The 230,686-nt window shown below is 57.3% G+C and carries 178 protein-coding genes, 10 tRNA genes, 1 other RNA gene, 6 pseudogenes and 1 other annotated feature; of the genes and pseudogenes, 79 read left to right on the top strand and 116 right to left on the bottom strand.

The window, feature by feature from the left end; genetic code table 11:
• Positions 1–79: 79 nt before the first annotated feature.
• Entirely contained in the window at positions 80–1,351 is a 1,272-nt protein-coding gene (locus H2O17_RS01435; RefSeq protein ID WP_220456730.1) for an IS3 family transposase, read from the bottom strand.
• A gap of 314 nt (positions 1,352–1,665) precedes the next feature.
• On the opposite strand from H2O17_RS01435, the gene H2O17_RS01430 reads away from it, so the two are divergent.
• Together H2O17_RS01430 and H2O17_RS01425 are read left to right on the top strand one after the other, a co-directional pair.
• A complete protein-coding gene (locus tag H2O17_RS01430) occupies positions 1,666–2,268 on the top strand; it encodes an IS1/IS1595 family N-terminal zinc-binding domain-containing protein (protein ID WP_182050009.1) in 603 nt (200 codons plus the stop codon).
• 360 nt (positions 2,269–2,628) lie between these two features.
• Entirely contained in the window at positions 2,629–2,832 is a 204-nt protein-coding gene (locus tag H2O17_RS01425) for a hypothetical protein (protein WP_182050008.1), read from the top strand.
• A 35-nt stretch (positions 2,833–2,867) separates the two neighbouring features.
• Here H2O17_RS01425 and H2O17_RS01420 read toward each other — a convergent pair whose 3' ends face one another.
• Positions 2,868–3,128 carry a hypothetical protein gene (locus H2O17_RS01420; protein WP_182050007.1) on the bottom strand — a complete coding sequence of 87 codons (261 nt, stop codon included), beginning with the start codon at positions 3,126–3,128 and terminating at the stop codon, positions 2,868–2,870.
• A 127-nt stretch (positions 3,129–3,255) separates the two neighbouring features.
• Between H2O17_RS01420 and H2O17_RS01415 the strand changes: the two genes are divergently transcribed.
• Together H2O17_RS01415 and H2O17_RS01410 are read left to right on the top strand one after the other, a co-directional pair.
• Positions 3,256–4,290, top strand: a complete 1,035-nt coding sequence (locus H2O17_RS01415; protein ID WP_182050006.1) for an integrase core domain-containing protein — start codon at positions 3,256–3,258, stop codon at positions 4,288–4,290.
• 100 nt (positions 4,291–4,390) lie between these two features.
• Positions 4,391–5,593: an IS1249 family transposase gene (locus tag H2O17_RS01410; protein WP_246311178.1), complete on the top strand. Its 1,203-nt coding sequence runs from the start codon at positions 4,391–4,393 to the stop codon at positions 5,591–5,593.
• Positions 5,594–5,991: 398 nt separating this feature from the next.
• Here the strand turns inward: H2O17_RS01410 and H2O17_RS01405 are convergent.
• The 3 genes from H2O17_RS01405 to H2O17_RS01395 form a co-directional block, all read right to left on the bottom strand.
• Positions 5,992–6,067: transfer RNA gene (locus H2O17_RS01405), tRNA-Ala, on the bottom strand.
• 160 nt (positions 6,068–6,227) lie between these two features.
• Positions 6,228–7,355 (bottom strand): DUF6667 domain-containing protein, encoded by a 1,128-nt coding sequence (locus H2O17_RS01400; RefSeq protein ID WP_182050005.1) that lies wholly within the window; start codon positions 7,353–7,355, stop codon positions 6,228–6,230.
• A gap of 120 nt (positions 7,356–7,475) precedes the next feature.
• Positions 7,476–8,690, bottom strand: coding sequence for a molybdopterin molybdotransferase MoeA (locus H2O17_RS01395; RefSeq protein ID WP_182050004.1), 1,215 nt, complete (start codon positions 8,688–8,690; stop codon positions 7,476–7,478).
• 136 nt (positions 8,691–8,826) lie between these two features.
• Between H2O17_RS01395 and H2O17_RS01390 the strand changes: the two genes are divergently transcribed.
• From H2O17_RS01390 to mscL, 6 genes are all read left to right on the top strand, one after another.
• Complete coding sequence (locus H2O17_RS01390) at positions 8,827–9,456, top strand: 5-formyltetrahydrofolate cyclo-ligase (RefSeq protein WP_182050003.1); 630 nt, start codon at positions 8,827–8,829, stop codon at positions 9,454–9,456.
• 277 nt (positions 9,457–9,733) lie between these two features.
• Positions 9,734–10,081, top strand: a complete 348-nt coding sequence (locus H2O17_RS01385) for an FmdB family zinc ribbon protein (RefSeq protein ID WP_182050002.1) — start codon at positions 9,734–9,736, stop codon at positions 10,079–10,081.
• Between the two features lie 263 nt (positions 10,082–10,344).
• Positions 10,345–11,103, top strand: a complete 759-nt coding sequence (locus H2O17_RS01380) for a cohesin domain-containing protein (RefSeq protein ID WP_182050001.1) — start codon at positions 10,345–10,347, stop codon at positions 11,101–11,103.
• The gene (locus H2O17_RS01375; RefSeq protein ID WP_182050000.1) at positions 11,100–12,938 is read left to right on the top strand and encodes an amidase family protein; all 1,839 of its coding nucleotides are present in this window, start codon (positions 11,100–11,102) and stop codon (positions 12,936–12,938) included. The genes H2O17_RS01380 and H2O17_RS01375 overlap by 4 nt, the downstream gene beginning before the upstream one ends.
• A 241-nt stretch (positions 12,939–13,179) precedes the next feature.
• The gene (locus H2O17_RS01370) at positions 13,180–13,818 is read left to right on the top strand and encodes an SAF domain-containing protein (protein ID WP_182049999.1); all 639 of its coding nucleotides are present in this window, start codon (positions 13,180–13,182) and stop codon (positions 13,816–13,818) included.
• A gap of 109 nt (positions 13,819–13,927) precedes the next feature.
• Positions 13,928–14,329 carry a large conductance mechanosensitive channel protein MscL gene (gene mscL, locus H2O17_RS01365; RefSeq protein ID WP_182049998.1) on the top strand — a complete coding sequence of 134 codons (402 nt, stop codon included), beginning with the start codon at positions 13,928–13,930 and terminating at the stop codon, positions 14,327–14,329.
• Positions 14,330–14,352: 23 nt separating this feature from the next.
• On the opposite strand, the gene H2O17_RS01360 is transcribed toward mscL, so the two are convergent.
• Both H2O17_RS01360 and H2O17_RS01355 read right to left on the bottom strand, forming a co-directional pair.
• Positions 14,353–14,628, bottom strand: a complete 276-nt coding sequence (locus H2O17_RS01360) for a hypothetical protein (RefSeq protein WP_182049997.1) — start codon at positions 14,626–14,628, stop codon at positions 14,353–14,355.
• Positions 14,618–19,336 carry a hypothetical protein gene (locus H2O17_RS01355; RefSeq protein WP_182049996.1) on the bottom strand — a complete coding sequence of 1,573 codons (4,719 nt, stop codon included), beginning with the start codon at positions 19,334–19,336 and terminating at the stop codon, positions 14,618–14,620. The genes H2O17_RS01360 and H2O17_RS01355 overlap by 11 nt, the downstream gene beginning before the upstream one ends.
• 361 nt (positions 19,337–19,697) lie before the next feature.
• On the opposite strand from H2O17_RS01355, the gene H2O17_RS01350 reads away from it, so the two are divergent.
• The gene (locus H2O17_RS01350; protein WP_220456794.1) at positions 19,698–20,567 is read left to right on the top strand and encodes an SDR family NAD(P)-dependent oxidoreductase; all 870 of its coding nucleotides are present in this window, start codon (positions 19,698–19,700) and stop codon (positions 20,565–20,567) included.
• Between the two features lie 246 nt (positions 20,568–20,813).
• Here H2O17_RS01350 and H2O17_RS01345 read toward each other — a convergent pair.
• From H2O17_RS01345 to H2O17_RS01335, 3 genes are all read right to left on the bottom strand, one after another.
• A tRNA-Arg gene (locus H2O17_RS01345) sits at positions 20,814–20,885 on the bottom strand.
• Positions 20,886–20,996: 111 nt separating this feature from the next.
• On the bottom strand, positions 20,997–21,920 hold the full coding sequence (locus H2O17_RS01340; RefSeq protein ID WP_182049995.1) for a universal stress protein: 924 nt from the start codon (positions 21,918–21,920) through the stop codon (positions 20,997–20,999).
• A 252-nt stretch (positions 21,921–22,172) separates the two neighbouring features.
• Positions 22,173–22,970: a C40 family peptidase gene (locus H2O17_RS01335; RefSeq protein WP_182049994.1), complete on the bottom strand. Its 798-nt coding sequence runs from the start codon at positions 22,968–22,970 to the stop codon at positions 22,173–22,175.
• Between the two features lie 383 nt (positions 22,971–23,353).
• Between H2O17_RS01335 and H2O17_RS01330 the strand changes: the two genes are divergently transcribed.
• Entirely contained in the window at positions 23,354–24,034 is a 681-nt protein-coding gene (locus tag H2O17_RS01330) for a DedA family protein (RefSeq protein ID WP_182049993.1), read from the top strand.
• A gap of 90 nt (positions 24,035–24,124) precedes the next feature.
• Here H2O17_RS01330 and H2O17_RS01325 read toward each other — a convergent pair whose 3' ends face one another.
• Positions 24,125–24,817, bottom strand: coding sequence for a metal-dependent transcriptional regulator (locus tag H2O17_RS01325; protein WP_182049992.1), 693 nt, complete (start codon positions 24,815–24,817; stop codon positions 24,125–24,127).
• Between the two features lie 257 nt (positions 24,818–25,074).
• Between H2O17_RS01325 and serC the strand changes: the two genes are divergently transcribed.
• On the top strand, positions 25,075–26,190 hold the full coding sequence (gene serC / locus H2O17_RS01320) for a phosphoserine transaminase (protein ID WP_182049991.1): 1,116 nt from the start codon (positions 25,075–25,077) through the stop codon (positions 26,188–26,190).
• 107 nt (positions 26,191–26,297) lie between these two features.
• On the opposite strand, the gene H2O17_RS01315 is transcribed toward serC, so the two are convergent.
• The 5 genes from H2O17_RS01315 to H2O17_RS01295 all read right to left on the bottom strand — a co-directional run bounded on the left by H2O17_RS01315 (position 26,298) and on the right by H2O17_RS01295 (position 31,873).
• Complete coding sequence (locus tag H2O17_RS01315; RefSeq protein WP_182049990.1) at positions 26,298–27,638, bottom strand: MFS transporter; 1,341 nt, start codon at positions 27,636–27,638, stop codon at positions 26,298–26,300.
• Between the two features lie 201 nt (positions 27,639–27,839).
• Positions 27,840–29,303 carry an NCS2 family permease gene (locus H2O17_RS01310; protein WP_182050887.1) on the bottom strand — a complete coding sequence of 488 codons (1,464 nt, stop codon included), beginning with the start codon at positions 29,301–29,303 and terminating at the stop codon, positions 27,840–27,842.
• A 120-nt stretch (positions 29,304–29,423) separates the two neighbouring features.
• Positions 29,424–30,668 carry a mannose-6-phosphate isomerase, class I gene (gene manA, locus H2O17_RS01305; RefSeq protein WP_182049989.1) on the bottom strand — a complete coding sequence of 415 codons (1,245 nt, stop codon included), beginning with the start codon at positions 30,666–30,668 and terminating at the stop codon, positions 29,424–29,426.
• 64 nt (positions 30,669–30,732) lie between these two features.
• Positions 30,733–31,515 (bottom strand): DUF3027 domain-containing protein, encoded by a 783-nt coding sequence (locus H2O17_RS01300; RefSeq protein WP_182049988.1) that lies wholly within the window; start codon positions 31,513–31,515, stop codon positions 30,733–30,735.
• A complete protein-coding gene (locus tag H2O17_RS01295; RefSeq protein WP_182049987.1) occupies positions 31,499–31,873 on the bottom strand; it encodes a cold-shock protein in 375 nt (124 codons plus the stop codon). The genes H2O17_RS01300 and H2O17_RS01295 overlap by 17 nt, the downstream gene beginning before the upstream one ends.
• A 287-nt stretch (positions 31,874–32,160) precedes the next feature.
• Between H2O17_RS01295 and H2O17_RS01290 the strand changes: the two genes are divergently transcribed.
• The 4 genes from H2O17_RS01290 (at position 32,161) to H2O17_RS01275 (ending at position 37,649) form a co-directional block, all read left to right on the top strand.
• Positions 32,161–34,068: a TPM domain-containing protein gene (locus tag H2O17_RS01290; protein WP_182049986.1), complete on the top strand. Its 1,908-nt coding sequence runs from the start codon at positions 32,161–32,163 to the stop codon at positions 34,066–34,068.
• Positions 34,069–34,222: 154 nt separating this feature from the next.
• Positions 34,223–34,978 (top strand): PspA/IM30 family protein, encoded by a 756-nt coding sequence (locus H2O17_RS01285; RefSeq protein WP_182049985.1) that lies wholly within the window; start codon positions 34,223–34,225, stop codon positions 34,976–34,978.
• 175 nt (positions 34,979–35,153) lie between these two features.
• Complete coding sequence (locus H2O17_RS01280; RefSeq protein ID WP_182049984.1) at positions 35,154–35,897, top strand: response regulator transcription factor; 744 nt, start codon at positions 35,154–35,156, stop codon at positions 35,895–35,897.
• A gap of 9 nt (positions 35,898–35,906) precedes the next feature.
• Positions 35,907–37,649 carry a sensor histidine kinase gene (locus H2O17_RS01275; RefSeq protein WP_182049983.1) on the top strand — a complete coding sequence of 581 codons (1,743 nt, stop codon included), beginning with the start codon at positions 35,907–35,909 and terminating at the stop codon, positions 37,647–37,649.
• Between the two features lie 98 nt (positions 37,650–37,747).
• Here the strand turns inward: H2O17_RS01275 and H2O17_RS01270 are convergent, their stop codons facing one another.
• A complete protein-coding gene (locus H2O17_RS01270) occupies positions 37,748–38,548 on the bottom strand; it encodes a lysophospholipid acyltransferase family protein (protein ID WP_182049982.1) in 801 nt (266 codons plus the stop codon).
• A gap of 3 nt (positions 38,549–38,551) precedes the next feature.
• Positions 38,552–39,358 carry an SDR family NAD(P)-dependent oxidoreductase gene (locus tag H2O17_RS01265; protein ID WP_182049981.1) on the bottom strand — a complete coding sequence of 269 codons (807 nt, stop codon included), beginning with the start codon at positions 39,356–39,358 and terminating at the stop codon, positions 38,552–38,554.
• Positions 39,359–39,582: 224 nt separating this feature from the next.
• On the opposite strand from H2O17_RS01265, the gene H2O17_RS01260 reads away from it, so the two are divergent.
• Complete coding sequence (locus tag H2O17_RS01260) at positions 39,583–41,391, top strand: hypothetical protein (protein WP_182049980.1); 1,809 nt, start codon at positions 39,583–39,585, stop codon at positions 41,389–41,391.
• Between the two features lie 98 nt (positions 41,392–41,489).
• On the opposite strand, the gene H2O17_RS01255 is transcribed toward H2O17_RS01260, so the two are convergent.
• From H2O17_RS01255 to H2O17_RS01240, 4 genes are all read right to left on the bottom strand, one after another.
• Positions 41,490–42,314 carry a fumarylacetoacetate hydrolase family protein gene (locus tag H2O17_RS01255; RefSeq protein ID WP_182049979.1) on the bottom strand — a complete coding sequence of 275 codons (825 nt, stop codon included), beginning with the start codon at positions 42,312–42,314 and terminating at the stop codon, positions 41,490–41,492.
• A 257-nt stretch (positions 42,315–42,571) separates the two neighbouring features.
• Entirely contained in the window at positions 42,572–44,203 is a 1,632-nt protein-coding gene (gene groL, locus H2O17_RS01250) for a chaperonin GroEL (RefSeq protein WP_182049978.1), read from the bottom strand.
• Between the two features lie 356 nt (positions 44,204–44,559).
• Positions 44,560–45,204, bottom strand: coding sequence for a LytR C-terminal domain-containing protein (locus H2O17_RS01245; RefSeq protein ID WP_182049977.1), 645 nt, complete (start codon positions 45,202–45,204; stop codon positions 44,560–44,562).
• A 4-nt stretch (positions 45,205–45,208) separates the two neighbouring features.
• On the bottom strand, positions 45,209–45,505 hold the full coding sequence (locus H2O17_RS01240) for a DUF3263 domain-containing protein (RefSeq protein WP_182049976.1): 297 nt from the start codon (positions 45,503–45,505) through the stop codon (positions 45,209–45,211).
• Between the two features lie 75 nt (positions 45,506–45,580).
• On the opposite strand from H2O17_RS01240, the gene H2O17_RS01235 reads away from it, so the two are divergent.
• Positions 45,581–46,252: a uracil-DNA glycosylase gene (locus tag H2O17_RS01235; protein WP_182049975.1), complete on the top strand. Its 672-nt coding sequence runs from the start codon at positions 45,581–45,583 to the stop codon at positions 46,250–46,252.
• Between the two features lie 24 nt (positions 46,253–46,276).
• Here H2O17_RS01235 and H2O17_RS01230 read toward each other — a convergent pair.
• The 6 genes and pseudogenes from H2O17_RS01230 to H2O17_RS01210 form a co-directional block, all read right to left on the bottom strand.
• Positions 46,277–46,405: pseudogene (locus H2O17_RS01230) on the bottom strand (aldo/keto reductase); the annotation flags it as partial.
• Between the two features lie 189 nt (positions 46,406–46,594).
• The gene (locus H2O17_RS11700) at positions 46,595–46,723 is read right to left on the bottom strand and encodes a hypothetical protein (RefSeq protein WP_262486132.1); all 129 of its coding nucleotides are present in this window, start codon (positions 46,721–46,723) and stop codon (positions 46,595–46,597) included.
• 827 nt (positions 46,724–47,550) lie between these two features.
• Entirely contained in the window at positions 47,551–47,994 is a 444-nt protein-coding gene (locus tag H2O17_RS01225) for a hypothetical protein (RefSeq protein WP_182049974.1), read from the bottom strand.
• A 76-nt stretch (positions 47,995–48,070) separates the two neighbouring features.
• Positions 48,071–49,087, bottom strand: a complete 1,017-nt coding sequence (locus H2O17_RS01220; RefSeq protein WP_182049973.1) for a hypothetical protein — start codon at positions 49,085–49,087, stop codon at positions 48,071–48,073.
• Between the two features lie 290 nt (positions 49,088–49,377).
• Positions 49,378–49,635: a hypothetical protein gene (locus tag H2O17_RS01215; protein ID WP_182049972.1), complete on the bottom strand. Its 258-nt coding sequence runs from the start codon at positions 49,633–49,635 to the stop codon at positions 49,378–49,380.
• Between the two features lie 18 nt (positions 49,636–49,653).
• Positions 49,654–56,211: a DUF6531 domain-containing protein gene (locus tag H2O17_RS01210; RefSeq protein ID WP_182049971.1), complete on the bottom strand. Its 6,558-nt coding sequence runs from the start codon at positions 56,209–56,211 to the stop codon at positions 49,654–49,656.
• A gap of 519 nt (positions 56,212–56,730) precedes the next feature.
• Here H2O17_RS01210 and H2O17_RS01205 point away from each other — a divergent pair.
• The gene (locus H2O17_RS01205; RefSeq protein ID WP_182049970.1) at positions 56,731–57,978 is read left to right on the top strand and encodes an IS110 family RNA-guided transposase; all 1,248 of its coding nucleotides are present in this window, start codon (positions 56,731–56,733) and stop codon (positions 57,976–57,978) included.
• 36 nt (positions 57,979–58,014) lie between these two features.
• Here H2O17_RS01205 and H2O17_RS01200 read toward each other — a convergent pair.
• Positions 58,015–58,527 (bottom strand): annotated as a pseudogene (locus H2O17_RS01200) (transposase); the annotation flags it as partial.
• Between the two features lie 407 nt (positions 58,528–58,934).
• Here H2O17_RS01200 and H2O17_RS01195 point away from each other — a divergent pair.
• Both H2O17_RS01195 and H2O17_RS01190 read left to right on the top strand, forming a co-directional pair.
• The gene (locus H2O17_RS01195; RefSeq protein WP_220456793.1) at positions 58,935–59,948 is read left to right on the top strand and encodes an IS110 family RNA-guided transposase; all 1,014 of its coding nucleotides are present in this window, start codon (positions 58,935–58,937) and stop codon (positions 59,946–59,948) included.
• Positions 59,949–60,058: 110 nt separating this feature from the next.
• Positions 60,059–60,724, top strand: a pseudogene (locus H2O17_RS01190) (uracil-DNA glycosylase); the annotation flags it as partial.
• A gap of 190 nt (positions 60,725–60,914) precedes the next feature.
• Here H2O17_RS01190 and H2O17_RS01185 read toward each other — a convergent pair.
• The 5 genes and pseudogenes from H2O17_RS01185 to H2O17_RS01165 all read right to left on the bottom strand — a co-directional run bounded on the left by H2O17_RS01185 (position 60,915) and on the right by H2O17_RS01165 (position 65,641).
• Positions 60,915–61,535, bottom strand: coding sequence for a hypothetical protein (locus H2O17_RS01185; protein ID WP_182049969.1), 621 nt, complete (start codon positions 61,533–61,535; stop codon positions 60,915–60,917).
• A gap of 24 nt (positions 61,536–61,559) precedes the next feature.
• A pseudogene (locus H2O17_RS11775) lies at positions 61,560–61,817 on the bottom strand (matrixin family metalloprotease); the annotation flags it as partial.
• 586 nt (positions 61,818–62,403) lie between these two features.
• Positions 62,404–62,476 (bottom strand) — tRNA-Thr (locus H2O17_RS01175).
• A gap of 105 nt (positions 62,477–62,581) precedes the next feature.
• The gene (locus H2O17_RS01170) at positions 62,582–63,499 is read right to left on the bottom strand and encodes a DsbA family protein (RefSeq protein WP_182049968.1); all 918 of its coding nucleotides are present in this window, start codon (positions 63,497–63,499) and stop codon (positions 62,582–62,584) included.
• 144 nt (positions 63,500–63,643) lie between these two features.
• The gene (locus H2O17_RS01165; RefSeq protein WP_182049967.1) at positions 63,644–65,641 is read right to left on the bottom strand and encodes a serine/threonine protein kinase; all 1,998 of its coding nucleotides are present in this window, start codon (positions 65,639–65,641) and stop codon (positions 63,644–63,646) included.
• Between the two features lie 230 nt (positions 65,642–65,871).
• Between H2O17_RS01165 and H2O17_RS01160 the strand changes: the two genes are divergently transcribed.
• Entirely contained in the window at positions 65,872–66,996 is a 1,125-nt protein-coding gene (locus H2O17_RS01160; RefSeq protein ID WP_182049966.1) for an ABC transporter ATP-binding protein, read from the top strand.
• 89 nt (positions 66,997–67,085) lie between these two features.
• The gene (locus tag H2O17_RS01155; protein ID WP_182049965.1) at positions 67,086–68,342 is read left to right on the top strand and encodes a DUF4032 domain-containing protein; all 1,257 of its coding nucleotides are present in this window, start codon (positions 67,086–67,088) and stop codon (positions 68,340–68,342) included.
• A 107-nt stretch (positions 68,343–68,449) separates the two neighbouring features.
• Here H2O17_RS01155 and H2O17_RS01150 read toward each other — a convergent pair whose 3' ends face one another.
• The 9 genes from H2O17_RS01150 to ffs form a co-directional block, all read right to left on the bottom strand.
• Positions 68,450–69,493: an aspartate-semialdehyde dehydrogenase gene (locus H2O17_RS01150; RefSeq protein ID WP_182049964.1), complete on the bottom strand. Its 1,044-nt coding sequence runs from the start codon at positions 69,491–69,493 to the stop codon at positions 68,450–68,452.
• The gene (locus H2O17_RS01145; RefSeq protein WP_182049963.1) at positions 69,490–70,758 is read right to left on the bottom strand and encodes an aspartate kinase; all 1,269 of its coding nucleotides are present in this window, start codon (positions 70,756–70,758) and stop codon (positions 69,490–69,492) included. The genes H2O17_RS01150 and H2O17_RS01145 overlap by 4 nt, the downstream gene beginning before the upstream one ends.
• Positions 70,759–70,936: 178 nt before the next feature.
• A complete protein-coding gene (gene recR / locus H2O17_RS01140; RefSeq protein ID WP_182049962.1) occupies positions 70,937–71,572 on the bottom strand; it encodes a recombination mediator RecR in 636 nt (211 codons plus the stop codon).
• Complete coding sequence (locus H2O17_RS01135) at positions 71,572–74,385, bottom strand: DNA polymerase III subunit gamma and tau (protein ID WP_246311344.1); 2,814 nt, start codon at positions 74,383–74,385, stop codon at positions 71,572–71,574. The genes recR and H2O17_RS01135 overlap by 1 nt, the downstream gene beginning before the upstream one ends.
• A gap of 122 nt (positions 74,386–74,507) precedes the next feature.
• Complete coding sequence (locus tag H2O17_RS01130) at positions 74,508–77,411, bottom strand: CotH kinase family protein (protein WP_182049960.1); 2,904 nt, start codon at positions 77,409–77,411, stop codon at positions 74,508–74,510.
• Positions 77,412–77,805: 394 nt separating this feature from the next.
• Positions 77,806–80,754 carry a CotH kinase family protein gene (locus H2O17_RS01125; protein WP_182049959.1) on the bottom strand — a complete coding sequence of 983 codons (2,949 nt, stop codon included), beginning with the start codon at positions 80,752–80,754 and terminating at the stop codon, positions 77,806–77,808.
• 274 nt (positions 80,755–81,028) lie between these two features.
• A complete protein-coding gene (locus H2O17_RS01120) occupies positions 81,029–83,158 on the bottom strand; it encodes a BNR repeat-containing protein (RefSeq protein WP_182049958.1) in 2,130 nt (709 codons plus the stop codon).
• Entirely contained in the window at positions 83,124–83,507 is a 384-nt protein-coding gene (locus H2O17_RS01115; protein ID WP_182049957.1) for a hypothetical protein, read from the bottom strand. The genes H2O17_RS01120 and H2O17_RS01115 overlap by 35 nt, the downstream gene beginning before the upstream one ends.
• Before the next feature lie 55 nt (positions 83,508–83,562).
• Positions 83,563–83,659, bottom strand: an RNA gene (ffs, locus tag H2O17_RS01110) — signal recognition particle sRNA small type.
• 103 nt (positions 83,660–83,762) lie between these two features.
• On the opposite strand from ffs, the gene H2O17_RS01105 reads away from it, so the two are divergent.
• Complete coding sequence (locus H2O17_RS01105; RefSeq protein ID WP_182050884.1) at positions 83,763–84,329, top strand: YbaK/EbsC family protein; 567 nt, start codon at positions 83,763–83,765, stop codon at positions 84,327–84,329.
• A gap of 87 nt (positions 84,330–84,416) precedes the next feature.
• Positions 84,417–84,501: transfer RNA gene (locus H2O17_RS01100), tRNA-Ser, on the top strand.
• 114 nt (positions 84,502–84,615) lie between these two features.
• On the opposite strand, the gene H2O17_RS01095 is transcribed toward H2O17_RS01100, so the two are convergent.
• The 3 genes from H2O17_RS01095 to H2O17_RS01085 form a co-directional block, all read right to left on the bottom strand.
• Positions 84,616–85,785 carry an IS481 family transposase gene (locus H2O17_RS01095; RefSeq protein ID WP_182049956.1) on the bottom strand — a complete coding sequence of 390 codons (1,170 nt, stop codon included), beginning with the start codon at positions 85,783–85,785 and terminating at the stop codon, positions 84,616–84,618.
• Positions 85,786–86,140: 355 nt separating this feature from the next.
• Complete coding sequence (gene glsA / locus H2O17_RS01090; protein WP_220456792.1) at positions 86,141–87,193, bottom strand: glutaminase A; 1,053 nt, start codon at positions 87,191–87,193, stop codon at positions 86,141–86,143.
• A 161-nt stretch (positions 87,194–87,354) separates the two neighbouring features.
• The gene (locus H2O17_RS01085) at positions 87,355–88,512 is read right to left on the bottom strand and encodes a hypothetical protein (RefSeq protein ID WP_182049955.1); all 1,158 of its coding nucleotides are present in this window, start codon (positions 88,510–88,512) and stop codon (positions 87,355–87,357) included.
• A gap of 159 nt (positions 88,513–88,671) precedes the next feature.
• Between H2O17_RS01085 and H2O17_RS01080 the strand changes: the two genes are divergently transcribed.
• Entirely contained in the window at positions 88,672–89,421 is a 750-nt protein-coding gene (locus H2O17_RS01080; protein ID WP_182049954.1) for a LytR C-terminal domain-containing protein, read from the top strand.
• A gap of 195 nt (positions 89,422–89,616) precedes the next feature.
• On the opposite strand, the gene H2O17_RS01075 is transcribed toward H2O17_RS01080, so the two are convergent.
• Genes H2O17_RS01075 through cysS form a run of 4 tightly spaced genes read right to left on the bottom strand, consistent with a single transcriptional unit; the run spans position 89,617 to position 93,918 of the window.
• Positions 89,617–90,162: an ASCH domain-containing protein gene (locus H2O17_RS01075; protein ID WP_182049953.1), complete on the bottom strand. Its 546-nt coding sequence runs from the start codon at positions 90,160–90,162 to the stop codon at positions 89,617–89,619.
• On the bottom strand, positions 90,152–91,468 hold the full coding sequence (locus H2O17_RS01070) for a hypothetical protein (RefSeq protein WP_182049952.1): 1,317 nt from the start codon (positions 91,466–91,468) through the stop codon (positions 90,152–90,154). The genes H2O17_RS01075 and H2O17_RS01070 overlap by 11 nt, the downstream gene beginning before the upstream one ends.
• A gap of 51 nt (positions 91,469–91,519) precedes the next feature.
• Positions 91,520–92,491: a 23S rRNA (guanosine(2251)-2'-O)-methyltransferase RlmB gene (gene rlmB, locus H2O17_RS01065; RefSeq protein WP_182049951.1), complete on the bottom strand. Its 972-nt coding sequence runs from the start codon at positions 92,489–92,491 to the stop codon at positions 91,520–91,522.
• Positions 92,491–93,918 carry a cysteine--tRNA ligase gene (gene cysS / locus H2O17_RS01060; protein WP_182049950.1) on the bottom strand — a complete coding sequence of 476 codons (1,428 nt, stop codon included), beginning with the start codon at positions 93,916–93,918 and terminating at the stop codon, positions 92,491–92,493. Before cysS ends, rlmB begins: the two co-directional genes overlap by 1 nt.
• Positions 93,919–94,091: 173 nt before the next feature.
• Here cysS and H2O17_RS01055 point away from each other — a divergent pair, with 173 nt between their 5' ends.
• Positions 94,092–95,498, top strand: coding sequence for an MFS transporter (locus tag H2O17_RS01055; protein WP_182049949.1), 1,407 nt, complete (start codon positions 94,092–94,094; stop codon positions 95,496–95,498).
• Positions 95,499–95,560: 62 nt separating this feature from the next.
• Here the strand turns inward: H2O17_RS01055 and ispF are convergent, their stop codons facing one another.
• From ispF to H2O17_RS01030, 5 genes are all read right to left on the bottom strand, one after another.
• On the bottom strand, positions 95,561–96,034 hold the full coding sequence (gene ispF / locus H2O17_RS01050; protein ID WP_182049948.1) for a 2-C-methyl-D-erythritol 2,4-cyclodiphosphate synthase: 474 nt from the start codon (positions 96,032–96,034) through the stop codon (positions 95,561–95,563).
• Positions 96,034–96,768, bottom strand: coding sequence for a 2-C-methyl-D-erythritol 4-phosphate cytidylyltransferase (gene ispD / locus H2O17_RS01045; RefSeq protein ID WP_182049947.1), 735 nt, complete (start codon positions 96,766–96,768; stop codon positions 96,034–96,036). The genes ispF and ispD overlap by 1 nt, the downstream gene beginning before the upstream one ends.
• 27 nt (positions 96,769–96,795) lie before the next feature.
• Positions 96,796–97,293: a CarD family transcriptional regulator gene (locus tag H2O17_RS01040; RefSeq protein ID WP_182049946.1), complete on the bottom strand. Its 498-nt coding sequence runs from the start codon at positions 97,291–97,293 to the stop codon at positions 96,796–96,798.
• A gap of 129 nt (positions 97,294–97,422) precedes the next feature.
• Entirely contained in the window at positions 97,423–98,118 is a 696-nt protein-coding gene (locus tag H2O17_RS01035; protein WP_182050882.1) for a response regulator transcription factor, read from the bottom strand.
• Positions 98,118–99,308, bottom strand: coding sequence for a sensor histidine kinase (locus tag H2O17_RS01030; RefSeq protein WP_182049945.1), 1,191 nt, complete (start codon positions 99,306–99,308; stop codon positions 98,118–98,120). Before H2O17_RS01030 ends, H2O17_RS01035 begins: the two co-directional genes overlap by 1 nt.
• Positions 99,309–99,515: 207 nt before the next feature.
• On the opposite strand from H2O17_RS01030, the gene phoU reads away from it, so the two are divergent.
• The gene (gene phoU, locus H2O17_RS01025) at positions 99,516–100,214 is read left to right on the top strand and encodes a phosphate signaling complex protein PhoU (RefSeq protein ID WP_182049944.1); all 699 of its coding nucleotides are present in this window, start codon (positions 99,516–99,518) and stop codon (positions 100,212–100,214) included.
• A 92-nt stretch (positions 100,215–100,306) separates the two neighbouring features.
• Here phoU and H2O17_RS01020 read toward each other — a convergent pair whose 3' ends face one another.
• From H2O17_RS01020 to H2O17_RS00995, 6 genes are all read right to left on the bottom strand, one after another.
• On the bottom strand, positions 100,307–101,044 hold the full coding sequence (locus tag H2O17_RS01020; protein WP_182049943.1) for a phosphoglyceromutase: 738 nt from the start codon (positions 101,042–101,044) through the stop codon (positions 100,307–100,309).
• Positions 101,045–101,107: 63 nt separating this feature from the next.
• Entirely contained in the window at positions 101,108–101,899 is a 792-nt protein-coding gene (locus tag H2O17_RS01015) for an ABC transporter ATP-binding protein (protein ID WP_182049942.1), read from the bottom strand.
• Positions 101,899–102,900: an ABC transporter permease gene (locus H2O17_RS01010; RefSeq protein WP_182049941.1), complete on the bottom strand. Its 1,002-nt coding sequence runs from the start codon at positions 102,898–102,900 to the stop codon at positions 101,899–101,901. The genes H2O17_RS01015 and H2O17_RS01010 overlap by 1 nt, the downstream gene beginning before the upstream one ends.
• Positions 102,901–102,999: 99 nt before the next feature.
• Positions 103,000–103,995, bottom strand: a complete 996-nt coding sequence (locus H2O17_RS01005) for an ABC transporter substrate-binding protein (protein WP_246311279.1) — start codon at positions 103,993–103,995, stop codon at positions 103,000–103,002.
• A gap of 339 nt (positions 103,996–104,334) precedes the next feature.
• The gene (locus tag H2O17_RS01000; protein ID WP_182049940.1) at positions 104,335–106,740 is read right to left on the bottom strand and encodes a bifunctional diguanylate cyclase/phosphodiesterase; all 2,406 of its coding nucleotides are present in this window, start codon (positions 106,738–106,740) and stop codon (positions 104,335–104,337) included.
• Positions 106,741–106,790: 50 nt separating this feature from the next.
• The gene (locus tag H2O17_RS00995; protein WP_182049939.1) at positions 106,791–108,332 is read right to left on the bottom strand and encodes a chitinase; all 1,542 of its coding nucleotides are present in this window, start codon (positions 108,330–108,332) and stop codon (positions 106,791–106,793) included.
• Positions 108,333–108,650: 318 nt separating this feature from the next.
• Between H2O17_RS00995 and H2O17_RS00990 the strand changes: the two genes are divergently transcribed.
• The 9 genes from H2O17_RS00990 to H2O17_RS00950 all read left to right on the top strand — a co-directional run bounded on the left by H2O17_RS00990 (position 108,651) and on the right by H2O17_RS00950 (position 118,405).
• Positions 108,651–110,762 (top strand): glycosyltransferase family 2 protein, encoded by a 2,112-nt coding sequence (locus H2O17_RS00990; RefSeq protein ID WP_220456791.1) that lies wholly within the window; start codon positions 108,651–108,653, stop codon positions 110,760–110,762.
• A 251-nt stretch (positions 110,763–111,013) separates the two neighbouring features.
• A complete protein-coding gene (locus tag H2O17_RS00985; protein ID WP_182049937.1) occupies positions 111,014–112,252 on the top strand; it encodes an IS256 family transposase in 1,239 nt (412 codons plus the stop codon).
• A 483-nt stretch (positions 112,253–112,735) separates the two neighbouring features.
• Complete coding sequence (locus H2O17_RS00980) at positions 112,736–112,945, top strand: cold-shock protein (RefSeq protein ID WP_182049936.1); 210 nt, start codon at positions 112,736–112,738, stop codon at positions 112,943–112,945.
• Between the two features lie 194 nt (positions 112,946–113,139).
• Positions 113,140–113,493, top strand: a complete 354-nt coding sequence (locus H2O17_RS00975) for a carboxylesterase family protein (RefSeq protein WP_182050880.1) — start codon at positions 113,140–113,142, stop codon at positions 113,491–113,493.
• Between the two features lie 875 nt (positions 113,494–114,368).
• Positions 114,369–115,682: an AI-2E family transporter gene (locus tag H2O17_RS00970; RefSeq protein ID WP_220456790.1), complete on the top strand. Its 1,314-nt coding sequence runs from the start codon at positions 114,369–114,371 to the stop codon at positions 115,680–115,682.
• An 839-nt stretch (positions 115,683–116,521) separates the two neighbouring features.
• Positions 116,522–117,115 (top strand): hypothetical protein, encoded by a 594-nt coding sequence (locus H2O17_RS00965; RefSeq protein WP_182049935.1) that lies wholly within the window; start codon positions 116,522–116,524, stop codon positions 117,113–117,115.
• Positions 117,116–117,450: 335 nt separating this feature from the next.
• Complete coding sequence (locus H2O17_RS00960; RefSeq protein WP_182049934.1) at positions 117,451–117,666, top strand: hypothetical protein; 216 nt, start codon at positions 117,451–117,453, stop codon at positions 117,664–117,666.
• A gap of 29 nt (positions 117,667–117,695) precedes the next feature.
• On the top strand, positions 117,696–117,926 hold the full coding sequence (locus tag H2O17_RS00955; protein ID WP_182049933.1) for a hypothetical protein: 231 nt from the start codon (positions 117,696–117,698) through the stop codon (positions 117,924–117,926).
• 119 nt (positions 117,927–118,045) lie between these two features.
• Entirely contained in the window at positions 118,046–118,405 is a 360-nt protein-coding gene (locus H2O17_RS00950) for an iron chaperone (RefSeq protein WP_182049932.1), read from the top strand.
• 101 nt (positions 118,406–118,506) lie between these two features.
• On the opposite strand, the gene H2O17_RS00945 is transcribed toward H2O17_RS00950, so the two are convergent.
• The 8 genes from H2O17_RS00945 to H2O17_RS00910 form a co-directional block, all read right to left on the bottom strand.
• A tRNA-Thr gene (locus H2O17_RS00945) sits at positions 118,507–118,579 on the bottom strand.
• Between the two features lie 89 nt (positions 118,580–118,668).
• Positions 118,669–120,228, bottom strand: a complete 1,560-nt coding sequence (locus H2O17_RS00940) for an alpha/beta hydrolase (RefSeq protein ID WP_182049931.1) — start codon at positions 120,226–120,228, stop codon at positions 118,669–118,671.
• Positions 120,229–120,317: 89 nt separating this feature from the next.
• Positions 120,318–121,481, bottom strand: a complete 1,164-nt coding sequence (locus H2O17_RS00935) for a DNA polymerase III subunit delta' (RefSeq protein WP_182049930.1) — start codon at positions 121,479–121,481, stop codon at positions 120,318–120,320.
• Positions 121,478–122,146: a dTMP kinase gene (gene tmk / locus H2O17_RS00930; protein WP_246311278.1), complete on the bottom strand. Its 669-nt coding sequence runs from the start codon at positions 122,144–122,146 to the stop codon at positions 121,478–121,480. The genes H2O17_RS00935 and tmk overlap by 4 nt, the downstream gene beginning before the upstream one ends.
• Positions 122,143–124,914, bottom strand: coding sequence for a type I DNA topoisomerase (topA, locus tag H2O17_RS00925; RefSeq protein WP_246311277.1), 2,772 nt, complete (start codon positions 124,912–124,914; stop codon positions 122,143–122,145). Before topA ends, tmk begins: the two co-directional genes overlap by 4 nt.
• Before the next feature lie 389 nt (positions 124,915–125,303).
• Positions 125,304–127,535 (bottom strand): hypothetical protein, encoded by a 2,232-nt coding sequence (locus H2O17_RS00920; RefSeq protein ID WP_182049928.1) that lies wholly within the window; start codon positions 127,533–127,535, stop codon positions 125,304–125,306.
• A gap of 264 nt (positions 127,536–127,799) precedes the next feature.
• Positions 127,800–128,666 carry an anaerobic ribonucleoside-triphosphate reductase activating protein gene (locus H2O17_RS00915; protein ID WP_246311276.1) on the bottom strand — a complete coding sequence of 289 codons (867 nt, stop codon included), beginning with the start codon at positions 128,664–128,666 and terminating at the stop codon, positions 127,800–127,802.
• Positions 128,663–130,549 carry a ribonucleoside triphosphate reductase gene (locus H2O17_RS00910; RefSeq protein ID WP_182049927.1) on the bottom strand — a complete coding sequence of 629 codons (1,887 nt, stop codon included), beginning with the start codon at positions 130,547–130,549 and terminating at the stop codon, positions 128,663–128,665. The genes H2O17_RS00915 and H2O17_RS00910 overlap by 4 nt, the downstream gene beginning before the upstream one ends.
• Before the next feature lie 341 nt (positions 130,550–130,890).
• On the opposite strand from H2O17_RS00910, the gene H2O17_RS00905 reads away from it, so the two are divergent.
• A complete protein-coding gene (locus H2O17_RS00905; protein ID WP_246311275.1) occupies positions 130,891–133,305 on the top strand; it encodes a DEAD/DEAH box helicase in 2,415 nt (804 codons plus the stop codon).
• On the opposite strand, the gene H2O17_RS00900 is transcribed toward H2O17_RS00905, so the two are convergent.
• From H2O17_RS00900 to H2O17_RS00870, 7 genes are all read right to left on the bottom strand, one after another.
• On the bottom strand, positions 133,286–133,696 hold the full coding sequence (locus tag H2O17_RS00900; RefSeq protein ID WP_182049926.1) for an Rv3654c family TadE-like protein: 411 nt from the start codon (positions 133,694–133,696) through the stop codon (positions 133,286–133,288). The genes H2O17_RS00905 and H2O17_RS00900 overlap by 20 nt on opposite strands.
• Positions 133,693–134,019: a TadE family type IV pilus minor pilin gene (locus H2O17_RS00895; RefSeq protein ID WP_182049925.1), complete on the bottom strand. Its 327-nt coding sequence runs from the start codon at positions 134,017–134,019 to the stop codon at positions 133,693–133,695. The genes H2O17_RS00900 and H2O17_RS00895 overlap by 4 nt, the downstream gene beginning before the upstream one ends.
• A 220-nt stretch (positions 134,020–134,239) precedes the next feature.
• Positions 134,240–134,425, bottom strand: a complete 186-nt coding sequence (locus H2O17_RS00890) for a DUF4244 domain-containing protein (RefSeq protein ID WP_182049924.1) — start codon at positions 134,423–134,425, stop codon at positions 134,240–134,242.
• A gap of 140 nt (positions 134,426–134,565) precedes the next feature.
• The gene (locus tag H2O17_RS00885; RefSeq protein WP_182049923.1) at positions 134,566–135,114 is read right to left on the bottom strand and encodes a type II secretion system F family protein; all 549 of its coding nucleotides are present in this window, start codon (positions 135,112–135,114) and stop codon (positions 134,566–134,568) included.
• The gene (locus tag H2O17_RS00880; RefSeq protein ID WP_182049922.1) at positions 135,108–135,614 is read right to left on the bottom strand and encodes a type II secretion system F family protein; all 507 of its coding nucleotides are present in this window, start codon (positions 135,612–135,614) and stop codon (positions 135,108–135,110) included. The genes H2O17_RS00885 and H2O17_RS00880 overlap by 7 nt, the downstream gene beginning before the upstream one ends.
• A gap of 235 nt (positions 135,615–135,849) precedes the next feature.
• Positions 135,850–136,998, bottom strand: coding sequence for a TadA family conjugal transfer-associated ATPase (locus H2O17_RS00875; RefSeq protein ID WP_182049921.1), 1,149 nt, complete (start codon positions 136,996–136,998; stop codon positions 135,850–135,852).
• Positions 136,998–138,014, bottom strand: coding sequence for a hypothetical protein (locus H2O17_RS00870; RefSeq protein ID WP_182049920.1), 1,017 nt, complete (start codon positions 138,012–138,014; stop codon positions 136,998–137,000). Before H2O17_RS00870 ends, H2O17_RS00875 begins: the two co-directional genes overlap by 1 nt.
• Positions 138,015–138,268: 254 nt before the next feature.
• On the opposite strand from H2O17_RS00870, the gene H2O17_RS00865 reads away from it, so the two are divergent.
• The 3 genes from H2O17_RS00865 (at position 138,269) to H2O17_RS00855 (ending at position 140,661) form a co-directional block, all read left to right on the top strand.
• Positions 138,269–138,637 (top strand): hypothetical protein, encoded by a 369-nt coding sequence (locus H2O17_RS00865; protein ID WP_182049919.1) that lies wholly within the window; start codon positions 138,269–138,271, stop codon positions 138,635–138,637.
• Between the two features lie 89 nt (positions 138,638–138,726).
• Positions 138,727–139,728, top strand: a complete 1,002-nt coding sequence (locus H2O17_RS00860; protein WP_182049918.1) for a hypothetical protein — start codon at positions 138,727–138,729, stop codon at positions 139,726–139,728.
• Positions 139,729–139,830: 102 nt separating this feature from the next.
• Positions 139,831–140,661, top strand: coding sequence for an alpha/beta fold hydrolase (locus H2O17_RS00855; RefSeq protein WP_246311274.1), 831 nt, complete (start codon positions 139,831–139,833; stop codon positions 140,659–140,661).
• A 12-nt stretch (positions 140,662–140,673) separates the two neighbouring features.
• Here the strand turns inward: H2O17_RS00855 and nth are convergent, their stop codons facing one another.
• Positions 140,674–141,411: an endonuclease III gene (nth, locus tag H2O17_RS00850; protein ID WP_182049916.1), complete on the bottom strand. Its 738-nt coding sequence runs from the start codon at positions 141,409–141,411 to the stop codon at positions 140,674–140,676.
• Positions 141,412–141,552: 141 nt separating this feature from the next.
• On the opposite strand from nth, the gene H2O17_RS00845 reads away from it, so the two are divergent.
• Positions 141,553–142,230: a Crp/Fnr family transcriptional regulator gene (locus H2O17_RS00845; RefSeq protein ID WP_182049915.1), complete on the top strand. Its 678-nt coding sequence runs from the start codon at positions 141,553–141,555 to the stop codon at positions 142,228–142,230.
• A 208-nt stretch (positions 142,231–142,438) separates the two neighbouring features.
• On the opposite strand, the gene H2O17_RS00840 is transcribed toward H2O17_RS00845, so the two are convergent.
• From H2O17_RS00840 to H2O17_RS00830, 3 genes are all read right to left on the bottom strand, one after another.
• Entirely contained in the window at positions 142,439–142,903 is a 465-nt protein-coding gene (locus H2O17_RS00840) for a RidA family protein (protein ID WP_182049914.1), read from the bottom strand.
• 3 nt (positions 142,904–142,906) lie between these two features.
• A complete protein-coding gene (sp36, locus tag H2O17_RS00835) occupies positions 142,907–143,062 on the bottom strand; it encodes a Sp36 family protein (RefSeq protein WP_182049913.1) in 156 nt (51 codons plus the stop codon).
• A gap of 110 nt (positions 143,063–143,172) precedes the next feature.
• Positions 143,173–143,499, bottom strand: a complete 327-nt coding sequence (locus H2O17_RS00830; RefSeq protein ID WP_182049912.1) for a WhiB family transcriptional regulator — start codon at positions 143,497–143,499, stop codon at positions 143,173–143,175.
• A 349-nt stretch (positions 143,500–143,848) separates the two neighbouring features.
• Here H2O17_RS00830 and H2O17_RS00825 point away from each other — a divergent pair, with 349 nt between their 5' ends.
• The 4 genes from H2O17_RS00825 (at position 143,849) to H2O17_RS00810 (ending at position 149,069) form a co-directional block, all read left to right on the top strand.
• The gene (locus H2O17_RS00825; protein ID WP_182049911.1) at positions 143,849–146,110 is read left to right on the top strand and encodes a transglycosylase domain-containing protein; all 2,262 of its coding nucleotides are present in this window, start codon (positions 143,849–143,851) and stop codon (positions 146,108–146,110) included.
• Positions 146,111–146,171: 61 nt separating this feature from the next.
• Positions 146,172–147,257 carry a metallophosphoesterase gene (locus H2O17_RS00820; protein ID WP_182049910.1) on the top strand — a complete coding sequence of 362 codons (1,086 nt, stop codon included), beginning with the start codon at positions 146,172–146,174 and terminating at the stop codon, positions 147,255–147,257.
• Between the two features lie 101 nt (positions 147,258–147,358).
• Positions 147,359–147,432 (top strand) — tRNA-Pro (locus tag H2O17_RS00815).
• Positions 147,433–148,040: 608 nt separating this feature from the next.
• Complete coding sequence (locus tag H2O17_RS00810; protein WP_182049909.1) at positions 148,041–149,069, top strand: PD-(D/E)XK nuclease family protein; 1,029 nt, start codon at positions 148,041–148,043, stop codon at positions 149,067–149,069.
• Positions 149,070–149,804: 735 nt separating this feature from the next.
• Here the strand turns inward: H2O17_RS00810 and H2O17_RS00805 are convergent.
• On the bottom strand, positions 149,805–150,473 hold the full coding sequence (locus H2O17_RS00805; protein WP_182049908.1) for a GntR family transcriptional regulator: 669 nt from the start codon (positions 150,471–150,473) through the stop codon (positions 149,805–149,807).
• Between the two features lie 392 nt (positions 150,474–150,865).
• On the opposite strand from H2O17_RS00805, the gene H2O17_RS00800 reads away from it, so the two are divergent.
• From H2O17_RS00800 to H2O17_RS00775, 6 genes are read left to right on the top strand one after another with little or no spacing between them, the layout of a single operon-like run.
• The gene (locus H2O17_RS00800) at positions 150,866–151,774 is read left to right on the top strand and encodes a dihydrodipicolinate synthase family protein (protein WP_182049907.1); all 909 of its coding nucleotides are present in this window, start codon (positions 150,866–150,868) and stop codon (positions 151,772–151,774) included.
• 41 nt (positions 151,775–151,815) lie between these two features.
• Positions 151,816–152,817, top strand: a complete 1,002-nt coding sequence (locus H2O17_RS00795; RefSeq protein WP_182049906.1) for a proline racemase family protein — start codon at positions 151,816–151,818, stop codon at positions 152,815–152,817.
• Position 152,818: 1 nt separating this feature from the next.
• Positions 152,819–153,985, top strand: coding sequence for an NAD(P)/FAD-dependent oxidoreductase (locus H2O17_RS00790; protein ID WP_182049905.1), 1,167 nt, complete (start codon positions 152,819–152,821; stop codon positions 153,983–153,985).
• The gene (locus H2O17_RS00785) at positions 153,982–154,311 is read left to right on the top strand and encodes a (2Fe-2S)-binding protein (RefSeq protein ID WP_182049904.1); all 330 of its coding nucleotides are present in this window, start codon (positions 153,982–153,984) and stop codon (positions 154,309–154,311) included. The genes H2O17_RS00790 and H2O17_RS00785 overlap by 4 nt, the downstream gene beginning before the upstream one ends.
• Positions 154,308–155,765 (top strand): NAD(P)/FAD-dependent oxidoreductase, encoded by a 1,458-nt coding sequence (locus H2O17_RS00780; protein WP_182049903.1) that lies wholly within the window; start codon positions 154,308–154,310, stop codon positions 155,763–155,765. The genes H2O17_RS00785 and H2O17_RS00780 overlap by 4 nt, the downstream gene beginning before the upstream one ends.
• Positions 155,762–157,225, top strand: a complete 1,464-nt coding sequence (locus tag H2O17_RS00775) for an aldehyde dehydrogenase (NADP(+)) (protein WP_182049902.1) — start codon at positions 155,762–155,764, stop codon at positions 157,223–157,225. Before H2O17_RS00780 ends, H2O17_RS00775 begins: the two co-directional genes overlap by 4 nt.
• On the opposite strand, the gene H2O17_RS00770 is transcribed toward H2O17_RS00775, so the two are convergent.
• From H2O17_RS00770 to H2O17_RS00740, 7 genes are all read right to left on the bottom strand, one after another.
• Complete coding sequence (locus H2O17_RS00770) at positions 157,215–159,143, bottom strand: beta-L-arabinofuranosidase domain-containing protein (RefSeq protein ID WP_246311377.1); 1,929 nt, start codon at positions 159,141–159,143, stop codon at positions 157,215–157,217. The two genes, H2O17_RS00775 and H2O17_RS00770, sit on opposite strands and share 11 nt — an antisense overlap.
• A 78-nt stretch (positions 159,144–159,221) precedes the next feature.
• A complete protein-coding gene (locus H2O17_RS00765; protein WP_220456789.1) occupies positions 159,222–160,640 on the bottom strand; it encodes an aminopeptidase P family protein in 1,419 nt (472 codons plus the stop codon).
• Complete coding sequence (locus H2O17_RS00760) at positions 160,637–161,911, bottom strand: alpha/beta fold hydrolase (protein ID WP_182049900.1); 1,275 nt, start codon at positions 161,909–161,911, stop codon at positions 160,637–160,639. The genes H2O17_RS00765 and H2O17_RS00760 overlap by 4 nt, the downstream gene beginning before the upstream one ends.
• Before the next feature lie 14 nt (positions 161,912–161,925).
• On the bottom strand, positions 161,926–162,885 hold the full coding sequence (locus H2O17_RS00755) for an ABC transporter permease (protein ID WP_182049899.1): 960 nt from the start codon (positions 162,883–162,885) through the stop codon (positions 161,926–161,928).
• The gene (locus H2O17_RS00750; RefSeq protein ID WP_182049898.1) at positions 162,882–163,952 is read right to left on the bottom strand and encodes an ABC transporter permease; all 1,071 of its coding nucleotides are present in this window, start codon (positions 163,950–163,952) and stop codon (positions 162,882–162,884) included. Before H2O17_RS00750 ends, H2O17_RS00755 begins: the two co-directional genes overlap by 4 nt.
• Positions 163,945–165,807, bottom strand: coding sequence for a dipeptide ABC transporter ATP-binding protein (locus H2O17_RS00745; protein WP_182049897.1), 1,863 nt, complete (start codon positions 165,805–165,807; stop codon positions 163,945–163,947). The genes H2O17_RS00750 and H2O17_RS00745 overlap by 8 nt, the downstream gene beginning before the upstream one ends.
• A gap of 73 nt (positions 165,808–165,880) precedes the next feature.
• Complete coding sequence (locus H2O17_RS00740; RefSeq protein WP_220456788.1) at positions 165,881–167,632, bottom strand: ABC transporter substrate-binding protein; 1,752 nt, start codon at positions 167,630–167,632, stop codon at positions 165,881–165,883.
• Positions 167,633–168,085: 453 nt separating this feature from the next.
• On the opposite strand from H2O17_RS00740, the gene H2O17_RS00735 reads away from it, so the two are divergent.
• Both H2O17_RS00735 and H2O17_RS00730 read left to right on the top strand, forming a co-directional pair.
• Complete coding sequence (locus H2O17_RS00735; RefSeq protein ID WP_425486314.1) at positions 168,086–170,674, top strand: sodium-translocating pyrophosphatase; 2,589 nt, start codon at positions 168,086–168,088, stop codon at positions 170,672–170,674.
• Between the two features lies 1 nt (position 170,675).
• Positions 170,676–171,731 (top strand): glycosyltransferase, encoded by a 1,056-nt coding sequence (locus H2O17_RS00730; RefSeq protein WP_182049896.1) that lies wholly within the window; start codon positions 170,676–170,678, stop codon positions 171,729–171,731.
• Between the two features lie 138 nt (positions 171,732–171,869).
• Here the strand turns inward: H2O17_RS00730 and H2O17_RS00725 are convergent, their stop codons facing one another.
• The 6 genes from H2O17_RS00725 to H2O17_RS00700 form a co-directional block, all read right to left on the bottom strand.
• Entirely contained in the window at positions 171,870–173,840 is a 1,971-nt protein-coding gene (locus H2O17_RS00725; protein ID WP_182049895.1) for a VCBS repeat-containing protein, read from the bottom strand.
• 118 nt (positions 173,841–173,958) lie between these two features.
• Positions 173,959–175,350, bottom strand: coding sequence for an ABC transporter permease (locus tag H2O17_RS00720; RefSeq protein WP_343037864.1), 1,392 nt, complete (start codon positions 175,348–175,350; stop codon positions 173,959–173,961).
• Positions 175,301–176,110 (bottom strand): ABC transporter ATP-binding protein, encoded by an 810-nt coding sequence (locus tag H2O17_RS00715; RefSeq protein WP_182049894.1) that lies wholly within the window; start codon positions 176,108–176,110, stop codon positions 175,301–175,303. The genes H2O17_RS00720 and H2O17_RS00715 overlap by 50 nt, the downstream gene beginning before the upstream one ends.
• A gap of 1 nt (position 176,111) precedes the next feature.
• Positions 176,112–177,113, bottom strand: a complete 1,002-nt coding sequence (locus H2O17_RS00710) for an efflux RND transporter periplasmic adaptor subunit (protein ID WP_182049893.1) — start codon at positions 177,111–177,113, stop codon at positions 176,112–176,114.
• A gap of 85 nt (positions 177,114–177,198) precedes the next feature.
• Positions 177,199–178,335, bottom strand: a complete 1,137-nt coding sequence (gene aroB, locus H2O17_RS00705) for a 3-dehydroquinate synthase (RefSeq protein WP_182049892.1) — start codon at positions 178,333–178,335, stop codon at positions 177,199–177,201.
• 35 nt (positions 178,336–178,370) lie between these two features.
• Positions 178,371–180,110, bottom strand: a complete 1,740-nt coding sequence (locus tag H2O17_RS00700) for an AMP-binding protein (RefSeq protein WP_182049891.1) — start codon at positions 180,108–180,110, stop codon at positions 178,371–178,373.
• Positions 180,111–180,419: 309 nt separating this feature from the next.
• On the opposite strand from H2O17_RS00700, the gene H2O17_RS00695 reads away from it, so the two are divergent.
• From H2O17_RS00695 to H2O17_RS00660, 8 genes and pseudogenes are all read left to right on the top strand, one after another.
• A complete protein-coding gene (locus tag H2O17_RS00695) occupies positions 180,420–182,897 on the top strand; it encodes an HAD-IC family P-type ATPase (RefSeq protein ID WP_182049890.1) in 2,478 nt (825 codons plus the stop codon).
• A complete protein-coding gene (locus H2O17_RS00690) occupies positions 182,878–183,648 on the top strand; it encodes a glycerophosphodiester phosphodiesterase family protein (RefSeq protein WP_182049889.1) in 771 nt (256 codons plus the stop codon). The genes H2O17_RS00695 and H2O17_RS00690 overlap by 20 nt, the downstream gene beginning before the upstream one ends.
• Positions 183,649–183,872: 224 nt before the next feature.
• Positions 183,873–185,114: pseudogene (locus H2O17_RS00685) on the top strand (MFS transporter); the annotation flags it as partial.
• A gap of 337 nt (positions 185,115–185,451) precedes the next feature.
• The gene (locus tag H2O17_RS00680; protein ID WP_182049888.1) at positions 185,452–186,675 is read left to right on the top strand and encodes a tyrosine-type recombinase/integrase; all 1,224 of its coding nucleotides are present in this window, start codon (positions 185,452–185,454) and stop codon (positions 186,673–186,675) included.
• Positions 186,676–186,915: 240 nt separating this feature from the next.
• Complete coding sequence (locus H2O17_RS00675) at positions 186,916–187,614, top strand: hypothetical protein (protein ID WP_182049887.1); 699 nt, start codon at positions 186,916–186,918, stop codon at positions 187,612–187,614.
• 145 nt (positions 187,615–187,759) lie between these two features.
• Positions 187,760–187,942 (top strand): helix-turn-helix domain-containing protein, encoded by a 183-nt coding sequence (locus H2O17_RS00670; RefSeq protein WP_220456787.1) that lies wholly within the window; start codon positions 187,760–187,762, stop codon positions 187,940–187,942.
• 13 nt (positions 187,943–187,955) lie between these two features.
• A complete protein-coding gene (locus tag H2O17_RS00665; protein ID WP_182049886.1) occupies positions 187,956–188,840 on the top strand; it encodes a bifunctional DNA primase/polymerase in 885 nt (294 codons plus the stop codon).
• Positions 188,837–190,396 (top strand): AAA family ATPase, encoded by a 1,560-nt coding sequence (locus tag H2O17_RS00660; RefSeq protein ID WP_182049885.1) that lies wholly within the window; start codon positions 188,837–188,839, stop codon positions 190,394–190,396. Before H2O17_RS00665 ends, H2O17_RS00660 begins: the two co-directional genes overlap by 4 nt.
• A 713-nt stretch (positions 190,397–191,109) precedes the next feature.
• On the opposite strand, the gene H2O17_RS00655 is transcribed toward H2O17_RS00660, so the two are convergent.
• Positions 191,110–191,198, bottom strand: a tRNA-Ser gene (locus H2O17_RS00655).
• Between the two features lie 33 nt (positions 191,199–191,231).
• Positions 191,232–191,783: a nucleoside deaminase gene (locus H2O17_RS00650; protein WP_182049884.1), complete on the bottom strand. Its 552-nt coding sequence runs from the start codon at positions 191,781–191,783 to the stop codon at positions 191,232–191,234.
• A 168-nt stretch (positions 191,784–191,951) separates the two neighbouring features.
• Between H2O17_RS00650 and upp the strand changes: the two genes are divergently transcribed.
• Positions 191,952–192,590 carry a uracil phosphoribosyltransferase gene (gene upp, locus H2O17_RS00645; RefSeq protein ID WP_182049883.1) on the top strand — a complete coding sequence of 213 codons (639 nt, stop codon included), beginning with the start codon at positions 191,952–191,954 and terminating at the stop codon, positions 192,588–192,590.
• Between the two features lie 355 nt (positions 192,591–192,945).
• Entirely contained in the window at positions 192,946–193,950 is a 1,005-nt protein-coding gene (locus tag H2O17_RS00640) for an alpha/beta hydrolase (RefSeq protein WP_246311270.1), read from the top strand.
• Here the strand turns inward: H2O17_RS00640 and H2O17_RS00635 are convergent.
• Positions 193,925–195,649: an MFS transporter gene (locus H2O17_RS00635; RefSeq protein WP_182049882.1), complete on the bottom strand. Its 1,725-nt coding sequence runs from the start codon at positions 195,647–195,649 to the stop codon at positions 193,925–193,927. The genes H2O17_RS00640 and H2O17_RS00635 overlap by 26 nt on opposite strands.
• A gap of 325 nt (positions 195,650–195,974) precedes the next feature.
• On the opposite strand from H2O17_RS00635, the gene H2O17_RS00630 reads away from it, so the two are divergent.
• Positions 195,975–196,841, top strand: coding sequence for a DUF5926 family protein (locus tag H2O17_RS00630; RefSeq protein ID WP_182049881.1), 867 nt, complete (start codon positions 195,975–195,977; stop codon positions 196,839–196,841).
• Between the two features lie 200 nt (positions 196,842–197,041).
• The gene (locus H2O17_RS00625; protein WP_220456786.1) at positions 197,042–197,821 is read left to right on the top strand and encodes a glycosyltransferase; all 780 of its coding nucleotides are present in this window, start codon (positions 197,042–197,044) and stop codon (positions 197,819–197,821) included.
• 79 nt (positions 197,822–197,900) lie between these two features.
• Here the strand turns inward: H2O17_RS00625 and H2O17_RS00620 are convergent, their stop codons facing one another.
• Positions 197,901–200,201: a hypothetical protein gene (locus H2O17_RS00620; RefSeq protein ID WP_182049880.1), complete on the bottom strand. Its 2,301-nt coding sequence runs from the start codon at positions 200,199–200,201 to the stop codon at positions 197,901–197,903.
• Positions 200,202–200,345: 144 nt separating this feature from the next.
• On the opposite strand from H2O17_RS00620, the gene pheA reads away from it, so the two are divergent.
• Positions 200,346–201,293, top strand: coding sequence for a prephenate dehydratase (gene pheA / locus H2O17_RS00615; protein WP_182049879.1), 948 nt, complete (start codon positions 200,346–200,348; stop codon positions 201,291–201,293).
• A 67-nt stretch (positions 201,294–201,360) separates the two neighbouring features.
• Here the strand turns inward: pheA and H2O17_RS00610 are convergent, their stop codons facing one another.
• Positions 201,361–202,500, bottom strand: coding sequence for a diacylglycerol/lipid kinase family protein (locus tag H2O17_RS00610; RefSeq protein ID WP_182049878.1), 1,140 nt, complete (start codon positions 202,498–202,500; stop codon positions 201,361–201,363).
• Between the two features lie 200 nt (positions 202,501–202,700).
• On the opposite strand from H2O17_RS00610, the gene serS reads away from it, so the two are divergent.
• The 4 genes from serS (at position 202,701) to H2O17_RS00590 (ending at position 207,696) form a co-directional block, all read left to right on the top strand.
• On the top strand, positions 202,701–203,972 hold the full coding sequence (gene serS, locus H2O17_RS00605; RefSeq protein ID WP_182049877.1) for a serine--tRNA ligase: 1,272 nt from the start codon (positions 202,701–202,703) through the stop codon (positions 203,970–203,972).
• A gap of 149 nt (positions 203,973–204,121) precedes the next feature.
• Positions 204,122–205,030 (top strand): HAD family hydrolase, encoded by a 909-nt coding sequence (locus H2O17_RS00600; RefSeq protein WP_182049876.1) that lies wholly within the window; start codon positions 204,122–204,124, stop codon positions 205,028–205,030.
• 73 nt (positions 205,031–205,103) lie between these two features.
• Positions 205,104–207,506, top strand: a complete 2,403-nt coding sequence (locus tag H2O17_RS00595) for a hypothetical protein (RefSeq protein ID WP_182049875.1) — start codon at positions 205,104–205,106, stop codon at positions 207,504–207,506.
• Between the two features lie 102 nt (positions 207,507–207,608).
• Positions 207,609–207,696 (top strand) — tRNA-Ser (locus H2O17_RS00590).
• Between the two features lie 248 nt (positions 207,697–207,944).
• On the opposite strand, the gene H2O17_RS00585 is transcribed toward H2O17_RS00590, so the two are convergent.
• Positions 207,945–209,216 (bottom strand): IS3 family transposase, encoded by a 1,272-nt coding sequence (locus H2O17_RS00585; RefSeq protein ID WP_220456730.1) that lies wholly within the window; start codon positions 209,214–209,216, stop codon positions 207,945–207,947.
• 230 nt (positions 209,217–209,446) lie between these two features.
• Positions 209,447–210,643, bottom strand: a complete 1,197-nt coding sequence (locus H2O17_RS00580; protein ID WP_281363054.1) for an IS1249 family transposase — start codon at positions 210,641–210,643, stop codon at positions 209,447–209,449.
• A 327-nt stretch (positions 210,644–210,970) separates the two neighbouring features.
• Here H2O17_RS00580 and H2O17_RS00575 point away from each other — a divergent pair, with 327 nt between their 5' ends.
• The 4 genes and pseudogenes from H2O17_RS00575 (at position 210,971) to H2O17_RS11585 (ending at position 213,600) form a co-directional block, all read left to right on the top strand.
• Positions 210,971–212,242, top strand: a complete 1,272-nt coding sequence (locus H2O17_RS00575; protein ID WP_220456765.1) for an IS3 family transposase — start codon at positions 210,971–210,973, stop codon at positions 212,240–212,242.
• A 260-nt stretch (positions 212,243–212,502) separates the two neighbouring features.
• Positions 212,503–212,889 carry a hypothetical protein gene (locus H2O17_RS00570; protein WP_182049873.1) on the top strand — a complete coding sequence of 129 codons (387 nt, stop codon included), beginning with the start codon at positions 212,503–212,505 and terminating at the stop codon, positions 212,887–212,889.
• A gap of 164 nt (positions 212,890–213,053) precedes the next feature.
• A pseudogene (locus tag H2O17_RS11770) lies at positions 213,054–213,299 on the top strand (recombinase family protein); the annotation flags it as partial.
• Positions 213,300–213,327: 28 nt separating this feature from the next.
• Entirely contained in the window at positions 213,328–213,600 is a 273-nt protein-coding gene (locus tag H2O17_RS11585) for a helix-turn-helix domain-containing protein (protein ID WP_246311268.1), read from the top strand.
• Between the two features lie 16 nt (positions 213,601–213,616).
• Here H2O17_RS11585 and H2O17_RS00560 read toward each other — a convergent pair whose 3' ends face one another.
• Positions 213,617–214,024 carry a hypothetical protein gene (locus tag H2O17_RS00560; protein ID WP_182049872.1) on the bottom strand — a complete coding sequence of 136 codons (408 nt, stop codon included), beginning with the start codon at positions 214,022–214,024 and terminating at the stop codon, positions 213,617–213,619.
• A gap of 2 nt (positions 214,025–214,026) precedes the next feature.
• Positions 214,027–214,242 (bottom strand): type II toxin-antitoxin system HicA family toxin, encoded by a 216-nt coding sequence (locus tag H2O17_RS00555; protein ID WP_182049871.1) that lies wholly within the window; start codon positions 214,240–214,242, stop codon positions 214,027–214,029.
• Between the two features lie 446 nt (positions 214,243–214,688).
• On the opposite strand from H2O17_RS00555, the gene H2O17_RS00550 reads away from it, so the two are divergent.
• Complete coding sequence (locus tag H2O17_RS00550; protein WP_182049870.1) at positions 214,689–215,255, top strand: hypothetical protein; 567 nt, start codon at positions 214,689–214,691, stop codon at positions 215,253–215,255.
• 946 nt (positions 215,256–216,201) lie between these two features.
• On the opposite strand, the gene H2O17_RS00545 is transcribed toward H2O17_RS00550, so the two are convergent.
• From H2O17_RS00545 to H2O17_RS00505, 9 genes are all read right to left on the bottom strand, one after another.
• Entirely contained in the window at positions 216,202–216,600 is a 399-nt protein-coding gene (locus tag H2O17_RS00545; protein ID WP_182049869.1) for a hypothetical protein, read from the bottom strand.
• A 582-nt stretch (positions 216,601–217,182) separates the two neighbouring features.
• Complete coding sequence (locus H2O17_RS00540) at positions 217,183–218,208, bottom strand: L-idonate 5-dehydrogenase (protein WP_182049868.1); 1,026 nt, start codon at positions 218,206–218,208, stop codon at positions 217,183–217,185.
• Positions 218,205–218,696: an MFS transporter gene (locus H2O17_RS00535; RefSeq protein ID WP_182049867.1), complete on the bottom strand. Its 492-nt coding sequence runs from the start codon at positions 218,694–218,696 to the stop codon at positions 218,205–218,207. Before H2O17_RS00535 ends, H2O17_RS00540 begins: the two co-directional genes overlap by 4 nt.
• 48 nt (positions 218,697–218,744) lie before the next feature.
• Positions 218,745–219,997, bottom strand: a protein-coding gene (locus H2O17_RS00530) for an IS3 family transposase (protein WP_246311266.1) whose coding sequence is annotated in 2 segments (ribosomal slippage) — positions 218,745–219,706 and positions 219,706–219,997 — 1,254 coding nt in all. Because the reading frame shifts where the segments join, the coding sequence is not laid out codon by codon here.
• Positions 219,576–219,710, bottom strand: a sequence feature (AL1L pseudoknot). Its footprint overlaps the gene before it by 135 nt.
• Before the next feature lie 4 nt (positions 219,998–220,001).
• A complete protein-coding gene (locus H2O17_RS00525) occupies positions 220,002–220,970 on the bottom strand; it encodes an MFS transporter (protein WP_182049866.1) in 969 nt (322 codons plus the stop codon).
• A 173-nt stretch (positions 220,971–221,143) separates the two neighbouring features.
• On the bottom strand, positions 221,144–222,241 hold the full coding sequence (locus H2O17_RS00520) for a sugar kinase (RefSeq protein WP_182049865.1): 1,098 nt from the start codon (positions 222,239–222,241) through the stop codon (positions 221,144–221,146).
• Positions 222,238–222,897: a bifunctional 4-hydroxy-2-oxoglutarate aldolase/2-dehydro-3-deoxy-phosphogluconate aldolase gene (locus tag H2O17_RS00515; RefSeq protein WP_246311265.1), complete on the bottom strand. Its 660-nt coding sequence runs from the start codon at positions 222,895–222,897 to the stop codon at positions 222,238–222,240. Before H2O17_RS00515 ends, H2O17_RS00520 begins: the two co-directional genes overlap by 4 nt.
• Entirely contained in the window at positions 222,890–223,969 is a 1,080-nt protein-coding gene (locus H2O17_RS00510) for a mannonate dehydratase (protein ID WP_182049864.1), read from the bottom strand. The genes H2O17_RS00515 and H2O17_RS00510 overlap by 8 nt, the downstream gene beginning before the upstream one ends.
• Positions 223,966–225,582 (bottom strand): mannitol dehydrogenase family protein, encoded by a 1,617-nt coding sequence (locus H2O17_RS00505; RefSeq protein ID WP_182049863.1) that lies wholly within the window; start codon positions 225,580–225,582, stop codon positions 223,966–223,968. The genes H2O17_RS00510 and H2O17_RS00505 overlap by 4 nt, the downstream gene beginning before the upstream one ends.
• A gap of 249 nt (positions 225,583–225,831) precedes the next feature.
• Here H2O17_RS00505 and H2O17_RS00500 point away from each other — a divergent pair.
• Positions 225,832–225,925 (top strand) — tRNA-Ser (locus H2O17_RS00500).
• A 125-nt stretch (positions 225,926–226,050) separates the two neighbouring features.
• On the opposite strand, the gene H2O17_RS00495 is transcribed toward H2O17_RS00500, so the two are convergent.
• The 4 genes from H2O17_RS00495 to H2O17_RS00485 form a co-directional block, all read right to left on the bottom strand.
• The gene (locus H2O17_RS00495; protein ID WP_220456785.1) at positions 226,051–226,839 is read right to left on the bottom strand and encodes an integrase core domain-containing protein; all 789 of its coding nucleotides are present in this window, start codon (positions 226,837–226,839) and stop codon (positions 226,051–226,053) included.
• Positions 226,840–226,909: 70 nt separating this feature from the next.
• Entirely contained in the window at positions 226,910–227,161 is a 252-nt protein-coding gene (locus H2O17_RS11455; RefSeq protein ID WP_220456784.1) for a helix-turn-helix domain-containing protein, read from the bottom strand.
• A 350-nt stretch (positions 227,162–227,511) separates the two neighbouring features.
• Positions 227,512–228,627, bottom strand: coding sequence for an integrase core domain-containing protein (locus H2O17_RS00490; RefSeq protein WP_220456783.1), 1,116 nt, complete (start codon positions 228,625–228,627; stop codon positions 227,512–227,514).
• Between the two features lie 509 nt (positions 228,628–229,136).
• On the bottom strand, positions 229,137–229,982 hold the full coding sequence (locus tag H2O17_RS00485) for a DUF1684 domain-containing protein (RefSeq protein ID WP_182049862.1): 846 nt from the start codon (positions 229,980–229,982) through the stop codon (positions 229,137–229,139).
• A gap of 366 nt (positions 229,983–230,348) precedes the next feature.
• Here H2O17_RS00485 and H2O17_RS00480 point away from each other — a divergent pair.
• Positions 230,349–230,421 (top strand) — tRNA-Arg (locus H2O17_RS00480).
• Positions 230,422–230,686: the final 265 nt, after the last annotated feature.

Raw genomic sequence — 230,686 nt, 5'->3', positions numbered from 1 at the left:
TCGCGGCGTACGTCGGTTCTAGCGCCACCGTCTTCGGCAGCGTCCCCGGGTCGTAGCGGGGTTAATACCCAAAAGGGGGTCAGGACTGTTTTCTGGATGGTTCTGGTTTCTCCATTTTGTCACGGTTTTCTTGGATGGTGCCTCCAAGGGATGTTTTCAAGCGCTCTGTGTTATAGAAGATAAGGTAATCATTGATTGCCGTCTCGAGCTGTGCGGCACTGGTCCAGGTGTGACCGTAGAACATTTCCGTTTTCATACGTCCGAAGAATCCTTCACAGGCCGCGTTATCGGGACTACATCCCTTCTTTCCCATCGAGCGGGTGATCCCAGCAGCCTTCGTGGTCTCGATCCATTCAGCGCTCCGGTAATGTCCACCACGATCGCTATGAATAATCAGTGGGATAGCTTCCTTATCATCACGTAAAGCGTCGTGGCGCTCGGTAGGCAAACTCGCGATCGCAGCTTCCAGCATCGACTGCGTCATCACCTTGTCCGGTCGTCGACTCGTCTGCCACGCCACCACTTTCCCATCACAGCAATCAATCATCGGGCTGAGATAGACCTTGGCGTCCGAAGCAGCAAACTCACTGACATCAGTGAGCCATAGTCTGTCAGGCTCATCAGCATGAAAATTCCTCTTGACGTGATCATCTGGGGCCGGGCTTGTCTCTCCCTCATAACTGGAATAGCGACGCTTGCGGTGAGCGTAATAAACCGGGATCTGATGTTCTTTCATCAAACGACGAACAACCTTCTCAGAAACAGTCACCCCAAGACGCTTGAGTTTGAGCCAGACCCGTGCAGAACCATACGTAAAGCCCGAATCGCCAGCAATCTTCTCAATCCTGCCAGCGAGCTCGCCATACTTGTCGGGACGTTCAAGCACACCCCGACAATAGTGGTAGCTACTGGCCGAGATCGCGCACGCCTCCAGCAGCATCACGAAAGGAAGACGAGCACGCAACCGGTCAATGATGCGTGTCTTGTTCAGGTTCGACAGTTGTCCCGGGATGACGCCCCCGTCTTTTTTTACCAGATCAAGCTCGTGTTCCAACACATGCTTTTCCACTAGAAGCCTGGCCGCCAAACGACGCAACTCGTCAGGATCATCCGGCAATGACTTCTCTAGTTGAGCTCGAGTGGCTAACCCATCAGCCTCGCGTTTCTCACGTCTAGTCATCAGGGCCCGCTCACCTTCTTGGTTCCATAGCCGCATCCACTTATACAACAGCATATGGTTAACAATGCCGAGATCCCCAGCAATGTCTTTAACTGATTGGCCAGCATTCATCCGCTCCACGGCGCTCAACTTAACAGTCCATGGATAGTGGCGGGCAGGCTGCCTCTTCACGACCGGTTTGCGACCTCGACGAGACTGATGCACCCAATCATGGAGCACATGCCGAGACGGATACCCCAACTTCCGGATCGTCTTGACATACGAACCCAACCTACGGAACGTCGCCACAGCCACACGCTTCTGCTCAGCTGAATACACAACCCTCATACAAGCCTCCCGAAAAGATACGGAAAACTGTCCAGACCCCCAAACGTGGGTCTTAAATCTTGGTTTTTCGTTGTGATAGCAGTGAAAGGTCGGGGTCGTTAATGATCTGGTCGTTAAAGGGGTTGCTTCGTTGACACTGCTCGGGTTATGTGCCTTGGGTGAAAACTCTCTCCCCACATGCTCGCCGGTGCCCTCTGTGTGGCTCTCCAACAAAGAAGAAGGGACGCACAGCTACTGGTAGCCAACGCTGGTATTGCGCCCCCTGCCGCTATAGCTTCACCCAGCAACTCACCGACAAAGCACGAGCCAAAGAGTTTCGCGAGTTCCTGGACTATGTCACCGACACCCTTCCCCGGCGCGTCACCCACATCCCACACACCACGTGGGACCATCACCACGCCTGGTGCTGGCAGACCCGCCCGATCTGGACGATCACCGGGGAAGTCTATGATCAAGTCTTTCTCGACGGGACCTACATCGGCTACGGCTGGTGCCTGCTCTCCGCTCAAACCAACGGCAAAATCATCGCCTACCAGTTATGTGACACGGAATCCAAAGCCGCCTACCACGCACTCCTCGCACAGATTCCACCACCCATCGTGGTCACCACCGACGGGCACGCCGGAGCCCTGGCAGCAATCACAGACCAATGGCCAACCAGCCACATCCAACGCTGCCTTGTCCATATCCAACGCAACATACGCACCGTAACAACCACCCGACCCACAACCATCCAACATCAGGCTCTCTACCGCCTATGACTGGACCTAACCAGAATCACCAGCATCCAGGCGGCCATCACCTGGCAGAAAGCCCTCGCCGCCTTCCACGACCTCTATGATCCCTGGCTAGGTGAACGCACCTACCGCGACCACCTCCCCGCCACCGCTACTCCCGCCCACGCCCGAGGAAACAAACACTAGTGGTACACCCACTACGGGGCCCGGCGCATCATCCACTCCCTGGACACATACGACAAAACCGGGGTCCTCTTCACCTTCCTAGACACCACCCTCAACGTCACCACACCCCTAGCAAGCTCAACAAACTCCCTAGAAGGAGGCATCAACTCCCCACTCAAAGACTTCCTACGCAACCACCGCGGCCTGAGCGAGGCCCACATGATCACCGCCATCGACTACTACCTCTCCAGCCGATCCTTAAACACCGAACCCATTACCAGCTTCATCACCAACACCACCCCACCCGCCCAGGCACAACCACCACAAGAAGCCCACACACCAGCAGCCCTCGACACCACCATCAACACCCAAGCATCCTGGGAAGATGGCCTGACAATTCGCACAGGATGGATCCACAACTAACACGACACGCCGCCATTAGACCCACGTTTTGGGTATTAACCCAGCTCCTCGTCACGACCGACGACGACGGCAGGCACCAGATTGATACGACCTACCAGACACCGTTCGACGTCATCTACGGCCCAGACATCCGAACGCTCGTCCACGAGGCACGACGCACACAGCGCCCGGCCACCCCCGTCAGCGCGAGGCAAACGAAAGAGCCCGCCGAAACCGGCGGGCTCTCCCTGGACGTACTGTCCGATAATCTCATTGCTCTTGTCGAGGGTTCGAGTAAGAGCATCATGGTGGAGCATAGGGTGTGTGGTTTCACGACATCGTTCCGGTATGTCTCACGTCATCGTTCCGTTTTCTGTCTCACGACATCGTTCCCTGGGTGTGTCACGACATCGTTCCGGCTGTGTCTCGCGTCATCGTTCCGGTATGAATACCTCGAACAGGAACAGTGTCATCGTCCTCGCCATCACTGAAGGCGGATTAACCCAGACCGAAGCCGCTACCAGATTCAACGTGTCCACCCGATGGATCCGCATCCTGCTAGCCCGCTACACAACGGGCGGACTATTGGCCGTTGACCCACGCTCACGCCGCCCACACACCAACCCCGCCACCACCGATCCGGACATGATCACCGCCATCCTCACCCTACGAGACGACCTCATCGAACAAGGACTCGACCCAGGAGCTCAATCCATCTGGGACCGCCTACCACCACAATCACGACCCTCACCAGCAACGATCTGGCCCATACTATCGCGCCATAACAAGATCACTGCCCAACCCCAGAAAAGACCCCGCACCTCCTGGCACCGCTTCCAAGCCGAAGCACCCAACCAGATGTGGCAATCAGACTTCACCCACTGGCCACTCAGCGATGGCACCGACACTGAAATCATTTCCTGGCTCGATGACCACTCCCGCTTCCTCCTACACACCTCCGCCCACCCACGCATCACCGGCCCGATCGTGATCGACACCTTCACCACCACCATGGACACCTACGGTCCACCAGCCTCCACCCTGACCGACAACGCCATGGTCTACACCACCCGCTTAGCCCGCGGAAACACTGGACAACGCAACCAACCCAACGGCTTCGAACAACTCCTAGCCGACCTGTCCATCACCCAAAAGAACGGGAAACCCGCACACCCCACCACCCAAGGCAAGATCGAACGCTTCCACCAAACCCTCAAACAATGGCTGACAGCAGCAGGCCCATCAACCACCCTCGACGAACTCAACACACAACTCAACCAGTTCACCCACATCTACAACCATGAGCGGCCCCACCGAGCCCTCAACCGCACAACACCAGCAGTGGCCTACACGGCCCTACCCACAGCAGAACCCACCATGGAAGCCTTCAACCAGATCTGGAGAGTACGCCACGACAAAGTCGACCCCGACGGGTTAAAGGCCAGGATTGGTGTTTTTATGTCTGGGTTTTCGGTGTGATGGTGGGGAAAGGTCGGGATCGTCTTGCTTGTGAGGCAAGATGAGGCGTGATTGTGTCTGCTTCTCCCACTTTCCTCTGGTTATGTGGTAGCGCCTTGGAATGCCTGCATATGGGTGTGTGGGAAGACAACGATCAACACGACCCTGCTCCATCTGCGCGTGTGGCCCAGTCCTGAAGAATGGGTACCGCAACGGAAGAATCCGATACCGGTGCGCGACCTGCGGCCAAGATCCACACCGCCTCAGTGCTGGACGGCCAGATATTACCGACACAGCTGTTCTGACCCGATTCCTTGAATATGTGACGGGCACCAGCACACAGGCACACATGACTGGCACCAGCCTGAGAACTCAGCGCCGTGACTGGCAATGGTGCTGGAGCATTCCTACTCCGCAGGTAGAACCAACAGGCGAGGTCTACTCCCAAGTCTTCATTGACGGCATCTACCTTCCCTACGGCTGGTGCCTGCTGATCGCTCGTAGCCAGAGTCATGTTGTTACCTGGCAGTGGACGACACGCGAAACGAAAGCCGCCTACATGGCGTTACTGGACCAGATCGCTCCTCCCTGTCTTGTCACCACCGACGGGGCCGGTGGAGCCCTGAAAGCCCTCCATGACCTGTGGCCTGATACTCCTGTTCAACGCTGCCTGGTCCATGTTCACCGCAACAACCTACGCGATCTGACCCACCGTCCTGCCACCCCTGCAGGGAAAGCTCTTTATGGCTTATCCATCCGACTCTTGAAAGTCAAAACCCGGCAGGAAGCAGCGGCTTGGTCTGGTCTGCTTGTCCAGCTCCACACCCAGTACCAGGCCTATTTCACGGAACGAACCTGGGCCCGTGATGTCCCGGCCTCCCAGCGTCGGGAAGGGCGAACATGGTGGTACACCCATGAACGTGACAGGCGTGTCTACCACCGCCTGGCACGCCTCCAACAAGAGGGAAGCCTCTTCGCCTTCCTCGACTTCGACCCGCCACAGGAACGCACCACGAACCCTGTCGAATCAATCAACTCACGCATCCGCGCACTCACCTACGCACATCGGGGAATGACGGAAACACACATGCAAGCAATGATCAACTGGTACCTGCATTCCACAACCGAAAACCCTCAATCAGCCAGCCACATACTCCGAGAATGGAACACAGCTGGCAGGCCACAACGCCGCACAATCCCAAAGAGAAAGACCAAAGCCAAACTCAAACCCACCGTCGGGGACATGCCCGTCCACTACGACACCGCACTCACCAAAGAAGAAGGCCTCTGGCCCCGAAAAGGCTGGGCAGGACGATCACACTAAACCGCAACACACCCACCAAAATAAAAACACCACTTTTGGCCTTTAACCCACCCCGACGGCCACGCCACCCTGCGCTACGCAGGCAAACTCCTCCACCTAGGCATCGGCCGAGCACACACAGGCGCGACCATCATCATCCTCATCCACGCCAACAACACCATCGTCATCAACAAAACAACCGGTGAAATCATCGCCGAACACACCATCGACCCGACCCACAACTACCAACCCAAAAAGCCCACACCCACCCACCAAACCGGAACGATGACGTGAGACACCAGCGGAACGATGACCCGAGACATCCCCACACAAACCGGAACGATGACCCGAGACACCCCCGCGCCAAAAACACAAAAAAGTCTCGCGACACCGAGGAACGATGTCGCGAGACTTCACAATGGTGGAGCATAGGGGATTCGAACCCCTGACCTCTTCATTGCGAACGAAGCGCGCTACCAACTGCGCCAATGCCCCAAGACTCAAAAAGCTTAGCACCACGCTCGAATGTTTCGCACATCGGCCCGTGTTGCTTGCCCCACGCGAGCTCTCGCCATGTGGGCCACCAGAAGTCACCTACAGTCGCGTCCCACCCGAGACCACCTGTCCGGCAGCCCTGTCCGGCAGCCCTGCCCGCCTAAGCCCTGCGACGATCCAGCAGCTGATCCAGAATGGATCCGCCCGCCAGGCCGTCAGTGCCTTTGTGGTTCTTCTTGACCTCTTCGCTATCGTCAAGGCGTTCGCCCACGTTCTTCGGGCGGTAGGGCACGGACGCCTCCGCCACTTCCGGCGCCTGGTATGGCGCCACCGTGCGCTTCTCAATTGTCCGGTTCTTCAGCGTGTAACTCGGCGCGGTCGCCTTCGCGGCCCTCGCAGGGCTCGCCGCCTCGGCCGATTCCGTTGCCACCGTGCGCCCTACCTCCGGGGCCTTTCGCGTGGCCTCGCTCGCGGTAGACTCCACGCGCTTCACACCCGTTGCCTTCGCTGTGGGCGTCTCCTCCGCGTTCACGCTGGTATCAGAATCGCCAACCACCTGATCCGTGACGAATCCCGCCTCGATACTCATCGAGATTCCGGAGCGCTGTGCCTTTGTGGTTTCTTTTTCCACTTTGTCTTGGTGGTCCGCAAGTTTTGGTTCCGACGACGCCGCCGCATTGCCAGACTCCGCACTCACAACCGGTTCCGAAGCCGATTCGCGCGAGCGCCGCGGCGCCGAACTCTTGTTGGCAGCGAGCTTCTTGTCAATCTGTTCGATAATGCGGCGATCAGCTGAGTCAGCCTTGGAGATCTCCGTGCGGACGTAGCTCAAGCCAATAAGTGCCACACCGGCAGCACCGGTGGCTACGGCTGCTACGGCAATGGGGAACGATGCAACGAAAGCCAAGATCCACGCCACGGCCGCGAGCGCAGTGACGATTCCAGCGGCCAAGTATCCACGCTTCTGGTTTGCCGCACGCTTAGCTATGCGTGCTCGCCGCCGTGCCCGGTCCTTGGCAAGAGCGCGCACATCCACAATGGCGGCTTTCTCGCTCTTGCTCATCATGACCTCCGGTTGGCGAAAGAAGAGTGTTCCGTGTGGTTCATCCCCGTGTGCGAAGCATTGAGGATCGTTTGATCCCGACACCTGCAGTAGGCGAAGTTCTTCAGCGTATCTTTCATCGATTCGGGCCTCGGCCAAAACCGCCCGGCGACGATAGATATATGGAATGACGTAGGCGAGCAAGAGCGCAATCACAGCCGCGAATGCATACCCTTGGAACTCCACAATTCAAAGTTAGTAGTTGCCCGATCATTTCATCGGGAAGTCTCACCGCGTGTTGCTGATAATCGCCGTGGGAATGTCCAGTGGACGTTCTGCTACATCCAGTGTTAGCGGCGCCGCGCCTTACCCGTTGAAGATGATGCATTCCAGGTGCTCACCTTCGGCCACAACTGCGGCCCCTTCAGGAATGATCGCAAGCCCGTTGGCTCCGCCCAATCCGGTGAGAAGTGGTTGGCCGCCGTCTGCCACCGGATCGCAGGCATAGCCTGCGTTTGGGTCTCCGTGCACGCGCACGCGCACGAACTCACGCTCCTCCGCCGAGGACTCCATCAACCTGGAGGCTCTTGCCAAAATGGTCCGCGATTCGACGGATGCGTATCCAGCCATGTTGCGTAACGCAGGCCGAACGAACACTTCGAAGGCAATGAGCGCAGCCACGGGTTCTCCGGGCAAACAGAAGATGATCGCGCCGTCGCCAACGGTTCCGAGCCCAATCTGACGTCCTGGGGTCATCGCCACATTGTCGAAGCGCACAGACCCAAGAGGTGAAAGAACTTCCTTGACTGTGTCACCGCCGCCGTAGGAGAGGCCACCGGTAGTGATGATGACGTCGGCGCGGACCAGTTGATCCTCAATCGCGTCGCGTAACTCCTGCTTGTGATCAGACACTGCTGGCACGCGATACACCATTGCCCCCGCGTTCTTTGCTGCCGCTGTCAGGGCGTGGGAGTTCGCGTCATACGTCTTGCCTGGAGAAAGTGGCTGACCCGGCTCTACGAGTTCGTCACCAATACTCATGACCACCACACGCGGCGCTGGCCGCACCAGTACACGATCACGCCCAGCGGCGGCCACAACTGCGATCGTCCGAGCTGATACGCGTGTCCCCTTTGTTGCCACGATGTCGCCTGCACCCATGTCCTGGGCGAACCCACGCACGTTGGCACCCGCACCAACTTCGTGGCGGATCTCTACTTCAGCTACGCCTTGGTTTGTGGACGTGAGGGGTACGACGGCGTCGGCGCCACCGGGCATTTTTGAACCGGAGGCAATCCGTACGGCGGAACCCTCCACGTGTGGAGGCGTGTCAAACGAGCTGGCGAAGACTTCATCAATGACCCGCAAGTCCACCGGATGGCGCGGCCTAGCGCCATTCGTTTCGCTGGAAAGCACTGCGTATCCATCGCAAGCGGCCAAGTCCGCGAAGGGAACATTGACTGTGGCACGGACGTCGTCGGCGAGAATACATCCCACTGCGTCCTGCAACACCGCCTCAAATGGAGGCAACGGGGTTGCCAGTTCAAGGCATTCAGCCAGATGTTCGGCAACCGTCTTCATATAGGTCCTTCCCCATAACGCGCAGTACCAAGCGTACCGATGCCGGGCCATTGATCCCAACGTCGGCCCGGTTCACGTCCAGCGGAATGTCACTCTCTCCCCTGACACCACCCATCCGCCATGAAAGAATGAAGGCATGAGAACACATATGGTGACACTTCCAGATGTCACCGGTCTGGATGTCGAAGATGCCAAACAGGCCCTCAGATCAAGAGCGCGATCCCATAGGTCGCGCCGTCCTGCGTTTGAACGTGAGCAGTTGGGCGAAAAGTGGGTCAACACCGCTTTGGACTTTGTTGGCGCCGCAGAAGTCGTGGCTTGCTACGTTTCAGTCAACGATGAACCTCCAACAGGGCCACTGTGTGAGGCACTCGCACAGTCTGGCCGCAAAGTACTTCTTCCAAAACTGGGTCCGGGCCTAGCCCGCGAATGGGCGTGGTACGCCGGCCTGGATGACCTACGCGTTGGTGCTCCAGGGCGTCCACCCGAACCTAGCGGCGATGCGGTCAGCGCGGATATCCTCGTCGACGTCGACGCGTTGGTTATTCCAGCCCTACTACTAGACCACGATGGTCACAGGGTAGGCCAAGGCGGCGGGTGGTATGACAGGGTCCTCAAGCAGATAAGTCCTTCTACGCGAGTGGGAGCGATGGTCTACCCGGAGGAGTATGTGGATACGCAACTCCCACAGGATGAAATGGATCGTCTGGTGCCCTTCGTTATACTGCCGGATCGTTGGGGCGTGACCAAGGCAGGCGAACGATAAGTACGTCGGCGCGTACGTAGTTTGCTGGCGGGTGCTGAACGGGTCGGCGGGTACTGAACGGGCCGGCGGGTGCAGAACGGGCCGGCGGGTGCTGAACGGGCCGGCGGGTGCGTAGTTTGCTGGCCCGTACTGAACAAGCTGGCGCGCTCTGAGGCTCCCCGGGGGCCGCTTGTCGGGTGTGATTCTGCAAGCATCGCGCTGTGAGGTCTGGATAGGTGCGCGCCAGACAGAGTAAATTGGCACTCGGTAAAAATGAGTGCTAACGGAAGGTCGGAGCGTGCCAACATACAGCTATCGCTGCACGATGTGCGGTGTGGAGTTCGATGTCCGTCAATCGATGATGGACGAACCGCTGAAGGTATGCGAAAACTGCGGCGGCGAACTGCGAAAGATCATCAACTCCGTAGGCATTGTGTTCAAGGGCTCCGGCTTCTACCACAACGATTCGAAGTCAAAGGACAATTCGTCCATGCAGGCGCATGTGAGCCACACGAACGAATCGGCCGAAGCATCTAGTACAGAATCCACGGGCGAATCCTCTACCCCGGCGAGCACTCCCGCATCCGCACCGGAAACGAAGGCCGCAACGAGCGCACCGGGCCGCACCCCAGCGAAGGTCAACTGACCACCTCTGAAGAGCTCTTTGACCCCCAAGCGTTCATTCCGTCATGTGGACTGAACGCTCGCCATCTGGAATGGACACCCAGCTCCTTGTGACTTAGCGGATTGTCACCACACTCAAAACCTCATAGTGAACCCGTTTACGTGGACATTAACCGTCCGAAACACGAATGAAACACGGTATTGCTACGGTCCGGTTACCCACGAGTAGGTCAGCACGCTTCTGAGTGAAGTGCCTGCTGACCACCCCTTTCCAGAGAGGTTCACATGAGCTTGTCCGAAAACCAGCCTGGAGCGCGCCGGCGCCCGCGTGACGTTGCCGCTGCCATAGCTGCGGCCGCAATCGCGATGCTCGGCACCTCCATGGTGCTCGCGCCAGCGGCATCTGCCGATAACGTCGATTCAATCAGCATAAGCGCACCATCGACCGCAGACGAAGGTGACACTATTACCGTCACAGTCCCGGTGGATTCTGCAACCGATCTGTATGCCTACGAGTTGACCGTCAGCTACGATCCGGACCTGTTGAGCTATGACGCGGACTCAGCCGCGTTCCCAGAAGGCGGCCATGATACGGCCATCGAAGGCACAGACACTCTCACCTTCGCACACACCCGGCTCGGTACATCTCCAGGCCTCGACGGCGAGCAGATGCTCGTCACCTTCACGATGACCGTACTTGATGGAGGTGCCACCGCCATCACTCTGGAAGACGCCAGCTTCCTCGATTCGGCCGGCGAGTCCACGGCACTCGTGGAGCCAACCAGTGCCGAAATCGCGCTGACAGCTGCTCCAACGCCGTCGCCCACAACATCCTCACCGTCACCATCGGCGTCAACATCGCCAGCAACATCCACTCCCACACCTACGCAATCAGCTAGCACAGACACCGCTCTAAGCAGCGATCCTGAGACCGGCTCGTTACCCTCCACAGGTGGCAACGTGATTCCGTTCCTCATCGCGGTGCCACTCATCGCGCTTGGTGCATTCCTGATCATCCGTAACAAGAAGGAGGCTGTGCAATGACCACACCTGTGCACTCCCCTATCGCCCCAAAGCGAGCACTGGCCTCCGCTGCCACGATCGCCGTAATTGCAGCAATAACGGCGGGCATCGCTCCCGTGGCAGCCGCAACTACCACCGAAGCAACCACTGCGGCCATCCTCGCGCCGTATTACACGCAGCTCGACCTCACCGGGGATGACCAAGTCACTACCGCTGACCTCGACATCGCGGGATCATCTCTAGGCACCACGTCGAGCGACGCCGGATGGTCTGCTGTCTCCGTTATTGATACAGATGGCGACAACGTCATCACAATCGCTGATCTTGCCAGTTTGTCTCAGCGGATGATTTACGACGACGGACCGTTCGAGCTGATCGAAGCCTCCACGATCGATATGCAAGCCGCAATGAATGCTGGAGTCATCACCTCTGTGGAACTCACGCAGGACTACATAGACCGCATCAATGCGTATGACCGCACCGTGGTAGCTGGTGGAACACGCCCGCTCAACTCGATCATCACCGTAAGCGATGTGGCTCTGCAGGCTGCCGCTGCCGCCGACGCCGAACGCGCCACATACGGCATGACAAACATGCTGCTGGGCGTACCAATCGTCCTGAAGGACAACTACGATACGGCCGACATGGTCACCACGGGTGGCTGTGGCTGCTGGAGAGATAACCAGACCACCACGGATGCCACGATGGTCGCGGGACTTCGCGACGCCGGCGCCGTAGTGCTCGCAAAGGCGTCACTCGACGAGTTCGCATACGGGTTCGTCTCGGAGTTCTCTTCGTTCCAGACTCCCGGTTCCACCTTGCTGGTTGCCTCGCCATACAACACGGCGAACACCGCCGGCGGATCCTCAGGCGGAACCGGCGCAGCCGTCTCAGCTAACCTTGCTGGTCTTGGCTTCGGAACCGACACAGGCGGGTCAATCCGCGTACCGTCGTCGTACAACCAGCTCGTCGGCGTTCGTCCAACTGTTGGCCTAACCAGCCGCGATGGCATCATCCCACTCGCTCTTTCACAAGACACAGGTGGCCCCATGGCACGCTCTGTCGTGGATACGGCCGTGGCGCTCGACGCCGTCGTCGGCATCGATTCGGCAGACCCCGTGACGTCGCGACAAGCGGGACTTGTCCCCGACTCATACACGTCGGAACTGACAGATACCGCTTTGGAAGGTGCCCGCATCGGATACGTCGCATCAATGGTCGGATCCAATAGCGCAACCGCAGCGCTGTTCGAAGAGGCAAAAGCCACTCTCGAGGAGCAAGGTGCGGAGGTCGTTCTGATCACCCCACCGGCCGGCTTCAGCGCGGTGCTCGCCGAAGGATCGGGTTCGACGAACGAATTTAAGCACGATCTAAACGAGTACGTTGAGAACCACCTCGCCGCGTCCGTCACCCAGCGCTCGATTCAGGACATCCTTGCTGGCGGCAACTACGTCACGTCGCGGCGGAGCATATATGTGCAGCGCGACAACGTCACAGAGCAGACCTATCAGGCGTGGGCGGGCGCCACAGGAACGCATACCACTCAGCTCGCCACGGGAAAGGCGCTCGTCACGCAGATGATGGATGACAACAATCTCGATGCCCTCATCTACCCGAGCACCGCGGCTTACTCGACCATAGGCACCAACATGCGCCTTAGTCCCAACACTGGCATGCCAGCGGTTACTCTGCCGATGGGAAGCACCGGCGCTGGGCAAGGTGGATCCACAGTGGGCGTCAACATTGAGTTCCTGGGCCGCGATTTCGACGAGGCGGGCATCCTTGGCCTTGCTTACGATTTCGAGCAGGCCACTGAGTACCGCACAAGTCCGGCTCTGTACCCGGCACTCGGCTGACACATGGATAGCTGATACGCATAGAGGACGGAGGGCTTCTCCGGTGGTTCTGGCCGCCGGAGAAGCCCTCCGTTGTGTGCGCCTACGTGCTGGGTGGACGCCGCAGGGCTGGGTGGACGCCGCAGGGCTGGGTGGGATGCTTGGGGCTTGGCGGTTTCCCCAAGGACCGGAAATCGCACACTGATCCACAACGTGACGCATCCGCCTAACCCACCACTGGCACACAACCTACTTTTGGCACATGAACATTGTCCGGATCCGCGCCATGCTGTGGCGCATGCGCTTCTTGCTCCTCGGCATCACCGTCCTGGCACTCGTGGGCACGATTGTGCAGACCATCTCAGGTCTCCAACCACAGCGCACAAACGTCGTTGTGTCAGCAGGTCCCCTGAAGGCAGGTTCTACTCTCACCACGGAAGATCTACACACCGTGGCAGTGGATACCGCGCTGCTTCCGGAAGGCTACCTTTCCCAGATAGAGGAAGGCGTAGGGCAGGTGCTAGTTGCTTCCATACCAGAGGGGCTTCCACTGCCTCGCTCGATGTTGCTCTCGTCGGACTTCCTTGATTCAGCGCCAGCTGGCCACGTCATCGTCTCGGTGACTGTCCAAGCCGACGGCACTGAATCGCTCGCTCAGCCGGGCAGTACAGTGTCCCTCTATGCTCCAGCGGAGGAGTTCTCTGAAACCGCAAACGCCGTCCTTGTCGCTGAAACTGCCGTGGTTGTGGGCGTGGGAGCTCAGGCAACCGAAGGTGGCTTCATGTCAGAATCCAGCTCCACCGTGGTCCTGTTCGTCTCGATTCCCACAAATGTCGCTAGTGTAGTGCTTGGCTACGATTCAGCAACTGCTATGCGCATTGTTCTGCATCGGACAGCCTGACGAACTCGCTCCGTCGCATGTGCATCCGAATGCCTCACACAATCGAATGGCACCAAACAACACGCACGCGACGGTCCGCGAGTGCTACCCCATGGAAAGGAATAAGCCTATGTTGCAGGGATTCAAAGATTTCATCACACGTGGCAACGTTGTAGACATGGCCGTTGGCATCATTATCGGCGGTGCGTTCACACCAATCGTCACAGCACTCACCGAAAAGGTACTCATGCCTTTCATCGCGGGACTTGCTGGAAAGCCCGATTTCGATGGTATTTGGACTATCACACTCAACGATGCGCGGATCGAACCAGGATTCGTCCTTACGGCACTCGTCAACTTCCTACTCGTTGCCGCGGCACTCTATTTCGCAATCGTCATGCCCATGAACATGCTTCGGGAACGTCAAGAGGCCAAGGCAGCAATTGAACCTGATCCGGAACCGCTCCCCTCAGACGTTGAGCTTCTCACCGAGATTCGCGACCTCTTGGCCACAGGATCGCGCGATTACTGAGCAACCCCATTCGAAACGCGAGGTTACAGCTTTCCAAAATGCGGCGGCCGCTCCCCGAGCAGCCGCCGCTCGTTGGCATCCTTGGCCTCAACGGCAGGTTTCACCTCGTGGGCCGCAGAAGTGGCCTGGCCTGCATCGTTGAGGTGCAAAGCCTCCTCAGACGTTGAGATCTCACCACGCTCCAACCTCTCCCGATCCACTCGGGAGAGCCGGACGGCGGCGCGCCCGTGCCGCCGTCCGCGAGGAGCTGCCTCAGGTACACCATCAGCCGGGCGCTCACTCGAGTTCTCACTCATCATGCGCTGCCGAATCCGCACCGCCTAGAGGCGAATCATCCCGAGGAAGCTGAGGGCTATCCTCAAGTTCAATGCGCGGGAACTGGCCAGTCAAACGCTCGTTGAGCGCCTCAATACCCTGCGTTGCAGTATCAGTATGCGAAATCGCTTCACCTGTGCTCTGCTTGGTCAGCCCGGAGCGCAATACCACGTTGCGGAGCACAGCATCAATCTGCACACCACGGCGGTGCAAATCCAACTCATCCCGCATGGCAGCAACAAGCTCCTCTTCCGAACGCGGAATAGCATCCGACGAAATCCACCGAACGATCTCATCTAATTGGTCATCCGAGTAAGCAGCCAAGGGCAGCCCCGGAGTGATGTTCGGCCGCGAAGAACGTGGGATCGCCACACTGTCTGGCTTCACCGGATTCTCGGAAGCCGCCTCCGGCGTTACTACAGCTTCAGGAACATCATTCGCAGAAGGCGCCGACCACTCCTCATCCAAATGGGGGACCTCAAGTGGCGCAAGGGCAGCAGCCCCAGCACTTCGTACCGATTCACGCATATGTTCGAGAATCGCAGATATAGCGCGCGTCTGCCCCTCAAGGTCAATGAACAGCGACGTCGAGAATGTCTGGAACACCGTCCAGCCCCGGGCCTCTAACCGTTCAGCCCAGTAGCGATCACGCCGCCGCTGAGAACGCTCGGCCACGTATGCCTCGTCGTCGTACACAACGGCGACACGCCACGTACCCTGCAGGGACGTATCCCCAACCGCAAGAGGGATGGTCACTCCATCCGCGTATCCGTAATTGAAGGCGACCGACCAACCCTTTGCCTTCAGCTTGCTGGCAAGGTCACGGATCAATGGTTGCGTAGGCCCGCCCAATGGCTTCGCCTCGAGAAGCACATTCTGGCCGCCAGCACGGTCGATGAGCTTCGCCAACAGGCGAGGACCCGGCGTGGTCACGTTGTCCATCCCGATCTCGCCGGGACCTATCGAGGAAATGATCGTCAACTCTTCGCGAGCAGCTCCCACCGCCTCCACAAGGCCCGTCACACCAGCAGGCGTCGCCAGTGAACCAAACGAATGCAGAACCCTGCCATGCACGGTCTTTCCGTACCCAACAGAAAGTATGATCGAATCTCGCCGCAGGCCAGCACACTGCGTAATATCGACGACGGTGAACGGCTCACGTACGTCCGTAATCGTCAGGGCACCCAACACGGATGACTTCGCTACGGTTTCCTTGATCGCCTCGCGCACGCGGCCCGCATGGACCTCCGACACGCACACCACCGCCAAAGACAGCTCTGGCTGGACCAGCGTGTGGTTGACCACGGCGTCGATAACCGCATCAACTTCAGCCTGTACTCCCTCCACTGTGCCTGTGGCTGGAGAGGGGACTCCACGGCCATTCACTACTACAAGGCGCGCGTGATCGTTGTGCGGAACGGCAGGAACCATCTTGAGTACGTCCGCATATCCCTGTTCGCGCAGGGTCTGCGAGGCAAGCTCGTCATACTTGGCACGCAAGGTGGGAAGCTCGCAAACCGGAAGCACCTTGGCAAACTGAGCCACAGCAGAGTTCTCATCTGCGCGGCGCAGATCACCCATCACCACTATCTGGCGTCCACGCATCAACATCGGCACCGCAGAGGCGCAGCTTGCCGAATCCATCTCGTCCACGATCACGAGGTCGGCCCACGGCATCGGCGGAATAAACTCCGCAACCATCATTGAAGGAACCACCCACGCGGGGCGGGCCACTTGGACTAAGCGTGGGTGAGCAGCAATCGCATCGCGCAGCGCGCCAGTTGAATAGCGCTCAAGCTGGCGATCCAGCTTCATGGTCTCGTCCCGGCGCTTTGAGATCGTCTCACGCATGATCCGGATTGCGGCCCTACGCACAGGACCAACCAGACTCTTGGTGTGGCGTTTATCCAGCTCACGTAGCTGAGTGCTCAGCCGCGTGAGATCCCCAGGTCCAATCTCCGCGAGCGCCCTAGAATCACGCACCAGCTGTTCGAAAATTGAGGAGGCGTACACCAACTCAAGTTCCGCATCAATCTGACCAATCGAAACAGACCGTTTGGTCAGATCCTCGACCAAACCATCGAGGCCAGCTTCCTTGAAATGAGAAAGCAGTTCGTTGCGGCGAGGAACCGTGGCCATTGCACTCGAACCCGCGGCCAAGACTCGCAGCTGTCCGATAAGGTCCTCGAACGGCTTGTCCACCAGCCGGGCGCCCGCAGGCAAAATCTCCTCGAGGGCCCGGATCTCAGAAACAGCTTCGCCAGCAGTCGCCTTGATCTGTGACATGCCATCAGGCAGCCGTGGCCATCCGCCTTCATTCGAATAACGCCGCCACACCTCGCGCTGGCGCTGAACCTTGACAAGTTCCTCATGAAGATTAGCTACTTGAGCGCCGGGCCGCACCAGATCCTTGGCCTGCTTGGTCAGCCTGCGCCGCTCGGAGCCCTTCATATCCTCGCCATGCTTCTCACGCCATTCGCGCGTAGCAGTAGCTATCACCATGTCAGCGGCACTGCGCTCGTAAATCTTGGGCACAAACACGTCGAGTGTGGTGGAAAGCCCTTCGAGCATGTTGATTTGCTCAAGCCACATCGAGAAATTTGTGGCACGCGTCAAACCGGTTTCGCCAGCCACTCGCTGAGACTGCGCCATGAGCACCGGGACTGTCTCATTTGCGAGGCGACCGGCGCGGCGCAATGCGACCTGCCCCTCCTCCTCGCTGCGAATTCGGGCACCAGCCCACGCTGCATCCGGGCTACCCGGAGTGAGCATCCCCAGTTCGGCGGCCTCGGCGAGGTTTCGGCGCTCGTCGTCGAAACTCTGCGCGAGCGCGACGGTAGCTGCCCTGTCCAGACGCACTTGGCTCTTGGGAGCATCGTGACCCACCGTCAGCGAAGCCAGACGCTGCAACAGCGTATAAACGGACTCTCCCCACACCGGATCAACCTTGTGTAGTTCATCGATGTACTCGCCAAGTCCTTTGCGGGCATTGACAAGTTCCGCTCTAGCGTTAAGCACCGGATCGTTGTCCGGCTTGTCGCCTCGGAGCCGGAGTCCCGTACGCAACCGCATGGCGACGTCGTCGAGATTCGAAAAGTCCAGTGTGAGATCCGAAAGGCCCAAAGTGTCCATCGAATCGATCAGAGCTCGGCGAGAAGAAGCCCGGCCCGGAATGTAGAGAACTGACCGGCCCGAGGCGGTGGCATCCGCGATGATCGATGCCAGAGTCTCCACGCGCTCAGATCCGGGAGGTGCGTCTATAACAAGTGAGCGCCCGGACGCGACGGCGTCGATCGTAGCAAGTTCAGCGACGTCCCGGTCCCCGGCACCGCGTTCACCTTCGGGGGCGCGGTCGCTCGCATCAGCGGGCGGGACTGGCGCAGCAGAGAGCTTTCGAGTGGCTTCGTCCCCTGCCAAAGCTGACATGATGCCTGAAGCCTCGATATACGGCTTCATCGCTTCCAGATCGGAGAGCAAGACCTGCCCTGGATGGACAAAACTGCCCAGCAGCATTCGCACTTCATACGTGAAACCTGGCAGGTATGCGCGGCCAAGTTCGCGGATAGAAGCGAGCGCTTCATCCTCAGACGCTGGGTCAGCCGCCAAAGTACGAAGTCCCGAAATGGCATCTGCGCTGATGCCATGGCTACGCAGAGCGCGAAGCACTACCGGGTTTACCTCGCACTTGGCTGTGAGGGTGATGTAGGCATCGTCTTCCCCGTAAGGCTCCAGCCGTACTGTACGGAGCAGCGCAGGTTCCACCATGACTGTAGGAGGTGCCAGCGGCCTAAAAGGCTGGTCTGCTGGCGCTCCGCCATCTTGCTCAGGTGCGGAATCTGAGGTTTGCGGGGCGGCGTCTGACGGTTCCGGCTTCGCGGTCTCTGACGGTTGCGTGGCCACGGCGTCTGGAGAAACCTCGTCACCATCCTGAGGGCTGTGTGCCACAGTCACTGAACCGTAGCCGGAACTTGGATTCTCCGGCGAAGTGACCGTTGTGTGCATCCATGAGTCTGCAGAGGGGAAATCCTCGTGATCCGTCAAGGAGTCAGGCTCCCATTCGGACTCCTGAGAAAAGGCGCGTGTTTCAGCGGGCGTTGAAGGAGAAGAAGCTGAGAATGCGGCGTTAGCACCGGCATTGGCAGCGCTAGCAGAACCTGACGGCGCTGCAGAGGCGTTGGGTGTGGGCTCATCCGGCAGTTCAGTCCACGTCAGTTCTGCTGTGGCCAGCGTGACCGGCGCGTATCCGTATTGCTCCGAGAGCGTAGCGATTCTGTGTTTGAGGGTTGCAAGCCTCATGCGCGCCACCTTGAGCGCACTCTCTTCGCGGACGAGAGAAGAAAGGAGAGTTGGCATGCCCGAATACAGTTGGGCACTCCCAGTGGGATGCGGCGAAGAAAGATCCACCACGGAGGAATCCACAGAGCTGAATGGACGCGATGCATCCTCAGCAACCCGGGCAAGCTCGTCGCGCCACGTCGCGTATGCGGCTTGGACGAGTACCTGCCGTGATGGAGTGTTTGAAGGTGCTGCAAAAGCGGCACCTTGCGAAGGCTGATGTACGGCGGCCTGAGCTGGTTCCTCCGCGCGCGCGACCTCGGCTGATGAGGCCGATGGCGCGGACTGAACTACCTCAGTGGACGCCGGTTGTGGCGTCTCACGGCGGTCACGATTGCGCTTAAAGAATGGAGTCACAATCCCACCGTATCGGCCTAAGCCGTCTAATGTTACTTAGCGCGCCGATCACTACTCAACTCCACATCTTCTGTTAGGCAGACGCACGGATAACACCATCACCGAACATCGAGGATCAACCCTCTCCTGAACTGGTGCGGCGGCCGCTTCGAACCACACAGGCCCGGACCTACCTGGACGTTGACCTGCGATTTGGGTGCGCGCCACGAGCCGGAGCCTGACCGGAGGTTGATCTGCGACGTGTCTTGAGTGGGCCAGCAGCCCTCGCGCACCCAAGCCTGACTGGATAATGCACATCGAATGGCATGCGGACCTAGACTGTTGATGCCAGCTCACCTCACCCGAAGAATCGGAGATACTCGTGGGAAAAACCATTGTCATCACAGGTGCGAGCGACGGCATCGGCGCCGCTGCAGCCCAGCAACTCTCGAGCCGCGGGCACCATGTAGTGGTGATCGGACGTTCGTTCCACAAGGCGCGCGCCGTTGCCGAAAGCATCGACGCGCCATTCCATGTAGCCGACTTCTCTGATCTCACGGACGTGGCCAACCTAGCGGCGGAACTCGAATCTTTGCCGCAAATCGACGTGCTGGTCAACAACGCAGGCGGGTCCTTCTCGGACGCCCCACCAACCATCCAAGGGTTTGAGCAAACCTTCCAAGTCAACTGCCTCGCCCCGTTCCTTCTGACAAAGCTCCTGCTTCCCAAGCTCGTGGCTTCCTCGGCAACGGTGGTACAAACCGCGAGCATCGCATCACGATTTGGGCGGTTCGACGTCGACGCCGTGGATTGGGAAGCGAGCAACTTCAGCGAACTCGCCGCAAATCCCGCGCGAAAGCCACTAGCACCTTCAGGATCCGATCTACTCCACGGATATGGCAAGGCCAAGCTTGCCAACATCGTGCTAACGCGCGAACTGCAACGCCGTTACTCCCCTCAAGGAATCTCCGCAGTTGCCTTCCATCCCGGACTCGTCGCTTCAAAGTTCTCCCCGGCGGGTTCGGGCATACTCGCCGCGATGTACCGGACGCCATTCCGCAAAACCATGGTGAGCCCCGAGCGCGGCGCTGACCAATTGGTGTGGCTGGCGGATTCAGGGCCAGGCGATGGATGGACTCCCGGGGATTACTACGAGAATCGCAAACCCGGCCGGTGGCTGAATCCTCAAGCTAAGAATGCACGGCTCGCCAAGGCGCTGTGGGATTGGTGTGACCAGGCAGTGGCCGTGTAGCCACGTTTTTCGACCGCCGCAAAGATCAACGGGCAATCCCGATGGCGGCCATATGGCAAAGTCGGATGGGCTGAGAAAACCAAGGGAGCTGAGAGAGCCGGCGGAACCGGCAGAGCCAAGCAAGCCAAGAGAGCTAAGAGAGCTAAGAGGATCTTGGCGCCGCCCAAACCTAGCCCGTGAACGTCAACAGGGCCCGAACCTTGGCCCTCACATCATCGGGCCAAGGTTCGGGCCCTGTGCGCTATGTGCCCCCGAAAGGATTCGAACCTTCGGCCTACCGCTTAGGAGGCGGTCGCTCTTCCCCTGAGCTACGAGGGCTAACTGTTCTAGTCTACCCGTCCCAGCAGCCCTTTTCGAAATGCTTCGGAGCACGCTGGGGGCGTGGCACACCTTACTTGGTGCCACGCCCCCAGCCACGTCAGCTTCTACCTATACAGGACGATCCCACGGCACCACTGGGTGTAGGTCTTCATTGTCACGAGTGCGCTTGGGAACCACAATCGTTGGGCACGAGGAATGCTGCAGAACAGCCTGACTCGTGGATCCGAGCAACAGTCCAGCAAATCCACCGCGGCCTCGCGTTCCAACCACCAGAAGGTCAACCGCCGTGGAAAACTCCGTCATGAGCGCTGCTGGGTTGCCCTCCATGGCATGGCACCGCACATCGACGCCATCATAGTCAACCGTTGCTTCGGCGACGGCGTCGCGAAGCCCCGCGCGAACATCGTCAAGCACTTCTTGGTGGTAGTCCGAACCAGGGAGCCACGTTGTGCCAGAAAAGTTCACGGCACTCACACAAGAGAGCCGTGCGCCCCACCGCGAAGCCTCGCGGATGGCCAGGGCAAGTGCAAGATGCGCCGCTTCCGATCCATCAAATCCACAAACGATGTGTTTGACAGGAAGGACGGTTTCCACTGGTGTTGATGGGACGATCACTACTGCGCAGTATGCGCGCGCCGAAACCGCCGATGCCACCGATCCCAGAAGCCGATCAGCAAATCCGCCGGACCCACCCCTTGCACCGATCACAACGCGAGCTGCCGTCTTTGAGCGGCTGAGCAATGCCTTGGTGGGGTCTGATGGGTCAAGCACGGTAGTTGTTTCAACCCCGTGTTGTTTTACCCTTTCCTTGGCCTTGGCCAGCACTTCGACGGCTCCATCCTCAAGGAGGTTCCCGTTGTGCTTCTGCTCATTACCCGAATACCCAGAGTAAGTAGGCTGTTCATAACAGCAAAGAATCTCTAACCGGGCACGCCGTGTTCGCGCTTCCTGCGCGGCCCACTCGAGTGCATTGAACGACGCCTCAGAACCATCAACTCCGCATACGACAACGTTGTCATGCCGGTAGACCATGGCAGCCCCCTCCAGTAGTTTCGATACCTCAATTCTGCCACCACAGAATCGCGGGCACATAGCGTGCGCCTACTAGAAGTATTACAGCGATCAGGAGCACTGTCAGCCAAGTCACAGCCAACAAACTGACCTTCTGTCAAAGAAACATGGCTGATCAGCGATACCGGTACCGTGGAAACGCCTACCATTCGCGCCAAAAACCACATAGGGAACCGGCGTGTGCCGGTTCCCTATGTGGAAAAGATCTTGTTATCAGCCAGCCACTCGAATGACGATCGGCGTGCCGCCAACCCACGAGTTCGGGCCAACACGCGTCCCCATACTTGCATTCCATGCACCAACATTTTGACCGTTGCCAGCATAGATGGCTACGTGGCCAGGCCAGTACAGGATGTCACCAGGCTGAGCATCAGCGTAGGAAACCTGAGTTCCAGCTGAAAGCACCGAGGTGGTGTATCCACCAATCGAGACACCGTACTGCGCGTAAACGTAGCGAACGAATCCGATGCAATCCCAACCGGAAGGCGTTACGCCTCCTGCAACGTAGGGAGAGCCAACGTATGACAACGCAGTGGCAAGAACTGCCGAACCAGTTGCGGAACTGATGCCTGAGTTGACTGCGATTGTCTGTGTGGATCCAGAAGCAGAATCGTCACCAGACTGGTAGGCGGTGGTTGCAGCTTCCGAAGTGGTTTCAGGTTCCGCGGCGGTTTCCACTTCCGGAGTGGTTTCCACTTCAGGAACGTCCACGCTCACGGCCAACTCAACATCAGAAGAATCGGCGCTTGAGGATTCGAGTGCAACCTGCTCAACATTCCATTCAGCATCAGCAGGAGCCGTAACAGCATCTGTTGCGTCGATGGTGTTGTTCTCCACTGCGCTGAGATTAGCTGCGGTGGCATTATCCAAGGTCTCATCGGTTGCGCTGGCACTTGGCATGACAACGCCGAACATCGCTCCAACTGCTACCGCAGCGGCGACTCCGCGTCCAGCGGGTGTGTTCACAGCTTTCAGGGCTGCCTCGCGACTTACCGCATGGCGACCGGTCATCTGGTTACTCCTCGTTTTGCCTTTGTACCCACCACTGATGCTGCGGCGGCTACCTCAATAAAGAAAACAATAACGGGTAAATAACCGAATGTCACGTTTATATAACAGATGTGATCAGGGCCGTGACATTTCATTTTTCCGCGGTATATCAACGATTTTCAGCATTCACACGGCGGAGTGTGACCCACATCGTTGACCTAACTAACGCTCAGAACCGTGAAATAGCGCGATTCTGCCACCAACAATTCGCACGTCGGTGTAATTTTGTTACCTCGGCCACATTTTGAAGATATAAACAGCCAGTGCGGGGAACTGCTCCCCGTGTGACGAATCTCAGGCCGCTTCCATTAAGTTCCAATGACGTCACCACTAGACTCAAGAGCATGTCCTTTCTATCGGATCCTGAGCTCCTACTCCAAGCGCTTGGCGCATTTGTGCTTCCTGGTGTTGCACTCGTCCTGTTCGTGGAGTCCGGCCTGCTCTTCCCATTCCTGCCGGGCGACTCCCTTATATTCACCGCCGCAATGTTGCACAGGCAGTTCGGATTCGAGGTGTGGGCCCTTATCCTTGTTGGCGTCGTGGCTGCCTTCTTAGGTGTCCAGGTTGGATACTGGCTCGGTGCCGAATTCGGGCGGAAACTCTTCAAGCCCGATGCGCGAATTCTCAAGACGGAGTATCTGGATCGCGCGGAAGAATTCTTTGAGAACCACGGCCCCGGATCGCTGGTCTTGTCGCGCTTTGTTCCAATCGTGCGCACATTCGTACCACTTGCAGCGGGCGCTGCCCGAATGAACTACGGCAAGTTCCTACTATTCAATGCTATTGGCGCGCTGGCTTGGGTGTGCCTCATGACCGGCGCGGGCCTTCTGCTCGGTCAGATTCCATTTGTCGCCAATAACATTGACGTCATCGCAATTCTGATCGTGCTAGTCTCTGTGCTACCCATTCTTATTGGCTACCTACGGAAGCGGCGTGCTGACAACGCGGCGCCTGCTCCCGTCGAGACCATGGCGCCCGCTTCCTTCGAGGCCGGCAACCCCGATCTGGGCGGTAACACGATTTAGAGGGCTCACGGCACATCGAAGTGATCGTCTGTTCTTGGGCAGCTACTTCTTGAGAACCTTGGGCAGCTACTTCTCAAGAATCTTGAGCAGTTACTTCTTAAGAAGCAGATGACTCGCAATCCACGCAGTGAGCTCTACACTGCCGTTGGTTCCCTCGATGGTCCACGCATTGGCCCCGGCTTTCACCAGACTGATCTGTGAACCAGGCAGAATACCTGCTTGATGCAGCTCCACCAATAATCCAGAGTCCGTTTGAAGCACTTCACCGATTCGTGCCACAGTAGAAGGCCCGCCTTCGGGGTGCGCCTCCAGGAAATCCACTACGCGGATAAGCCCGGCAGGCCCAGCGGCCGCCGCACCCGGCCCATCCAGTCCATCAACAGGGATGGGATTGCCAAATGGGTCAGTGGTAACTCCTGCGAGTAAAGCAGCAATCTTGCCTTCCACGCTCTTCGACATGACGTGTTCCCAACGGCAAGCCTCATCGTGAACGTCCTGCCACGGAACGCCAATAACCTCAAGAAGTAGACGCTCGGCCAATCGGTGCTTGCGCATGACCTCAGTGGCTTCCTTGCGCCCGCGAAGGGAGAGTGCGATGCTGCGCGTTCCCACGATGGTTAGTAGGCCATCACGTTCTAAGCGGGCAACCGTTTCAGAGACTGTGGGCTTGGATTGACCCAAGCGCTCCACAAGGCGCGCTCGCAGTGGCGGCACACCCTCTTCCTCAAGCTCATAAATCGCCTTAAGGTACATCTCAGTTGTGTCAACGAGATCGCTGCTCATTTTCAACTCCTCGCTTGTGCATCTGCGTCTGCACGGTGTGGGCATCCATATTGGGTGGGAGCCACATGGTTGGTCTGGGCTGGCGCGATTGAACTCACGCCGGGCATATGCTCATTCCAGTTTACTTGACTTGGTCAGGTGCTTTTAGCCGGATCGCGAGTCAGATAGACCTAACGTGCACCCACATGAATTCATTCCCACAGGGATCGTCATGGACAAATCACCTCACGCTGCCTGTTGCAAGGCAAGATGGTCCCATGAGTGTGCAGATTCCATCCGACTTGTTACCCCACGACGGCCGCTTCGGCTCAGGTCCATCGAAGGTCCGGGCCGCTCAGATCGCAAGGCTATCGGACCCAACAGCACCAATCGGCCAGTCCCATCGATCCGCGCCCGTCAAAAGCATCGTGGGAAGCATCCGTTCGGGAATCTCTGAACTCTTCAACCTTCCCGCCGGCTACGAGGTGGTTCTCGGCAACGGAGGTGCGAGCCTTCTGTGGGACGCCATTGCATTCAGCGTTGTAGAGAGCCGCGCCCAAGCCGCAACCTTCGGTGAGTTCTCTGCCAAAGCGGCCCGTGCCAGTGTGAAGGTCCCATGGGTGGAGGCTGTCGAGCTCGTTCAAGCAGATCCGGGATCGATCGCTCTGTGCCAAACCACTGACGGCATCGACACCTATCTCTATCCGCAAAACGAGACGTCCACGGGCGTCCTCTCCCCGGTTTCGCGCTTCGGCGGCCCGGATGCTCTGACGGTTGTGGATGGCACAAGCTCAGCAGGTGGCGTTTTGGTAGAGATCGCCTCAACCGATATTTACTACTTCTCTCCCCAGAAATGCTTCGGTTCAGACGGCGGCCTCTGGATCGCCGTCATGTCACCTCGCGCAATCGAGCGCATCGAACGCCTTACCTCTGAACGCTGGGTGCCCGACGTCCTCAACCTCAAGCTCGCTATTGATAACTCCCGCAAAGATCAGACGCTGAACACCCCCGCGGTGAGCAACCTCCTGATGATCGCGCAACAGCTTTCCTGGATGATCGAATCAGGCGGTCTGGCGGCAATGAACGCACGCACAGCCTCGTCGTCGTCGCTCGTGTATAAGTGGGCCGAAGCGCGCCCAGACGCCACGCCCTTCGTATCAGACCCCACCTATCGATCCCAAGTGGTCACGACTATTGATTTCGACGACGGCGTCGCCACACCTGCGATTTCGGCCTTCCTACGTCATGCAGGCGTGGTGGATATCGATCCTTACCGCTCTCTTCACCGGAACCAGTTCCGCATCAGCACGTTCCCCAATGTGGAACTCTCAGACGTGCAAGCACTCTTGGCATGCATCGATTGGGCAATTGAGGCTGGAATCGGACGCAGTTGAGCGCGTTAATCGGCGCAGGAAACTCGGGCTCAACGAACCGCGCTAATCGGCGCTGGAAACTAGGGCTCAACGAACCGCGCTAATCGGCGCTGGCGACGATATGGGAATCAACGGGCCTGATCGCCGGGCGTGCGTTCCACAGCGTGCATTTCAGCCTCACGGGCAAGCTGTTCATGCTCAAGTGGACCGATGATTTCTAGGTGCGGCCTAGACCGCATGTGGTAGCGGACCTCAACATCCCAATGCTTGCGGGTCCAGATGAACGCGCCCACAGTGACAATGAGCGCCGCCGCCGGGCCAATTCCGATTCCCCAGCGAGGGCTAATCGATTGGGAGATCCAGCCCACTACCAGTGCACCAATGGGTGCAGAACCCTGCATCACGGTTTGGTAGAGCGCCATCACGCGGCCACGCATGTGCGGTTCGGTAGACATCTGCACGGCAGTGTTCGCGCTGGTCAGGAGCGTCAGCATCGCCAGCCCCACTGGGATAAGTGAGATGGCGTATGTGAGATAGGTGGGCATAATGGCGTTGATGCTCGCTGTGACAACAAATGCTAGAGATGCAATCACTACCACACGCACGCGCGGTTGTGAACGACGTCGAGCAGCTAACAGAGCTCCAGTCAAAGAACCAATTGCGAGCACCGAGCCCAAGATGCCGTATTCCCCGGCCTGCTTGTCAAACACAGAACGCGCCATCGAAGCCGTGGTCAGCTGGAAGTTCATTCCGAGGCACGCAATGACGCCAGCAACCACAAAGATCACCATGAGGTCTTGCCTGCCGCGCACGTAGGCCAACCCCTCGCGGATCCCCCCGCGCTTGCCTGATTGAGTAGCTCGCTTCGTGATGGGGTAGAAGTCTGCCCCTCTCATGATGAGCAACGCAAAGATCGTGGCTATGAAAGACGCGCCGTTGATAATGAACACCCAACCGGCCCCCACCCATGCGATGAGGAGGCCTGAAAGCCCCGGGCCGATGAGGCGCGCAAGGTTGAAACTGGTGGAGTTCAGACCAACCGCGTTGGGAAGGTCAGCCGCAGGAACCAGCTCGGAAACGAAGACCTGACGCGGAGGGCTGTCAAAGGCACTAGCCGTGCCCAACAGGAAAGCAAAGATGCACACATGGACCACCGTTGCATGGCCAGAAAGCACGATGGCTCCCAAGGCAAACGCCATGATCGCCTGCGAAAGCTGGGTGATGAGAAGGATCTTCCGCTTGTCGAACCTATCAGCAAGGATGCCAGCCACCGGCATAAAGAACATGAGAGGCAAGAACTGCAGCGCAGTCACAGCTCCAACTGCAAATGCGTTGTCATCCGTCAGAATTGCCAGAACCAGCCAGTCCTGGGCCACTCTTTGCATCCACGTGCCAGTGTTGGCGATGAGCGCCGAAAAGAACCACACGCGATAGTTGTAGATGCGCAAGCTTGCAAATGTTCGTCCCACTGTCTCCTCTTCCTCAGGGAGCTCCGGGCACTCACACCGCCTTCAACGAGCATAGGTATAGAAGGAAAGGAGAGTCCGGAAGCGGTGCAATTCTACCGCTGCCGGACTCTCCCGACCATGACCCACGAGACACGGGGCATGGTTATAAGCTATTAATTTCGCAGATCAGACGAGATGCTCGGCACTACCGAGCAAACCCGCTCAGACGCCCAAAGCCGCCTGGATCGGACCCAGCAAGAAGTACACCACGAAGAGTGCGGAAACGAGCCACATGAGGCCATGTACCTTCTTAGCCCGGCCAGTTGCGACTTCCATAATCACGTAAGCAATGAAGCCGACGCCGATGCCAACTGTGATCGAGTAGCCGAAAGGCATGAACACGATGGCGAGGAATGCTGGGATGGCGATGCTGAGGTCATTCCACTTTATGTCCGCAACCTGCTGCATCATGAGGAAGCCAACCGCCACAAGTGCCGGAGCTGCTGCTTCATTAGGCACAAGTGCCACAAGTGGGGAAAGGAATGTGGCCAGCAGGAAGAGCACACCGGTCGTAATAGATGCGATACCGGTACGGGCGCCGTCGGCAACACCTGTTGACGATTCGACGAAGGACGTGTTGGAGGAAACACCGCCAGCACCACCCGCGATTGCTGCAACCGAGTCAACCAGAAGAATGCGCCCAGTGTTGTAGGGGTTTCCTTCTTCGTCCAACAGATCGCCTTCGCTGCCCACAGCCACCATAGTGCCCATGGTGTCGAAGAAGTCAGCGAGCATCACGGAGAAGGTGAGCACGATGACCGAAAGGATACCGAGCTTCTGGAACGGGCCGACTACAGAGAACTGGCCAATCGTGGCGAAGTCAGGTAGTGCGATAGGCGAGCCAGAAAGGCTCGGAACGGAGAGGTTCCATCCACCGGGGTTGTCCGCGCCGGAGACTCCGAGCTTGCCTACTGCTTCGATGATCACGGCCAGAACAGTGGATCCGAGGATACCGATGAGGATTGCACCCTTGAACTTGCGCACCATGAGGATTGCGGTGACGAAGAGTCCAACAATGAAGACAAGCAAAGGCCATGTGGATACTGAACCGCCCACAGCAAAGCCGAGTACCGTACCCGTTCCCGAGCGGACGATTCCAGCGTTAACCAGACCAACGAGAGTGATGAACAGTCCGATGCCCACGGAGATTGCGGTGCGCATGAACTTCGGAACTGCACGGAAGATTGCCTCGCGCAATCCAGTCACCACGAGCAGAACAACAACGATGCCTTCAAGCACGATGATGCCCATACCGTCTGCCCATGTCATGCCCGGAAGCTGGACGATTGTGGCTGCGACCATCGAGTTCAGGCCGAGGCCCGCCGCGAGCGCAATAGGAAAGTTCGCGAAAGCACCCATGAAGATCGTCATGACGCCTGCGATGAGCGCAGTGCCTGCGGCAATAGCAGGCATGTTTGCTTCGGTGCCGCCACCAAGGAACGCGCCTGTGGAATCAGGGCCAGAGAGAATGATTGGGTTCAGGACCAGGATGTAAGCCATCGCGAAGAAGGTTACGGCGCCGCCCCGGATCTCTTGGGCGAGGGATGAGCCTCGCTCTGAGACGCGGAAGTAGCTTTCGAGGATGCCAGGCTTCGTATCGTTCGACGCAGTGGGCGTCGACTCCATCAAAGTGTCGTTCACGTTGCACCAGTCTCATGGAGTGGACGTTTCGCCGTCCACATGCATCCACATTCTGATCACTCTGTTCTTAATGATTGGACCGCGGTGTCTCACAAAATGGTCCGGCTACGGAACGCTTGCCACCACAAGCCGCCCAAAACCGCGCATATCCAGCTTTCCGTCAGAATCCGGAACGAATGCCGCTTGGCCCGCATTGAGAGTGAGACGTTGGCCACCCGCCTCCAGCTGCGCTGCTCCATCCAAGCACACCACCGTTCGCGGACCCCATACTGTGCTCGCGCTCACCCACACGTTGGCATCGCGCAGATCGAAGATGGCAAGCTCAAAGTCATCAACGGGCGCATAGAGAACGGACATCGATTTTGAGATACGTTCCGGCGCGATACGCACAGGCGGCGCAGCTTCAGGGCGCACGATGCGCAGCAGTTCAGGTACATCCACATGCTTAGGGGTCAGCCCGGCCCGCAACACATTATCTGAAGCCGCCATGATTTCAATGGCCGTGCCGTGAAGGTAGGCGTGTACGGTTCCCGCCGGAATAAAAAGTGCTTCCCCAGGCCGCAACGTCACAGGATTGAGTAGCAAGGAAGCCACCACGCCAGGATCGTCTGGGAACTTTTCGAACAGCAGTTCCACGGTCGCGTCTGCACGCCGCGAGGGTGAGATGAGGGCGATCCGTGATGCGCAGGCAGCTGCTACCTGAGCAATCTGGTCATGGCTAGGCCGAGTATCCTCACTGATCGCAAACTGAAAAGCCTCACGGACGCCGCGAGTAAGCACCAGCTTGCGTAGATTGTCCGTGAGATCCGTGTGAAGCCCACGAAGCACTTCCGCGATTCGCCGCGGAGCGCGGAACCCCGCCAAAGCATCGAAGCGCGTCAGAGCATAGACAAGTTCCGGCTTGTGGTTGGCATCCTTGTAATTGCGTTCCGGAGAATCGCGAGGAACTCCCGCTGCATCCTCTGCTGCATATCCGGCAATCGCCTGATCGATCGATGGATGCACCTGCAGCGAAAGAGGTTCGGCCGGTGCAATAATCTTGAGGAGGTAAGGCAGCTCCCGCCCGGATCGAAGCGCGATCTCCTCACCCAGAATGCCTGAGGCGTCGGAGGAAATATAGTCAGCAAGGGTCTGACCCGCTGGCTTCTTAGGATACAAGGCTGGGTAGAGTTGCGCCGGGTCAAACAGCGGCTCCATGTCTGAACAGTCAACGCGAGAGGGATCGTTGGGGTGCGCCCCCAACCAGACCTCTGCCACCGGGCTGCTGGCCGGTGGGTACCCAAAGAGGCTGGGAATCACGCTATCTGATCCCCACGCGTAATCACGCGCGCGGCCCTGTAGTCGTTTCATACATCTCGCATCTCGTGAGCGCGGTGATGCGACTGCTGCAAGCCGGTCACCGCCGCACCATCAACTACTGTTTACCGACGATGTCCAAGTCCGATTCGTTGACCACCGGATCACTGGGATCCCACATCCTCTTCTGGACCGGAACATCGGTCTCAGAATGAGAGCCACATCCATGGTCAAAGGAAACAACCTGACCATCGTAGGGCGACCATTCGTTTGCACACACGCCAAACATGGTGCGGGCAGAACCCGCCATGAGCATCAGGAAACCGCACGTTGAGCATTGCGCCTTGGCGGCACGCGTTCCAGCGGTTTTGGGCCCATGTTCACCCGCGTACCACCGCTCAAATGCTGCCGATCGCCCATCATTGTTGAGCACGCGTTTGCGCCCAAGGCCCAACTCAAAATCCTCTAGCTGGTCCGCATCTTCACCGGTTGCCTCAAATCCTTGCTCCAAGCGGGGATCTTCCAGCTGGAGGGGGAGGCGATCAGTTGGCTGAACGTCGCCGGGCTCCAGACGATCTGCCCACGGAATCCAAGCTGGCGCCAGTAGCGCATCTGGACCCGGGCGCAGCGCCATCTCATCAATGGTTCCCTTGGATGAACGCGGAATCCGCGCCATCGTGACCGTCCAGAACCAACCGGAGTAGCCAGGCAACAAGCAGGTGAAGCAGTGCGTGAGGACGCGATCATCTTCGACGACGACGCCCGCGTGTTCGCCAACGTTGTGCGGCCGCGTCAACTCCGCGAGTGCTTCGCGAGCCTGCTCCACTGCTGAACCAAGAATCTTCTCCTTGCCAGCGGACTTGCTCGGTTGAATCCGGAATCGATCAGGCATCGAAATCATCAGCCAATGTTCGTAGGACCTGCGCAATCCGATGGCCGCCGTCTGGATAATGGCCCCGGCGCAGTTGGGTCGAAGAGTTATCCAGAATCTTGATCAGATCCTCGATAATGGGAACCATGTCCTCAGGCGTACGGCGGTTCTTGCGAGCCAGAGACTCCACTTTCTTCACCACGCTAAGCGAAAGCGCCTGTGGACCGCGGCGCGTTTCCGCAACGCCATACTCGACTTTTGTTCCCGGGCGGAGCTTCTCCCCCACCGGTACTGCTGACGAAGGAAGATACACTTCGGCGCCGTCGTCGCCGGCAATGAAGCCGAACCCCTTCTTCTCATCGAAGAACTTGACCTTACCCGTTGGCACGGAGACTCTCCTTAAAAATCACTTACAATCCGCGGCAGTGCCGAAACGTGGCCTGCCCGAATGCATACTGTGCGCTAGTCTACCGGTTCGGCCCATTCCTAACACATCAGGACTTCTCACAGTGCTCCGCTCATGGCAAAAAGCGCCGCGGCACTCCCCGATTGTCCGCTTCGGTTGGTACCGTGGCACTGAGGTACACATCACGTGCGCCTCAATCGACCAACTCTGGGGCATCTTTCCCCTGATTGGCGCTTTCGCTTCATGCCGGAACAGGTAAGGATTGAGCCGTGCATCTGCTTCGTAAGGGTATTGCTGCCCTATCTCTTGTCACGGTCGCCCTCATCGGCTTCCCTACCGCCGCTTCTGCCGAGGAACCGGTGCGCGTCACCGATACCGTCACTGACCTCACTGGTTCTATTTCCAGCGAGGTGCCCGCTATGGAATCCTCCATCGTGGATCTGCAGAGCGCTACCGGTAACAGCCTCCGCGTCGTGTTCGTGGACTCGTTCGATTCGGTCAGCTCGGATGATTGGGCCTACGAATCCTTCACTCTCTCCGGCTTTGGTAGCCAAGATTCTCTGCTTGCCATCGCGGTTGATACCAACCAGTTATCGGTGTGGACGGGTGGTGACGGCTTCACAGCTTCCGAGCTCCGCGATGCGATCAACGGCGATGTCACCTCCGCTTGGCACGATGGCGATTGGTCTGGCGGGCTTGACGCGTTGGCCGCGAACCTCGACAGTTCCGGTTCGTCTTCATCCGCCGCGCCCATCATTCTGATCGTGCTCCTTATTGGCTGTGGTTTGGCCCTGTGGTTCCTTTCCTCCCGTCGCAAGAAGGCGGCCACAGTCAAGGCAGCCGCGGATCTAGGCGCCCTTGAGAAGCAGGCTTCCCAAGCACTGCTTTCGGTCGACGACGGCGTGCGTGCAGCCGCCGGGGAACTCGAGTTCGCAAAAGCAGAGTTTGGGATCGAAGCCACCAAGCAATTCGATACCGTGCTTTCACAGGCTCAGGAGTACGTGCAGAAGGCATTTGAGATTCGCAAGAAGCTCGACGACGAGGTCCCGGAGACTCCAGCTCAGAAGCTCGAGATGAATCAGCACATCATCAAGCTTGCCACTGCCGCACAACAGGCCATCACTGAACAAGAAGAGAACTTCACCCAGATGCGCAACCTCGCTGCGACGGTTGTGGAGCACTTCGACCAGCTTGAGGTCAGGATTGGCGAGTTGCGGACCAGCACTGGATCGGCTCCAGCACAGATTGATTCGCTGGCATTGACCTATCCCGAATCCGCCCTTGTAACCCTGCGCACCTATCCGGCTCAGATCTCCACGTTATTAGGGGCTGCCGAGAAGGCCGTTGCTGAGGGCCGAAGTACAGCGGCAACTGACAAGTCGAAGGCGGTGCCTTATGCACGGCTTGCCGAAGATACTGTGCGCCAGGCACGCAGCCTAGTCGACCAAATCTCCAACGCGCGGGCGGCATTCGAACAAGCCAATGCCAACACTCAGAAAGCACTCAGTTCAATCAGCAGCGATATTTCCGATGCTCAACGGCTGGGTCGCGGCGATCACGTCATTGCCGCTCGCAAGGCGGACGCAGAGGCAGCCGTGGCCTATGCCACCGGAAACTCAGTGGATCCCATTCGGGCCTTCAACCAGCTCACAACAGCTGAGAACGCACTCGATGCGGCGCTTGCGGCAGTTCGTAGCGCTGAGGAGAACTGGCGGCGCGCCCAACAGCTGGTGGAACGCAACCGGGCCGCGGCTCACGCCTCTATCACCGAAGCCGACGCCTACGTTGATCGCTATTCCCGTTTCATTCCGCAACAAGCCCGCACTCAACTTGCGGCGGCGAAAGGCTCCTTCGCTCAGGCTACGAACACCGCCAATCTCATGGAACAAGCCCAGCTATTTGATAGAGCCCGGGTACAGAGCGGCGAAGCATATTCCGTTGCGCAACGCGGAGTTTCTGAGGAAGAGCGCCGCCAGCAGAACTCGCAGAACAATGGCGGTTCTGACTTCGGCGCGGTGCTCGGAGGAATGATCATCGGGTCCCTGCTTTCGGGCGGCGGACATCGCGGACATGGTGGATTCTCCGCCGGATCCTTCGGTGGCGGCTTTGGTGGAGGTGGCTTTGGAGGCGGAGGCGGAGGCGGAGGCCGTGGAGGCGGCTTCGGCGGTTCCTTCTAGGTCATGGTCACCTCTCCGGAGGTATCGCTTTCCCAACCACAACTGGCAAACATCAACCCAACAACACAAAGAACCGCTTCCGAGGCGCGAACATCCTTCACAATGGTTACGACTCGGTTTCTCAAACACCCCAGATCCTAGAAAGGTCTACGTCATGGCAGAGAAGCAAACGATCCTTGGCCGAATGGCACAGCTCGCGAAGGCGAACGTCAACGCACTGCTCGATCGCGCTGAGGATCCGCAGAAGATGCTGGACCAAATGGTCCGCGACTACACCAACTCGATTGCTGAGGCACAGGACGCCGTCGCCGTTACGGTAGGCAACCTTCGCCTCACTCAGGCTGACTACAAGGAAGATGTTGAAGCTTCCCGCGAATGGGGCCAAAAGGCTCTGGCGGCCTCCAACAAAGCCGATGAAATGCGCGCCGCGGGCAAAGAAGCCGATGCCGCCAAGTTCGACAACCTTGCCAAGGTAGCCATCCAGCGCCAGATGCAGTTTGAGAAGGAAGCCAAGGACGCTGAGCCGATTATTGCTTCCCAAGAGGAAGTAGTGGCTAAGCTCAAGACCGGCTTGGAGCAGATGCGTGGCAAGCTCGACGAGCTGAAGAACAAGCGCGATCAGCTGATTGCTCGCCAGAAGACCGCCAGTGCGCAGAACAAGGTGCAGGACGCGATCTCCTCAATTAACGTGCTCGATCCCACCAGCGAGCTTGGGCGCTATGAGGAACAGGTCCGCAAGCAAGAGGCCCTAGCGATGGGCAAGGCAGAAGTTGCAGCAGCTTCACTCGATGAACAGTTCGCTGCGCTTGAAGATCACAGCAACGATATTGAGATCGAAGCTCGCTTGGCTGCACTGAAGTCTGGCTCAGAGCCCGCCAAGATCGAGGCCAAGGATTTCAACCTGTACTGAGCAGAGCTTTTCGAACAGTACTGTGGACGTGTGGCGGGCGCAATGCGCCCGCCACACCGCTCTCGCTAAGGTAGATGCCTCTTGTGAGGCATCTCTGGGATCTCTCCCTGCCTACTCCCAGACATTTCCGGGAATCTCCTAGACAACTCCCAGCTTTCGCCCGTTCAATGATTCCATGAGTAATCAGTCCCCCGTTCCCGAAGCGACCCTCCTGGTCGTCGACGATGAACCGTCCATCCGCGAACTTCTCTCCGCATCGTTGCGTTTCGCTGGCTTTCGAGTCCTGACTGCCGCTGATGGGCATGAGGCACTAGATCACCAGGCCGGCAGCCACATTGATCTGGCAGTCTTGGATATCATGCTCCCCGATATGGACGGCTTCGAAGTATTGCGTCGCCTGCGCGAACGCGCACCCGAACTCCCCGTTCTGTTCCTCACTGCACGGGACGATATCAAGGACAAAGTCCAAGGCCTCACCGTGGGCGGCGATGACTACATCACCAAGCCGTTCTCACTCGAAGAAGTGGTGGCACGTATCCGCGCAGTGTTGCGCCGTACCCACCCGGTAGAAGATGATTCGGCAGTGCTCACCTATCAGGATCTGGAACTGAACGAGGACTCCTACGAAGTCCGGCGCGCTGGCCATGAAATCGACCTCTCTCCCACTGAGTTTAAGCTTCTGCGCTACCTCATGATCAACTCTGAACGAGTGGTCTCCAAGATGCAGATTCTGGACCACGTCTGGGACTACAACTGGGACGGTGAGATCTCCATCGTTGAGTCTTACATCTCTTACCTGCGCCGCAAGGTGGACTCTCCAGATGCGCTCGGAATCACGGATCCTCAACAGGCCGCAGCAATCGTTCCACTCATCCAGACCAAGCGTGGTATCGGATACGTTCTGCGCGCAGGCAAGTAAGTAGCAACAGTGTCATCTCCCACCGGGCACCGATCGAAGCCGGCCCTCGAAGTTCCCACCGGGTTGAAGCCTCCCCGCGCTTCGCGGACGCTCTCCTTCCGGTTGGTAGCAATCTTCGTAGTCTTGATGACGGTGGTGGTCTCCTTCATCAGTGCCGTCACCGTGACGATGCTGCAGCATTTCCTCATCAACAACCTTGATGATGAACTGCAGTCGTCCGGCCAAGTCGTTGCCACCCAGATCATCACTGAGATGAATCACCCGGAGCAGTCCAACATCAACCTTTCGGATTACTATCTCCTGACGAACATTTGGGACAGCCAAACCGGCCAGTACTTGCAGACCGAAGCGATCAGTTCTAACGCCCAAAAGCAATATGGAACCCCGACGCATGCGGCCTCCCTTTTGGGCACGCCAACTGATGAGCCCATAACGATCGACGGCACGGACGGTTCACAGTGGCGCGCCATCGTGATGCCGGTGTCTGATTCCTCCCAGCAGGTCGCCTTAGGCACAGTTCTCGTTGCGAGACCAATGGCAAATATCACCCATACGGTTGCACTTGTAACCCAACTACTTAGCTTCGTAAGTGCGGTGCTCGTAGCAATTGGAGGAGCGGCCACAGCCTGGCTTGTCAGACGTGAACTCAAGCCACTGCGAAGCATCGAGACCGTCACTCACGCTATCGCTGCAGGTGATCTTTCCCAGCGCGTACCTCACGGTACTGAGGGATCTGAAATCGGAAACCTTGCCAATTCGATCAACGTCATGCTGAGTCAGATTGAGCAAGCCTTTGAGATACGCCTCCATTCCGAAGCCAAGATGCGCCAGTTCGTATCCGACGCCTCCCATGAGCTGCGCACGCCCCTAGCAACAGTGCGTGGATATGCTGAGCTCTACCGTCTGGGCGGTGTACCTAATACAGAAATGCCTCAGACGATGGACCGCATTGAGTCTGAATCCAAGCGCATGACAGGGCTCGTGGAAGACCTCCTGCAACTTGCCCGCTTGGATGAAGGGCGCCCGCTTGATCTGGAAGTAGTTGACGTTACAGAGATCTGCTACAACGCTGTATCTGACTTCCATGTGCGCGATATGTCCCGCACCGCATCGGTGGTGGGGCTGACTGGTCATAGTGTTCCCGACGTCATTATTGTGGCGGACAGGGACAAGGTGACCCAAGTGGTCTCTAACCTTCTCTCCAACGTGCTCATGCATACGCCAGAAGGCACAGCTTGCGAGGTGGCAATCGGCTGGGGCCAGCCAGGAGAAGCCATTATTGAGATTCGGGATCACGGCCCTGGAATCTCCGAGAAAGATGCCTCCCGACTCTTTGAACGCTTCTACCGTGCCGATTACTCGCGCTCCCGTGCTTCCGGCGGCTCCGGGCTGGGAATGGCGATCGTTGCAGCCATCATGGCTTCACACGGTGGTACTGCACGCCTTGCAGAAACCGACGGCGGCGGGCTGACCGTCCGTCTTACCTTCCCCGTCAACATGGCGAGCCAGCCAATTGCAGCGATTGGAGCCGCCGTATCTGCTGAGGAAGCAGAATTGGACGACGGCGTAGCCGAGGTCCAGACCGCTGATTCGCCAGTCGATGCGAGTGTGCCAACACTTGGCGTGAGTGCGCCACCAGATGGCACACAAGACAAGGCTCCTTTAGAGGATGAACCACTAGAGCCCTCCGAGCCAAGCGCTGATTCCGAACCTAGAACCACCGGCCCGACTGAGGTGACTCAGCAAGCCTGAGTGACCCGCGAGCCTGAGTTACCCCACGCACCTTAGTGCCCCCACAAGCCACGTTGTGAACATCGTGGCACCCCTCGTGGCGCGGGCGCCCAGCACGCCTAGTTCTGGGTTGGTGGATCGAAAGGCGACGTGCCGTCGTCGTTCACAGGATGCGCGGTACTCTGCTCCAGCATGGACGAAATGGCAACAACTACTCGTGCCATGAAATCCTCGGGCTCTTCGTCAGGCAGCGAGTACATCGGCTTGCCAATGAACAAGAACACCTCGCTGCCGATCTTCGGGAAGAACGAACCCACCGGCATCGCTTCATGCCCACCGTTCATCGCAATGGGCACCATTGGCACATTCGCGTGCTGCGACAACGCCGCCGCACCCGCCTTGAACGTGCCGAGTTCACCGTCACGCGAGCGAGTTCCTTCTGGGAAAACGAGGATCGGTACGCCAGATCGTAGTAGCCGCCCGGTCATGCCGGCCGCTTTGCCGCGCTCATTGCCGTTGCGCTTTCCCTTGCGCTCGATCGGATACGTGTTGAAGAAAACTGACGTCAGGTTGGAAATGAATCTGCGGCGATAGAAGTAATCCGCTGCGGCACCTGTTGCGAGCCGTTCCGTGAGACTGTCAGGCAAGAGCGAAAACACCATCGGCGCATCGAGATGCGAAGAATGGTTAGGGATGAGCAAGAAGGCACCGGTAAGGCCCTCTACGTTTTCTTCGCCTAGAACGGTGGGGCGCACAACCGTTGAAATCACAGGCCGAGTCACAAAACGCCGAACGCGATGCCTGCGCTTGCGCTTGGACTCATCCAAATATGGATCAATGGGTTCGAGCCCACGCTTGTCCACCGGTTCCACAGCCTCAGAATCGCCAAGGGGTGGTTCAGGTACCTGATCTTCTGCCATACCTTAGTTTCGACCCTTGTTGATCTTCGCGGTCACAGCCCAGACCGCCTTCTTTGGAGCATGCTCAGCGAGCGCTGCAATGACCTTGAAACGCTTGGAGGGAACCGAATATACCTTGCCGCGATCCACGTCTGCCAAGCAATCGTGCACCACCCGATCCGCCTCAAGCCACATGAATCCGGGAAGATTAGAACGCTCTACACCCGCCCGCTTGTGGAACTCCGTATGCACCCAACCCGGCATGAATGCCACGACCTGGACGCCGGCTCCTGCAACTTCAATCGCAAGCGACAACGACCACGTTTTCACGAGCGCCTTGATGCCTGAATACAACCCCATCGGCACAAGTGCAGAAATCGAACACGTGTTGACGATGACCCCGTGGCCCCGGCGTTGCATCGTTTGAGCCGCTGCGCCGCCAAGCTTCACCACGGTCGTTGCCATGAGATCAATAGCGGCGCTCATCGGTTCAAAGTCTCGGCTTGCCAGCGTGCCATAGAAACCTTGGCCCGCGTTGTTCACAAAAACTTCGATCGGGCTGGAATCTGAATCAAGGCGTTCTGAAACGGCGGCGACGCCGTCGGCCTCCGAAAGATCAGCGGCCAATACCTCGCATGCCACGCCGTATTGTGATTCGATAGCGTTCCGTGTGGATTCCAGACGTTCGCTCGAACGTGCAACCAACACAAGATCCAAGCCACGCGCCGCCAACGCATCTGCAAACGCTCGGCCGATACCTGATGTACCGCCAGTAATGAGGGCCCGCCCCTTAAGTGGGGAAGCAGCTCCCTTGTCCTTCGAGAATCTCACATACCTACGTTAGTCCACTGGCGGGGTGCGATGCGCCTTTTGATTCTGTGTGGGCAGGCACCGTTCCTCAGTCCCAGAGGCACCATCACACAGTCACACAGGCACTTTCACACATCGCGCGCCTCACATGTTGCGTAGAACTTTCTCGGTGCCGCCACGGCAGTACTAGACTCTCGTGGGTTGCGAGATCCACGGCGCCGATATTTACTTGAGAGGAGGAAAAAATGCCGAACGATGTTCCACAGTGGCTTGTTCAAGCCTACGTTCGCTCCGTTCAGAGCGCTGGTTCACCTTTGTCAAAGGAAGAACTAGCGCAAGCATGCGACCGGCTCATTGCCCGCTGGTCCAGTTCCGACCGCTCATATCACGGCCTACAACACGTAGTGCAAATGCTCACTAGGCTCGAAACCCTCCTTCCCGAAACACATGAACCCAGTTTGGTGCGCCTTGCCGCCTGGTATCACGGCGTGGTGTTCTCCACAGCCGAAGAGGACGCCTACACCCGCAATGGCGGCGAAAATGAGAACACTTCCGCCACACTTGCCCAAACCCACCTTCTTGGCCTAGGTGTGGATCCCGAAAAGGCCCGGCGAATAGGTGAACTCATTCGTGGGATGCGGCGCGCAGACAGGCTTCCGAATGAGACCGCACAGTTTCAAGCAGTCGATGTGGATGAACTCGCGCTTCGCGATGCCCACCTCGGTTCACTTGCCGTAGACCCGCAACGATACAAGCGCTACCTCGAGCAAGTGGGTGAGGAATATGCCCACATTCCTCACCGCGATTTCCTTCTGGCCCGCCGCGAAATCGTTTCCCACCTTCTGGCCCGCCGCCAACTCTTCGCTACACCACTGGCGCGCCAGTGGGATCGCGGCGCACGCGAGAATCTCGAGGCAGAACTCGAACGGATTTCACGAATCCTCTCAGCGCAGACCGACGATCAACCCGCCGGTGCGAGCGGCGCACACCTTAGTACTCCTGCGCCATCCGATTCCTTGCCGGCCGCTCGCACGTCCGCAGCTGTGCCAGAATCCACGGGGCACTCCAACTCCGCGCCCGCACCGTCTTCAGCGGCTTCTTCAAAAACGTCTTCAGCGGCTTCTTCACCGGCCGCGCATGTTTCATCGCCCAGATCTGCTTCGCAGGTCACGCCATCTTCTGCAGTACCGAACGATTCGTCGACGACGACGCGTGGATCAACAACGAGGGGATCAACAACGCGCGGCACCGATGTTTCCGCAGCTGAAACCGGTACGCGCGACAGCGAGACCCATGCAAAGTCGAATGTGGCCCGCAACGCTGGTATCGATGCGTTGCTGCGCGCCTCGGCTGAAGCCGATGAAAAGGAACGGATTGAAGCTGAACGCGAAGAAGCATTGCTGCGATCTCTCCGCGCGTTTGAGCTAGCGTCCCCCGCCCCGATAGACACGCTATCCACCATGGAAGCCTGTCAGGAGCTAGTTGATCCGGGCGTGCGAGAACGCGAAGCACTCACGCCTGAGGAAAAGAAGCAACGCAGGCGTGAGGCTGTGGCAGCCGAGATTCGCCGCCGCATCGAAGAACGCCTCCAAACGGCGGCCGCCATCAAAAGGGCGCGTGAGGAGCAGGAGCTGGGCGCGATGTCAAAGCCCGGCGCGATGCATGGAGAAGCGGACCTCCCGGACGATGCTGATCTCCGGGATGATGCCCGCCTAGAGAGCGATGCCCACGGCAGTCCGGATCCCAGTTTCTCTGCGCACACCCCACCCCGCACGGATGGAACGGTCACTCCAGATTCACCAGTCGCGAACTCAGCGTCACGCGCGGGCGCGCCTGCTCCTTCTGATAGCACGGCAAGTTCCACAGCAAGCTTCAGCCCACCGGCAACAGCACCAACGCCCGAATGGATCGACGACGACGACGAAAGGGTTGCCACCAAACGCGACCAGAGACTCACGCCTCCCCGGCTGACAAGTGATCGCGAACCAGACGTCCACTCGAAGAGGCTCCAGCAGACGCCTACACACGGGATTGAACGCGAACCCGACGACTAGATTGATTGCGAGACCAACGACGAGGCGGAGGCGCCACATGCCGTGGCCTGGCAACTAACCTTCGCCACATGGCGGCCCTGCGAACGCGAACGCGGGCGTTAGCCTTCGGTTACCACATTCGAAAGTACGCCAATACCGTCAATCTCGATCTCCAAGGACTGGCCCGATTGCAGGTAAACAGGTGGTTTGCGTGCATGGCCAACTCCACCCGGTGTGCCTGTCAAGATGAGATCTCCCGGATTGAGCGTCACAAAGGTTGATGCGTACTCGATGATCGCTTCTGGCCCGAAGACGACGTCGTCGACAAAACCGCTCTGCATAACCTGCCCGTCGAGCCGGGTGGTGAGGCGAGCGTGCCGCTCGAACGAATCCCGATCCACGAGCACTGGCCCCACCGGCGTTGAGCCCTCCCAGGCTTTGCCGGCAACCCATTGACCGGTATGGTTCTGCCAGTCGCGGACCGAACCATCCATGCAGATCGTGAACCCTGCGATGGCTGCCGTGGCCGCTGGGCCCTTAGCGCGCCTAACCTTCTGGCCGATCACGACACCCAGTTCGCCTTCAAAATCAAACATCTCCGATTCGAATGGCTTGATAAGAGGGTCTCCGGACCCCACAAGAGCTTCGGAGAACTTCATGAACAACGTAGGATGGCTGGCGATTTCACGGCCCATCTCCTTGATGTGGGGGCGATAATTCACGCCCACGCAAATGATCTTGCCAGGATTGGTCACTACCGGAGCAAAATCGAGGTGCTCTGTGGGAAACTGCGGGCCATCGAGTGTACGCGCCGCATCTAACGCGCCAGCCTTGAGGAGCGCGTCAACGGATGGAAAGCCGAGGTCTGTGGCGCTATCCCCATCAATTCGAACCGCAACTGTATTGTTCTCGCGGCTATCGCGCCGAATCGTAGCCAGTTTCATTGAATCCTCCGGTCTGTGCCGCCAAAGCGTGGCCTACCCAATCGTCTGGGGGGCGTGTACGGCCCGTCCCGATTCGGCTGCCTTTCGGATTCTAACGCGTGGGTGTGTCCAAGCCACGGAACGACTCCAGCCAGCTGCCACAGGCATTCCGAACACACTGCTCCGGACTGGCATGAAAGAGCATTGGACAGGCATGAAAAAGGTGCGGCTAGGGATCTCTCCCTAGCCGCACCTGCATATCAGTCAGAGACTGGCGATCAGTACATGCCGCCCATGTCGCCGCCCATGCCTGCGCCCGCATCAGCAGCCGGGTTCTTCTCCGGCAGATCTGCCACCACTGCCTCAGTGGTCAGGAACAGACCGGCGATGGAGGCCGCGTTCTGCAGAGCAGAGCGAGTCACCTTGACCGGGTCCATGACGCCGGCAGCGAGGAGATCCTCGTATTCGCCGGTTGCCGCATTCAGACCGTGGCCCTTGGGCAGTGAGCGAACCCGCTCCACAACAACGCCGCCTTCGAGACCAGCGTTGACAGCGATCTGCTTGAGCGGAGCCTGAATGGCGATCTTGACGATCTGTGCGCCAGTGGCTTCGTCACCTTCGAGTTCGAGGGTTTGGAAAGCTTCCTCAGCAGCCTGAATCAGCGCGACGCCGCCACCAGCGACGATGCCTTCTTCAACAGCAGCCTTTGCATTGCGGACTGCGTCCTCGATGCGGTGCTTGCGCTCCTTGAGCTCAACCTCAGTAGCAGCGCCAGCCTTGATCACTGCAACGCCACCGGCGAGCTTCGCCAAGCGTTCCTGCAGCTTCTCAGTGTCGTATTCCGAGGTGGAGTTTTCGATCTGGGTCTTGATCTGGGCCACGCGGCCAGCGATCTGTTCGGCATCGCCAGCACCATCGACGATGGTTGTCTGGTCCTTGGTCATGACTACCTTGCGTGCACGGCCAAGGAGGTCCAGATCGGCGTTTTCGAGCGTCAGACCGACGGTCTCCGAAATGACCTGACCACCGGTCAGAATGGCCATATCCTGAAGCATTTCCTTACGGCGATCGCCGAAGCCAGGAGCCTTGACGGCTGCGGACTTGAAGGTGCCACGGATCTTGTTTACAACGAGAGTTGCGAGGGCTTCGCCGTCAACATCCTCAGCGATGATGACCAGCGGCTTGCCGCCGTTCATAACCTTTTCGAGGAGTGGCAGAACATCCTTGACGTTGGAGATCTTGGAATCCATGAGGAGGATGTAAGGATCCTCCAGGACTGCTTCCTGACGCTCAGGGTCAGTGACGAAGTACTGAGAAAGAATGCCCTTGTCGAAGGACATGCCTTCGGTCAGCTCCAGTTCGAGGCCATAGGTGTTGGACTCCTCGACAGTGATGACGCCTTCCTTGCCGGCCTTCTCCATTGCTTCAGCAATCTTGGCGCCGATTTCCGGATCGCCAGCAGAGATGGACGCGGTAGCAGCGATCTGCTCTTCGGTCTCAACTTCGCGAGCGTCAACGAGCAGACGATCGGCGATAGCCACAACGGCCTTGTCGATGCCGCGGCGAAGCGCGATGGGGTTAGATCCTGCGGAGACGTTGCGCAGACCTTCGTGAACCAGTGCCTGTGCCAGAACGGTAGCGGTGGTGGTGCCGTCACCTGCGACGTCGTCGGTCTTCTTGGCGACTTCCTTCACCAATTCGGCGCCGATGCGCTCGTATGGATCCTCGAGGTCAATTTCCTTTGCGATGGAAACGCCATCGTTGGTGATTGTGGGGGCGCCCCACTTCTTGTCAAGCACCACGTTGCGGCCCTTTGGCCCAAGCGTCACCTTGACGGTGTCGGCGAGCAAGTTGAGCCCGCGTTCCATGCTGCGACGAGCTTCCTCGTTAAACGCAATGGTCTTTGCCATGCCTGTGTTCCTCCCAATGGGATGATCGAACTGCCAGTCAATGCCCGCGACGGACGATGCATGTGGATCGGTCATTTCCCGGCCCGGCATGCACCTCATCGACTGCGCGATTTTGTCACTCTCACTCCAAGAGTGCTAACTAGATTTTGGCACTCTCAGCTCCCGAGTGCAAGACGAGCCCGATTGAGCCTGCCTCTTGTTCACCGTGGGCAAAGAATGGCTTGAAATCGGGACTTCTCTGGCACGAATTCGGGACTTCTCTGGCACCAAAGTTGAGTTATCTTGGCTCAAGATGCGGTAGCAGCGGATCCGCACGCGGTCCATCCTCAGCGCCACGGCGCCGATTCCAGCCAGATCTAGACGTCACCCGCAAGGACGACGACGATTTGGTCACCACCCGTTGCGTTCGCATTGAGAATGAAGTTCGCTGATGAGATTCCCAGAGCATTCGCAACCGCCGCAACCGTAGCGGCGTCAGACTCAGCAGAATAGTAGATCTGGGAGGCTGCTGGCCGCGTGTACTGGTAGTTCCCTACCGAAACGCTGGTGAATCCTGCATTCTGCAGAATGCCCTGCTTCGTGGCAGCCAGACCGTTCACGGTAGAAGCGTTAAGCACCAAGATTGCCTTGCTGAAATCGACAGAGGCTGTTGTGGCGTCATCTGTGGGAGTGGGTTCTTCTGTGGCCGTGGCTTCATCAGTGGCAGCGCCCGTTGAGGCTGCATCGCTACTGGCTTCATCCGTAGGTTCCGCCGACTGCGATTCCTGGGTTGTTGCACTCGCTTCGGCACTTGTGGAGGAGGTGCCAGATGCTGTTGAGTGCGAGGATGGCACACCCATGAAGTTGATGACTGCCCATCCAAAAAGCGGAGCACACACTAAGACCGCAACCAGAGCGATCCACCACGAGCGGTTCGATTCGCGGCGACGATGAGCGCCGCGCACGGCGCGTTCAGCGGCCAAAAGGTCGAATTCATCCTCTGGGTACTTGTTCTCTGCCACGGCGCTAGCTTACCGTGTTCTGCCCGCTGGCATTGCCGCCACGCTCGCGAATGACGCGAGCGTTATGGCGTTCATTTCCACGCTTTTCCCTGAGTCTTTTCAGCCTGCGGACGAGTTCCGGATTCTCCAGCTCAGCCGCAGGTTTGGCCAAAGCCCGGTTGAGCACCAGATAGTAGTGAGTGCTAGACATTCCGGTGGCCTGAATTGCATCGGACTTCTTTATGCGCGAGCGCCACCACGAGTCCTCCACTGAGAGCACTTGGCGTTCTTCATCACTTAGCCCTGGTACGACTTCTTCCATATCACCCCTTCTTCCTCATCAGCCTATCGAAGCTGAGCAACACATCCACATACTGCTGGCGCGTACCCTAATCTCATGCAGCCCCTCTCTGACATCATCGATCCCGGTTGGGCCGAGGCCCTCAAGCCCGTTGAACCCAACATTCATCAGATGGGCGTTTTTCTCCGCGATGAGTTAGCTGCCGGCCGCCACTACTTACCGCTCGGCAAGAACGTTTTGCGTGCCTTTACCTACCCTCTCAGCAGCGTCAAGGTGCTCATTGTGGGGCAGGATCCCTACCCGACCCCCGGCCATCCCGTTGGGCTCAGCTTCAGTGTGGATCCATCCGTGCGTCCGATACCTCGTTCTCTGGTGAATATCTTTCGTGAGCTTCACGACGACGTCGGCTGCCCAGAACCTTCGAGCGGAGACTTGACCCCGTGGTGCGAACGTGGGGTCATGCTTCTCAACAGAGTCCTCACTGTCCAGCCGGGCGCTCCAGCGTCACATCGCGGGAAGGGGTGGGAGGCGGTCACCGACCACGCCATCCGAAGGCTCGCGGCTCGCAACCAGCCACTCGTGGCAGTACTGTGGGGGCGGCCAGCTCAGGAACTCAGACCTCTACTTGGAGATGTGCCCGTGGTAATGTCGCCCCACCCGTCACCACTCTCAGCATCCCGAGGCTTTTTTGGGTCACGGCCGTTTTCACGAGTCAATGAGTTGCTTGCAGCCCAGGGAGCCGATCCAATCGATTGGCAGTTGCCCTGAAGCACCGCCGGTGAACCCTGCTGTTTAGCGCCCCAGGTGGGATCTGTTCGTTGTGTGGGAACGTTTTGTCTGCGCAAGCCTCACTGCGTCGAAGTTCGATACACCAATGGCGCGGATCTTTCCGGCGTCGTAGGCGTCCTCGAGCGTGCGGTACGCGCCGTGGTAGTCGCCGTATGTCGTAGTGCCTCAGGTCAAGTTGATCGTATAGATCCAGTCGTGCCTCATGTACTTTGATCGTGAGGCCCGCGGTCACGCGGTCCGGCGTTTTACTTCGCTGGTTTGTCGCTTCTGGCGCCGGGCCTTCGTGTCTTCGACTTGCGTGGTGAGCAGATCGGACTTGTCTCATGCTTTCGTGATGAGCATGGTGTGGTAGCGGAGGATGTCGCGGGTCAGTTCGACCGGGTTTAGCTTCTCGTACTGGCGTCGTAATGCTGGGCGGTCTTCGGGGATCAGACCGGGGATCTTAGACACGAGGGCCTTGTCTCCTAAGCCACTTCAGCGTAACGAGGTTCCGCAGATCTTCACCGAGCGGGAGCCTGAGTATTCTGTCCCGATGACCGGAAATATGTATAGTCAGCTTTGGAAAGAACCGACCTGTCGGTTCAGGACGTTGTTCAAGAAAGCCATAGCCCGTCTCAAGGAGCTCCTGCATCAGGACCATGACGTCCGGTACAGGGACTAAGGGCGAGGAGCGAGTCAAACTATCGTTCATGATCTCTTTTTCCACTTCTCAATCAAACCTCTGGCACGGGCTTCCTTAACCGACACAACGTGTTCGCGATAATGCGAGTAGGGAAGGAGTGACCTCCTCGCTTCCCTCTCCTTCTTACTCACTTCCAGCTCACTTCGCTTCCCCGGTGCGGTGCCTACCAAAGAGTTGACAGACATCTGCGGATAACGACCGATGCAGGGTGACTTCTCCAGTTGCCGTTGTCAAAGGGGTTCTTGGGAAGAACCGACCTTTCGAGTCAGGGTGCTGCGTCAGATATGCGTATCCCACATCAATGAGTTCTCTGATACAACTCTTGAGTTCTTGTAAATCGCCGTTCTGTTCGCAAAACCTAAAATCCATAAATCCACTGTCCGTCTCGAACAACACCACATCGCTACACCAATAACGGATGGAGAAACACCCGATGGGGACATTAGCCATTCGAACATTCATTTCGATAGTGCCAGTTTCCTGCAAAGAGGACTCGAAAACGAGCTCTCCAGTTGAGTCATCGATGCTCTGCACCAGACTCAGCGCCTCTACGGGATTTATTCGCGCCATTCCCACCTGCTTCGAGACAAAATGGTCAATTATTCTTCAACCACCGAAACGAAATCAGCCGTGCCAAGTCATCATTAAGGGGATGGCGCATGACTTCTTCTCTTTCCGGCATTTCTACAGTGATCTTCGGAAAGTACCTGCCCGTGGGAACCGGACGCTGAATGAGGTAAGCACGGCCCACAGCCAAGAACCTTCTGAGTACTTCCTCGACTTCTTGTGTCATCTCCTCCACACTTGCGCCTTCATCCGTCCCGTCATATGAGTCCGTCAAATGGAAGGTCAAGAAGTGGTTGAAGGTGGAAATCATATGGATCGCTTCTCCTTCAATGCCGTCGGACGTGATACGGAACCCGATATCTGGTTCACCGATCGGATGGCCTTCCAAGCATGCCTCACTTCGATAATTCATGAAGCACCTGTAGACGTTGTCATCCAGATCGGCAGACAACCGTTCGAAAAGTACCAGCATCCCGGCCTGCGTCCTTCTACGATCTTCTTCTCGTGCCCGTTTTCTCGCCTCCCTGTCGCGCTTGCTCACTTCCAGTTCACCCCTCTTCCCGACGAGGACTAACGCGGAACTGAAGTCCGACGAAGACGAGAGACTTCCTACCAAGCCAGTCACGCTTCCACTGAGGGTTACCCATCAACACTGCTCCCAGCAGCCGCGCGTTGGCAATCGTCATGGCGAGGTCCCTGTGCTTCACAGGCTCTGGAACAACCGGAACAACACGCACTCTCGCGCCCCGGTCATACAACCGCAGCTTCAGGAAACGAGAAGTCAGCTCCGTCGTCTCCATCGAACCCGCTTCTGGACTCGATCCCAACTCGGGACTCAGCACCAAACCTCTGACAACGCGAAGTGACAGCCAAGACGGCTTGTCCGTGAACGCCTCCCTTTCTTGGGCCACGAACTCTTCGATGGAGGCGATGAAGGTCTCATAGGACACCTCTTCATCCCCGCTGGTGGCATGCTCATCCATCTCCCTCTGTTGCAGCGGGTTGCCTTCCTGGATTTCCTCCGTTTCTACCTCCCAGTCCTCAATTTCTGAGTAGCCCACGAAAACCAAGGGAGGCAGCACCAGCCGGATGAGGTTGTACTTCTCTGCGAAGTAGTGTTGCGGCTCTCCACTTGCTCTGCTCAAGAGGCCGAAGTCGATGGGGCTGTTGACCGGCGTCGTCAATAGCTCCTTGCGAGAGCGCAGGTAGGAATACAGCACATTGGCGGCATCCTCTGGGTTCAGCTTCTCCTGGATCAAGCCCACCGGGTCCTCGTGGTAATCGAGAAATCGCTGGTCCGTCTCCTCGAACGCCGAGGAACGCACCCGCAACCATCCATCCACACTGCAGACACCCGGATGAACTCCACGGCGAGACTCACCGCCAGAAGAAAGAGCATCCCACAGACCACTGGCCTCAGAACGGGAAAGAGACCACAGGTCTTCCGTAGCCTCACCCACAAGAATCCGCAGCAATACGCGATAGACCACTGCCCAACGCTCATCGCGAGAGGGATCACCGATCCGCTCAGCGGCGATCTCTTCCAGCACTGGATAAGCAAGCACAACTCACCTCTCACCCTTCTCCACGATCGCTCGGTTGATCTCACGCAACTTCCACAACGAAAACCGGGTGAGAAAACGATAGACCAAACGTTCCCTGCCAGAACCAACAACAAACCACAAGCCCACCACCTTCGTGAAAACACCGCCCACACCGCGAACGTCAACAGTGCAGCAAGACAAACCCTCCATCACAAGAGTCAGAGGAGGAACACGTGCCAAGCGGACATCGAGGGCCGAAGAGCCGTTCAATAGGGTTTCACCGGGTGCTGAGGTTTCTTTCCCTCCGTGTTTCACGGCAACGCTCGGTCAACAATGGCCAGTAGCCCGGCAAGTTCCAAGGTGTCGGTCGGATATGAATGTGGTCCCGGCGAGGCAATGTACACCATTTCGTCGTTGTCCCAGAAGAACCACAACCATCGGTCAGCTTTCTCAAGAAACACCGCGGGCGTACGCCAGCTCTCTGTCGCTTCACGCCATTCAACCTGATAATCGGGGCAGTTCTTAACGATGGAATAGAGCTCCCTCAACAAGGCTGCGTAATCAAACAACTGGGAATCCCTTCGTAGCTACCGCAAGTACCTGCCACGGAAATAATCCTTGTGTGCATGGGTCCTGGTCGAATATTTCCTGAAAACTGTATACGGTCTCCCCTTAGAAGCATTTACACCCCACCCAACTCGGGTTGTCCTACCTTTATTGTTGAAATAGCCTGCCTTCTTGGCACCCAAAGAATAGTTCCCAAAGAGTCGACCTCTTTCGCCAACGACAGGTGCCTTTGCAATACTATGTCTAACTGTCGTTGACACTACTCGCGCTCCGGCTCTGACCGCCGTGCCGCAGGCCGCTGATGCGTAGACGCAGACAGCCGTGGCGACCACGACCACCGCAGCTACCGCGAGGACCTTCTTCCAATTTCGTTTGAGCCACTTCCAAGCATTGCCGTCGAGGTCTTGTTTGTTGATGGGGTCCTGGGGGTAGGTGTATTCGGTGGTGTTTCCGCCAGGGACCGGGTCAACGGACGTGAACAGACCGGTGGTGGGGTTGTAGAGGCGCACACCCATGAGGATGAGACTGCTCGTTGGTTCAACCGCTCGTTCCTTGCCGCCGAGCCAACCATAGGCGATCGGGCCGGCTACCGGGACAACAGGTTTGATCTGGTTCCCGTACTCATCCCAATGGTTCAACGGCTTCGGCGTCACAATCTCACTATCAACAATCACGCTCGTGGCAATGTTGCCGATCGGGTCGACGATCTCCAGTGTCACGACGCCGTCGGTCAGGCTCGCGGACAGGTCACCACCAATCGACGCCGAGTACCGCGTCACGGCCGTTGTCCCATCACTCACCAAAGTGGCCCACCCCGGATTGTCACTGCTGTCGGTGTAATGACGGACAACCCGTTTGGTTTGACCACCGGTCGTGGTCACCTGCTCCGCCCGACGCTCAACGGGATCGAGACTGTAGGTGGTGACCGAACCGTTCTGCGTGGCGGAGGCAACAAGATCGTTGTCGTAATAGGAAACCTGTGCGTCCCCAGCGTTCGAACCGTTGACGGTGTCCGCCGCGGGAATGCTGGTCTGGCGGCCAAAGGCGTCGTACATATAGCCGCCCGATCCGTTGGCGCCGTTCTGGACGCGGTTGCCCGCATCGTAAGCCCACTGCTTGTCAGTCTCCTCCACGGAGTCCCCGTCACAGCTCCCGACCCGAGTCGAGGCGCTCATATTTGTCCGGTTGGAATTGGTGTCGAAACCGTAGGTGCGCGTTGTACAGGTGCCATCAAGCGTGCCGCTACCCGTCGCCAGCCTGCCGGTCAGGTCGTAGGTGTACGCAGAGTCCCGTTCCGGTCCGGAGAGAGTGTTGATGCGTCCAGCGTGGTCCCGCGCGATACTCCAGGTCGCTATCTGGATGGGGGCAGCATCGCCGTGCTTGAGCGAGTAGTTCAGCGATGTTTCATTTCCGGCTCTGTCATATGTGGAGGTTTGGGTGATGCCGCCGGGCATGGTCTGGGTAATCATGTTGCCTGCCGCGTCATATGCCGCCGTATAGCTGCCGGTGCCTGAGACGTCCAGCTTGGTCAGGAGCCCTCGATGATCGGTGTCCGAATCGTAAGTGTTTGTGGTCGTGCCTTGAGGGTCCGTCACGGTGGCCACTCGGCCCGTATCATCGTATACCGTCGTGGTGGTCTGTCTGTCGCGGTCCGTGTAGGTGACTTCCCGCCCCCACCCGTCGTATCCAGTTGCGATCGACGAGGCCGTGGCGCCAGCGGCATCAAGAGAACTCACCGCCGTCGTCAATCCTGTACTCGGATCGTAGGACGTCCTGGTGGTTGGCAGGCTCGTGGAGCCAGCCAGTCCGGTCGCCGCCGTCGAACTGGTGAGAACTCGTCCGGCCTCATCGAAAGTCGTGGTGGTCGTTCTGCTGGCACTTGGAGTGGATTCAGTAACCGTTGCCGGAGCCAGATAGCGGCTGTAGGTCGTCGTCGTGACCGGCTCCGAGGCGTCCGGAGACCACGTTCTACAGGCCAGCCCGGCCCATTCGGGACGGCTCCCGCATCCGCTCGCGGGTCCGGTTTGGGCAGCCGCCGTGTAGTACGCCGAGAGCGTCGTGCCAGCGTCGGTTCCATTGGATGCGGCAGTCCGAGATTCCAGAACCCGTCCCTCGGTGTCGTACTTGGTCAACGTCGTCGGTCCAGCGTTCGACGCGAGATCGGTGACGGTCGTGGACGTCGTCCCGCTACCCAGCACCCAACCCGAGGTCTCGCTCAGAAGATCCGTACCGTCCATTGGAGCATATCCGGAGATACTGCGAGACAGCACCTCTTCTCCGCCGGCGAGCGGCACTGCCGGATCGGGAGAACCACTCAGCGCATCGGCCGCGCTCACGGTGGTGGTCGTGGCCAGTCGGAAACCGAGACCCGTCTTGGGATTAACACCCTGGTTGGGCGCATCCTGGTCATAATCCATGTGGGTATGGGTTCGCACCAGGTTACCGTCCGATGCCTCGAACGCCGGGCCCCAAGTATCGGTAACCAACGATCCGGCGGGCGTGATGACAGTGCCTGCGGCAACGGTCGTCTCGCCGGGTCCACTGGCCGCGGCGGCACTGACAACATCCGTGTTGTAGCGTGTCAGCGTCGCATAGGAATCCAAAACCTCCTGCGAGAGCAGAGTACCACCCGAGGCATATTGGTTCCTGATGTCGGCCGTGGCCTTCTGGTCCAGGCTGCGGATGACGCGGCCGGCATTGTCGTAACCCGTCGCAGTGAACTGCCAGTCACCTGCACCGTAGCTCGCGGTGTTGAGCACGCGGCCCTGGTCGTCGGTGTACTGCACATCTGCGTATGGCCAATCACCGGCTGTCACTGCAGAGGGTGTGGAGCCAGCAACGTTCTGCCTGTCTGCACTGAAGACCGCAGCAGCATAGGTGGGAGCCGTTGACTGCCCCCATACAGCCACCTCCTCACTGGTCAAGGTAGGGAGACCTTGGGTGACCGTCTGCGGATCGATGCCATAGACGAAACGGGACAACGTGTGCTTCGCACCGCCCGCCGTTGCAGGATCGCGGCTCACGCTCAGCAGCGATTGCTTATCCTGACTGGCTTGACCAAAGTCCAGGGCGAACCCGGCCAGACCCGAAGGGGTCACTGACCTCAGCAATGGCTGCTCCGAAGCCGAGGATCCCTCGTATCCATAAGATGTTGCCAAACCGGTACGCGGATCGGTGACCTTCACGAGCCTCTCCTCGACATCGTACAAGTATGTGGCAACCGGAGTGCTGGCCATCGCTGACGTGGCCGGATCCCATGCCACGTAGTCAATGGCACGCACCTGTCCTGTGATGTCCCCCGCATTGGTCGCCGTGGCTGTGGTCGCCGAGGCGTAGGAGATATTCAATGCCCTACAACCTACACCAAGTGCACCGCTTGAACAGTCCACACCCGGAGGGACCGGAGCAAGGATCCGCGTGATCCGGCCCGCATTGTCCCTGGTGAACGTCGTCGCGCCAGCACTCCCCGGCTCGATGACCGAGCTCGGAGCCCACGTAGGAGCCTTTCCTGCGGTGAAGGAGACCGGCGTATAGACGGTAGTGGTTCCATCCTCTTCTCGTAGGATCAGTTGGGCAGCACCACCTTTTCCGGACAGTGTCAGGGACATGCCTGCTTCGCTGGTCTCCTCGTCGACGGGGAGATAGACACCCTCTTCCATGAGCTTCTTGCCGCCGCTTGGTTGGCGATAGACAACCACATCGTTCTCGGCATCCGTCAGTGAGTATGTGCCATCCACCAGAGTGTTGTCGACTATCGTGGCCCCTGCCGCACCCGCATCCGTTCCATCGAAGGAGGCGCTCCACCCGGGCCCAAAGACCGGGTTCGTTGCCTTCCCGGCCAAGGTTGAATACGATCTCGAAACTGACAGGTCGCCCACATAGCCCGGCACCGAAACGTCGGAAGCGGACATGTTGAACTCGCCAGTCCACAGAGCCACCTGACCGGGGCCAGCTTCAGCTGTCGGGAAATTGTCGCCGAAAGCATGGGGAACCCGGACGACGGTCGGCCTGAGTGCCCCTTGATCCTCATTCCATGTACATCTGGTCAAGCCTGAATCCGAATACTCGAAGCAGACCTGAACATCGAGGCTCAGCGGGACCCGCTCTTTGCCGATAGATGAGGCTGCGGAAGCACCCGACAACGTCGTCGAAATAGAAACCGGCTTGTTGGCGGCGATGGTCGCGAGCTTCGAACCTTCAGTCCAGCCCGAGTTCGAACCGCTGGCCGGATCATAGCCGGTCCCATTCGAGGTCCCCGCGGTACGCCAATACACCGTCGGCGTGACGGACCCCGACCCCGCAGCGGGGGCCGACGCCGCAACCTGGAAAGCATCGGTGGACTTGAGCCCCACCTGCGGGGAGGTAAGCGCAGCCCCGCCAGAGCCGAAGCTGAAGGACGCGGTCTCGGAAGCCAATCCGGCCCGGTCAACAGCCTGTACTTGGAGCCGATGCGAACCGGCTCCCGGATTCCAATCCAGCGACGCCGTTGCGGGCTGTCCGGCCGCCGCGAGCGTTGTCCATGAGCTGTCGCCATCGCGCTTGTATTGGAAGCTCACCGCGTCTTGCGACACCGATGACATAGTGAAATTGTTGGAGGAAGGCGCCGAGTCGAGCCACTGCCCGCCTTGATAGTTGGAGGCAGTGAGACTTGGTTTGGCCGGGGGAGTCAAATCAACAACGAAAGACCACGGCTTGTAAGCATCCTTGGACAACAACGCTCCGTCATCCGCCCACACGGACAAGGAGTATGCCTGCCCATCCTTCAACGCAGGAAGAGATGAGGACGGACTGAGCGTTGATGATCCTCCGGAAGAAACTGAAGCCCCAGCGGCTTTATCCCATACTGTGGTGGACCCTTGTGCGAGCGAGAATCGAGCTTTGATACTACCTCCGTCTGGATCACTCACTACCGAAGAAAACATTGGCCGAGCACTGTTGACGTAGAGAGTCTTCACTCCCGAATTGTCAGTCCACCAGTTGTACTGCCCCTGAGGTATCTTCGTGTTTCCGGGCCTGTTGGGATATGAATTGTAAGTGACCGACAGTGTTGGACGTCCCGAGGCAGCATTCCCGGAATTGAATCGTTTCCATCCATAGGAATCCTTCTCATTTGCTGCCCGAAGACCCACCCAATTAACTGCATCGTTGTTGTTAAGCGCTGCTTGTGCCCATGTACTCGCGTCAACGGAAACCCAGCCAGCACTACAGGCTGACGAATATCCGCGCGTCGCAGTTGAGGAGGAGTACTTAGAATACCAAGTGGGCTGGTTGGTCCATTTTGTCGCCGTCGAGGCCGCCGAGACCGCCCACAGATCCCATGGGCGAGCATTACATGAGTATGACCACGACTCCCATAAATTCACCTGCGCAGACGTAACCTTCATTCCCTTAACTGAACTAGTCCCAAAACCTAGAATTGAACGAGAGATCGTCTTTCCACCGTCAAAGGTTCCGGCCAAGAGCTCGGGATCGGCCGAGTAGTCACCAGTTACTCCGGACTGCACGAAGGTATCGAAACCAACACCGATGGACACGCTGGGATCAATCACCACAGGGTATGTGACATCTTTGGAATGGAGAAACTCCTGCGAAGGCTCCAGAACCAGCCGTGCTTCGTCCTCAGATACATCAACGCTCACGTCAATTGGGGCTGTGATACCAAGGGCTGCATCAGTACCTGGATCGGTTTCAGCATCGTTTTTATCATCATTTTGGACAGGATCATCTTGTGAATCTGGGATCTTGGTCTCACTTAGCGCCCACAAGGATGGCTGAGCCCCCACATCCCATTCTTCAAGAACTGGATTTCCACGTTGAACATCAGCCGCGGCATCCCACATAGCTGGAGCAGCTACACGAGCGACCACATCATCATTGCTGACCAACTCAACGGAACCGCCACCAGAATCGCGACTCGTGGCCCCTTCAGCCCCTACGCTCACTGGGAGTGACAACTCCTCATCAGTTGCTGGAGGATCTTTCAACACAAAGAACTGCTCGACGCCAGAGCCCGTTACCTGAACAACCATGTCCATACTGGGCTGAACGTCTGTGAAGGTTGCTCGTGGTCCCACCACGCTAGGAGTAGGAAGATCGCCGGACCAAGTTAGCTCACTGACTAATCCCGTTGCCGGATCTTGGACGCTGGCGACTACCGTCTCCGCGTCTTCGCCCGCTGCCTCCCCACCAGAAACAATGACTTCACCGTAATGGGCAACTGGGCTAAACGAACCGTCGCTACGTTGTTCGAGCGTCTCGTCAACGGCTACCCAATCAGCGTTGGTGGTTCCATCGCCCCCTATTTGTACCCACACTGGGCCAGAAGCAACCACTTGCTGCCACTGACCATCTGGCAATGCAAAGGTTGAACCCACTTCACTTCGTTGAGATAGGTCTTCTACCCGTTCACCGCGTAATTTCGCGAGCAACTGTGCCGAGAAGCGATCCGGCGCTGTAAGTTCACCCGTTACCGGTGAAATCGATTGCTCGTCGCCCGAACTGGAAGAAGTAGAATCCGCAGTCACCGCATCATCGGAGTAGGCGGGCGGGACGTCCGCCACAACCATTGCGCAAGCCACCAGCAAACCCACGCTACTAGTCCAACGAAAACGATCACGCATATTGGTGCAACAAGAAACAGACACGGCAGCCACCTGTCGAACGTCAATGTCCCCGAATCAGCACTGACACGGAAACGAGCCAACCAGCACCTTGAACCGGCCTGGCCCCGCAACGAAAGACACACGAGCCGCAACGGTCAGACAAAAACATATGGAGATACAGGCCGCACACCATGTCAAAAGTCCTAAACTCCGTGAACCTATTGCGTCCGTGGATTCGAGCATATTACTTGGATTCTAGTGGTCGTCGCAACACTGCGACGAGACTCAGCTAAAAGGTCCGGGAACGGGAGCGCGTGCCTCACGCAGTGATGTCCGCGTAGCGGGTTCCCTCGGAGTATGGCTGAGGAGTTGTCGATGGCTGCGCGCCGTGAGTTACTCGCATTTCTCATGGTAGCTGTCTGATCAACGTTTTGTCTGCTCCCGATGGTTCTCCAGTAATGACAAAAGAATCTGGAGAACACAGGGGGTTCAGCAATGGCTGAAACCAAACGCACTAACCATCGCGGTGATGCACTCTTTTACGTTGGAATCGATACCCACACGGATACGCACACTATCGCGGTCATCAATGCCGCTCAACACACTGAGCTGACCGGGACGTATCCGACAACCCCGAAAGGGCTATCAGCAATCGTCAAAGAGCTAGGCCAGTTCGGCGATCCTGAGGGTCTGGTCATCGGGATCGAGGGAACCAACTCCTACGGGGCGAGCTTGAACCGGAGGTTGCAGGCAGATGGATACACCACATTCGAGGTGCTGCGTCCACCCCGTCAAGTGCGGCACATGGATGGTAAGTCTGATCCGATTGATGCCTTGGAAGCAGCTCGCACGGTGATGAGTGGTAAAGGTGTTTCTATACCGAAGCTGGGGCAAGGCCCCGCAGAGGCACTACGTTACCTTCACATCGTTCGAGGCAAATACGTATCGACCATGACGGGGCTTTTGAACATGATCATCTCTTTGTTGATCACTGCTCCCACACCCCTGCGCCAGAAATACACGAAGACTTCGACGAGCAAAACTCTCAAGACCTTGCTTGCATCCAGGCCAGGATCCGCTGACCCTAGCAGCGTAGATTTTCATGTGATGACAGCCTTGAAATCAATGGCTCAAACCCACGCCACCATCAAGGAATCGGCTGATCGCCTAGAAAGACAAATGCAAGTAATCCTTCAGGAGCATTACCCAGCCCTGTTAAGAGTGTTCGGTGTCGGCACCATAACCGCAGCCTCACTGGCAATCACTGCTGGAGACAACCCGAGGCGAATACGCAACGAAGCAGCCTTCGCGAAACTATGCGGTGCCTGCCCCATCCCTGCTTCCAGCGGCAAAACAAACCGTCACCGTGTCAATCACGGAGGTGACAGACAAGGAGACCAAGCCCTCCATCAAATTGCGCTGGTCCGAATGTCATGTCATCAACCCACCCGAGACTACGTCGAAAAGCAGATGAAACGCGGTAGAACCAAGAAAGAAATCCTGCGTCAACTCAAACGAGCGCTATGCCGAGAGATCTACCGTGTCCTTACCCGCCCACAGATCATCGAAGACGAAATCAACCTGCGTGAACTCAGAGTCAGTAAAGGAATCAGCCAAACACAAGCAGCACAAGCACTAGACACATACCCAGCAAGAATCAGCGAAATTGAAACCGGACGACGACCACAACCAGCACTAAAAGACCGCTACAAACAATGGCTCCAAACCATTGACACACCATAGGAGCATCGTGAGGCAAGACGCACTGGGGCCTGTCTCGTTAGCCCATTCATGCATCTCCTCCACCACACGATCAGTGATCCGGCTAATCGTCTCTTTAGACACCGAAGCTCCGTAGATATCGTGGAAGTGAGCACTGATCTCACCAGTGGTCAGCCCTTTAGCGTGAAGAGACAACACGACCTCATCCACGTCGTTCAACCGGCGCTGGCGTTTAGGCACGATCACTGGTTCAAATGTGGCGGCCCGATCACGTGGAACATCAATCTGGACCTGCCCGACCGTGTCAGTCAACACCGTTTTGCTGGTCTTGCCATTACGCGCATTGTCTGCGCTTCCTCCCTCCGTCTTCACGTGTTTAGCACGTCCTAGATGCTCGGTCATTTCTTCATCCAAGGCCGTTTCGATCACTGTCTTGGTGAACTGTTTCAACAAGCCGTCCCGGCCAGTGAGATTAAGACCAGCAGCTTTTGCTTGCCTCACCAGTTCAACGGCAGCGTCCATCTCGGCACAATGCTCTGATTCCTTCAGTTTTTCCTTTGTCGATGCCATAGGCACCAGTGTGTCAACAGACATTTAACATGCCCACCTTCCACGCCGACCAACAGTCAGCGATCCAGACCAGTTACTGTAATGCTTGGGAGTGGCTGATCTGGGATCGGCTGGCAGGATTGGTTTCAGCCCTTTGGGGTGTGGCTCAGCCAGTTACTAACCAGGAACCGTCCAGCAATGACACCGCTGGTGGTTCGTGTGTTCTTAGTGTGATTTGTCCACCCCTGGGGGTTGGGACTGGCCTGACCTGCTCATCGTGGCTTGATGAGAAGCCTGTCCAACCCGTGCGGGTTGTGACTCATTACAGTACTGCCCTATGAGCGCACGCATTTCCCAGGCCAGACCAGACCAGAAGCAATTGATGCATCCGGCCCTCTGGTTGAGAAATGGAAGGAAACACCAAGCTCATGAGCATTGTCGCACACTCCTATTCCTACGTGGTGGGGGTCGATACCCACGCACGTTCCCACACCCTAGCAATCATTGATGCTGCCACCGCCGCTGAAATCGATGCCGCTCAGTTCCCGTCTACCCCAGCAGGGGCCGCTAGGTGCATTTCTTGGATCACCCGGCGCACCAGCACAAAAACAGCACAGGTTCTGGTATCAATGGAAGGAACTAACTCTTATGGCAGTGTGCTACGAGAATCTATGGAGAGCTCTGGCTTCCAAGTAGCAGAAGCCCCACGCCTGCTGATTCGAGGCAAGAGACGTACCGCCAAGAGCGACCCCATCGACGCGGCCAGCATCGCGGTCCGGACCCTACCCATACCGGTCGAACGTTTGACGGTTCCCCGTAGCGGGGACGAACGGCAATCCTTGCGGATCCTGCTGGGCGCGAGGTCTGGGATGACCCGCACTGCTACAGCAATGATCAATGTTCTGACCGCCCTCGTGCGTACCAATGATCTTGGTGTGGATGCGCGCAGGCCTCTGTCCAAGAAACAGATCCGCCAGATCAGTGCCTGGAGAACCCGCGACACCGACTCGCTTTCTCAAAGAACTGCCCGGGCTGAAGCCAAACGAGTCGCCAACACAATCACCAATTTGTGGGAAGAAACCAAGACCAACCTTGAAGCCCTCGACGCCCTGACCAGCTCTATCAGTCCCACGCTCAGGGCGCTTGTTGGTGTTGGCCCCGTCAGTGCTGCCCAGTTCCTTATCAGCTGGTCTCACCCAGGACGCATCCATAATGAAGCCGCGTTCGCTTCTCTTGCCGGTGCCAGTCCTATCCCTGCATCCTCGGGAAACACGAAGCGTCACCGTCTCAATCGGGGCGGTGACCGCCAACTCAATCAAGCCCTACACAACGTGATCCTCGTGAAGATGCGAATCGATGAGACACCAAAACCTACGTCGAGAAACGCACCACGGAAGGCAAAAACAGACGAGAAATCATGCGTTGCCTCAAACGCTACCTAGCCCGCAAAATCCACCGAACCCTCACCACCGAACAATCAACCATACTCAACCCCAAAATCGTTGAAAACACCGATTGACACATATAGAAGCATCACACTTAACGAGATAGTCCCCTCTCTGACATCGTCGATCCAGGTTGGGCCGAGGCCCTCGCGCCCGTTGAGCCCAATATCCATCAGATGGGCGAATTCCTTCGCGACGAGTTGGCTGCCGGCCATCAGTATCTGCCACGAGGAAAAAATATCCTGCGCGCCTTTACTTACCCTCTCAGCGACGTCAAGGTGCTCATAGTGGGGCAAGATCCCTATCCAACACCCGGCCACCCGGTTGGACTCAGCTTCAGTGTGGACCCCTCCGTCCATCCGATCCCACGTTCGTTGGTGAATATCTTCCGCGAGCTTCACGACGAGGTCGGCTGTCGCACTCCTTCGAACGGAGATCTGACCCCGTGGTGCGATCGCGGAGTAATGCTTCTCAACAGAGTCCTAACCGTGGAACCGGGCGCTCCTGCGTCACATCGAGGGAAGGGCTGGGAGGCGGTCACCGACCACGCCATCCGAAGGCTCGCGGCTCGCAACCAGCCGCTCGTGGCGATACTGTGGGGGCGGCCAGCTCAGGAACTCAGACCTCTGCTTGGAGATGTGCCCGTGGTAATGTCGCCGCACCCGTCTCCGCTCTCAGCATCGCGAGGTTTCTTTGGGTCACGGCCGTTTTCACAAGTCAACAAGCTGCTTGTAGCCCAAGGAGCCGATCCAATCGATTGGCAGCTCCCCTAGGTATCGAGCGCGATGTGAGCGCTGGGCGTGCTCAATGCCGGTTGACCAGCAATCCAACTAGCACCCCAAATAACGCTACGACGACGTAGCCCGCGATCAGGGGCCCTCGTAAGTAACTCTCGACGAAATGTTCCTCATACAATCTGCCGGCAACCTTCTTGAATGGTCTGGACCTCGTCGCGACTAGTGCCTACTGGGCTTGTTTGTCTACTTCCTGCAGGGTAACGGTAGCAGGCAGCGTATCGCCTGTGTCTGACTCAACACGACCAAAGCTCATGCTGTCTGCGGTTTCGGAACGTGCCTGACTCGCGTTCTTGAGTATTGAGGTCGACGGCGACGATGGGCTTGAGACATCCTGGTAGATACCCGCTTCCGCCCCTGTCACATAGTACTGGGAAGCAAGATCTCCGGTGAGGCCCGACGGAGTCAGGTACAGCAGATACACCTGATCTGTACTCAACATTTCGACACCTGTTTGTTGTTTGGCTGATCCGATCTGGCGAACCTTGACGACATCGCCTGGGCTCACATCCGTGCCCTTCACCACGCGTGTCACAGAGAACGATGAAATCGTGAAGTCGTCCTCTTTAGTGATATCGCGTGCCACTTCTTGGCTAGAGACGGTGCCGACAACGATCGTCGTCGAATCGTCAGACATGTCGGACAGTGAGTCATAGAGCGTGACTCGAGAAATGTCGCCAGTCGAGTTGGTGCCATCGGAGGACGTCGTCGAACATTCAACACACGACCCTGCGACCACTAGGGTAACCGCAGTAACCCGTCCTATGGAAGAAAAGAACTGCCGTAGCATTGAATCCACCTCATTCACCTGATTTTAGTAGAGCTTATTGATTCCCTTGATTTCATCGCTTGTCAACTTCCTTACTTCTCCGTTCAAATATGCCGTAGAAGCCGACTTGTACATACCATGGTTCAGTCCTGATACGTGGCCCAAGCCAAGCACATGACCTAACTCGTGAAGCCAAAGGACCTTAATCTGCGCTGACGAGGTCGTTGAACCGATATAGAACGAATTCACCTTCGAAGTTGCACTGTGTGTCGCACCTGCGTAATAGGTCCACGTTGACTGACCCTCCCAGCCCGTATTCCCGTAGTTTGCGACATTCGCTTTCTAGGAGGGTCCACTGGCCGTCGTACGTGAAAGAGTGACGTCAGTGGATGCGTTGCAGTCCGCGATAGCAGAGTTGAGTCCGAGGGAGTAGTTTCCTGGAACAACAACAGTTTGGATACGAAGATTTGAACCTGCTCAACGACTTCCGCTCGTCGTATATGCCGAAGCGGGAGATGCCATCACAAGCATGAAAGAAGTAAGCAAGACTGCGAAAATGAGCGGAAGCCCTTTCGCCCGATGCTTCGATCTGGTCGCCCCGTTCGGCAACCAACACTTTCAACGTCTCGATCACGTTTGATTCTTTCGCTGAGCGTCGAATTATGCGCGCCACGATTCCACCCCCGGCAGCCGCTATCACAGCAGCGATGATCACCGTATCGACACCCGCGAGGACACTCACTGTTTCGTTCCTGCCGGGGACTGTGGATCACAAAACCCGCCGATTCATGCAACAGCCTCTATATCCCCCCGATAAAGGGCAAGGATGTTCATTTCTGAATGGCTACAATCTCGATTTCCGCTAGTCTAAATCAGGACTTTTCCTTAGAGCCGCCTATCGGACTCGAACCGATGACCTGCTGTTTACAAGACAGCTGCTCTACCAACTGAGCTAAGGCGGCATTCTGCAAGACGCTTCTTACAGCGTGACTATCTTGCCAGAGAATGAGTGGAGGAGCCAAACCGCGTCACTATGAGGCCTGACTCCTCCTCCTTGTGTGCAGTGCTTAATTCGTGGCAGTGGCGCTCGCATCGCTGCTGGCACCACTCGCACTCACAGCCTCGCTGATCGCTGTGGTGAGCGCTGTGTTCCAGTTAGTAAGCTGCTGGCCGTCAACAATCACGGAGGGGGTGCCAGTCAAGCCGTTGGCAGTGAACTGGCTGGTGGCCTGCGATACGAAATCGTCCAACGTTCCATCTTCAACCGCGGACTGAAGTTCGGCGACGACGTCGTCGGGCACTCCGACTTCCTTTGCAACACCGATCATCTGATCAACGGTTGGCAGCGCATCTGCACTGCCGTCAAACACTGCGGAGGACAGCTCAGAGAACACCGCGTTATGGAACTCGATGTACTGCTCGGGAGCGTTAGCAGCGAGGAAGAAGTCAGCAGCTGCTGACTGCGAAGAGAAGTCTTGGCCCATGATCGCAACCGGGTTGTAGACCAGTGTGATTTCGCCATCTTGCGCCATTTGGGTGAGCTGTTCGCCAAACTGAGCTTCGAGATCGTTGCAGTGGGTGCACAGGTAATCGAAGTAGATGCGGACCTCAGGGGCGCCTTCATTCACAGATCCTGCAGTCAGATCCGAACCCACCGAAATACCGCCCATGTCATCCACGTTCTCCGGCAGTGTGGCCGTGAACTGGCTATCTCCGAACGTGAAATCGGTGAACGCGGGTTCGCCTGTTGCCGACGACGTCGCGTTGTCGGCAGACGAGTCCTTTCCTGAGGAGACAATGAGCCACACAGCGCCCAGCACAAGTGCGAGCACGACCACCACGCCCGTGATGGTCCACGCTAGATTCCGCTTGGCGCGCCGAGCTTCTTCTTCTTGAAGCCTCTTCGCAGCTTCGCGTGCTGCTTCGCGGCGCTGTTCTTTGGTCATATTGGAACTCGCGGTTCCCGGTGTATTCCGTGATGCCATAGAAGCATCCTAGACAGGTTGTTCCGGATAATGCAGTGCCGTGAGCAGATTATCGCCCAGAAGTCGCAGGCGCGGATCGTCACATTGACGCCGCGCCACATATGCGCAAAACCGATAAACCTAGTTGGTTACCTATGTGGCGCACTAGGACGCCAAGAAGAATGGCGCATTCACAGGCACCCAGTTGGGTTGTCCGCCCATAGCGAGCAACGCAACCACTCCAATTGCCATGACCAAGACAAAGGACCAGAACACTTTGTATCCGGGTGAGGGAACCAAAGCTCTGCACGCGATCCGTGAGCCTTCTTGCCCGCTTGCATTTGATCCAATGCTCCACGAAACCAAGAATGTGACCGTGGCACCTATCGCGATGACCAACCGCAAACTGGGGAGCGTGAACACACTGGCCACCCACATGGCCGCCGCTCCAAAGAAAGCGCCTACCACTGTATTGAGGATCTGGAGAATGACCGAACGAACCAAAGCCCACGGCAGCCGCAACGCTGCGAACATCGCGTCTGAACCACTCGGTCCACCTCTCTCCATTCTCCGGCGCCGCAGCCGCGCCGAAGTGGAGCCAATACAGCTGGCCACCACCGCGAGAACAAAGTAGGCAAACACAGACACCATGGGGAACAGCATCGCCGCACACGCCAGAAGCGCGCCTACCAGCAATACAAGTATTCGCGAGGGCGGTGCAGGCCGCATCCATTGAGGGATAATTTGTGGGTCGTGGACCACTCCCGCATATGGCGCAAGATGGGCCCAGTCCGCATTCTGCGCGCTTTGGTAGGCCATATCCTGAGTGGGTTGATGCGCCATATCCTCAGGCGGTTGATACCGATCGAGTGCCACCGTTTGGTATCCACTGGCTGGCCCAAAGTGGTCCCTGTTAGGCGAATTCGGCGTGTACCCATCTGAAGCCGCAATCACCGGCCGCCCATAAGGCTGCGCGTTACCCAACTGCCCTTGTTCCGCGGGATACGGATAGATCGCCTCAGTGGGCTTCGCATCGGATTGTTCACGCGGATCAGCAGCCCCTAATGGCAACACACCATTCGGATCGACGCCCCCATGGCCGCTGGCACCCACGACCGTCGCTCGAGCATCGCCAACCCCTGCGTAGTTACCCACAGGCGTGACCGCGGTTGGGGTGGCCATGTCGGGCTGGTTGCCCTGCCGTCCATAACCATCCATTGTTGCGTTGAACTGACCAACTTCCCCTATCCCATCCGGAACTAGGGTTTCCGGCGAACTCAAGGACGCGACGACGTCGTCGGTATTGCCAGACTTCGGGATCCCACCAGGTGCGCCAACCGGATAGCTAACGGGCTCTTGAACCAAGTACTCGCCACGGCTGGGGTCCTCGATGACTGCGATGAGTTCGCCAATGGAGATGCGTGCGACCGGATCGGGTGAAAGTGCACGCGTGAAGGCGGCAGCGAGTTCGGGTGAGAGTCCTTCTAGGTCCGGGCTTCCGGTGAGCGCGCGATAGCTGATCGCATGGGAATTCCCCTCACCGAAGGGCGCCGTGCCGGTTGCGGCGTAGGCAAGCACTGCGGCCAAAGCCCACCAATCGGCAGCCTCGTCAGGCTGGTCACCTCGGATCACGCGGGGATCGCAATATCCAGGCGTGTGGGAAAGCGATCCTGCCTGCGTGAAGCGGGGATCCTTATCAAGCTGGGCAATGCCAAAATCGATGAGTACCGGGCCGTTTTCGCTCATCATGACGTTTGTGGGTTTGAGATCTCGATGGAGCACACCAACGTCGTGAATCGATTCCACGGCGCGTTCGAGCTGGCGAGCGAGGTCGGTCAGGTCTCCTTCGGTGTAGACCCCTGAGTCGACGACGTCCTGTTCCAAAGTTGGCCCGTCAATGAGCTCTGTGACAATGAAAGCCTCATCCTCATCAGATTCGGCATCGAGAACCTCAGCGACGTACTGGCCGCGCACCTTCTGCAACATGTGTACTTCGCGGCGTAGCCTGTCCCTGCCGCCTGGTGCGCTTACCACCGAAGAGTTGAGCAGTTTGAGCGCAACGCGCTTGCCCGCGCCATCCTCGGCTTCGAACACAGTGGACATACCGCCGTAGCCGATCCTCTTGATCAGCCTGTATCCCCCAACATCGGTCCGCTCGCGCACACTCCTAAGCTACCCGAGCACCGCTCCCAACACGAAAGGCAGGCGATCCCTTGGAGAAAATAGGCAAAACTGGCCAAAACTGAGCCTGCAAAATGTAGCGCAAAGTTTCAGGAGGTGCCACAATAGAGGAGGTTCATCTTTGATGAGCTGTGTCAGAGTCGACACGATTCGGCACCTTTCACTCGGATCGTCCGGCACGTACCTGCCGGTGAAGGGACCATAAGAAAATTATGGCAACTGTAACCTTTGACAAGGCCACACGCGTGTACCCGGGTTCGGATACACCAGCTGTTGATCAGCTATCGCTCGAGATTCAGGATGGGGAATTCCTCGTACTGGTCGGGCCCTCAGGATGCGGAAAGTCCACCTCGCTGCGCATGCTCGCAGGTCTCGAGGATGTGAACAACGGCCGCATTTTCATTGGCGATCGCGACGTCACCGACGTCTCACCTAAGGATCGCGACATCGCAATGGTCTTCCAGAACTACGCCCTGTACCCCCACATGACCGTGGCGGACAACATGGGATTTGCTCTGAAGATTGCCGGCGAACCTAAAGATGCGATTCGCAAGCGCGTTGAAGAAGCCGCAAAGATCCTCGACCTCGAACCCTACCTCGACCGTAAGCCGAAGGCCCTTTCGGGTGGCCAACGCCAGCGCGTCGCAATGGGCCGAGCAATCGTCCGCGAGCCTCAGGTATTCCTGATGGACGAACCTCTTTCCAATCTGGACGCTAAGCTCCGCGTTCAGACCCGCACCCAAATCGCATCACTTCAGCGGCGCCTGGGCATCACCACCGTCTACGTCACCCACGATCAGACAGAAGCTCTGACCATGGGCGATCGCATCGCGGTACTCAAGGATGGCCTCCTCCAGCAGGTTGGCACCCCTTCCGAGATGTATCAGACTCCCCAGAACGCCTTCGTGGCAGGATTCATTGGCTCCCCCGCCATGAACCTTGGCAAGTGGCGCATCGTTGGTGAGACCGCCGTTTATGGCGACGCCGTCGTGCGCCTTCCGCGCGACGTCATCGCAAAGGTCACGCCAGAAGACGAAGGCAAGATCATTGTCGGATTCCGTCCGGAATCTGCCGAATGGGCACCTGAGCCCACCGAATCCAACATCCCCGTCAGCGTCTCATTCGTTGAATCGCTCGGCTCAGATGCCTTCGTCTACGGCAAGGTTTCTGGATCGGACAACGAGACCGACAAGGTTGGATCGGGTGACAGTTCCGATCAGCTCACTGTTCGCATCGAGCCTGACCGCCTGCCAGTTGCTGGAGACGTCATACATTTGTCGCCAGCGCTTGACCGCCTGCACTTCTTCGCAGCTGCGACGGGTAACCGTCTAAACTAAGAAGTCGAGCATGAAGTGAGGGCCGTGGCGTTCCGTGCGCCGCGGCCCTCTGCATGTTTTGCCCCTAGTGTCACGGAAAGGTATTGAGAATGTTGCAGTCTTTGCAGATCATGGCTGCGCGCGTTGATCCCGCGCTACTTGACCTGCCCTGGAATGTTCCTCTCGAGGATTGGCCCGAAGATATTGTGGCAGCTTTGCCGCGCGGCATCTCCCGCCATATCGTCCGCTTCGTGAGCCTTGGGGACCGGATTATCGCGGTCAAGGAGATCGGCGAATCGGTGGCCTACCACGAATATGAGATGCTCCGTGATCTTGGCCGCCTCGATGCACCTTCCGTAGAACCAGTGGCCGTCATTACCGGGCGTTCGAGCGACGACGGCGAACCCCTGAACGCCGTTCTTGTCACGGCCCACCTTCCTTACTCGCTGCCCTACCGGGCGGTATTTGGCCAGCATCAACGGCCTGAGACAGTGCGCCGCCTCATCGATGCCCTCACCGTGCTCATGGTTAGGCTTCATCTTCTTGGGTTCTTCTGGGGTGACGTCTCCCTCTCCAACACACTTTTTCGGCGCGACGCCGGCGCCTTCGCCGCCTACCTTGTAGACGCCGAAACCGGTGAACTCTATGACAGCATGACCGACGGCAAGCGTCTCTATGACATCGACGTGGCCCGCACCAATATCATCGGCGAGCTGATGGACCTCCAGGCTGGTGGTGTGCTTCCTGAGGATTACGACGTCATTGAGGTCGGCAACAATTTCGCCACCCGTTATGAAGAGCTGTGGAACGAACTCACCAAACAGACCTCGTTCTCCGCGAACGAACGCTGGAAGGTTGCGGAACGGGTCGAACGACTCAACGATCTTGGCTTCGACGTCGGCGAACTGGCAATGACAACCGATTTGGACGGCACGCGCCTCTACATTCAGCCAAAGGTTGTGGACGCAGGGCATTACTCACGCCAGATCATGCGCCTGACCGGAATGGATGTGGAAGAAAACCAAGCGCGCCGCATGATGAATGACATTGAGCAGTATCGAGCCCAACGGGACATGCAGAAGGATAGCCTCTCGCTTGTGGCACACGACTGGATGACCCGCGTGTTTGAGGCGACTGTCAACGGTGTACCACGCGATCTGCGCGGCAAACTGGAGCCTGCTGAGATCTTCCACCAGTTCCTCGAACATCGGTGGTTTATCAGCGAAAAGGCCGGATATGACGTGCCGTTCAAGAAAGCACTGAAGTCCTTTGTGGACAACGTGCTCAGCCAGCGCCGGGATGAGCGGTCCTATCTCGGCCGAGGCGATACCGAGGAACTTCCTGCTATCGATCTGGACGAAGTGTAGGGCCCCCACACCGGGCTGGCTGCAACGTGACGTCTCTGCTGTCTAGGCGGTCAGGTTCTTGCTGGTTAAGCAGCTAGGTTCTTGCTGGTTAAGCAAGGGCCCGCCGCTCAGGCAGCCAACTCTGCGATAACCAACTCTGCCACCTGAATGGCATTGAGGGCTGCACCCTTGCGAAGGTTGTCACCAACGATGAACATGGCGAGGCCACGCCCACCTTCAACCGACTGGTCTTGGCGGATCCGTCCAACGAAGGTGGGATCTTGGCCAGCTGCCGCCAGCGGGGTTGGGACGTCCGTGAGAACAACTCCCGGGGCGTCAGCAAGGAGCTCGCGCGCGCGATCTGGCGTCACTGACTTCTCAAACTCGGCGTTGACAGAAAGCCCGTGAGCGGAGAAGACGGGGACTCGCACGCACGTACCTGAAACGAGGAGCTCTGGGATTTCCAAGATCTTCCGCGATTCGTTACGAAGCTTCTGCTCTTCATCGGTCTCCTCGGAGCCGTCATCTACCAAATTGCCGGCAAAAGCAATGGCATTGAAGGCAATCGGAGCCACGTATGTAGAAGGCTCAGGGAACTCAACAGCAGAGCCGTCCGTCACGAGCTGTGTGACATCCTGATCCAGTGCGGCGCGTACCTGTGATTCGAGTTCCTTGACGCCCTTGAGGCCCGATCCGGAGACCGCCTGGTAGGAGGAGACCACAAGGCGCTTGAGGCCGAAGTTATCGTGCAGAATCTTCAACGAGGGCATCGCTGCCATGGTTGTGCAGTTCGGGTTCGCGATGATTCCCTTTGGGCGATCCTTGATCGCGTGGGGGTTCACTTCGGAAACCACTAGGGGAACCTGAGGATCTTTGCGCCATGCGGAAGAGTTGTCAACAACAACAGCACCGGCTGCAGCGAACCGTGGCGCGTATTCAAGCGATGTTCCGCCACCTGCGGAGAATACGGCGACGTCGATCCCCGAAAGGTCCGCCGTGGCCACATCTTCAACCACAATTTCTTCGCCACGGAACGGAAGAACTGTTCCCGCACTTCGTGCCGATGCGAAGAAGCGCACCTTATCCGCAGGAGTGTTGCGCTCCTCGAGGAGCGCACGCATAACACGGCCAACCTGCCCGGTTGCGCCAACAACAGCAAGGGTGATGCTCATCGCCCGGTACCTCCATAAACAACTGCTTCGGATTCGGAGTCTAGGCCGAAGGCGGTATGCACAGCGCGTGCCGCTTCTTCAAGCGATTCCGGTTCCAGAACTACGGAAATGCGTATCTCCGATGTGGAGATCATGTCGATGTTTAGGCCTTGGTCAGCCAGAGTCTTAAATAGGCGAGCCGAAACCCCTGAGTGGGAACGCATACCAGCGCCAACGATCGAAAGAATTCCAATGCTCTCCGATATCTGAATCTCCTTGAAGCCGAGGCTCGCCTGCTGCGCTTCGAGTGCCTGGACCACGCTGTGAAGCTGGGACTGCGGCACTGTGAAGGAGATGTTGGAGATGCCGGGGTTGGAGAGCGATGTGTTCTGCACGATCATGTCGATATTGCCGTCAGCTGCGCCAACGATTGCAAAGATCTTTGCTGCGGATCCTGGCACATCCGGAACGCCAACCACCGAAATCTTGGCCTGCGAACGGTCGTGGGCCACACCGGAAACGATGGGCGCCTCCATGGCCTTCTGTTCGCTGAAGTTATCGCTCACGATCCAAGTTCCTTCCTTGTCGGAGAATGACGAGCGCACATGTAGTGGCACATTGAATTTGCGGGCGAATTCCACCGCACGCAGGTGGAGAACCTTGGCACCATGTGCCGCGAGTTCCAGTGTCTCTTCATACGTCATGACCTTGAGCTGACGTGCCGCCGGCACGATGCGAGGATCTGCAGAGAAGACACCGTCAACGTCTGTATAGATCTCGCAAACGTCAGCGTGCAGAGCCGCCGCAAACGCAACTGCTGTGGTATCCGAACCGCCGCGGCCCAAGGTGGTGACGTCATTGCGAGAGTTGACGCCTTGGAAGCCTGCCACAATTGCTACCGCGCCAGATTGAATGGTGCGGAGAATCCGTTCGGGGACGATTCCAAGAATCGATGCCTTGCCATACTTGTCATCAGTCAGGAGGCCAGCTTGCTGACCGGTGTAGGCGTGAGCCTCCACTCCGGCTTCATTGACCGCCATAGCCAGAAGTGCCATCGAGATGCGTTCGCCAGCTGTGAGGAGGATATCCATCTCACGGGCCGGAGGATCAGGTGTTACTTTCGTGGCCAGATCGATGAGATCGTCGGTCATGTCCCCCATCGCCGACACCACAACGACGACGTCGTTGCCCGCTTCGTGTGTATCCGCAATCCGTTTCGCGACACGCTGGATACTAGCGGCGTCCGCTACCGAGGATCCGCCGAACTTCTGGACAACTAATGCCACGTGGTGCTCCTTTTATCGACCTGTTCATGGTAACGATGCATGCTTGGCAGGAGGCGGCGGTACCGACTGGTGGACACAGAGTGAACTCCAGAACTGCCAGCGCCGTGTATTGTCCGACTCATCATCTCACATGTTGGAAGTTGACATGTGGTCCGAAAGCTCTAGGCGCCGCAAGGGTTCACCTCCTGGGTTTGTCGCCACCAGAGGGCGTGTGGATTCGCTGGCGACCCTCGAATGCGCGCGACAACGTAATCTCATCTGCGTACTCCAGATCGCCGCCCACGGGAAGGCCAGATGCGAGGCGCGAGACCATCACGCCCAGAGGAACGATGAGCCTAATGAGGTAGGCAGCCGTTGCCTCGCCTTCAATATTAGGATCCATCGCCAAGATGACCTCTTCAATAGCACCGTCACTAAGCCGAGTGAGGAGCTCTCGAATTCGCAGGTCATCCGGCCCAACGCCCTGGATGGGATTGATCGAACCTCCGAGCACGTGATAGCGCCCGCGGAACTCGCGCGTTCGTTCGATTGCGACGATGTCTTTCGCTTCTTCCACCACACAAAGAACCGAATCGAGACGCCGAGGGTCGGCGCAGATTGAGCAGATTGTTGCTTCGGTAACATTCCCGCAGCGTTCGCAGAAGTGGACACGTTCCTTGACTTGCAGGATGGCGCGGGAAAGCGCATCGACCTCGGCCGGATCCTGCTCAAGAATGTAGAACGCGATGCGTTGGGCACTCTTGGGGCCGACGCCTGGCAGTCTGCCAAGTTCGTCAATGAGGTCCTGAACCGCGCCGTCATAAACTCCTGGCATCAGGATCCTCCATTTTCGTTGGCAACTTCTTCAATGATGGTTCCTCCGAATGTATCGAGAACCACATCGATTCCCACCAAGTTGGACTGTTCGATCGTTGGGTCATCTGCGCTGACCTCATCCTCATCGCGGATGGGCGTGGTGGGCCCTGAACCCGCCGCGTGGAGGGACGTTGGTGGAAGGGATGCTCCGGGAGCGTGAGCGGCCAAGATGCGTGAGGCTATGGAACCCCGTTTTGCTGAGTGATCTGGCCTGTTCATTGGCACAGGCGGCTTCAACATCGGCATCTGACGCTGATAGAAGGGAACGTCAGTGGTATCTGCGGGTGCCCAACTGGCATCCGGAGCACTGTCCACAGACGGCACAGCTTCACGGTACGGATCTGACTCCGGGTACGGAGGTGGAACTTGCGATGGGTACGGTTCCAGATCCTGCGAGGTGGCATCCTCACGTTGATCAGGTACACGTTGATCTGGCGAGGTGGCACGCTCGGGTTGATCTGGCACACGTCGATCTGGCGAGGTGGCACGCGCAGGCGGGATATCAAAGGAATCACTCAATAGCAGAGCGAGAACCCCCGCAGGATCATCGCTAGCTGACGAGTTGGCTGACTCCGCGCCGTCGGGAACCGAAGGAACCTCGAACCGCCCACTGGCGGGTGGTTCCGGTTCGTGTGCTTCCGGCGCCGATCCATACGTGGTGAATTCCCGTGCCAACTCAGCCGCAGATAATGCGGGTTGGCCTTCAGGCTCATACTCGGCTTGACCCTCGGACCACTTCTCGGTTTGGCTTTCGGGCCCATGTCCGGCTTGGCCCTCGGCTTGGCTTTCGGGCCCATGTCCGGCTTGGCTTGCGGTCTCATACTCGGCTTGGCCCTCGGACCAGTTCTCAGGTTGGTGGGTAGCCCCGGGAACCGTGGCGGGTTCAGTGTGGCCGCGCGCCCCAGAATCGTGCTCCGATCTGGAACTGCTCGGAGGTATCTGCGTATCTGCCGGGAACCGAGCCTCGGCCGCCTTACTGGCGGCCGCTACTTTTGGGGAAGACTGTTCGCCTTCTTCAACTGCGCGGACTTCAACATCAACCGCGAGTACATCCTTGACGGCTTCCAGCAACACAGCGGGATCGCGCCCGTTCGCGAACCTTGCCGCCATACCTGGCATCGAGAACACGACCGTGAGAACACCGTTCTCAACTGTGTGTGCCTCCACATACTGAAGCTTTGACCACGCCACATTCGAGCGGTTGTGCACTGCCGCAAGCACTTCACCCCAGCGAGCCTCATCGATCTCAACTGAAGGGGCCGCGGAATCCACACGATCAGGCGTTTGGCCGTGGCGGGCTTGCGCGGAACTGGCCTGTTCTGTATCTGCGAGGACGGGTCCAGATGGCTCGGTTTGGGGCAGGACCGTTGAAACTGCAGACGGAGCTTGCACCGTGGCTGAAGGAGTTGGTGCCGGGGATTCTGCCGGCGTAAACGTTGACCGTATAGGCGCTTGCCGCGCGTCCGCCGCGGATGCGGACGCGCTCCGATCCTCCTGCGGAGCCGCCCATCCGGGGGAAACCACCCTGCCGGATGGGCGAACCGGCTGCGCCACGCTCCCCGCTGCTGGCTGCCGTATTGCTGACTTCGGGCGAGGAATCGCGCTGGCAGGGCGTTCCCTCACGGGAGCCGTGGCGCTTGGCTCATGAGGTGCGCCCTCTTCTGATGGCGCAGGAGCCTGTGTTGGGAGCAGAAGCCGCGCACACAGCAACTCCAACTGCAGGCGCGGTGAAGTAGCACCAACCATGAGACTGAGCGCTTCATTCACCAGATCGGCGCTCTTTGACGCACGCGCCGCACCCAAGTGCTCAGCCTGATCCAGCATCCGGGCGTATTGATCTTGGGGAACAGAGGTCAGTACGTCCGACGCCTGTTCGCCAGCCAAAGCGATCACAATGATGTCACGGAGGCGTTGCAGAAGGTCCTCAACAAACCTGCGCGGATCATGCCCAGATTGGATCACTCGGTCCACGACGGAAAAGAGAGTTGCGCCAGACCCGGAGCCGATCGCCTCCACGGCGTCGTCGAGCAAAGATCCATCGGTGTAGCCGAGAAGTCCGATGGCGGCATCGTAGGTGAGCTCGCCATCTTCTGCGCCACCGATCAACTGATCGAGAACTGAGAGGGAATCACGAACGGATCCACCCCCCGAACGTACGACGAGCGGGATGACTCCCGTGCCGACGTGAATACCTTCTTCAGCAGCGATCTGTTCTAGGTAACCGTTTAGCGTCTCCGGGGGAACCAACCGGAACGGATAGTGGTGAGTACGCGAGCGGATCGTGCCGATGACCTTTTCAGGTTCTGTTGTGGCGAAGATGAACTTCACATGCGCAGGCGGTTCCTCCACTAGCTTGAGCAACGCGTTGAAACCTTGATTCGAAACCATGTGGGCTTCGTCGATGATGAAGATCTTGTAGCGGTCCCGTGCCGGTGCAAAGGACGCGCGTTCGATGAGGTCACGCGCATCGTCAACACCACCGTGACTTGCGGCATCCATTTCGACGACGTCGAGTGACCCTGAGCCGCTGAGCGAAAGTTCACGGCACGACGCACATTCGCCACATGGCGTGTCAGTTGGCGCCTGCTCGCAGTTCAAGCATCGCGCGAGAATTCGCGCCGACGTGGTCTTTCCACAACCACGCGGGCCGGAAAACAAGTATGCATGAGCCGTTTTATCCGCGCGCAGTGCCGCCATCAAGGGACGTGTGACTTGCTCTTGGCCAATCACGTCTTGGAATTTCTGGGGACGGTAACGCCGGTACAGTGCCATGCTCACGGAACCAGTCTAAGGGGCATAGCCGACATCTTCCTGCCCATGCACACCTCCACTCATGGGTGTAGGTCGCTTCCTTGCGAAAGCGACCTACACATATGACGAGGAATCAACGCACCTTATCGGCGGACGCCAATACCATCAGTGCCATCACCATTCCAGTCACCCATGAACATCTCATCACCCGAACGCCCATACGCCACCGTCTTATCAGCCGTACCACCATGCAACGACGTCGTCAGATACACACTCGTACCCCGACGCAACGCAAACGAATCACCCTTACCCGACCCAAACGAGCCAACAAGAACCTCATCCGTAGCACGACCAAAAATGAACGTCTTATTAGCCGTACCACCACTCAACGAATTCTTGACATGGAACGTGGCATCACGACGAATCGAAATCGTGTCCTTACCATCCCCATTCCAATCACCCACGAACACCGCATCAGTGGAACGACCATAACCAAACGAAACATCCGTACTACCCGAACTCAAAGAATTCGACAAATAGAAGGCCGAACCACGCCGAACACCCAACGTATCCTTGCCATCCCCATTCCAATCACCCACAAGAACCTCATCAGAAGCATTGCCAAACACCACCGAAAAAACAGGAGCAGACCCCGGACGCACCTCATCAGTAAACGCATACGTGTTCCCACGCCTCAACGCCACCGTGTCCTTACCATCCCCATTCCAATCACCCACAAGAACCTCATCAGAAGCCACACCCCACGAAAACACCGATCCAGCATCCCCAGAAATCCCATCATTCAGATAGAACACCGTCCCAACAGACCCAGCCGGACTCGTCGGAGTAGAAGTAGGCGACGTCGTCGTCGGAGTAGGAGTAGGAGTAGGCGACGTCGTCGTCGGAGTAGGAGTAGGAGTAGGCGACGTCGTCGTCGGAGTAGGAGTAGGAGTAGGAGTAGGCGACGTCGTCGTCGGAGTAGGAGTAGGAGTAGGCGACGTCGTCGTCGGAGTAGGAGTAGGCGACGTCGACGGATCCGGAGTCGGGGTCGAATCAGCAATAAAACCCTTCTTGGAAACCAACTGCATCTCAACAGCCTCAACACGCTTAGACTGACCCGTCACACCAGCAGTCGCACCATTCTTCACCCAGCTCGACCAACCATACGTCTGCTGATACACCCGATACTGAATGTCATACGTAGAAGACACCCCACCCGACAACTTCAACCGAATAGCCTCAATAGCCTTAGACTGACCCGTCGTACCAATCACAGCACCCTGCGACTTGTACCCCTGCCACCCAATAGACGCAACATGCGCCTCAGACAACACCGAACCAGCCACCGTCTTACCATCAGCACCAGGCAACAACCGAACCTTCATCGCCTCCACACGCTTAGACTGACCAGTCGTACCCTGCATCAAACCACCAGTCACAGTAGGCATCCACCCCTTGGACTGAGCATGCACGTCATACGACAACACCGGACGCGACGAACCCCCATACACACCATCAAGATACGAAACACGACTCGACACCCAACTCTTCAAATACGAAACCTCGCCAGAATAGGTACTCGCCCACACCCTGTCATGGTTGAAGAGCAATGAAGCTTTGCCGAGCACCGGCCACGTCGTGAAGTTGGCGGCAGCCGACTTGCTGATAGCCGATGAAGTAGTGGAGATGGAAGCGATCGTCGAGGTTATTCCCGCATGTCCAATGCTGGAGTAGTAGGAGTTGACGAGGCGGGCAAACTCCGGATTGCGGAAGAACTGGTAATACCAATCATTGCCAGACTTGCGGAGCCATTTGACGTTGTTCGTGTAGTTAGCGGTGGCGTCGGCACCCAACTCCTTGGTTGAAAACGCTCCGAGCGCCGAATCAAAGTCCCATGCCGGCCCCATATGAAGCTTGTCGTCTACACCATCCTTATAGAAGAACACGGAGGAAGAGCCAACTTCAGGGTTCGCCGTGAACTCCGTCAAGATGAAGTACTTGGCGAACGAATCCACATCCACAAGCTCCGAAATCTTCGACCAGTCCGGAGAAGACGCATACAACAACTTGTCCAACGCATTGATATCAGCCTGGATATCAACCCAACCGGCATCACCTGAGGCGTTGCCACCATCCACGGTCAAGTCATTGACCTGCTCCTTGATCGCGAAGACTGTGCCGCTGGTTGCCGACTTGAAGTAGTGGGGCTCAGCCATGCCGTAGCTGTTGTCCAACTCGACAACGATTCCGGACTCATTCTTCAAATTGAGACGAGTCTTGGAGATCTCGATCTTCTCCGTGAGTTGATAGTTACCCACATATGCGCCGTTCACATACAGATCAACATATCGCGACTCTTGAGGAGCGGCGGAAAGGCCTACATAGTTGCCAACGCCAAAAGCCACTGTGTTTCGAAGCAATGATGCATCCGCGTGATTCGCAAGCAGAATCCACGTCTTACTTGATTCCATACCAAGCAGTGACGCCGCCTTCGATAGCTTGATCTGGTAAGGCTTCTTGTCAAGCTTCCATGTGTAGTTGCCCCGGCCCTTGATCTCAACACCGGTGTATGTAGTATCCGCATAGGTACCCGTCGGATCCGTCAAGTATGCAGCCGAGTCCTTGTGCTTTACGTCTTTGTCACTGTTCACTTGGCTGAGAGTCACACCATCAGGCAACGTAATACTCAACGCCGGAATCCCATTGACCGCATCCACCTTGACAGGCGAAGCATTTGTCGTGACGGGCGCAGCATCCGTCGTGGCAGGATTCAGGGATGAATCTGCGGACTCTGACACCTCGGAGGAGGTCGAATCGGTAGATCCTTGGACAGTTGGTGCTGGAGCGCTTTCGTTAGGGACCGCATCAATATCTGTCGTATCGGTCGAAACCGACGATGCACTTGGTGTGGGCGTGACGTTGTCGGCCGCAACGGGAGCCGCGCCAGCTACCAGCAACCCGGCAGCAAGCACGCACGCCAGTACTGACGATCGCGACCCCGAAGCGAATCCAGATCTACGACCCGAGCTCATTTGCGTGACTCTCATATTCTCTAACCTTTTCCATAGGCGCAATAGCCGGACACCAACTTCGGACCAGTCGGTGAGCTATCGCAGCACTTGTCAGGCGGAAGACTGCGTTGCCAAGCGCCCGACGAGCCGATTATTTACCTTACAACCACGCGAAGCAATCTTTTTCTTTCGCTCAACGCGCCTTCACGTCAACCCGTCAAGTCAGATCTTGTTCCCTGAGTACATTCCTGTGTCGAAGGACCTATCTCAGGAACTCTGGGCTGATTGTGTATCGCCAAATTGAGACATATCCGGTCTATACACACGCATAGATCGATAGAGATAGCTTCAGATTATTCTCAAGAACCGGCGATAATGCGTGTTGGCCCGGATTGTCGGCCCGGCCCAACACGCATCACAAGGACGCACCTTATCGGCGGACGCCAATACCATCAGTGCCATCACCATTCCAGTCACCCATGAACATCTCATCACCCGAACGCCCATACGCCACCGTCTTATCAGCCGTACCACCATGCAACGACGTCGTCAGATACACACTCGTACCCCGACGCAACGCAAACGAATCACCCTTACCCGACCCAAACGAGCCAACAAGAACCTCATCCGTAGCACGACCAAAAATGAACGTCTTATTAGCCGTACCACCACTCAACGAATTCTTGACATGGAACGTGGCATCACGACGAATCGAAATCGTGTCCTTACCATCCCCATTCCAATCACCCACGAACACCGCATCAGTGGAACGACCATAACCAAACGAAACATCCGTACTACCCGAACTCAAAGAATTCGACAAATAGAAGGCCGAACCACGCCGAACACCCAACGTATCCTTGCCATCCCCATTCCAATCACCCACAAGAACCTCATCAGAAGCATTGCCAAACACCACCGAAAAAACAGGAGCAGACCCCGGACGCACCTCATCAGTAAACGCATACGTGTTCCCACGCCTCAACGCCACCGTGTCCTTACCATCCCCATTCCAATCACCCACAAGAACCTCATCAGAAGCCACACCCCACGAAAACACCGATCCAGCATCCCCAGAAATCCCATCATTCAGATAGAACACCGTCCCAACAGACCCAGCCGGACTCGTCGGAGTAGAAGTAGGCGACGTCGTCGTCGGAGTAGGAGTAGGAGTAGGCGACGTCGTCGTCGGAGTAGGAGTAGGAGTAGGCGACGTCGTCGTCGGAGTAGGAGTAGGAGTAGGAGTAGGCGACGTCGTCGTCGGAGTAGGAGTAGGAGTAGGCGACGTCGACGGATCCGGAGTCGGGGTCGAATCAGCAATAAAACCCTTCTTGGAAACCAACTGCATCTCAACAGCCTCAACACGCTTAGACTGACCCGTCACACCAGCAGTCGCACCATTCTTCACCCAGCTCGACCAACCATACGTCTGCTGATACACCCGATACTGAATGTCATACGTAGAAGACACCCCACCCGACAACTTCAACCGAATAGCCTCAATAGCCTTAGACTGACCCGTCGTACCAATCACAGCACCCTGCGACTTGTACCCCTGCCACCCAATAGACGCAACATGCGCCTCAGACAACACCGAACCAGCCACCGTCTTACCATCAGCACCAGGCAACAACCGAACCTTCATCGCCTCCACACGCTTAGACTGACCAGTCGTACCCTGCATCAAACCACCAGTCACAGTAGGCATCCACCCCTTGGACTGAGCATGCACGTCATACGACAACACCGGACGCGACGAACCCCCATACACACCATCAAGATACGAAACACGACTCGACGCCCAACTCTTCAAATACGAAACCTCGCCAGAATAGGTGGACTTGTAGGTGCGCTGATAGAAGGGATATAGCGCCTTTCCACCGAGGATTGGCCACTTCTTGAAGTTTGCGGCAGCGGCGGTATTGAGGCTGGCAGCAACTGTGTCCATTTCAGTAATGGAACTCGTGAGTGCTTCGTGGCCCAGCAAGCTGTAGTAGTAGTTGACGAGGCGGGCAAACTCCGGATTGCGGAACCACTGGTAATACCAATCATTGCCCTCATCGCGAATCCACTCGGTGTTCTTGACATAGTTGGTGGTCGTGACGCCGCCTCGGTCAACAGTGGTGAAGTTGCCCATTGCGCCGTCATAATCCCATGCCGGCCCCATATGAAGCTTGTCGTCTACACCATCCTTATAGAAGAACACCGAGCCATTGACGACTTCAAAGTTCTCTGTGTATTCGGCAAGAATGAAGTACTTGGCGAACGAATCCACATCCACAAGGTCCGAAATCTTCGACCAGTCCGGAGAAGACGCATACAACAACTTGTCCAACGCATTGATATCAGCCTGAATATCAGCCCAACCGACTTCGGCCTCGCCGCTGCCACCATCCTCTAAAAGGTCAGTCTTCTGATCCTTCAACGTGAAGTAAGTGCCCGATGTGGTGGACTTGAAGTAGTGCGCCTCTTCCGCGTAATAGTTGTTGTCCAACTCGACCAAGACGGCATTTGGATTGTCAATTGCAACCCTGTCATCTTTGATTTCAACCTTTTCGGTGAGCTGGTACGTACCTAGATAGGTGCCGTTGATCGTCAGATCCACGTAACGAGACTCGTGGGGAGTGCCAGCGAGCTCGAGCTTGTTTGCTGCATAGAACGCGGTGTAGTTACGCAAGAATGACGGATCTGGTGCGTTCGCCAGCAGGATCCATGTCTTGTTAGAGTCCATACCAAGCAGTGATGCTTTCTTCGATAGCTTGATCTGGTAGGGCTTCTTGTTCAAGGTCCACGTGTAGTTGCCGCGGCCCTTGATTTCAACACCGGTGTATGTAGTATCCGCATAGGTACCCGTCGGATCCGTCAAGTATGCAGCCGAACCTTGGTACTTTGTGTTCTTGTCACTGTTCAGCTGACTGAGAGTCACACCATCAGGCAACGTAATACTCAACGCCGGAATCCCATTGACCGCATCCACCTTGACCGCATTGCCGTCCGCAGTACCCTTCACCACTGCGTCCGAACTCGCAGAACCGGAGGCTGGGGCATTGATGTCACCGCTGCCATCCGAAACCGTTGAAGGGACCGAACTCGGGTCCGTTGGCTGCGTATTCTCCGGATCAGGTGACTCCGTCTGTTCATCGGCAACCGCGGCGGTACTCGAGGTTGTATCGGTGGCCGTGGGCGACGTTTCGGTTGTGCCCGTTATGGCCGAATCCGGATCCACATCCTCGGCTAATGCCATGCCGCCGCTTCCCACGGTCAATCCCACTGCCACGAGCGATGCAACTGCGGTGGTCAGCCATCTCTGCCGGCGTGATGCGTGACGACCATTTGTTCGCGATTTCGGGATCGTGAGATCTTGGTGAGCGGTACTCATAGTTCAATCCTCTGAGCTAGGTGCAGAATCCTTGCCCCCAACATCGGACTTGCTAGGAGGATCCAAACAATTTGCCACATGGACCCACGTCATCGTGATCCACTCGACACGAGGATTATCCGTCGATCAGAGAGTGAATTCAACCCATTTCATCCCAGTCAACCCAAAAATGCCGCCCTGCCACGCAAGTTGCTATCACCCAGATCTCGCGATGATCAGGCAATACGTCAGCAATCGAGGCGCCACAGGACTGTCTATCTGGAAAGATTTCCTTCTACTGGTTTCCCGAGTTTCCCGACGCCGGCGCATCGGTTTCAGTTGTTGTTGACGGCTCACTCGGCTCAGTACTCGTTGATGGAGTACTCGGTTCCTCACTCGGTTCTGTGGTGGTTTCAGGTACCACGGGCGTTGCCGTATCCTCCGGCGCCGGGATGCTTGGATCGGAACTGCCAACACTCTCGCTCGGAGTGGGCGACTGCGTAACAGTGGCATCGTCTTCCTGTGGCAACACATCTGGAAGGGAGTTCAAAGCGTTGTCCCAAACATGGAGCACATAAGCGTAACTGGCAGGGAATATACCTATTCCCTCCCCATCAACTTGATTCACCTTCTCAATGAACAGATCCAGGCGTCCTGTGCGCTGCCACAGCGCCACATCAAAGGAAGGTTCCCACAGCCCTACCGCCGTCGTCGTCAAATCAACTGTGGACCACTGACCACTGCCAACACGCGAGTTCGCGAGCACAACACGACTGCCAAGATCCACATCACGCAAGATGAGATGGACTACCGCGTTCGATCCGGAGCCCGCCACAAGGATCTGGGGGCGTGCGATCGGAAGAGCCTTGCTTCCTGAACCTGACAAGGAGAAAGGCGACGTCCTAAGTCCCGTATTCTCCACAGTCCAGTGGGCGTCAGAGAGGTAAGCAACCATATACTGCACGACTGGCGAGTCCTTAGGCTTCCAGTAACTAACGATGTAGGGCTGGTCATCAGAGTCAATCGTCATTGACGTCTGGTTCATCAGCTCACTGCCCTGACTGATCGTTTGAGCGATTTCAGCATTGGCCTTAGTGATAGGCAGCGTGTAGGCCTGTCCCTGCGAGGTCTCCCACGAAGTCCCTGTCGCATCAGTTGACCTCGCGTACATCAGGTCATGGTTGGTCTCAACCATCCCGGTGGCGCGCCACACCCAGCTGATTTGCAGGCGGTCCTGCGAGTCCACCACGGCTTGCCAGTATGGCGAAACGCCACTTCCGCTTCCGTCAATAAGCTTGCTCGAAACCTGTGTCCAAGCCGAAGCGGCCGTGCTGTAATGGTCGATGACCATGTTGCCGTTGCCTGATGATCCGAACCGGTAGACGAAGAAGAGGTCTCCGTTGCTCTGTGGATAGAACTCGGGATAGGTGACTTGGGCTTCATTCGTCCCGGTCAACGGAGTGATCTTCCCGAGGTTCAACGACCACGGTTCTGTGGACTTCGCGTACTGCATCGAAGCTACATGCATGCCCCAAGCGACGTGCAAGTATCCGTCACCATCCACCGCAATGGAGATCGAGTTGTGCGCATCAGTGACCGTACCGGTGTACTGAGTGGTGACCACTTGCCAGGCCTCGCCAGTTGTGACATTGCGCCGAGCAAGCATCAGTTGGCCCTGCGCGCCATAGTAAGCAGCAGTCTGAATCTCATCCGTTCCGCGGTATTGAGTGACGATTGATGAATGGCGGAAAGCCGTAGCGTTCACGGAGTTCGATGCCCAAGCTTCCCCCAGCGCGTCGGCCTCACCGTTAGCAAATGTCAAGGTAGCCGCGGCCTCGCTCGAAACGTAGTCGCCAACATTCGCCGGTGCCTTCATTGTGAGCTTTTGGTTCCACTCATCGGTGGCAGAATCGGCGCTACCGGAGGAACCGGTTGGCTTGGTGGATCGCCTTACCGCCACCGTGTCACCGTTTTTTCCATCCCAATCACCTACAAGCGTGTAATCGGAGACCCTTCCGTAGATAATTCGGAAATCGGCTTCGCCACCGCTAATCGTGTTCTTGCCAAGGTACGCATTGCCGCGTCGCATTATTATGGTGTCGATACCGTCCGCATCCCAGTCACCTGAATAGATTTCGTCGGTCGGTTTTCCATATGGCACAGTACGGTCAGCTTGACCGCCATGTAGCGAATCGAAAAAGTAGAACCTAGCTGAGCGCCGGACCGCGAAGGTATCGACGCCGTCGCCGTCCCAATCGCCAACTGTCACTTGGTCGCCAACACGGCCGAGGGCGAACCGATCATCGGCTTGGCCTCCCGCAATCGAATTCTTGACGTAATAGATATTTCCTCGGCGTACTGCCAAAGTATCGACGCCGTCGCCATCCCAATCACCAACGAGCACCGTTGTCCGTGGACCGGCCATAGTAAATGACCTTGTCCGCAGCACCACCAGAGATTGAGTTCTTGATGTGGTACGCATTACCGCGGCGTACAGCCAAGGTATCGACGCCGTCGCCATCCCAATCACCAACGAGCACAGTATCGGACGCTTTGCCGTAGACAACTACGGAATCGGCTTGACCACCATTCAACGTGTTGGAGAAATAGTAGTAGTTTCCGATCGACGACGCCGGCGCAGCGTTCGCAGGGCCGGCCCCACTCCAGGAACCACTGCTATCAGAACCAGAAGCACAACGAACGTGACTATACGGACGGGGAAGGTGAGACTCAGTCTGGATATGACTTTTCTTTGATGCTGTTTCATGGAACATGCGCTGCCTTGGTGAGGTGAAACTGCGTTGTGTTTGCCAGCAGAAGAGCAAATACATCGAGGACTCCCCACGCACCCGCCAGAGCCCGCATACCCTTGCTGCCTTCCGGCCCTGGGGGAGTTTTGCGAGATGACGCCACGTGGGGAGCCGCTTCAAGCATACGTTAGATGGAGCTACCGCGCACAATCGGTCAGCTCCCATACGATGATCAGACTCGCCAACAACAACACAATTCCCTACAGTATAAGTATGGAAATAGCAGGATTGACGGTTGTTGGAATGGGTACCGCCGAATGGGTCAACGCACTGGACAACACTGAACTTCTGGCAGAGCCAGTGGCAGAACAACTGCGGAACCTTGCCACCTTGGAACCTACATTGGTCTCTCAAGCTCTGGTTTCGGCAATCGACCCGCAGTTCGCTGACACCGAGGCAATGACCGAGCACTACGCAATGGACCTCAATCTTTCCTGCAACTGCGTTCTCGTAGCGGGCAAGCGCGAGGGTGAAGAGCGAGTTGCGGCGGCCGTAGTCCGCGCAACAACGAAGGCCGACGTCAACCACACCATCAAGAAGATTCTCAACGTTCGCAAATGCTCGTTCTGGCCCCAAGACAAAGCTGTGGAAGCTTCAGGAATGGAGTATGGCGGGATCACACCTGTGGGCGTGCCAGAAGCTTGGAATCTGCTCATCGACGCACGAGTGGCTGAAGGCTATTGCGTGGTTGGTTCCGGCTTGCGCCGCTCTAAACTGGCACTTCCAGGTGCGCTCTTGGCGGCGCTGCCGGGCGCCCAAGTTATCGAGGGCCTCGCCACCGAATAGCAAGAAAAGCGTGGCCTGTCTCTCATCGGCCCGGATTCGCACTCGAACTGAGATTCAGCTAAGCTAAACGGGCGCGTCACCGCGCGAGGAGGATTCGCCTAGTGGCCTATGGCGCACGCTTGGAAAGCGTGTTGGGTGCAAGCCCTCGGGGGTTCGAATCCCCCATCCTCCGCGATGTCATGTCTCGCGTCATCGTTCAGGCGATGGCGCGAGATTTTCTTGTTTTTGGCGCGGGCATGTGTCGCGTCATCGTTCACTTTTTTGGGTGGGTGTCTCGGGTCATCGTTCACTTTTTCGGCTGGTAGTTCTTGGTGGAGTCGATGGCGTGTTCGGCGATGATTTCTCCGGTGTTGCGGTCGATGGCCATGGTATTGGGGCCGTGGATGAGGAGGAGGAGGCGTGAGCCGATGTGGGCTCTGCCGATGCCGAGGTGTCGGAGTTTGCCGGCGTAGCGCAGGGTGATTTTGCCGTCTTTGTCGACGCGGTCGTAGCGGACGCGCCAGAAGGTGTGGCCTATTTCTTTGGTGGGTTCGGCTTTGATTGTTGCCGTGTAGACCTGGGCTGGGGTGCGTCTGCCGAGCGCTCGGTGAGGGCGTTGGGTGTTGTAGATATCAGTGAACTGGGCGAGCTGGGTATTGAGTTCGTCTAGGTTGCGTGCGCGGGGTTGTGCGCTTAGCCAGTGTTTGAGAGTTTGGTGGTAGCGTTCGATTTTGCCTTGGGTAGTGGGGTGGTTCGCGGCGCCGTTCTTCTGGGTGATGCCCATGTCGGCGAGGAGTTGTTCGAATCCGTTGGGTTGACGAGGCTGGCCGTCATTGCCGCGGGCGAATCGGGTGGTGTAGACCATGCCGTTATCGGTCAGGGTTGATGCAGGCGGTCCGTAGATATCCATGGTGGTGGTGAAGGTATCGGTGACGATGGAGCCGGTGATGCGTGCGTAGGCGGTGGCATGTAGGAGGAGGCGGGAGTGGTCATCGAGCCAGGAGATGATCTCGGTGTCGGTGCCATCTTCTAGGGTCCAATGGGTGAAGTCGGATTGCCAGGTTTCGTTGGGGGCTGCGGCTTCGAATCGGTGCCAGGAGGAGCGGGGACGTTTGTGGGGTTGCGGGGTGATCTTGTCGTGGCGTGTAAGGATGCGCCAGATCGTTGCTGGGGAGGGTCGGGTCTCGGTGTCTAGTCGGTCCCAGATGGATTCCGCTCCGGCGTCTAGGCCTGCGGTGGTCAGGTCCTCACGCAGGGTGAGGATGGCCTCTACCGTGGTGGGATCGGTGGCGTTGGGGTTGGTATGGGGGCGGCGTGAGCGTGGGTCAACAGCGTCAATCCCGCCGGCTTTGTAGCGGGCTAGGAGTGTGTAAATCCAGCGTTGTGAGACGTTGAAGCGTGTGGCTGCTTCAGCTACGCTCAGGCCGCCTTCGGCGATGGAGAGGATAATGACGCGGTTCTGGTTCGAGGTGTTCATGTGTGAATAATGACGCGAGACACCTCATGAACGATGACGTGCCACAGTTAGTGAACGATCTCATGAGACATGCTGTGAACGATGACGTGCGACAGGGCTGAACGATGTCCTGAAATCACACACCCCATCCTCCGCGAGCGGACCCCGGGATCCTTGAGATTCCGGGGTTTTTCGTTGCTATGACGCGACTTTTCTTCCTCGGCTCCCCGCCTTGTCATTCCTCACAGCACCATCAAAGTGACGGTAACTCCCAAGACCCCAGCCAAAAGATAGACACACCCTATAGCGCTGCCCTCAGCGCGGCACCTGCCATGTTCGCCGCCCAACAGTCATCAGTGACCTGCAGACGCAACGGCTATCGGTGAACTGCAGATGCCAAGATATCTAGGCCAAGGCGCCTGGATATCCAGCGAGCCGCCAAAGTCCCTCGCACACTATTTCCCGCAGGGTCAAGCAGTGGCGAATAGCTTCCCAGCGCACCTTTGCCCGGCGAAACAGCGATGACTCCGCCCGCAATTCCGCTCTTGCCCGGCAACCCCACCCGCATGAGCCAAGATCCAGAGGTCTCATACATGCCTGCGATCGTCATCGCCGCGAGCGCCGCCCGAGCCTCCTCCCCGCCCACAACTTGTTGCTTGGTTATGGGGTTTGCCCCGCCATCAGCAAGAGTGGCCGCCATAACTGCAAGGTCAAGCGCAGTGACACTCAAACAGCTCTGCCGGGTATAGAGCTCGATCGCGTCATTCGTATCGCCAACGATTCGCCCTAGACCAGCCAGAAGATTGCCCAGCCCCCGATTTCTGAAGTTGGTGGTCCTCGCAGATTCGAGAACATCGTGGTCCAACTCGAGCTCCCGACCAGCGAAGGCAGAGAGGCGTTCCACGATGAACGCCCACCTATCCTCGAGGGACTCATTAGGGATCGTACGGGCCGACGTGCTTCCAGAAATGAGACTTGCAGTGGCGATAGCGCCAGCGTTGACCATCGGATTTGTTCGGCCACCGTTTCTCTCAACTGCTGCGGCCGAATTAAACGGCAAGCCTGTGGCGTCCATGCCAACTTCGTCGCACACGTATTCGACCCCGTGAGTTTCACATGCCAGCGCAAAAACAAACGGTTTGGCAACACTCATGAGTGCGAAGGAAACATCGTCATCTCCTTCAACAAACGAATGTCCCTCCACATCTACCAATGCCAAACCAAAGTGTGCGGGATCGCTCCGTGAGAGTTCCGGGTATACCTGCGAGATGTCACCGTCATCCACTCCACGGAACTGCGCATAGGCTTCGTGAAGCACCTCCGCTACCGCGTCACCTCCGGGAAGAGCCCCGTTCATCACCAGCCGCGATTCAGAGTGTGCGGCCTCATTTGATTGCTGCATGGCTTCAACCCCCAAGATCTCACGCACGTGCGTGGTTCGTTCCTTCAGCATAGTTGCCCGATCGCCACCCGCTTGCAGTGCTGACCTATCCAGAGACCAGCCGAAGTAACGCTCACCCGGTTCCAGCTCTCGCTCAGGCGAATCAGACAGGCAGGACCCGTTACCGTCCTGCGTGAGAGGGGCCCCGATCAGCCGTTATCGTGATCGCCGTCCTCATCAGATGGATCAGTACCCGAGTTCTCCTGCTCCTGAGCCGCCTGCTCCTCTGCCTCGCGTGATGCCTCGGCCTCAGCCGCTTCCTGCGCTGCTCGCTCGGCAGCCTCTCGTTCGGCACGCGCTGCCGCGTCAGCCGCTTTCTTCTGATCCACAGCTGTGGTGACAGCAGATGAAGCGCTTTGAAGCGGAGCGATGGCATCTCGAATTGACGACGACGCTGTCTGGACATCCGCCACGTTTTCCGCCGTTGCAGCGCCCACCAGCGCGGCTGCACTGTCTAGTGCCGAACGCAACGTCTGCCGAACTCTTTCATCAGCCACAGCACCACGTGAATCCGTGTAGACCTGCTCACCCGAATCAATTGCCCGCTGCAGCGCGGACTTTGCATCATTGAGATCTTGGACCGCAGCGTTCAGTTCAGCTTCGGACACTCCATCAAGCAGCGCGGCAGCAGAATCAGCCAATTGTGTAACGGCATCCTCCAACGAAGCTCGGTCGGACTCGAGCTGCGCCACAACCGAACTATCTTGCATCACTCTGGCATCGGGCTCAGTCACAACATATGATGCGCCCACTTGATAGACGGAACCTGAAGCTAGCTGGTAGGTACCCGGCTCAGGAACATCTAGCCAGAAATCGGACGAGGTGGTGTTGATTGCAGCAGCGGCGCTGCTGGACGTCTGTTCGGTGGGCTCGGAGAACACGGCCCCATTCCGAGACAGGATCGCGGAGACTTGCTTGTCAACGGCAACAAGTGCATCCTGGAGCCTCGTCACCAAGGCCGCATCAACACCTGTGGAGGCCGAAGCTGTGAGAACTGTCGTTGCGTAGGAAGACGTACCCGACGCCACGCCCAAACTGACTGCCATAGACGCGGCGGCTGCGTCCCACGTCGCCTCACGCTGCCTGTTGTTGTGGGAGACCAACACCATGACCAACGCGACCACCACTGCCACCGCCACAAACGCCGCGATCCCCACAAACCACTTTTGCTTGTGAACTGGTTCGGAACCGGACTCGTCTAACGAAACGTATGGTTGGCCGACGTCGTCGCCAAATCCGTCAAATATCGACGTCGCTTCGGCGCCGTCGCGGGCGTCATCGTTTGACGTGGTGAGGCCTAACTCCATACGGCTGCCTACTTCTAACGGGTTTTCGTCAGAAACGAAAATGCGTGGATCGTGGTGTGCATGAGCGTGCCGCGTTCGATCTGCCGAACGTGGTACACATCAGTCAGATTCGAATGAAGGCAACACAACTCACTCCCCCATTGTGACCAAAGCGAGACGATGTTGCCACAGCTTCTTCCGAACAACCTCAAATCCGCCGCTCGCAGCGCCAAAGAGATCAGCATCCGGACGATTTTGACCCGAGTAGGTTCCACGCCACGCAGTCCATTCATGCAGATTGCAGTTAGCTCGGCTACCGTTAGACCTGTGAATGACGGCAAGGTTTCAGCTCGCGCCGATTATCGGCGCCGCATCCAGCAACGGCAGACAGTCATCTTTGGCACCATCGCTGCCCTGATGGCGGTACTGCTGCTGTTTGCCATGCTCTTCTGGACCAACATCGTGCCATTCCCCTTTGATCGTGAGTTCAGCGCGGAAGTGGACTCGAACACGGTGGTTACGCCCTGCATCGCTGATGGCACGGCTGTTACGGACCTCTCCACCATCACCGCCAATGTGTACAACTCAACCAGCATCACGGGGATAGCGGCTGAAGCAGCAACCGCGCTTACGGGCCTCGGGGTGGCCGTGGGGACCACGGAAAACTGGAGCGGAGATCAGGCCCTTTCTGAGCCGGCACGCATCCAAGCAGGAAGCCAAGGAATCACAGCTGCCTATACCTTGGCCCAGTACATCCCAGACTCGATCATCCAGTACAACTCAGATCTGACGGGTGAAACGATCAACGTTATCCTCGGCACCAGTTGGAACGGCATTTCCTCAGCAGATTCTGTGGCTTCGGCAAACCCAGATGGAACTCTCAGCCCAGTGGCGGAGTGCACCACTCTTGAGGACTCGGCTGGCAACTGATCCCAGCTGCCAGCGCGTCCCGAGAAGGCGGCGTTGCTTAGAGAAAGCGAAGCTACCTAGTAACGGCTGAGCTACCTAGTAACGGCTGAGCTACCTAGTTTGCCAGTGCGATAGCCCAACGAGGCGTTGACCGTACTGGTGGCGGCCATAGGCCACCACAGTAGCTAGAGAACGCCTAGTAGCTATGGAGAACCTCTAGTAGCTATAGAGAACCTCGAAGAACTCCACAACTACTTCACCCTCAGGGTCAAACTCGAGCCCTTCGGCCGCGCACTCCGCACGGAAGAACTGTTCATGATCCAGCTTCCACTGTTCAAAGGTGCCTTCGCCCTCAGCCTCAGCCACATCGGGCCCAATGCCATGGAAGCCTAGTATCTTCACCTCAGTATCACGAATCAAGGCGCGGGGTGAACCAGATCCATCGCACACGATCGCCAACTCGCCAATTTCCGGAACTGGCTCCCCTAGCGCCTCATAGGTTGCCAACCAACCCGAGGTGGCGCGTTTGGTGCCGTCTATTACCAATTGGCAGAGCTTATCGGCCATATCCTTATTGCTACCGAAGCAGAAGGCTGCCGGACGCAATGAGGACGTATCGTCCATGCCCACAATCACTTCAAGCGGGTTGAACTTCGCAACATTCCGAGCTCTGATCCAGAATGCCTCAAGCTGGGCATCAACTGGTTCAACGGGTTCCCACGCAGCATCTGGCATCTGGGAATCAGTGGGATCATTCTGCATCTTTGGCTCCAAGCACTGAAGAGTGTGAACCTGCGGAGGGCTGCCCGCCGGTTGTGAGAGGTTCATTCAAGGAACCCTCTGCATCAGAGCGGGCATCAGATCCACGCCCGCTCAACCCCTCATTGTCTAGGGCAGCTTGGATCCACTGCGTCACGAGAATTCGGGTACCAGCGTTGATTGCTAGACCACTTCCCAGAACGGCTAGGAGCTTTCCGCTGGTCTTGCCCCATCGCTTCACACCGGCAGCGAAAGCGAGCGCTCCCAGCCCGGCCTGCAGGGAGGCCAGAGCTTCCATAGCTCGGGGGTTCTCCAGATAGAGCTTGCGATAGATCTTCCAGAAGCCTGGCTTGGCCCGGCCCTGGCCAGCCACCTCATAAGCCACACTGGATTGAAGGCGTTCAGGGAATGGTTTTGGTTCAAAGACCGTAGCACCGGGAACCAACCTCGCCTCGAGGAGGCCCTCAAGGCAGTCAGCGACCTCTGGAGCCAACCCCACAGCGTCGATGAAGGCACGCCCGGCATCCTCCGGAGAGCCCAACAGGCATGCGCGAAGTTTCTCCGGTTCGGTGCTGGGCAAGTCCGCGCAAATGCGGGTGACAAATGCACCAGCACCCAGCTGCGCCTCGGAAAGCTCTGCAGCTACATCAGATGATGCAACCCACTCCAGATTTGGGAGTTCGCCCTGCCAATTCCAGCTGCGGCGCATGGAGTCCTGACGTATGGAAAGCACCGGCCGATCCAAACCGGTTGGATCAGTGGAAAGCACGATCACGTACTCAGGCATCACCATGAGATTGCGTTGCGCCAACTCCACATCCGCAAGAATTGCATTGGCCTTATCCAGATCGAAAGCTGCGACCGGGCTTTCAATGGATGCCGCCAGAGTCGGCAACTGGGCGAACGAGACATCAGAGATCGCAAGCATCGGCCCTTCAAGGAATTCGGGAACCGGTCCTTCGATTCCTTCCTCATCGACTTCGGGCTCAACACGATCTGGAGTGCCGTCCAGGTCGTCCCATTCGACGTCGACTTCTCCCAAGTCGATGTTACCCCACGCGACTTGGCCATCAATATCGATCTGGACCTTGCGCAGCTCCTTGTCTAAGAGTTCCACAAGTTCGCTGAGGGAAGGACCCGGGACAACGTCGCCAGCTGCATCCAGCTGGGCCACCCGGCGCCGGCGCCCTGTAGCGGCCAGTTCAAGGCGGAAAGCCTCGTCCTGATCCTCACCACGGGCAATGATCTTGTGGCGAGCAAAGAAATCTTCAATGCTCTCCACGGTTGCGAGAGTTGGATCAAGTCTCACGATCTCGCCCTTGATCGGACGCCAGGTAACCATCGTTGAACTCGCTTTCTGTTAGAGGTTGGCTCGGAGCCGATCAATCTGGTACAGCGCGATGCCGGTGGCAACGGACGCGTTAAGTGACTCAAGTTCTGCCGCGATCGGAATTGAGGCGACGACGTCGCATGTCTCGCGGGTCAGACGCGCCAACCCGTTTCCTTCCGATCCTGTCACCACTACTAAAGGCATGTCAGCTAGTTCGAGCTTGTCGATATCAACATCGCCGCCACCGTCGAGCCCCACAACGAAGTAGCCATCTTTCTTCAGCTCGCTGAGTGTGCGCACGAGGTTGGTCACGCGAGCCACGGGGACTCGTGCGGCAGCGCCTGCTGAGACCTTCCATGCGGTCACGTTAACGCCAGCAGACCTGCGTTCGGGGATGATGAGGCCGTCCGCGCCGAATGCGCTGGCCGAGCGCAGCGCGGCGCCTAGGTTGTGCGGATCCGTTACAGAATCGAGGGCGATGATGAGGCCGGGACGTACGTGGTTCTCTCCACGTTCGATGAGTACATCAACATCACAGTAGTCGTATGGCGGAACCTCGATTGCCACACCTTGGTGAACCGCCCCATCAGTCATGCGGTCAAGTTCGGTTCGTGAGACTTCCACGAGTGGAGCGCCGAGCGACGTCGCCGTGCGCACGACCTCCCCAACGCGTTCATCGGAGATAGCGGCCCCCACCATGAACACGCGAGTGAGCGGGATGCCAGAACGTACCGCCTCCACCACTGGGTTGCGCCCTGCAATGAGCTCATGACCCTCAGCTAAGTGGAGCGCGGCACGCACGTGGGTGCGCGCGTGCTCGCGTGCTTCCGCAGCGCGCGCAGCAGCTTCCGAAGCCTTCTTGCGCTTGTAAGCGGGATGGTAGGTGCGGTCCTCCGCCTTAGGAGTTGGGCCCTTGCCCTCCAGCCGGCGGCGATTGTTCCCGCCTGATCCAACCGTGGCGCTCTTCTTGCCCTTTGGGCGGTTCGTCCTCTGATCTGCCATTATCGTCCTTCTACGTGCCAACGAGCGCCGTCAGCAGAGTCTTCTACGACGATTCCAGCATTGGTCAATGAGTCGCGGAGTGCATCCGCGCGCGCCCAGTCCTTCTGAGCCCGAGCCGCCGCCCGATCATCCAGCACGTTCACGACGAGGGAATTCAGCGCCTCATACAGATCATCGTGGCTGGAAGATCCACGCCACGGCGCCGCCAACGGATCAAGTCCAAGAACGTCGAGCATAGCCCGAACACTGGTCTGCGCGGCAAGAATGGCGGGATCATCACGTTCTGAGAGCGCGTTGTTTCCGTTCGTCACCGCCTCATGAATGGCAGCAAGTCCCGCTGAAACATTGAGGTCGTCATCCAATGCCGTGACGAAATCCTCTGGAAGATCATCCGGGCCAAGCGCTGCTATGTGTTGGGCGCTCACTTCACCAACCGCCTCTACTGATCGGTTGACGAAACCCGCGAGCCGATCCCACACAGCTGCTGCCTCAGTGAGGGTCTCAGGTGAATATGCCACGGTGGATCGGTAATGAACAGTTCCTAATGCGAACCGCAGGACTACCGGCGGCACATCCTTGACGATGTTCTGCACGGTCAGGGAATTCCCGAGCGACTTGCTCATCTTTTCGCCTTCGATTGTCACCCAGGCATTGTGCATCCAATAACGGGCGAAGCCGCGCCCGGCAGCATGGGACTGTGCCTGCTCGTTCTCATGGTGTGGGAAACGCAGGTCGATGCCGCCGCCGTGGATATCGAAATCATCGCCCAGATATCTTCCGGACATCGCCGAGCATTCAAGGTGCCATCCAGGCCTTCCCCGACCCCACGGTGAGTCCCATGAGGCGTCCGCGGGCTCGCCCTGCTTTGGCGCCTTCCACAGAGCGAAATCATGTGGATTACGCTTGTCCGGCTCCATGTCCGATTCATCCACGTTCATGTTCTCAAGCGCCTGGCGCGTGAGTGAACCGTAGTCGCGCAGAGACGTCACATCAAAGTAGACGTTTCCGGGAGCTCCCACATAGGCGTGGCCTGCATCCATGATCTGTTGGATCAGCTCAAGCATCTGTGGAATGTGCCCTGTGGCGCGAGGCTCATATGTGGGAGCCAGAATTCCCAAGGTTCGGTACGCCTCGGCGAACTCATTCTCATACGTATACGCCCACGCCCACCATGGCTTTCCCGCTTCGGCAGACTTCTGCAAGATCTTGTCATCTATATCGGTCACATTGCGGACCATCGTGACGTCGTAGCCGCTGCGGCGCAACCACCGGACAAGCACATCAAACGCCAGAGCGGAACGAATGTGGCCAATATGAGGAGAGCCTTGGACCGTGGCGCCGCACAGGTACACGCCAACCTTGCCAGGTTGGAGGGGCACAAAATCCCTCTGGGAATGGGTTGCGGAATCATAGATGCTCAGGCTCACCCCTTAAGACTAACGAATACATGGGATACCGGCACGATTCGGCACAGCGCTGGGCGAAAAATCGGGGTGTGGCGCCGACGTCGTCGCACGATTGCGTATACAACGAGGCAAGTTTTCTCTGAAGTTGCCTTCTCTTGGTGTGGCGGACAGATTTGGAAAGTAGTCTGTAGCTCATGGCATCTCACAACAATTCGACCGATGATGCGCGCACGAGCCACGAATCCTCACCGATTCCCTCATCGCAGCAGCAGCCACACCGCACCCTTGGCTTCATCAACAGGCAGGTGATGGCATGGTCCCTGTGGGACTGGGGTTCGGCGGCTTTCAATGCGGTCGTGACCACCTTCGTGTTCACTGTGTACCTGACCGATGCAGATCTGTTTGGGGAAAGCGCCAACGCGAACCTGGGCTGGGCGCTCGCGGTGGCCGGTATCTTGGTGGCAGTTGTGGCGCCAGCAATCGGGCAGTGGACTGATCGCACAGGAAAACGCCACACGATCCTTGTTGCCGCCACTCTGGGAGTGGTTGCGTGTATGGCGCTCTTGTTCTTCGTTAAGCCGGGCCACAGTTATCTGTGGCTTGGTTTGGTGTTGGTTGCGCTGGGTAACGTCATTTTTGAGACGGGCTCGGTGGTCTACAACACGATGGTTACTGAGGTTTCCACACCGCAGACCGTGGGCCGCGTCTCTGGGTTTGGGTGGGGCATGGGTTACGTCGGTGGTATTGTTCTCTTGCTCATCCTGTACGTAGGGTTCATTTCCCCTGATCCCGGATGGTTTGGTGTGACGCATGAGAACGGCGCACACATCCGGATTAGCATGCTCATTTGTGCCCTGTGGATGCTCGCATCCTCGCTTCCCATCATCCTGACTGGCACAAACAATGCACCAATCGAGAGCGATGTGCACGGCATTCTGGGTTCCTACAAGGAGATCCTCCGGTCCGTTGCGCGGTTGTGGCGTACGGACCGCTCAGTGGTGTGGTTCCTGATCTCATCGGCGATCTTCCGCGACGGTCTTGCTGGAGTATTCACCTTTGGTGGGGTCCTCGCAGCCGCAGCTTTTGGCTTCAGCGCCGGGGATGTCATGATCTTTGGAATCGCTGCAAACCTGGTGGCAGGCATTGCCACCATTCTGTTTGGCCGGTTGGATGACAAATTGGGGTCCCGGGCCGTCATTATCATCGCCTTGAGCCTCATGACCGTGTCCGGGCTACTCGTCTTCTTCCTCCATGGCGGCCTGCACATAGGCCCGCTTTCGCTCTCCCCCACGATGGTCTTCTGGATTTTCGGGTTGGTCCTGTGTATCTTTGTCGGTCCCACTCAGTCTGCTTCGCGCACCTACCTTGCCCGCATTGCACCGAAGGGATCGGAAGGAGAGATCTTCGGCCTCTACGCCACCACCGGACGCGCGGTCTCATTCCTAGCACCAACTGCATATTCTGCAGCGATTACCTTAGCCGCAGTGTCCACTGGCCTCACCAAAGCGGACTCGGCGCACTTCGGGATTCTGGGAATCGTTGTGGTACTACTCGTGGGGCTGCTCGCGTTCATACCCGTCAAGGCGCAGGCAAAGAAGTAGCCGCGCAGTTGGGCCAAGAGCCAGTCACACGTGTGTGGCAGAAGCACACGCGATGGCCGCATTCAGCGCGTGACGAGCGCAGTTGCGATTGCCGCGATGCCCTCGGACCTGCCTGTAAACCCCAGATGATCCGTGGTTGTTGCGCTGATGGAGACCGGTGCTCCCACAACAGCGCTCATGGTCGCTTCCGCATCGTTCTTTCGCGGCAGGAACCGGGGGCGCTGGCCCACAATCTGAATGGAAACGTTGGCAATCTGCCAGCCTTCCTCGCGAAGTAGTCTGACCGACTCCTGCAGGAGTGCCGCACCGCTTGCGCCTGCCCATTCTGGCTGGTCAGTGCCGAAGACAGTGCCAAGGTCCCCTACTCCGCTTGCGATGAGAAGTGCATCGCAAGCTGCGTGAGCAGCCACATCGGCATCTGAATGCCCCTCCAAAGACTGCTCACCCGGCCATTCGAGGCAGGCCAAATGCAGCATACGGCTCTGATCTGTGCTGAATGCGTGGACGTCTATGCCCGTTCCAACACGAATATCCATCAGGATTCCACCTCCGCGCGTGGCATATCAGCGGAGTCGGTGGCCAAAAGCTCAGCGATCCTCAAATCGAGCGGGCGGGTGATCTTCAGAGCCCGCTCACTGCCTCGCACAAGTACTACGGGATGCCCAGAGGACTCGACGAGCGCGGCGTCGTCGGGCGCTGACGTGCTTTCGTCATCTGAGGTGGTGGCGAACTGAGCGTGCGCGGCCACAATAATATCCAACGCAAAACCCTGTGGGGTTTGCATCGCCCGGAGGCGGTTGCGGTCCAGCGTCTGATCTATAGGTTCAGTACCATCCGGATTCGTGTGGCCAACGCTTTTGATTGTGTCAACGACGGCGAGCGCAGGTACCACTGCAGGATGGCCGGCTTCCAGTGCTTGAACCACTCGTTGGATCTGACTGACTGGCGTCAAGGCTCGTGCTGCATCATGAATAAGCACGTAGTCCGCTGAGCCCGCGGCGGCTAGACCCGCAGCAACGGAGGCTTGGCGCGTGTGCCCGCCTGCCACCACAGTGGCGTGTAGGCCCGCCGCGGCGAGTGCGGCCTCAAACTGCACAAGATGATCCTCCGGGGCGGTCACAACGCAACGATCAACAACACCGGAGGCAAACATCGAACGCACAGCGTGAACGAGCAATGGCTCACCGGCCAGCTGCACTAACGCCTTCGGTCCCTGAGAACCAAGGCGGGTGCCGGAACCGGCACCCGCAATGACTGCTACTACACTCACTTCAGCCTCACTCGAGGAGTCACATCGTCATTCGGCCGCGACGGTTTCCTCAAGAATCTCGTCAAGGAGTTCGAGAGCTCCTTCTTCCGAAACGTCCTTAGCCAAGGCAACTTCCGAACCAAGGATCTGGCGCGCCTGGGAGAGCATGCGCTTCTCGCCAGCCGAAAGGCCGCGGCCTGAATCGCGGCGCGTGAGGTCGCGAACAACTTCCGCCACCTTGACCACATCCCCCGAGGTCAGCTTCTCACTGTTTGCCTTATACCGGCGCGACCAGTTGGAGGGTTCTTCAACCTGGTCTGCACGCAGAACAGAGAAGACCTTTTCGAGCTGAGAATCGTTGGAGACATCACGTACTCCAACATCTTCGACTTTGTCTGCTGGAACCTGAATGACAAGGTCACCTTGCATGACTCGAAGGGTCAAATATAGCTTTTCCTCGCCGCGAATAGTCTTTGTAGAGATGTCCTCAATAAAGGCAGCACCGTGATGAGGATAGACGACGGTTTCGCCGATTTCGAAAGCCATTTCGCTTAGGCCCCTTTGTCGAGATGAATTTCCGTTTAGACATTCTAACACGACCGGTATAGGCTCGATATTTTCCGGATCGCACGTCCGGCCTGATGTGGCCCCACAAAGCGCCGAAGATTCGCCGATCTACTCGTCTGAATCGACCAGCTTGTAGCCCAGTCCGCGCACCGTTTGGAGCGCCTGAGGGTGTGCGGGATCTTGCTCAATGCGCGAACGGATCCTCTTGACATGGACGTCCAGAGTCTTGGTATCACCGATGTAGTCCACACCCCAGATACGATCGAGGATCTGCACCCTAGTGAGCACCCTTCCGGGGTTTCGCATAAAGAGCTCAAGCAACTCAAACTCCCGCAGCGGCATCTGAACCGGATCGCCAGCCACAGTGACCACATGGGCTTCCGTGTCCATGGAGATACGTCCCACGGCTAGAACTTCATTGAGATCATCGTCAGAAGCAGAAGACGCCGAACGGCGCAGCACTGCACGGATTCTGGCCACGAGCTCGCGGTATGAGTATGGCTTGGTGAGGTAATCATCGGCGCCAACTTCGAGGCCCACAATCTTGTCCACTTCATCATCCTTGGCGGTCACCATGATGATGGGCACGTTGGATTGTGCGCGGACGCGGTTGCATACTTCTATTCCAGAGAGACCCGGAAGCATGAGATCAAGCAGGATCAGATCCGGCGCTGCCCGGGTAAAGGCGTCAACGGCGGCAATTCCATCTGCTGCGGTGACCACCTCAAACCCGTCGCGGCGCAGGTTGAACGCTAGGGTGTCACGATAGGTGGGTTCGTCGTCGACAACAAGGATCTTGGGCATCATTCTCCGTTCGTGGAACTCTCTTGTGAAACGCCAGCCGGTGGCGCTACGGCGCTCTTCGGGGCCTGTGCTTCTGGTAGAAGAATCGTAAAAGTGGATCCTTGGCCGGGCGCGCTCCACAAGGTTACGCGGCCGCCATGATCGGAGACCACGTGCTTCACGATGGAAAGCCCCAACCCTGATCCGCCAGTTTCGCGGGATCTTGCCTTGTCGCCGCGATAGAAACGTTCGAAGACTCGTTCACGATGTACGGGAGCGATGCCTTCACCTTGGTCAACCACTGCGATCGAGACGAGCCCATCATGGCTCGTTACGCCAACTGACACTCTGCCACGCGGGCGCGAGTATCGAACTGCGTTATCGAGAAGGTTGCGCACCGCCGTGGTCAGCAGTTTCTTATCGCCATACACCGTCAGCCCTGTGGTGCGTCCGGAAACCAGAGTCACTCCACGATCTTCGGCCTCAACCCGCATGCGATCAATTGATTCGGCGACGACGTCGTCGATCTGCACCAGATCTGACGTTGAAAGCGCATCGCCTGCCTGAAGGCGTGAAAGCTCAATGATGTCCTGCACCAGCGTTGAAAGGCGGCGGGATTCCTTTGCCAGACTCTGGGAGAAGTGCCGCACCGCCTCCGGGTCATCAGCGTTGTCCGCCAGCGTTTCTGCAAGCAATGCGATCGCGCCAATAGGCGTTTTTAGTTCATGGGAGATGTTCGCTGTGAAGTCGCGGCGAGTCTCCTCAAGCCGCAGCTGAGCGGTGTTGTCCTCAAAGAGGATCAAGACCCTTCCAGAGTTCATCGGGGCGCTGCGCACGATCAACTGGCTTTCGAGCTCCTCTTCGAGCATCGAACGGCTCATGCGGACCTCGTCCGAGTGGATGAGCCCGTCATCGCGAACAGCTGCGGCAATTCTCATGATCTGTTCACGAACCACTACGCCGTCCTTGACGATCCCGTACGAATACGCACGGGTTGAAGCTTGTTCCACCCGATTCTCGCGATCGAGAATGATGTAGTCCTGCGGCAAGGCGTCTAACACAGAATCGGCGAGGATACTGGACTCGCTAGCGGCCGGGGAAATGACCTCGCGGCGGCGCGCGCGTTCTGTGGCAAGAAACGCGTACGTGGCCCACACCCCCACCAACATTCCCAGGAGTGCGGCAATCAAGATGATGGCACCAGATGGCATAACACAAGCCTAATTGCCGCGGCCTGTCTACACAGAATGGAACAGCCACACTTCGCCCACCGTTAACCTCGCCCCCATTACGCGTTAACCTATATCCACGGCAACGTTCACGACGGCGTGATTGATTGTTTGCTGGAGATCCGTGAAATCAGCATTCAGCGAGCCCTACGCTGAAGCGCGAACCGGCACAGAAACACAAGGAGCAGCATGCGCGAGGAATTCCGCAAGGAAATGGCCCTTCTTCAAGAAACTCTGACCATTCAGGCCAAAGCGGCGGCAACCGCTATGAGCCGCGCTGCAGATTCTCTGCGCGATGCCAACTTGGGACTCGCCGAAGCCGTTATCGATGCCGACGCGCAGATCGACTTCTTGGAGCGAAACTTGGACGAAATGGGGATTTCGTTGCTGGCCCGGCAGGCTCCTGTGGCCTCTGACCTGCGAACTGTTGTATCAGCCCTACGGTTAGCTTCCACATTGGAGCGAATGGGTGACCTTGCACGCCACGTGGCATACATCGCTCGCGGGCGGTTCCCACAGACCGCAACGGACGGTTCCGCCTATGACCTGCTGACCAAGATGGCAGATGAGGCCGCCAAGGCGGGTGCCAAGATGGCAACGCTGGTGCAGACCCAGGACATGTCACTTGCTGCCGAGATTGAACAGGATGACGAGGTGCTTGATGCCCTTCACCGCCAGTCTTTTGAACTGGTGTTGAATGAATCCAACAACCTGACTCGCCAAGATGTTGTGGACGTTGTGCTGTTGGGCCGCTTCCTCGAACGCTACGGTGATCACGCCGTCTCAGTGGCAAGGCGCATGACGTTCCTTGTGACCGGACTTACCCCCGAACGCGACTCCTCAGCTCCCGGAACTGAAGAAGAGATGCTTGGTAGGCTCGCAGACTGATCCTCTAGCGGTAAACAGTGAGGGCACGGATTAATCCGTGCCCTCACTGTTTACCGCCGCTTGAGGGGCGCTCGTTCCGAGCGCCCCGCAGCTCATCGACCTTGGTTAGCCACTGCCGCGATCTTCGCCTCAGCTTCCGGATCCAGGTAGGTGCCACCCTTCTTCACCGGCTTGAGGGTTTCCTCATCCAGCTCATACACCAGCGGAATGCCAGTGGGGATGTTGACGCCGGCGATGTCATCGTCAGAAATATCGTCGAGGTGCTTGACGATTGCGCGCAGCGAGTTGCCGTGTGCGGCAATCATGATGGTCTTGCCGGACTTGATGTCTGGCACAATCACATCGTTCCAGTATGGGAGAAGACGCTCCAGCACGTCCTTGAGGCACTCAGTTGCGGGGATCGGTTCGCCGGCGTAACGCGGGTCTTGATCCTGAGAGAACTGGCTACCTGCTTCAATAGCGGGCGGCGGGCAATCGTACGAACGGCGCCACTGCATGAACTGCTCTTCGCCGTACTCGTCGCGGATTTCCTTCTTGTTCTTGCCCTGAAGAGCGCCGTAATGGCGCTCGTTGAGACGCCAGTTCCGCTCAACTGGAATCCAGTGGCGGTCTGCCGAATCGAGTGCAAGATTTGCGGTCATAATGGCGCGGCGCAGCATCGAAGTGTAGAGCTTCTCAGGAAGAACGCCAGCTTCCTTGAGCAGTTCGCCGCCGTGAGTGGCCTCTGCCCGGCCCTTCTCTGACAACGGCACATCAACCCAGCCGGTGAACAGGTTCTTAGCGTTCCATTCGCTCTCGCCGTGGCGGAGCAATACCAAGGTGTAAGTCATGGTCCTATCTTCCCACGTCCCAACTAGGACCTTCCAGCCCTCGCCTGATTCTGGGCGCGCGTTCTATGCCAACAGTGTGCGGTCTGAGAGACCCCCACCACGCATCTTTTCAAAGGCTCCAAGGAGATCGGAAACCTTCATCGAAGCTTTCTGTTCACCTTCAACGTCCATGATGATTCTGCCCTGGTGCATCATGATGAGCCGGTTGCCCATCGCGAGCGCCTGCTCCATGTTGTGGGTGACCATGAGTGTGGTGAGGTTGTGCTTCTCTACGAGTTCAGCGGTCAGCTTGGTCACCAGCGCAGCACGCTGGGGATCCAATGCGGCGGTGTGCTCATCGAGCAGCAGAATCTGCGGATGGGTAAACGTGGCCATCAACAATGAGAGCGACTGGCGTTGCCCACCTGAGAGCAGTCCTACCCAATCATCGAGCCGGCTTTCTAGGCCTTGCTCAAGCATCTCAAGGTCCTCGCGGAACTTCGCGCGCTTTGCGGAGTTCACGGCAGTACCGAGGAAGCGGCGCTTGCCGCGCTGCGCCGCCATTGCCAGGTTCTCTTCAATGGTCATGTGCGGAGCCGTGCCTGCGGAAGGGTCCTGGAAGACTCGCCCGACAAACTGGGCTCGGCGGTAGTCAGCAAGCTTCGTCACGTCATTGCCTGCGATCTCAACCAATCCTGATTCGGCTCGGATCGAGCCTGAAACGATGTTGAGAAGAGTGGATTTGCCTGCACCGTTGGATCCGATGACGGTGACGAAGTCGCGCGGCTTGAGATGCAGATCCACCCCTACGAGCGCTTTGCGTTCATTGACCGTGCCGGGGAAGAAGGTCTTGTTGATTCCTGTGAGGCGAAGCATCAGTTGTCCTTTCCGTCCGAAACCGAGGCATCTAGGCCGGGTTCCGCCCCATATGTACGTGGTTCCAGAGAAGTTGCCCCCATCGGAACGAGGTCTTCTTCCGACGACGTCGCCGCGCCTCGGCTCTTAAACATGGCCGGTAGCCGTTTGAATACCTTGACCTGAGGAAGGATGAGCGCCAAGATGACGAGAATCGCGGAGATGAGCTTCATGTCGCTCGGTTCGAACCCAGCCAGAAGAGCGAGCTGAATGACCACTCTATAGAGCACAGCCCCGAACACCACTGCGAAGGCCGCTCGGAGGATTGTGGTGCGTCCAAAGATAGCTTGTCCAAGTATGACGGAGGCCAGGCCGGCCACGATCATGCCGATACCCATTCCGATGTCGGAGAATCCTTGGTATTGGGCCACTAGCGCACCGGAAGCAGCAACAAGCCCATTAGAGAGGGCCAAGCCGAGGATCTTCTGATTGTCGGTTGATACTCCGAAGGATCGGATCATCTGAGGGTTATCACCAGTTGCCCGCATAGCTAAGCCGGTGTCAGTGTGCAAAAACCACACGATGAGCAGCCACACGGCCAATACGAATGGCAGAAGTATGAGAGAGCCCATCCACGATGAACTGGCAATGTGTCCAGCTTCGCGCAGACCGGTGAACAGTGTTGATTCACGCAACAGGGAGATGTTTGCGGTTCCCATGATGCGAAGGTTTATCGAGTACAGGCCAATCTGGGTGAGGATGCCTGCCAAGAGTCCGTCGATGTGCGCTTTGGTGTGAAGCAATCCGGTAATGAGGCCCGCAACCATACCCGCGAGGAAGCCAGCGAAGGTAGCTAGGGCCGGGTTAACACCATGGAGGATGCCAAGAGCTGCTACCGCTGCACCCGTTGTGAAGCTGCCGTCTACGGTCAGGTCAGCGAAATCGAGGATGCGGAAGGTCAGATACACACCTAAGGCCATGATCGCGTATAGCAATCCGAGTTCTACTGCTGTGGCGAGCATCTGGGCTCCTTTGTTGTTAATTGCTAGATGCGGCGCGCGGGTGGGGCGCTTGCTGTGCCCCACCCGCCGCGTGCAGCCACGCTCAGCGCGGCCAAGGTTTTATTGGGTGATATCTGCTGGGTCGGCCTGGTCGATGAGGTCCTGAGGAATTGTGACTCCCATTCGCTCAGCTGCACCGAGATTCAGGTAGAGCACCGGCTCCTTCTGAGTTTCAACTGCCATTGTCGCAGGATCCGCACCTTCGGTAAGGATCTTCACGGCCATCTCGCCTGTCTGGTAACCCAGCGCTTCGTATGAGAGGCCGTAGGTAGCGACAGCGCCGTTTGCGACCGAATCGCCTTCGGCTGCAATTACCGGGATCTTCTTCGATTCGCCGACCTGAATCACAGAGTCCAGAGCTGAGACAACCGTGTTATCGGTAGGGACATAAATGGCGTCGACGTCGAGCGAATTGGCTGCCTGCTGCACCTCTGCAGTAGTCACGGCGTTGGCCTCTTTGACTTCGAGCCCCAACTTCTCCGCAGCTTCCTTGACCCATTCAACCTGAACCACAGAGTTTGCCTCACCGGGGTTGTACACCACACCAATTGTCTTGGCATCCGGCACTAGATCGAGAACAAGGTTTATCTGCTCCTCCACCGGGTTGGCATCAGTGGTTCCGGTGATGTTGGCGCCCGGCGCATCCAGAGAATCCACCAAGCCCGCACCCACTGGATCGGTCACAGCAGTGAACAGAACGGGGATGTTCGCTACGGTTTGTGCAAGTCCCTGCGCCATGGGTGTCGCCACACCGAGCACGAGGTCATAATCGCCAGCGGCGATCGTTCCGGCGATGGACGCAATGATCGTCTGGTCGTTGTTCGCGTTCTCGTCGTCGTAACTGACATCGAGACCCGCATCCGCAATCGCCTGCTTGAAACCAGCGATAGACGCATCAAGTGAGGAGTGTGTAACAGTCTGTGCAACGGCGATCTTGTAGCTATCCGAACCGGAGTTGGTGCTCGAGCTGTTACTGGAGTCTGAGTCTGAGCCGCATGCCGCGAGTGAAAGCACTGCGACGACTGCGGCGACAACCGTGGTGAGATTCTTCTTCACGAGTTTCCCTTTCGTGGAGTCAACTGATGTGTGGAGATCTGGATACCGCCATTGGTTCTTAACGCGTGTTGCGCCAGCAACCTCCCCCGCATCAAGCACCACAGCACGCATGCCTGGGTACGAACAGATGGTAAGAGTTCGTCCGCCTGTTGGGACAGTCATCCCAATGGGCGGACTTATTCGATGTGAAGTTGTTCCCGCCAAACACCGGCTATCCGACCGCTGCCAGGGCACCCAGGACGGGCCGCCAGTCCCCTGCCCCTCACAAGCTACCTCGCGAACCAGATACGCCGATTACTGAACCAGATATCGGGCGCGACCGGGCGTCGTCGTCGGCCCCTAACCCAGCGTCAAACCCAGCGAATCCAACCGCACCATAAACTCATCGGCTGAAACCGGCCTGCCGTAATGCGATCCTTGAACGTACACACCACCCAGATCCTCAACAAACCTAGCTTGGCTGGCATTCTCCACCACAAAAAGGACCTCACTTTCCAGAGAATCGCCCAGCTCCAACAGTTTGGCCAAAGCAATCCTGGTGCGCTCCTTGCCCGATTCGTCCATAATTCGAGAACTGACCTTCATTGCTGTCAGCGGGTAATCCACAATCGCCGTGAGTTCCGAATAATCCGTTCCAAGGTTGTCGACGACGAGCCGAATCCCGTGGGCAGTCACATACTGCGACGCCTTCTCAATCGTCTCCAGCGGGGCCAACCTGATCGAGCGTTCATCAAGCTCCAGAAACACCTCAACATCAGGGTTGGCTTCCGCCACCTCCTCATAGACCGTCCTGAAGTCACGATCCACCAGCTGGGCAACACTGATATTGACGCTAACGCGGTGAAGGTCTGGGGCAAGCACTTGGAACCGCCGAACGTCATCCACAGCACGCCGAAGAACCTGGCTCGCCAGCTGGGAGGCCAGCCCCAGCCGCCCCGACTCCTCACGAATGAAGCGCTCCGGCAGGCTCGCGGGCCCGGAATCACTGAACCTCAGGCCCACCTCCAGACCGATGATGTTCGCATTCACCCGATTGACCACCGGCTGGTAGACCTGCATCACCCGGTCCGAACGGATAGCGTCTGCAAGCGCAGCAGAAAGCCCCTCTTGGACCCGACCGCCATTAACCAGAGCCTCTGAATCGGCAGCGAGCTGGACGTCGTCGGGCTCAACTTTGTCAATAAACTTGCGCCGCGCGCGGTACAAATGCTCATCAGCACGAGATATAAGCTGCTGGATATCTGAGGTTTCAGTGCCAGCAAGCGAGACGCCCTGCGAGATGTTGAGCGAAATCATCCCATCGCTCGTCAGGACCGGGGTGGTGACCGCAGAATAAATCGAGAACGCCTTATCCTCGGCTTCTCTACGCTCATCGATTCCAGACATCAGCACAACGAACTCATCTCCCGCAATCCGCGCAATTGTAGAGCCGGACGGAGCCGCGCTCCGCAATCGTTGCGCCACGGCCTTGAGCACATCGTCGCCAGCCTCAGAACTGTAATCCTCATTAATGTGGCTGAGATTCTGGACATTGAGGAACAAGAGTGCCGTCATACCGCACTTCGAGTTGCGTTCAGCCATCGTCGAAAGCGAAGAACGAAGAGCCCTATAGTTCATAAGGCCGGTCAAGGAGTCTGTATTCGAAAAGCTCTGAAGGCGCCTTAGCTCGCGATCGGCCCGCAAGGACTCCCGAGCCATGGTCGCCATAGCCTCAATCATGTTGACGTCACGTTGGGTGTATGGACGCTGCCATGCCCTGCGGGAAACCCGGATACGTTTGGCGTCATCCCCATGGTCAATCGGACTCGAGATCAGGCAACCATCCTCCATGTAGGCCGGCGCACTGTCGTTTTGACTGTCAACAATCTGAGTTCTGAACGGTTTAATGGCCCGCTGTAGATACTGGACGGCCTGATCCTCCACAGATGTAGTCGCTTCCCATGGCAGGGAGGCCAAAGCCTCCATCATTGTCGCGTCACGCGAAGCCCAGCGCCGGCTTCTCACACCCAACGCGAAGACTGAACTGGTTGCCACGGCAAGAACAATCATCAGAAGCGACTGGAGATCTTGACTTTGGAGGCCAAGATCAAACCTTGTTCCCCACGCGTAGGCCAACGTGGCAGCGAACACCGCAATGACGTACTGCAAACAGGTGAACGAAAGCGCGCGCCCCCAGCTAATGCCACGAAAAGAGCGCAGGAATCCGGCGCGATTCTGAATGCAAGCCGCGAAAGAGAACTCGACCACGGTCGCGAGGAAGTACGCACAGAAAGCGGCGCCCAACGAGATCACAACTTGGAGGTCAGAGGACAAGGTGGTGCGCGCGATTGCCGCACTCGCCGTTTCGTATGCGGCGAGCAAAGCCAGTCCCGCGGCAGCTTCCGTGATCATCGACCAGCTAATGGATCGGATTGTATTCAGAGACCAGAAGCACGCCAGAATCACACCGAAAGTCCACAACCCAAACGCCTGGTCTGACCATGCTGGCACAGTGAGCATAGTCGCCAGCGCCGCATTACCCATGCCCATCGTCAGGCCCGTTGAGACGGAACCTACATCAATCCTCACAGATGCGGCGACCAGTGCGAATAGGACTGATACGACTGCCACCGCGGGGTTGCCAGCCACCTCTTCCCATCGCAGGATCACGCCGCCCGCTGCTAGAACGGCGCTCAGTGCCAATGCGAAACGATCAGCATTGCGCGGTGCACGGTCTCGCGTCAGCAAAACTTGTTCTCTGTTCATCTCCACTGCTTTCACATTCGTCACCGCGGCGCTTACCGCGCGGGGCGCCGTCAGTTGTCGGTGAGTTCCTGAATCTCTTGGGTGGTTAGCTCCCGCCACGGCGAAGTATCTGAATCGTTCTGCACGGTTGGCGAGTCACCTTGGGTCCACCACTTGGCCTGAAAGGCAACGCCGTCGAACATCACTCTGTCTCCAGCACCATAAGCCGTTGAAGTGTCCCACTGTGCGTAGGTGCCTGCAGAAACGGTTGGTTCGGGTTCTGGAGTCTCGCCTTTGAGCACAGGGCCCACGAGCCGCCACGCCGCGCTGGTTCCCGAAGTCACCTCATCGGGTTGATGACCATCATTGGGACCCCATAGTGCGATATACACGTTGCGGTGCCACACCACCTTGGACCCAACGGCATAGGACTCCTCGGCACTCCAGATTGGATAAGGGCTGGTAGCCGGATCATCCTCTGTGGCGTTCGGCGTTTGAGGCGTTACCTGCTGAGCCCCATCTATCTGATCATCAGCAGATCCGGTGAAGTCGTAACTCAAAACGGATGCAAATCCTCCGGCTTCCTGACTCACGCCTGAACAGAAATCGGCAACACTGCCCCAATCGGAATAGTTCGCTTCGCACTCAAAGTCGCGGTTTGCAGACCACATCGATAGCCTGCCAAGCCCATTCGTCAGAGCGAAAGTTGATATCGTCCTAGCATCAGCTAACGTGAATGACTCGCCAGCTACATCGCTTTGACCAATCATGACGGTTGCACCCATCATTGCCCAGATCTGATGCGAAGAGTGGAACGTCATGTTGGCGGCAAACAACCGGAAGAGCTGCGAATGGCCGGCGCTCAGCGCATCTTCCACTAACGCTGCCACTGCCGTGTCAGAAGACTGCACCCCAAAATCCATGGTCATGAGGTTCACGCCCGATATCGCGACGCCTTGGTCAAGGAAGGTTTGAACTGCCGCCACACCATCGTTGGTCAGGCCGTTTTGATCAGCAGGGAGGGTCAGCCACACGTTGAGGGTATCGGTGCCGCTGGCGGACTGAAGTTGGGCGATTGCCTGGGCACGCCGAAGCATGGATTCAGAATCAGCGAGACTGTCTCCTTCGATGTCCACATCGATTGTGGAAACGTTGTATCTAGAAATGACCTGTGAATACGCATCTGCAAGATCACCAACTGTCTGACACGACTGCGCAAGTTCAACCCCAGCTTGACCCCCAAAAGAGATCACAGCAGATCGCCCCGATCGTTGAACCTGAGCGATACGCCGGTCCAGATCGAGCGCTTGGTTCGCTTCTGCCAGCGAGTACGCGCCACCCCACGTTGGGGCACAATCATCTGATGATCGGGAGACCACAAAAGCAAGAAGCACGTTGCCTTGAGAGTCGCTGGATTGTGATTCGAAGGCGTAACTGGGTGTGGCCGTCACATCAATGTAGCTACCAAACCAGGGCTCGGCGGTAGGCTTCCGGTTTTCGAGCTGGAAGTTTATTCCAATATATGTGGCACAACCGCCGATTATTACTACTACTAAGAAGATGCCGAGGCGCAAGAAGGAGAATCTTTTGCCGGGAAACCTGGCACTTCTCATTCGGTATTCCCCTATCTTTGCCTGAAATCACGTCTATTTGCAAAGATATCCCATGGTAGCCTGACCTCAGTGTTCATTCTCAAAACCGGTTTGGTCTCACACTCGTAGGAAACATCGATGAAACCACGTTCCACGACGTCATCAGGGCCTAGTCGCACACGACAAGTACGCCAGCACCAGTTGGGTGCAGAGCGAAATGTGGAACGTCTGCCTATTTTGCACAAACGTCCAAGCGTTGGCGCTCTAGCGCGCAGCCGCATTGCGATTGGCGTGACGGTTTTCGCCTGGATGATGTATGTCCTAACGACGGTCATAAGAATGTACATAGAACGCGATTTCACAACCCTTCGCGTCGTGATCGAAGCACTTATCTATCTGCTGACAGTGACTTTCCTATGTTTCTCAGCACTCATGTACCTTCTCTCACGCCAAGGTGCTCTCATACGTTTTCGCTCTCACCGCCGCGTAACGCGAGCGGAACTGGATCATCATTTCTCGCACTACGAAAAGGGAATAACCGTACTCATTCCGTCCTATGTGGAAGACGTCCGAGTTGTCGAGAAGACTATCTGGTCCGCAGTTCTTCAAGAGTTTCCCCATATTCAAGTTGTGCTACTTATCGACGACCCCCCAAACCCAAGCGATCCACATCGCATTGCTGAACTCAATGAGACACGGCGGCTAGGAGCGCTCATTTCCGCTGCGCTGGCCGAAATTTCCGAGCGGTTTGTTGAGGAACGTACCGAAGCCCTAGCCCGAATTGACGGTACGGATTCTGTGCGAGGAGCCGAGCTGACCCATTTATGTACGGAGTACCGTTGGGCCATTCACTGGCTCGCCAAACAGGCAGAACGGTGGGAGATCCGCGATCACACTGACCGATTCTTCATCGACAACGTACTCCTTGACCTTGCCGCTGACCTGCGCCTGACCGTGACCGCGCTTGAAGGCGCCTTAGAACAACGCGAGAAACTGAGCAGCGAACGGGTTGAGGAACTCTACAACCGATTGGTTTGTATATTCTCTGGCTCCGTCCGCGCCTTTGAACGCAAGAAGTATGCCTCGCTATCCCACGAAGCGAACAAGGCAATGAACCTCAATGCATACATCTCCCTTATGGGCAAGCGTCTCAAGCGCATAGAAACCCCGCGCGGAGTGGTCCTCCGCCCAGCACTCGAGGATGAGTTCGCGGATCTTCTTATACCCGACACTGAGTACATCCTGACTCTTGACGCGGACTCCATGCTGTTGCGCGACTACTGCTTGCGGCTTGTCTACTTGCTGGAACAACCTGGCAACGAGCAGGTTGCCGTAGTCCAGACTCCGTACTCCTCATACCGTGGCGCACCGACTCGGATGGAGAGGATTGCCGCGGCAACCACGGACGTCCAGCACATCCTTCATCAAGGATTGACTCACTACGACGCCACTTTCTGGGTAGGTGCGAATGCAATCATCCGAAAGCGGGCGTTACAGGACATCGCACAGGTTTCCTTCGAGGGCGACAACCGGGTCACGACCTACATTCAAGACCGCACAGTCATTGAAGATACCGAGTCTTCAGTAGATCTCGGCCTCTACGGGTGGCACCTCGTCAACTATCCCGAACGCCTGAGTTACTCGGCCACGCCACCCGACTTCGGGTCGCTAGTTATTCAACGCCGCCGATGGGCAAACGGTGGCTTGCTCATCCTTCCAAAGTTCCTCAGGCAACGCCGCGCGCGACGCGGCACAAAGACTCAGGTTCGCCCGCTCGAGACGCTCCTTCGCGTGAACTACATGGCATCCATCGCATGGGCAAGTGTAGGACTCATCCTTCTTCTGGGTTACCCTTTCGACTCCCGGCTTCTCAGCCCATGGGTCATCATCGCAGCGGCACCGTACTTCCTCTCTATGTCACAGGACCTCAAAGACAACCGCTACAAGAGAACTGACGTCTTTCGTATATACGCCTTCAACCTCATTCTGTTGGCCGTCAACACATCTGGAACACTCAAGTCAATCCAGCAGGGCATTACGAATGAGAAGATACCCTTCGCGCGGACGCCGAAAGTTGCCAACCGAACGTCCTCTCCGTGGCTCTTCGTCTTCGCCCCTCTGTTTATCGTCTTCTATTCTGCCTTCGTATTTGTGATCTATTTTCAGGATAGGAACTGGGGCAACGCGATATTCGCAATATTCAACGCCTCACTCTGTCTGTTTGGGATCGTTTCCTACATCGGGATCTGGCCATCCATCCAAGATCTATTCCTTGGACTTCTCAGTTGGTTCTTTGTTCCAACCAAGAACCCTCAGAACCATTCCGACTCCGGTGTTCTGGACCGCCGCAATGCGATCGACTGGCGATCGATGATCTACTACGGTCAGACCGATCCTGACAGTCCCACCGGAACAACCAAGTCCTTGGAGTCTGCCGAGGTTGCTGAATAGCACTGCTGCTCCTCTAGCGGCACGCGCTCCGCATCAGGCAAGCAACCATCCATCGGAGCATGTTGGAAGACTGGCACGGGGCCTAGTGCTCATGCCCGCGGGCACGCTGGAGATGCTCTTCTAGCGTGGGTGGATGGTGTTCGTCCGCAGGGTGAGGACCGCGTCTGGGGCGAGGGACTGTCCGGTAAACGGTGGATGTGGGTCTGGCCTGACTGAAAGGTAAGGCAGTGACAGATTCACGATCGACCGAAATGATTGATCCCGTGACGGGACAGATCATTGATCAAAGAGAGCTTGCCGAGCAGCTGCTCGCGCAGGCCAAGGAACAAGGCGTGAGCCTGGTCGGGCCGGGAGGCCTGCTGGCCGGGCTGACCAGACAGGTCATCGAGACCGCGCTGGATGCGGAGATGACCGAACACCTCGGCTACGAGAAACACCAGGTCACCGACAACGTGAATGCGCGTAACGGGACCAGAGCCAAGACGGTGATCACCGAGATCGGGCCGGTCGAGATCGAGGTGCCCCGGGATCGGGACGGCTCGTTCGACCCGCAGATCGTGCGCAAACGGCAGCGCAGGCTGGACGGGATCGACCAGATCGTGCTGTCCTTGACCGCCCGGGGCCTGACCACCGGAGAAGTCTCAGCGCACTTCGCCGAAGTGTATGGGGCTAGGGTGTCGAAGGACACGATCTCGAAGATCACCGACAAGGTCATCGACCAGATGACAGAGTGGGCAGGCCGTCCCCTGGATCGCGTGTACCCAGTGGTGTTCATCGACGCGATCGTGGTGAAGGTCCGTGACGGCCAGGTCACCAACCGGCCGTTCTACGCCGCTATCGGCGTCACCACCAGCGGGGAACGCGACATTCTGGGTATCTGGGCCGGTGATGGTGGTGAGGGTGCGAAGTACTGGCTCGGCGTCTTGACCGAGATCAAGAACCGGGGTGTCGACGATGTCTGCATTGTGGTCTGTGATGGGTTGAAAGGCCTGCCCGAGGCGATCACGACCACGTGGGAGCTCGCGACGGTGCAGACGTGCATCATCCATTTGGTCCGTAACACGTTCAAGTTCGCGTCCCGGAAGTACTGGGATCAGATCGCCCGGGATCTGCGCCCGGTCTATACGGCCCCCACTGAGGCCGCAGCTAGGGAACGGTTCGAGGAGTTCGCTACGAAGTGGGACGCCCAGTATCCGGCGATTCGGGGACTCTGGGAGCGGGCCTGGGACCAGTTCATCCCGTTCCTGGACTACGACGTAGAGATCCGCCGAGTGATCTGCTCAACGAATGCGATCGAATCCCTGAACGCCCGCTTCCGGCGAGCAGTACGAGCCAGAGGCCACTTCCCCAATGAGCAGGCCGCGATGAAATGCCTGTACTTGGTGACCCGCTCCCTTGACCCCACCGGGCGGGGACGGGCACGATGGGTAACCAGGTGGAAACCCGCCCTGAACGCCTTCGCGATCACCTTCGAAGGCCGAATCAACTAAAAATGCGCCAGACCACATCCACCGTTAAACGGACACTCCCTGGAAGGCTGGCACCGGGCCTAGTGCTCATGCCAGCGGGCACGCTGGAGATGCTCTTCTAGCGAGATGCGTGGCTGACGTGTGGTGGGCTTCTTGGCTCACTTGTGGTGGGCTTCTTGGCTCACTTGTGGTGGGCCGCTTGGCTGACGTGTGGTGGGCTGCTTGGCTCACTTGTGGTGGGCTGTTTGGCTCACTTCCAGTGAGAAACCTGGCCGACTTGTGGTTTTGCTCCCATGGATCTGTGTTCTTGCTCGCGCAGACTGAGCTTTTCGGCGCTAATGTGTTAGGGTCTAATCGGCTGACCGGATGGTCTTGCCGCTGGGTCGTTCGTTGTGTCGTGTGCAGTGGGGCGTCAAGTTAAACCACCACCGAATTGCACCACACACGAGTTCCGTGCAATTCATGTTCGTGAGCGTCCGCTCGCAAATCCAGCTAGGAGAAAACATGTCTGCCACAGGTACCGTCAAATGGTTCAGCTCTGAAAAAGGATTCGGCTTCATTGCGCCCGATGACGGTTCAGCTGATCTCTTTGTTCACCACTCCGAGATCAACACTCGCGGTTTCCGCACCCTCAACGATGGCCAGAAGGTGACCTACGAAGTCAAGGAAGGCAAGAAGGGACCTCAGGCTGCTGAGGTCGAGCCTCTCGACTGAGATGTGATGGCGCTGTAGTTTGCAGCGCTTCACAGGTTGGTTTCAACCACATGCGAATGCCCGGCATCGAAAGATGCCGGGCATTCGTGCGCTCAGCCCGCGAGCGAAGCCGCCGCGAGATTCTGCGCACCCACGATTGTTGAGGATTTCGACGACGACGGGACCTACAACTCCCATGGTGCGGCCCATATCAAATCGAGGATCCGAACCAGCCGCTTGGCTCCCAAGCTGCCGAGGACTGCCACTTCCTCAATATCTGGGCTCCTGCCTGCATTGAGGAACCCCTACCTGAGAATGTGGCGATCTACGGCGGAGGGTTCGAACACGGCTCCGCCTCCAGTTGGGTCATGGACGATACGGCGATAGCTGCGACGGGCCGCGCCGTCGTCGTCGCCCCCAATTACCGCGTCGGTGCGTTCGGATTCCTCGTCGCGGCACTGCCTGCTGCTCCCTCTGCCAAGGGGACCTTCGCACGCCTAGGCGTGCACTCCGCTGGCGCTTCGCGCATCCTGCCATTGGATGCGGCCACGAGCATGGCCCGCAGCTAGGTAGAAAAACTTGGGGCCACCGAGCTCGATGAACTCCATACTGCCGACCCACTGGAGTTAGTGCGAGCGCAGGCAAACGTTATCTCCACCGACATCTGCGTGCCCAACGGCCCACGGCCACAGACTTTCGGAATCGTGGATGACCACGAGCTTCGGCGAGGTGTGTTAGCCCGCCACCCTGCTGATGCTATTGCGATGGGAAAGGCACGGGATATTCCTATTCTGCCTAGTGCAACTAGGGATGAAATCTCCCTCTTCCGCACATACGCTGGCGATGCATTTGCGCCAAGAAGTGAAGCGGCCGTTGTAGCGGAAGTCGAGTCCTTCGGCGCGGATAGAACGTCTGCGCAGCACTGGCCTGATTCGACACCCCAGGCGATCGCTCGCGATGTCGCAATCACCCGAACGATCCTTGACTTTGTCAGCACGCCGGCCACCGAAAATGGTGGGCTGAAACCCGTTGGCAATGCAGCGACCCCAATGAGGTGTTTGGTGCCGTGCTCAAGCGATGGGAGGGAATCCCTCGCCCATGACCGAACGCGCCGCTGCGTGAAAGAAGTTCCAGATGCGCACTGCTCGCATACACATCTTCACCGAGTGCAACCAGCGTGCACGCCGAAGTTCCAGATGCGTGCAGCCCGTAGCTCCAGCGCACCACCTGCTTCCGTTGCACAACAGGCTTCCGTTGCACAACAGGCTTCCGTTGCAAAACAGACTTCCGTTGCAAAACAGGCTTCCAACCTTCCGAAGAGAACCTCCGCGGTGTTCAGCCTCTCAGCGTTGACGTAACGATGCGTCACTCGTGACAGGAACTGGAGAACGCTGCCACGCGCCGGATCTACGGCTCGCGGCAGCCTCATGGGTAGGATGAGCGCGTGGAGATCCAAGATAGGGCGCCACGCAGCGCCGAGAGCGATAACAACATCACGCAGGATTCACAAAACGGACGCGCATCAGGATCAATCACACACTTCTCGCGGAATGAGAAGCGTGCTTTAGCAGTGATGACAGTGATTGCGCTCCTTTTCGGTGCCTACTTCCTACGTGGCTATCTCCAACTCATTGCTTTCGCCGGAGTGTTAGCGTACCTCTTCCAACCGCTATATCTGCGATTCAAGCGCCGGTGGAACGGTGGGGTTGCATCGACGTTGACGCTGTTATCTGCCCTAGCCATCGTCATCATACCTGTGGGTGGAATACTCACACTGGCTGTAGACCAGATCAACCAAATGATCAACGCAGTTAGTGACTGGGCAACCGAAACGGACATGAGCCAACTCGGCGACCGCATTCTGGGGACAGTCAACAGCGCCTTAGACCAAATCCCATTGGTCAACATCGAACTCACATCCGAGAAGCTACAGTCTAGTGTCTCGACGTTAGCCGCAAGTGTAGGCGACGTCGCACTCAGCTTCGCGAAAAACTCAGTCGGTAGCATCGCCGGGGGCGTGACCACCGCGATCATCTTCCTATACGTCTTCATCACATTTCTCGGAAGCGGGCCGAAGGTGGTCCGCATGGTCAAGGACCTCAGCCCTCTGGACTCTGACATCACTGATATTTACCTGTCCAAGATAGGTGCAATGGCCAAAGCAACCGTGGGCGGCCAGTTCATCATCGCGCTCATACAAGGAGCACTCGGAGCGGTCTCCATCTATATCGCCGGGATCCATCAAGGATTCTTCATGCTCGTCATCTTCCTCACGGTCCTGTCAATCATCCCGTTGGGCAGCGGGATCGTGACAATACCCATGGGAATCATTGTGGCGTTAACCGGAAATGTGCCTGGCGGAATCTTCATCGTTCTGTTCCATATTCTGATTACGACGAACGTCGACAACATCCTGCGTCCTGTACTGGTGCCACGCAATGCTCACCTTCCCCCTGCACTCATGTTGCTTGCAGTATTCTCTGGTCTTTCAATGTTCGGTTTCCTCGGAATCGTCTTCGGACCTGTGGTCATGATTCTCATCGTCACGACGATCAAGCTCTACCGCGTGGTTATGAAGGGTGCCGAATGGGATGACCTCGAGGATGAGAGCGAAGGCAGAAAAGAATCAAAGAATCCCTGGAAGCGTTTCAGAGATTGGATTGCTAGGAAGCGTAGCAACCTCGACGAGGACGACGGCGGTGCTTCTGGATCCGGGCCGTCTGGCAGTGTGACGCCCAACGATACAGGTGCTGACTAAGCTAGTTCGACGTGGTTGAGCTCATTCAGCTCGGTTGAGCTGATTCCACATTCGGGTAGGCGAAATTGAGACTCGATTTGAACCACTAACGGGTAATCAAGCCAGAATTGTGAACACTGCAGGCTTGATTACCCCCATCGTCGTCAATAGAAGTGGAGCCACCCAAGAGAATCGAGCTCGTGACCTGTCTATGACAGGTCATTTGCTGACTCTAATGAAGCTATCTGGCGTGCACGCAGGACCTGTTGGCCCCCGTAATACGTGTGAATAACCTTCACTGCGAGCTTCGTTGCGAGTTCATCCGCCGGATTCTCTATAGTAATTCTCTCTCTCGATTTTGCTTCTAGCTTTTGGGCAGATTCAAGCACCTGCTTCGGCAGTCCATTATTCCTATGGAATGAACAGACAGAGCTCTTGTGTCCAGAACCCGAGTGTGAATTCTACGTGGCTATCAGCTGTCAATAGTGGTCGCAACGCATGGAATAACCATTCCAAATCTCCTGGAAACATCAGCAATTCTTCAAGTTCCACGAGCACACTAAGTTTAGCCGCATACGGAGACACCTGGCTCGGACTATACACATCTAGGATTAAAGGCACACAATATACTATTCAGTTGAATAGCAAGAATCTGAATGTGCATTACCAGTCGAATTGATACAGTTTTGCTAACGTGGTTAAGAGCACCACTGCTCGCGAGTTTGGGCACGCATTGCGCCTAGGCCACTCTAGTTCGTCAAGTCTGCTGATGAGCCATTCCCGAAACAGAAATATCGTTACTACTCCCACTACCGGTGAAGTCACTGAATCAAATTCGTATTACTGAGAGAGGATTGGCCATGAATAACCGTATGCGTACCCAGATGGCGCTTCTATCACTTACTGGAATAGCATTTGCAGGTTGCTCAACATCCTCAACTGAGCCACAAACTGGGAGCACCGTGGAACTATTTGCAGATTACCCAGTTTACGATTCGGTAACCATCGTGCAAGAATCAGCGGTCATCGTTGAAGGCAATGTGGTATCAACTAAGCGAACAGTCTCAACTCCGCGCTATGAGGGAGACAGCCCCGAGGAAAATCCGTTGGTCGGACTGACGGAGGAGGAAAAGGCCAAAGCGATTTCTCAGAACGGAGGTGTTGCTGGGACACTGGTCCAATTTCATGTCAATAAAGTACACAAAGGCGCTGTGAACGCTGGAGACGAAATAGTCATTGTCCAAACTGGGGGGACTCAAGATGATGTCCTCTATGTTGTCGAAGGTACAACGGTTCTGCAGGCCGATACTGACTATCTGCTCTTCGCCGCAGAGAGTTTTGATGATGCATATGCAATTCTCGGAGGCTCGGCAGGAACCTATTATGCAAATCATGACAATGATTTCGTGGCTGCAGCTCCGGAAAGTGCACCATTCAAAGTCCTGACTGAATGAGATACTGACACACTCGTCGTCGATAAATGATCCATGAGCACAGCAGCCGCTGATGGTTTCAAAGCGAGCAGGCTGCCATCTCTAAGACACGCCCATCTCCTTTTATCAGCTAGTTCGAGTAGATTCGCATCTAATGAATCGGCCTTACAAAATCACGAAATGAACTCCCCGAATGGTGAAACCATACTCCTGTTGAACTTACTGTCAGATTGAACGGGCCTTTTGCCAACTGACTTGTGATGGACAGTTCGGATTCCAAGCGCAGCGACGTACACTCGTATGGTCCAGTGACATAGCAAAGCGCGAGATATAGCCGGATCGCAACGGGTCTCAACGTGTTAGCCGAGTTCCCGGCTCTGCCAGCAGAGCGCGGTGACGAGTTTCTTGGCCGGCCTCGCCAGCAGTTCGATGCACGCTGCGGGAACGTACAGAATCTGGTGTTGGCACGCCAGAGGGCCTTCGACGAGGGGCCCAGTGCGCCCGAATTTGATGAGGACATCGCGGCCGAGGGACACACCATTCGCAACCTTCAGACTGCCTACAACAAATAGATGAGAAGCCGTATCCCGGAGAGTAAATCATGAGTGTTCTTGGTGGCGAGCAGATCGCCGAACACACCACCATGACATCAACCAAGTTGGGAACGAATATCACGGCCACATTGGCAGACTTGTCAGCAACCAGTCTTTGGACCATCGCCAAGATACGTGCAGCGGCCGCCCACAAACTACCTGTGACGGCAGGGCGCCGATGCGGGTTCCAACATCGCTTCGATATCGCAGCGATAAGACTCGATGCGGCCAGATGGTAGCAACACATTGCGAACCGAGTTCCTCAGTTCCTTCACTGCTTTTCCCGAGGAATGTGGAGAAAGATTGCGGTATCTACGCGATATTTCACCACCAGCCTTCTGCAGCTAGACTCTCCGTTATGGGAGCTTCCTCCGTGACGCAATATCTAGCCGAGTTCGATGGTGAGACCTTGGCGCGAATCAATCGCGTGCGTAGCATGGTCGCCACTGCCGCCCCTCAGGCTGTTGAATCGATCGCGTACGGGCTGATTGGCTGGAAGTTGAATGGCACACCACTGATCTACGTTGGCGGGTTCACGCATCACATCGGCATGTATGCAACGCCCGCAGGACATGCCGAATTCGCGGCCGAGTTTGCCCATTTCAAGCATGGCAAAGGTTCCGTGCAGTTCCCACTGAGCGAACCTTTGCCTGCGGATCTCATCCAACGAGTCATCGAGTTCCGCGTACGGCAGGTCAATGGTGAGCTATCTGCCTGAAACCGATCCATTTCTTACTGGCTTCTAGATACGCCGTTGTTACGCATGTCCCAGCGGCGAAACAGTAATGCCCCGGTTCACACTGAACCGGGGCATCTCTGAGCCACCTAAGAGAATCGAACTCTTGACCTATTCATTACGAGTGAATCGCTCTGCCGACTGAGCTAAGGTGGCGCGTTGCAAGCAACGAAGGCTACTTTACCTAGCAGCGAGCCGACTGCGCAAACCGGCTCGAGCTCGCGTAATAGGAGCCCACGATCGGCTTACGAACTGCAGGTCAGGCCATCTTCTGGCACCGTTCCTTGCAGCAAGTACTGGTCAAGCGGATCGTTGATGCAAGAGCCTGCGCGGCCGTATGCCGTATGGCCTTCACCTTCCCACGTGACGAGCACTGAGTTCTCGAGAGCCTGCGCCACAGCCTCCGCCCATGCATATGGCGTGGCTGGATCGTACAAGGTGCCCACAACCACAATCGGATCTGAACCAGATGCCTCAAAAGCTCCAGGTACGTCCGTGGGACTGAAATGCCACGAAGCACATAAGTCTGTGCCCTCAGTCATGAGTGAGCCAAACACAGGGGCTTCAGTGTTCAGCTTCTCTGAGGCCGCCTCAAGATCGGATTCACTAGCTGCTGGGTAGTCGGCACAGTTGATAGCCCAGTTGGCTTCATTGATGTTTGACGCAAATGTGCCATCGTCATTCCGGTCAGATGAAAGATCGGCGAAGTACAAGAGTTGACTGCCATCATTTCCCTCGAACAGCTCAGACAATGCGGTGGTGAGCATGGACCACGTGGAATCGTCGTATAACGGAACAATCAGGCCCGAGAAAAGAAGTGACTGGGTCAATGGCCGGTCCGGATCACTGGTTGGATACGGCGTTGTCATTGCCGTAGTCAGCGCATCATGGATCTGCTGCAGACCATCATCTACGCTCCCGGTGAATGGACATGAGGAGCTTTGGAGGCAATCCTCCATGTAGTGGCGAAGTGCCGTTTCAAACCCCAAGGTTTGGTCGTAGCTCATCTGAGCTGTGCCCAAGGTGGTATCTACAGCGCCATCCAGGATCACACGGCCTACGTTCTCTGGGAAGAGATCGGCGTACTGCCCGCCGAGCGCAGTGCCGTAGGAGTATCCCACGTAATAGAGCTTCGGATCACCCACGAGCTGGCGCATGACGTCGAGGTCTTGTGCAGCTTCCTTTGTGCCGACGAACTTGATGAGCTCACCGGAGTTCTCCGCGCACCCGTCGGCGATAGTCCTCTGAACTTCTGTGTATTCAGCCTGCCAATCCGGATCGTTCGTATCGAATGACGAATCAAGAACAGAGCCCAGAGTGGCATCATCGAGGCAATCAATGGCAGTCGATTCACCCACACCGCGCGGATCGAATCCTACAACGTCAAAATTGTCCAAGATATCTTGGTCAAAGTAATAGCTCGCGCTCATGGCCATGTCTATGCCTGAGCCGCCAGGGCCTCCTGGATTAATGAACAATGTACCAATTGCTTCAGACTTCGCCGGGCGCTTAAGCATAGCCACTTGGATCGTATCCCCGTCAGGATTGGCATAGTCCAGTGGAACGGTAATCTCAGCGCACTGGAAACTGCCGTTACAGGTATCCCAGTCCACATCCTGCGTGTAGTAGCTTTCCAAGCCATCTGGAATGGCTGGCATCTGTGCATCGATAGAGGTGCCAGCACCCGTGGTGGGCGCGGTGCTCTCCGACGAACCTTCCGGTATGAGCACCGAGCTGTCAAGCGTGCATCCGGCAAGGAGCAATGAGGAGGCAGCCAACGCCGCCAGAGTCTTGAATGGCTTCACTCCTCAACCGTAAGCCACGCAGCGTGGCATTGCATCATGGCTCCGCCGGTGCTGTGTGTGAACGCTACAGACTCCCGGCGTGTGGAAACTCAAGGACGAAGCGCAACGAGCATGGCTTCGGTCGTAAGAAGTGGATCCGCATTCGCCGCTAGGCGAATGCGGGCCTGGGCAATCGCATCCATCCGCTCTACAGATTGCGCCGCGCTCGAGCCCCTTGCCATCCGAAAGACATCTTCTGTGAAGTCAGAGTTGACCAGCTCCACAGCCGCGCCAAGTTGCACAGTCAATACATCCCGATAAGCGGAAAGAATGGTGACCATCGCACGGTCGATGCTGTCGCGCCGCAGTCGAGTCTGCCTGCGTTTCTGATTCTCAGCGAGTTCGCGCAGTTGCGCACGAATAGCCGGAGGGACTCGCACCCCCTCATCCACACCAAGACTTCGCTTGAGGTCAGCGAGCTCGCGCGCATCAAGTTGTTCGCTGCGTTCCTTGACCTCAGCTTCGGCTGCTGCCATGACGCGTTTCGCTCCTAAGGCAGCGTCCGCAACACCACGAACTGAAAGAGCCATGTGGATCACTGCTCTGCGCTGTTCTCTCACAGCTTGGTCAGTGAGCAACGCTCTGGCCACCCCGATATGAGACTGCGAAGCACGCGCAGCCATAATGGCGTCCTCCGAGTTCACGCCTAGCCTGCGAACCAAGAGTTCAGCGATATCCTCCGCACGAGGAACCGCGAGCGTGAGAACCCGGCACCGCGAACGAATCGTCGTCATCACGTCTTCTGGTGAGGGAGTACACAACATCCACACCGTGAATGGTGGCGGCTCCTCAATCGCCTTCAGCAACACATTTGTAGTGCGCTCCGACATTCGATCAGCATCCTCAACGATGAGGATGCGCCAACGGCCCGCACCGGGTGAAACAAATGACCGTGAGACCAGCTGGCGGGTCTGATCAACGCTAATTGTCACACCTTGGGTGGCTACCACCTCGACGTCAGGATGGGTTCCCCCCATAACCGTCTTGCACGCGTGGCACTCACCGCAGCCCGGCACATCACTGGTGCACTCCAAAGCTGCGGCAAACATGCGAGCCGCAACCGACCTTCCCGATCCGGGAGGACCGGTGAAGAGCCATGCCTGGCTCATCGCCGAATTCTCGCTAGGACCACCAGTGCTCCTAGCGGCTAGAGCAGCGCGTTCCAGTTGGTCACGAACAGATCGTTGGCCCACAAGATCGTCAAAGACGCTCACTGTGAGTCCTTGCCGGATGATGCGCTTTGAACGCTCTCAGGCTCACTGATAAAGAGTTCGCGGATACGTGGCATAACGGCATCACGGACCCGCGCTGCGACGGCATCGATCGAGCCTTCCGCTGGCACCACGATCCAGCGGTTGGGTTCGGCTTGAGCCATTGCTAAGTACTCTTGGCGCACCGCCTCGTGGAAATCCCGACCCTCAGACTCAATGCGATCCTGGGTGCCGCCAACTCTGGCAGCGCCTTCGGAAACAGAAACATCAAGCAGAACTGTGGCATCAGGCATTAGGCCATCCGTGGCCCAGAGTGAAAGATCGCGCACCTCTTCGGTTCCGAGTTGGCGAGCGACGCCTTGGTATGCCACCGAGGAATCGAGGTAACGATCAGCAACGACAATGATTCCATCCTCAAGTGCTGGTCGAACCACCGTAGCGATGTGGTGAGCGCGATCCGCCGCATACAGGAGCGCCTCTGCTTTGGGGGATACTTCGCCACCGTGCAGAAGAAGCTCGCGGATCGCGCGGCCCAGCTCCGTGCCACCAGGTTCACGCGAAGCGACTGCCTGAAGGCCAACTCCATTGAGGTGTTCAACCAGCGCTGCCACCTGGGTGGTCTTTCCTGAGCCGTCACCACCCTCAAATGTTATGAACGCTCCGCTCACTCGGCATCCGCCTTTGTGGATTTTCGAGGAGCTGCTTTCTTGGTGGTCGTCGACGCCGACGCCTTCTTAGTGGTCGTTGACGCCGACGCCTTCTTAGTGGTCTTCGACGCAGATGCTTTCTTGGTGGTCTTTGAGGCCGCCTTGCGCGCAGGCTTCTTCGGAGCGGCTGCCCGCCGATCAGCGAGTAGTTCGTAGGCACGCTCATTTGTGATCGAGTTCGGATCATCTTGCCGCCGCAGCGAAGCGTTGGTTGTGCCATCCGTGACGTATGGGCCAAAGCGCCCATCCTTGAGCAAGACTGGCTTCTCAGAAACGGGATCCGTGCCAAGTTCCTTGAGAGGCGGCTTGGTCGTGGCGCCCCGCCGGGTCTTGGGCTGAGCTAACAGGGCCTGCGCTGCCTCGAGCGTAATATCAAATATCTGCGCCTCAGATTCGAGCGACCGAGAGTCCTTACCCTTAGTGATGTAGGGGCCATAACGGCCATTTTGAGCCAGGACGTCCTCACCATCCACCGTGCCCACCACACGCGGCAAGGAAAGCAGACGCAGTGCATCTTCCAAGGTGACAGTCTCAAGACTCATTGAGCTGAAGAGGGACGCCGTTCGTGGCTTCGGAGCACGCTTGGAAGGCTTGCCCGTGGGGGTCAGCGCGACCTCTCCTTCTGGAATGATCTCCGTGATGTATGGACCGAATCGGCCAGCCTTTGCAACCAACGTATGGTTCGTGGCCGGATCTACACCCAGTTCCCGCCCATCCTGCTTGGCTACCTCCAAGAGTTCCCTGGCCTTGGCCACGTCAAGTTCATCCGGTGCGACGTCGTCGGGGACAGATGTATGGCGCAGCTCTTGGCCATCTGGACCGATCTCCTGAATGTAAGGTCCGTAGCGGCCCACACGAAGGACGATACCTTCCCCCAAGTCGGTTGAGTTGATGGCCCTAGCGTCGATATCGCCAAGGCTTTCGACGAGCCCTTCCAGACCAGGGCGTTCCGTCTCACCGCGCCAGAATCGTTCGAGGTAGGACGTACCATCCTCGTCACCAGCGGCGATTCGATCGAGTTCGCTCTCCATATCCGCTGTGAAGTCATAATCAACAAGTTGCGGAAGATTCTCCTCAAGCAGCTTGATGACTGAAAAGGCCGTCCATGTGGGTACGAGCGCTTGGCCGCGATGGTCCACATACCCACGATCACCGATTGTGGAAATCGTGGCAGCATACGTGGAAGGGCGTCCGATACCGAGCTCCTCCATCTTCTTCACTAATGAAGCCTCTGTATACCGCGGCGGCGGCTGGGTTTCGTGCCCATCAGGTTCGGCGCTCTTAGATACAAGGGCCTCGCCCTGCACGAGTTGCGGAAGCCTCGACTCCGACTCCTTGTCCGACTTGTCATAACGCTTAGCGTCCGTTGACTCTTGGTAGGCTGCCATAAAGCCTGGGAACGTGATAACCGTTCCCGAGGCGGCAAACTCAGCCACCTTGGCTTCCTCTACCCCATCAAGCTGCACAGTGATGCGCGCGGAAGCGGTCTGCCCGGCGGCGTCAGCCATCTGGGAAGCAACGGTGCGCTTCCAGATCAGCTCATACAAACTGAACTGCGCTCCGGAGAGCTTCCCGCGCACTTGGTCCGGAGTACGGAAATGGTCACCGGCTGGCCTAATGGCTTCGTGAGCTTCCTGTGCGCCCTTTGACTTCGTGGCGTACATGCGCGGTTTGACTGGCAGGTATTGGGCCCCATACATGTCCTTAATCTGACTACGCGCAGCTGAGAGAGCTTGGTCAGAAAGGTTGGTGGAGTCGGTACGCATGTAGGTGATGAAGCCGTTTTCATAGAGGGCTTGGGCCGTGCGCATCGTATCGCGCGCACCCATCCGCAACTTTCGGGAAGCTTCTTGCTGCAGTGTTGACGTGGTAAAGGGTGCGGCCGGACGCCGCTTGTAGGGCTTTGTCTCCAGCGATGCCACAGTGGCAGTGGCTCCAGCCAACGCCTGTGCAACTGCAGTTGCTGTTGCCTCAGTGAGAGCCTTGACGCCGCTGGCGCTGCTCTTGGAAGTGAGCTCACCACGGTCAGTGAAGTCCTTGCCACTTGCGATTTTGGCTGAGTCTAGGCCGACGAGTTTTGCCTCAAACTCTTCCGTTTCTTTCGCAAAGACTGCCGTCACGTCCCAGTATGAAGCGGGAACGAACGCAATACGCTCGCGTTCACGATCAACCACCAAGCGAGTAGCCACGGATTGAACACGACCAGCAGAAAGACCCGGAGCAACCTTACGCCACAGCAGCGGGGAGACCTCGTAACCAACAAGACGATCAAGGATTCGGCGAGACTCCTGAGCATCGACGAGTTGGAGGTCCAGTTCGCGTGGCTGCTCTAAGGCCCGAGAAATCGCTTCCGGAGTGATCTCATGAAAGACCATGCGCTTGACGGGAACTTTTGGCTTCAGGACCTCGTAGAGGTGCCACGCGATGGCTTCGCCCTCGCGGTCCTCGTCCGTTGCCAGAAGGAGTTCGTCAGCATCCTTGAGCTTCTTGCGAAGCTCTGCCACCTTCTTTTTCTTGTCTGGAGCAACAACGTAAAACGGTTCGAAACCATGATCGACGTCGACTGCGAATCGGCCAAACGGGCCCTTCTTCATCTCCGCAGGCAGCTCTGAGGGTTGCGGAAGATCACGGATATGGCCGATCGACGCTTCGACGTCGTAATCGGAGCCCAAGTATCCGCTGATCGTTCGTCCCTTAGCGGGTGACTCCACAATGACGAGTTTGGTCACAGTACTTCCTTCAGGCGTTCCACACATTTCTTGGCGTGGCTAGGTCGGTTCATTCGACTTCTGACAGTCATTGTTGCACTAGTTGTTTGGTGGTCAGTAATGACGAGTCCCTCACGATGGTAGGCGAGATGTCAAGGAATTGGCATTTTGCTCCCTGTTCTCGGACCAGAATATCGACCAGGGAATCGACCACACCGCAGGTGGCAACTGTGCGAAACGTGCTGCGAACGGCAACCGGGCTCACGGCGTGTTCTGCGGAGGTGGCTGGGCATCACCACCCGGCCACCTCCGCAGATTCTCACCATCATTGTTGGCCTGCTTCGACCATTGCCAGCCGAAGACCATCAGGCCATCACAGCTAATGCCGACCTCAGGAAATTGCGGCAGTTCTATCGTTGACGGGGCTTGCGTACCAAGAACGTCCCACCTGCTAGGAGTGACGTGACAACCAGCGCTAATCCCACCATGCTTGCACCCGTGCGTGGGAGCTTTTCCGCGTGTACCACCTTAATCACCAGCGTTTCACTTGACTCGCCACACGTGCCGATGGAAATAGGGTTGCCCCCTGCATCGTACGTTCGTTCCACGAATCCATAGGTCAGATCCTTGTTCTTGTCTGTGGTGAACAGCTCCGTGGAATACTCCCCCGCGTTGCCGCCGTGTTCGATCCGCTTCGCGGTCCATATTGGATTCTCACATGTTGGTGAGGATCCAACCGGCCACGCGAACAAGTCAACTTCGGTGTAGGAACCGGCAGGGAAGTTTCCAGTGAGAATCACGGTGTCGCCGATCCTCGCGCCAGCCTTCACGTCCTTTGTCTCAGAAAATGCCACGGTTCTCACTTCACCGAAAGTTGGGTGCACTTGCTCCTTCGGATCAATATCTGAGGTGCGAACTGCAGCCACCCGGGAATCACCCACGAACTCTGAGACCACTTGATACGTGCCCATTCCTAGGTTCCAGTCAATTGGGAACTCCTCAGGTTCGATCACGTATTCACCATTACGTGCGGGCGTCTGAACGTGCGCAAGGGGCTCGATCTGAGCTGTGACACCTTCTACATGATCTGTTCCCTCTGGAATGAAGTAGAGGTAGTGGTCGATAACCCCATGATCACCACTCCACGAACCGAGACCTGGAAAATCGCCATGATCTGACGGAAAACCACTAACAGTAAGTTCATCACGGACCCCAGATACCGCTTCGTCAATCGATACCTCCACGGCACTTGTGATGATCTCGGGACGCCACTGAACCACATTGGTCTCGCTAGCCTCAAAGAACGGTGACTCAAACGGACGAATGAACTGCGCAAATGTGCCCTGCTCCTTGAGGTCCACCACGGCTCTGAACATGTAGAAACCCTCACTGGGGGCGAGAATCGTTGCATCGGTTTCTTTGACTCCTGGACCGTTGAACGTCACGGAATAGCTCCCGAGCCGTTCATCTTCAGTCACCTTTGCGACTGTTGATTCCTCACGTGGCACGCTGAACGGACCGTACACGTCGATTCGTACGACAACGGGAACCGGGACTTCCGAATCGGGGATCGCCAACCACTTACCTCGTGCCGAAGCCTCGACGACGTCGACTAGTGGTTCCCCTGCCTCGATTGCTTCCGCCTTGACATGGGTGGAAACAACCGGCTGGAAGGTCATCACAACCGGTTCAGGTTGTGACTCTCCATTCCACTTCGCCGTTCGGCCCACCTGGACAAGGTTCTGAGCGGCGCCGAGATTCGATGTTCCTTCTGACACCCACGGCCGAGAATCAGGCACTCCGTCCACACGTATATGTGCCGTTATCTCTCCCGTGCCAGTGACTCTGAACCTAACCCCATCGATGGATGTGGCAGCAGTTGTACCTTCTCCCGCGGACGCGTCTATCAACTCCGCGGGTCCTTCCAGTGTGAGCGTATAGTGCCTGCCCGAAAGCCACTTACCCGCGGCGGAAACAACACCCACACCTTCGAGCGAACCCGTTTGCCCTCCAGCATCCAGCACGATCTTCAGGCCCGCTGAATACGGTCCCGCCAGCTGCTTAGCTTCTGCCTGAAGCTCAGCAGAACGGGTTGCAGCGGCCACAAGTGCATCTGTGTTGGCGGCAGAGAAGGTTCCCTTGGCGGCACGATCCCACACCGAACCCTCGTAGACACCAGCGATTCTTGCAATCGCGGCTTCGCGTGCTGCCGCTTCCGTGTTGCTTGGGGAACCGATCGTGGACGCGACGTAAGCAATTTGAGCTAGGGCCGTTCCATCTGAGAGCGTGTGGCTGGAGGAGGTAGAACCCTTCGGTGTGTATGCGGAAACCACCAGGCTATCGACCTGCCGTGCTGCTTTCATGGATCCACTGGTCACGGGTGCAGTAACCAGTGCAAGGTTCTGACCATCAGCCGCGCACAAGTAGTCGATTCCAGAAGACTTGTCACTCATGACTCCGGAGAAATAGCCGGTATCGAAATGTATGCCCGCCCCATACTCCCAACCACTAACAGAGCGTGGGCCAAACGCGATTGGATCAGTTGATCCGGCTTCATCATCAGCGAAGGAGATCGGTAGCGTGAGGGGGCCAAGTGCCAGCAGTCCTATAACTGCCAGAGACAAGGCAGATTTGATTCCCATTGTCGTGTCCTTTCTGATCGGCACTGGTCAGAGCCAACCGGGATGTGAGCACTTCCGCTCACGGACATGACGCTATGGATTTGCGGTGTCTGAACCCCTGCGGGGAGGATCCACTGTCAATGGGAACGACGCGGTGCCAAGCTGTGGAACACGTCTGGTTGCCGCCGTGGGCTAGCGCACCTAACCTGGTTGCCGCCGTGGGCCCGCGCATCTCACCTGCTTGCCGCCGTGGGCTAGCGCACCTCACCTGCTTGCCGCCGTGGGCTAGCGCACCTCGACCCGAGCGAATCCTGCCTCGCGTACCTCAGCCGAGATTTCTTCCCAACGCGCGCGCCACGCAGGCATGTCCCATCGCTGTGCCATCGCCTGAAAGATCGGATCTGTACCCTGAGTCCGCGCCTCCTGAACAGCGAACTTCGCAACTCCGGCCGCTCTGAGACGCTTGAGAATCTCAGAGAAGTCACGGTCTGCCGAAGAGCCAGGAAAGATGGTGGTGCGAACTTCGAAATCGAAGGTTGGCCGGCGCTCTGATTCGCGAAGAACGGCATCAAGAGCAGCCCATGCTTTGGCGCCTGCGTCGAATCCAACGGCCTCGCGGTAGTCCTCTGGGAGCGCTTTGATGTCGAGTCCCACCCAATCGATGTGCGCGAGCACCTCGACCAGCCGCCGCGGATATGCCCCTGCAGAGTGAAGGCCCACCGCAAGCCCGCGCTCCTTGACTTCCCGCATCGCCGAGACCACCGCAGCCTGACGGAGCGCCTCACCTCCTGTGAACACAACACCGTCCAGAAGGCCTCTGCGCTTATCAAGCAGCGCTCTCACCTCATCCCACGGCACTATACCGGGTACCGATGGGTCCAAAATGGCGGCGTTCTGGCAGTATGGGCACCTCCATGGGCATCCCTGGCAAAAAACCGTTGCAACAAGATGATCCGGCCAGTCCACGCTCGAAAGTGGCACAAGTCCCGCAATGGCAAGATCTGCCGATTCGGCCTCGAGCCCACCGTGACTCACCACATTCGGGGGCGACGACGCCGTCGTCGGGCTCTGTATGTCTGCCCGAAAAGTGTTCGCGCCAGAGGGCGGGACCGAGACTGTCGCTTCAGGCCCGCCGGTATCCTTGTTGATCACGACTCGACAGCTTGCAACTGTTCATAGGAGTCCACCAACTGGTCCGCGCGGCTCGCCTTGGTTCCCAGAGCGTTCTCCTTGAATGTGAGGCGCTCGTGGTACTCACCTTTCTTGCCGATGTTGAAGGATTTGACCGGCCGAAAGTAGCCCATAACCCGCGTCCATACCTCGCATACCTGCGGTTCGGCGGCGGGGTTGGTCTGTGCGCACAACTCACAGGTCTCGTGTTCGCCCGCAAGGTAGCCATGAACAGGGCAAATCGAGAACGTTGGAGTGATTGTGATGTAAGGAAGGTGGAAGTTTGTGAGGGCGCGGCGCACCAGCTTCTTGCATGACTCTGCGGAACTCATCCGTTCGTTCATGTACAAATGCAAGACAGTCCCACCTGTGTACATAGATTGCAGGTCAGCTTGTTGCTCGAGTGCCTCGAAGGCGTCGTCGGTGTAGCCAGCAGGGAGTTGAGAAGAGTTCGTGTAGTACGGTTCGGCGCGGGTTCCCGCCTGCAAGATGTCAGCGAAGCGCTTGCGGTCTTCCTTTGCAAACCGGTATGTGGTTCCTTCCGCCGGAGTCGCCTCGAGGTTGTAGAGGTTTCCGGTCTCCTCTTGAAAACCGACCAATTGGCTGCGCACGTGGTCAAGTACCCTGACCGCAAACTCATGCCCGTAGCTATCAGTGATGTCATGCGCATCACCGGTGTAGTTGCGGATCATCTCATTGACGCCATTCAAGCCAATTGTGGAAAAGTGGTTATCGAGATTACCGAGATAGCGCTTCGAGTACGGGTACAAACCTTGATCCATCAGCTCTTGGACCTTTGCACGCTTCTTCTCCAGCACAGACTTCGCCAGATCCATGAGGTGGTCTAGACGAGCAACCATGCCTTCCTCATTACCTTTGTACAGGTAGCCGAGCCGGGCCATGTTGATCGTGACAACCCCGATTGAGCCTGTCAGTTCTGCTGAACCAAAAAGGCCGTTGCCGCGCTTGAGAAGTTCGCGTAGGTCGAGCTGGAGCCGGCAGCACATCGATCGAATCATCCCGGGGTCGAGCTCTGAGTTAATGAAGTTCTGGAAGTACGGCAGCCCGTACTTCGCAGTCATTGCGAAGAGCAAGGTGGCATTCTCAGACTCCCAATCGAAGTCCTTAGTCATGTTGTAAGTGGGGATGGGGAAGGTAAACACACGCCCGTCGGCATCGCCTTCCATCATGACCTCCATGTAGGCCTTGTTGACCATATCCATTTCAGCCTGCAGTTCTCCGTATGTGAAGTCGCAGACCTCGTCACCGATGTACGGGTAGTTGTCGGCAATATCTGGAGGGCACACCCAGTCAAACGTCAGGTTAGTGAACGGGCACTGACTACCCCAACGGGAGGGCACGTTGAGGTTATAGATCAGTTCCTGGATGTTCTGCTTGACGGCGTTGTACGGCATTGAATCGAGCCGGATGAATGGCGCCATGTAGGTGTCAAAAGAGCTGAATGCCTGAGCGCCTGCCCATTCATTCTGCAAAGTCCCGAGGAAGTTGACGATTTGGCCGCAGGCGGAAGAGAAATGCTTGGGCGGTGCCGAAGCGATTGCTCCCTCTACGCCATTGAAGCCTTCTTCAATGAGCCGACGCAGCGACCATCCCGCGCAGTATCCCGAAAGCATGTCAAGGTCATGGATGTGATAATCGCCTTCGCGGTGCGCCGACCCTTCCTCGGACGAGTAGATCTCACTCAACCAGTAGTTCGCGATCATCTTTCCTGAGGTGTTCAAGATGAGTCCACCGAGCGAGTAGTCCTGATTGGCGTTTGCATTGACTCGCCAGTCAGAACGATCAAGGTACTCATCAACCGTACTGATCGCGTCAACTCGGACTTGATGTGTGTGCGATGTCATCTTCATCCCTTCGACGAAACACCTGAGCACTGTGAAGTGTCAAAACGAAAACATGGCAACTTCAATCAGGCAAAACCGTGATCCGTGGTGAAGCTCCACGGAAGTCATTATTCGGGCCGCGTTGACGGCGGCGTGTAGTAAAAATTGGATCACGACCACTACATGTTGTGCTAGACATTCGCCTCTCACACTAGATCTAGTTTCCTCTGATAGTTCATCCATGGGTTCGATGTGGGGCTTTAGTCCCATGCCTCGGTAGTACGAAACTCCCTTTTCCGACGACGACGGCGCGCCTGACCTGCCGCTTCGGTTACCCAACAGAATCAGGGCAGACTTGGGGCGTGTCAGAACTGCTCGAAGTACTCAAACAACATGCCGCGCCCGGCCAGATCACGGGAGTCATCAACGTGCCTGAGCGCCCTGCCCGTATGAGCGAATGGCCAGGTTGGGTACAAGCTGAAGTCCGCAGTGCTCTGGCTGCCCGAGGTGCTGAGAACCCATGGATCCACCAGGTAGTTGCGGCCGAATCCGTTCATTCCGGCCATCACACGGTGGTTGCAACTGGCACTGGATCTGGAAAGTCCCTCACCGCATGGGTTCCGATGCTCAGTTCGCTGGTCGCTGCACGATCAGGGCGGACTTCGCTTGCCGGGATGAAATTCCGGCCCACGGCTCTCTATCTGGCCCCAACAAAGGCGCTGGCTGCGGATCAATTGGCAGCCTTGGCTAGGTTGGCTGAGGATGTGGATCCCCGCATAGCAATCGCGAGTGCAGATGGTGACACAGATCAGACGGCACGGCGCTGGGCTCGAGATTACGCAGATGTTGTGCTCACTAACCCTGATTTCGCTCATCACGTGATGTTGACCGGTCAGCAGCGTTGGACGCGTCTGTGGCGAGGGCTTTCCATGATTGTCATCGACGAGTTTCACAACTATCGAGGAATGTTTGGCGCCCACGTGGCGCTTGTGGTGCGCCGTCTCCTTCGAGTTGCCAAGTATTACGGCGCAAACCCAACGGTGGTCTTCCTTTCCGCGACTAGTGGAGATCCAGCGGGTGCAGCCGCGAGGTTCCTGGGTATTGAGCGCGAACTCATCACTGTGGTGGACCAAGACGGTTCGCCGCAGGGTTCGAAGGAGATCGTGCTGTGGCAATGCCGCGAGATGGAGACCGAGGAGGATGAGGGCAATGAGCATTTCGAAGATCCAGACGAGGACAGCGCCGAAGCTCCCGTAAGCGTTTCCGCGCCGACCAACGGTCGCGAACTTCCACGGCGAGCAGCCAACACTGAGGCTGGTGAGTTGACAGGAGTCTTGGTGGAATCTGGTGCGCACGCTCTGACCTTTGTCAGGTCCCGGCCTGGCACGGAGAGCGTGGCACAGGTGGCGCGCACATGGCTCGAAGAGCATAGCCCTGCCCTGCGCGCCACAGTTGCTGCGTATCGGGGAGGCTACCTTCCCGAAGAGCGGAGGCAGTTGGAGCACGACCTTCGATCGGGTGATCTGCGCGCGCTCGCGTCTACCAACGCCCTTGAGCTTGGAATAGACATAGCTGGCTTGGACGCCGTGGTGGTGACAGGTTGGCCCGGAACTCATGCGTCCTTCGCTCAACAGATCGGCAGGGCCGGACGCGCAGGAAAGACTGGCTTGGCGGTCTTTGTGGGCAGGGACAACCCGTTGGACCAGTACATACTGGCAAATCCCGCCGAGATCGAAGATGCGACGAGCGAAGTGAATGTATTCGATCCCGCTAACCCGAGCGTGCTCATTCCCCATCTGTGCGCAGCCGCTTCGGAGCTGCCGCTGACCCCTCACGATCCACCCGTGTTCGGACTGCCTGACACTAGCCTTTTTGAGGTTCTCACTGAGCAGGGTTTCCTGCGCAGGCGCCCCGCCGGGTGGTTCTGGAACCCAACTATGGGCGAGAGCGCCCATAACGCCATCAACTTGCGTGGGGATGGGACCACTGTGACGATCGTAGACGCGGAAAGTGGCGGAATTCTGGGGACAGTGGCATCCGGACAGGCCGATACAAGCGTGTACCCGGGGGCGGTGTACATCCATCAGGGCACTCCGTATCTCGTGGAGGAACTTGGGGAAGACTTTGCACTTGTTCGCCTGCATCGTGACGAGGAGATTCGCACGTACGCTCGCGAGGAGACCAACGTGGAGATCCTCGACGTTGAGGAATCCCGTGATCTTGGGATAGGCGTGTGGGCAACAGGCCGAGTTGTGGTTTCCTCGCGCGTTATTGGATACGACGTGCGCCGCAACTCTGACGGTTTGTACTTGGGTATGGTGCCGCTTTCCATGCCGGTTCGCCAGCTAGAGACGGTTGGCACATGGTGGACCATGAAGGAAGCCGTGATCCTCGATTGCGGAGTCGAGAGATCTGATATCCCAGGCGCTCTGCACGGTGCCGAACATGCTTCCATTGGAATCCTTCCGTTGTTTGCTACATGCGATAGGTGGGACCTAGGCGGGCTCTCCACGGCTGGCCATAGCCAAACGGGCGAACCAACTGTGTTTGTGCATGACGCCCTACACGGAGGATCGGGATGCGCGAGGCGAGGCTTCGATGCTTCCCTTCAGTGGATTGAAGCCACCCTTTCCGTGATCGCCAACTGCAACTGCTCATCCGGTTGCCCGCGATGTATCCAGTCCCCAAAGTGCGGCAACAACAACGATCCACTCTCCAAGGACGGCGCACGCCGCGTTCTCCTACAATTACGTGAAGCTATGAAGGCGGCTCATTGACGGGACCTGCGCGCGCAGAAGCGTGCAGCTTCACCCCCGGCAGTGCACGCACCGAACCAAGCGCAACCACCCGCACATGGCTTCCGATAACCGTGCACGATTCGAGTTCAATATCATTTTGTTGAGCAACACGCACCGCTTGGGAACACGCGATATCTGGACCGCCTAACTGGTACGCCCTCGCACCAGCAATTGCCGCTACATCGGCGGTGTTCTGGATGTGATGCTTCACCTTGATGCCTTCGCCGATACTCATGAGCCCGATGATCACAATGACTGCAAGCATGAGTACTGCCAGTGTGAGTACCGTTCCTGATCCGCGTTCGGACCCCACACTTGGTGCGGCAATCACCGTGGTCTGATGTGCCGGCCTGAGCGTGCGGAGTTTCATCGGGCAACTCCCGGTTCCAGCGCAGCTACGGTAGTGGCTGCCAAGGTGAGATCAAGAAGAGCAAGGGGACCCGAGGGTTCGGCCTTGACCGTAACTGAAACTGATTCCCCAAGCTGCTCGATTCGAACGGAAGAATCGGGAAGGATCTCATGAGCCATCAAGGTGAGCTCACTGGAGTTCTCTCCCATACTGGCCTCCCGAGCTAGAGTTCGGCTGAGATCCTGCACTTCGAGGTAGATGCCCATCGCAGACGTAATGAAGAAGATCAGTATTGTGACAAAGGAGATCGGGATCAGTCCGATCGCGATTTCGCTGGTCACCATGCCTGCCTCCTTCTGTTCCCTACCCCAATGATGATTCCCAGAGAATGGAACGGGAGATTCATCGACCTCCTTCACGCCGTGGCTCACCCGGGCATGGCGATTGAAGGACGCACACTCACATGGATTCCGTAGACGTCCCGGTACTTCCTCGCCACAGGAACTTCTCATGATGACCCTCCTTTAGGCAGGTGCGGACGGCAACGCCGCCCGCACCTAGGACTTAGAAACTAAAGATGCTCTTGAAGATCGATTCCAATGCGTCACGAACCCAGTCTTGCTTCACCAACCACAGGAGAAGTCCCGCGAAAGTGCTAGCGCTCAGGGTTCCAATTGCGTATTCGGCAGTAGCCATCCCAGATTCTGAGGAGAACTCATCGGACGGATCCATGTACGGCGTGGCGGTCATGGTTGTTCCTTTCTAGACTTCCAGCACGACTCTTTCGTGCCGGTGAAGCAACTCTGGCGGAACTGCAAGAATCGCAGGTGAGTGAGGTTGTTTGCTGTGGACGTGGGATTCATGTTCCAAGGCTGTGGGAACTCGCCTGCTCAGCCAAAGATGTCTAGACCGGCAGAAGCGATGACCGGCACAATGCCAACTAGGACGAACGCAGGTAGAAAGCAGATTCCCAACGGGAGAACCAAGCGTGTGCCGAGCTCCGCGGCCGCTTCACGAGCGGTACGCACGCGACGCTCCCGGATACCGGCTGCAGTTCGCGCCAGAAGTTGGAGGGGAGCCGCGCCATCAGCCCACGCAGGCTCCAAGGATTCCTTGAGCGGATCGAATCGCGATGGAACCTCCTGCCAGGCCTCGGCCCACGTTCCTCCCATAAGAAGGGTTCGCGCAGCAACATCCAATCCACTCCCCTCCGCCTCTTCTCCCAGCGCGCGGTGTAGTGACGTGAGAGCGGTGGGAATCGAAGATCCACCACTTAAGGCCGCGGCCATGAGATCTGCGGCCATGGCTGGATCGATGGCAGGCATCGCCAGATCAGGTTTCTTCCCGCTAAGTAGCTCGGGACGGGTAGGAATGTGCGCGAACCAGGTGACGAGCGCAAGCACTCCAAAGAGGATTCCTGCGGCATTGGGAGTCACCATGCCTCCTCTTCGGCTTTACGACTCAACCTATTCACCCACATGAGCCCAATGCACTCGCTAGCTAAGCCCGCTGCAAGGCAAGCTTTGCCGAGTCCAGTTCCAAACAAGAAGGCGAGCGGTGCCGCACCTAGTGCCCATCCAAGTGCCAGCCCTAGCAAAGGCAGCCAAGCCAGCATTCGGGCGGTGGCCTTGGGTGCCGCCAAAGCCACTTTTCGCTCAGCAGCGGCCTCAACTGCTTCAGTTACCCCGGAGGCACATGCATCCAAGATATGTGCAGCTGGTGCGCCAGAAGCCTGAGAGAGCCTACATGCGGCCACTGCAGGTGGAATGCCAAACCTCACTCCGAGGTTGCGGTTGCGCGCCAAGCGCGATGCAAAGGCAAAACGCATTGGCCCACCTCGAAGCACGTTGGGATTCAACCAAATGGCGTGGAGTGCCCGAGGAACACCGTTCTCATTCAGCCCGATCTCAATGGATTTAGTGACTGTGCTTCCAGCCATGAGTCGGACAACGGTATGGTGCCATGCACTTTCAACAGAGGCTCCCGACCGAAGCCTCGTTGCAACCTCAGATAGCATCAGGCCCATGTCCAACTCTGCTGCCTTGCTCTGGCGGGTGCCCACTGAACCGGACTTCCACCACCGCCTTTTCGAACGCGCTTTGTGCGGCAGACGGGCTCGCGCTGGCGAACCTGCTACGGCGAGAAGCGTGATACAGACTGCCAGCACAATCATGTCAGCCGGCCAAACCGAGACGTTGCGTCAGGGAGGGCCAACTAGGCCCAAACCTCAGTTCCGTTCCCGAAAACACGACGGCCGGCCTAGCTATTAGTTCACCCGATGATCTCTCCATCGTGGCAATCTCGCTGATGAAACGGTGCGCGCCACGGCGGCGCACGTGCACCACAGCATCCAAGGCACTGGCGGCTTGAGCGGCCACCACAGATTCGCTCATACCCGCAAGTGCTCCAAGCGCCACCAATCGCGTAGGAACATCTGATGCTGAGTTGGCATGAATCGTGGCCCACCCGCCCTCATGACCAGTGTTGAGTGCCGAAAGGACCTCACGTACCTCCGCGCCGCGGCACTCTCCTAGGACGATTCTGTCCGGACGCATTCGCATAGCCGCGCGGACCAGATCACTCATGGTGACCTCGCCTATGCCTTGAACGTTTGCACGGCGCACTTGAAGATGGACCACATGCGGATGCCGCGGCCGCAGCTCTGCCGATTCCTCAATTATGAGGATTCGTTCTTGCAGAGTGACAGATGAGAGGATCGCTGCGAGCAGGGTGGTCTTTCCTGATCCCGTGGCTCCGGAAATGATCACGTTGGCACGCCTTTCCAAGAGTGCGTCGACAACGTGCCTGAGTGATGCCGGAATCGTGCCAACGGCTGTGAGTTCATCAAGATCAAAGATCACTTGGCGTTGAGTGCGAAGAGAGATCAACGGCCCTTCGGCCGCTAGAGGAGGCAGCACAGCGTGAAGTCGCATGCCCCCAGCGAATGTTCCGTCTGCGATAGGCGACTGATCATCCAAGCGCTGACCGCAGGCAGCCGCGAGCCGTACAGCTAATGCCCGTACGTCGTCTTCATGGGAGAACAGCTGGTGGACACCGCCAACCCGCTCAAGCCCTTCGCCCCTGTCTACCCAAATTCCGCGGGACCCATTGATCAGAATGTCTGTAATCTGCGGATCGTCGAGCAGCGGTTGTAGAAGAGGCCCTGCGCCACCCACAGCGGACCGCACTTGACGCCCGGCACCCAACACGGCCCTTGTCCCCACGGCTTCCGGTGCCGTTTCCGCAAGCGCCTGCGAGAAACTCGCACCTCCAGCAAGTGATGCGCGGGCCAGCCGGAGTTGCTGTTCTGTAAGCACGGACATCACAGGATCTCCATACAGTGCTGACCGATCCGCGTCACATCACGTGCTGTGGCGCATCTGTTCCTGTCTCCAATTCTCACGCCGTGTTCAAGATCCTGATTGAGATTGCGTAGCCTGCGCATGGGCATCACGTTGGCCGCACCTAGCTCCTGAGCGAGGGAGGCGGCCTCAGCACCTCCCGAGACCCCATTTCCAACGAGTATCACCTTCTTACTGGGAGGGAGATTCTGCATGCTTTGACGAATTTGCAGGAGCCCTCGCGACGTTGGTGCGCCAACCAATACAACGGCATCGCACCACTCAAGCCATCCGCGTTCGTGCGACGTCGGGTCAGCTACCGTTCGAGGAAGATCAAGCACACATATCGAGTTCACTTGGGAAAGTGCTGCGATCGCGCGTTCACCAATTCCTCCTTGCCGCGGAACTCCTCCGCGTTGGTCGGCAGAAAGAACACGCAAGGAGCCGAGAGCCGGTAACACCGCATTGAGGCGACCTGGAACAAACGAACCCAGATCTTCGCCTAGATCACCCCACCTCAAACCCGCTGAATCCGAGAGCCCAAGCGGGCGGTCAATCCCGGCCGATAGGGAGTCCAAGTCAAGGAGGGCAGTGGTGTGTTCCTCCGAAAAGGAACGGGCCAACCATGCGGCGAGCGTGGTTGCACCGGCTCCCCCATGGGAGCCGACTACCCCAAGCACAACCCCACGCTGGGTTGAGCCTGCCGCCAGAAGGAGTTCGAGGAGATCCTCTGCTTCATCTGGCAGAGCCAGTGTGAGGCTCCCCGCCGCGAAGTATGGAGCGAATGCCGGATGAAAACTGGCTTCCACCGTGGGAACCGCAGCATCAACTTCCGAAAGGCTAAGTACACCCTCAAGTGATTCTGATGTGGCCGCATGTTCAAGCTGTACTCCGGCGAGCGACGCGATTCGTTCAACTTCTGCACGAACGAGGTCACTGTGTGATCGGAGAATGACTGCAGGCATACGTGTTGCGGCGCGCCCATTTCGACGTGCCAAATCGGAACCCAAGGCTCTATGTGATTGTGAGCCGCGTGGGCGAGAAGGGATCGCATTCATGTGCCCACACTGACAGTATCTGGCGATCGGTCCACGACCCAAGGATGGGAATGTGGAACCGATAGGCATACCTGCCCACTGTGGAACATCCCCACACACAATTCCCAACGGATTCGTCTAGGCTGATCCCGAACCTCGTTCACCCACCGAAGGGTTGACCTTCTGGACCAGCCTCAACACGTTGAAGGACGCCCATGGACATTCGCAAACTGGGAGCATTAACCGCTATGTCGCTGCTCGCCATGAGCTTGGCGGCTTGTGAGAACACCGGCTCTCCCACCCGCGAGAATGTCCAAAAAGGCTACATTTCCATCGTCAAAGATAGCCTCGAGGAACTCAACGCGGGGGTTACATCGGATGCGATTGACGATTACGCTGCATGTCTAGTGGACGCCACATTCGATCAGCTCTCCGAGTCCGGTCTTTCCGCTTTGGCGAACCAAGATTTCTCTGAAGCGTTTAGCGACGACGACGTCACGCTGATCTCGGACGCTTCAGATGGCTGCTCCCAGTACATTGAGGATTCGCTAGATGAGGCCGAAGCCTCATCTTCCGCCAGCTGACCAGGGCACGCCGACAACCTCATACACGATGGGCATGTATTGTCGTAGCGTCGTGACGAAAGCACAGGAGCCGATCAAGGAAGGGCATCATGTCAACACCGACAGATCCGTACAGTTCGTCTGCCCGACGTCCGTTCGATGAAGAAGACATCCTGGAACCCATCACACCGTCACCTTCGGCGTCTTCGCCCGCGAGCAGCAGCTTCCTGCCACCGGCATCCCCCTCTCGCGATTCAGCTTTGGAGCGCCCGGTTGGACACGAGGGTATGGACCCTGCGTTCGATACTGATCCGGTGCCTGATCCTCCTGCCGCTAGCACCGAACCGGCCACCTCTTCCGATGGTGCTGCCGAATATGGCGAACCTTCACCGTATTCGCAGACCTTGGCAGGTTCCTCATTGGCACTCTCAGACTCGTGGAACGATCAGCCCTCCACCCCTGAGGTACCTGCGGGCCAACCAACAGTGACCACCTCACCCTCGTTTCAGGAGATGCAGCAAACTGGGAACTTCGCGGCTCCTGAGGATCCATGGGCGGCACCTGAACCTCCTCGTTCTGCGGCTGTCCCGGTCCCTGAGGCTCCATCAGGCCGCGGCTGGACCCACGCCACAGCTCTCATCTTCACTATTCTGCTTGTTCCCGTGGCGTGGTATCTCATCTCAGATGCGAGCGTCCGCTTGTCGCTCGTTCAAGACAATCCGTGGGATACAGGAACACTTAACCTCGCCGCTCTTGGCGAGCTGGCTGGCGGCATCGCAGTCGCAGCAGTCATCTGGTTCTTGGCGCGGGGAAGCTCTCTGGGAGTCTTCGTAACGGGAATCATCGTCACGCTTTTCGGTGCGCTGGCCTTGGTGCTTCCAACGTTTACACAAGATAATCTCCTCACTCCGATTGAGAATGCAATTGGGGATTTCAACGATTTCACTGCAAACCTCGTTCACCACCTCGATTTGGATATGGGATCTGGCCGAATCTTCATCTTTGGAGCGATCCTGATTCTCACTGGAGTCGTTTCACACTCGGCACGCAGGCGCGGCCAGAAGTTCGGGGTTCTGACCACCCGTCGTTCCATCGCTCTTGGCGAGAACTGAGTCAAAGTGGCAGTACCTGCTGACAACTCATGCGTTTTTCTTGAAGGGCCTTGGTCCCACCGTCTGGTTCAGGCCAACGGTTGCCAGTTCCACATCGCCCATATGGGTGAACATCGCGATGACCTGCCACTTGTCTTGCTCATCCATGGATTCCCGGAGTACTGGTGGGCGTGGCGCAATCAGATTCAGACCATCGCCGATGCTGGATATGAAGTCGCCGCAATCGACCAACGCGGCATAGCCGGTTCGGACAAGACGCCAAATAGCTCGGACGCACTCACTTTGGCGCAGGATATTTCGGCCATCGCGCGATCCCTCGGAGCCTCGCGCATCGTCGTCGTCGGGCATGGACGCGGCGGACAACTGGCGTGGGCTGCACCGGCCCTCGCACCAGGGATGGTTGAAGGTGTCTTAACCTTCTCAGCGCCCCACGCTCGCGCAATCCAGAGGCCCGGTACACACCTGACTCTGCGTACGTGGCGCCATGTACTTACTACTTTCGTACCCCCGTTGGCACGACGCGGCTTGACCGATCCAGTATCGCTTGAACACCTCTTGGCCGAGTGGTCAGCCCCGGGGAACGACGGCGCCTCCTCGCAAGCTCAGATCTACGCCGCGGCTATGAGACTTCCGGAGGCCGCAGGGATCTCGCTAGACCAGTTGCGGTGGTCCTACACCGCAGTGCAGCGCCCGACAGGCAGGCGCTATTTCGAGCTCACCAAAAACGCCATCGAGGTTCCGGTCTGGTCAGTTCGTGGCCAACTTGATCCGCTGTTGCCGGAGCGGGCATGGAGGCAGGACCACACCTTTACCACGGGGAACTTCCGCCAGATCACCGTGGCGAACTCCGGGCATTTTATCCCCGAAGAAGTTCCTGAGGAGTCTTCGCAGATCATCCTCGAGTTCCTTCACCACGTGGCCCATCAGGCCTAGAATGCCGGGGATTTAGGCCACCGGCTGGAGGTCAGGAGTGTCCTCGTGACCTTGAGGATGCTCAAATGGCACACCTACGAACAACTCGTATGACGGGCAAAGATCGGCCAAAGGGCACGAAATGCACTCGGGGCGTTGGGAATGGCATACCCTGCGCCCATGTTCGATCACGCGGTGGCAGGTGATGGTCCACGTCTCTTCTGGCAAGAGCTTGGCGATGTCTATCTCAGCTTTGACAGGATCGGTTTCGCGGGTCCACGCCCACCGGCGTGCCAAGCGACCCATATGGGTATCGACCGTGATGCCTGGAGTTTCAAATGCGTTTCCCAAGACCACGTTGGCCGTCTTGCGCCCAACTCCAGGCAGGGTCACAAGGTCCTCAAGCCGAGGCGGAACCTCTCCTGCAAAGTTCGAGCACAATGCTGCAGCCAACCCTTGACATGACCGGGCCTTGGCACGGAAGAATCCCAACGGGTGCAGGATATCTTCGAGCTCTGTGCGGTCGGCACCAGCCAGATCCTCCGGCTTGGGAAAGCGCGAAAAGAGGAGCGGCGTCACTGAATTGACACGCGCATCTGTGGTCTGAGCAGAAAGAACCGTTGCAACAAGAAGCTCAAATGGATTCGTGAAGTTCAGCGCACAGTGCGCATCCGGATATAGTATTGCGAGTCGATCGGAAATCTTCGCTGCTGCCTCACGACGTGCATACAACGCACGCGGACGGTACGGAAGTCGTTTTTTCGAAGACATACGTCAAGCCTATTCGTGCAATCAGCACTAAGGTGATGGCAAGATGTGATGTGTATGGCATAGTGAAGAAGATTTCGACCCAAGCATTTTAGTGATTAATGCCGGCGTACTGCCTTTTTGGCCCCGACAGGAAGGGAACACATGGACACGAGCGTTCTCAAAGCAGTGCCTCTATTCAAGGACCTAGGCGACGAGGACCTCATCGCTCTTGGCGAGTTGATGAGCGAAACCAGTCTGAAGCGAGGTGACTCGCTTTTTCGTGAAGGTGATGAAGGTGACCGCCTCTACATCATCACTGAAGGCAAGGTTAAGCTGAGCCACGCGGCAGACGATGGCCGCGAAAACCTCATCGCAGTTCTCGGGCCTGGCGAGATCATCGGTGAGCTTTCGCTGTTTGATCTGGGCGCTCGCTCGTCAACGGTTACAGCCATTGCCCCAACCCGCCTTTTTGCCCTTTCCCACAAGGACATGATGGTGTTCCTGACCGCCCATCCAGAGCTCTCGCAGTCGATGCTGCGCGAACTGGCACGGCGCCTCCGCCACACCAATGAGCAGATGGCTGATCTGGTGTTCTCCGATGTTCCAGGCCGCGTTGCTAAGGCCCTCTTGGACCTCGCAAACCGCTTCGGTGAGCGCACCCCTGAAGGCATCTACGTTGCGCACGATCTCACACAGGAGGAATTGGCCCACTTGGTCGGCGCTTCCCGTGAAACCGTTAACAAGTCGCTGGCAGACTTCGTCTCCCGCGGCTGGATTCGCCTTGAGGGCCGTGCAGTTCTCCTCGTTGAGATCTCACGCCTCCAGCGCCGCGCTCACTGAGCCACACGCTCGCCGAGCTAAGAGCTTCAGGGCCGATCCGGTCTAGCCATCAGGCCACAACCTGACGGCACAGCCAGCAACTTCACTAAAAAGGGTCGTGCCCGGCACCTATGCCGGGCACGACCCTTCTTTGTCTGTCAGAGCACGCTTGCCGCTGGCAACCGCACATGCCGCAGGTTCCCAACACCTATGGCTGACAATTCCGAGTTCAGCTGACCAAGCAGAGCAGCTCCACTTCCACGGGGGAATCAAGTGGAAGTACCGCTACCCCCACGGCGCTACGAGTGTGCACGCCTGCTTCGGAGAAGACCTCCGCAAGTAGATCAGAGACTCCGTTTGCCACTTGGGGCTGGCCAACAAAGTCCGGCGCAGATGCCACAAACACAGTGACGTGAAGGATGGACGTGATGTTGTCGATGCCTCCAGCCACAGATGCTGCAGCAGCCAAGGCATTGAGCCCTGCTTGGCGAGCGTAAGCGTAGGCATCAGCTGGGTCTATCTCAGCTCCAACCTTTCCCGTTGCCGGCAATGTGCCGTCAACGAACGGCAACTGGCCCGATGTGCGAACTTGCTGCCCAGTTCTTAAGGCCGGAACATACGCAGCTACGGGAGCTGCGACAGGAGGGAGACGAAGGGCACGATCGGCCATCCGGACTGACGGATTAGATGCCATGAACTACTCGACCGGACGCTTGAGGTAGGCGACAAGGTTCTGGCCATCAGGCCCTGGCACTACTTGAACGAGTTCCCAACCATCTTCTCCCCACGTATCCAAGATTTGTTTGGTGTTGTGGATCAAGAGCGGAATTGTTGCGTATTCCCATTTTTGCATGACAGCATCCTAACCATTTGGCGCACGAAAGGCTGCGGCGTAAGACTGTTGGATCGCGAGGGGCCAGCGGCCAAACTGGCCTGCAACCAGACCCTCATCCCCTACAAGTTTCAGCGATCCCCTAAGCGAGGCACACGCCCATTGCGAAGATCCACTGCAATCTGATCTTCACCTTTGGTCAAGCGCTCATACCAATCAGTAACCTTTGGATACCTGCGGAGCAAGGCTCGGCGCTCCCGTTCAGTCAAGCCTCCCCACACGCCAAAGGTTGTTTCTGAATCAAGTGCATCCGCAAGGCAGTTGAGCCGTACCGGGCACGAGAAGCAAACTTGCCGTACTTGGCGTTGGGCAGCACCTCTCACAAAAAGTGCATCGGGGTCGCTTGATGAGCAAGCGGCCTCAACTGCCCATGTCTGATCTGCTGTGGTCAGCGACATTGTGTGCTCCTTAACCTGCGAACGCCGTTGTTCGCTAATTAATGTAACGACTCTCACGTCGATACATCGATCTTAACAACACTTGGCGTGTATCACCTAAGGGGGTTCATGTAATGACATCGGCGCGGACCAATTCTGGATGCTTCTCGCTAACGGACCACAATCAGCCCAAATCGCCCGGCCCTGATACTTCCGCCTCATGTGATGCGGCAGCGCGATCCATGTGAGCCGTTTTCGGCCAAGAGTGCCGGCAAAACCCGGCCCACAACACGCCGTCGTCGGCCAATAGTGGCGAAGACTCCAAAAGGGTCCACAGAAAACTTCAGACTCACAACGTATTCTGGTTACCATGTCGAGTTCTAGCCAGCATGGCGCCACAGCGCGTCAGATCATGACTCTTGTTGCTGCACTAGTCGCGGTCTGCATGGTCGGGGGTGCGCTTTTGGCGGGCCTTGCCCTGCCAGCGGTCACCGCGGCTGGCACTACCGTCAACGCGGGCACCAACATCTTTGAAGAGGTTCCGTCTGACCTCGGGTTCACTGAGCCATCGGAACAATCGGTCATTCTGGCTGCTGACGGGACCGAGATCGCATCCTTCTATGCGGAGAACCGAATTGTGGTTGCCTCGGACCATATCTCGCAATATATGAAGGACGCCGTCGTGGCGATTGAGGACCGCCGCTTCTATGAGCACAACGGCATCGACGTCCAGGGGCTCTTGGGCGCAGTACTCAATAACGTGACGGGCGGAAACCTTGCTGGCGGCTCAACAATTACGCAGCAATACGTGAAGAATGCGCTCATTGAGGAAGGCCGAATTGAGGACGACGACGAACTCATCGACCAGGCTACCGAACGCACCCTCGGACGAAAGATCAACGAGGCCCGCTATGCCCTTGCCATCGAAAAGACGATGACGAAAGATGAGATCCTCACCGGATACCTGAACTTGGCACAGTTTGGAACCTCTTCTTACGGGGTGGAGGCCGCGGCTCAGCGATACTTCTCCAAGAGCGCTGCCGATCTAACCGTGGCTGAAGCCGCCACTCTGGCCGGTATCACCCAGTCACCTGCACGGTGGGATCCCATTCGCCACCCAGAGGATGCCACATACCGCCGCAACGTGGTGCTGGGCGAAATGCTCTCCAATGGGTACATCACTCAGGACGAGTATGACGAGGCCTACAACACAACAATGGAAGACATGTTGAATGTCTCCGAAACGACAAACGGTTGTGCAGCAGCAGGTACCGCAGCCTACTTCTGTGAGTACGTCGTAAAGGCGATTCTCAACGACGATACGTGGGGCGAGGATCGCGCAGACCGTACTCAACGCCTCTACCGCGGTGGTCTGACTATCCAAACCACGCTTGACACTGCGAAGCAGGCTTCGGCATACCAGTCACTGACCGCCAGCGTTCCCGTTAATGACGAATCGGGTACTCAGATGGCGATGTCCTCGGTTGAACCGGGCACCGGGCACATTCTCGCAATGGCTCAAAACACGAACTACGGGACCGCCAGCGACTCGGACCCGACCGCAACCCAAATCAATCTCAATGTGGAAGAGGCTATGGGCGGCGGCACTGGCTTCCAGTCCGGATCAACATTCAAGGTCTTCACCCTCATCGAGTGGCTCAAGCAGGGCCACACAGCATACGAAACGATCAACTCCAGTAACGCGACGTTCCCCAAGAGTTCTTGGAATATCTCGTGCTCACCACAGTCCGCCGTTGATTACACCCCCAGCAACATTGAGGGTATTGGTGGCGGCACCATGACCGTACTCGAATCCACCCGCCAATCGGTCAACTCTTCCTTCGTGCGTATGGCGAACCAGCTAGACCTGTGCAACATCGCTGATAACGCATTGTCGCTCGGCGTAGAGCGTGGCGATGGACAAGACTGGCAGTACTACCCATCGATGATCCTCGGTGCTAACAACGTCACGCCTCTCTCAATGGCCGTGGCCGTAGCTTCTCTGGCAGATGATGGCAACGCCTGCGAACCAATGTCGTACACGAAGATCACGGGTTCCGATGGCAGTGTGCTGACCGAGAAGTCTTCCAGCTGCCGTACGGTACTTGATCAGGAAGTCGCCCGCGAAACCACCTCTGTGTTGCAGCAGGTTGTTCAGGACAATGCGACGGGCTTCCGAGCACAGGTTGCCGGGCGAAGTGTGGCCGGCAAGACCGGTACGGCTAACGCCGACACGGACGCATGGTTTGTGGGCTACACACCGCAGCTCGCTACGGCAGTGTGGCAGGGCCACATGTCTGAACAGAGGTCCATGCTGAACACCACCATCAATGGAACCTTCTACAGTGAGGTCTACGGCGGCCTGTTCCCAGCCACTGTGTTCAGCTCCTACATGACGCAGGCTCTGGCCAATGAGCCAGTTGAGACGTTTACTGCGCCAACCAGAAACGTGTTGCGCGGAGTCTCCAGTCAGAGCTCTAACTCAGCTCTACGTTCAAACACTGGCACGGGCACACAGTCCGCTACTAGCGATCCGAGCACTGCCACCGATTCACAAGACTCAACCGCAGCCGATACCGCTGAAGACCCCTCGACGAACGCAGCTGATGCGTCTGACGGAAGCGACGGCTGATCCCCTTAGGACTGTGAGCATGGGCTGACGCTCACACGGCACGATCAACAGGATTTCATTCATGAACCAACACACTCTCCGCAACGCTGCGAAAGCAGCAACCAAAGCCACCACTCGCACGATAGCGGCCGGTGTCGCGGCTGGCATTACCGCCACAGGGTGGGGACTCGTGGAGTCGCATTCATACGCTTTGAGGAGGCGTTCAATTCTCCGCGAGGGCAGCGGTGCGGGAGAACCCGATGCTGCTGGGCGCTCTTTGCGCATCATTCATCTCTCTGACATCCACCTCATGGCGCGTCAGAAGCACAAGATCGAATGGATTCAGAAGCTCGCCGATTCAGACCCGGATTTCTTGGTACTAACCGGAGATCAACTTTCCGAGGCCCAGGCACTGCCATCACTGCTTGAGGCGCTGGAGCCATTCCGCGGAATCCCAGGGGCTTTCGTCTTTGGTTCACATGATTACCATTCGCCGCAGATCAGTAATCCAGCCGCTTACCTTTTTGACCGTTCTCACGACGACGGCGCCCCGACTCCAAACGTACCCCAAGACCCGTGGGCAAACCGAGACCTGCCATGGCAGGAAATGGCTTCCGCTTTCGAAGATGCTGGCTGGATTAACCTGAACAACGCGCGTGGCAAAGTGCGCATTGGGCAGTGGGCAATGGATTTGGTGGGGGTGGATGACCCCCATATCAACCTCGACGAATTTCCTGCAGTGAACAATGGGGAGGACTCGGAGCCACTTGTGGCGACGGAGCCGAGTGGCCCCTCCTCCGCTGGCTCAGTGCTCTCTGTGAAGATCGGGTTGACGCACGCCCCATACAAGCGAGTTCTTAATTCAATGGTTGATGATGGTTGCGATTTGGTTTTCGCTGGCCACACGCATGGCGGGCAGATCTGCATTCCCAAGGTCGGTGCACTCGTGACGAACTGCGACCTTGAGCGTGAGTTTGCCTCAGGTCTTTTCCAGTGGCCCCCAACAGGAGCCGAGGTCCTCTCCGGGGATGGTTCAGTGCCCACGCTGCGCGACAATCACGGTACTGCGTGGGTCAACGTGGCGACTGGGCTAGGTACTTCTCCGTACACTCCCGTCCGGATAGCATGCAGGCCGGAAGCTGTTCAGGTGGACCTGATCATCATCTAGTGGACCTGATCATCATCTAGTCAGCTAGGCCACAAGGCGCCAGTTTCACTTTGGTTCACCATCTCCGCTATTATGAAACAGTTGCATTCGCAACACACTTTCGGGGTGTGGCGCAGTTTGGTAGCGCGCTTCGTTCGGGACGAAGAGGTCGTGGGTTCAAATCCCGCTACCCCGACTCATGAGATTCCCCGAGTTTTCGTTGAAAACTCGGGGATTTAGTCTTTCCCAGATAGGCCCGAGATTGCCTCGGGACACGATGGCATGATCTCGATAGTTGGCTAGCGACCGTTAGTGCCGCGTACCCAGTGACGAGGTTCGCGGCGCGTTGAACCGCATTAGTCTGCTGCGCTTATCCAGACCGATTAGGCCTTCGCGCCAACTCTTGAGGGCCTCACCGATCATCGACAGATCCTCCATCGTCTGACTCAACTTCCTCGTTGTCAATAGTTCTCCCACGAAAAGTGAACGACTTGATCTGCGCGGGTGAACACACTTAACCTAGTTGGTTCTATGTGGGAATGCGGCTCGGCCATTCACTCGCTCAATCCTAATCTTTCTGGGACGTCGCGGCCCAGCCGTCTAGGATTCGATGCGACAACAGACGTACCGGAGTTGTCGGATACTTAGCTAAGTCTCAGGTGTACGCGTCAAAGCGATATCGTCTCCTGTATCATCCAATCGGACGAATAACCATCGGAGACTGGAAGTTCAAGTGTGGGCACAAAACTAGATTTGGATTTCCTAGACGACGTCCCCGCGCCTCTTGTGACACCAGAACCCCCTGTGAATCTTTTTGAGATTCTTCGAGAGGGGCACCTCGAAACGCGAGTGGACATGGTTTTGAAGTTCCTCATGGATCCTGGTGAACGGCATGGGCTCGGCACACTGGTGCTAGATTCGTTCCTGGCGTTGCTCGAAGGCGCTCACTTTGTTGATTCCCGTGGTCGCAGATCTGAAGCTTTCGAAGCTGCTTTGGTGAGCGGCAACGGCGGTTGGGAACTCGGTACGCAAGTTGATCACATCGATCTATATGCAATGAATCCAGATCTAGGCTTGGCCGTGGTCATTGAGAATAAGATCGGCCATGAATTCAATAATCCCATCGACAAGTACGTCGAACATGCGTTGGATCAAAAGGGCATCAATGATGTGATCATGGTGGTTCTTGCACCGGAGGCGCGTACTCACATTGATTCAGATCTCGACACGTGGGTATCAAAGTCGTTGACCTACCAGGACTTGGCTGAAGCAATTCTAGCTAGTAGTTCTCTTGCCGAAATAGCAATGAATCCAAAAGACACCAACCAGAGACGAAGCCTGGACCTGCTCCAGCAGTTCATCGAAGTACGCACAAGGGGAAGCAACGTGGCAGATCAGCAAGACGAAGTCCGACTCATAAGTGAATGGCGTCAACTCAATGAGCAGCACGCTGCCCAGATTAGGGCGTTCAATGACAGACAAGGTCAAGTCAACGCTGCGATGAGTCGTCGTCTATTTAGGCTGAAGCAGCCAATCATCGATCAGTTTCGGATAGCCAATGTGGGCAAGAACCCAGGTGAACTCTTGGACTCGGAGGGTGCAGGCAGGTCAAGCACGCCATGGTTACGTTTCGACTTCCCAGAACACGGCCGTGCTGTTGAACTCAAGTTTTCCTCTGACTACAAGAATCATGCCGTGTTCATTTATGACCATGATCGCAATCAGAAAGACAGGCACATAGAATCACTGGCCGTTACGTTGGACATGGATGATTCACTCATTGCCAAAGCCTTTGTGAATCGGGCATTAGTACTCGTTAGCACACGAAGCTGACGAACACCCTCAGGTGGAATCAGTCAGATCCAGACGGATCAGTCTGTAACTGCATTTGTCACAATCAAAAGAGCTTTCTGTTTCCCGCTGGCGGAGTAGCACGGGTCATCCAGTTTCGGAGAGACGACAGTCTTGTCGTCGCTCCTGCGACGAGGATGGCAGAGCCTCACTCGGGTGCAAGGCTGTGCCAGTGGGATAGCATCAACTGCTGGAACTTTGGCTCTTTCTGGCGCTCGGCGAGTGCGAATCAGGACACGATTGGGACACGATCGCACTGATTGAAGGACGAAATTGGGCGAAGTTGCCCGAAGGCTACTTTTCGTAGTTTCGTCGAAATGGCACGGAAAAATAAGCCTTCCGATGAAGTTCAAAAATGGCTGAAAACGGCTCTACTAATGAAGAGGTCGTGGGTTCAAATCCCGCTACCCCGACTCATGAGATTCAGGCTTGGATCCGCCATTTGGGCGGGTGCTTGCCACCCAAGGCAATTGCCTCTCAAAGCACTTGCCGTTCAACGCGCCCGTGGTCCAGCAATGCACCACGGGCGTTTGTAATTTTCTTCGAGGTGCTGGCGGTTATCGCGGTTGGCTCTTCGGGCAGGACCTCAGTCCGAGCAACTCCGCACATGCGCTGGATGAATAGCCACGGCCTACAGCATTCACGGCCAAACATCAGGCATGAACGACGACGTCGACGCGGTGGAGTTCGGCGCCTCCAGCGAGGCTCCCCGCCCGGTCAGTCCGCTTTGCCTGCCCAGATACCGCGGACATGGCCGATGTGCCGCGTGAGGAGCCGCGCAGAGCTCTCACTGTCACGCGCCTGAATGGCTGCCAAGATTTCGTGGTGTTCTTGGGCCGATTCTACGAGCAGGCCTTGTTCAACCAGACTGCGCAGCCCGTACAGGCGAGTTTGAGCCCGCAATGAGTCCACCAGTTCAACTAGGCGATTATTGCCGCAGTACCGCAACAGCGAAAGATGAAACACGCGATCCGCCTCGAGATAACCGGGCAGATCACCTTCGCTGGCTGCTTCCACAATTTGGTTTGCCGCTTCGCTCAGGCTTGGGAAATCTTCATCCGGAATGAGATCCACCACCGAGCTCAGGATTGGCGGTTCAAGGAGCTGGCGGATCTGGGTGATCTCATCAAGGTCAGAATCTGAGACCTCCGTTATCTTGAATCCCTTGTTTGGCATCACAGTAACGAGGCCTTCGCGCGCGAGGTCAAGCATTGCTTCGCGGACTGGCGTGGCAGAGACTCCCAGTTGCACACTCAGCGACGGCGCGGAGTGCACTTCGCCGGGTGCTAGCTCTCCTGAGATGATTGCGCTGCGAATGCGCGCATGCACCATGTCGCGCAGACTAGTGCGCGGCCGCACTGGGCCCAGCCCGGCACTTGCGTTCATTCTCATTCCTTCCCAACGCACGTATTTCGGTAACACGATACCAATGTCTGCGTACACATCTTGACGCTAGAGTTCCCTCAGCGCGCCATACAAGATCTCTAGACTCGCCAGTAAAGATAACTGAACTCGCCGCCTGAGTTCTCTCAACTACCTGCTTCAGATCACTTCTGCACCACAGTCATGACCAACTCAGAACACTGAAATTACCGTACACCGGTGCCACGCATGCCCAAGGTTCACAAGCATCTTGCGAGACGAATCGCTTCCATCGTTCGGATTCCTATTGCGACAACCAAAACTTGTGAAACGGAGCTTGACCCACAATAAACTACTGCTAATATGTGACATATTACTTCAGAGGATTCCCTCGCCGCCCCGAAAGGAACGCTCACATGTCCGAACCAAAGCCTTGGCACGGTGTTAACGTCGCAACCACTCTGCCGTTCACCGCGGATTACAGTGTCAACCACGAGGCATTCGCCAATCACGTCCAGTTTCTTGCTCGCGGAGGCGCCACCGGCATTATCCCGAACGGGTCGCTCGGCGAATACCAGACACTTACCGAAGAAGAGCGCAAGCAGGTGTTCCTCACCGCGGTCTCCGCAGCACCTGCAGGCGTAGCAGTCATTCCCGGCGTAGGTGCATATGGTGCGTTGGAAAGCATCCGGCTTACGGAGCACGCTGCGGAAAACGGCGCGCCGGCAGTGATGCTCCTCCCTCCCAACGCATACAACGCATCAGATGAGGAAGTCATCGCGCACTACCGAGCCGTGGCAAAGGTTGGCCTACCTATCCTCGCTTACAACAACCCCGTTGACACCAAGATTGATCTGCGCCCAGAACTCCTCGCCACCCTCTACTCCGAAGGGCTCATCGCATCGGTCAAGGAGTTTTCAGGGGTAGTCTCCCGCGCCTACCAAACCAAAGAACTCGCACCAGGTTTGGACGTTTCGATAGGTGCGGACGACGTGGTCCTAGAGCTGGGAATCGCCGGCGCGGTTGGTTGGGTTTCCGGTTACACAAACGCAATCCCCAGTTCATCGGTAGAACTGTACAATCTCGCTACATCTGGTGATCCCGAGAAGTGGATGCGCGCCTCTGAGATTTACCGGGATCTGCACCCACTGCTGCGATGGGATTCCACAAAGTGGTTCGTGCAAGCAATCAAATTGTCGCAAGAAGTTGCGGGGGCAGCACCGTGGGGAACCACAACTCGCCCGCCTCGCCTTGCCCTTCCGGAGGATCTCTACGCCCGCATCGTCAAGGACACGGAAACAGTGCTCGCAAAGGGCTACCGCTAAACCACGTCTGGCCAAGACAGCGAACGAGAAGGTGAAGGAAGATGCGATCACAACGCGTCATACACACCGTTGAGTCTCACACGGAAGGGATGCCCACCCGCGTCGTCACCGGTGGCGTGGGCACACTTCCCGGCGCAACGATGGAGGAACGCCGGATCTGGTTCATGGAAAACATGGATTACCTCCGCACGTTTCTCATGTTCGAACCCCGTGGCCACTCCGCCATGAGTGGCGCCATACTGCAGCCACCTACTCGGCCCGATGCCGATTTTGGAATTCTCTTCATCGAAGTATCAGGCTGTTTACCCATGTGCGGGCACGGAACCATTGGAGTTGCCACAGTACTGGTGGAGACAGGAATGGTGCCAGTCACCGAACCCACCACAACTATCCGATTGGATACGCCTGCCGGCTTGGTCATTGCCACCGTTGCGGTGACCGATGGCCACGCTGAATCCGTCACTATAAGAAACGTTCCATCCTTCGCCTATTCTCTCAACTGCCAGGTGGAGGTACCGAACCTAGGTAAGGTTTCATACGACCTAGCTTTCGGAGGCAACTTCTACGCCGTCGTCGAACTTGAGGAACTGGGAATTCCATTCGGACGTGAGCACAAAGATGCCCTCCTCGATGCCGGACTGCGCGTCATGGCAGCAATAGATGAGGTCAACTATCCCGTTCACCCACTGGATGAAACAATCAGAGGTTGCCACCACGTCTACCTCAAGGCGCCAGGATCAACCGCCCAACACTCACGCCATGCGATGGCGATCTATCCCGGATGGTTCGACCGCTCTCCGTGTGGCACGGGTACCAGTGCACGGATGGCACAACTCCACGCCCGCGGCGAACTCCCCCTCGGACAGGACTTCATTAACGAGTCACTCATCGGTACGCAGTTCGTGGGCCGGCTCGTAGATGAAACAACAGTGGGCCCGTTCCCTGCCGTCATCCCCACGATAACTGGCAGGGCATGGGTAACAGGAACCGCCCAATACCACCTCGATCCGAGTGATCCATTTCCTGAGGGATTCCTGATCTGACATGACTACAAACAGGTACGCGGATGTGGTGATCATCGGCGCAGGTATCGTGGGTGCGGCTGCAGCTTTCTTCGCTGCCCAGGCTGGGCTGAGCGTTGCTGTATTTGACTCCCGGCGCGCGGCAGGAGGAACCTCCTCCCACGGTGAGGGAAACATCCTTGTCTCAGACAAGGAACCCGGACCTGAACTGGATCTCGCACTGTACTCAAACGCTGTGTGGCACGAAGATCTAGGCGAATACTCCCACCTGTGGGAGTTCGAACCAAAGGGCGGGGTGGTAACGGCCTCTTCAGAGACCGGGCTGGCAGCCCTGCGAGACTTCGCCGAAACACAACGATCCCACGGCATCGCGGTTGAGATGATTGATTCGCCCGCAGCACTCGCGACCTTCGAACCACTCATCAATCCCGAGATCCCCGGCGGTGCGTTCTACCCCCAAGATGCGCAGGTTCAGCCCATCTTGGCAACAAACCATCTGTGCCGCTTAGCCCGCGAACTCGGAGCAGCATTCCATTTCGGCCAACCCGTTACCGCACTTGTGCGGTCTGGCGAAAAGGTCACCGGAGTAAGGACCGACGACGGCGTGTTTAGCGCTGGAGCCGTCATCAACTGTTGTGGGCCGTGGAGTTGCGAAATCGCAGCACTCGCTGACCTCCAGCTCCCCGTTGCCCCACGCAAGGGCTACGTACTCGTAACCGAACCTGTGGGGCCGTTGGTATCCCACAAGGTGTACGGCGCAGATTACGTCGCCAACGTGGGAAGTGGCGATGCCGCACTGCAGGCCTCGGCAGTAGTCGAATCCACACCAAGCGGCACAATCCTCATTGGCTCCAGCCGAGAACGCGTTGGTTTTGACGAAACCTTCTCACCCTTGGCAATGAAGAAGATTGCTCGCAACGCCGTCGCGCTCTTTCCCTTCCTCTCAGGCATTAACATCATGCGGACCTACTGGGGATTCCGACCATACTGCCCAGATCACCTGCCCGTCATCGGACCCGATCCCAGAGCTCCTGGCTTGTGGCACGCTTCCGGGCATGAAGGAGCCGGAATCGGATTGTCCGTCGGCACAGGCAAACTGCTGGCTCAAGCCTTGACTGGACGCGCCACAGACCTCGACCTCTCACCATTGCGCCCTGATCGTTTCGAGCCCACCAAGGAGAGCTTATGAGCGAACACCACTTCGACTTTGCTGGCGAACTCGTGGCATTCACGCCCGGGCAGAGTGTGGCTGCCGCACTTCTGGCTGCCGGTATAACCTCGTGGCGCACAACAAGGATTGATCACGCTCCCCGGGCGATCTTCTGCGGAATCGGAGTCTGTTACGAATGCGTCGTGGTCGCTGATGGAAGAAGAGGAATGAGGGCGTGCCTTCTTTCAGCTCAGGACGGTATGACCATCGCTCCCATGCCATCCGAATCTGTTGTAGTGCGGGCGGAGCACACCCCAGCATCAGCAACACCCCGAGAATCTCCTGAATCAGAGGTGAAACGATGAGTGAGATCCGGGTCCAAGTGGACTTCGCCGTTGTGGGCGGCGGACCGGCGGGCCTGACCGCCGCAGTCATTGCTGCCGAAGGCGGTGCCAACGTGGCACTCATCGATTTCAACGCCCGGGTAGGCGGGCAGTATTGGCGTCACGGTGCCGGCGAGGCCACCCCGATCGGTCAACACCACACCACTGAACTTCGTAGCCTCATCGCCCGTCTGAAACCACTCGTTAGCTCGGGCAGGGTGCGCGAACTGTTGGGCCAGCAGGTGTGGAACGTCGCTGCCCCGAACTCGCCGTCAGGCGCGTTCTCACTGCGCACTACTGCAACCACAGGTACCTCTGATCGCGGGTACCGCGTTGAGGCGCAACGCTTACTCGTGGCAACCGGAGCATATGATCGGCAATTGCCGATTCCAGGCTGGACCCTCCCCGGAGTAGTTGCTGCCGGCGGGGCCCAAGCCCTTCTGAAAGAACACGGGTATGTTGTTGGCAAGCGCATAGCCGTGGGTGGCACCGGACCATTCCTGCTGTCGGTCGCTGCTGGCCTCGCCCGGGCAGGCGCCGCCGTGGTATCCGTTTGCGAGTACAACTCGCCACTGCTGTGGGCTCGCACTCCGATCGGAACTATCAGCCAGCCCGGCAAAGCAGGTGAAGGAGCGCAATACGTTGGAACCTTCATCCACAAGCGCATCCCATACCTTCCTCGACACGTGATAACCGAGATTCATGGCTCCGATCACGTCACCGGCGTGACGATAGCCAAGGTGGGGCGCAATGGAACACTCTTCGCACACCGGACCAAGCAGGTCGACGCCGTCGCACTGGGATGGGGTTTCACGCCTCAGCTAGAACTCCTCGAAGCCCTAGGTGCCAGCATGCGCGTGGACAGCGATGGCTCACTCGTTGCGCGCGTGGATCACACACAGCGTTCCAGCGTGCCCGGGCTCTACGTCGCAGGCGAAGCAACGGGTGTGGGTGGTGCCACAAAGGCGATGGCTGAGGGAGAAGTCGCAGGTCTGACTGTGTTACATGACGTCGGCTTGGAATCACACACCAGCCGCGTGACCCAAGCACTCAAAAGAGTGGCACGCGCCAACCGATTCGCCCACGCTCTGCACAACGCCTCCCCGCTCCCGGCCAACCTCGAAACCCTCATACCTGACTCTGTAGCTGTGTGCCGCTGCGAGGAAGTGACCGCTGGAGTCATTCGCGCAGCAACCACCGAACTAGAAACTGCCACTCCGCGCGACGGGAAGATTACCACGCGTGCAGGGATGGGACGGTGCCAAGGGCGCGAATGCGGCCTCGCGGTCTCCTGCCTTTCACTCGGCACGGATACTCGGAACTGGAGCATTGACGCACTGCGCCCCACACAAAAACGTGCGATCGCTACGCCCATCTCACTGGGTGCACTCGCCGAACTGGACCTTAACTCGTCTTCAGGGAAGGACAACGAATGAGAGTGCCACCAACCGATACCGAAGCAGTAACCAAGCTAGCTTTGGCCGCGAGTCAAGCAGCCCCGTTGTGGGCGGCTGTTCCGCCTCGAAAGCGTGCGTCCGCCATAGAAGAAGTGGCTGCAACGCTCGATCACGCCGCCGATGAGCTTATCGATATCGCCATCGCTGAGACCAACCTTCCCGAGGGAAGACTGCGCGGCGAACTCACGCGAACAACATTTCAGCTCAGGCTCTTTGGTGAGGTTCTGCGCGAAGGATCGTTTGTCGGGGTCACCATTGACCACTCCGATCCAGCATGGCCGATGGGCGCCGCACGCCCCGATCTGCGGCGGATGAACGTTGCGCTGGGAGCAACTGTGGTGTTTGCGGCAAGCAACTTCCCCTTCGCGTTTTCGGTTGCCGGAGGCGATACCGCTTCAGCATTAGCTGCCGGATGCCCCGTCATTGTCAAGGCAAATCCGGGCCATGAGGGCCTCTCGCTACGCACTGCGGAGCTCGTTGCCGAAGGCCTAGCAAAGGCGGGTAGTCCTGAGGGAATCTTCGGAATCGCTTTTGGCTTTGATGCAGGCTTGGAGCTTGTGGATGATCCTCGGATCATGGCTGGAGCGTTCACCGGCTCTCTTGGCGCAGGCCGCGCACTCTTTGACCGGGCAGCCAAACGCCCCGTCCCCATCCCCTTCTATGCAGAGATGGGCTCCACCAATCCAACGTTCGTGACGCCCCGCGCAGCTGCGGAGCGCCTCGATGAAATCACTGCGGGATACGTCGCGGCCGTTACCGGCAGTGACGGCCAGTTGTGCACAAAACCGGGTATCCTCTTCGCCCCCGCGACCAGCAACCTGCCAGCACGCCTATCTTCTCTCCTAGAGCCACCCCCCATCGCCATGCTCAACACTCGCATTGCGGAAACCTACACCAAGACCCTTGGCGAACTAGCATCTGCACCTGGGGTCACAACAGCTGCTTTAGCCGAGGGCAACTCCGTCTCTTCGGCGGTCCTAACGGTCGCGCTCGACGACGTCGTCGCCGAACCAGACCGGTACCTCAAGGAAGTCTTTGGTCCAGCATCGTTGGTTATCCAATACAATTCGGTTCCCCAGCTTCTCGAATCAGTCGCGTTGCTGGAAGGCCAGCTGACGGCAACAGTGTTTGGTGAACCAGATGAGGAATGCGCCAAGAACCTCGTTACTTCTCTTTCTGGCATTGCCGGGCGTGTGCTGTGGAATCAGTGGCCAACAGGGTTGTCAGTTACGTGGGCTCAGACCCACGGCGGCCCTTACCCTGCAACCACCGCATCAGCGACAACATCTGTGGGTACCACTGCGATTGACCGATTCCTGCGGCCCGTCACCTTTCAGAACATCCCACCGGAACTACTCCCACCGGAGCTGCAAGAGTCGAATCCACTCGGACTGCCGCGGCGCGTTGACGGTGTGCTTCATCAAGCTCTCACGGTGTAGCCGCTGAATCGATGTCAGCTGCGGCCTGTGCCGGCAGCACCACGCGTTGGGGTGGTTCCACGTTTCCAGCCGCATCAGTGGCAGTGTTAGCTGCGCGAAGGTACATGTGGTAGCGCGAGTCTCCTCCAGACCAACACGGCTCCCACACCTGCCCAAAGAGCTGGACAGAACCATTCGTGCGCAGCGATTCGGCGATCTGCTCCGGGGCACAACCCGCAATCACCCCGTCAATGCTCTGGCTTTCCAACTGCGGCGCTGTAATCCAACGAGTCGACTCAGATCGTGCCAACAAGAGAGTTGGCCCAAAGAAGAGTGCTTGTGCGCTCGGGTCATCCAACGCTGGTTCCATTCGCAGGGTCAGCGGAAACTCCATGACTACTACGTCGCCTTGCACCCACGTTCGCGTTACTCGCGCAAACGAACCGGGCTTTGCCATGCACACTTCTTCACCGTTGACCAGGACGGCAACCGAATCGTTAAGCCACGAAGGTATCCGCACATGAAGTGCCATTTCACGCGAGACCGTTGTATGAGAGAACCGTATGCACACTGTGGAACCGAGCGGGTATTGAGTCTCGACTGCTAGCGTTGCACCCGCTTCCGCCCAACGAAAACGCATCGGCGCATACTGGTTTAGCCAAAGCCCGCCACATTCCTCGAACACCATACCTTCGCCATAGCTGACATGGTTTTCAAGTCCTGTTCCCCCGCAGCATGTTCCCACGTTGTCATATTCGCGCAATGCTCCCGGATGCACAGGAAACATGTACGTGACTTCGGGGCTGGTCAGCGAACTGACGTTTCGGCGGGAACCAACAATGTGATTGAGCCGCGCCCGTTCCACGTAGTGAGCGAACGCGGAATCTTGAGTATGTAGGAAAAGGCGATTAGCGATCTTGATCAAGTTGTAGGTTGCGCATGTTTCGGCATTCTCCCGCCCGATGCTCCCAATGACAGCGTTCGGGGCGCCCCATAGCTCTGCCGAACCTGTGCCGCCGTGAGCAAAAGTACGTCCAGGTACGATCTGGTCCCACAGTGCGAGCACTGCCTCCAGATAACTCCTTTCACCCGTCGCCTCATACTGACGCACGTATCCAAGCATTTGGGGTAAATGCTGGTTGGCGTGCATACCCGTCAACGCATCTTGGTGGGTCTGAGCGGTTTCTAGCAGATTGGGCTGTTCAAAGAAGCTCGCTGTCTGATGGAAGAGTGGCACACGCGCAACTTCAGCCAGCCGAGTGAGAGTCTCATTCATTCCCCCGTACTCGCCAGCGATATATAAGGACCACATCTTCTGGCGCTGCCCTGCAGGTAGCTTCGTTAACCGAGAATGCACCCAGTATCCCATTAGGGTAAGGACCCGCAGTGCTTGCGTGTTCCCCACCCGTTCGTACGCATCGAGCAGTCCCGCCATAATCTTGTGAGCCGTGTAGTACGGAGCCCAGATCTCTCCATATGGGGCGTAGTTCTCCAACTGCGAGAACTGCCATTCTCCGTACGCGGCCAAGAATCCTGGATGGGAGAACCGCCCAGAATGCGCCAGCGCCTCTTGCACTTGCGCCAAACCTGCTACGAACTCATCAACTTTGCCACGCAACTCGGGGTCACCAGTATCCTCCGCCGCAATTGAGAGCATGGAGAGAAAATGGCCTGCGTAATGCCCACGTAGCAGGTTCGCGGTGTGTGCCATTTCGCGGCCAGGGTAATCGAACTCGTTCCACGGCTGTTCAAGGGGATGACCGAAGTTCTCCCACCCTCCGGGCGGCAGGGCCCCGTGCTCATCCAACCCGGCATTGCGCCGAAACACAGCCAACAACCGGTCCACGGGATATGCATGCGCCAGCTCCAACATGCGTGAACGCGGCCTGTCATAGACGGATTCGCCGGAAAACTCGATTCCGGAAACACTCGACAGCATCACAGTTCGTCCTCTCAATGTCGGGGTCCGCGTTCCATCGCGATAATCTGCACCGAGGTGGAGAAGCGTGCGCCCATCCTAGGCCCCGGCCAACCGAGCCTGGGTCCATGCCTCAACTCCAGCCGCATCGATAGGAAGAGCATCAGAGAGAACGCAAGAACCACTGTTTGTCACTACCAGATCATCCTCCAGCCGCACACCTATCCCACGGAGCTCGGGCGGGACAGTGTGGTCGTGAGCGTGGAAGTACAACCCCGGTTCTACAGTCATGACCACACCAGGTTGGAGGTCCGCTCCCATGTAATCCTCATAGGGGGCATGGGAGCAATCGTGCACATCGAGCCCGAGGTGATGACCGATTCCGCACGTGAGATACCTGCGATGATGTTGGCCGTCCGGAGAAAGTGCCTCATCTACCGAAACAGGTAGCAACCCCCAGTCGTGCAAGCCCTGCGCAATCACCTCCATCGCTGCAAAATGGAAATCAAGGTACTGCGAACCAGGCCTGACGTAGCTGATACCCACGCGGTGGGCCTTCTCAACAAGATCGTGAACCATTCGTTGTTCAGTGGAGAATCTTCCCGATGCCGGCACTGTTCTCGTTACGTCGGCCGTATAGAGCGAATGTGTCTCTACACCCATATCAAGGAGAAGTGCAGCATCAGGAACAATTGGCCCATCGCAACGCGTCCAATGGAGGGTGGGGGCATGGGCACCTGATCCGACGATCGTTGAGTATCCAGGGCCGTTGCCAAACGTTCGGGAGTGGCGATCAAAGGTTCCCTGCAACCACCGTTCTCCCAAACCGTCCGCTATTGCATGCGGAACCTCACGAACGACCGCTGCAAAACCATCCACAGTGGCGTCAACAGCTGCCCGCATCTGGGCGAGCTCCCATTCATCCTTGACCATACGCAGCTGGGACAACGCTCGATCCAGTTCCGGGCTGAGAATCGCATCACGGGAGTCCGCGAACTCCGCACTCACGCTGGCCGCCGCGAGCGCGCCGGTCATAGCCGCGGGAAGCTCGGAAAGGGCACGCACATCGATGCCCAACGCTTCCTTCCATTCGGGCAAACCAGCAGACGGCCCAACCCACAACTCTCCATGTGCAGCATTCGAGAAGAATCCCACGTCACCCGGGCGGAACGGGACCGGCATATACATCACAGTTTCATGCCCAGTGCCGGTGGCATGCATGACCACAACCGCATCCTCCACTTGGCTACCGGTCAACCACACGAAGCCACTGTCGGGACGGAATCGGTACTGGTTATCGTCATTGCGTGTGGGTGCGGTTCCTGAGGCCAGAAGTAGGCTCTTTCCTGGGAAGAGGGAGCTCAGCAGGCGACGATGAGCAGCTGCCGCTTCAGCGGCGCCGGGAACAACAGGAGCTTCAGGCGCACCGAGTTCCCACCCTTGACCCATGAACTCCCGGAATGCTGGTATGTGCGCAAGCCGTGGATACTGCGATCCTGCGTATGGTGGACGCTTCACAGCTCTCCTCCTCGATCCACCACAAGCTCTCGCAGCCGCGCGAGCACTCGCGGAGTTTGGATCCCATCATGCTCAAACTCGTTGGTTACCCAGTACTGGGCGTTCCCCAGTTTGGAGAGCGTCGTGAGCTGCAATCCCGAATCCACATACATATCGTCAAAGTAGACTGCTGCGGCCACGGGAACATCGTTGTTGGCTAACCTGACTTGGTCATAGAGGTTGCTCCACGAGGTCTGCCGTGCCAGCCCTTCAACTGCTTGCCGGAAACCCTTGAGCAAACGAACTTCTTCAAACATCCACGGAAAAGCCATTTCACCGAAGAACAACATCGGGCGTTTGTCCGGTCCGAACTCAGGCCTCCGGTTCAGTTCGCGCTGGGCCGCCCATCCAGTGGGACCGTTTTCGCCGTCGCCATAAATGGATTCCTGAAGGGTCCAGAACAATGGATTTGAGGCCGACGACGTCCGAGCCAAGACCGCTGCGAGGAAACCCTCATTGAATCGATCACCGGAGATGAACGCCTCGTCTACCAGCCAATGCATTCGCTCGAAGCCACGTTTCATACCGAAGTCGATACCAGTGGACTGGAATCGATGGACGGTGAGCACGTCGCCGTCGGGAAGGGTGACATCCCCTGAGGCCAAACGATCAGCGATTCGAGCCACTTGGTCCACATCTTGTGGGAAGCGGCGGTAGTACTCAGCTGTCTTTCGCGCCACTCGATCAAAGGTGCGCCGGTATACCTCAGATGCATCCGCTGGAATGCCCGGAACACCTCCATGCACATAAACCGCGCTGAGCCCCTCTGGTGCCATTGAAAGGTAGGCGAGTGCTATCCACCCTCCGAAGCTCTGAGCTATTGCGGCCCATCGGCGCCCTCCGTAGAGCCTCGTACGGACTGCTTCCAAGTCCCTGACAATTGAATCGGCGCGGAAGTGCGCAAGGAAGTCTGCTCCAGAGGCGCCGCGCGCGGCAACGATGCGAGCGTCAAGCGGAGAGCTTCGCCCGGTACCTCGCTGGTCAACCATGATGATGCGGTAATGCTTGAGTGCTTCATCGATCCAACCAGAACGTTCAATGGGACGTGGATTAGCTCCGCCTGGGCCTCCTTGGAGAAAGGTGACAAGCGGTAAATCCTCAGTGACCCGTACGGGATCCACTAACTCCCTTACGAACAGTCTCACCTTCTCTTCCTCAGGTGAACTCCACACCAAAGGAACATCGAACTCCCGCTCTGTGACGTGAATTCCGGGTAGGTGGTACTGAATCATTAATACTCCCGTCTTCATCGAGTCCGAACGCGCGGCTCGAGGAGAAGATAGATCATGTCCACAATGAATGTGCACACGACGATGAATGCGCCTCCCAAGAGGACTACAGCGATTATTACAGGGCGATCCTGCGTCTCCACAGATTGGACTGCGAGTTGGCCGATGCCTTGGAGCCCGAAGACCTGCTCAATCACGATTGATCCTCCCAGCAACGCCCCGATATCGATACCCAACTGAGTGACAAGTGGCGTGACTGTGGCGCGCATACCGTGCTTGTACACCACCCGACGTTCGGTCATACCTTTTGCGCGCGCTGTGCGGATGTAATCCTCACCCAGAACCTCGAGCAGTTGGCCACGGGTGAGCCGGGCGTACACTGCTGCGGTCACCAATGCCAGCGTGAACCAGGGCAGGAACATGTGCCATGCCCATTGGACAACGCCATCGGCTAAGGGCTCATAACCTCCTGGAGGAAAGAGCACAAAACCAGCCTTCCGAGGAAGGAAGTACAGCGTGTATAGCAAGACCATGCCGAGCACAAACGTGGGAAAACTCAGTCCTATGAGCGCCGAGCTCTGGCCGAGCCGATCGCGCCACGTACCGGCATGGCGTGCCGAAGTGATACCAATGGACACTCCGATAAGAAGCCACATGATCACGCCACCAAAAACAAGTGAGAGTGTGGCGGGAACTCTGCCAACAATAAGCTCAATAACCGGAACTTGGTTTCGGTAGGAGAATCCCAGATCTCCTTGCAGTGCATTGGAGAGGAACAGCCAGTACTGCTTATACAACGGTTCGTCCAGTCCGAGGTTGCTGCGCACCTGCGCCAAGGTCTCGGCTGTGGCTTTCTCTCCAGCAATGAGCCGCGCCGGATCACCCGGGGCAACATAGAAGAGCAGGAACACGAGGATGCTGAGCACAAAGAGCACAAGGACGGCATAGCCAAACCTGCTTGCGATGTACTTCTTCATGCCTGCACCTCCCGGATAGAACGCTTACCAAAGATGCGGCGCGGCGTGCGCCGCGCTTTGAGGCGTCCCGCGCGTGGGTCTAGAGCATCCCGGATTCCGTCTCCCAAGATGTTGAAAGAAAGCGTTGTGAAGAGGAGCGCGCAGCCCGGACCCAGCACTAACCAGGGGGCGGCCATATACACCGAGTTCTTCGCTGCGTCAGCAAGCATGCCGCCCCAGCTTGGAGCAGGTGGCGTAATACCCATGCCGAGAAAGGAAAGTGTTGCCTCAAAAACAATCGCAGAGGGAATCATCATCGTTGTGTAGATGATGATGGGCACCGCGAGGTTCGGCAGAATGTCCACGATCATCACAGAGATCTTGGAGGCGCCGAGCGAGTGAGCGGCCTCCACGAATTCTCGCTCTTTGATTGCGATCACTTGCCCGCGAATAACACGTGCTGTGCCAGCCCAACTGAAAAACACAATGACTAGCATGGATAGCTGCAACCCACCACCAAACACCGCGACCAACGCGAGCGCCGTGAGGAGGAATGGCATGCTCATAACAAGGTCCATGATGCGGGAAAGCACGGTATCCACCCAGCCACCAAAGTAGCCAGCCACCAGACCCACGATTACAGCTAGGGTCGAGGCGAGCAAGGATGCCACCACGCCAACCAGAAGGGAGACTCGCGCTCCATAAACCAGCCGCACCAAAACGTCGCGACCCAAGTGATCGGTGCCCAACCAGAACTCGGAGTTTGGTCCAACTGGGAGTCCAGTAGCGGTCATGCCTGTGTCTCTGTACTGGTCGTTTGGTCCATGGCCAGTTACGGCCGAGATAATCGGGGCACACACAGCCACAAGAACAATGATCACGATGACAATGAAAGCAATGAGGCTGGCGCGGTCACTTCGCAGGCGCCTCATCGTGAGGGCCACAGTTCCCAGTTGACGCACTCCCTCATTCTCACGGTGAGATGCCTGGTCGGTGATAGCCGTTGGTACCTCATCGCCGGCAACGGCGAGTTCGTGCTGCTGGTGAGATGAGATCACCTGGTCTCGCGAATCTGTTGACTCACTCATTGTTCACCTCCCCTGTGGTCACAAGTTCTCGCTCTGGCAACTTCGCTGCTGGAGGCTCATGGACCGAGGCCGCCAACAACTCCTTGGTGAATGGATGCTGCGGATCTTCATAGAGCGACTCAGCGGGCGCCAGCTCCACAATGCTCCCGTCCTTCATAACTGCGATCTGGTCACACACGTGGCGAACAACAGCTAGATCATGAGAGATAAACAGATACGTGAAAGAGAAAGCGTCCTGAAGATCCTTCATAAGGTTGAGGATTTGAGCCTGAATAGAGACGTCAAGTGCAGAGACCGGCTCATCAAAAACGATGAGGGAAGGACGCAGTGCCAAGGCTCGTGCGATGCCTATCCGCTGGCGTTGACCACCGGAAAACTCTGCTGGAAAACGGTTGTAGTGTTCGGGGTTGAGCCCCACTAGTTCCATCAACTCTTGGACCCGCGCCTTGCGCTCGGCCTTGCTTCCCACCTTGTGTATTCGCAGCGGATCGCCAATGATTGCGCCAATTCGGCGGCGTGGATTGAGTGAACCTTGCGGATCCTGAAACACCATCTGAACGCTCCTACGCATCTCATGCCATTCGAGCTGCGTCAGACTGTCAAGGCGGCGGCCGTTGAGTTCGATCGTTCCTTCCGATGGCTGGAGAAGGCCCGCGATGGCCCTAGCCAATGTGGTCTTGCCGCACCCAGACTCGCCGACGAGTCCCATGGTGTGACCGGAAGCCACCGAAAGATTAATGCCCTTCAACACATCGTGGCGCTTTGCTCCCTGACCATAGGAGAGATGAAGATTCTCAACCTTGACCACTGGGATGTCGGAGTAGTCCAGCTCGGGCGCAGCGCTGGACTCAAGGATCGTCTTGTCCACCACGATCTCAACTGGAGGAATCTCCGGAATCACAGGCGGCCGTTTTAGGTGGCAAGCCACCTCGATACCGTCCGTGTACTCCCTGCGTGGCGGTGGCACCGTACCGCATACGTCCATGACGTCTGGGCATCGATCTGCAAACACGCATCCACTCGGAACCGTCAAAAGGCTTGGCGGCTTGCCGGGAATAGGGATAAGCCTCTCCTCGGCCACATTTCCTGGAGAGGATCGAAGAAGGCCAGCTGTGTAGGGATGGGAAGGACGGAGGAACACCGAAGAGATCGGGCCGTACTCAAGCTGGTGTCCCGCATACATAGCCATGGCTCTGTCAGCCACGGATCCGAGCAAGGTCAGATCATGAGTCACCATGACAACCGCCGTGTCCATCTCATGGCGCAGTTCGTCCAACAGATCCAAGACCTGCGCTTGAACCGTGACGTCCAGCGCCGTCGTCGGCTCATCTGCGATTACAAGCTTGGGGTGCAACACCAATGCCATGGCGATCATGACTCGTTGGCGCATGCCACCCGAAAACTGGTGGGGGTAATCGTCGTAACGCTCGGCCGCTCCCGGAACACCTACACGGTCCAGCATGGCCACCACGCGTTCGCGCGCAGCTTTCTTGCTCACCCGTTCATGGAGGTGAATCATCTCAGCAATTTGTGGGCCGATCTTGAAGTAGGGGTGAAGGCTTGAGAGCGGATCCTGAAAGATCATGCCAATGCCCCGGCCACGCACCTGGCGCAGCTGAGCTGCCGAGAGTGAAAGCAGATCGTCTCCGTTAAAGAGGACACTTCCGGTGATGTCAGCTCCCGGGAGAAGCCCCATCATGGCCTGAGTCAGAACACTCTTTCCTGAGCCGGACTCACCTACGATTCCGAACATCTCACCGGCGCGTACTTCGAATGACACGTCTTGAACGGCATGGACCACGCCGTCTTCGGTTGGGATATCCACACTGACGTGCGACGCTTCGAGCAAAGGCATGGTTTCTCCTTTCAGGGGGTGCGCGAGGAGTGTCTCCCCGCGCACCCCAGACCAGTTCGGCGCAGGCACTCGGTCAGCGCGTTATCGTGACGTTCGTCCAGTCCCCCTGAGATCCGAGTGCGAATGGCAGGAAGTTGCCCACGGCCTTGGAATGGTACAGAACTGCCTTTCGTGAGATGAGCGGAACTACTACGGCGTCGGCCATGACCGCTTCACTCGCTTGGTGCCATAGGGTTGCAGCTTCATCCGTTGAATCAGTTGCAAGCGCCTGGGCCGCGTACTCATTCGCTTCATCGTTGTTGTAGTCGAGGTAGTTGTACGTCTGCGAAGTACCAGTGAAGGTGAACTGCGGCTGGAAGACGGAGCGCGCGGCGCCACCCACCCAGTCTGGATTCCATCCGACGATTGCGATGTCCCATTCCGAGTTGATCGCATTCTCGTGATTGGTCATGAACGTGGCGTAGTAGTCAGAGGACTCAACCGGCTTCAGTTCCACAGTGATCCCAGCCGCCTTCAAACTCTCTTGGAGGGTTGCGGCCCAATCAGGCGCGGCATTCGCGTTGGAGTAGGCAAGGGTGAGCGTGAGATCGCTGACTCCGGCTTGGGTTAGAAGCTCTGCTGCCTGATCCGGGTCCCCAGCATCACCGTCGGTCGCATACATGTCACTCTTCTCGTAACCGATAATGCCGTCACCGAATATTCCGGTCGCTACCGAGGCTTGCGTCTCGCCACCGGATTGTTGCACGAGTGCGGCCTTGTCTACTGCGTATTCAATTGCTTGGCGCACCTGAAGGTTCCCCAGCGCCCCGCCATTATTCGCAGACAACGAGTTGATCCACAGGAAGTCGCTACCACCAGGGTTGATGGAGACTATGCCGTCCGGATCGGAAGCTTCGAGCTGTTGGAGGCTGGCGGTCGGGATCGTCACATCGTATGTCATATCGGCGTCGCCAGACTGAAGTTGCTGGATGGCTGAATCCACTGAAACACCGAACGTGATTTCAATGGAATCTACGTTTGCTGCACGCAGTGGATCGGAGTCAGCAACCCAAGCTGTATTGCGCTTGAGAATGAGTTCCTTGTCAGCCGTGTAAGAGTCCACGGTGTAAGGACCACTCGAAATGAAGTTATCGCGGTATTCCACGGAGTCTGGTTCGTAATCGAGAACCTCGATCGGCACGGGCGTGGCAGCGTTCAGCGAAAGCATGTAGATGAAGTCGCTAGCAGGTTCAGTGAGATTAAAGACGATCGTCTTGTCGTCTGGAACCTCAATTCCTGAGATCGAGTTTGACTCGATGTAGTCCTTGACCGACTCCGCTGTAGGGCCGTCGGTGTCATAACCTGCACAGAACTCATCGAACCCATCGATGATGGAGAAGTAGCTCGATGCTGCTGCGGGAAGAATGGGATTGCAGATTCGCTCAATTCCGCGAGCGACATCCTCGGACGTGATTTCGCGGGCACCATCGGGGGCGTCCCACTGAATGTCATCTCGGAGCGTGAACGTATAGGTGAGTCCATCGTTCGTTGGCTCAGGGATTTCGGTAGCAAGGTCGGGCTGTGCGGTGGTTCGCTCGGCGTCGTCCAACGAAGATTCGTAGCTGATGAGCTGACGAGTGACAGCGCGCATAAGGTTTGAGCTTGTAACCAGCGCGGCACCGGTCGGATCGAGATGATCGATGTCGGATTGTCCGACGATCTTGAGTGTTCCTCCGGTTGTTGGCGATTCTTCAGCATCCGAAGACGGTGAAGATGAACAGCTTGTTAGTGTGAGCGCCATTGTGGCACTCAAGGCAAGAAGTGCGGTGACACGTGTGCGGGGCATGTTCTACCTCCAAGGTTCAGGGCGGGTCAAAGACCCATCCATTGGTGTGTGACATACTACTGAACCTGTTGTGGAACATAATTTCGTGGATGTAACACTTGTGTTTCGCAGCTCACATGGCCACCAAATTGCCCACGCAAATTGCCCTTCACGCCCCCGACCTGGGACCTTGTTCCCGATTATCGCCAATTCACGCCCCAGACCTGGGACCTTGTTCCCGATTATCGCCAATTCACGCCCCGGATGTGGTTCGAGATTGCAGCATCCGTTCAGTAAAGACCACGCGTCCTGAGAAATCTCTCTATTCTCAAATGAGGCTTCCATCACTCTCTGACTCGAGGAACCACATCCATGTCAATGACGACACGATCCCCGGGGCAATCGGACTACCCCCAAACCCAAAAGTCCGCCACCCATACCCCACACTCCCCCACACGCCGGTTCTCACGGCCGATTCTCATCGGCGCTTGTCTGACGCTTCTAACCGTCCTATCTGGATGCTCAAACTCCAGTAGTTCGGAGGAAGGTGTGCACGGCGGAGAAGCAAGCTTGCAGCTCCCCGACCTATCCAACGTCATGACCGCTGTGGGATTATCCGGCCGTGCCATCTTGTATGTGGGAATCCTGCTTTGCCTGTTCGGATTCGGTTTTGGCATCTTGACCTATGCGCAGCTGAAGAGGCTTCCCGTTCATAGGTCAATGCTTGAGATCTCCGAACTGATCTACACCACCTGCAAGGCCTATCTGAAGAAGCAAGGCCAATTCCTCATGATCTTGTGGGTCTTCATCACGGTTGTCATCGTGATTTACTACAAGTTCCTCGTTGGCTTCACGCTGGGACGAACAGCAATCATCGTGTTCTTCAGCCTTCTTGGCATGGCCGGATCCTATGCGGTGGCGTGGTTCGGGATTCGAGTCAATACCTTCGCCAACTCCCGCACCGCCTTCGCCTCGCTCAAAGGCAAGCCGCTGCCAACACATCAGATTCCGCTGAAGTCCGGCATGTCTATCGGAATGGTGCTCATCTCGCTCGAGCTCTTCATGATGCTCATCATCCTTCTCTTCCTTCCTCGGGAGATCGGCGGCGCCTGCTTCATCGGCTTCGCAATTGGAGAATCGCTTGGCGCTTCAGCCTTGCGCATCGCCGGCGGCATCTTCACGAAGATCGCCGACATCGGATCTGACCTCATGAAGATCGTGTTCAAGATTGACGAGGACGATCCACGCAATCCTGGCGTTATTGCCGACTGCACGGGAGACAACGCCGGAGATTCCGTGGGCCCTTCCGCAGACGGATTTGAAACCTATGGCGTCACAGGAGTCGCACTCGTGACGTTCATCCTCTTGGCCGTCAACGACGGGACGATGCAAGGACTCCTCCTCGTGTGGATGTTCGGAATCCGCGCCGCAATGCTGATATCTTCGGCACTCGCGTACGCCATCAACCACGCGTGGGCCCAGCGTCGCTTCGCCAACTCGACGCAGATGAACTATGAAACTCCGCTGACTTCTCTGGTGTGGCTCACCTCGATTCTCTGCATCGCGTTCACGTTCGCAACTACGGCATTGATTCTCGGAAATGCCTACTCCGGCTTGGGATGGAAGCTCTCGTTGATCATCACCTGTGGAACGCTGGCAGGTGCCCTCATTCCGGAACTGGTCAAAGCTTTCACATCCACGAAGTCCCGCCATGTACGCGAAACGGTCAAGAGTTCGCGCGAAGGTGGGGCCTCGCTCAATATCCTTTCCGGAATCGTCGCCGGAAACTTCTCCGCCTACTGGTTGGGCGTCACGATCGTTGGACTCATGTCAGTGGCCTATCTGATTTCCAATCAAGGGCTCGGCGAATTCATGATCGCTCCTGCAGTGTTCGCATTCGGCCTCGTGGCCTTTGGGTTCCTCGGTATGGGCCCCGTGACCATTGCCGTGGATTCCTACGGGCCGGTCACTGACAACGCTCAGTCCGTATATGAGCTTTCACAGATTGAGAAGATTGACAATATCGACCACGACGTCAAGGCCGAGTTTGGTTTCACACCAGAGTGGAACCGAGCCAAGTTGATGCTTGAAGAAAACGATGGTGCTGGTAACACCTTCAAGGCGACCGCAAAACCGGTGTTGATCGGCACCGCCGTCGTCGGCTCAACAACAATGATCTTCTCGATCATCATCGGACTGACCAACGGACTGACGGAGAACGTGCAGAACCTTTCGATCATGCATGCACCATTCCTGCTTGGCCTGATTCTGGGCGGCGCCGTGATCTTCTGGTTCTCGGGAGCCTCAATGCAGGCGGTGACCACCGGCGCCTACCGCGCGGTCGAATTCATCAAACAGCACATTAAGCTCGATGAAAACTCCGCAAAGGCATCGGTTTCGGATTCCCGCGCGGTGGTGGAGATCTGCACACAATACGCACAGCAGGGCATGCTCAATATCTTCCTGGCGGTGTTCTTCTCCACGCTAGCATTTGCCTTTGTGGAGCCATACCTCATGATTGGATACTTGATTTCCATCGCGGTGTTTGGCCTCTACCAGGCGATCTATATGGCTAACGCTGGCGGTGCGTGGGACAACGCGAAGAAGGTTGTCGAGACCGATCTCCACGCAAAAGGCACGCCGTTGCATGACGCCACAATCGTTGGTGACACCGTAGGCGATCCATTTAAGGATACGAGTTCGGTGGCACTCAACCCGATCATCAAGTTCACTACGTTGTTTGGAATGCTCGCGGTGGAACTCGCGGTTAGCCTGACGGCCGATGGGATGGGAACTATCGTCCACGTTCTGGCGGCGGTGTTCTTCATAATTGCTGCCTCGTTCGTCTATCGCTCGTTCTATGGGATGCGCATTCAGACCGAGGTGGGCGAGGTTGACGAAACCGGCGGGGGCCAGGATGAGAACCCTAGCGCTCCTTCAGGGGTTTCCGGAGATACCCAGGATCGGATTGCTGGGCCGGGATCTGGATCTCGATCTGAACATGGACGGGATTCTGGATCGGATTCGCAAGCACAGGAACTCATCGGAAAGGCAGGGCACTGACATGAACATCATCATCAAGCGCGATGCCACAACTATCACACCCGATGGTCGCGTGGCTGGCCACGATGCTGGGGCAACACTCGTGCGCCGCTTTCTCAGGCTGTTCCCGGGCGCACAGCTCGTGGGGCCATCCCCGCACCACGCCGCCGGATTTGACGTGGTGCCATTGGAGTTCATCGATCCAGACGACTCGGTGATTATCAACATGGACGTGCTGGACTCGATGGACGTGTGGCGCACAGTCTTCCAAGAATCGGGCGGAACTCAGCCACGCATCATGAACTTCGTTTGGTGGCCAGTTCACCAACTGGAACACCGGGTAGACAGATACTCTTTCGCACTCTCATGCGCCCTGTTCCCCACCTTCGCCGCTTCCGAAAGGACGGCCTCTGAGGTGCGCGACATTGTACAAAAGCGCACGGTATCCGAGATCTCCTCATTGTCCAAGCTCGACTGGGTGAATCTCGGGTTCCGCGTGGAGCACGTTCATGAGCGGCAAGAACCCGAAGTGCCAATTGTGCTCTACCCAGCGATCTACCTCTCGCCCACCAAGCGGCCAGATCTGTTCAAGAAGATCGTTGAAAAGGTTCACGCGCGCACACCACTCAAGGTGGAGATGAGGCTTCAGGAATCCCATTTGATCAGCGAGAAGGCTATGGCGTTTTCGCGACGCAGCTGGATATGGGTGGGTCCACTCACCGCGGAAAGGACCTCATACTATGAGGCTCTTTCCCACACCACGGCCTTCCTAGCCACCGCGGAAGAAGAAGCGTACGGCTTGTCATACGTGGAGGCGTTGGGCTCTGGCGTGGTGGGCATCTTTCCTGATCTACCTTGGGCGCGCGCGCTTCTCCCGGAAGGCTATCCCTTCCTTTACAACACCGAACAAGGTGCCGAGCAACTGCTGTATCAGGCAGTGACCGATCCTCAGTCATGCCGCGCACAGCTCGATCACCTCGTGGGCGGTTCCTTCCTACAGTGGATCGCAGACCATCACTCAGACGATGCCTTTGACCGTGAAGTAACCACGTGCGTGCGCACGTGGTTTGGTGAGTGAGGCCGCGCGCTCCGCGTGCCGTCCACAGGGATGGGCCCAGCAGATTTGCTGGGCCCATCCCTCTTTCGTATGTCCATGTTGAGTTGCTGGCCAGCTGCCGATGCTGTGAGCTAGTAGCTTCGGCACACCGGCGATCTATCAGTGCGTTGCCCCAAACCAGTGGGTGAATATCCGCCAGAAGTTGCGATTGCCATATGTGGAGCATTCATCGCCAGTGCCGTACATGTTTGCCAAAGCAGCGGCGTTGGGCTGGTATGGCGTGTAGTTGTACAGAGCGGCGGTGGCCTTATTCGCGATCGTGACGGGCGCAGATCCGCAGGATGCTACTGGGTTGTAGGGGATGGAGTACGTCCCTCCCGAACGGTAGGTGAAGGCGCTCGCCCGCACTCCATACTCCACGTATCGTGAGGCGGCCGAATAGAGTTGGTTGGCGAAACCTGCATATTGCGGCCCACATGTACCAGTTGTGGCACAACCGAAACCGAGTGCCTGATCATACTTCACACTGGTCAACGCAGAACCAGTTGCCGAAATGAGCCCCTGTTCCTTTTGAAGAGTGACCAGCAGAACCTGAGGATTCACACCACAGGCTTGTGCCGCCTTCGCGATCATGGAAGCCGCGCTTTCGTTATTGGCTCCCTGGAATGCCGAACAGTAATTCGACGTCATTGTGAGGGTGGTCTTGGTGTAGTCCTTCAGGCACTTTTCCTGACCTGCTTCACAGGAGGGATTCTGCGCCTGAAGGAATGCTTGAATCTCGGCCACGCTCATCGTTCCCGAATCGAACATCTTCGCATCAGAAATGATGTTGCCCGCAACAAAGGTGGTGTTGGGGTCCACGCTGGAAGTTGGGGAAGCCGTTGGTGTGGCGGTGGGCGGAGCCGTCGTTGGCGTTGACGTGGTAGCGCTCGGGCTCGGGGACGGAGTGGGGGATGGTGAGGCTGACACTGTGACGGTGGAACAGCCGAGCTTCTTGCTTGTACCGCTACCTTCATTGATTGCCACCACGCACACGCGATGGTTCCCAGCCGTTGCCGAGACCGTCTTGGAGAAGCCCACCGTATCCTGCGCAAGCCCGTAGGCTGTCTTGACATCGGCACGTTGCAGGGATGCCTTCACAAGAGTGGAGCTGTTGTCCACGAAGATCTGGATTGTCAACGATTTCGATGTATCCGGATCGTAAGTCCAGCCGGAAACGGTGACTGCGGAGGCGGCCGGTGCTACGCTATCGATCCGGCCCTGGGGATCGTGCGCGGCCACAAGTGTTGGAACGATTCCATCGCGGCGGATCACCCCTAAGGTATCTGATCCGTCCGAGTTCCAGTCGCCCACGATAACGTCGTCTGTGGACCGTCCATACGCCAGCTTGAGATCCGCGACTCCCGAGGTAACCGAGTTGCGGATGTGGTAGATGTTGCCGCGCCGAACGGCGAAGCTATCGGCGCCATTGCCGTCCCAATCGCCAGCCAAAACCGTGTCGGTCGTTTTGCCATAGACGATGACGGATTGCGCAACTCCCGAGGTGAGCGTATTCCGGATGTGGTAGGCGTTGCCGCGCCGAACGGCGAATGTATCCTTTCCGTCGCCATCCCAGTCACCCACTAGGATCTCATCCCCCGCTTGCCCATAGACGAACGACGTAGACGCCTCACCCCCGGTCAGCGTGTTCTGAATGTAGAACCGGTTGCCGCGGCGCACGGCAAGTGTGTCTTTGCCGTCTCCGTCCCAGTCTCCGATAAAGATCGAATCGGTGGAACGGCCAAAGACAAACGAATACGTAGCTGCGCCGTCGCTGTTCTGATCGCGCAGGTAGAAAGTGCTCGAACGCCTGATTCCCAAAGTATCGGAGCCATTGCCATTCCAGTCACCCACCACAAACGCATCTGTGGACTTCCCGAACGAGTATGCGTTGTTGGCCGTGGCCGTCCACGCATCGTTAACGTAGATCCCAGCAGCAGGATCGTCTGGATTCTTGGGGACGACGACGACCCCAGTGGCCGCCGGGCTCTCGCTAACCGCCAGTGCGGCGCCGGCAGGCAGCAGCTGGCTCACAGCCAGTAGTGCTGCGAGTGTCAAACCAACAAAGCCCTTATGTTGCCCAGTGTGCACTGATCCCTCTCCAGATTCTGTCAGGGGTTGCAGATACCTCAACAATATCTGAAGGAACTGCCTGTGTGACCAGCCATTTCGACAGTTCTCAGGCGGGAAGATCCAGGGGCTGCCGTTCTCAGTACCGGATCGCGTCGATCGGGCGCACTTTGACTGCCGCGATCGCGGGGATGATGCCGCACAGTGCGCCCACACCCGTAGCAATACCGATACCTGCAATGGCTGCAGACATTGGGAAAGTGGGAGCGTTCTGCAGCATGATGCCCATGGACTCGAGTGGAAGGTAGCGCGTGACGATCACAGCAATGCCCACACCTACGATCCCGGCAACAAATGTGGCCACCACGGACTCCATGAACACGGCAAAGAACACGCGGCCTGCAGACGCTCCTACGGCACGCCGGATCCCGATTTCTCGAACTCGTTGACGAACGGTAACCACTGCGACGTTGAGCAGACCTAATGCACCGAGCAGAATCACGATTCCACCGATGCCCATAATGGCCAGCCGCACCGTCTCGAGCTGATCGGCGGCGTCGTCCCACTGTTCACCGCCATAGGCCTCCGCAGTCCAGTCGTCGCCAAGCACTGCGGCAACTGCAGCGGGTAGGGTGGTTCGGGCTTCGTCGGCATTGTCCGGGCCCACCCACACCGCGGCAGTCGAATCGATTGCTCCCTGTTCAACGTCGCTTGGTTTCATCAACTGCCACGAATCGTACGGCATGTAAATCCGAGGAGAATCCCACGTGCTGCCAGCTGGTACCACGCCCACAATCCGTATGGTCTGGGCCTCCGGACGCGTGAAAGTCAATGTGGTCGGCACAGAAATGTCCGGTTTCCCAAACAGCTCCCACATGGTCGAGTTAATCACCACTGGTGTTACGCGTTGGTTGACGTCTCCAGAAGCAAGCCAGCGCCCCTGAGAAGGCCGTAACCGGTAGAGCACGGCATAGTCTGGATCCACGGCATACACCTCAGGCGAGGACCACTCCTCCACCACTCCGTCGATGTATGCACCGTGGAATGTACCGAGGTTCACCAGCTCGTCAAACTCCTTAATCTGGAGGTCGTACGCGGTGGAAACACGTGACCAATAGCGGATATCGAATCGCTCGGCGACTGTGAGCATTGCCTGCCCCAGCGGATCCACGATCACATCCTGCTCCACGGAGTTGGGCGAATCGGAAGTACCGTCCGCATAAGTTGAACAATCACCCGTTGCGCACGCATCATCAAGAATCGGGGTATCACCGGATTGGTAGGCGCTGATGGTTAGAGTGACCTCACGCCCACTCCACGCTTCCTGATTCTCGCGTTCTGATTGAATGAGCAAATCACCGATGGCGATCACCGTGGCCATGGCCGCAACTGCCGCGGTCACACCCACCAAGGAAAGCACCACCCTAGCCCGTTGCACCTTGACCTCGCCCCATGCCTCCACAAGGGCTCCGATGATGGAGCTAAACATCGCGGACCTGCGCAATCTCGTGGGCTTGGGCTTCTTGCTCACGTGCTTCTGCTTCTTGCTCACGTGGCTGCTGGGCCTTTTGGACGAGGGACTCGTCCGCGCTGAGCGCGTCGCGAGCGGTGGCGACTGGGTGAAGCACTCCTTCGGCAAGTACCAGCACCCTATCTGCACGCGACGCAACATTGAGGTCATGCGTGATCACGATAAGCGCAGAGTCATTCTCGGATGCAACATCCTCCAGAAGGGTCATGACGGAACGACCCGTTTCGGGATCGAGTGCACCAGTGGGTTCGTCTGCCAGGATCACGCGCGGTTGGCGTACCAGTGCCCGAGCAATAGCGATGCGTTGTTGTTCACCGCCGGACATCTCCGCAGGGTATGAATCAAGCCGATCCCCAAGCCCCACCCGTTCGAGCATGGCGGCAGCTATGCTCGAACGCTTCCAGAACTGTGCGCCCGTCGTGTAGAGCAGGGGTACCTCAACATTCTCCAACGCGGTACGTTCAGAGAAGATGTTGAACTGCTGGAACACGAAGCCAAAGGTCCGCCCACGCATAGCTGCCCGCTTGCGCTCCCGTAGTGCCAGCGCGTCCTGCCCATCCACGGAATATGTGCCCGAATTTGGCTTATCCAGCATGCCCAAAATGTTGAGAAGCGTAGATTTGCCCGTGCCTGAGCGCCCCACAATAGAAACTCGTTCGCCAGCCTCAGCACGCAGTGTGACACCCTGCAAGATGTGCAACGGCGAACCATCAGGAAGGTCCACAGTGCGGGTGGCATCTGCCATCTCCACAAGAGCCATATCAGCAGCCTTCGCCGGTGAACTCGTTGCACTCCATAGCGTTGCCTTCGGTGGGAACGAACTCCAGAACCTCATCTTCGGCAGTGAGACCCTCGATGATGTGGATGCGCTGACCGTCTGTAATTCCGAGCTTCACTGCAACCTTTTCCGCGTCACCCTCCCCGCCTGTAGGCAGGTACACGTAACCACTTGCGTAGCGCCCCTCCACTGCACTGACTGGCAGAGTGAGGACATCCGTAACTTCTCCGGCCACGATGCTCATTGTCACTTGGAGTCCAGGGAAGACCTTCTGACCATCAGGAATCGCGCACGACGCTTGGATGGTGGTGCCTGTACCCTCTTGATCATCGGATGCCGCAGGGGTGGAGATGAGTAGACCCTCGCATTCAAAGGGAGCAGGCCCATTGGTGATGGTTAGCGTAGCTTTGCTCGGCACATCTTGAATCCGATACATCTGGTCAGCCGTCAATGAAGCCACTGCAGAATAGGTGGCCGGCTGCACGGTGCCAAGTTGGTCCCCGATAACAAACTGCTGGCCCATGAGCGCTGTGAGCTTCAACGTTCCCGAAGCCGGAGCCACCACATACTCTGACTTATAGATGGTTTTCCCTGGGGTAACGACCTCGTTGCCTTCCTCGTCTACTGAAACGACGTCGTCGCCCTGTTCTGTCCGTTGGATCAGAAGGATTCTTTCACCTTGATTCACGGCCACGCCGTCTGCAGCATAGATCGCCACTACTTCGCCATCGAACGTAGATAAGACTGGTGAGGATGCATCGGATTCGACAGTTCCAGTGAGGGTGAGTTCATTGACGATGGAACCGGATTCTGGCACGACCGTCAGTTCGCCGAACGTACCGCCTGGAGCGAGCCCGTCCGGATCAGTGGCTTCCGCAGAATCGGGTATGAAAGCTATCTTCACCAGCGCCACTGCGATCACAACCAGAAGAAGAAACCTGATCGCCGCGGTGAATCCGGAGAGCTTTGTTTTGCGAGTACTCATAGATGCTCCGATGTGAGGCACATGGCGTGCGGGCAACTAGAAAGACTCTACAAGACTCCCATGTTTCTTTCAGGAAAAGCCAAAGTCAGATTGCGCTTCTCAAAAAGTCCGCGATTTCCTCGGAGGGCACGGGACGCGCCGACGCGCCGTCGTCGAAAACCATCATGTCTCCGATACCGCGCTCGAAGACGAATCGGATCGCACCACTCTTGCCCTTCTTGTCGTGCGTCATTGCATCCATGATCGCCTCAACAGTCACTGATTCCGGCAGAGCGGTGGGCAGGCCAATGGCACGCAGGAGACGCTCAATCCGGTCAGCTTCTCCCTGTGTGAGGTAGCCGAACTGCACACCCCACTTGGCCTGCAAGTTCAACCCCACCGCCACGCACTCGCCATGGCTCATCGTGTATCCCATGGCGGTCTCCAGTGCACGGCCAATCGTATGGCCCAGATTGAGAGCCATTCGCCGGTTGCCTTCGTGTACATCGGACACCACGAAGTCTCTCTTGATCTCGCAGTTGCGGCGAGCGACGAGTTCCGCCAATCCGTCATCGCGCACGAACTCCGCCGGGCTCATTCCACGAGTGACAAAAGCATCTTCGAGGGCATCAAAGTACTGCACATCGCCTAGGCAGGCATGCTTGACCGTCTCGCCCATGCCGTCGCGAATCTGGGCATCGGATAGAGTCAGCCACCGATCCACATCGATCACCACAGCGCTGGGCTGATGGAAGGCACCAATAAGGTTTGTTGCTGCTGGCGTATCTACCGCCGTTTTTCCACCAACCGCGGCGTCCGCTGCGCCAAGAAGCGTTGTAGAGACCGAGATGTAGGGAACGCCGCGAGTAAAAGTGGCGGCAACGAAGCCCGCCAAGTCGGTTACAACCCCTCCACCTACCGCAACAATCAAGGTGTCACGGCCACATCCGAGAGCAATGAGTTGGTCCTCAAGTGCTTCCTTTGTGGCGCGAACCTTGTTCGGCTCACCGGCAGGGAACGCCAGCACATCAACGCGACGTCCCGCATCAGCCAATGCACGCGCAATGGACTTCCCGGCGAGTTCAACCACGGTGGTATCAGTGATCACGGCAATCCTGCGCTCCGCGAGGTCACCTCGGGACGCTAGCTCCACGACCTTTGCATCGAGTCCGCGGCCAACCACGATCGGATACGACTCATCAACAGTGCGAACCAGCTCAACCTTGAATTCCGTGACTTCCATGCTCACTCCCTGCGGCAACGTAACTGCAGGCCAGTCTAACGAGGAGCGGGAGCGAACGGGCCGCCCTTGCGCCAATCGGTCACTCGTTCGGCAGAACCCGCCGCGATAATCGTCTCCCGTACCTTCCGTCTCTCAGGCTTGCCGATAAGGTTGCGCGGGATTTCCTCCACCAAGTGCAGCTGGCGCGGGAGCGCATAATGGGGCAGCTCCTTTTCCAAGGTCGCGCGCAGGCGCTTGAGATCCGGGTTCTTCCACGGCGCAGTCACCACGGCCGCGACTTCCTCACCCATCGCCTCGTTTGGTACTCCGACGACGACGACGTCCGTCACGTTCGTCAGCTTCCTCAGGGCCGCCTCAACGTTCGAGGGGAACACGTTGAACCCATTTGTGATGATGAGGTCCTTGGAGCGATCAACAAGGTAGATGAAGCCGTCGTCGTTGCGCGCAATGTCGCCAGTACGGAACCAGCCATCCACGAACGCTGTCCGGGTCTCCTCTGGATCGTCAAGGTAACCAGAGAAGACCTGTGGCCCTTTCACCAGAATCTCGCCGGGTTCGCCGTCGGGAACATCGCGCGTGGGATCATTCTGATCAACCAAGCGCATGTTTGTGCTGGGGAATGGGAGCCCAAGGCAACCCGGGCGTCGGTCCGCAGAAAGTGGTGAGCCGCACAAGGTCGGTGAGGTCTCGGACATTCCGTAGCCCTCAATGATGAAGTGGCCAGAGGTTTCTTCCCAGCGCTCAGCAATCTCTCGTGACAGACCCATGCCTCCTGAAACCGCAAACTCAATGCTCGAAATATCTATATCGTGTTCGCTTGCGTAGCGGGCGATTCGATCAAACATGGGTGGCACACCGAGAAAGAACGTCACATTGCGGCGTTGATGGGCGTTGAGCGCCAGTTGCGGGCTGAACGTGGGAAGAATGATTTGGCATGCACCAATTCCCACGCCCGAACACAACAAGAAGCACATTCCAAACGCATGGAAATATGGCAGCAAGGAGAAGAAGGTCTCCGCTCCACGATCCAGGCCCCACACCCAAAACAGGTTCTGGTTTACGTTTGCGCGGACGTTTGCGTGCGTCAACGGCACAGATTTGGGAATCCCGTTCGTGCCTGACGAATGCAGGATTACTGCATAGTCAGAAGGCGCAATCTGAAGAGCAGGACCCGAGTAAGGAGCCGCATCGCGCACGAGTTCGTCCCACGATCTTGACCTGCGTGGCACCGGGCCGGTCATAGCCTTGCGCTGCTTACGAGCCTCGGCCACTGGCAGTTTCAGCTTCATTCGCATTGAGTGGGGCATGGGGAAAGTGATATCCACTGTGAGAAGACTGCTTGGATTCACGCCCGCCTTGACCACAGTCTGTGCAGACTTCTGCCACACAATACATATCTGCCCTTGGTGGCGCTCAATTTGCTGTTGCAGCTGCGCGGCGGGCGCGAGCGGGTTGAGCTCTGCCACTACTGCCCCGAGGCGTTGGGCGGCGTAGAAGGCAATGAGATGTTGCGGGCAGTTCGGCAACGCAATCGAGACCACGTCACCCTTTTTCACACCGCGCTTCGCGAGAACATCGGCACCTTTGAGTGCCTCACACAACAACTCCTCATACGTCCACACGCTTCCGAAGTAATCGATCGCGGGTGATTTCGGATACGTGTTGGCTGTGTGTTCCAACAGCTCGAAGATAGGGCCTTCGGGCTCAGGTATCTCACATGGAACACCCTTCTGGTAATGAGTATGAGCTTGCTCAGAAATCGGTGTGAAGTCCACGGTTCTTGCCTCCGCCTAGGCTGCGAGTCGAATATCTTGCCGAACCGCACGGGCACCACAACGGCTGCGCAGGTCAACACTTCCTTCACTCTAAGACGCGCCTGAACCAGATCAACGGGTTTTTGCTGTCGGAAGGAAGACACGCCAGCAACTAGACAAGTTCACCTTTTCATGGCCTCGAACTGGTGCCAAACCGAAATCAATCACGTAGGGATTGGCCGCGCCAGCAGTGCTTGCCGAGGGACTACTCCCCTTATGGCTGAACCCGAACGGTTGCCTCGCGCCGGCCCAACGCATAACCTCGAAGGCATGTCTGCACCAGTGCGCGACCACCACATCGATCCTCACATTGGCCTGAGCGATGCTCAAGTTCGCGAGCGCACAGAGGAAGGGCTCACCAACTCCCTCCCTCCTCGTTCCGGGCGAACCACTCTACAGATTGTCAAAGACAACGTCTTCACCCGTATCAATGCGTTGCTGGGCGTCCTGTTCGTCCTCGTCATGTTGACCGGATCGTGGATTAACGGAGCCTTCGGCCTTCTCATCATTGCGAATTCCATCATTGGAATCGTCCAAGAACTGAGGGCAAAGAACACGCTGGATTCACTCGCCGTCGTCGGCGAAGCACATCCAACCGTCCGGCGAAACGGCAGTGAGCGTCAAGTCGCTCAAGAGGAAGTTGTTCTTGACGATATCGTCACCGTGACTCCCGGCGAACAGATCGTTGTGGACGGCGTCGTGGCCGAAGCTCGATACCTCGAAGTGGACGAATCCCTGCTGACAGGGGAATCCGATCCCGTTCCAAAACGCGAAGGGGACCAAGTATTATCAGGCAGCTTTGTGGCTTCTGGCGTGGGCTCATATCAGGCAACCAAGGTTGGAGCCGATTCCTACGCTGGCAAGCTCACCGCTGAGGCGGCGAAGTTTTCGCTGGTGCATTCGGAGCTGCAAGCCGGCATCAACTCGATCCTCAAGGTCATCACATGGATTCTGATCCCAGTTGGAATCCTGACCGTCTTCGGGCAAATCCGAGTTGGTGAGAACAACTGGCAAGCGGTGATCTTGTCTGTGACTGGTGCGCTGGTGCCAATGATCCCCGAAGGCCTTGTGCTCATCACATCCACGGCCTTCGCACTGGGAGTCATTCGGCTTGGGCAACGCAAATGCCTCGTGAACGAACTGCCAGCAATTGAGGGCTTGGCACGGGTAGACGTGGTGTGTGCGGACAAGACGGGAACACTTACGGAGAACTCCATGGAGTTCGGCACATTGCACCCGCTCGGATCACACTCTGAGGCCGAGGCTCTGGAGGCACTCAGCCAACTTGCTTCTGCGGACCCGGCGCCGAACTCCTCAATGGAGGCAATTCGGGTTGGAGTGGGCACAGCCAAAGTCCAGTGGGAAGTGGAGCAGACCCAGCCTTTCACATCAGCGAAGAAGTGGTCAGGGGTGAGCTTCGCTTCAGAAGGCCACTGGATTCTTGGAGCGCCAGATGTGCTCATTCCAGCAACGAGCGATGCCGGCAAGCAGGCGCAGGAGATCGCTTCTACGGGGCTGCGTGTGTTGCTGCTCGCCTCTAGCGATGTGCCAGTGACTGCGGAGGGCGCTCCCGGACTGGTGGAGCCGATTGCCTTGGTAGTGCTGGAGCAACGTATTCGGCCCGACGCCGCCGAAACCCTTGAGTTCTTTCGCAGCCAGGGAGTGCAGGTCAAGGTCATCTCTGGCGATAATGCCGAATCTGTAGGTGCGGTTACCCGCAACCTCGGCATGGACTCCGGCGAAGCCATTGATGCTCGGTCTATAACCGAAGCCGATTTTGCGCAGACTATCAACGATTCGCACGTATTTGGGCGCGTCACCCCACAACAGAAGCGCGCAATGGTGGCGGCACTCCAGAACAATGGGCACACCGTTGCCATGACCGGAGACGGAGTTAATGATGTTCTGGCGTTGAAGGATGCGGACCTGGGAGTTGCCATGGGCTCGGGTACAGCGGCAACGAGGTCGGTTGCCAAGATCGTGTTGCTCAATGACAAGTTCGCCACACTGCCCTATGTTGTGGCAGAAGGTAGGCGCGTGCTTGGCAACATCGAACGCGTAGCCAATTTGTTCCTGACCAAGACGGTCTATTCCTCAATCATGGCCATCTTGGTACTGCTCTTTGCTCTGCCGTTCCCGTTCCAACCCATCCACGTGACCATCACGGGCTGGTTCACCATCGGCATACCTGCCTTCCTGCTTTCGCTTCCACCTAACAACGAACGCGCTAAAGACAACTTCGTCCAGCGGGTTATGCAGTTCGGTTTCCCGGCCGGGCTCGTGGTGGCGCTGGCATCATTTGTCACTTATGTGGCCGTGCGAGTCCCTGATGGCACTGAACAGCAAGCCACGCAAGCCTCCACTGCTGCTCTGCTGGCACTGATCATGGCATCCACGTGGGTTCTGGCAGTGGTGGCCAGACCGTACGAGTGGTGGAAGATCCTGCTCATCCTTCTCCCCTTAGTGGGTTACGGACTTATCTTCACCTTGGATTTCACGCAGACTATCTTCATGCTTGATTCATCCAATGTTGAGGCCATGAGCTTTGCGGCGGTCGCCGGGCTAATCGGCGCGACCCTTATCGAGATCCTGTGGTGGGTGCTCCGTTCGGTTACCAAGAGCGAAAAGCCTGTGTGGATGCCGAAGCAAGAACGTGCGGCCGCTGCCGCTCAGCGCAGAATTGAGCGCGAAGCCCGCCGAACCGAGAAGGAAGCCGAAGGTCGCGTCCATGAGTCCAGTCGAGTCTAGGAACCAAGCAGGAACCGAACAGCGCATCGTGTTTGCTCACCGAGGCCTGTGCACACAGGCTCCGGAGAACACAATGGCCGCGTTCCGGTTGGCTCATGAAGCCGGCTGCACGTGGATTGAAACTGACGTGGATATCATCGCCGATGGAACACCCGTCATTCTCCATGACTCCACACTCAACCGAACAACGGACCACAGTGGTTCAATGTATGCGCTCAGTAGGCACGAGCTTCCACACGTCGACGCCGGAGCGTGGTTCAGCCCGTCCTTTGCGGGCGAACACTTGCCAACGTTGCATGAGTTCATAGACTTTCTCAATGAGACGGGTATGAACGCGAATATCGAGCTCAAGTCTCATGAGGCGGGGGCTGCGGGCGCTCACACGCTCATCGATGTGGTGATGAGAGAACTGGCGCGCCTCAAGCCTGGTATCGAAATCATCGTTTCCTCCTTTAGCCTGCTTCAGCTAGCCGAGTTCCATCGCCGCGTTCCCAATTACCCCATCGGTGTACTCTTCGAGCAACGTACATTGGGCTTGGATTGGCTTTCTGTGCTCGAGATTTGCGGCGCGAGTTATGTGCATTTGGAGGATACGGCGCTCCTCCCCCAACTTATGGCACTTCCTCTGAAAGCTGGCTACAAGGTAAACGTCTGGACTGTGGACTCAAGAGCTCGGGCAAACGAGTTGTTCCACCTCGGTGCAACTGGAGTTTTCACGAACGTGGCGGATTCGATGCTCGATTTGGCTTGAGATCTATTGTGGGCTTGAGATCTATTGTGGGCTTGAGATCTATTGTGGGCTTGAGATCTATTGTGGGACTATGCAATGGCAACGCGGCCGCCAGGCGTATATTTGCTTGAAAGCAGCCTCACCACATGGAGCTTTCTATGTCAATGTCAGCAGATGTCAGCGACCAACAGTCCTCGCACTCCCACCCACGCCGTTTATTCTGAACAGCATCATATCGATGGTGGTTTGCTGCAGATACATCGTCAGCGCTTGGCGGATCAGTAACTAGCTATGCTTTTCCATTGATTGTTCTGGCATTAACAGGATCACCGGCAAAAGCCTCACTGATGGGTTCTATCGCAATGATAGTCTCCGCAACCTGTGAGCTCTTTGGTGGTTCTCTTCAAGACGCAATGGATCGCAGAAAACTCCTCGTCATCAACGGTGTGGCGGGTCTTCTTATCTATTCGTGGGCATGCCTGTTTCTCTATTTTGACTGGTTCACATTCACCGCAGCGATCATCTTGGCCATTCTTCAGGGACTGAGGTCCGGACTTACTGGTGGGGTATCAAATCTCCTGTTGCGCGATGTTGTTCCTTCCGAACAACTACCGCAAGCCATGGCAGTGAATCAGGGACGCGATGCTGCTATCGAATTCGGCGGTGCTCCTGTGGGTGGCCTTCTGTTGGGTATATCGCGGGTCTTTCCCTTCCTCACCACCGCAATTCTGGCGTTGATTCAGACGCTTTCAGCGTGGCGCCTGAAAGGCTCTTTTGCTCCGCCTCCCAGCGAGAAATCACCGATTTCGATCAGTGGACTCTTCGACGGATTCCGTTGGATCCTCAGTTCGCGGCTCATGCGTATTATTGTCTTTGCTGGCAACCCCGTCTTTTCTCTATTCAACGCCGCAATCCTCATCACCATCATGGAGTTGGTGACCCAAGGCAGTAGCGAGACGGAAGCTGGTTTCATTAACACTGCTGCTGCCGTTGGCGTCTTCCTGGGTTCATTACTCGTCAGTGTGCTTCTTCCGCGCGTCCGGGGCGGTGTGCTCACGCTCATCGCATTCGCGCTACCCGTCGTATGTGTGCTGGCCATGTCCGCCACCACCGGCCTGGTGTGGAAGCTCGTTCTTCTAGTCCCCGCACTACTTCTGCTGCCAGCCGGGAACTCGGCGATGGGGGCATTCCAGATGCTCGCTATGCCCAAGGCCGTCATGGGGCGAGCTTTCGCCAGCATGGGTATCTATGAGTCCCTCGTCGGAGCAGCTATTACCGCACTCGCCGGAATCAGACTACAGACCTTGGGCTACCAGACCACCATGATCATCATGGGATCCCTCATGGCGCTCCTATTCCTCCCACTGTTGTTCTCTTCAGAAGTCCGTGACATCCCACTTTCGGATCATCTGGAGACCTACGCGCACTCGCTGGGATATGGCGAAGAATCTCCGAGTAAATCACCGGAATCACCTAATGAGGGATAAAGGCTACGTGCACAGGAGGAATCCCCAAGCACGCACAGCTAGTTGGGAGTTCCGCAGCCGAACCGGAGACCACACATAGGTCATGCACTACGCTGAAATGACTATCCCCGGTACCACTTGTCACGTGTGTACCGGGGAAAACCAGTGGCGGTAGCGGCGGGATTTGAAAGCGTAGGCACGCCTTTTTGGGAGTGCTGGAAACGTGGGGAAAAGTCCACCTTTCGTTGCTATGCCAACGTTTTGTTTCATTCACTATGTATGCTCAATTGTGCTCTGATACGCTCATTTATGGCAGCGTTGTACCGCATATGTACCGCGGTTTGGGGAGGGAAAACCTATGGGACGTCTAGCATTTGGGGCAATCGACAAGCAACGCTCAGGGCGATTTCGTGCCCGATACACACACCCACTGACACCGTTCAATGACGATGGTTCACCTAACCGCATATCTGCGCCTACAACGTTTCGCACTAGGACAGAAGCACAGGCATGGCTAGCGGGGACCCAAACAGATATCGCCAAGGGAACATGGAAGGCACCCGAAGAACTCGAAGCCGAGCGCGTAGAGGCCACCATGGAAGCCCTCCGTGCAGCACGCACATTCGGTACCTACGCCGCCACATGGCTACCGTCACGCCGCCTCACACCAAGGACACGGCAGACCTACGAAGGTCTACTACGTGTCCACTTGCTCCCACAATGGGCCAATACACCACTGAGAGCGATCACGACGCCGGATGTGCGCGCATGGCTGGCCGTCCTTGCTCCAGGCTCTCCAGGGGCACGCAAGAAGGCTTATGAGCTATTCAAGACAATTCTGGCCACCTCAGTGGACGATGACCTCCTAGCAGCTAACCCGTGCAAAAGGAACATGCTTGCCACGGTGGAACCGGCACGTGCGCCACAGGTAGCGCGGCGTAAGCGTGAGCCACACGCACTCTCACTTCCCGAACTTGAAGCGGTCGCCGCCCAAGTCCCCGAATATATGAGGGTCCCTATCATGTTGGCCGGACTGACAGGAGAACGCTCTGGGGAACTCCGTTTCTTACATGGTGGGGATGTGCGCACCGACGATGCCGGAAGGGTATGGATTGATATTCATATGGCCGTCTCTGGTCAGGGGAAGAACCGGGTAACCGGCACACCGAAAACACCGAAAAGCATTCGCAGTATCCCGTGCCCGCCATCGTTGACCGATGACATTACCGCGCTCGCGGATAAGGCTGGGACTACCGGCTTACTATTCCACACGGTGAAAGATTCGAGAGAGATAATCCCTGAGAGGACCTTCCAGAAGAATCTTTCACGTGCGGGGGAACGCGCCGGTGTAGGGCATGTCTCGCCACATGATCTGCGCCACACAGCGGCTAGTTTAGCCCGTGAGAATGGTGCTTCAGCGACCGCGGTACGTGACCTTCTCGGACACACCACAACAAGCATGACAGACCGTTATACGCACACGTCAGATGAAGAACTCACCCGGGTAGTGGACGGCCTAGACCGCGAGCGCATTCGCCCCGCTAGCGTTATCTCGCTCGATCAGAAGAGGAAGCAAGCGTGAGGAATGACCCTAACTGGACTCATTCGTTGACTGTGACACCTCAAGCAGGAGATCTAACCAAATGGTCAGGCGAACTCTTGCTAGGTTCAAGTCTAGAGCAGGGGAGAGCATAGCCGTATGCAGGAGACTTGGAACACATGGGCTTGGAACATCAAGATCTTCTGTGACGCTCAACGGCAGTGGCATAGGAGCGGGAAACGGAAACATAACCTAGCTGACTTCCAACGCGTAGGACGTGAAGTGACGAAGGTATCTTTCATTAGTGAGTATAACGACGTGGCCCCTCAGGAACGAGAGTTCAGTTACTACTATCTCGGGAGACACACACCTAAAGCCTTTGAATGGGTGAACATCGCTCATTTCTCCACCCGAACGTATAGCGCTAAACACATGGAAGAAACTGGGGAAGATAACGCTTCCCAATTTAACGGCATAGTGGATGCCGCCGTGCAAGAACGAATTGATCGCCGGGTGCGCCAGCTTACAGAGCAAGGGTATGAAGAACGTGTTATAGATATGGACGGCGGGACTGAGCCAAACGTCTATGACCTGTACGCGTACGACCCTGACGGCAGACCTTTCCTTGAGGATAGTGTCACCATATACCCTGACGATTTCAAGGCTGAAGTGTTGTACAACTCGTCAGATAAAGACGGTCGTGAGAACCGTTTCTCACCATTCGTAGGAGCACTTACGGAAGAAGGGGAGTTGCTCAATATTCCAGCGGCAGAGGGGGGACGATTTCACGATATTGTGGACATCCTCGATCGCTACGGCCAGGCACCCGTGTGGAGAATGGCGTGCCCGTGCGGTATCTCAATACCCGATATTCCTCACTATGAACTGTCTCCCGCGCTGGACAAGCTGGCAGAACAAGGGCAAAAGAGAATCTCGATAAGCACCCTTCTCAGAATCATTGAACTCATGAAGGAATGGTAGAGCTACACCTTTGTGCCCATGTGCGCTAGCATAGGCACATGGCACCGTGGCACGCCGATAGAAGAAGCCACGGCCGCTCTTTGAGTGACAGCATGAAAACACGGGTGAACTGTATCTACAGCACCCCAATTCCAGAAGGAATTTCATGCACGCGAACATTGAACAGGGCTATCTCTCCATCCCAGAAACCGCACAATACCTTGGCGTATCCAAGGACACCGTGCGCCGGATGATCTACCGCAAAGAACTTGAAGCCTACAAGGTAGGCCGTGTGATTCGTATCCCGGTTGCAGCTCTCCAGGCCGCACTGCCACCCGCCGTAGCGTAAGGCGGTAGGCAAAGTGAATACAGAAAAAGAAGCGGCCCCCGACGAGGCCGCCACATCCGATACGTCTATTCTAGCCGATACTCACCCGTGCCGCCCGAACATCTCTTTCCTAGGTGATGCCGCACTTGACTACGCCGCCAACGGGTGGAGTGTTCTCCCATGCTGGGAGACCGGCACCCGCCCGAAGAGTCCCCGGATAGCTGGAGGATTCAAGAATGCCACCACAAGCCTCACACAGGTAGCCGAATGGTGGCACCGCTGGCCACAAGCTCTCATAGGCCTAGCGTTACCTCCCAGTGTGGTTGTGCTAGATCTCGACGAACCGCGAGCGCTCGCGAGCCTACAGGTAGTTAATGGTGGGCCGCTCCCGGCAACGTTGACGGCTGTCACGGGAAGGGCTGGGGGTGGCTATCACTACTATTTCACGCACAGGATTACCGGCCTTAGCCAGTGTGGTGTGAGGGATAGGGGCGGCAAGCTTGTTCCGCATGTAGATGTGCGGGTTGGGGGTAGGGGGTATGTGATTGCCCCGCCTTCGCCGCACCCGGCCACAGGTGTGCTCTATGAATGGTGTGAGGGCCCGATGGAGCTGGCCGAACTGCCCGCTGCGCTTGCGGACGCTCTGGCACCCCCGGCACCCCGCCCGATGCCCGTGGCAGGTTCGACGGGCTACCACTGTGGCAGGGCTCTAGATGGGCTCGTACGCACGATGGTTAACGCGAAGGTGGGGGAACGTAACACTCTCCTTTTCTGGGTGGCGTGCCGAATGGTTGAACGTGAGCAGCGTGGTCTCACAACCGATTGGGCAGGGCTAGAGCAAGCCGCGCTTTCCACAGGGCTATCTGCCAGTGAGATACGGGTGGCGGTTGCGAGCTCCAGGAAGCAGGTGGCGGCGTGACTACTCCTAAACCGCCCAAGGGGAGCATTGTAGAGGAAGAGGCCATGCACGTACGTGCGGTGTCTCTCGTGGGCCGTACGCCGCGTGTTAACCGGTTCGTGTGGGCTGATCGGATTCCACTGTCCGCAGTGAGCATTATTGGCGGTGAAGGTGGTGCGGGTAAGTCCACGTTGTGTGCATGGCTAGTGGCTCTTATTTCACGTGGGAAACTGGAAGGCGAGTGCTACGGCGATCCTCGTAATGTTCTGGTCATTGCGATGGAAGATGATATGGACTCTGTGCTAGTCCCGCGGCTTACCGCTAACGGTGCGGATCTCGCCCGCGTAACCCCGATTGTGTTGGAGCAGGGCGAACACCCATTGGCGTGGAAGTTTCCTTCGTGTATTGGATGGCTAGAACAGGCGATCCAGAAACACTCCCCCGCGCTTGTTCTGATAGATCCTATTGTGGCCACTCTGGAGGGTGACAACGACAAAGAGAAGGACGTGCAAGGACTCTTGCATTCTCTCAACGCTCTGGCACAGAAGTACCGGTGCGCGATTGTAGGGGTGAAGCATCTAACCAAGGGGGCAGGAAGAATTGAGAATGCTCTAGGTGGCTCGGGCCAGTGGTGGAACGCCGCCCGCTCAGTCCATATGGTTGGCAAAGACAAGGAACTTAATCAAGTGGTGCTCTCTAGCGTGAAGCAGAACAGTGGGCCGCTCCCCTCCCAGTCTCTGGCCTTCAGATTCGACACTGTAGAACTAGACGGGCTAGGAGAAGATGCCAGTGGCTTAGATCGTCCTTGCAAAGTAACGTCCACCAAAGTGGAATACGTGGGTCTCTCTAAGGTGGATGTGGAACAGCTCCGGTTAACCAATCCCGCTACCGAAGAGGAAGCCGAAGAACGCCAAGACTGCGCCGACTGGCTAGCAGACTATCTTTCACATTGTGAAGGGTCTGCCACCGTTGCTGAGATTAACGCACAGGGACGGAAGGCAGGAGCATATGGGAAGTCAACCTTAAGAAAGGCCGCTGTCACACTTCAGTTGGTCAAGAGCAAGGCTAGGTTTCAAGGCGAAATGACGTGGGCACTCCCCCAAAGTGCTCACCCTCTCGGTGCGCGGGCCGACGTTAGCACATTGGACGAACAGACAGGACTTTCCCCTGATATGACGCCACTTCCCCAAAGTGCTCACAATGTGCTAAGTGAGCAGTCAGTGAGCATATTGGACAAACCGCGCGATACCAACGATAAACCCGCGTCTGATTCCCTAAGTGCTAACGAACCTACACGCACACGGCAGGGTGAGCACAATGGGGGAAATGCCGACACTCCCCAGTTCGACAACCAGGAATGCTTGCCATTATTTGGAGACGTCCCGGCACACTCCGTAAGCCGACCTGACGCAACCCTACGGAAGCCACCAAACGGGTACCCTCCAGAGTTGGTAGACAACGTGCTGCGCGTCTACAGGGAGACTCGCTCCTACCGCAAAACTGCGGAAAGGATCGGCGGACTCGGCAAGGACAAAGTATCCACCATTGTGAGGGAGTACGGCCAGCTGGGAAGCTAGCCCACGGCCCGTGGCGCTCGCGGTCGCTCTGCTAGGTGCTCGCGAGCGCCTTCGCATTTCTAGGATCGACACCACGTACCGCACCTAGTTGCACACGTAGACCTGATAGGCAGAAATGTTTGAACCCTCCGCGGGGAAAGATCACCTCACCAGCGGTGTGATAGGGCCACGCTCGGTGGTACCCCGTGGGGGATGACTCCCTCCAGGCTTTCCCTTCCCACCGCCGGATAGCAGTAGTGTCTCAGCGAGCGCCGAAAGGTTCGTTTTTGTCCGACTGAACTGGGCCAAATGGCGTGATATCAACGCTTAACGGCCGTGGCGGTAGCTTTTTCTATGGTTTCGCATGCTAACAGAGTCTTGTGGCCATACTTAATCGTTGCTGTAGCAGCACTTAACCGTAACCACCCTAGGTGCACACTTATCGGCCAGGGCGCACCAGACCCGATCTTGAGGTGTGTCTATGAGCATTGCCAGACCCGTACAAACAAGGAAACACAGCACCCCCTAGGGGGGAGCAGGGGTGGGGGTACGGGGTCCCTCCCTCCCCCGGTCCCAACTTCGCTCCCGGAGGCATAGCGAAATCTCTCCCCGCGTTTTTTCCACACGTGCTCGATTTATCCGTATGCCGTTTCGTTGTACCGCATATGTACCGCGCCACGCCCTAAACAACTTTCCCCGGTACCACTTTTCGTTGTGGTACCGGGGAAAACCAGTGGCGGTAGCGGCGGGATTTGAACCCGCGGTGGCTATTAACCACACAGCATTTCGAGTGCTGCACCTTCGGCCGCTCGGACACGCTACCGCCGACCATCGTACATAACACGGCGTCCTCACGCTAATTGGCAGGTGAGTGATCTGCCCCTCGCCCAAAAAAGTGCCGAAGCTGCTCTACACACTCCTGCTCCCGAATCCCGCCAATCACCTCGACTTGATGGTTAAGCCGGGGGTCACGCACCACGTCGCGCACCGAACCAGCCGCACCGGCCTTCGGGTCCCACGCCCCAAACACCAGGCGTCTAACCCGTGCTCCCACGATCGCGCCAGCACACATGGTGCACGGTTCGAGCGTCACGTAGAGATCACAATCCTCAAGTCTCCAGCTCTCGAGGTTATGGGCCGCCGCACGCAAGGCAGCAATCTCAGCGTGGCCCGTTGGGTCGTTGAGTGCCTCACGGGTGTTCCATCCCAGCCCCACCACCTCCCCGAACTCCCCAGAAACGCCAAGGTCGCCAAGAGTCCCGCACACTTCTGGAACCACGCGCTTGCTTCGTGCATTGCGAGGTTTTGAGCGCACCACGACAGCACCTACGGGTACATCGCCAGATTCTTCGGCATGGCGTGCCAGCCTGAGAGCTTCGCCAATCCAGTGCTGCTCAACCTCATACATGCACACCAGTTTCGCACAGTGCCCGCAAACAGCCTGAGCACTCTAGCAAGGTGACCTCACGTGCTACGCGTAGGTTTACCAGCCCGTCACCAACGTGAGTTGTTGAGAGCCGTCACTATGTGGGGCTTCAGCCGCAGAAACTTGCAATCACACTGGTAGATTTGGCACATGCGCACTCAGGTCATTGAACATCCCCTCGTCGACGCGAAGCTGACCATGCTCCGGGACGAAAACACTCCCTCCGCAGTCTTCCGCCAGCTCGTTGATGAGCTCGTCACCCTTATCTCTTACGAGGCCACTCGCGAGGTTCAGACCGAACCCGTGGAGATCGTGACCCCAGTGGCACCTATGACAGGGACCAAACTCACTGAGCCCCGCCCGATCGTGGTACCGATCCTGCGCGCCGGCCTAGGCATGCTTGAAGGAATGTCAAAGCTCCTTCCGTCTGCGGAAATCGGATTCCTCGGCATGAAGCGCGATGAAACCACGCTCGAGGCCGTCACCTACGCCAACCGGCTCCCAGACAACTTGTCCGGACGCCAGACCTATGTTCTTGACCCGATGCTAGCCACCGGCCATACCCTCATTGCATCCATCAACTACCTGCTGGAACGCGGCGCCCGTGATGTCACATGCATCTGCATCCTTGCCGCCCCCGAAGGCTTGAAGAACATTCAGGACGCCGTGGGAGATAGGGCTGAAGTCAACATCTTCGTAGCTGCAGTTGACGATCACCTTAACGAACGCGGTTACATCGTTCCAGGGTTGGGCGATGCTGGCGACCGGCTCTACGGCGTCGTCGACTAATCCGTAAGGGCAAACCAAGCAGCTATCAAGCGAGGTTGCAGCAGATCTTCAGGATCACAACGGAAGATACTTGTGCGGGCGGGAACCACAACGGTTACCCGCCCGTCCAACTCTGTAGGCCACCGGTATCCCTAGACCTCATACGCTATGGGCCACAGGTGGACCTCATCAACTACCAGTAGAAGTCCCTACCCAAGAGCGGCAAGTACAGACCAAAGGCTTACCTTGAACCAGCAGCTGTAAGGTAGCCGAACTCCGTGGCAGCATCGCCGCCCACGAAGCACTGGACGCACGGGCCGCTTGCAGACTTACCATTGGTGAAATATCCGCGCAACGACGCGATGGAGGCACCACATTGCAGATCTCGAATCCAACGCCTGACTACCTCGGAGCTACGTGGCAGGCCCGCACGATCAGCTTGACGGACGACGACGGCGGGGCACCTGCGGGCCGACCGGACGTCTCCGTGCTGGTCCATGAGTCCGATGCGCGTGATCTCATAGCGAAGTCTGGTGTGGCGGCACTCTACCTGCCAGGTTTCCAAGATACTTTCTTTCACACCGAACAAGCTGCTGCCTGGCGCGATTACGGCGTTCCGTTGGTCGGTTTGGAGTTCCGGCGTTCTGGCCGGGCACTGCGCTCGGAAGCCTCACGCGACGATATTCGGGACATATACGTTCGAGAAGAAGAGATTGGCTTGGCGCTTGAGTACCTTCGCGATCTCGGTGCCCGCAGAATCGTGCTTATTGGGCATTCGACGGGCGGCTTACAAGCAGCTTTGTGGGCAGCAGATCATCCTGAAACGGTGGATGTTGTTATCCTGAACTCTCCGTGGCTAGACCACAACGGGCCCGATTGGCAGAAAGGCACCTTAACGCACATCGTCGATAGGGTGGGCTTGGCATTGCCCCGCCTCAAGATCTCAACGTTGGATCCCGCCTATGCGCGCTCACTCCACACAAACTTCGGCGGCGAATTCGATTTCAATGTCGCGCAGAAGGTTCTCTACCCTGCTCCTGTGTATGCCGGGTTCTGGCGTACCGTTCGCCGCGCGCAAGCTCGCATTGGCCGAGGCAGTGTCAGGATCCAGGCACCTCTGCTCATTGCCCATTCAGGCAGATCTGGCAACAACTCCAAACCGAGTGCCGAAGATCTGGCCAGCACAGATTGTGTGCTCAACGTTGAGGACATGAAGCGCGCGGGATTGTTGCTCTCCCCCGAAGCCACATTCCTTGAAGTTCCCGGAGGTCGGCACGATCTCGCTCTATCGCGCAAGGCGGCAAGAGACCAGTACACGCACGATTCCATCTCCTGGGCAGCCGAACAGCTGAAGCTCACTCGGTTGGCCGACCTGCACTGAGTGGGTACGGCTCGGATATGGACGGCTCTCGATCGGATGCAAGCGCCAGATTGGATCCACCCTCCGCATCGCCGTCCGCACAGCTTTCAACCCGCTGCTTCTGCGGTAGGGGCTCCGAATCTTGGGCCAAAGCCTCTTCGACCGCCGAAAGATCAATGGTTGTCCGGAGCGAGGTTCCCTTGATGAATGTCGTGGCGATCAGCGAGATGACCAAGATACCGGCCATTACCGCCATGACGGGAGCTAGAGCGTTTCCATAAGCCGTGCGAACGATGTGCTCCGCAGCGGCTGGGAGAGCACTGAAGTCAAGAGATCCAGTGCCCGATTGGGAGGTGGGCATCGCACCAAGTTGGCCCACAACTTCGCTCTGTACGCTGGACTGCATCACGCGTCCGAAAACCTGAATCGCAAGCGCCCCGGAGAGAGTCCGGAAGAAGAGGACCGTGGAGCTGGTGGCGCCCATGATCTCCAAAGGCACGATGTTCTGTACGGCAACCATCAGGGTTCCAGAGGCACCCATTCCCGCACCCAAGATGACCATGGCCGCAGAGACGTAGATGAGGCTTGATGTCTCATTCACGGGAAGAAAGAGCAGAGCCCCTACAACCATAGAGACCATTCCACCAACCACATACCTCTTCCACCACCCGGTTGCTGTGGTCCGGCGTCCGATAACAGTCGCGGCGAGCATCATCGCCAGAGTCATCGGCAGAGTGAGGAGACCCGACTGGCTCGGTGAGTAGCTGCGTCCATACTGAAAGTACTGCCCAAAGAACACGGCCGTTGAGAACATAACGGCACCTTGTCCCACGTAGTTAACCAGCGATAGCACGACCGTACGGTTGCGGAACAGGTGGAGTGGAATGAGTGGTTCGCTCACCTTTGATTCGACGACGACGAACAGCACAAGCGAAATCACAAACACACCGATGAGTGCCATCGAGACTGGATCACCGGTGGTGAAATCGCGCCCTTCTGAGGAGATCCACACCAGAGCACTGGTGACCACAGCGCCGATAAGAGCGATACCGAGGAAATCGATATGGACCTTGGTGCTCCTCTCCTGACCAACTGGAATCTTCAGGAGTCGCATGACCACGATGATGGTCGCGATAACGAACGGAACAGCAATCCAGAAGCACCAGCGCCATCCGAGGAAGGAATCAACAATGAGACCCCCGATTAGCGGGCCTGCCACGGTTGAAACAGCCATCGATGCACTCATGTAACCGTTGAACTTGCCGCGTTCGCGCGGTGAAACGATGGTTGCCATGATCACAACTGTCAGCGTGATCATCATCCCCATGCCAGCACCCTGCAGAACGCGGGACGCGATCAACTGGGTAGGAGTCTGGGAAGCTCCAGAAAGAAGACTTGCGGTTCCGAAGAGCGCGAGCGAGAAGATGAAGAGCTTCTTCTTGTCGTAGAGATCAGCGAGCTTGCCTGCAATGGGCGTCAGAATTGTGTTGGCGAGAATGCCAACTGTGATAACCCACGTGTATTGAACCGCGTTGGCACCAATCTGCGCCACGATCACAGGCATCGCGTTCGAGATGATCGTATTGGACATCGAAGCCACAAACTGCGCAGCGAGCAGTCCGATAAACACCGCGGTGACCTTGACTTCTGGATCACCAGACGTGGCGGGCCTGGAATCGTGGGTGATGCGGGTGTGCTTGCGTGCAGCTTGTTTGAACATGCCATCGATTCTCGAGGGGTTCATGTGGACATGACACCGCGCTCGGCTAGATTTGGGTACCTGACCGGTATACGCTGGCGCGCGGGCCTTAACAAGGGTTTGTGCTGGGGTTCGCACGGATACCTGCGCCACATGGCTACACCCGGTGTGCTGTGGCGCGTCGCCATGATGGCATGGCTCTTCAGCGCCGAATACCCACCGCAAACTGGGCAATACGAACAGGTTGCAGCGGCGGAGTACTGGCAATAGTTCCTAGGCACCTAGACATCACGATGTTGGCTCAGACCACGTAGTCTTGAGTGGTTGATTCACAAGAAAGGCACTGATGTCGAAGAAGAATCGCCGCGGCGCGACCGACCGCCCGGCCAAAGCCAAGCGCCCCAACATCCCGTTCGTGGAACGCCCCTTTGAGGGCTTACCACGCGAATCCGATCTTGTTGCCATGCGCGAAATCCTTCCGCTGGCCACCTTGTCAGTAAAGACCACTGAGGAGTTCGGCGGAGTTGAGCTCAACCTCGTTACGATTCTTCCCCAGATGTCAGCTGGTTTGCGCCGCGACGACGACGTCCTGTTGGTTGCGATCCAGAGTCTCACGAGCTCAGGCGACCCGTCGTTGGACATCGCCACAAACGTTCTGCGGTCCATCGAGCTTGAGCCTGGCCAAGTACTGCAGGTCTCCGAGCTCCCTGAACCTGGACCTCGCCTGCAAGAGGTTCTGGACCCCGATAGCTTCGGTGAGATCGAGCTCTTTACCGAACCTACGTTCTGGATGAGCGAAACGGAACTCGCGAAGCCTGAGAACAAGGAAGCCCTTGCCACTGCTCGGGAACAGCTGATCCCCACTGCACAGGTTCCCGGCCAGCCGGGCGCTTACTGGTGCCGCATGTCTCGTGAGTTTCTCCGTTGGGTGCGCCCCGAACCCCGAGACGCTGTTTTGGATGGCTTGGCGCGGTTACGCGTTGCTGGCGAAGGTTCATTCGACGAGTCCCGATTCGTGGGCGCATTTCGAGCTCAAGGCCTGCTCATACCCGTGTGGGAACTCCAAGCGGGCAGCGAAGCCGATGAGCTTGCAGAACCCTTGGCAGAATTCGCCGCACAGTTCGATGCCGCGATCGCGTCACATGAGCCGCTTTCATCAGATGAGAAGCGTGCTCGCGCGGGAATCGTCTCCCGCCAGGTAACTCTGCGCTGATTCTGCATCACGGAGATCTCATGTGTAAGTGAGGGGAATGGGGGTGCGAACCTCCCTCCCCTCACTTACGTCGAGGTCGCACACACCAGATTCCCACCCAAATCTCACGTTCTGGCCGCAATACGGAACGAATATGAAATCTTCATGGCAATTTCGTTGCTCAGTCAAGAAACTCACCAAAATGGTTATAGGCTAGACCCGTGACCGAAAATGACCAGCGGGTGGCCGTCGTTATTCCCGCAAAAGACGAGGAAGATCACATTGGTGCGACCATTCGCGCCGCCCGAGCGATTCCCCACGTAGATCTTGTTGTTGTAGTAGACGATGGTTCAGAAGACGATACTCAGAATGCCGCTCGCCATGCGGGCGCAACGGTCATCAGGCACTCAGTAAATCGTGGAAAAGCGTCAGCTATGGAAACTGGAGCCTCCGTGGTTGCCATGCGCGATGTGGCTGGGCGCCCCGCACGTCTTCTCCTCTTCATTGATGCCGATCTAGGCGATACCGCAGTTGAGACAGCTCCGCTGGTTGCACCTGTTCACGCGGGTGAATCCGACTGCACAATCGCGGCACTCCCCGCACAGCCGGGGGCAGGCGGCCACGGATTCGTCACAGGTCTGGGCCGCCGCGCGATCGAACGCGCAACAGGCTGGTCGCCGCGCCAACCACTCTCAGGGCAACGCTGCCTTACCCGCGAAGCCTTCGAATCTATCCGGCCGCTGGCAGTTGGCTGGGGCGTTGAAGTGGGCATGACAATCGATTTGCTCGTTCACGGGTTCTCCGTTCAGGAGGTGCCTTGCGACCTTCGCCATCGCGCTACGACCAACAACATCGCCGGTTATATGCATCGCGCCCAGCAGTACAAGGACGTCTGGCTGGCGGTTTCAAGCCGGCGCATCCGCCGGGTTCACGTGCCGCGGCGCCTGCGCACTGCCGAACGCGGCGTTGATTTTCAGCCATTCTTTGCTTTCAAGCGTTAATCTGCGGCACTGCCCTTCGGTACACCTCGCACTCTGATTCCAAGCTCTGACCCAACTGTAGGTCTACGTAACGTGAGGTCTAGACGGTTTCTTGGTCCAGTTCGTCGTCGTGCCGAAGGATCGTAACCAACCATAGCGGTACCGCAACGCAGAACCCGATGAACGGAACCACCACACCAGAATCGTTGATGAGAAACCCCACGGCGAGCGCGGCACACAGCGAAACAACGCTGGACTTCAGCACGGGCACATCACGCCACGAGCGGCTCAACAGCCTAGGTGAAAGATGCGTGCGAAAGGCGCCCCGCGCATGCAGATTCCGCAACAGCACCACCACGGCAACCAGCACTGCCAAGAAGATTGCTACGGCAGTCCACGGTAGTCCAAAGAAGGACTGGCTCAGTTTTCGCGTGATGACCTCCATGCCACCACCGTTAAGAAGTGTCTGGATGAAGCGGCCCAGATGTGATCGCTGATCGGGCGGGCGAAGGTAGTCCGCCACAGCGAAACCAAACGACACGAGCACTGCGGCCCCGAGGACCACAACCACGCGCAGCCATGAAAGAGTCGCACTGATTGCTAACACGGTCAGGAACGCGAACCCCACAATGAGGGCGGGCGGTCCACCAAAATCAGCTCCGAGCCCGGCACTTCCGTCAATGATCACCGCCACCACTGCAATAGCCACTACCACCGCCGCGGCTACGTTCTTACCCCAACGCGCCCTCAGGAGTTCGGCCGCGTATGCGGTGGCAAGAAGAAGGCCCGCTGCCATGACGGCAAAGGTGGCGTTACTCAGTCCATAAAACCTGCCTCCCACCTGCGGCTGAGTTCCCAAGAGCGAAGCAAGTTGTAATGGGTATGCCGCAAGTCTGCTATCCAGCACAACATCACATAACAGCGTCAGTGCGCTGATCGAACCCACTACTGCCAGAGGAGCGTGAACCTTATCCTTCCACTTGGGAAAGAGTGCAATCGCGGCGATGAACGTTGCAATCGCCGTGATTCCGCCAAAAAGTGCCACGCGCGGTGAATCAGAACGCCACCATGGCAGGAGGTTAATGAGAAGGGAGGCTACTGGGATGCTCGCCACCCAGGTGGCGAGCTGGATCAGAGTGGCGTCGCGGCGCTGATCGCCACCCCGCTGCATGCGCGCAATACCCATCCCTACTGTTAGCACAAAGAAGACAATCAGTCCGATGTAGAAGACCCCCACGTTGGCTCTGACTAGGTCGGAGCGCACTTGGTCATCTGCCAGGCGTTCTGGGAGCCGCGATCCTGAGATGGACGTCTGGTAGATGTGAGATCCTACTGAGTCCTCGAGAGCCGCCGAATCCGAGTCGAGTGCGGCCATGATGGTCGGAAAGACGTCGGTCAGCTGCACCAAACCAGGTTGCCGAGTGGCATCGGATGTAGCTAGGACCGATTCAGCTTCTTCGGAACCGCCTAGTGATGTCATGGCGAAGTATCCGAGTTCAGCCGTCTGGTTCTGAGAATCTCCCACACTCGTGGCAATCACTGAGGCGCCTGGCGTGCTCGTTGTGATCTGCTCCAGCAGAGCACCAAAACGGGCATCGAGTGCGGCCACCTGATCGTCAACTTCGGTGGGCGTATCTGGGATTGACCGGAAAGCCGATTGAAGCTTCTCACGTACTCCCGGATCGGCTGTTGCCGCTGGACTTGAAGTCAGTTGCGCGTCTGGATAGCGAACCGATCCGAGGTCAACAACGATCACGTCAGCCCCCGAAGCGAGCTGCGCGTATGCATCCGCGGCGGCAGTCACGCCTGGATCCGCGGCGCCTGCGGCGGTACCTTTCTCCGATCCCGGTAAGTCCGGGATTTCGGCAGCCATGGCACTGACGTCGCCACTCGAATCGGTCAGCGCCAATGCCGCCCCAGCACCGATTGCCACCGCGTTCTTCTGTTCCAACGAATCCGCGAGCAGGCCGATCTGCGCACCGTAAGAACTGGCCAGATTGGCCTCGGAGAGCTCTGTCCAATCAGCCGCGCCTCCCCCAGCTACGCTCGCAAGAGTTCGGCAACCATCGGCTGTGTCCAACGCTCGTTGCCCTGCCGCTATGGTCAGCCATCCCGCAGCCGGGCACGTAGTCTCACCGACGGTTCGCACCACCACGTTTGCCACACCAGCGCCTTCAGCGAACTTCCAGAGGTTTGGAGTGGTTTGCTCCGTTACGTTCTCCCACACCAATCCGGAGAAGCCGACGACGACCAGTGGGCTCGCCTTACTCTGGACTTCCGTTGTTTGGACGGCCGTGGCTGCCCGCGCAGGAACGGCCAGCACGCTAATGAAGATGAGGCACGATATTGCGCAGGCAACAAGGAAGCGGAATACGCCTCGTCGACTCGTGCCGTGAACCATGCCATCAGCGTACCGCGCACGGATCCGCATCAAGTGTTTGGCGGCTGAATGTCATGTGGCGGGCGCACTCCTATCAGTACTCGTGCATCCGGGTATGGTAGAGCCATTGCAGCCACTGGGGCGCAACGTGAAAGGAGGATTGTCATGAGCGAAACTACCGAAGGTCGCCTACGATTTTCCTTTCTCGGGCCAAGGGGAACCTTCTGCAACGCCGCTGCACTACAGGTCGCGGATGCCAATGCCAACCTCATTCCTGCGGTGGACGTTCCAAGCGCACTTCGCATGCTGCGCAAGGGTGAGGTGGACTACGCGGTTGTCCCCATTGAGAACTCAGTGGAAGGTGGCGTAAATGCAACGCTGGACTCGCTTACCCACGGTGGCAGGCTAGAGATCAAAGCAGAGATGCTCGTCCCGATCCGCTTCGCACTTGCTGCCCGCCCAGGCGTGAAAATAGAGGATGTGCGGCGCATCGGCACGCATCCCCACGCGTGGGCACAGTGCCGCGGTTGGATTGCAGCCAACCTGACTGATGCGGTGCATGTTCCTGCTACGTCAACAGCAGCCGGAGCTCAAATCCTCGCCTCAGACAAAGCCGATCCCGGACTTGACGCAGCCTTGTGCCCTGTTCCAACAGCAATTGAATATGGCTTGAACATTCTGTCTGACGAAGTAGCTGATAACCCAAACGCCATTACGCGTTTCATCATGTGTTCTCTCCCTGGACCGCAACCTGAACGTACCGGCGCAGACAAGACCACACTCATGGTCCAGTTGGCTTCCGACGAAGCCGGCGCACTGCTTGACATGCTCGAACAGTTCTCTGTTCGCGGCGTCAACTTGTCCCGAATCGAATCCCGCCCCCTCGGAGACTCCCTAGGACGCTACGCATTTTCGATCGACGCCGAAGGCCACTTGCTCGATGAACGCATGCAAGCAGTGCTAGTTGGATTGCATCGCGTATGCCCCGCGGTCACATTCCTCGGGTCCTACCCAGCGGCCAACGAAAAGAAGATTCGGCCGCTTCCCGGCACATCTGATGCGGATTTCATTTCTGGACGCAAATGGGTCAACAGCCTGATTAGTGAGGGATGACTCCCTGCGGGACTCTACAACCATCCGCGTGCCAGTGGAGCACTGGGAGAAGCCAGAAGGTGCTTCCCTACGGGACTCGAACCACCAAGGCGCCCTTGTCGATGCGTGCCCGAACATCCCGGGCGTAACCTAGCGCGTCGCCGTCGGCCTGAATAAGTTCGAGTTCCCGAGCCGAAACCTGCGCCTGACGGGTGCGCCGGAAATCGATCTTCGCCGTTTCTGGAAACACCTTATCCTGCACTCCGAATCGTTGAAGCCCCAGACGCCGGACGAGGTCTGTCCAGCCCACTATGCCTCCCTTGGTGTCAAGGACCGCGATGTCCAGCCAACCATCATCAATCCGAGCGTCCGGGGCAAGCACAATTCCGGCCGTCAATGTGCCGCAGTTGGCGAACATGATGGACCGAGCTTCGACTTCCACCGAGTTCGCGCCGTCTCCCGTTGAGATGGTGGCATTGACCCGGTCCCCGTGGAGATGGCGTATGCCTGAGACTATATAGGCGGACCATCCCATGACACGCTTGAGGTTATCGTCAGCATCGTCCATGACTTGGGCATCGAATCCCATTCCTGCAATCACTACAAACGGCACTTCACCTTCAAAAAGTGTCGCGTGACCATCGAGATCTGCCAGTTCGTTGCGAGCTTCAACACTGGCTTGGGGAGCACTCATCCACCCAATATCAATACGGCGCGAACGGCCGGTCACGGCGATGGACGCGAGGTTGCGAATCGAATCCATAGGAAGGTCGAGGTTACGCGCAAGCAGGTTTCCCGTGCCGAGTGGCATAAGACCCATAGGGATGCCTGTACCAGCCAATGCACCGGATACAAGGCGAACAGTACCGTCACCTCCCGCAGCAATCACTACTGAAGGGTTGTGACCAATTGCCTGCTTGGTTTGCCCATATCCCGAATCCTCAGCAGTGGTGGGAATCCATACGGGTTGCGCAAGCCCGGCATCAGCCGCTGTTTCATTGAGAATACTTTTGATCTCATCAAAGTCCGCAGACTTCGAGGGATTGTAGATCACCACTACGGGACCCGGTTCACGCGAGCCGTTCTCCTCAGACTCAGCGGGTTCCGTATGCAACGTTGCGACTTGGAATCGCAGGGATTCTAAGTCTTTTCGCAGGAGAAACAGAAGAATCACTGCTCCCGCTGCCAGAATCAGTGCGATGACGGCGACCCACGATGTCCACTCCATGCACATAGCCTAGGGTGCCAGTTAGACATATTCCTAGTGCAGGCGGAACAAGGGCGTGCTGCGCACGCTCGCTGAGATCGCCGTGACCGAACCTAGGATGGGCACCCGGAGGCGACCAAATGTTGGCCGAGCACACAAAGTCATGTGCACCATGCAATCGGTTTGCCCGTAGAGTGCACTCTCCACGTAAACTGGAGTGCATGATTGATATCCGCTTTGTCCGCGAGAATCCTGAAGCAGTGCGCGAATCCCAGCGCCGCCGTGGCAATGACGTCTCGACCGTTGATACCTTGCTGGTCGCCGACGACGCACGCCGCTCAGCACTTCAAACATTTGAGTCCGCACGTGCCTCTCAGAAGGAGATCTCTCGGTCAATCGGTAAGGCGTCTGCTGAGGAACGCCCTTCGATCCTAGCCAAAGCCAAGGAGTTGTCCGAACAGGTCAAGGAACTTGAGGCCAAAGCTTCAGAGGCCGAAGCCGCTTATGATGAGGCGAATCGCGCTATCCAGAACATCATTATTGATGGAGTTCCTGCCGGAGGTGAAGATGACTACGTTGTCCTGCGCCACGTTGGCGAAGCTCGTGACTGGGCCAGCGAAGGCCTTGAACCCAAAGACCATTTGGACGTAGCTGAAGCACTCGGTGCACTCGATATGGGTCGCGGCACCAAGGTCTCCGGCTCCCGGTTCTACTACCTCAAGGGAGTGGGTGCTCGCCTTGAGCTTGCGCTCCTCACAATGGCCGCAGATCAGGCCGAAGCAAATGGCTTTACACTGATGGTCACGCCCACCCTCGTGAATCCAGACATCATGGCAGGCACAGGTTTCCTCGGTGCACATTCTGATGAGATCTACTACCTCCCAGCAGATGACCAGTACCTCGTGGGCACGTCTGAGGTCGCTCTTGCCGGCTACCACAAAGATGAGATCATCGATCTTTCCGAAGGTCCACGCCGTTATGCTGGCTGGTCCTCGTGCTACCGCCGCGAAGCCGGTTCCTACGGCAAGGACACCCGTGGCATCATTCGCGTTCACCAGTTCAACAAGGTGGAAATGTTCTCCTACTGCAGGCCTGAAGATTCGGTAGAGGAACACCAACGGTTGCTCGCGTGGGAAGAGGAGATGCTCCACAAGGTTGAACTCCCCTACCGCGTTATCAATACAGCTGCCGGCGATCTGGGCAGTTCGGCAGCGCAAAAGTTTGATTGCGAGGCGTGGCTACCCACTCAGAACCGCTACATGGAAGTTACCTCAACCTCTAACTGCACCACGTATCAAGCTCGTCGGCTTAACATCCGCGAGCGCTTTGAGGGCGAGAACCGCAACGTGGCAACCCTGAACGGCACGCTGGCCACAACGCGCTGGCTTGTTGCACTTCTGGAGAACCATCAGCAAGCTGACGGTTCCCTCTACATTCCAGAGGCCTTGCGCCCGTACCTTGGCGGCCGCGATCACTTCGATCCAATCGCCTGATCTCCCTTGATGCGGAGTGGGCGCCTCCTGTTCTCGCAACAGAAGGCGCCCACTTCCACACCAGTTCACACGTGTAAGAAGGCACCAAACTTCGGTGCATGCACTTCTGCAACTCCCGGGCACCCATTGGGCGCCCAAGAAAGGTGGCCATGCCGAGTCTCATTGATTCTCTAGCCTCCTCTGGCCTACCTTCCGCCGGGCCCGATCTTTTCATTGCGCTCGACATCGACGGGACGGTCTTGCATTACGACACGTCGTTGTCCGAACGGGTTGGGCGTGCCGTTGCCGCTCATGTGGAAGCCGGAACTCGAATCACGCTGGCCACTGGCCGAGGCATCTACGGCACGCAGGTTGCGCTCGAACAGTTGCAGATTGCCAGCGGCTTGGCAGTTTGCTCAAATGGTGCGATCACGCTTGGGCTTGGCGGCATTGAGGTACCGGGAGAACCGTGGAGCGATCGCGCCTACCAACTGCGATCTGAAGCTGAGCGTACGGTCAACATTGGCCTGCCCTTCAGAATCCTGGACTACCACACCTTTGATCCACGCAAGGAGATCGATCTTCTCCATCGCGCTATTCCAAACGCGCTCTTGGCCGTCGAGGAACTAGATGGCCCTCGCCGTGTCACAAAAGAGTTTCCTCCTGGTGAGTTGACCGGACCTAATGTGGTACTTCCCGCTTCTGAGCTCGGAGTAGCTGAGGCCACCCGCTTGACGGTTCGCGCTCCCGAGATGTCCTCAGAAGAGCTGCTGCGCGTGGTCGAATCTCTCGGACTTAACGGTGTTGAATACGCCGTCGGGTGGTCGGCATGGCTGGACGTATCACCAAATGGTGTGTCAAAGGCCTCCGCACTCGACCATATTCGTGCCGCATACGGTATCGATCGCACTGCGACCCTAGCGGTGGGCGATGGCGGAAACGACATCGAGATGCTCAAATGGGCCAAACTGGGTATAGCGATGGGAGGATCTGCTGCCAACGTACAAGCGGCAGCGGATGCCACCACAGCCAATGTGCAGGATGACGGCCTTGCAGATGTCTTGGAGTTCTTCCTGTAGGCATGAGTCTTTCACTGCGTAGCTCCTTAACCACACCTCTATACTTGGGACAACCAAAGGAGGTGCCACATCGATGAGCGGATTCTCGCGGCTCCTGAGTATCTGCGCCGCTCTCTTGGTGACGTGGGCAGCACTCCTAAGCACTTCCTTCACTCCCACCGCACATGCGCAAGAACAATCAGACGCGGGTGCGGACTCCGTCGTCGTCATTATGACGAGCGGGCTTGAGTGGACGCGATTCAGTGCCGAAGGGACTCCAAACCTTGCACGGCTTGCAGCCGATGGAACCATGGCCAATTTGGTACCACTCGCCACGCGTGGCGGCAGCTGCCCGGTTGACTCGTGGTTGACGATCTCGGCGGGTCGCCAGATCTCCTCTCAGTCGGTGGCGCTCGCCGCTACCACCGATCCAATCGTGCCGGAATCTGGAAGTGAAGCCACAGTAGCTCATTGCCCGGAACCTGCCGCGGCAGCAGACACACGGCTACGCAACTGGTCTGTGTATCAGGAGGCGATCTCCAACGCTTCAACGAGCGCTACGCTCGGAACCTTGGCTGGAGTGCTCGGAGAATCCGGAGTCACTACGCAAGCGATCGGAACTGGCGCGGGATACGTCATGGTCAACTCCGATGGCAGTGTTCCGGACACATACATTTCAGCACCATCCGACGACGACGCGTTGGCCGCACTCGTCTCCGAATCAGCGACGCGCTCCCAGCTGACGGTCGTTGATGCGGACAAAGATACCTATTCCTCGGATCCAGTCGAGCAATCTCTGAAAAGCATGACCGTGCCTTACGTCAATGCGGCACGGATCGAGGCCATCCTAGAACAGCTCCACAGTGGCACACGGGTGGTAGTCGCATCTCTGACGACGGTGGGAACATCTTCGGCCATGCAGCTAGCGGTGGTGGGCGATATCGGTTCCGATTCCAACTCCTCCAACTCGGCTCGGCCAGGTATCTCCACGGGACTAGCCGTTTCGGACTCGGTCAGGCAGGAGGGGGTCATTCAGGTTCCTGACTTGGCGCCCACCCTGCTCTCATGGCTCGGCGTGGACCCACCCGCGACCATGCAAGGCAGCGTGCTTCGGAGCGCAGATGTGGAGGGAACAGGTGCTTCGGTGTGCGAACCCAACTCCGTCTGTTTCACGGAACGGCTAACCAGCCTCGCTGATCAAGCTGAGCATTCTGGCCACATGAGAGCACTTCGCGGCCAGTTCTTCCAGTTCATGACGTGGAGTTCAATCGGGTTCTTCCTCATCTCGTTGGTGCTACTTGTCCAGCCCGTCTGGCTGAGACTCCAAAGCCACCTTTGGCTGGCCAAGGGGTGGTCATGGTTTGGCATGACTATTGCATCGTTGCCGCTGACCAGTTTGGTGGTGAACATGCTCAGGTGGTGGGATACAGGCTCACCGCGAGTGGCACTCATTGGTGGGGCTTGGCTGCTGGCCGGTGGAGTCGCGGTGATCGGATTGAACATCCGAAGGATTCATCCAGCCGCACCCCTTGTGCTTATTTCGGCACTAACATCTACTGCGCTCATCATCGACACTGCCACGGGTTCTCGATTCATGGCGGATTCACCGATCGGCTTCAATTTGCTCACCGCCGCTCGTTTCTATGGAGTTGGGAACGAGGCATACGCCGTCATTGGAGCCGGTTCACTCATGGCGTTGGCATTCTTGGGGATGTGGATTCGCGATCATGGCGGGCAGACTGCACTCAAGAAGTACTGCGCAGTTGCTGTTGTTGGGATTCTGGGGCTTTGCGTTGCGGCCATCGATGCCATGCCTAGTTTAGGAGCGGATTTTGGCGGCGCGCTTTCCTACTTACCCGCGCTTCTGGTCCTCATCTTCCTGATCGCCAAAGTAAGAATCTCTGTACCTCGGCTTCTCGGAATTGGCGCAGTGACCGTAGTTGGAGCAGCTGCTATCGCGGTGGCGGACTGGATGCGGCCCGCGCAAGCACGCACTCACCTTGGGCGGTTCGTTCAGTCCATCGTGGATGGCGACCTGTGGGACGTGCTGATCCGCAAGATTGAGACCAATTTGCGGCTATTAGTGGGTTCAACCCATCGCTGGGTCGTTCTGGCCGCGCTGTTGCTATTGATACTTGCCCTTCTCCAAGCGTTACGCAGTGTGCCCGCAGTTGATGCCGCTGGCGCAGCTATCGATAAGAAGTGGCGCCCCACTTGGTGGAACCGTGTTCGGATGCTGGTGGTCGGGACATGGGGTTGGCTTGGGCCGCGGCCAGGCGAACCTACCGCACCGCTAACTCAGCGCATGCCGGCGCTTCGCGCCGGGCTCATCTCCGTGGCAGTGTGCATGGCTTTGGCCTTCCTGTTGAACGACTCTGGGATAGTTTTGCCTGGCATGGCCGCAATTTTGATTGTTCCGCTACTTGTATCTCTGGTGCTGCGCGATGTGGTTCTGCGCTCTGATGCCGAGAACCCTGCGGAAGCTGATGCCAACTAGTTGGCGCTTCATCCCCCAAACGGGATGAAGCACACGCTTGATCCGACTTCGCTCCTCAGCCCAATTTCCTCTAAGATAGTGACGTTGCCGCTTAGCGGCAAAGGAAGGTTGACAGAGCGGCCGAATGTGACGGTCTTGAAAACCGTTGTACGGTAACCCCGTACCAAGGGTTCGAATCCCTTACCTTCCGCAGCGAATATCCCCAAGAGCTTGCTCTTGAGGGATAAGAGCAAGGAAAGGTCGAAGGTGCACCGCACCAAACACCTTCCGCAGACCCCGCTTCGGCGGGGTTTTTTGTTGCCCGAAAACTGTGTTTCCGCAGGTCAGAGGCCTATGGACAGTTTTGAGGGGTGACACGAAAACGTTAGCGATAGTGGCGACAATAGTGGCGACATTCGCGGGTTATAGGCCTAAATGGGGTTATAGGCCTAAAGGGGGTCAGGACTGTTTTCTGGATGGTTCTGGTTTCTCCATTTTGTCACGGTTTTCTTGGATGGTGCCTCCAAGGGATGTTTTCAAGCGCTCTGTGTTATAGAAGATAAGGTAATCATTGATTGCCGTCTCGAGCTGTGCGGCACTGGTCCAGGTGTGACCGTAGAACATTTCCGTTTTCATACGTCCGAAGAATCCTTCACAGGCCGCGTTATCGGGACTACATCCCTTCTTTCCCATCGAGCGGGTGATCCCAGCAGCCTTCGTGGTCTCGATCCATTCAGCGCTCCGGTAATGTCCACCACGATCGCTATGAATAATCAGTGGGATAGCTTCCTTATCATCACGTAAAGCGTCGTGGCGCTCGGTAGGCAAACTCGCGATCGCAGCTTCCAGCATCGACTGCGTCATCACCTTGTCCGGTCGTCGACTCGTCTGCCACGCCACCACTTTCCCATCACAGCAATCAATCATCGGGCTGAGATAGACCTTGGCGTCCGAAGCAGCAAACTCACTGACATCAGTGAGCCATAGTCTGTCAGGCTCATCAGCATGAAAATTCCTCTTGACGTGATCATCTGGGGCCGGGCTTGTCTCTCCCTCATAACTGGAATAGCGACGCTTGCGGTGAGCGTAATAAACCGGGATCTGATGTTCTTTCATCAAACGACGAACAACCTTCTCAGAAACAGTCACCCCAAGACGCTTGAGTTTGAGCCAGACCCGTGCAGAACCATACGTAAAGCCCGAATCGCCAGCAATCTTCTCAATCCTGCCAGCGAGCTCGCCATACTTGTCGGGACGTTCAAGCACACCCCGACAATAGTGGTAGCTACTGGCCGAGATCGCGCACGCCTCCAGCAGCATCACGAAAGGAAGACGAGCACGCAACCGGTCAATGATGCGTGTCTTGTTCAGGTTCGACAGTTGTCCCGGGATGACGCCCCCGTCTTTTTTTACCAGATCAAGCTCGTGTTCCAACACATGCTTTTCCACTAGAAGCCTGGCCGCCAAACGACGCAACTCGTCAGGATCATCCGGCAATGACTTCTCTAGTTGAGCTCGAGTGGCTAACCCATCAGCCTCGCGTTTCTCACGTCTAGTCATCAGGGCCCGCTCACCTTCTTGGTTCCATAGCCGCATCCACTTATACAACAGCATATGGTTAACAATGCCGAGATCCCCAGCAATGTCTTTAACTGATTGGCCAGCATTCATCCGCTCCACGGCGCTCAACTTAACAGTCCATGGATAGTGGCGGGCAGGCTGCCTCTTCACGACCGGTTTGCGACCTCGACGAGACTGATGCACCCAATCATGGAGCACATGCCGAGACGGATACCCCAACTTCCGGATCGTCTTGACATACGAACCCAACCTACGGAACGTCGCCACAGCCACACGCTTCTGCTCAGCTGAATACACAACCCTCATACAAGCCTCCCGAAAAGATACGGAAAACTGTCCAGACCCCCAAATGTGTGTAATGGCCGGGCGTGTTGTGGGTGTTATTTTGGTCGGCCGGCCCATCCTTTTCGTGTCCAGAGTCCTTCTTCGGCGGTTAGCGCGGTGCCGTAGCGTTCGGGTCCATCGGGTTTGTCTGGTGGTGGTGTTTTCTTGGCTGGGATGAGTCCTCGGGTGGGTTCTCCGGCGTGCCTCCAGTGGGTGAGGATGTGTTGTGCTGGCTGTGGAAACTCACTGTGGGTGTAGCAGAGCCAGTCGATCATGGCGATCATGGCGATCATGGCGATCATGGCGATCATGTGGGACTCGGTCATGCCACGGTGGTAGTCAAGGGATAGACGGATGCGGCGGTTGAAAGATTCGATCGGGTGCGTGGTCCGCTCCCGTGCTGGATCGAAATCGAGAAATGCGAACAGGTGGCTCTTGGCGTGTAAGGATGCTAGACGGCGGTAGACCTTGCGGTCGCGTTCGTGGGTGTACCACCAGGTCCGGCCTTCGCGGCGTTGGTGGGCAGGAACGTCTTTCGCCCAGGTACGTTCTGTGAGGTAGGCACCGTATTCGGTGTTGATCTCGATCAGGAGTTTCACCCAGGTGGCTGCTTCGTCTTTGGTGGAGACCTTCAACAAACGCTGTGACAATGCGAAGAGAGCTTTCCCAGCGGCCGTGTTCGGTGTACTGGTCAGGTCACGGAGGTTGTTGCGGTGAACGTGGATGAGGCAGCGCTGGACAGCCAGGTTGGGCCATGAGGCTTTGAGTGCTTTGGCGGCTCCGCCGTGCCCGTCGGTGGTGACAAGATCCGGGCCCGGGATCTTGGCTAGGAGAGCCGTATAGGCGGAGGCATTTTCCCGGTGGCACCACTGGCGGGCGAGGACATGGTGACCATTGTGTGCGATGAGGAGGCACCCGTTGTAGGGCAGGTAGATCCCGTCAATGAACACCTGATCATAGACCTCGCCAGTGATCTGGATTGGTGGTGTGGGAATGGTCCAGCACCAGGCCCACTGGCGTCGAAGTCCGCGTCCGGTGTTGCCGGAGATCTCGGTCTGGGAGAGCTTGCCAAGGAGGTAAGACAGGAAGACTGTAAAGGTTGCTAACACGGCCTGATCAGTGCGTGGGGCTGTGCTACTGGCACGAGACGAGGTGCATTTCCAGCGTTGGGAACCAGCAGCTGTCTTCCCTGATGTGATCATCGGATCGGAGCAGATAGGACACCGGCGGGCACGTGTAGATCGTTTTCTCACAGATACCACGTCAACCAGTACCTGCGAACCAGCTTGTCAACAACCTTCCGTCTTTATGCCCCCAACACCATAAACACCACGACTTTCCCGCGAGCTAGCAACCAAAAGCCCGAACATAAACACCACGTTTGGGGGTCTGGACTGTTTTCCGTATCTTTTCGGGAGGCTTGTATGAGGGTTGTGTATTCAGCTGAGCAGAAGCGTGTGGCTGTGGCGACGTTCCGTAGGTTGGGTTCGTATGTCAAGACGATCCGGAAGTTGGGGTATCCGTCTCGTCATGTGCTCCATGATTGGGTGCATCAGTCTCGTCGAGGTCGCAAACCGGTCGTGAAGAGGCAGCCTGCCCGCCACTATCCATGGACTGTTAAGTTGAGCGCCGTGGAGCGGATGAATGCTGGCCAATCAGTTAAAGACATTGCTGGGGATCTCGGCATTGTTAACCATATGCTGTTGTATAAGTGGATGCGGCTATGGAACCAAGAAGGTGAGCGGGCCCTGATGACTAGACGTGAGAAACGCGAGGCTGATGGGTTAGCCACTCGAGCTCAACTAGAGAAGTCATTGCCGGATGATCCTGACGAGTTGCGTCGTTTGGCGGCCAGGCTTCTAGTGGAAAAGCATGTGTTGGAACACGAGCTTGATCTGGTAAAAAAAGACGGGGGCGTCATCCCGGGACAACTGTCGAACCTGAACAAGACACGCATCATTGACCGGTTGCGTGCTCGTCTTCCTTTCGTGATGCTGCTGGAGGCGTGCGCGATCTCGGCCAGTAGCTACCACTATTGTCGGGGTGTGCTTGAACGTCCCGACAAGTATGGCGAGCTCGCTGGCAGGATTGAGAAGATTGCTGGCGATTCGGGCTTTACGTATGGTTCTGCACGGGTCTGGCTCAAACTCAAGCGTCTTGGGGTGACTGTTTCTGAGAAGGTTGTTCGTCGCTTGATGAAAGAACATCAGATCCCGGTTTATTACGCTCACCGCAAGCGTCGCTATTCCAGTTATGAGGGAGAGACAAGCCCGGCCCCAGATGATCACGTCAAGAGGAATTTTCATGCTGATGAGCCTGACAGACTATGGCTCACTGATGTCAGTGAGTTTGCTGCTTCGGACGCCAAGGTCTATCTCAGCCCGATGATTGATTGCTGTGATGGGAAAGTGGTGGCGTGGCAGACGAGTCGACGACCGGACAAGGTGATGACGCAGTCGATGCTGGAAGCTGCGATCGCGAGTTTGCCTACCGAGCGCCACGACGCTTTACGTGATGATAAGGAAGCTATCCCACTGATTATTCATAGCGATCGTGGTGGACATTACCGGAGCGCTGAATGGATCGAGACCACGAAGGCTGCTGGGATCACCCGCTCGATGGGAAGGAAGGGATGTAGTCCCGATAACGCGGCCTGTGAAGGATTCTTCGGACGTATGAAAACGGAAATGTTCTACGGTCACACCTGGACCAGTGCCGCACAGCTCGAGACGGCAATCAATGATTACCTTATCTTCTATAACACAGAGCGCTTGAAAACATCCCTTGGAGGCACCATCCAAGAAAACCGTGACAAAATGGAGAAACCAGAACCATCCAGAAAACAGTCCTGACCCCCTTTTGGCCTATAACCCTCACACGCGAAGGCGACACCATCAGCGTAGCCGGCACCTATCCCTACACCGAAGACGGCCGCCTCCCCATCCTCGCCTACAACCTCATCAACCCAGTCCCCGTCACCGGAACATTCGACGCCTGCTGGCTAGAGATCTGGCCCGAATCTCAAACCTTCGACACCCTACTCACCTACCCACTCGACGACGACGCCACACCAGAGAACACCACGGTAAAGGTCCAACAACTCAACTCCTCCATGGGAACCAGTTTCACCACCCGCACAACCATCCCTACCTGGATCTATCTGGCAGCCAGTATCCTCATCGGCGGAGTCCTCGGCATAGCCCTCACCCGAACCCGCCGCCTCGAACTAGCAGGCACACTCCACGCCGGCATCGACAAAGCATCCCTTTGCCTCCAAACCCTCACCAAATACCTCATCTGGTCCCTCCCCACACTCGCCCTTCTCTGCGCAGGAATCCTCTACCTTGCCACTGCAAACAACCCTGACCCGCCCACACCAGCCTTCCTCACTGGAGCCAAAACACTACTCACAGCTTGGACAACCGCACTCGCCACAACAATCCTCACCACAACCACAATCAACGAAAACCAACTCTTCACCTATTTCAAGAACAGCTAACCACCACCCACAACAGGAAGCCCACAGCCCGGTAGACGTCACAAGCCACAATGGAACGTTTTCGCACACCCTGACCAGGTGGGCCTGGAAGGTGCGACGCGCCGTGTCACAACCCCTGTGCGAAAGTCCCGAGGAGTCAGGATCTCTCTGTTAGGTTGTGTCCCATGGGGATGACCGGATGCGCCAGGGTGAGCACAGACATTCAAGATGAGGCCAGCCAGCTCGAGCTGCTGGGTGCGGCTGGATGCGACGTGTTCTACGTCGATCACGCCTCCGGCAAGGACATGGATCGTCCCGAGTGGCAGAACTGTCTGAAGTCCCTCCACCGGGGCGACACTCTGGTGATCGTCCGCTTGGATCGGCTAGGCCGATCCTTGGTCGATCTCATCCAGACGATAGAAACGCTCGGGGAGCGCGGTGTTCAGCTGCGTTCCTTGAGTGAAGCTATCGACACTACGACGCCTGCCGGGGGCGTTGATGTTCCAGATCGCTGGGGCATTTGCCCAATACGAGCGATCCCTGATTCAAGCGCGTACTCGGGAAGGCATGGCCGCCGCCCGTGCACGCGGCGCACACATCGGCCGCCCCCACGCCCTCACCACAGAACAAGTCACCCAAGCACAAAGAATGAGGGCCACCGGCGAACCCGTGGCCCTCATCGCGCGAGTTCTAGGCGTCTCACGTAAAACCATCTACCGCGCCACCGCGTGACAGTCTCCTACTAGACTCAAGCACTCTTTCTAATCTGATTGACTCGTTGCTGTGTTACTCCGAAAGCCTTTCCTACTGCGGCCTCGGTGTATCCCGCGCTCCGTAGGGCGTGGACAGCTCCTCTCTTCAGCTTCGCAGCGTGTTGTAGTTCGCGCTGTCCTATTTCTTCAGCTCGTGCCCCTTCTTGCCACATCTTGATGATGTCATTGGGGACGGTGACGTGGACTGTGACGTCAATGTCAGCTAGAGGCTCGTTTGTCCACACACTAATGAGGTCTCGTGCAGCTCCTTCGACTGCACTCCAGGATGTGGCCAGGCCCGTTGCTATCGTCTCGTGCCCGCCAGGTGCGGGAGACGTGAGGGAGGGAACCTCGATAGTCCACACCTTGTCGGTGTCGATGTATGCGTTCACGTCATAGTTCATGGTCAATTCCATCCTTTCGCTACCTCGTCGTCTGGGAACTGTGCTTGGATCTGTCGAACGATTCCCGCCGATACAACTCCTTGGTGCGCAGCCACTGTTACTTTCGCCAGCCCATCACCCGATACCCACACTTCATGGCTGCCACGGGTCCGTACCTTCACCCATCCGTGTTTCGTGAGAAAACGATGAACATCTCGATACTTCTGTGGCCTCGTCATAGAATGATACTACCCCCACTTGTTTCGTAAAACAAGTGGGGGTTGTTATCTGTGGTGGCGAAATGCCGTTCTGCAACCGCTAGCTATTTGGCTATTCACTGCTCCGGTTGCACATGACCGTCGAAGCGGCTTGTCCTTCCTGCGACACGGGTAAGCAGTTCACGACTCGCGTTACGCGCCTTTTCATCCACGATGATGCCCCCTGGCGAGCCGGAGGAAGGAATCATCACTTTCAGCCCAATCGGCCATAACATCCCAGTCCACTTGATTTGTAGCCACGTCCCCCATCCTTTGCCACGTTGTAACGCGAGGTTCCGTGCAATGGAAGATAAATGGTGTTTCCAGGTTCCATTCTCCCAATATTGGTGTTGAAGCATCCCTACGGTGGTGGCGTGTAACGTACAGCACATGTCAATTAGGGCATTGTTTCAAGCGCAAGCAAGAATATGAAAACACGCAACTTGATTTTTGCCATATTTGCATCTGTGTCTCTCGCCTTATCAAGCACAGCTGTCGCTAGCGCCGATCAAATAGATAGTGGTCATGAACAAGGTGATCAAATTGTCTATGGAGGCACAACACAGAGCACCGATCCAAGCAGAAGTGATTATGTTGCTCTGCAAGGTGAACCATCAATTGGCACAAGATCCGCTTGGGGGCACCAAGCCATAGGTGGATTTACCTTCGGTTTCAAAGGTCTTTCAATTCAGATTCCATCTGGCACACTTGCTCACGACATTCAAGGATCTGGAACTCGTATCACCGAGGAAGCTGCGCAATATCTTCTCATTGCTTCAGCAAATCTATGCAATTACCGAACTGATTCTCAAAATCGAAACGACAACACTATCTACACAACTTGGAAAGGAACCACCCAGTATGAGTGCGTATTTCGCACATCTGCCATCCGTCACATAACATCACCATTTACGGTGAAGAAAGGCCAGCAGTGTGCTCGCCTTTACGTCGGAGGAACATTCTGCGGCGAGCAATGCCACAACATCAACCAGTAGTCTGATGCATAGGTCTTCTCAAAGTTACGGTACTGGGGCTGTTCCACTGCTGCTGGTCACGCACGTTTCTCGGGGCTTGAGGAGATCCGTCAACCTAACGGTGTAACTGGGTTGGGTTGTCATGCTGCTCTCGGACTGCTAAAACGGCCGCCGATTCGGGTGTCGGATGCGTTGAGAACTTTCTTCCATCGCTGGGTCTAGGTCCACCATGAAAGCGCTCGAGCGCTTTCATGGTGGACACGATCCGGTGGATCTCGCGGCTGAAGCCGAGGAACGAGACACGCTCACTTCACGCGTTCTCCCGCAGCTTGACCACCAGTGGTTGGCTTTTCATCCTCGAGGTGATGGATTACCCCCGATAGGGGTCAAGAAAGTGTCCTTGTCGGCACACAGTTACAGCGCGTCTAATGTTTGTGTCTATTCTCCGTGACCAGTTTAGGGAAACAGAACAAGTGAGATGACACGTGTCATGATCACTGCGAAACCGAGAAGTGAAAGCACTGAGAGGATGATTCCAATGTACGTGAGTCCCTTTGTGTTGGAACTGTCGCGGATCTCTTTATTGGCGAACCAGAGAGATAGTAAGGCCGGAAAGAGAACGTAAAAAAAGGGGACACTCAATAGACCCCATGCGAAACTGGCCCATGCTGAATGACGAACCCTTGGATACGAGACGGTGGATGTGAGCTCCTGCATGTCTTTTCCTCTTTCGAGCACGGTGTCTATAAGACGGACTTGTCTCTGTCGATACATTGAACCTCGTTTTTAGAGTACCAAGAGAGATGGCTTGAGAGTTGAGCTTTCGGCATATCTGAACTAGTTCTACTGGCAAACACTGAAAGTACCGGGTTGATCCCAAGCAGACATCACTTGAACCGCTCACTCCGTGGCAACATGCAGTTTGGAACCATAAGCAACATCCGATCACGGTTTGTTGGTTGTGCGGTTAACAGCGTGTGTGGTTGGTGCGCAGTGAGTTTGTTTCGTCGTCGGGCAGGTACCGCGCCCCGCCTCGCAGTTCGTAGGCATGCTCGATCAGTTCCGGGCGCGCAGGTAGAGGAAAGACGTTGATAAGCGTCCCGTAGGGGCGTCCGAGAGCTGTTTCGTCTGCGGTCACGCGTTTTTGGGATCGTTTGAAGGTTTCCTTGATGACGCCAAGAACGTCACCGTCTGCGGTACGGATGAGAGCGAAGCGCCCGCAATGGTTCTTGAGTGGGTTTCGGGAGCTGATAGGTTCAGCTAACTTCCACCAATGCAGCGTCGGGAGAACCGAAAAGTCACTGTGTCCAGGCTTCTTCTCCAACTCAAATCCGGCAGCCATCGTGAACATGCGGGTCTTCTTCATTGCCACAGTCTGAATTCTTCTTCCATTGACCACCTACGTACCCCAGTGTGTAGTTCATCCGCGCCACGGCCGTGGCCGTGAGTGCGGGAGGGGTGGGTCCAGGGCGGACACCGTCCTGGCAGGCGAGTGGGGACAGAGTCCCCACAATCTCGGCCTGATAGCGTCTGCCCACTTTTCCACAGCTCAACTGTCGCCTACCACTGGTATATACACTTGCCACACCCCGATCATCAACGCTTTGTAAGCGAAACCCGGTGTTCGCGCGCCCAAGCCGTGCTCGACGTCGTTCGCGATGAGGACACGATGGCAACGCATCACGTGTCGGAAAGCTGTTCAAGTCAATCTGCGGCCCCCATGGAAATGTTCTGAAGTTGAGGCCTCCGCTCGTGTTCTCAGAAACCGACCTCGAGTGGTTCCTTACGTCCTTCGATCGTTCGCTGAACGCTCTACGCGTGTAAGTACGCCATAGGAGTTGGATGCACTGAAGGGGTAGGACCAGCTCACAGCTGGTCCTACCCCTTCAGTATTGTGCTGACTCCCTGCTTGTTCCTTTTACGGGGAGTCAAGCATCATGTTCCAAGTTCAGGAGAGCTTCAGCATGACCTTTGACGAACCGGTGGAACGGTCCGCCGCGGTTTGGAAAGCTTCCAGTGCATCATCGATGCCGAACGTGTGAGTCAAGAGAGGCTCCACATTCAGACCGTTCGCCATGGCTGCGACGGCGTCGGTGATCTCATCAATGAAGCGATAGGAACCGACGTACTCGATCTCGCGAGTCACTAGCTGGCCCAATGCGACCGGAACCTCACCTGCTGGCAAATTGCCCACTTGGACAAACCTGCCACCACGTTGAACTGCGAGGAACACATCGCCAAGGGCGCGGGAAGCCCCAGAGGCATCAAATGCCACCTCTACGTCCTGTGGCAGATCCTCACCCTTGGAGCGATCTATTACGTGATCAGCGCCCATGGCTTTCGCCACTGCAAGTGCCTTATCGCTCAGGTCAGAGACGTAAACCTCAGATGCACCTGCATACTTTGCGGCTGCAACGACAAGTGCTCCAATCGGACCAGCACCATTCACCAAAACGCGCTTACCAGCGAGATCGCCTGCACGGTTAACTGCATGCATCGCAACACCGAGAGGTTCAGCCACGGCACCCTCGCGGGTGGAAAGGTTTTCCGGCAGAATACGAATCTGATCAGCGCGGCACAGGCGGTACGCGGAGAAACCACCCTGCTCGTGCGGCATAAACGCGGCCGAGCCGAAATAGCGGCACTCGGGCCACAGGTTGTCGCGGCCCTTGATGGACTCTGGCATCGTGTGATCGCCAACCAGTGTTGCTGGGTGAATGGTCACTGCCTGACCTATTTCTAAGCCCTCGACACCCTCGCCAATCTGGTCGATGCGTCCGGCCACTTCATGGCCGAGTACCAAAGGCTCTTTCAGGACGGCAGTCCCGGACGTTCCCGTCTTCCAGTACGCGATATCCGATCCACAAATGCCACCCCACTCCATAGCTACGCGGACCTCGCCTGGACCAGGTGTCAGATCAGCAATCTCTTCAACGCGCAGGTCATCAGCACCTGCAACAACTACTGCTTTCACATTGCATCCTTAGGATCTGTGAGGTCGCGCCCTGCGACCTCGGGCATAAAGAATGTGGTGATCAACGGAGCGCCCGTGTATACAAACATGAGGATGGCCAAAGGAATCCACGAACCACTGAAAAGCGTGACCAAGCTGGCCGCGATAAACGGGCCGAAGCCTGCTGTCACCATGTTTGGAATCTCCTTGGAAAGCGCCAAAGCCTCGTAGCGCCTCTTGGATCCGAACAGCTCCGCCATGGTGATGTTCTCCAACGAGAAGAGGGAGAGCACTGTGATGTTGTGTAGCACGATGTAGGCGATGTAGAACATGAGCGCCGGGCGATCGAAATACTGCGTGGTGACGCCGTCCACCACAGCCTCCGTGGTGTGGGTACCCATGGAGTTCACCAAGAAGTACAAGCACGGAATGATGATGATAATGCCAATGCTGGTAACGGCACGGTAGATCGTGCGGCGGCCGTATCGGTCACCCAGCCAACCAATCAAAGGAACGGTGAGGAAGCTGAAGCGCCCTGGGTTTAGTGGAGACTCAGCTCATTTGATTTCAACCAGTTCTTGGGCGCTGGTAACCCCAGCATAGAACGATTCCTCGAACTCCGTTGGAGGCACATCACCGAGGTAGCCATGGAGTCGTTTCGTGTTGTGCCAGTGCACCCACCCCAGCGTCGCGAGCTCGAGGTCATCGACCGTTTTCCACGGCCCCGGTTTCGCGGGCCCGCGCACAAGCTCAGCCTTGTAATAGCCGTTCACTGTCTCAGCGAGCGCGTTATCGTAGCTGTCGCCAACGGTCCCGATCGAGGGCGTCGCCCCGATCTCGGCGAGGCGTTCCCCATAGCGAATGGACGTGAATTGACTGCCCGCGTCGCTGTGACAACGCAGCTCGGGAAGATGCCTGCCGCGTGACCAGCGGGCCATTTCAATCGCATCGAGCACCGTCTCGGTCTTCATGTTCGATGCACATCGCCAGCCCACAATCATGCGGCTGAACGCGTCGATGATGAAGCACACGTAAGCGATGCCCTGCCAGGTGGGCACGAACGTCAGATCTGTCACCCACAGCTGATTCGGCGCATCTGCATTGAAGACGCGGTTCACGAGATCGGGATGCCTCGGCATCTTCGGATCAGGCTTCGTCGTCTTGACCCGTTTCTCGCGCCGTACCCCTTCAATCTGAAGGATTTTCATCAGTCTCGCGACTTGGTCACGACCGATATCGATACCCGATCGCTGGGCTGCTTTCCAGAGCTTACGCACCCCATAGACCGAGTAGTTTGACTCCCAGAGCTCGAGCAACCGTGGCGCGACCTCCGCGTCCCGAATTTGCCGGGCTGATGCCGGCCTGCCGTTCGCGGCGTAATACGTAGACGGGGCCACCTGCAATACCTTGCAGATGCGCTCGACCCCGAGCCTGCGTCCAGCAACAATATCGTCCTTGTTCGCGTTGATGAATGCCACTACATCTTGTGTTGGCGGTCGAGCTCCGCCCCGAAGAAAGACGCGGCCCGCTTCAAGATTTCATTCGCGCGCTTGAGCTCGCGCACCTCTTGTTCAAGCTCACGCATCCGAGCCTGCTCGTCGGTCGTGACCCCGGCTTTCACGCCGTCATCGATATCAGCCTGGCGCACCCAGGCCCGCACCGACTCAACCCCGTAACCGAGCTGCTCGGCCACGCGCGAGGTCGTTCCTTGGCTCGTACCGAGCTCGACGCGAAGTGTGCGCACCATCCGGACCGCAGCAGCTTTCTCTTCAGCCGAGTAGCGGCGTCCCTTGTTCTTGTGTTGGGCCATGAATCTATTCTCCATCCGTAACTCTGGAGCCTCCAACAAACCCAGGTCGTATCAAGCCAACCAGTGAAGAAAGGACTGTAATTGACGAAGCAACGGACTTCGAGAAGAACAGGTTCACGGACAGGAAGGAGATGAGGTAAGTCTGAACCATGCCAGAGTTGCCGGACTGACCAAAACGAAGGAAGAACGCTGCGGCGAAAGCCTTCGGCGAGATCTTCTGCTTAGCTGGCTTCGTGACGACGGAACGCTGCGAAAGAGGAACATCGTAGGCCTCAACGATCTCTTCTTGAGTCGCTTCGAAGACCGGGGTCTCCTTGAGGTGCAAACGGATGAAGATTGCGAAAGCCATGATGATGATTGAACCGAGGAACGGAATACGCCATCCCCAAGAAAGCAGTGTTTCATCGGACATGACTGCGGTGAGTATTGCCCAGACTAGGCCCGCAAAGAGAGTGCCAGAGTTGGTTCCCAGCGCGACGAGGGATGAGATTATGCCGCGACGGTCCTTGGGGGCATACTCGGCAAGCATCACTGCAGCGCCAGAAATCTCTGCACCTGCACCAAAGCCTTGGATCAAGCGGAGAACCACCAGCAGCGCCGGAGCGATCCAACCAACCTGATGGAACGTCGGCAGAGCGCCAATGAGTGTTGTGGAAACGCCCATCATTGTGATGGTAATGAACAGGACCTTCTTGCGTCCCACGCGGTCGCCCATACGGCCGAAGTACCAAGCGCCAATTGGCCGAGCGATATAGCCAACGCCGTAGATTGCCATCGCGGACATAACCGCGACTCCCGGACTTTCCGAACTGAAGAACAGATCGGAGAAAACGAGTGCGGCGGCGAGTGAGTACAGCTGGAAGTCCATGAACTCCAACGCTGTGCCGAGCCACCCTGACATTGCCGCCTTGACTAGATCGCCCGTAGTGCGTTCAGCAAGATTCGGCTTCTTTTCGATAGTCGTCTCTGACATATGGATTTTCCTTGGGTTGTTTCTGGGCGCAAAGATGCCTTCATCGGCTACCAAACGAGTTCCCAGAAGAGAATGGGTCACGCATGAATGCGTGAAAGAAGAAATGTGGTTCCGTGTGCGGCGTGGCGCAACCCCCGTCATGCCACACCGCACGAGAACCTACATTGCTAGATTTATCGCTTCACTCGAGCGCTGCCACCACCGACAAGGCGCTCTACTTCATCAAGGTTTGCCATCGAGGTATCGCCCGGCGTAGTCATGGCAAGTGCTCCATGGGCTGCGCCGTAGTTGACTGCTTTCTCGATGTTTCCGTATTCGAGGATTCCGTATGCCAAACCAGAGGCAAAAGAATCTCCGCCGCCAACACGGTCAAGGATCTCCAAACCATTGCGCTGAGTAGCCTGGGCAAATCCCTGCCCACGCATCCAAGCGATGGCACCCAGGTCATTGACGGTCGCGGTGCGCACCTGGCGCAGCGTCGTGCCAATTACCTCGAAGTTGGTGTATTCAGCGGAAACCTTCTCGATCATCTTCTTGAAGGAATCGATGGGCAGAACGGTCAGATTCTCGTCAGTTCCTTCGACTTCAAATCCGAGCGAGGCCGTAAAGTCCTCTTCGTTCCCGATCATCACATCCACGTACTGAGCTAGCTCGCGGTTGACTTCCTGTGCCCGCTTCTGGCCACCGATGCCAGCCCACAGGGACGGGCGGTAGTTGAGGTCGTAGGAAACGACCGTGCCGTGACGATGTGCCGCCTCCATGGCTGCCTTCGCCACCGCAGCCGCGTTCTCTGAGAGAGCTGCGAAGATACCACCCGTGTGCAACCACCGGACTCCTTGGCCGAAGAGTGCGTCCCAATCGATATCATCAGGCTGCATCTGAGCGATTGCAGTGTTTCCCCGATCAGAGGAACCGACCGCGCCGCGAACACCAAATCCACGCTCAGTGAAGTTGAGACCATTGCGTACAGATCGGCCGACGCCGTCGGATTCAACCCACTTGACCCACGAAGTATCGAGTCCCGAAGTCAACATGAGATCCTCGAGGAGGCGTCCGACCTCATCATTTACAAGCGCTGTAACAATCGCTCCACGCTTGCCGAAGCAACGGCGCAAACCGCGGGCGACATTGTATTCGCCACCACCTTCACTTGCTCGGAACGAGCGAGCAGTGCGGATGCGGCCTTCACCCGGATCCAGACGAAGCATAACTTCGCCTAAGGAAACGATGTCGTAACGGCATTCCTCTGCGGGCTTGATTTTCAGAGTCACTTACGAGCCTTCTCGACCAGAGCCACTGCTTCGGTTGAGAGCTTCGTAATCTGATCCCAGCGCTGGTTGGCGACGTCGTCGCGCGAAATCATCCATGAACCACCTACGGAAGCGATCGCCGGATTGGTGATCCACTCAGCGATATTCTTGGTTCCAATTCCGCCTGTCGCAACAAACTTGACCTGAGGGAACGGCGCTGAAAGCGCCTTAACTACCGGCAGACCGCCAGAAGCTACTGCAGGGAAGAACTTGAGCGTCTCAAATCCATAATCGAGTGCCGCAGTAATCTCCGAGGCAGTCACAGTACCCGGCATGTATGGGATTGACTCATCGCTAGCGAACTGCGCAACAGCCGCGGAGAAGCCGGGTGATACGAGGAAGGTCGCACCAGCATCCAACGCGCGGCGAGCCTGCTCAACGTTAACCACAGTTCCGGCACCCACGGTGAGCCCCTCAACGGCAACCATCTCTTTGATAACCTCGGCAGCGGCCGCAGTGCGGAAAGTCAACTCAGCGCAAGCGATTCCGCCGGCGAGAAGTGCCTTGCCCGCCTCAACAGCATGTGCTGGATCGTCAATGACCACAACGGGAATGATTGGATTTGCCGCACACAGATTGCGTGCTTCAGCATGAATATCGGTAGTCACTTCAGCCACGCGCCTTTACCTTCTCAATTGCCTCGTAGAGGCCGTTGAGGTAGACCGCCCCAAGTGCACGATCGTAGAGCGGGTAGCCAGCGCGGCCGGTTTCGCCCCAGATCATGCGGCCATGGTCGGGACGCACGTAGACATCTGGGCACGTGTCATGGATTGCTTCCATGATGGCTTCCATGTCTAGGTCGCCTTCACGTGACAGGTGGGGAGCTTCCTTGAAGTGCTTTTCGCCAAGGTACTTGACGTTGCGTACATGGGCGGCAGCAATTCGATTGCGTTCGCCGAACTCGCGGAAAATGGCTGGAACGTCATTGGCCGGGTTGGATCCAAGGGATCCAGAGCACACGCACAGTGAGTTTGATGGTGAGTCGACGAGATTCACGATCTTGTCGAGATCATCTCGACTGTTGCAGATTCGCGGAATGCCGAAGAGCTCCCAGGCAGGATCATCGGGGTGGACGGCCATGCGAATGCCCACCTTTTCACACGTGGGAATGATGCCTTCGAGGAAGTACTTGTAGTTCTCGCGAAGCTGGTTGGCATCGATGCCTTCGTAGGCCTCAAGAACTTCGGAGAGCTGGGAAAGACGCTCTGGTTCCCAGCCTGGCAGAGTGAAGCCCTGGGAATCGGCGGCAGTGCGCTCGACGATCTCCATCGGGGTCATGCCTTCGACGTCTGCATGGTTGTAGTACAGGCAGGTCGAACCGTCTTCGTTCTCGTGGTACAGCTCCGTGCGCAGCCAATCGAAGACCGGCATGAAGTTGTAGATGACAACCTTGATGCCGTACTTGGCCAAGTTCTCCAGAGTCTGGCAGTAGTTCTTAATGTACTGATCGCGAGTTGGGCGGCCAAGCTTAATGTCCTCGTGGACATTAACGGACTCAATGATCTCGCATTCGAGGCCAGCAGCGTTGACCTGGTCAATGAGTGCCTTGATGTCCTCTTCTGACCACACTTCACCGGCAGCGTACTGATCGAGCACACCCATGATTCCGGTCATGCCGGGGATCTGACGGATGTACTGCAACGGGATCGGATCAAATCCTTCGCCATACCAGCGGAAGGTCATCTTCATTTGATGTTCATCTCCTTGTTGAGGGTGTCACGCACGGCGCCTGGTCCGGCGATAAGACGCGGGAAGAATGCTTCGACCTTCGCGGCAAGCGGAGTCTCATAGAGGTTCACCGCGAAAATCGTGGAGTTGGAAAGGATGGGCTGGAGAGTCTCGTGAACGGCTTCTGATGTCAGCTCATCGCCAAGCTTGATTCCAGCCACATGTGCCTGCAGCTCCTCAAGCAACGGATCCGAAGAAGGCGTGAACGCGGCGCCGTCGTCGGCAATACCCATGAGGTAACGGCACCAGATCGCAAAGACCAGTGGCATTGCCTCAAGAGAATCGAGGTCAAGTCCACGTTCGATGTATGCCTTGATGGTCTCGCCAAACCTGATAGGGAGCTTCTGTGACGTATCCATTGCGATTCGGGCCGGATCGTCAGGCAGGAACGGGTTGGGGAAACGAACTTCGAGTACTTCACGAAGGAAGTCGCTTGGTGCCACAATCCCGGGGTCGACGACGACGGGAAGGCCTTCGTCCCACCCCAAGCGGTTGACCAAGGCGGCAAGCGCGGGATCCCGCATTTCGGAATCGATGGTGGGGAACCGGAGCAGGCAGCCAGAGACCGCCAACGCCGTATGAAGCGGATTGAGGCAGGTGGTGAACTTCATATGTTCAAAATCGTCACACACCTTGCGGCTGGCAATGAGCACGCCGAAATCCTCAAATGGTGGGCGTTCGCCAGCGAAGGCATCCTCCACGATCAGGTACTCAGTTGGTTCTGAGTTCACAAAGCCCGCCAGTGGAGTGCGCCCTAGCACTTGCAGGGCCATATCTTCGAAACCGAGTTTGGCCAGATCCTCTGCCACAGATTCGTTGGGGCGTGGGGTGATCTTGTCGATCACGGAGATGGGGAATGCGACTTGTGAGCCATCCTTGACCCATGCGACGAACTCATCCGAAACGCTTCCGGATTCATTCCAACCCTCAACGATGGTGAGGACGGAATCACGAAGCTTGTCTCCGTTGTTGCTGAAGTTGTCGCAACTCATAAACGTGATGGGGGCGGCGCCGGCTTCAAAGCGGTGGACCAGCAGGCCCGCGACCAATCCCATCGTATGAGGCTGGTACGCGTGTGGATCGGATGCGATGGCATCTACGACGGCACTCTGAAGATTGCTCGCAGAATCACGGATGGCATAACCCTTCTCCGTAATCGTGAAGCTCATGAGGCTGACCTGCGGCTGCTTGATAATCTCAATTAGGCGAGCAAAGTCATCTTCACGGCGTGTGGCAAGTCCTTCGGACATGCCTGCGATGACGTCCAGACCACGTGTGCCGTCCTCGCGTAGAGTTACACCGAGCGTCATGAGATCGTGCGCTGCGAGCTGAGTATCAAGCTCCTTCGGATCCATGGGCACCACGGCCGTAATTGGCCACTGGTGGCCGGCTGCAATCATTTCAGCCGCTACGCGCGCGATGAACACACGAAAGATGTTTCCCGGGCCGACGTGGATCCAACACGGAGTCTCACGGCCAGATTCCTGCATCTGCTGTACATCAAACTCTGGAAGAGTGACACCAGCACGCGCAAAGTCTTCGCGCTGCGCCAAACCTGCAATATCAAGTCTCATTAGGTCCCCATCGAGCCAATAGCCACGTCATGTTTCATTATGCGAAACGCACGTTTTGTCCTGTGACACACAACTACCCGATAGAACGCGTGCTCGTATACCCAAAATCGAATTGAGTGACAAATCACCCCTTCACCCACGCGTGTCATCCACCATCAACCACCGACATGATCTGACATTCGATGTGACCCCAATCCTCTACTGTCGATTGGAGAATTCGGGATCGTTCACGCTACGATATGTACGCATGGAGACGTCGCATAGTCCGGTCGAGTGCGCCTTCCTGCTAAGAAGGTAGGGGTCGAAAGGTCCCTCGGGGGTTCAAATCCCCCCGTCTCCGCCATTGTGAAGTCTCGCGACATCGTTCCTCGGTGTCGCGAGACTTTTTTGTGTTTTTGGCGCGGGGGTGTCTCGGGTCATCGTTCCGGTTTGTGTGGGGATGTCTCGGGTCATCGTTCCGCTGGTGTCTCACGTCATCGTTCCGGTTTGGTGGGTGGGTGTGGGCTTTTTGGGTTGGTAGTTGTGGGTCGGGTCGATGGTGTGTTCGGCGATGATTTCACCGGTTGTTTTGTTGATGACGATGGTGTTGTTGGCGTGGATGAGGATGATGATGGTCGCGCCGGTGTGTGCTCGGCCGATGCCTAGGTGGAGGAGTTTGCCTGCGTAGCGCAGGGTGGCGTGGCCGTCGGGGTCGACTTTGTCGTGGCGTACTCTCCAGATCTGGTTGAAGGCTTCCATGGTGGGTTCTGCTTTGGGTAGGGCCGTGTAGGCCACTGCTGGTGTTGTGCGGTTGAGGGCTCGGTGGGGCCGCTCATGGTTGTAGATGTGGGTGAACTGGTTGAGTTGTGTGTTGAGTTCGTCGAGGGTGGTTGATGGGCCTGCTGCTGTCAGCCATTGTTTGAGGGTTTGGTGGAAGCGTTCGATCTTGCCTTGGGTGGTGGGGTGTGCGGGTTTCCCGTTCTTTTGGGTGATGGACAGGTCGGCTAGGAGTTGTTCGAAGCCGTTGGGTTGGTTGCGTTGTCCAGTGTTTCCGCGGGCTAAGCGGGTGGTGTAGACCATGGTGTTGTCGGTCAGGGTGGAGGCTGGTGGACCGTAGGTGTCCATGGTGGTGGTGAAGGTGTCGATCACGATCGGGCCGGTGATGCGTGGGTGGGCGGAGGTGTGTAGGAGGAAGCGGGAGTGGTCATCGAGCCAGGAAATGATTTCAGTGTCGGTGCCATCGCTGAGTGGCCAGTGGGTGAAGTCTGATTGCCACATCTGGTTGGGTGCTTCGGCTTGGAAACGGTGCCAGGAGGTGCGGGTCTTTTCTGGGGTTGGGCAGATCTTGTTAGCGCGATAGTATGCGCCATATCGTTGCTGGTGAGGGTCGTGATTGTGGTGGTAGGCGGTCCCAGATGGATTGAGCTCCTGGGTCGAGTCCTTGTTCGATGAGGTCGTCTCGTAGGGTGAGGATGGCGGTGATCATGTCCGGATCGGTGGTGGCGGGGTTGGTGTGTGGGCGGCGTGAGCGTGGGTCAACGGCCAATAGTCCGCCCGTTGTGTAGCGGGCTAGCAGGATGCGGATCCATCGGGTGGACACGTTGAATCTGGTAGCGGCTTCGGTCTGGGTTTATCCGCATTCAGTGATGGCGAGGACGATGACACGGTTCCTGTTCGAGGTATTCATACCGGAACGATGACGCGAGACACAGCCGGAACGATGTCGTGACACACCCAGGGAACGATGTCGTGAGACAGAAAACGGAACGATGACGTGAGACATACCGGAACGATGTCGTGAAACCACACACCCCCGTCTCCGCCATTGTGAAGTCTCGCGACATCGTTCCTCGGTGTCGCGAGACTTTTTTGTGTTTTTGGCGCGGGGGTGTCTCGGGTCATCGTTCCGGTTTGTGTGGGGATGTCTCGGGTCATCGTTCCGCTGGTGTCTCACGTCATCGTTCCGGTTTGGTGGGTGGGTGTGGGCTTTTTGGGTTGGTAGTTGTGGGTCGGGTCGATGGTGTGTTCGGCGATGATTTCACCGGTTGTTTTGTTGATGACGATGGTGTTGTTGGCGTGGATGAGGATGATGATGGTCGCGCCTGTGTGTGCTCGGCCGATGCCTAGGTGGAGGAGTTTGCCTGCGTAGCGCAGGGTGGCGTGGCCGTCGGGGTCGACTTTGTCGTGGCGTACTCTCCAGATCTGGTTGAAGGCTTCCATGGTGGGTTCTGCTTTGGGTAGGGCCGTGTAGGCCACTGCTGGTGTTGTGCGGTTGAGGGCTCGGTGGGGCCGCTCATGGTTGTAGATGTGGGTGAACTGGTTGAGTTGTGTGTTGAGTTCGTCGAGGGTGGTTGATGGGCCTGCTGCTGTCAGCCATTGTTTGAGGGTTTGGTGGAAGCGTTCGATCTTGCCTTGGGTGGTGGGGTGTGCGGGTTTCCCGTTCTTTTGGGTGATGGACAGGTCGGCTAGGAGTTGTTCGAAGCCGTTGGGTTGGTTGCGTTGTCCAGTGTTTCCGCGGGCTAGGCGGGTGGTGTAGACCATGGTGTTGTCGGTCAGGGTGGAGGCTGGTGGACCGTAGGTGTCCATGGTGGTGGTGAAGGTGTCGATCACGATCGGGCCGGTGATGCGTGGGTGGGCGGAGGTGTGTAGGAGGAAGCGGGAGTGGTCATCGAGCCAGGAAATGATTTCAGTGTCGGTGCCATCGCTGAGTGGCCAGTGGGTGAAGTCTGATTGCCACATCTGGTTGGGTGCTTCGGCTTGGAAACGGTGCCAGGAGGTGCGGGGTCTTTTCTGGGGTTGGGCAGTGATCTTGTTATGGCGCGATAGTATGCGCCATATCGTTGCTGGTGAGGGTCGTGATTGTGGTGGTAGGCGGTCCCAGATGGATTGAGCTCCTGGGTCGAGTCCTTGTTCGATGAGGTCGTCTCGTAGGGTGAGGATGGCGGTGATCATGTCCGGATCGGTGGTGGCGGGGTTGGTGTGTGGGCGGCGTGAGCGTGGGTCAACGGCTAATAGTCCGCCCGTTGTGTAGCGGGCTAGGAGGATGCGGATCCATCGGGTGGACACGTTGAATCTGGTAGCGGCTTCGGTCTGGGTTTATCCGCATTCAGTGATGGCGAGGACGATGACACGGTTCCTGTTCGAGGTATTCATACCGGAACGATGACGCGAGACACAGCCGGAACGATGTCGTGACACACCCAGGGAACGATGTCGTGAGACAGAAAACGGAACGATGACGTGAGACATACCGGAACGATGTCGTGAAACCACACACCCCCGTCTCCGCCATTGTGAAGTCTCGCGACATCGTTCCTCGGTGTCGCGAGACTTTTTTGTGTTTTTGGCGCGGGGGTGTCTCGGGTCATCGTTCCGGTTTGTGTGGGGATGTCTCGGGTCATCGTTCCGCTGGTGTCTCACGTCATCGTTCCGGTTTGGTGGGTGGGTGTGGGCTTTTTGGGTTGGTAGTTGTGGGTCGGATCGATGGTGTGCGGCCTTTAGAGCCGATGGCTTAACGAAGAAGGGGCGAGAGACTGCTTGAGTCTCTCGCCCCTTCTATTCATCCCAACCCCTCATCATTCCCTGGCCGCATCTGGATCAATCCACGGCTCAGGGCGCTTTTCTCCGGCCCGCACCGGCACAGCAAGCACGTTGCTGTCGATCGGCTTCGGGCATGTGCCGAATGGCGTGAATGCCGCCGGGAAGTTCGCCGACCTGTTGAGGTCCACTACAAAGCTGGCCGATCCACGTTCGGACTGCGGTCCCGGAATTGTGACCTGACGCCAATCGGCGGTCTCAGTCCCGTTGGTTTCGTCATAGAAAACCGCCTGGAGATCGCCGGCTGGATCGCCAGAGACTGCTAGACGGCACTCCACGCCCTTGTATGTAAAGACGACATCGCCAACAAGCTTGTAGCTTGTGCTCACGCCTTTGCGCGCAGTGTCACTCAGTACGTCAAGAGGCTCGCCAAAGGAGTCGAACCGGGCGGCGACGACGGCGTCGGGATCGAAATCGTACACCGGAACGCCCGTGAAAGAGACGCGAGTAGGCGCTGCCGAATCACGAACTCGAACGCAATACCTACCACCCCGTACGGCGACCTCGGCGACGCGCGTGCCGGCCGAGAGTGACATATCCGAATCACCATTCTCCAAGGCGAATACCGCTTCGCCAGAAAAAGGCTCTCCATTGCGATACACGTCTGCAGACGAACCGGTTGCCGATGTTCCCTTTTGGAACGAAGCTGCGGCTTCCGAACCATTGGCATACCAGTGCCCTGGAAAATGCCCTAGCCGGGACCTTTCCTCATCCAGCCAAGTGAAGGAGATGAGGCTCAACCATCCGTGATCCTTAGCCAAGTCGCTGTTGCGATCTGCACGCCATGTGCGCCAATCCGCTTCGGCATTCAGTAGTTCAGTCATGCACACAGTCTAGGGTTTATTACAGACTTGTTAAAGAAAATGCCATATCTCGACACTCTGTCTGGGAGGATTCTTTGCCAATCTCTGGGGATGGGTGACCAAGGTACCAATTACCAACCGGATCGGCATCAGTTCACGTGGCTCCATGGATTAAGTCACACTTCTGTGTTGATTCGCCCCGCAAGCCAGAACAGTTACTCAGAACCCTCCTTACCTACACGGGACATCTGCACATGTTCATTCAGCTAACCACTGATTAATGGCTAATCCCCGACTCATCGAGCACTGTGACTGGGACCATGCGCCCCTGTTTTGCACCAAGCGACATAGCGAAGTAAGCTAAAGGACGTTCCGGAAACGGGACATGCGCTCGTAGCTCAATGGATAGAGCATCTGACTACGGATCAGAAGGTTGGGGGTTCGAGTCCCTTCGAGCGCGCTGAGGCTCCGTGCTGGTCGACATGATTCCCGGCACGGAGTTTTCGTTTATATTCCGCCAAGTATGCGCCTCACCAGACGGCCTACAAACGAGCCTCGCGCCGCGCCCACCAGTGAGCAGGTACACACAGAAGTACACACATGGTAGGTTCCTCACCACGTTCGAAATCAGAGCCAAAGAAACACCAGGTCCCTGAGAACTGTGCGGGCAATCCTAGATCTTGAAAGGGAACGGACGCGATCATACAAAAGGCAGGATCCTCACG

Source organism: Changpingibacter yushuensis, assembly GCF_014041995.1.
Taxonomy (GTDB): domain Bacteria; phylum Actinomycetota; class Actinomycetes; order Actinomycetales; family Actinomycetaceae; genus Changpingibacter; species Changpingibacter yushuensis.
The sequence above is the reverse complement of the archived record's forward strand: the minus strand, read 5'-3'. Positions and strand labels throughout refer to the sequence as shown.

Coding starts and splice junctions, on each gene's coding strand:
- H2O17_RS00560 (WP_182049872.1), bottom strand. CDS start 214,024: ATGAACTATGACGTGAACGCATACATCGACACCGACAAGGTGTGGACT.
- H2O17_RS00990 (WP_220456791.1), top strand. CDS start 108,651: ATGTACATAGAACGCGATTTCACAACCCTTCGCGTCGTGATCGAAGCA.
- recR (WP_182049962.1), bottom strand. CDS start 71,572: ATGCCAGGAGTTTATGACGGCGCGGTTCAGGACCTCATTGACGAACTT.
- H2O17_RS00600 (WP_182049876.1), top strand. CDS start 204,122: ATGCCGAGTCTCATTGATTCTCTAGCCTCCTCTGGCCTACCTTCCGCC.
- H2O17_RS01040 (WP_182049946.1), bottom strand. CDS start 97,293: ATGGCTTTCGAAATCGGCGAAACCGTCGTCTATCCTCATCACGGTGCT.
- H2O17_RS01280 (WP_182049984.1), top strand. CDS start 35,154: ATGAGTAATCAGTCCCCCGTTCCCGAAGCGACCCTCCTGGTCGTCGAC.
- H2O17_RS01380 (WP_182050001.1), top strand. CDS start 10,345: ATGAGCTTGTCCGAAAACCAGCCTGGAGCGCGCCGGCGCCCGCGTGAC.
- H2O17_RS00485 (WP_182049862.1), bottom strand. CDS start 229,982: ATGACTGAACTACTGAATGCCGAAGCGGATTGGCGCACATGGCGTGCA.
- aroB (WP_182049892.1), bottom strand. CDS start 178,335: ATGGAAGTCACGGAATTCAAGGTTGAGCTGGTTCGCACTGTTGATGAG.
- sp36 (WP_182049913.1), bottom strand. CDS start 143,062: ATGCAAAAATGGGAATACGCAACAATTCCGCTCTTGATCCACAACACC.
- H2O17_RS01015 (WP_182049942.1), bottom strand. CDS start 101,899: ATGCTTCGCCTCACAGGAATCAACAAGACCTTCTTCCCCGGCACGGTC.
- H2O17_RS00860 (WP_182049918.1), top strand. CDS start 138,727: ATGTCAACACCGACAGATCCGTACAGTTCGTCTGCCCGACGTCCGTTC.
- H2O17_RS00550 (WP_182049870.1), top strand. CDS start 214,689: ATGAAAACACGCAACTTGATTTTTGCCATATTTGCATCTGTGTCTCTC.
- H2O17_RS00885 (WP_182049923.1), bottom strand. CDS start 135,114: ATGGTGACTCCCAATGCCGCAGGAATCCTCTTTGGAGTGCTTGCGCTC.
- H2O17_RS01360 (WP_182049997.1), bottom strand. CDS start 14,628: ATGATGAGTGAGAACTCGAGTGAGCGCCCGGCTGATGGTGTACCTGAG.
- H2O17_RS01080 (WP_182049954.1), top strand. CDS start 88,672: ATGTTGCCACAGCTTCTTCCGAACAACCTCAAATCCGCCGCTCGCAGC.
- H2O17_RS00775 (WP_182049902.1), top strand. CDS start 155,762: ATGAGAGTGCCACCAACCGATACCGAAGCAGTAACCAAGCTAGCTTTG.
- H2O17_RS00995 (WP_182049939.1), bottom strand. CDS start 108,332: ATGAGAAGTGCCAGGTTTCCCGGCAAAAGATTCTCCTTCTTGCGCCTC.
- H2O17_RS01395 (WP_182050004.1), bottom strand. CDS start 8,690: ATGAAGACGGTTGCCGAACATCTGGCTGAATGCCTTGAACTGGCAACC.
- upp (WP_182049883.1), top strand. CDS start 191,952: ATGCGCACTCAGGTCATTGAACATCCCCTCGTCGACGCGAAGCTGACC.
- H2O17_RS00690 (WP_182049889.1), top strand. CDS start 182,878: ATGAGTCCAGTCGAGTCTAGGAACCAAGCAGGAACCGAACAGCGCATC.
- H2O17_RS00820 (WP_182049910.1), top strand. CDS start 146,172: ATGAACCAACACACTCTCCGCAACGCTGCGAAAGCAGCAACCAAAGCC.
- H2O17_RS00750 (WP_182049898.1), bottom strand. CDS start 163,952: ATGAGTGAGTCAACAGATTCGCGAGACCAGGTGATCTCATCTCACCAG.
- H2O17_RS00670 (WP_220456787.1), top strand. CDS start 187,760: ATGCACGCGAACATTGAACAGGGCTATCTCTCCATCCCAGAAACCGCA.
- H2O17_RS01160 (WP_182049966.1), top strand. CDS start 65,872: ATGGCAACTGTAACCTTTGACAAGGCCACACGCGTGTACCCGGGTTCG.
- H2O17_RS01415 (WP_182050006.1), top strand. CDS start 3,256: ATGAATACCTCGAACAGGAACAGTGTCATCGTCCTCGCCATCACTGAA.
- H2O17_RS00740 (WP_220456788.1), bottom strand. CDS start 167,632: ATGCCCCGCACACGTGTCACCGCACTTCTTGCCTTGAGTGCCACAATG.
- H2O17_RS01410 (WP_246311178.1), top strand. CDS start 4,391: ATGCCTGCATATGGGTGTGTGGGAAGACAACGATCAACACGACCCTGC.
- H2O17_RS01260 (WP_182049980.1), top strand. CDS start 39,583: ATGCCGAACGATGTTCCACAGTGGCTTGTTCAAGCCTACGTTCGCTCC.
- H2O17_RS01330 (WP_182049993.1), top strand. CDS start 23,354: ATGTCCTTTCTATCGGATCCTGAGCTCCTACTCCAAGCGCTTGGCGCA.
- H2O17_RS00610 (WP_182049878.1), bottom strand. CDS start 202,500: ATGGAGTGGACATCGTGGGTCGCCGTCATCGCACTGATTCTGGCAGCG.
- H2O17_RS00985 (WP_182049937.1), top strand. CDS start 111,014: ATGATTGATCCCGTGACGGGACAGATCATTGATCAAAGAGAGCTTGCC.
- H2O17_RS01120 (WP_182049958.1), bottom strand. CDS start 83,158: ATGGCCGGTCCACGGACAACGGTGCTCGTTGGTGATTGGGATGGCGAC.
- H2O17_RS00570 (WP_182049873.1), top strand. CDS start 212,503: ATGGGAACCAGTTTCACCACCCGCACAACCATCCCTACCTGGATCTAT.
- H2O17_RS00595 (WP_182049875.1), top strand. CDS start 205,104: ATGAGCGGATTCTCGCGGCTCCTGAGTATCTGCGCCGCTCTCTTGGTG.
- H2O17_RS00545 (WP_182049869.1), bottom strand. CDS start 216,600: ATGAAGAAGACCCGCATGTTCACGATGGCTGCCGGATTTGAGTTGGAG.
- H2O17_RS00755 (WP_182049899.1), bottom strand. CDS start 162,885: ATGAAGAAGTACATCGCAAGCAGGTTTGGCTATGCCGTCCTTGTGCTC.
- H2O17_RS01225 (WP_182049974.1), bottom strand. CDS start 47,994: ATGCTGGTACTTTTCGAACGGTTGTCTGCCGATCTGGATGACAACGTC.
- H2O17_RS00770 (WP_246311377.1), bottom strand. CDS start 159,143: ATGCTGTCGAGTGTTTCCGGAATCGAGTTTTCCGGCGAATCCGTCTAT.
- H2O17_RS01285 (WP_182049985.1), top strand. CDS start 34,223: ATGGCAGAGAAGCAAACGATCCTTGGCCGAATGGCACAGCTCGCGAAG.
- H2O17_RS00805 (WP_182049908.1), bottom strand. CDS start 150,473: ATGAACGCAAGTGCCGGGCTGGGCCCAGTGCGGCCGCGCACTAGTCTG.
- H2O17_RS00840 (WP_182049914.1), bottom strand. CDS start 142,903: ATGGCATCTAATCCGTCAGTCCGGATGGCCGATCGTGCCCTTCGTCTC.
- rlmB (WP_182049951.1), bottom strand. CDS start 92,491: ATGGCAGATCAGAGGACGAACCGCCCAAAGGGCAAGAAGAGCGCCACG.
- H2O17_RS01125 (WP_182049959.1), bottom strand. CDS start 80,754: ATGAGTACCGCTCACCAAGATCTCACGATCCCGAAATCGCGAACAAAT.
- H2O17_RS01270 (WP_182049982.1), bottom strand. CDS start 38,548: ATGGCAGAAGATCAGGTACCTGAACCACCCCTTGGCGATTCTGAGGCT.
- H2O17_RS00845 (WP_182049915.1), top strand. CDS start 141,553: ATGGACACGAGCGTTCTCAAAGCAGTGCCTCTATTCAAGGACCTAGGC.
- H2O17_RS01085 (WP_182049955.1), bottom strand. CDS start 88,512: ATGGAGTTAGGCCTCACCACGTCAAACGATGACGCCCGCGACGGCGCC.
- H2O17_RS00910 (WP_182049927.1), bottom strand. CDS start 130,549: ATGACATCGCACACACATCAAGTCCGAGTTGACGCGATCAGTACGGTT.
- H2O17_RS00900 (WP_182049926.1), bottom strand. CDS start 133,696: ATGAAACTCCGCACGCTCAGGCCGGCACATCAGACCACGGTGATTGCC.
- H2O17_RS00630 (WP_182049881.1), top strand. CDS start 195,975: ATGTCGAAGAAGAATCGCCGCGGCGCGACCGACCGCCCGGCCAAAGCC.
- H2O17_RS01155 (WP_182049965.1), top strand. CDS start 67,086: ATGTTGCAGTCTTTGCAGATCATGGCTGCGCGCGTTGATCCCGCGCTA.
- H2O17_RS00505 (WP_182049863.1), bottom strand. CDS start 225,582: ATGAGACTTGATATTGCAGGTTTGGCGCAGCGCGAAGACTTTGCGCGT.
- H2O17_RS01095 (WP_182049956.1), bottom strand. CDS start 85,785: ATGAACACCTCGAACCAGAACCGCGTCATTATCCTCTCCATCGCCGAA.
- H2O17_RS01390 (WP_182050003.1), top strand. CDS start 8,827: ATGAGAACACATATGGTGACACTTCCAGATGTCACCGGTCTGGATGTC.
- H2O17_RS01010 (WP_182049941.1), bottom strand. CDS start 102,900: ATGCTCGCCACAGCAGTAGAACTCGGATTGCTATACGCGATCATGGCC.
- H2O17_RS01300 (WP_182049988.1), bottom strand. CDS start 31,515: ATGATTTCGATGCCTGATCGATTCCGGATTCAACCGAGCAAGTCCGCT.
- H2O17_RS00730 (WP_182049896.1), top strand. CDS start 170,676: ATGAACATCATCATCAAGCGCGATGCCACAACTATCACACCCGATGGT.
- mscL (WP_182049998.1), top strand. CDS start 13,928: ATGTTGCAGGGATTCAAAGATTTCATCACACGTGGCAACGTTGTAGAC.
- serC (WP_182049991.1), top strand. CDS start 25,075: ATGAGTGTGCAGATTCCATCCGACTTGTTACCCCACGACGGCCGCTTC.
- H2O17_RS00795 (WP_182049906.1), top strand. CDS start 151,816: ATGCGATCACAACGCGTCATACACACCGTTGAGTCTCACACGGAAGGG.
- H2O17_RS00495 (WP_220456785.1), bottom strand. CDS start 226,839: ATGTGGCAATCAGACTTCACCCACTGGCCACTCAGCGATGGCACCGAC.
- H2O17_RS01055 (WP_182049949.1), top strand. CDS start 94,092: ATGGCATCTCACAACAATTCGACCGATGATGCGCGCACGAGCCACGAA.
- ispF (WP_182049948.1), bottom strand. CDS start 96,034: ATGGATATTCGTGTTGGAACGGGCATAGACGTCCACGCATTCAGCACA.
- H2O17_RS00830 (WP_182049912.1), bottom strand. CDS start 143,499: ATGTCGCTGACCACAGCAGATCAGACATGGGCAGTTGAGGCCGCTTGC.
- H2O17_RS00715 (WP_182049894.1), bottom strand. CDS start 176,110: ATGGCTCTTGTGGAGATGGCAGATGCCACCCGCACTGTGGACCTTCCT.
- H2O17_RS00895 (WP_182049925.1), bottom strand. CDS start 134,019: ATGGTGACCAGCGAAATCGCGATCGGACTGATCCCGATCTCCTTTGTC.
- H2O17_RS01195 (WP_220456793.1), top strand. CDS start 58,935: ATGAGCATTGTCGCACACTCCTATTCCTACGTGGTGGGGGTCGATACC.
- serS (WP_182049877.1), top strand. CDS start 202,701: ATGATTGATATCCGCTTTGTCCGCGAGAATCCTGAAGCAGTGCGCGAA.
- H2O17_RS01020 (WP_182049943.1), bottom strand. CDS start 101,044: ATGACTTACACCTTGGTATTGCTCCGCCACGGCGAGAGCGAATGGAAC.
- H2O17_RS00635 (WP_182049882.1), bottom strand. CDS start 195,649: ATGTTCAAACAAGCTGCACGCAAGCACACCCGCATCACCCACGATTCC.
- H2O17_RS00800 (WP_182049907.1), top strand. CDS start 150,866: ATGTCCGAACCAAAGCCTTGGCACGGTGTTAACGTCGCAACCACTCTG.
- H2O17_RS00650 (WP_182049884.1), bottom strand. CDS start 191,783: ATGTATGAGGTTGAGCAGCACTGGATTGGCGAAGCTCTCAGGCTGGCA.
- H2O17_RS01035 (WP_182050882.1), bottom strand. CDS start 98,118: ATGCCCAAGATCCTTGTTGTCGACGACGAACCCACCTATCGTGACACC.
- H2O17_RS01310 (WP_182050887.1), bottom strand. CDS start 29,303: ATGGAGTCGACGCCCACTGCGTCGAACGATACGAAGCCTGGCATCCTC.
- H2O17_RS00825 (WP_182049911.1), top strand. CDS start 143,849: ATGTCGAGTTCTAGCCAGCATGGCGCCACAGCGCGTCAGATCATGACT.
- H2O17_RS00525 (WP_182049866.1), bottom strand. CDS start 220,970: ATGTCAGAGACGACTATCGAAAAGAAGCCGAATCTTGCTGAACGCACT.
- H2O17_RS01185 (WP_182049969.1), bottom strand. CDS start 61,535: ATGCTACGGCAGTTCTTTTCTTCCATAGGACGGGTTACTGCGGTTACC.
- phoU (WP_182049944.1), top strand. CDS start 99,516: ATGCGCGAGGAATTCCGCAAGGAAATGGCCCTTCTTCAAGAAACTCTG.
- H2O17_RS00760 (WP_182049900.1), bottom strand. CDS start 161,911: ATGATTCAGTACCACCTACCCGGAATTCACGTCACAGAGCGGGAGTTC.
- H2O17_RS00555 (WP_182049871.1), bottom strand. CDS start 214,242: ATGACGAGGCCACAGAAGTATCGAGATGTTCATCGTTTTCTCACGAAA.
- H2O17_RS00980 (WP_182049936.1), top strand. CDS start 112,736: ATGTCTGCCACAGGTACCGTCAAATGGTTCAGCTCTGAAAAAGGATTC.
- H2O17_RS00790 (WP_182049905.1), top strand. CDS start 152,819: ATGACTACAAACAGGTACGCGGATGTGGTGATCATCGGCGCAGGTATC.
- H2O17_RS00855 (WP_246311274.1), top strand. CDS start 139,831: ATGGGTGAACATCGCGATGACCTGCCACTTGTCTTGCTCATCCATGGA.
- H2O17_RS00880 (WP_182049922.1), bottom strand. CDS start 135,614: ATGGCTGGAAGCACAGTCACTAAATCCATTGAGATCGGGCTGAATGAG.
- H2O17_RS01000 (WP_182049940.1), bottom strand. CDS start 106,740: ATGAACAGAGAACAAGTTTTGCTGACGCGAGACCGTGCACCGCGCAAT.
- H2O17_RS01135 (WP_246311344.1), bottom strand. CDS start 74,385: ATGGCACTGTACCGGCGTTACCGTCCCCAGAAATTCCAAGACGTGATT.
- H2O17_RS01235 (WP_182049975.1), top strand. CDS start 45,581: ATGCAGCCCCTCTCTGACATCATCGATCCCGGTTGGGCCGAGGCCCTC.
- H2O17_RS00785 (WP_182049904.1), top strand. CDS start 153,982: ATGAGCGAACACCACTTCGACTTTGCTGGCGAACTCGTGGCATTCACG.
- H2O17_RS00865 (WP_182049919.1), top strand. CDS start 138,269: ATGGACATTCGCAAACTGGGAGCATTAACCGCTATGTCGCTGCTCGCC.
- H2O17_RS01150 (WP_182049964.1), bottom strand. CDS start 69,493: ATGAGCATCACCCTTGCTGTTGTTGGCGCAACCGGGCAGGTTGGCCGT.
- H2O17_RS00680 (WP_182049888.1), top strand. CDS start 185,452: ATGGGACGTCTAGCATTTGGGGCAATCGACAAGCAACGCTCAGGGCGA.
- H2O17_RS01375 (WP_182050000.1), top strand. CDS start 11,100: ATGACCACACCTGTGCACTCCCCTATCGCCCCAAAGCGAGCACTGGCC.
- H2O17_RS01340 (WP_182049995.1), bottom strand. CDS start 21,920: ATGGTCTACCGGCATGACAACGTTGTCGTATGCGGAGTTGATGGTTCT.
- H2O17_RS01335 (WP_182049994.1), bottom strand. CDS start 22,970: ATGACCGGTCGCCATGCGGTAAGTCGCGAGGCAGCCCTGAAAGCTGTG.
- H2O17_RS00695 (WP_182049890.1), top strand. CDS start 180,420: ATGTCTGCACCAGTGCGCGACCACCACATCGATCCTCACATTGGCCTG.
- H2O17_RS00620 (WP_182049880.1), bottom strand. CDS start 200,201: ATGGTTCACGGCACGAGTCGACGAGGCGTATTCCGCTTCCTTGTTGCC.
- H2O17_RS00875 (WP_182049921.1), bottom strand. CDS start 136,998: ATGTCCGTGCTTACAGAACAGCAACTCCGGCTGGCCCGCGCATCACTT.
- H2O17_RS00710 (WP_182049893.1), bottom strand. CDS start 177,113: ATGAGTACTCGCAAAACAAAGCTCTCCGGATTCACCGCGGCGATCAGG.
- H2O17_RS00920 (WP_182049928.1), bottom strand. CDS start 127,535: ATGGGAATCAAATCTGCCTTGTCTCTGGCAGTTATAGGACTGCTGGCA.
- groL (WP_182049978.1), bottom strand. CDS start 44,203: ATGGCAAAGACCATTGCGTTTAACGAGGAAGCTCGTCGCAGCATGGAA.
- H2O17_RS01325 (WP_182049992.1), bottom strand. CDS start 24,817: ATGAGCAGCGATCTCGTTGACACAACTGAGATGTACCTTAAGGCGATT.
- H2O17_RS00950 (WP_182049932.1), top strand. CDS start 118,046: ATGGGAGCTTCCTCCGTGACGCAATATCTAGCCGAGTTCGATGGTGAG.
- manA (WP_182049989.1), bottom strand. CDS start 30,668: ATGAAACGACTACAGGGCCGCGCGCGTGATTACGCGTGGGGATCAGAT.
- pheA (WP_182049879.1), top strand. CDS start 200,346: ATGAGCGAAACTACCGAAGGTCGCCTACGATTTTCCTTTCTCGGGCCA.
- H2O17_RS01240 (WP_182049976.1), bottom strand. CDS start 45,505: ATGGAAGAAGTCGTACCAGGGCTAAGTGATGAAGAACGCCAAGTGCTC.
- H2O17_RS01420 (WP_182050007.1), bottom strand. CDS start 3,128: ATGCTCCACCATGATGCTCTTACTCGAACCCTCGACAAGAGCAATGAG.
- H2O17_RS01170 (WP_182049968.1), bottom strand. CDS start 63,499: ATGGCATCACGGAATACACCGGGAACCGCGAGTTCCAATATGACCAAA.
- H2O17_RS01255 (WP_182049979.1), bottom strand. CDS start 42,314: ATGAAACTGGCTACGATTCGGCGCGATAGCCGCGAGAACAATACAGTT.
- H2O17_RS01075 (WP_182049953.1), bottom strand. CDS start 90,162: ATGCAGAATGATCCCACTGATTCCCAGATGCCAGATGCTGCGTGGGAA.
- H2O17_RS00965 (WP_182049935.1), top strand. CDS start 116,522: ATGAATAACCGTATGCGTACCCAGATGGCGCTTCTATCACTTACTGGA.
- H2O17_RS00890 (WP_182049924.1), bottom strand. CDS start 134,425: ATGACCGCCACGCCGTACATGGATCCGTCCGATGAGTTCTCCTCAGAA.
- nth (WP_182049916.1), bottom strand. CDS start 141,411: ATGTCTTCGAAAAAACGACTTCCGTACCGTCCGCGTGCGTTGTATGCA.
- H2O17_RS01370 (WP_182049999.1), top strand. CDS start 13,180: ATGAACATTGTCCGGATCCGCGCCATGCTGTGGCGCATGCGCTTCTTG.
- H2O17_RS01425 (WP_182050008.1), top strand. CDS start 2,629: ATGATCACCGCCATCGACTACTACCTCTCCAGCCGATCCTTAAACACC.
- H2O17_RS00510 (WP_182049864.1), bottom strand. CDS start 223,969: ATGAAGATGACCTTCCGCTGGTATGGCGAAGGATTTGATCCGATCCCG.
- H2O17_RS01205 (WP_182049970.1), top strand. CDS start 56,731: ATGGCTGAAACCAAACGCACTAACCATCGCGGTGATGCACTCTTTTAC.
- H2O17_RS00955 (WP_182049933.1), top strand. CDS start 117,696: ATGAGTGTTCTTGGTGGCGAGCAGATCGCCGAACACACCACCATGACA.
- H2O17_RS01115 (WP_182049957.1), bottom strand. CDS start 83,507: ATGTTCCATGAAACAGCATCAAAGAAAAGTCATATCCAGACTGAGTCT.
- H2O17_RS01130 (WP_182049960.1), bottom strand. CDS start 77,411: ATGAGAGTCACGCAAATGAGCTCGGGTCGTAGATCTGGATTCGCTTCG.
- H2O17_RS00780 (WP_182049903.1), top strand. CDS start 154,308: ATGAGTGAGATCCGGGTCCAAGTGGACTTCGCCGTTGTGGGCGGCGGA.
- H2O17_RS00745 (WP_182049897.1), bottom strand. CDS start 165,807: ATGCCTTTGCTCGAAGCGTCGCACGTCAGTGTGGATATCCCAACCGAA.
- H2O17_RS01030 (WP_182049945.1), bottom strand. CDS start 99,308: ATGCCATCTGGTGCCATCATCTTGATTGCCGCACTCCTGGGAATGTTG.